The organism is Pseudomonas sp. Marseille-P9899, from assembly GCF_903166565.1.
GTDB classification, from domain to species: Bacteria; Pseudomonadota; Gammaproteobacteria; order Pseudomonadales; family Pseudomonadaceae; genus Aquipseudomonas; species Aquipseudomonas huaxiensis.
Genome location: NZ_CAESCG010000001.1, coordinates 460390 through 691075, shown reverse-complemented (window position 1 = coordinate 691075; position 230686 = coordinate 460390). Strand labels below are relative to the sequence as shown.

General features: G+C 65.2%; 185 protein-coding genes and 5 pseudogenes (2 of these 190 running past the window's edge). 93 read left to right on the top strand and 97 right to left on the bottom strand.

The features are described from left to right. The 5 genes in view from HWV67_RS03055 to HWV67_RS03035 are tightly spaced (at most 14 nt apart) and all read left to right on the top strand, a layout consistent with a single transcriptional unit that may run on beyond the window. Nucleotides 1–2249 carry the end of a DUF6603 domain-containing protein gene (locus HWV67_RS03055; RefSeq protein ID WP_175649867.1) on the top strand. Its footprint begins 2302 nt before the window's first position, so 2249 of the gene's 4551 nt are visible here — the last part of the coding sequence; its start codon lies beyond the left edge, outside the window; its stop codon occupies nt 2247–2249. Then, nucleotides 2246–3751, top strand: coding sequence for a hypothetical protein (locus HWV67_RS03050; protein WP_175649866.1), 1506 nt, complete (start codon nt 2246–2248; stop codon nt 3749–3751). The genes HWV67_RS03055 and HWV67_RS03050 overlap by 4 nt, the downstream gene beginning before the upstream one ends. Then, a complete protein-coding gene (locus tag HWV67_RS03045; RefSeq protein WP_175649865.1) occupies nt 3748–4605 on the top strand; it encodes a hypothetical protein in 858 nt (285 codons plus the stop codon). Before HWV67_RS03050 ends, HWV67_RS03045 begins: the two co-directional genes overlap by 4 nt. Next, a complete protein-coding gene (locus HWV67_RS03040; protein ID WP_175649864.1) occupies nt 4602–8279 on the top strand; it encodes a hypothetical protein in 3678 nt (1225 codons plus the stop codon). Before HWV67_RS03045 ends, HWV67_RS03040 begins: the two co-directional genes overlap by 4 nt. 14 nt (nt 8280–8293) lie before the next feature. After that, nucleotides 8294–10126, top strand: coding sequence for a hypothetical protein (locus HWV67_RS03035; RefSeq protein WP_175649863.1), 1833 nt, complete (start codon nt 8294–8296; stop codon nt 10124–10126). 64 nt (nt 10127–10190) lie between these two features. Here the strand turns inward: HWV67_RS03035 and HWV67_RS03030 are convergent, their stop codons facing one another. From HWV67_RS03030 to HWV67_RS03000, 7 genes are all read right to left on the bottom strand, one after another. Beyond that, nucleotides 10191–11159, bottom strand: coding sequence for a Csu type fimbrial protein (locus tag HWV67_RS03030; RefSeq protein ID WP_371929268.1), 969 nt, complete (start codon nt 11157–11159; stop codon nt 10191–10193). Then, nucleotides 11156–13450: a fimbria/pilus outer membrane usher protein gene (locus HWV67_RS03025; protein WP_175650956.1), complete on the bottom strand. Its 2295-nt coding sequence runs from the start codon at nt 13448–13450 to the stop codon at nt 11156–11158. Before HWV67_RS03025 ends, HWV67_RS03030 begins: the two co-directional genes overlap by 4 nt. 116 nt (nt 13451–13566) lie before the next feature. Beyond that, a complete protein-coding gene (locus tag HWV67_RS03020) occupies nt 13567–14358 on the bottom strand; it encodes a fimbrial biogenesis chaperone (protein WP_175649861.1) in 792 nt (263 codons plus the stop codon). Between the two features lie 40 nt (nt 14359–14398). Beyond that, nucleotides 14399–14899: a Csu type fimbrial protein gene (locus tag HWV67_RS03015; RefSeq protein ID WP_175649860.1), complete on the bottom strand. Its 501-nt coding sequence runs from the start codon at nt 14897–14899 to the stop codon at nt 14399–14401. Between the two features lie 3 nt (nt 14900–14902). After that, a complete protein-coding gene (locus HWV67_RS03010) occupies nt 14903–15430 on the bottom strand; it encodes a Csu type fimbrial protein (protein ID WP_175649859.1) in 528 nt (175 codons plus the stop codon). Between the two features lie 13 nt (nt 15431–15443). Continuing rightward, on the bottom strand, nt 15444–15974 hold the full coding sequence (locus HWV67_RS03005) for a Csu type fimbrial protein (RefSeq protein WP_175649858.1): 531 nt from the start codon (nt 15972–15974) through the stop codon (nt 15444–15446). Between the two features lie 34 nt (nt 15975–16008). Further along, nucleotides 16009–16536 carry a Csu type fimbrial protein gene (locus HWV67_RS03000; RefSeq protein WP_444851800.1) on the bottom strand — a complete coding sequence of 176 codons (528 nt, stop codon included), beginning with the start codon at nt 16534–16536 and terminating at the stop codon, nt 16009–16011. 210 nt (nt 16537–16746) lie between these two features. Here HWV67_RS03000 and zapE point away from each other — a divergent pair, with 210 nt between their 5' ends. Further along, on the top strand, nt 16747–17841 hold the full coding sequence (gene zapE / locus HWV67_RS02995) for a cell division protein ZapE (protein ID WP_175649856.1): 1095 nt from the start codon (nt 16747–16749) through the stop codon (nt 17839–17841). 15 nt (nt 17842–17856) lie between these two features. On the opposite strand, the gene HWV67_RS02990 is transcribed toward zapE, so the two are convergent. Next, on the bottom strand, nt 17857–19746 hold the full coding sequence (locus tag HWV67_RS02990; RefSeq protein WP_110970080.1) for a propionyl-CoA synthetase: 1890 nt from the start codon (nt 19744–19746) through the stop codon (nt 17857–17859). A 143-nt stretch (nt 19747–19889) separates the two neighbouring features. Here HWV67_RS02990 and HWV67_RS02985 point away from each other — a divergent pair, with 143 nt between their 5' ends. After that, nucleotides 19890–21179, top strand: a complete 1290-nt coding sequence (locus HWV67_RS02985) for a leucine-rich repeat-containing protein kinase family protein (RefSeq protein WP_175649855.1) — start codon at nt 19890–19892, stop codon at nt 21177–21179. A 205-nt stretch (nt 21180–21384) separates the two neighbouring features. On the opposite strand, the gene HWV67_RS02980 is transcribed toward HWV67_RS02985, so the two are convergent. Continuing rightward, the gene (locus HWV67_RS02980) at nt 21385–22095 is read right to left on the bottom strand and encodes a YebC/PmpR family DNA-binding transcriptional regulator (protein WP_175649854.1); all 711 of its coding nucleotides are present in this window, start codon (nt 22093–22095) and stop codon (nt 21385–21387) included. Nucleotides 22096–22324: 229 nt separating this feature from the next. Between HWV67_RS02980 and HWV67_RS02975 the strand changes: the two genes are divergently transcribed. Further along, complete coding sequence (locus HWV67_RS02975) at nt 22325–22912, top strand: LysE family translocator (RefSeq protein WP_175649853.1); 588 nt, start codon at nt 22325–22327, stop codon at nt 22910–22912. Here HWV67_RS02975 and HWV67_RS02970 read toward each other — a convergent pair. The 3 genes from HWV67_RS02970 to HWV67_RS02960 all read right to left on the bottom strand — a co-directional run bounded on the left by HWV67_RS02970 (nt 22901) and on the right by HWV67_RS02960 (nt 26902). Next, the gene (locus tag HWV67_RS02970) at nt 22901–23686 is read right to left on the bottom strand and encodes an AraC family transcriptional regulator (protein ID WP_175649852.1); all 786 of its coding nucleotides are present in this window, start codon (nt 23684–23686) and stop codon (nt 22901–22903) included. The two genes, HWV67_RS02975 and HWV67_RS02970, sit on opposite strands and share 12 nt — an antisense overlap. Before the next feature lie 52 nt (nt 23687–23738). Continuing rightward, nucleotides 23739–26288, bottom strand: a complete 2550-nt coding sequence (locus HWV67_RS02965) for a hypothetical protein (protein WP_175649851.1) — start codon at nt 26286–26288, stop codon at nt 23739–23741. 74 nt (nt 26289–26362) lie between these two features. Then, nucleotides 26363–26902, bottom strand: coding sequence for a helix-turn-helix domain-containing protein (locus HWV67_RS02960; RefSeq protein ID WP_095153714.1), 540 nt, complete (start codon nt 26900–26902; stop codon nt 26363–26365). 163 nt (nt 26903–27065) lie between these two features. On the opposite strand from HWV67_RS02960, the gene HWV67_RS02955 reads away from it, so the two are divergent. Together HWV67_RS02955 and HWV67_RS02950 are read left to right on the top strand one after the other, a co-directional pair. Beyond that, nucleotides 27066–27848 carry an aldolase gene (locus HWV67_RS02955; RefSeq protein WP_175649850.1) on the top strand — a complete coding sequence of 261 codons (783 nt, stop codon included), beginning with the start codon at nt 27066–27068 and terminating at the stop codon, nt 27846–27848. Nucleotides 27849–27869: 21 nt separating this feature from the next. Further along, nucleotides 27870–28754 (top strand): dihydrodipicolinate synthase family protein, encoded by an 885-nt coding sequence (locus HWV67_RS02950; RefSeq protein ID WP_175649849.1) that lies wholly within the window; start codon nt 27870–27872, stop codon nt 28752–28754. 15 nt (nt 28755–28769) lie between these two features. Here HWV67_RS02950 and HWV67_RS02945 read toward each other — a convergent pair whose 3' ends face one another. After that, a complete protein-coding gene (locus HWV67_RS02945; RefSeq protein WP_175649848.1) occupies nt 28770–29012 on the bottom strand; it encodes a DUF2790 domain-containing protein in 243 nt (80 codons plus the stop codon). Nucleotides 29013–29160: 148 nt separating this feature from the next. Here HWV67_RS02945 and pdxR point away from each other — a divergent pair, with 148 nt between their 5' ends. Beyond that, complete coding sequence (gene pdxR / locus HWV67_RS02940) at nt 29161–30579, top strand: MocR-like pyridoxine biosynthesis transcription factor PdxR (protein WP_175650955.1); 1419 nt, start codon at nt 29161–29163, stop codon at nt 30577–30579. On the opposite strand, the gene HWV67_RS02935 is transcribed toward pdxR, so the two are convergent. The 3 genes from HWV67_RS02935 to HWV67_RS02925 are packed head-to-tail and all read right to left on the bottom strand — an operon-like array spanning nt 30572 to nt 32912. Continuing rightward, nucleotides 30572–31774: a cyanate transporter gene (locus HWV67_RS02935; RefSeq protein ID WP_175649847.1), complete on the bottom strand. Its 1203-nt coding sequence runs from the start codon at nt 31772–31774 to the stop codon at nt 30572–30574. The two genes, pdxR and HWV67_RS02935, sit on opposite strands and share 8 nt — an antisense overlap. Continuing rightward, entirely contained in the window at nt 31771–32226 is a 456-nt protein-coding gene (locus HWV67_RS02930) for a nucleoside deaminase (RefSeq protein WP_175649846.1), read from the bottom strand. The genes HWV67_RS02935 and HWV67_RS02930 overlap by 4 nt, the downstream gene beginning before the upstream one ends. Nucleotides 32227–32246: 20 nt before the next feature. Beyond that, the gene (locus HWV67_RS02925; RefSeq protein ID WP_175649845.1) at nt 32247–32912 is read right to left on the bottom strand and encodes an ankyrin repeat domain-containing protein; all 666 of its coding nucleotides are present in this window, start codon (nt 32910–32912) and stop codon (nt 32247–32249) included. Nucleotides 32913–33003: 91 nt separating this feature from the next. Here HWV67_RS02925 and HWV67_RS02920 point away from each other — a divergent pair, with 91 nt between their 5' ends. From HWV67_RS02920 to HWV67_RS02910, 3 genes are all read left to right on the top strand, one after another. Then, on the top strand, nt 33004–33855 hold the full coding sequence (locus tag HWV67_RS02920) for a LysR substrate-binding domain-containing protein (protein WP_175649844.1): 852 nt from the start codon (nt 33004–33006) through the stop codon (nt 33853–33855). A gap of 124 nt (nt 33856–33979) precedes the next feature. Continuing rightward, nucleotides 33980–34417, top strand: a complete 438-nt coding sequence (locus tag HWV67_RS02915) for a carboxymuconolactone decarboxylase family protein (protein WP_175649843.1) — start codon at nt 33980–33982, stop codon at nt 34415–34417. 109 nt (nt 34418–34526) lie between these two features. Continuing rightward, complete coding sequence (locus tag HWV67_RS02910; protein ID WP_175649842.1) at nt 34527–36059, top strand: catalase; 1533 nt, start codon at nt 34527–34529, stop codon at nt 36057–36059. Here HWV67_RS02910 and HWV67_RS02905 read toward each other — a convergent pair. Then, nucleotides 36056–37087, bottom strand: a complete 1032-nt coding sequence (locus HWV67_RS02905; protein ID WP_175649841.1) for an AraC family transcriptional regulator — start codon at nt 37085–37087, stop codon at nt 36056–36058. The genes HWV67_RS02910 and HWV67_RS02905 overlap by 4 nt on opposite strands. Before the next feature lie 176 nt (nt 37088–37263). On the opposite strand from HWV67_RS02905, the gene HWV67_RS02900 reads away from it, so the two are divergent. Genes HWV67_RS02900 through HWV67_RS02890 form a run of 3 tightly spaced genes read left to right on the top strand, consistent with a single transcriptional unit; the run spans nt 37264 to nt 39923 of the window. Then, on the top strand, nt 37264–38448 hold the full coding sequence (locus HWV67_RS02900) for an acetyl-CoA C-acyltransferase family protein (protein WP_175649840.1): 1185 nt from the start codon (nt 37264–37266) through the stop codon (nt 38446–38448). A 14-nt stretch (nt 38449–38462) separates the two neighbouring features. Next, nucleotides 38463–39314 (top strand): 3-hydroxybutyryl-CoA dehydrogenase, encoded by an 852-nt coding sequence (locus tag HWV67_RS02895; protein WP_175649839.1) that lies wholly within the window; start codon nt 38463–38465, stop codon nt 39312–39314. A 6-nt stretch (nt 39315–39320) separates the two neighbouring features. Beyond that, nucleotides 39321–39923, top strand: coding sequence for a TetR/AcrR family transcriptional regulator (locus HWV67_RS02890; protein ID WP_175649838.1), 603 nt, complete (start codon nt 39321–39323; stop codon nt 39921–39923). Between the two features lie 3 nt (nt 39924–39926). Here HWV67_RS02890 and HWV67_RS02885 read toward each other — a convergent pair whose 3' ends face one another. From HWV67_RS02885 to HWV67_RS02860, 6 genes are all read right to left on the bottom strand, one after another. Beyond that, on the bottom strand, nt 39927–41231 hold the full coding sequence (locus HWV67_RS02885; protein WP_175649837.1) for a T6SS phospholipase effector Tle1-like catalytic domain-containing protein: 1305 nt from the start codon (nt 41229–41231) through the stop codon (nt 39927–39929). Nucleotides 41232–41330: 99 nt separating this feature from the next. Then, the gene (locus HWV67_RS02880) at nt 41331–41708 is read right to left on the bottom strand and encodes a response regulator (protein WP_175649836.1); all 378 of its coding nucleotides are present in this window, start codon (nt 41706–41708) and stop codon (nt 41331–41333) included. Nucleotides 41709–41764: 56 nt separating this feature from the next. Beyond that, nucleotides 41765–43009: a hybrid sensor histidine kinase/response regulator gene (locus tag HWV67_RS02875; RefSeq protein ID WP_175649835.1), complete on the bottom strand. Its 1245-nt coding sequence runs from the start codon at nt 43007–43009 to the stop codon at nt 41765–41767. Beyond that, nucleotides 43003–43578 (bottom strand): chemotaxis protein CheB, encoded by a 576-nt coding sequence (locus tag HWV67_RS02870; protein WP_175649834.1) that lies wholly within the window; start codon nt 43576–43578, stop codon nt 43003–43005. The genes HWV67_RS02875 and HWV67_RS02870 overlap by 7 nt, the downstream gene beginning before the upstream one ends. Beyond that, nucleotides 43575–44396, bottom strand: a complete 822-nt coding sequence (locus HWV67_RS02865; protein WP_175649833.1) for a CheR family methyltransferase — start codon at nt 44394–44396, stop codon at nt 43575–43577. The genes HWV67_RS02870 and HWV67_RS02865 overlap by 4 nt, the downstream gene beginning before the upstream one ends. Further along, the gene (locus HWV67_RS02860; protein WP_175649832.1) at nt 44393–47905 is read right to left on the bottom strand and encodes a response regulator; all 3513 of its coding nucleotides are present in this window, start codon (nt 47903–47905) and stop codon (nt 44393–44395) included. The genes HWV67_RS02865 and HWV67_RS02860 overlap by 4 nt, the downstream gene beginning before the upstream one ends. Nucleotides 47906–48176: 271 nt before the next feature. On the opposite strand from HWV67_RS02860, the gene HWV67_RS02855 reads away from it, so the two are divergent. From HWV67_RS02855 to HWV67_RS02815, 9 genes and pseudogenes are all read left to right on the top strand, one after another. After that, complete coding sequence (locus tag HWV67_RS02855; RefSeq protein WP_175649831.1) at nt 48177–48533, top strand: response regulator; 357 nt, start codon at nt 48177–48179, stop codon at nt 48531–48533. A 765-nt stretch (nt 48534–49298) separates the two neighbouring features. Continuing rightward, entirely contained in the window at nt 49299–50858 is a 1560-nt protein-coding gene (gene glgA / locus HWV67_RS02850; protein WP_175649830.1) for a glycogen synthase GlgA, read from the top strand. A 3-nt stretch (nt 50859–50861) separates the two neighbouring features. Next, the gene (gene treZ, locus HWV67_RS02845) at nt 50862–52628 is read left to right on the top strand and encodes a malto-oligosyltrehalose trehalohydrolase (protein WP_175649829.1); all 1767 of its coding nucleotides are present in this window, start codon (nt 50862–50864) and stop codon (nt 52626–52628) included. Continuing rightward, nucleotides 52625–54689: pseudogene (malQ, locus tag HWV67_RS02840) on the top strand (4-alpha-glucanotransferase). Before treZ ends, malQ begins: the two are co-directional and overlap by 4 nt. After that, nucleotides 54686–57487, top strand: coding sequence for a malto-oligosyltrehalose synthase (locus HWV67_RS02835; protein ID WP_175649828.1), 2802 nt, complete (start codon nt 54686–54688; stop codon nt 57485–57487). The pseudogene malQ and the gene HWV67_RS02835 overlap by 4 nt, the downstream one beginning before the upstream one ends. 2 nt (nt 57488–57489) lie before the next feature. Continuing rightward, complete coding sequence (locus HWV67_RS02830; protein ID WP_175649827.1) at nt 57490–57765, top strand: DUF2934 domain-containing protein; 276 nt, start codon at nt 57490–57492, stop codon at nt 57763–57765. Between the two features lie 93 nt (nt 57766–57858). Then, nucleotides 57859–60012 carry a glycogen debranching protein GlgX gene (glgX, locus tag HWV67_RS02825; RefSeq protein WP_175649826.1) on the top strand — a complete coding sequence of 718 codons (2154 nt, stop codon included), beginning with the start codon at nt 57859–57861 and terminating at the stop codon, nt 60010–60012. Between the two features lie 188 nt (nt 60013–60200). After that, complete coding sequence (locus HWV67_RS02820) at nt 60201–61208, top strand: alpha/beta fold hydrolase (protein ID WP_175649825.1); 1008 nt, start codon at nt 60201–60203, stop codon at nt 61206–61208. 331 nt (nt 61209–61539) lie between these two features. After that, on the top strand, nt 61540–62598 hold the full coding sequence (locus HWV67_RS02815; protein ID WP_175649824.1) for an autotransporter outer membrane beta-barrel domain-containing protein: 1059 nt from the start codon (nt 61540–61542) through the stop codon (nt 62596–62598). A gap of 84 nt (nt 62599–62682) precedes the next feature. On the opposite strand, the gene HWV67_RS02810 is transcribed toward HWV67_RS02815, so the two are convergent. Then, on the bottom strand, nt 62683–63579 hold the full coding sequence (locus tag HWV67_RS02810) for a universal stress protein (RefSeq protein WP_175649823.1): 897 nt from the start codon (nt 63577–63579) through the stop codon (nt 62683–62685). A 276-nt stretch (nt 63580–63855) separates the two neighbouring features. Beyond that, entirely contained in the window at nt 63856–64203 is a 348-nt protein-coding gene (locus tag HWV67_RS02805) for a hypothetical protein (protein ID WP_175649822.1), read from the bottom strand. Nucleotides 64204–64507: 304 nt separating this feature from the next. Between HWV67_RS02805 and fdnG the strand changes: the two genes are divergently transcribed. The 8 genes from fdnG to HWV67_RS02765 all read left to right on the top strand — a co-directional run bounded on the left by fdnG (nt 64508) and on the right by HWV67_RS02765 (nt 73740). Then, a complete protein-coding gene (gene fdnG, locus HWV67_RS02800) occupies nt 64508–67558 on the top strand; it encodes a formate dehydrogenase-N subunit alpha (protein WP_175649821.1) in 3051 nt (1016 codons plus the stop codon). 10 nt (nt 67559–67568) lie between these two features. Next, nucleotides 67569–68462 (top strand): formate dehydrogenase subunit beta, encoded by an 894-nt coding sequence (gene fdxH / locus HWV67_RS02795; protein ID WP_175649820.1) that lies wholly within the window; start codon nt 67569–67571, stop codon nt 68460–68462. Further along, complete coding sequence (locus tag HWV67_RS02790; protein WP_095153746.1) at nt 68459–69106, top strand: formate dehydrogenase subunit gamma; 648 nt, start codon at nt 68459–68461, stop codon at nt 69104–69106. The genes fdxH and HWV67_RS02790 overlap by 4 nt, the downstream gene beginning before the upstream one ends. Further along, the gene (fdhE, locus tag HWV67_RS02785) at nt 69103–69990 is read left to right on the top strand and encodes a formate dehydrogenase accessory protein FdhE (protein ID WP_175649819.1); all 888 of its coding nucleotides are present in this window, start codon (nt 69103–69105) and stop codon (nt 69988–69990) included. The genes HWV67_RS02790 and fdhE overlap by 4 nt, the downstream gene beginning before the upstream one ends. 180 nt (nt 69991–70170) lie before the next feature. Then, nucleotides 70171–70770, top strand: coding sequence for a 2-hydroxychromene-2-carboxylate isomerase (locus HWV67_RS02780; protein WP_175649818.1), 600 nt, complete (start codon nt 70171–70173; stop codon nt 70768–70770). 2 nt (nt 70771–70772) lie between these two features. Continuing rightward, complete coding sequence (locus HWV67_RS02775; RefSeq protein ID WP_175649817.1) at nt 70773–71477, top strand: SDR family NAD(P)-dependent oxidoreductase; 705 nt, start codon at nt 70773–70775, stop codon at nt 71475–71477. 67 nt (nt 71478–71544) lie between these two features. Then, nucleotides 71545–72132, top strand: coding sequence for a TetR/AcrR family transcriptional regulator (locus HWV67_RS02770; protein WP_175649816.1), 588 nt, complete (start codon nt 71545–71547; stop codon nt 72130–72132). A gap of 84 nt (nt 72133–72216) precedes the next feature. Further along, a complete protein-coding gene (locus HWV67_RS02765) occupies nt 72217–73740 on the top strand; it encodes an FAD-dependent monooxygenase (protein ID WP_175649815.1) in 1524 nt (507 codons plus the stop codon). Here HWV67_RS02765 and HWV67_RS02760 read toward each other — a convergent pair. Further along, on the bottom strand, nt 73707–74924 hold the full coding sequence (locus HWV67_RS02760) for a sugar transporter (protein ID WP_175649814.1): 1218 nt from the start codon (nt 74922–74924) through the stop codon (nt 73707–73709). The genes HWV67_RS02765 and HWV67_RS02760 overlap by 34 nt on opposite strands. Before the next feature lie 457 nt (nt 74925–75381). On the opposite strand from HWV67_RS02760, the gene HWV67_RS02755 reads away from it, so the two are divergent. The 3 genes from HWV67_RS02755 (at nt 75382) to dsdC (ending at nt 78499) form a co-directional block, all read left to right on the top strand. Continuing rightward, entirely contained in the window at nt 75382–76074 is a 693-nt protein-coding gene (locus HWV67_RS02755) for an N-acetyltransferase (RefSeq protein WP_175649813.1), read from the top strand. 131 nt (nt 76075–76205) lie between these two features. Then, entirely contained in the window at nt 76206–77543 is a 1338-nt protein-coding gene (gene dsdA, locus HWV67_RS02750; protein WP_175649812.1) for a D-serine ammonia-lyase, read from the top strand. Beyond that, nucleotides 77543–78499 (top strand): DNA-binding transcriptional regulator DsdC, encoded by a 957-nt coding sequence (dsdC, locus tag HWV67_RS02745; RefSeq protein ID WP_175649811.1) that lies wholly within the window; start codon nt 77543–77545, stop codon nt 78497–78499. The genes dsdA and dsdC overlap by 1 nt, the downstream gene beginning before the upstream one ends. A 259-nt stretch (nt 78500–78758) precedes the next feature. Here dsdC and HWV67_RS02740 read toward each other — a convergent pair whose 3' ends face one another. The 4 genes from HWV67_RS02740 to HWV67_RS02725 are packed head-to-tail and all read right to left on the bottom strand — an operon-like array spanning nt 78759 to nt 82972. Beyond that, a complete protein-coding gene (locus HWV67_RS02740) occupies nt 78759–79877 on the bottom strand; it encodes an agmatine deiminase family protein (RefSeq protein ID WP_175649810.1) in 1119 nt (372 codons plus the stop codon). A 37-nt stretch (nt 79878–79914) separates the two neighbouring features. Continuing rightward, the gene (locus tag HWV67_RS02735) at nt 79915–81009 is read right to left on the bottom strand and encodes an extracellular solute-binding protein (RefSeq protein ID WP_175649809.1); all 1095 of its coding nucleotides are present in this window, start codon (nt 81007–81009) and stop codon (nt 79915–79917) included. Then, nucleotides 81006–81914: an N-carbamoylputrescine amidase gene (gene aguB / locus HWV67_RS02730; RefSeq protein WP_175649808.1), complete on the bottom strand. Its 909-nt coding sequence runs from the start codon at nt 81912–81914 to the stop codon at nt 81006–81008. Before aguB ends, HWV67_RS02735 begins: the two co-directional genes overlap by 4 nt. Further along, nucleotides 81911–82972, bottom strand: coding sequence for an agmatine deiminase family protein (locus HWV67_RS02725; protein ID WP_175649807.1), 1062 nt, complete (start codon nt 82970–82972; stop codon nt 81911–81913). Before HWV67_RS02725 ends, aguB begins: the two co-directional genes overlap by 4 nt. A 135-nt stretch (nt 82973–83107) precedes the next feature. Between HWV67_RS02725 and HWV67_RS02720 the strand changes: the two genes are divergently transcribed. Continuing rightward, on the top strand, nt 83108–83977 hold the full coding sequence (locus HWV67_RS02720) for a LysR substrate-binding domain-containing protein (RefSeq protein WP_175649806.1): 870 nt from the start codon (nt 83108–83110) through the stop codon (nt 83975–83977). A 12-nt stretch (nt 83978–83989) separates the two neighbouring features. Here the strand turns inward: HWV67_RS02720 and HWV67_RS02715 are convergent, their stop codons facing one another. From HWV67_RS02715 to HWV67_RS02695, 5 genes are all read right to left on the bottom strand, one after another. Next, a complete protein-coding gene (locus tag HWV67_RS02715; protein WP_175649805.1) occupies nt 83990–84721 on the bottom strand; it encodes a CPBP family intramembrane glutamic endopeptidase in 732 nt (243 codons plus the stop codon). A 469-nt stretch (nt 84722–85190) separates the two neighbouring features. Further along, the gene (locus tag HWV67_RS02710; RefSeq protein WP_175649804.1) at nt 85191–86882 is read right to left on the bottom strand and encodes an FAD-dependent oxidoreductase; all 1692 of its coding nucleotides are present in this window, start codon (nt 86880–86882) and stop codon (nt 85191–85193) included. 90 nt (nt 86883–86972) lie between these two features. Next, entirely contained in the window at nt 86973–87293 is a 321-nt protein-coding gene (locus tag HWV67_RS02705; protein ID WP_175649803.1) for an NIPSNAP family protein, read from the bottom strand. A 2-nt stretch (nt 87294–87295) separates the two neighbouring features. Further along, complete coding sequence (locus HWV67_RS02700) at nt 87296–89026, bottom strand: FAD-dependent oxidoreductase (protein WP_175649802.1); 1731 nt, start codon at nt 89024–89026, stop codon at nt 87296–87298. Nucleotides 89027–89036: 10 nt separating this feature from the next. Continuing rightward, nucleotides 89037–89846, bottom strand: a complete 810-nt coding sequence (locus HWV67_RS02695; protein ID WP_175649801.1) for a shikimate dehydrogenase family protein — start codon at nt 89844–89846, stop codon at nt 89037–89039. Nucleotides 89847–89991: 145 nt separating this feature from the next. Between HWV67_RS02695 and HWV67_RS02690 the strand changes: the two are divergent. Continuing rightward, nucleotides 89992–90762, top strand: a pseudogene (locus HWV67_RS02690) (IclR family transcriptional regulator domain-containing protein). 101 nt (nt 90763–90863) lie between these two features. Here HWV67_RS02690 and HWV67_RS02685 read toward each other — a convergent pair. Then, entirely contained in the window at nt 90864–91775 is a 912-nt protein-coding gene (locus HWV67_RS02685) for a LysR substrate-binding domain-containing protein (RefSeq protein ID WP_175649800.1), read from the bottom strand. Between the two features lie 124 nt (nt 91776–91899). Between HWV67_RS02685 and HWV67_RS02680 the strand changes: the two genes are divergently transcribed. The 5 genes from HWV67_RS02680 (at nt 91900) to HWV67_RS02660 (ending at nt 95658) form a co-directional block, all read left to right on the top strand. After that, nucleotides 91900–92793 (top strand): sugar phosphate isomerase/epimerase family protein, encoded by an 894-nt coding sequence (locus HWV67_RS02680; RefSeq protein ID WP_175649799.1) that lies wholly within the window; start codon nt 91900–91902, stop codon nt 92791–92793. Further along, nucleotides 92790–93566, top strand: coding sequence for an SDR family NAD(P)-dependent oxidoreductase (locus tag HWV67_RS02675; RefSeq protein ID WP_175649798.1), 777 nt, complete (start codon nt 92790–92792; stop codon nt 93564–93566). The genes HWV67_RS02680 and HWV67_RS02675 overlap by 4 nt, the downstream gene beginning before the upstream one ends. Before the next feature lie 42 nt (nt 93567–93608). Then, entirely contained in the window at nt 93609–94904 is a 1296-nt protein-coding gene (locus tag HWV67_RS02670; RefSeq protein WP_175649797.1) for an MFS transporter, read from the top strand. Between the two features lie 61 nt (nt 94905–94965). Continuing rightward, nucleotides 94966–95250, top strand: coding sequence for a YciI family protein (locus HWV67_RS02665; RefSeq protein WP_175649796.1), 285 nt, complete (start codon nt 94966–94968; stop codon nt 95248–95250). Between the two features lie 150 nt (nt 95251–95400). Next, a complete protein-coding gene (locus HWV67_RS02660) occupies nt 95401–95658 on the top strand; it encodes a type B 50S ribosomal protein L31 (RefSeq protein ID WP_175649795.1) in 258 nt (85 codons plus the stop codon). 71 nt (nt 95659–95729) lie between these two features. On the opposite strand, the gene HWV67_RS02655 is transcribed toward HWV67_RS02660, so the two are convergent. Together HWV67_RS02655 and HWV67_RS02650 are read right to left on the bottom strand one after the other, a co-directional pair. Further along, nucleotides 95730–97373 (bottom strand): acetolactate synthase large subunit, encoded by a 1644-nt coding sequence (locus HWV67_RS02655; RefSeq protein ID WP_175649794.1) that lies wholly within the window; start codon nt 97371–97373, stop codon nt 95730–95732. A gap of 177 nt (nt 97374–97550) precedes the next feature. Further along, on the bottom strand, nt 97551–98252 hold the full coding sequence (locus HWV67_RS02650; protein WP_175649793.1) for a FadR/GntR family transcriptional regulator: 702 nt from the start codon (nt 98250–98252) through the stop codon (nt 97551–97553). 277 nt (nt 98253–98529) lie between these two features. Between HWV67_RS02650 and HWV67_RS02645 the strand changes: the two genes are divergently transcribed. Genes HWV67_RS02645 through HWV67_RS02630 form a run of 4 tightly spaced genes read left to right on the top strand, consistent with a single transcriptional unit; the run spans nt 98530 to nt 101347 of the window. After that, complete coding sequence (locus HWV67_RS02645; RefSeq protein ID WP_175649792.1) at nt 98530–99309, top strand: transporter substrate-binding domain-containing protein; 780 nt, start codon at nt 98530–98532, stop codon at nt 99307–99309. A gap of 10 nt (nt 99310–99319) precedes the next feature. After that, entirely contained in the window at nt 99320–99985 is a 666-nt protein-coding gene (locus HWV67_RS02640; protein WP_175649791.1) for an amino acid ABC transporter permease, read from the top strand. Then, complete coding sequence (locus tag HWV67_RS02635; RefSeq protein ID WP_175650954.1) at nt 99982–100632, top strand: amino acid ABC transporter permease; 651 nt, start codon at nt 99982–99984, stop codon at nt 100630–100632. Before HWV67_RS02640 ends, HWV67_RS02635 begins: the two co-directional genes overlap by 4 nt. Continuing rightward, nucleotides 100619–101347 carry an amino acid ABC transporter ATP-binding protein gene (locus HWV67_RS02630; protein ID WP_110970516.1) on the top strand — a complete coding sequence of 243 codons (729 nt, stop codon included), beginning with the start codon at nt 100619–100621 and terminating at the stop codon, nt 101345–101347. The genes HWV67_RS02635 and HWV67_RS02630 overlap by 14 nt, the downstream gene beginning before the upstream one ends. Nucleotides 101348–101419: 72 nt before the next feature. On the opposite strand, the gene ycaC is transcribed toward HWV67_RS02630, so the two are convergent. Together ycaC and HWV67_RS02620 are read right to left on the bottom strand one after the other, a co-directional pair. Next, a complete protein-coding gene (gene ycaC, locus HWV67_RS02625; protein WP_110970517.1) occupies nt 101420–102043 on the bottom strand; it encodes an isochorismate family cysteine hydrolase YcaC in 624 nt (207 codons plus the stop codon). A gap of 65 nt (nt 102044–102108) precedes the next feature. Next, entirely contained in the window at nt 102109–103947 is a 1839-nt protein-coding gene (locus tag HWV67_RS02620) for an amidohydrolase (protein WP_175650953.1), read from the bottom strand. 503 nt (nt 103948–104450) lie between these two features. Between HWV67_RS02620 and HWV67_RS02615 the strand changes: the two genes are divergently transcribed. Then, a complete protein-coding gene (locus HWV67_RS02615) occupies nt 104451–107252 on the top strand; it encodes an ATP-binding protein (RefSeq protein WP_175649790.1) in 2802 nt (933 codons plus the stop codon). On the opposite strand, the gene HWV67_RS02610 is transcribed toward HWV67_RS02615, so the two are convergent. Continuing rightward, on the bottom strand, nt 107240–108640 hold the full coding sequence (locus HWV67_RS02610) for an ATP-binding protein (protein WP_256679995.1): 1401 nt from the start codon (nt 108638–108640) through the stop codon (nt 107240–107242). The two genes, HWV67_RS02615 and HWV67_RS02610, sit on opposite strands and share 13 nt — an antisense overlap. A gap of 123 nt (nt 108641–108763) precedes the next feature. Continuing rightward, nucleotides 108764–109714 (bottom strand): GlxA family transcriptional regulator, encoded by a 951-nt coding sequence (locus tag HWV67_RS02605; RefSeq protein WP_175649789.1) that lies wholly within the window; start codon nt 109712–109714, stop codon nt 108764–108766. A gap of 209 nt (nt 109715–109923) precedes the next feature. Here HWV67_RS02605 and HWV67_RS02600 point away from each other — a divergent pair, with 209 nt between their 5' ends. Then, nucleotides 109924–110646, top strand: coding sequence for a pirin family protein (locus tag HWV67_RS02600; RefSeq protein ID WP_175649788.1), 723 nt, complete (start codon nt 109924–109926; stop codon nt 110644–110646). 19 nt (nt 110647–110665) lie between these two features. Here the strand turns inward: HWV67_RS02600 and HWV67_RS02595 are convergent, their stop codons facing one another. After that, nucleotides 110666–110959 carry a DUF1330 domain-containing protein gene (locus tag HWV67_RS02595; protein ID WP_175649787.1) on the bottom strand — a complete coding sequence of 98 codons (294 nt, stop codon included), beginning with the start codon at nt 110957–110959 and terminating at the stop codon, nt 110666–110668. Between the two features lie 76 nt (nt 110960–111035). Here HWV67_RS02595 and ribBA point away from each other — a divergent pair, with 76 nt between their 5' ends. Continuing rightward, nucleotides 111036–112157, top strand: a complete 1122-nt coding sequence (gene ribBA, locus HWV67_RS02590; protein WP_175649786.1) for a bifunctional 3,4-dihydroxy-2-butanone-4-phosphate synthase/GTP cyclohydrolase II — start codon at nt 111036–111038, stop codon at nt 112155–112157. A gap of 65 nt (nt 112158–112222) precedes the next feature. On the opposite strand, the gene HWV67_RS02585 is transcribed toward ribBA, so the two are convergent. Next, nucleotides 112223–113713, bottom strand: coding sequence for a class I adenylate-forming enzyme family protein (locus tag HWV67_RS02585; protein ID WP_175649785.1), 1491 nt, complete (start codon nt 113711–113713; stop codon nt 112223–112225). A 2-nt stretch (nt 113714–113715) separates the two neighbouring features. Continuing rightward, nucleotides 113716–114738, bottom strand: a complete 1023-nt coding sequence (locus HWV67_RS02580; protein ID WP_175649784.1) for an alcohol dehydrogenase catalytic domain-containing protein — start codon at nt 114736–114738, stop codon at nt 113716–113718. 148 nt (nt 114739–114886) lie between these two features. On the opposite strand from HWV67_RS02580, the gene HWV67_RS02575 reads away from it, so the two are divergent. The 5 genes from HWV67_RS02575 to HWV67_RS02555 all read left to right on the top strand — a co-directional run bounded on the left by HWV67_RS02575 (nt 114887) and on the right by HWV67_RS02555 (nt 122100). Further along, a complete protein-coding gene (locus HWV67_RS02575; protein WP_175649783.1) occupies nt 114887–115588 on the top strand; it encodes an enoyl-CoA hydratase/isomerase family protein in 702 nt (233 codons plus the stop codon). A 91-nt stretch (nt 115589–115679) separates the two neighbouring features. Further along, the gene (locus tag HWV67_RS02570) at nt 115680–118187 is read left to right on the top strand and encodes a TonB-dependent receptor plug domain-containing protein (RefSeq protein WP_175649782.1); all 2508 of its coding nucleotides are present in this window, start codon (nt 115680–115682) and stop codon (nt 118185–118187) included. Nucleotides 118188–118191: 4 nt separating this feature from the next. Then, entirely contained in the window at nt 118192–119550 is a 1359-nt protein-coding gene (locus tag HWV67_RS02565) for an MFS transporter (protein WP_256679994.1), read from the top strand. A 21-nt stretch (nt 119551–119571) separates the two neighbouring features. After that, nucleotides 119572–120756 carry an acyl-CoA dehydrogenase family protein gene (locus HWV67_RS02560; RefSeq protein WP_175649781.1) on the top strand — a complete coding sequence of 395 codons (1185 nt, stop codon included), beginning with the start codon at nt 119572–119574 and terminating at the stop codon, nt 120754–120756. A gap of 15 nt (nt 120757–120771) precedes the next feature. Further along, the gene (locus HWV67_RS02555; RefSeq protein ID WP_175649780.1) at nt 120772–122100 is read left to right on the top strand and encodes a M20 metallopeptidase family protein; all 1329 of its coding nucleotides are present in this window, start codon (nt 120772–120774) and stop codon (nt 122098–122100) included. 322 nt (nt 122101–122422) lie between these two features. Here HWV67_RS02555 and HWV67_RS02550 read toward each other — a convergent pair whose 3' ends face one another. The 19 genes from HWV67_RS02550 to mnxG form a co-directional block, all read right to left on the bottom strand. Further along, the gene (locus HWV67_RS02550) at nt 122423–123262 is read right to left on the bottom strand and encodes a CsgG/HfaB family protein (protein ID WP_175649779.1); all 840 of its coding nucleotides are present in this window, start codon (nt 123260–123262) and stop codon (nt 122423–122425) included. A gap of 26 nt (nt 123263–123288) precedes the next feature. Then, a complete protein-coding gene (locus HWV67_RS02545; protein WP_175649778.1) occupies nt 123289–123702 on the bottom strand; it encodes a curli assembly protein CsgF in 414 nt (137 codons plus the stop codon). After that, entirely contained in the window at nt 123699–124094 is a 396-nt protein-coding gene (gene csgE / locus HWV67_RS02540; protein ID WP_175649777.1) for a curli production assembly/transport protein CsgE, read from the bottom strand. Before csgE ends, HWV67_RS02545 begins: the two co-directional genes overlap by 4 nt. Continuing rightward, entirely contained in the window at nt 124091–124612 is a 522-nt protein-coding gene (locus tag HWV67_RS02535; protein ID WP_175650951.1) for a type II secretion system protein, read from the bottom strand. The genes csgE and HWV67_RS02535 overlap by 4 nt, the downstream gene beginning before the upstream one ends. Beyond that, entirely contained in the window at nt 124587–124961 is a 375-nt protein-coding gene (locus HWV67_RS02530; RefSeq protein WP_175649776.1) for a type II secretion system protein, read from the bottom strand. The genes HWV67_RS02535 and HWV67_RS02530 overlap by 26 nt, the downstream gene beginning before the upstream one ends. Nucleotides 124962–124966: 5 nt before the next feature. Then, entirely contained in the window at nt 124967–125440 is a 474-nt protein-coding gene (locus tag HWV67_RS02525) for a type II secretion system protein (RefSeq protein ID WP_175649775.1), read from the bottom strand. 3 nt (nt 125441–125443) lie between these two features. Beyond that, complete coding sequence (locus HWV67_RS02520) at nt 125444–127276, bottom strand: secretin N-terminal domain-containing protein (RefSeq protein WP_175649774.1); 1833 nt, start codon at nt 127274–127276, stop codon at nt 125444–125446. Then, nucleotides 127273–127773, bottom strand: coding sequence for a hypothetical protein (locus tag HWV67_RS02515; protein WP_175649773.1), 501 nt, complete (start codon nt 127771–127773; stop codon nt 127273–127275). The genes HWV67_RS02520 and HWV67_RS02515 overlap by 4 nt, the downstream gene beginning before the upstream one ends. After that, nucleotides 127773–128318, bottom strand: a complete 546-nt coding sequence (pilO, locus tag HWV67_RS02510) for a type 4a pilus biogenesis protein PilO (RefSeq protein WP_175649772.1) — start codon at nt 128316–128318, stop codon at nt 127773–127775. The genes HWV67_RS02515 and pilO overlap by 1 nt, the downstream gene beginning before the upstream one ends. Continuing rightward, entirely contained in the window at nt 128305–128847 is a 543-nt protein-coding gene (locus tag HWV67_RS02505; protein ID WP_175649771.1) for a pilus assembly protein, read from the bottom strand. The genes pilO and HWV67_RS02505 overlap by 14 nt, the downstream gene beginning before the upstream one ends. 1 nt (nt 128848) lies before the next feature. Continuing rightward, nucleotides 128849–129634 (bottom strand): hypothetical protein, encoded by a 786-nt coding sequence (locus HWV67_RS02500; protein ID WP_175649770.1) that lies wholly within the window; start codon nt 129632–129634, stop codon nt 128849–128851. After that, complete coding sequence (locus HWV67_RS02495) at nt 129615–131318, bottom strand: GspE/PulE family protein (RefSeq protein ID WP_175649769.1); 1704 nt, start codon at nt 131316–131318, stop codon at nt 129615–129617. Before HWV67_RS02495 ends, HWV67_RS02500 begins: the two co-directional genes overlap by 20 nt. 53 nt (nt 131319–131371) lie before the next feature. Then, nucleotides 131372–131905, bottom strand: a complete 534-nt coding sequence (locus HWV67_RS02490; RefSeq protein WP_175649768.1) for a response regulator — start codon at nt 131903–131905, stop codon at nt 131372–131374. A 220-nt stretch (nt 131906–132125) separates the two neighbouring features. Next, nucleotides 132126–132791, bottom strand: coding sequence for a SurA N-terminal domain-containing protein (locus HWV67_RS02485; RefSeq protein WP_175649767.1), 666 nt, complete (start codon nt 132789–132791; stop codon nt 132126–132128). A gap of 37 nt (nt 132792–132828) precedes the next feature. Then, a complete protein-coding gene (locus tag HWV67_RS02480; RefSeq protein ID WP_175649766.1) occupies nt 132829–134355 on the bottom strand; it encodes a cytochrome c/ABC transporter substrate-binding protein in 1527 nt (508 codons plus the stop codon). 3 nt (nt 134356–134358) lie between these two features. Further along, nucleotides 134359–135018, bottom strand: coding sequence for an SCO family protein (locus HWV67_RS02475; protein ID WP_175649765.1), 660 nt, complete (start codon nt 135016–135018; stop codon nt 134359–134361). Further along, on the bottom strand, nt 135011–135661 hold the full coding sequence (locus tag HWV67_RS02470; RefSeq protein ID WP_175649764.1) for an SCO family protein: 651 nt from the start codon (nt 135659–135661) through the stop codon (nt 135011–135013). Before HWV67_RS02470 ends, HWV67_RS02475 begins: the two co-directional genes overlap by 8 nt. A 21-nt stretch (nt 135662–135682) precedes the next feature. Further along, nucleotides 135683–137629, bottom strand: coding sequence for a YncE family protein (locus HWV67_RS02465; RefSeq protein WP_175649763.1), 1947 nt, complete (start codon nt 137627–137629; stop codon nt 135683–135685). 15 nt (nt 137630–137644) lie between these two features. Beyond that, nucleotides 137645–143449, bottom strand: a complete 5805-nt coding sequence (gene mnxG / locus HWV67_RS02460) for a manganese-oxidizing multicopper oxidase MnxG (protein ID WP_175649762.1) — start codon at nt 143447–143449, stop codon at nt 137645–137647. Between the two features lie 610 nt (nt 143450–144059). On the opposite strand from mnxG, the gene HWV67_RS02455 reads away from it, so the two are divergent. Further along, complete coding sequence (locus HWV67_RS02455; RefSeq protein WP_175649761.1) at nt 144060–144371, top strand: hypothetical protein; 312 nt, start codon at nt 144060–144062, stop codon at nt 144369–144371. Nucleotides 144372–144770: 399 nt separating this feature from the next. Here the strand turns inward: HWV67_RS02455 and HWV67_RS02450 are convergent, their stop codons facing one another. Then, nucleotides 144771–145349, bottom strand: a complete 579-nt coding sequence (locus HWV67_RS02450) for a lytic transglycosylase domain-containing protein (protein ID WP_175649760.1) — start codon at nt 145347–145349, stop codon at nt 144771–144773. Nucleotides 145350–145525: 176 nt separating this feature from the next. On the opposite strand from HWV67_RS02450, the gene gspG reads away from it, so the two are divergent. Together gspG and HWV67_RS02440 are read left to right on the top strand one after the other, a co-directional pair. Beyond that, nucleotides 145526–145942: a type II secretion system major pseudopilin GspG gene (gene gspG / locus HWV67_RS02445; protein WP_175649759.1), complete on the top strand. Its 417-nt coding sequence runs from the start codon at nt 145526–145528 to the stop codon at nt 145940–145942. 17 nt (nt 145943–145959) lie between these two features. After that, a complete protein-coding gene (locus HWV67_RS02440; protein WP_175649758.1) occupies nt 145960–147147 on the top strand; it encodes a type II secretion system F family protein in 1188 nt (395 codons plus the stop codon). A gap of 77 nt (nt 147148–147224) precedes the next feature. Here the strand turns inward: HWV67_RS02440 and HWV67_RS02435 are convergent, their stop codons facing one another. Further along, the gene (locus tag HWV67_RS02435; RefSeq protein WP_175649757.1) at nt 147225–147746 is read right to left on the bottom strand and encodes a hypothetical protein; all 522 of its coding nucleotides are present in this window, start codon (nt 147744–147746) and stop codon (nt 147225–147227) included. A gap of 290 nt (nt 147747–148036) precedes the next feature. Between HWV67_RS02435 and HWV67_RS02430 the strand changes: the two genes are divergently transcribed. Beyond that, nucleotides 148037–148294, top strand: coding sequence for an acyl carrier protein (locus tag HWV67_RS02430; protein WP_175649756.1), 258 nt, complete (start codon nt 148037–148039; stop codon nt 148292–148294). On the opposite strand, the gene HWV67_RS02425 is transcribed toward HWV67_RS02430, so the two are convergent. Continuing rightward, the gene (locus HWV67_RS02425; protein ID WP_175649755.1) at nt 148288–149202 is read right to left on the bottom strand and encodes a site-specific integrase; all 915 of its coding nucleotides are present in this window, start codon (nt 149200–149202) and stop codon (nt 148288–148290) included. The two genes, HWV67_RS02430 and HWV67_RS02425, sit on opposite strands and share 7 nt — an antisense overlap. 142 nt (nt 149203–149344) lie before the next feature. Here HWV67_RS02425 and HWV67_RS02420 point away from each other — a divergent pair, with 142 nt between their 5' ends. Continuing rightward, on the top strand, nt 149345–149992 hold the full coding sequence (locus HWV67_RS02420) for a DUF1345 domain-containing protein (RefSeq protein ID WP_175649754.1): 648 nt from the start codon (nt 149345–149347) through the stop codon (nt 149990–149992). A gap of 459 nt (nt 149993–150451) precedes the next feature. Further along, nucleotides 150452–150712 (top strand): DUF1652 domain-containing protein, encoded by a 261-nt coding sequence (locus HWV67_RS02415; protein WP_095155206.1) that lies wholly within the window; start codon nt 150452–150454, stop codon nt 150710–150712. Between the two features lie 3 nt (nt 150713–150715). Here HWV67_RS02415 and HWV67_RS02410 read toward each other — a convergent pair whose 3' ends face one another. The 7 genes from HWV67_RS02410 to HWV67_RS02380 form a co-directional block, all read right to left on the bottom strand. After that, nucleotides 150716–152800, bottom strand: a complete 2085-nt coding sequence (locus HWV67_RS02410; protein ID WP_175649753.1) for a putative bifunctional diguanylate cyclase/phosphodiesterase — start codon at nt 152798–152800, stop codon at nt 150716–150718. A 273-nt stretch (nt 152801–153073) separates the two neighbouring features. After that, on the bottom strand, nt 153074–154558 hold the full coding sequence (locus HWV67_RS02405) for an efflux transporter outer membrane subunit (protein ID WP_175649752.1): 1485 nt from the start codon (nt 154556–154558) through the stop codon (nt 153074–153076). Beyond that, nucleotides 154555–157668 (bottom strand): efflux RND transporter permease subunit, encoded by a 3114-nt coding sequence (locus HWV67_RS02400; RefSeq protein ID WP_175649751.1) that lies wholly within the window; start codon nt 157666–157668, stop codon nt 154555–154557. Before HWV67_RS02400 ends, HWV67_RS02405 begins: the two co-directional genes overlap by 4 nt. Nucleotides 157669–157720: 52 nt before the next feature. Continuing rightward, on the bottom strand, nt 157721–160819 hold the full coding sequence (locus HWV67_RS02395; protein ID WP_175649750.1) for an MdtB/MuxB family multidrug efflux RND transporter permease subunit: 3099 nt from the start codon (nt 160817–160819) through the stop codon (nt 157721–157723). After that, complete coding sequence (locus HWV67_RS02390; protein ID WP_175649749.1) at nt 160816–162132, bottom strand: MdtA/MuxA family multidrug efflux RND transporter periplasmic adaptor subunit; 1317 nt, start codon at nt 162130–162132, stop codon at nt 160816–160818. Before HWV67_RS02390 ends, HWV67_RS02395 begins: the two co-directional genes overlap by 4 nt. A 200-nt stretch (nt 162133–162332) precedes the next feature. Then, on the bottom strand, nt 162333–162833 hold the full coding sequence (gene tpx / locus HWV67_RS02385; RefSeq protein ID WP_095155211.1) for a thiol peroxidase: 501 nt from the start codon (nt 162831–162833) through the stop codon (nt 162333–162335). Between the two features lie 185 nt (nt 162834–163018). Beyond that, nucleotides 163019–164299 (bottom strand): serine/threonine transporter, encoded by a 1281-nt coding sequence (locus HWV67_RS02380; RefSeq protein WP_175649748.1) that lies wholly within the window; start codon nt 164297–164299, stop codon nt 163019–163021. A gap of 423 nt (nt 164300–164722) precedes the next feature. On the opposite strand from HWV67_RS02380, the gene HWV67_RS02375 reads away from it, so the two are divergent. Genes HWV67_RS02375 through HWV67_RS02360 form a run of 4 tightly spaced genes read left to right on the top strand, consistent with a single transcriptional unit; the run spans nt 164723 to nt 168652 of the window. Then, nucleotides 164723–165748: an ABC transporter substrate-binding protein gene (locus HWV67_RS02375; RefSeq protein ID WP_175649747.1), complete on the top strand. Its 1026-nt coding sequence runs from the start codon at nt 164723–164725 to the stop codon at nt 165746–165748. Beyond that, nucleotides 165745–166668, top strand: a complete 924-nt coding sequence (locus HWV67_RS02370) for an ABC transporter permease (RefSeq protein ID WP_175649746.1) — start codon at nt 165745–165747, stop codon at nt 166666–166668. The genes HWV67_RS02375 and HWV67_RS02370 overlap by 4 nt, the downstream gene beginning before the upstream one ends. 6 nt (nt 166669–166674) lie before the next feature. After that, entirely contained in the window at nt 166675–167484 is an 810-nt protein-coding gene (locus tag HWV67_RS02365; RefSeq protein WP_095153780.1) for an ABC transporter permease, read from the top strand. 19 nt (nt 167485–167503) lie between these two features. After that, nucleotides 167504–168652 carry an ABC transporter ATP-binding protein gene (locus HWV67_RS02360; protein ID WP_095153781.1) on the top strand — a complete coding sequence of 383 codons (1149 nt, stop codon included), beginning with the start codon at nt 167504–167506 and terminating at the stop codon, nt 168650–168652. Between the two features lie 237 nt (nt 168653–168889). Here HWV67_RS02360 and HWV67_RS02355 read toward each other — a convergent pair whose 3' ends face one another. From HWV67_RS02355 to HWV67_RS02305, 11 genes are all read right to left on the bottom strand, one after another. Next, nucleotides 168890–169891, bottom strand: a complete 1002-nt coding sequence (locus tag HWV67_RS02355) for a methionine ABC transporter ATP-binding protein (protein ID WP_175649745.1) — start codon at nt 169889–169891, stop codon at nt 168890–168892. Between the two features lie 134 nt (nt 169892–170025). Further along, nucleotides 170026–170802 (bottom strand): MetQ/NlpA family ABC transporter substrate-binding protein, encoded by a 777-nt coding sequence (locus HWV67_RS02350; RefSeq protein WP_110970500.1) that lies wholly within the window; start codon nt 170800–170802, stop codon nt 170026–170028. 70 nt (nt 170803–170872) lie between these two features. Next, nucleotides 170873–171538 (bottom strand): methionine ABC transporter permease, encoded by a 666-nt coding sequence (locus HWV67_RS02345; RefSeq protein ID WP_110970501.1) that lies wholly within the window; start codon nt 171536–171538, stop codon nt 170873–170875. Next, nucleotides 171535–172908 carry an LLM class flavin-dependent oxidoreductase gene (locus HWV67_RS02340; protein ID WP_175649744.1) on the bottom strand — a complete coding sequence of 458 codons (1374 nt, stop codon included), beginning with the start codon at nt 172906–172908 and terminating at the stop codon, nt 171535–171537. The genes HWV67_RS02345 and HWV67_RS02340 overlap by 4 nt, the downstream gene beginning before the upstream one ends. 9 nt (nt 172909–172917) lie before the next feature. Beyond that, nucleotides 172918–174141 (bottom strand): SfnB family sulfur acquisition oxidoreductase, encoded by a 1224-nt coding sequence (locus HWV67_RS02335; RefSeq protein WP_175649743.1) that lies wholly within the window; start codon nt 174139–174141, stop codon nt 172918–172920. Nucleotides 174142–174592: 451 nt separating this feature from the next. Further along, nucleotides 174593–175588, bottom strand: a complete 996-nt coding sequence (locus HWV67_RS02330) for an IS110 family transposase (RefSeq protein WP_175649742.1) — start codon at nt 175586–175588, stop codon at nt 174593–174595. 369 nt (nt 175589–175957) lie between these two features. Further along, complete coding sequence (locus HWV67_RS02325; protein ID WP_175649741.1) at nt 175958–176791, bottom strand: energy transducer TonB; 834 nt, start codon at nt 176789–176791, stop codon at nt 175958–175960. Nucleotides 176792–176793: 2 nt separating this feature from the next. Then, entirely contained in the window at nt 176794–177237 is a 444-nt protein-coding gene (tolR, locus tag HWV67_RS02320; RefSeq protein ID WP_175649740.1) for a protein TolR, read from the bottom strand. 13 nt (nt 177238–177250) lie between these two features. Continuing rightward, nucleotides 177251–177967, bottom strand: a complete 717-nt coding sequence (gene tolQ, locus HWV67_RS02315) for a protein TolQ (protein ID WP_175649739.1) — start codon at nt 177965–177967, stop codon at nt 177251–177253. Nucleotides 177968–178045: 78 nt separating this feature from the next. Next, on the bottom strand, nt 178046–179947 hold the full coding sequence (locus tag HWV67_RS02310) for a phytase (RefSeq protein ID WP_175649738.1): 1902 nt from the start codon (nt 179945–179947) through the stop codon (nt 178046–178048). A 61-nt stretch (nt 179948–180008) separates the two neighbouring features. Further along, a complete protein-coding gene (locus tag HWV67_RS02305) occupies nt 180009–182495 on the bottom strand; it encodes a TonB-dependent receptor (RefSeq protein WP_256679993.1) in 2487 nt (828 codons plus the stop codon). A gap of 384 nt (nt 182496–182879) precedes the next feature. Between HWV67_RS02305 and HWV67_RS02300 the strand changes: the two genes are divergently transcribed. The 3 genes from HWV67_RS02300 to HWV67_RS02290 are packed head-to-tail and all read left to right on the top strand — an operon-like array spanning nt 182880 to nt 186267. Next, nucleotides 182880–184277 (top strand): purple acid phosphatase family protein, encoded by a 1398-nt coding sequence (locus HWV67_RS02300; protein ID WP_175649736.1) that lies wholly within the window; start codon nt 182880–182882, stop codon nt 184275–184277. A gap of 53 nt (nt 184278–184330) precedes the next feature. Then, nucleotides 184331–185251 (top strand): GGDEF domain-containing protein, encoded by a 921-nt coding sequence (locus HWV67_RS02295; protein WP_175649735.1) that lies wholly within the window; start codon nt 184331–184333, stop codon nt 185249–185251. Then, nucleotides 185248–186267, top strand: coding sequence for an AraC family transcriptional regulator (locus HWV67_RS02290; protein WP_110972130.1), 1020 nt, complete (start codon nt 185248–185250; stop codon nt 186265–186267). The genes HWV67_RS02295 and HWV67_RS02290 overlap by 4 nt, the downstream gene beginning before the upstream one ends. A gap of 108 nt (nt 186268–186375) precedes the next feature. Here HWV67_RS02290 and HWV67_RS02285 read toward each other — a convergent pair whose 3' ends face one another. The 3 genes from HWV67_RS02285 to HWV67_RS02275 form a co-directional block, all read right to left on the bottom strand. Next, nucleotides 186376–188853 (bottom strand): TonB-dependent siderophore receptor, encoded by a 2478-nt coding sequence (locus HWV67_RS02285; RefSeq protein WP_175649734.1) that lies wholly within the window; start codon nt 188851–188853, stop codon nt 186376–186378. A 106-nt stretch (nt 188854–188959) separates the two neighbouring features. Continuing rightward, nucleotides 188960–189901 (bottom strand): FecR domain-containing protein, encoded by a 942-nt coding sequence (locus HWV67_RS02280; protein WP_175649733.1) that lies wholly within the window; start codon nt 189899–189901, stop codon nt 188960–188962. Nucleotides 189902–189904: 3 nt separating this feature from the next. Then, on the bottom strand, nt 189905–190414 hold the full coding sequence (locus HWV67_RS02275; protein WP_175649732.1) for a sigma-70 family RNA polymerase sigma factor: 510 nt from the start codon (nt 190412–190414) through the stop codon (nt 189905–189907). 271 nt (nt 190415–190685) lie between these two features. On the opposite strand from HWV67_RS02275, the pseudogene HWV67_RS02270 reads away from it, so the two are divergent. Continuing rightward, nucleotides 190686–192096 (top strand): annotated as a pseudogene (locus HWV67_RS02270) (purine-cytosine permease family protein). Nucleotides 192097–192633: 537 nt separating this feature from the next. Here HWV67_RS02270 and argE read toward each other — a convergent pair. Beyond that, complete coding sequence (gene argE / locus HWV67_RS02265; RefSeq protein WP_175649731.1) at nt 192634–193797, bottom strand: acetylornithine deacetylase; 1164 nt, start codon at nt 193795–193797, stop codon at nt 192634–192636. Next, nucleotides 193790–194467, bottom strand: coding sequence for a DUF1028 domain-containing protein (locus HWV67_RS02260; RefSeq protein WP_110970183.1), 678 nt, complete (start codon nt 194465–194467; stop codon nt 193790–193792). The genes argE and HWV67_RS02260 overlap by 8 nt, the downstream gene beginning before the upstream one ends. Before the next feature lie 283 nt (nt 194468–194750). Here HWV67_RS02260 and HWV67_RS02255 point away from each other — a divergent pair, with 283 nt between their 5' ends. Both HWV67_RS02255 and HWV67_RS02250 read left to right on the top strand, forming a co-directional pair. Further along, a complete protein-coding gene (locus HWV67_RS02255; RefSeq protein ID WP_175649730.1) occupies nt 194751–196070 on the top strand; it encodes a flavin-containing monooxygenase in 1320 nt (439 codons plus the stop codon). After that, nucleotides 196070–196480: a RidA family protein gene (locus HWV67_RS02250; RefSeq protein WP_110970182.1), complete on the top strand. Its 411-nt coding sequence runs from the start codon at nt 196070–196072 to the stop codon at nt 196478–196480. Before HWV67_RS02255 ends, HWV67_RS02250 begins: the two co-directional genes overlap by 1 nt. A gap of 123 nt (nt 196481–196603) precedes the next feature. Here the strand turns inward: HWV67_RS02250 and HWV67_RS02245 are convergent, their stop codons facing one another. The 7 genes and pseudogenes from HWV67_RS02245 to HWV67_RS02220 form a co-directional block, all read right to left on the bottom strand. Then, the gene (locus tag HWV67_RS02245; RefSeq protein ID WP_175649729.1) at nt 196604–197512 is read right to left on the bottom strand and encodes a LysR family transcriptional regulator; all 909 of its coding nucleotides are present in this window, start codon (nt 197510–197512) and stop codon (nt 196604–196606) included. A gap of 234 nt (nt 197513–197746) precedes the next feature. Continuing rightward, complete coding sequence (locus HWV67_RS02240; protein ID WP_175649728.1) at nt 197747–198403, bottom strand: hypothetical protein; 657 nt, start codon at nt 198401–198403, stop codon at nt 197747–197749. A 71-nt stretch (nt 198404–198474) separates the two neighbouring features. Next, nucleotides 198475–199068, bottom strand: a pseudogene (locus tag HWV67_RS31980) (methyl-accepting chemotaxis protein); the annotation flags it as partial. A gap of 276 nt (nt 199069–199344) precedes the next feature. Continuing rightward, a pseudogene (locus HWV67_RS31975) lies at nt 199345–199980 on the bottom strand (cache domain-containing protein); the annotation flags it as partial. Nucleotides 199981–200268: 288 nt separating this feature from the next. Further along, nucleotides 200269–200520 carry a hypothetical protein gene (locus HWV67_RS02230; RefSeq protein WP_175649726.1) on the bottom strand — a complete coding sequence of 84 codons (252 nt, stop codon included), beginning with the start codon at nt 200518–200520 and terminating at the stop codon, nt 200269–200271. Nucleotides 200521–200534: 14 nt separating this feature from the next. Continuing rightward, nucleotides 200535–201260 (bottom strand): methyl-accepting chemotaxis protein, encoded by a 726-nt coding sequence (locus HWV67_RS02225; protein WP_175649725.1) that lies wholly within the window; start codon nt 201258–201260, stop codon nt 200535–200537. Nucleotides 201261–201443: 183 nt separating this feature from the next. Further along, nucleotides 201444–202451, bottom strand: a complete 1008-nt coding sequence (locus HWV67_RS02220) for an AraC family transcriptional regulator (protein ID WP_175649724.1) — start codon at nt 202449–202451, stop codon at nt 201444–201446. A gap of 294 nt (nt 202452–202745) precedes the next feature. Here HWV67_RS02220 and HWV67_RS02215 point away from each other — a divergent pair, with 294 nt between their 5' ends. The 21 genes from HWV67_RS02215 to HWV67_RS02115 form a co-directional block, all read left to right on the top strand. Beyond that, the gene (locus tag HWV67_RS02215) at nt 202746–203411 is read left to right on the top strand and encodes a response regulator transcription factor (protein WP_175649723.1); all 666 of its coding nucleotides are present in this window, start codon (nt 202746–202748) and stop codon (nt 203409–203411) included. Next, the gene (locus tag HWV67_RS02210) at nt 203398–204801 is read left to right on the top strand and encodes a sensor histidine kinase (RefSeq protein ID WP_175649722.1); all 1404 of its coding nucleotides are present in this window, start codon (nt 203398–203400) and stop codon (nt 204799–204801) included. The genes HWV67_RS02215 and HWV67_RS02210 overlap by 14 nt, the downstream gene beginning before the upstream one ends. Nucleotides 204802–204908: 107 nt before the next feature. Next, complete coding sequence (locus HWV67_RS02205; protein ID WP_095158855.1) at nt 204909–205106, top strand: Flp family type IVb pilin; 198 nt, start codon at nt 204909–204911, stop codon at nt 205104–205106. An 18-nt stretch (nt 205107–205124) separates the two neighbouring features. Then, nucleotides 205125–205682, top strand: coding sequence for an A24 family peptidase (locus HWV67_RS02200; RefSeq protein WP_175649721.1), 558 nt, complete (start codon nt 205125–205127; stop codon nt 205680–205682). A 14-nt stretch (nt 205683–205696) separates the two neighbouring features. Beyond that, the gene (gene cpaB, locus HWV67_RS02195; RefSeq protein WP_110970167.1) at nt 205697–206605 is read left to right on the top strand and encodes a Flp pilus assembly protein CpaB; all 909 of its coding nucleotides are present in this window, start codon (nt 205697–205699) and stop codon (nt 206603–206605) included. Between the two features lie 66 nt (nt 206606–206671). Continuing rightward, on the top strand, nt 206672–208180 hold the full coding sequence (locus HWV67_RS02190; protein WP_110970166.1) for a type II and III secretion system protein family protein: 1509 nt from the start codon (nt 206672–206674) through the stop codon (nt 208178–208180). A gap of 17 nt (nt 208181–208197) precedes the next feature. Continuing rightward, nucleotides 208198–208842 (top strand): CpaD family pilus assembly lipoprotein, encoded by a 645-nt coding sequence (locus tag HWV67_RS02185; protein ID WP_175649720.1) that lies wholly within the window; start codon nt 208198–208200, stop codon nt 208840–208842. A gap of 13 nt (nt 208843–208855) precedes the next feature. Beyond that, nucleotides 208856–210112 (top strand): AAA family ATPase, encoded by a 1257-nt coding sequence (locus HWV67_RS02180; protein WP_175649719.1) that lies wholly within the window; start codon nt 208856–208858, stop codon nt 210110–210112. A 121-nt stretch (nt 210113–210233) separates the two neighbouring features. Continuing rightward, nucleotides 210234–211478 (top strand): CpaF family protein, encoded by a 1245-nt coding sequence (locus tag HWV67_RS02175; RefSeq protein WP_175649718.1) that lies wholly within the window; start codon nt 210234–210236, stop codon nt 211476–211478. Next, entirely contained in the window at nt 211479–212471 is a 993-nt protein-coding gene (locus tag HWV67_RS02170; RefSeq protein ID WP_175649717.1) for a type II secretion system F family protein, read from the top strand. After that, nucleotides 212468–213424: a type II secretion system F family protein gene (locus tag HWV67_RS02165; RefSeq protein ID WP_175649716.1), complete on the top strand. Its 957-nt coding sequence runs from the start codon at nt 212468–212470 to the stop codon at nt 213422–213424. The genes HWV67_RS02170 and HWV67_RS02165 overlap by 4 nt, the downstream gene beginning before the upstream one ends. Before the next feature lie 31 nt (nt 213425–213455). After that, on the top strand, nt 213456–214316 hold the full coding sequence (locus HWV67_RS02160) for a tetratricopeptide repeat protein (protein ID WP_175649715.1): 861 nt from the start codon (nt 213456–213458) through the stop codon (nt 214314–214316). A gap of 18 nt (nt 214317–214334) precedes the next feature. Then, nucleotides 214335–214907: a TadE/TadG family type IV pilus assembly protein gene (locus tag HWV67_RS02155; RefSeq protein WP_175649714.1), complete on the top strand. Its 573-nt coding sequence runs from the start codon at nt 214335–214337 to the stop codon at nt 214905–214907. Then, complete coding sequence (locus HWV67_RS02150; protein WP_110970158.1) at nt 214904–215473, top strand: TadE/TadG family type IV pilus assembly protein; 570 nt, start codon at nt 214904–214906, stop codon at nt 215471–215473. Before HWV67_RS02155 ends, HWV67_RS02150 begins: the two co-directional genes overlap by 4 nt. Further along, nucleotides 215470–215859 (top strand): YbaN family protein, encoded by a 390-nt coding sequence (locus HWV67_RS02145; protein ID WP_175649713.1) that lies wholly within the window; start codon nt 215470–215472, stop codon nt 215857–215859. The genes HWV67_RS02150 and HWV67_RS02145 overlap by 4 nt, the downstream gene beginning before the upstream one ends. Before the next feature lie 216 nt (nt 215860–216075). Then, the gene (locus tag HWV67_RS02140; protein ID WP_175649712.1) at nt 216076–217635 is read left to right on the top strand and encodes a TadE/TadG family type IV pilus assembly protein; all 1560 of its coding nucleotides are present in this window, start codon (nt 216076–216078) and stop codon (nt 217633–217635) included. A gap of 35 nt (nt 217636–217670) precedes the next feature. Next, nucleotides 217671–226586, top strand: coding sequence for a beta-propeller fold lactonase family protein (locus HWV67_RS02135; protein ID WP_175649711.1), 8916 nt, complete (start codon nt 217671–217673; stop codon nt 226584–226586). After that, nucleotides 226586–226975, top strand: a complete 390-nt coding sequence (locus HWV67_RS02130) for a hypothetical protein (RefSeq protein ID WP_175649710.1) — start codon at nt 226586–226588, stop codon at nt 226973–226975. Before HWV67_RS02135 ends, HWV67_RS02130 begins: the two co-directional genes overlap by 1 nt. An 82-nt stretch (nt 226976–227057) precedes the next feature. Then, entirely contained in the window at nt 227058–228803 is a 1746-nt protein-coding gene (locus HWV67_RS02125; protein WP_218585580.1) for a TolC family protein, read from the top strand. Continuing rightward, the gene (locus HWV67_RS02120) at nt 228784–229569 is read left to right on the top strand and encodes an efflux RND transporter periplasmic adaptor subunit (RefSeq protein WP_175649709.1); all 786 of its coding nucleotides are present in this window, start codon (nt 228784–228786) and stop codon (nt 229567–229569) included. Before HWV67_RS02125 ends, HWV67_RS02120 begins: the two co-directional genes overlap by 20 nt. Continuing rightward, on the top strand, nt 229566–230686 hold the 5' portion of the coding sequence (locus HWV67_RS02115) for an efflux RND transporter periplasmic adaptor subunit (protein WP_175649708.1). It continues 211 nt past the right edge of the window; the window shows 1121 of its 1332 coding nt (coding positions 1–1121); its start codon is at nt 229566–229568; its stop codon lies off the right edge, out of view. The genes HWV67_RS02120 and HWV67_RS02115 overlap by 4 nt, the downstream gene beginning before the upstream one ends.

Sequence of the window (230686 nt, the reverse complement as noted above, 5' to 3'; positions counted from 1 at the left end):
CCCTCAGCCGGGTCGGCGTGGTCTACCGCGATCAGCGCGTGTGGCTGATGCTCGACGGCGGCTTCGCCATGGGCGGCATCAATATCGAGCTGATGGGCGCCTCGATCGCCTTCCGCCCGGTGCTGCCGCCGATCCCCGACGGCGCCAGCCTCGACGGCGTGTTCATCGGCTACAGCAATGCCTCGGTGACCATCGCCGGTGGCCTGCTCAAAGTGGTGACCGAAGACGACAAGGGCCAGGAACTGATCGAGTACGACGGCCAGTTGCTGCTCAAGCTTCCACAGTTCCAGCTATCGGCGCTGGCGTCCTATGCCTCGCTCGACGGCTCGCCATCGCTGTTCGCCTACGCGGTGCTGTCCGCGCCGATCGGCGGCCCGCCGTTCCTGCAGGTGGACGCGCTGGCCGCGGGCTTCGGTTTCAACCGCGACCTGGTCATTCCGGGCCTCGACACGCTTGACCAGATGCCGCTGATCGCCGCAGTCAACGGCGACTCGCCGTTCGCCGGCAAAGACCCGTCGCAAGCCCTGAAAGTCATGCACAACTACGTGCCGCCCCGTTACGGCGAGTACTTCCTGGCGCTGGGCGTGCGGGTCGCCTCGTTCCAGATGATCAAGGGTTTCCTGCTGGCCACCGGCAAGCTCGGCAACGAATTCGAGATCGCCCTGCTGGGCCTGGCCACGGTGTCGGTGCCACCGGCCACCCCCTCGCCCATCGGTTATGCCGAACTGGTGCTCAAGGCCGACTACAACTTCAATCGCGGCACGCTGTTCCTCGGCGCGCAACTGACCGCCAACTCGTACATCCTGGCCAAGGACTGCCACCTGACCGGCGGCTTTGTCGTGGCGGCCTGGACCAAGGACAACCCGGACGACCCGAACGGCTACAAGGCCGGCGACTTCGTGGTATCGCTGGGCGGCTATCACCCGGCGTACAGCAAGCCAAGCTGGTACCCCGACGTACCGCGCCTGGGCTTCAACTGGAACGTGACCTCGGAACTGACCGTCAAGGGCGGCCTGTACTTCGCCCTGGTGCCGTCGGCGGTCATGGCTGGCGGCAGCCTCGAAGCGGTCTGGCAGAGCGGCGACCTGCGTGCCTGGTTCAAGGCCTGGGTGGACTTCCTGCTAGGCTGGAAACCGTTTCACTATGACGCCAGCATCGGCATCAGCCTTGGCGCGTCGTACAAGGTCAACCTGGGCATCACCTCGTTCACCGTCAGCGTCAACGTCGGCGTGCAGGTTCACCTGTGGGGCCCGGTTTTCGCCGGCACCGCCACCGCCGACCTGTTTGTCATCAGCATCACCATCAGTTTCGGCGACAGCGCCAACAGCCAGGTCACGCCCATCGACTGGAGCGACTTCAAGAGTTCGTTCCTGCCCGGTGGCGGCGATGCCCCGCCGAAAAACGCACCGCACCGCCTGCTGCTGGCCGATCTGCCACAGAGCCTGAACGACAGCACGCCGGTCAAACAGACCGACTCGGTGTGCCTGGTGCGCGTAGCCAACGGCATGCTGCAAGACCTCAAGGGCGTCGGCGGCATGGACTGGGTGCTCGACCCGGAGCGCTTCGAGCTGACCACCTGGTCCGCAGTGCCGAGCAAGCAGGCCAGCTACACCGGCTCCGGCGCGGTCCAGAACATCGCCGCGAGCAACACCGATTTCGGCGTTGGCCCGGTCGGCGTGAACAATGCCAACTTCGCCTCCAGCCACACCGTGGTGATCAGCAAGCTCGACGGCGAAATGAGCGCCGAAGATATCCGTGTGGACGTCAGCGCGGTGCTGGAAAACCTGCCCTCGGCGACCTGGTCGACCACCGCCGCGCTGGACCCGAGCCTGGCCAACCTCAACGACACCGCGGCGCGCAGCGTGCCCAACGCCATGACCGGCCTGCGCATCGCCGCCAAGACCGACAACCCCGACGTGACGCCGCTGCCCATCGACCTCGGTGTGCTGCGCGAGGAAATCGAAGACCAGCGCAGCGTGGTCTGGCCCGTGCCCAGCGTGCCCACCGCCAGCGGCTACCCGCAAACCGACACCCTGCCGGTGTTCACCAAGGCCCTGGTCGACCCGACCGTCAGCGCCGCGCGCTCGGCGATTCTCGCGCAACTGGCCGTCGATGGCCTGACCACCGCGACCAGCGTCGATGTCAGCGCGCTGGCCGCCAACGCCGCCAACACCTTGCTCCACGCACCGGTGCTGTCGGTGCTCGGCGCCCAACCTTCCTCGTCCACTTCCGGAGCAGCCCGTCCATGACCAGCGCCACGACCACGCCCCTGAGCGACGGCACCGTCCAGTTCGTCGCGCATTGGCTGCCGCCCCTGATGGCCGGCGACTACAGCATCACCGTCACTCAACACCTGCAAAACACCGACCCCAAGGCCGGAGCCAAGGCGGCGTTCGATGAAGCCTTCGTCAACAGCCGGCGCTTCGCCGTGCGTGGCGAGCGTTTCAGCCTCAACCCCGATGAGCTGGTGTCGCGGTTTCCGCCTGCGGACAACCAGGGCGAATACCAGAATGTGCTGCCCCATGTGATCTTCGCCCGGCGCACCCTGCCCTGGGAGCGTTCGCCGGAACTTGAAGCCGACAACGCCTCGTGGCTGGCCCTGCTGCTGTTCGAAACCGACGAAGCGCCGACCCTGCAATCGGTGCAGGCCGGCGACCTGCAACGCAAGCCGTTTTACCGCAGCGCCGAAGACGCCGCGAGCCAGGGCACGCCGTCCACCAGCACCCTGCCGGCCACCACCGCCAGCTACCCCGACGGCTACGCGCTGCTCAGCGGCGCCGATGGCAAGGCGCCGGCCTTCACCCTGTCCACCGGGGAAAACTGGTGGGACCTGTGCCAGGTCATCGATGTGCCGGCAGACCTGTTCGCCGCCATCGCGCCGACCCTCGACGAACTGGACTGGCTGGCCCATGCGCGCAGCGTATCGCTGACCAGCAAGCAGGCCGAAGATGAAGCCGAGCAGGAAGGTTCGTTCTCGGTGGTGGTGGGCAACCGCCTGCCGGCGCCGAACCGCCAGTGCGTGGTCCATCTGGTTTCGCTGGAAGGCCTGGCGCGCTTCCTGCCGACCGCCGATGGCGAAACCGCTGCGCCGCTGACCCTGGCCAGCGGCGGCACCGCGCAGACCCTGCGCCTGGTATCGCTGGCCAACTGGAAGTTCACCTCGCTGGACCCGCAGGAAACTTTCAGCGGCTACCTCGAAGCGGTGGACTGCGCGCCGCTGCGGCGTCCGGCCCCGGCCAGCAGCACCAGCCCCGTGCAACAGACCGTGGCCAACGCCTTCGCCATGGGCTACACGGCACTGAACCACCACACCCGCCTCGGCGACAACACGGTGTCGTGGCTACGCGGCCCGCTGCTGCCGTTTGCCTCGGTGCCGGTGATCGTGCCACCGCCGGCCGCCACACCGCTGGTAGTCGCCGACCAGGCGGTGAGCTTCGACCCGGCCACCGGCCTGATGGACGTCACCTACGCCGCCGCCTGGCAGATCGGCCGCGGCCTCGGCCTGCAAAACAACCTCTACGCCAGCACGCTCTATGGGTGGAAACGCAATGAAGCCCGCGCCGAGGCCCAGCACAACGAAACCCTGGCCCTGACCCAACGCCTGCACGCCTCTTCGGCACTGCGCAGCGGCGCGGCAGCAGCGCCCGTCGGCCGCAGCGGACTGCGCGGCCTGGCCATCGGCCTGATCGCCGAATCCCTCAGCGCGCAGTGCGCCCGCTCTTCCAGCCCTTCTGCGGAGCAAGACCAATGACCCTGCTCGCCCAACGCAACAGCCAGCTGTTCTCGGTGCAATCGGTGACCAGCCGCGCGAACCTTTTGGCCGCCCCGCCCGACAGCGCCCCGGTGCCCGGCGCGATTACCGAATGGCTGAGCAAACTCGCGGTGCTCAAAGGCGTGCCGTTCGGCTATCTGGTGCCGGATGAAGCCATGCTGCCGGCCGAATCAATCCGCTTCTTCGTGCTCGATCCCAACTGGATCAACGCGCTGTTCGAAGGCGCCACCAGCATCGGCCGCTCCAGCACCCGCGACGCTGCCCTCGATGCGCGGCTGGTGGCGCAGCTGTACGCAGCGGTCGCACCTGCCGGCACGGTGAGCGGCTTTGTCCTGCGCTCGAACGTGGTCGCCGGCTGGCCCGGCATCGAAGTCCGCGCCTATGACGCCAACCACAATCGCCTGACCGGCGTACTGCGCCAGGATGTGCTCTCGCCAACGGTGCTGCTGTACATGACCACCGGCCAGATCAGCTATGTGGACATCGGCGAGCCGTCCGAGGCAATGCACTTCGGCGTCGATATCGGCCAGACCAGCAAGTCGCTGCGCTACGTCACCGTACCGGCCGGCGCGCAGCCCAACACCCGGCCCGGCGATCAGGTGGACAAGGCCAGCGTAGCGGTGACCTACCGCAGCGCCGGTGGCGGCAAGCGCGTACTGAAAATCGCCGACCTGGCCAAGGCACTGGAAACCGCACTGGTCGCCAACAACGCCAACCTGGTGCCTGGCACCCAGCAGCAACGCCCCTTCACGCCTGCGGAGTTCGCCCTTGAACTGGTCGAGGGCGTCCAGACGGTCCGCTTCAAAAACACCACCCAGGAGGCATCGGCATGAGCGGCAGCGGCCTGATCGTTCCCATCGACGTGACCGCGCTGGTCATCGGCGTGCCCGATGCTGCGACGGTAAACACCTTCGCCGCGGTGGCCAGCGACTTCTCGCTGATGCCCTGGTCCGGCGACGCCGGCCCTTACCTGGCCGAGCCCCTGCTGCCCCGGCCGTTCGACTCGGTCAATGGCACCGAGGCCATGCAGCCCGGCATCCACCTGCACTGGGCCTTGCCCGACAGCATCAACCGTGGCGGCACCGATGGCTCGGGCAAGGTCGAGTTTCTTCAGGCGCCCAACCTGTGGATGGTGACCCGTATTGCGGGTGCCGACGGCAGCACCCAGCAGAATGCCTGGGTGATCGAGAGCGACCAGTTGCAAACCCAGCGCGACGCCAGCCTGCCGCAAAACATCGCCTCGCGGGCGGTGCCGATCACCCCGGACCCGAGCAGCCCGGGCAAGCCGTTCATGTACCAGGGGCGGGTCTATCGCCAGGCCGACTGGGCCGGGCGCAAGGCCGCGACCTACGCCAGCAGCAACACCACGGTCGGCTACGGCACGCCGTCCTATGCAGCGGCGTATCCGCACTGCCCCAACGTGTTCTCGTTCTGGGACCCGCTGGACGATGCCCAGGCCCAGGGCTTCACCGCGGAAACCCCGCTGTCGTACTCGGTGGTTGGCTGGTACGCCGACAGCAGCGACGATCCGCTGGGCGCGCTGGTGTACCCGAAGGAAGCGACCAGCGTCGAAGCCCGTCAGGCCTTTATCGCCCAGCGCCTGAACTGGAGCGTGAGCAATACTGCTGATGTGCCGGACCGCACCGTCTGCAGCGGCCAGCTCGGCGGCCTGAGCTGGGACCCGGAGCGCGCCTGGCTGACCCCGCCGAGCGCCGGCGGCATCGACGTGGTCATCGCCGACAACACCGCCGAAGCGGTGGCGGCCCTGCTGCAAGCGCGCAACCCCGGTGTGGCCGACCTGGAAACCCTGCTCAACGTGTTCCAGCAAGGCATGCTCGCCGAACTGGGCAAGGTCGGCGGTGCTGCCGCCGCCGATGATGCCGTGCATCAATCGGGCTTCTCGGCGCTGCCGGGCGGCACCGTATGGGTGGCTCGCCAGATCACCGCGCCGGGCGCCACCCCGGCCGGCAGCAACGGCCAGTTGCCCGATGCCGCCGCCGCGCAACTGGAACAGATCAACCGCCTGCAACGCAGCCTCGATGGACAGAACGGCGACCTCGACGCGCTGCGCCAGCAACTGTTCATCGACTGGGCGAAGTTCATGCTGTTGCAGTTCAACCTGGCCAATCCGACCAACCTCAGCGCCGACCAGGCCCGCGCCTTTATCGGCAACTACGACCTGGCCGCAATCAAGACCCTGAGCGGCGCGCCGACCAGCCCCGGCAGCATCGACACCACGCAAGCGCAGATCACCACGGCACTGGCCGCCCTGCGCGCCAGCCTCGGCACGACATGGGAGGTCAAGGAATCCTCGGCACCGCGCTACTGGCAGCCGGCGGACCCGGTGATCCTGCTCGCCGGTCGCCCAACCACCCAGGCCTCGGCCCGCCACGGTGGCGACGGCCGTTTCCACCCCGAAGGCCTGCTGGCGTGCCGGGTCGGCAGCCAGTTGGTCAACAGCGTGAAACTGCGTGGCGCCACGGTGACCCCGCAGGTCAGCCTGGCAGCAGCACCGAGCGGCGCCAGCTACCCGCCTGAACTGGACGCGCTGCTGGCCGAGACCCTGACCCTCGATCCGCTGCACGCGCCGGCCCTGGCGCGGCAACTGGTCAGCGCAAGCGGTCAGCAACCGGCCAACGCGCTGACCGCCCGCGCACTGGAAGGACAGATCAGCGACGCCCAGCACGCCTTGCGCGGCGCCAGTAACGCCGACGACGCGAACGTCATCCTGCAAGGCACGGCGCCGTCTCCGGTGGGCCTGAAGACCTGGCAGCAACCGTGGCTGCCGACCTTCCTCAACTGGGAAGTGCAGTTCTCGCCGTACCAGCATGTCGGCCTCTCGGACGGCGGCGGCGACTACAGTGCCGATGCGGTCACCGGGTCCTTCACCCTCGACCCGGGCGGCCTGGACTTCAACGCCAATCCCGGCCTGCAACCGTCATCGGCGCTACAGAGTTATTCCGGTACCGTGACCCTGGCCGGACGCACCGAGATCAACCTGCAATCGCAGCTCAAGACCTGGCTCGCCAACTACCCGGACGACCCCAACGCGCCGGTGCTGGAAAGCATCCTCGGGCAACTCGACCTGCAAGCCATGGCGCAAAGCCTCAACGGCTTCAACCAGGGCCTGCTGATGTGCAGCCAGAGCCTGCAACTGCCGGTGATGGACGCCCTCAGCACTTCGCTGATCGTGCGCAACTTCACCAACAAGCAAGTGGCGCCGCAGGTCGCCGAGGCCAACGTCGCCTCGCCAGCGCCCAACAACGGCTTCAATCCGCTGCGCACCGGTGAGCTGCGAATCAGCAAACTGCGCTTGGTGGATGCCTACGGCCAGGCGGTGGACTTGCCTGCGCCGACGCCGATCATCGCCGAACGACTCAAGCAGCGCCTGGCCAACGGCGGCGTTGCCGACAACGGCAAGATCGTCCTGCCGCCCCGCCTTACCCAGCCGGCACGCCTGCAATTCCGCTGGCTGAGCGCCCTCGACGGCCAGGCCGAATGCGGCGACCAGGGCCACGCGCCGATCTCCGGCTGGGTGCTGTTCAACCACCTCGACGACGCGCTGGCGATCTATGACGCCAACGGCGCGCCGATCGGCTCGCTCAACACCCTCGGGCCGCGCTGGCAAGGCGCACCGGGCAGCGACAACTGGACCTTGCCGTTCACTCAGGTGATGGCCTCGATCAACCCGTACCTGGCCAACTTCGTCCGGGCACTCTACGACCAGCCGAAAGGCGTGTCGTTCCTCAACGCGCTGCTCGCCACGCTCGACAACGCCAGTGGTGCCAGCGGCCCGTCGGCGCCCACCGCCGACCCGAGCCTGAGCGTGCTGATCGGCCGTCCGCTGGCGGTGGTTCGCGCGTCCTTGCGCCTGGAGCTGCAAGGCCAGCCGGCCGCCGACGGCAGTTGGGATGCCTTCGCCGCCAGTGTCGCCCTGAAACCGGGTCAGCCACGGCCGAGTGCCGGCATCGGCAACATCAACTTCCCGGTGCGCCTCGGCGACTTCGGTCTGTATGACGACGGCATGGTCGGTTACTTCATCGAAGACGGCAGCGAGAGTCAGTGGACCACCTTCTATTCGCCCGCCGCGCTCGGCGGCAACGGCGTGGTGCCGGTAGACATCGACAAGACCGCCGTCAGGCCGGTGGCCGCCTCCAGTCCGGGCAACGGCCTGACATTGACCTTGCTGATCGACCCGCACGGCTCGGTCAACGCCACCTCCGGCATCCTCCCGGTGAAGACCATCTCGATTCCGCGGGCGCAATGGCAACCGGCCCTGGACCGCATCGCCGTGACCTTCCTGACCACACCCATGGTCGGCGCCGGGAGGGTGATGCCGGTACCGACGCCGGAAGAAAACGGCTACTCATGGCAGTGGGTCACGCGCCAGAACGCCGGTCCCCCCTGGACCAGCGACACGCCTGGCGCGGCGGTTCCGACCGCCACGCTGGTGTCGCCTCAACGCATCGAAGAAGGCTGGCTGCGGCTGGTGCGCACTAACGGTTAAGGGAGCAACAACCCATGTCAGGACTCGATTTCAACGTCGTCAACTCGGATGGCAAACCGGTCGTCTACCTCGGTCAGACCCAGACGCTGACGCTCACCGTGAGCAACACCAGCGGCGCCGACATGGCGCTAGCGGGCAGCCTGCCGCTGCCCGAAGACGACGCCAACAGCAACACCGCGCTGCTCTATCTCTTTCTCGGCAACCTGGTCGCCGACCCGGCCTCGGTGCAAGTGACCTGCGCCAGTTGGCGGGCGCAGTTCCAGAACACCGCGCAAGGGCCGGTGTGGTGCCTGGCGCTTGAAGCCGGCATGACCTTCAAGGCCGGCGCAAGCATTGCGGTGAGCCTCGCGGGGCTCAGCGTCAGCGGACTGCCCGGCGCGCGTCAATTGGGCATCGACGCCTACCTCGCCGACGGCGACGCGGTGCAGTTGCCGGTGCTGGCGCAGAACGACCCGGGCAAGCTGCTGCCGCTGAACATCGACTTCGCGGTGACTGGCGGCAACAGCGTCTACGTCACCGAAAATAACAACGCGCCGATGGCCAGCTCCCTGGTCTTCCGCCTGAGCAACCCGTCGCCGAACACGCCGATCGTCCCCGCCGACGTGAGCTGGGGCAGCAAGACCCCGAGCTTCACCCTGTCCTTCGCCTACGCCAGCAAAGGCGGCGCCGGTGCCCTGACCTCGGCGGAAAAGGCCATCGCCTTCACCCGCGGAACGGTGCAGGACTACGGCAACCTCTGGTCGATCAGCGCCAACACCCAGGGCACGCCGAGCTGGACCCTGACCCCGGACCAGTTGAAGAACAAGCAGATCCTCGGCACCGGCGAAGCCGCCAGTTTCGAATTCATCCTGGGCAACATCATCACCCGACTGGACGTCGGCACCACCCTGGCGTACCTGCAATGGAGCAACATTCCCGGCTACCAGGACGGCTACAAGACCCTGGCGCTGGTCAAGGTCAAGCCACAGCCGGGCATCTTGCGGCTGATCAGCCTGTCGCCGAGCGTCATCAAGCAAGGCACACCGGTGCAACTGGTCTGGGAAACCTTCGCCCTCACCCGCCAGACCCTGAGCTGGGCGAAAAACGGCACGCCTTATTCGGTTCCCGTGGGCGACAGCGCCAGCGCCTATCTACCTGATCCGCAACCGGACGACACCGTGACCTACACGCTGGATGGCTATGACAGCAAAGGTGCCAAGGTCACCAGCCAGCAACAGACCATCACCGTGATCGCCAATGCGCCGGTGATCAGCGGCTTTACGGTGAAACCCCAGGTCGCCCCGTTCGAAGGCGCCAACCCCAATGTGCCGGTGACCTGCACCTGGACAGTGACCGACCCGGTGTCGCAGACGGTCAACGGCCAGGTCGGGGTGTCGGGCATAAAAATCGGCCTGAACACCCCAGGCACCGTCAACCTGCTGGTCACCGGCCACCAGAACTTGCAGGCGTCCGCCTCGCAGGAGGTCTACAGCGTGCCGGGCTATGTGCAGACCTTCGTCTCCACCAGCCAGGTCAGCGGCGGCAGCGGCGGACCGAAGATCAACAACGTGCTGAGCTTCAACCGCGGCAGCAATATCGGCACCTGGGAGTTGAACCGCAGCGACGCGCTGTCGAGCCGGATCATTGCCAGCCAGGGGTTCTCCTGGACCACCGACGGGCTGAACGTCTACCTGACCTTCAACGACAAAACCACCACCGCCACCCTCGCCTGCACCTACGGCGCCCTGACCCTCAGCCAGCGCAGCGGCAAGGCCGACAGCCATGGTTTGCAGCCGTTGGCGATGCTGGTGCAGAACGCAGGGGGGCAGAACTCGCCGGTGTTCAGTGCGCAGACGGTGGCGGTTTAGATGAGGTGGTGCCGGGTGGGGTCTTGAGCGATGGAGACTTCGATTTCTACAGGAGCCCCACCCCTCAAAACTGCACATCCAGAATCACGCTGTCCTGATACGCCGCAGCCGGCGGCGTGGTCTGGTCGGTGTAGACCTTGGCGTTGTAGTTGAACACCTGGCTGCCAGTCCCGGTGCCGTTGCCGGGGTTGATGTCGGCGTCGCTGCTGGAGCGCCGGGCGGTGGTCAATGAACCCCAGCGCACCGCGGTGGCGCTTTTGAAGATGTCGTAGGCCAGGTAGTTGTTGGCCGTAGACTTCATCCGCCGTCGCCCGCCGGACACGTAAAGCCCGTCATTGAGCCCGACCGTATACGCACTGCCCTTGGTGCAGGACAGGCTGACGCTCTGGCTGACCGTGGAAAAACCGCTGACCACCGGCGCCGTGCCGAAGTTGATGGTCGGCGTGGTGATCTGACAGTCGGCGGTCACCTGCAGACTCACGGTCATCGAGGTGGTCCCGGTCAACACCTGGCGACCGATGCACGCACCGAGCACACCGATGCCGTAGCAGTAGTCCCAATCCCAGTACACGCTGAAGGTTTCCTGGTAAGTGCCCGCAGCAACGTTGCTGCCTGTGAGGGTCTTGACGTAGAGCGGCACGGTACTGGGCACGATGCTGCCCAGCAGGCCCAGTGCCTCGAGAATGCCATGGCGGGCGAAGTCGAAGGGCTGGCCGCGGGTGATCGGGTAGGACGTGGTGTTGTCGGCATAGATCGTGTAGAGGATCACGTCTCCGGTCGGCCCGACCATGCCCGTGGTGCCCCCCGTAGGGGTCAGCGTCAGTTTGAAGAAGTCGTCGGTGCGCAACAGGCTGAGCAGCGCGCCACTGCAACGCAAACCGGCGTTGGCGGTGGAGCTGGACTGCACGGTAGTGTTGACCGAGGTCGAGGCGACATTGCCGAACGCCACGTTGGCGGCCTGCACCACCGCGCACTGGGCCTCGGCCCGCACCCCGGCCAGGCACAGGACGAGCGCCAGCAACAGGCGTTTCACCGGCACACCAACGGGCCGATCAGCGGCACGTCGTCCTGCGCGGCATCCAGCGCGAACTCCACCTGGCATCGCGCGCCACCGGCCAACTGCACTTCCAGGGTGTTCTGGTCGGCCAGTCCTTCCAGGTACACCAGCCCGTCCCAGCCCACCACCGCCAGCGCGCCGCTCTGCCGATGGGTGACCTGGCTGCCCAGCGGCAAGTCCTGGTGATTGCCATCCACCAGTTCAACCGTGGCCGCCCGCACCCGGTTCAGCGGGAAGTTGAGCAGGTAACCGGCGCCACGGCGCACCGCGACGCGCTGCTCGACATTCTGGCTGACCACGTTGGCCGGCAGATTGAGCGTGTCGATCTCGTACTTGCCGCGGTAGTAGGCGCTGCTCCACGGCACCAGCAGATGCCCCTTGCTGTCGGTACGACCGACCAACTGGTTTTCGTAGCGCACCGGAACATCGGCGAAGCCCTCGGTGCTGACCACCACGAAGGCATCGTCGATACGGTTGGCGGCAAACAGCCCGGCGTCCATCCACACCACCGACCCGCTGGCATCAGCCCAGCGGGTCATGGCGTCGCTGGTGCCGTAAGTACCGGCCTGCAGCTGCACCGATTGCAGGCGCCAGGTCAGGTCGGCCTGGCGGTAGGCCTGCTGGTCGCCACCGGCATAGCCAATATTGAAGCCCACCCCGCCCTCGCTGGGCACGCCGCGGCTGTAGTTGACCCGCTGCAGGCGCTCGCCGCTTTGGTTGCGCTCCATGCTCAGGCTGATGGTGCCGCGCAGGTCGAAGGGGATCACCAGTTGCGCCTGGGTCGCCCACTGCCCGCCGCCCACTTCGCGGTTGGCCGACAGGTACAGGCTGGTGTTGCCCCACAGCGATTTGCTCCAGCTCAGGTTGAGCAGCCGGGTGCGGGTGTCGTTGCCGGCACGCACGTCGAAGTAGCCGGCGCCGAAACTGCCATAGCGCTCCAGGTTCAGGCTCAGGGTGACCTGTTCGCTGCGCTGGCTGAGGCGGATGTAGGGGCTGTCCAGCAAGGACACATCGGCATAGTCACCGTAGCGTTCGAGGCGCTGGTAATTGAAGCCGACGCGCTGGCTGTTGTACTGGTAGCCGAGGCTCGCCTGACGACCGCTGCGGCTCTCGAAACTGCTTTGGCTGAGCGCCGCGTTGATTACCCCGAAACTGCCCACCAGCAGGTTGCCGCCCAGGCCACCAAGGGCCAGCGATTCGGCGGCTTCGGCGTGGGTTTCGAGGGTGAAGCTGTCGCTGACGCCATAGCGCAGGCTGGCCGAGGTCAGCGCCGGGCCGTAGCCAAAATCGCGCAGGCCATAGTCACGGCGCAGGCTACCGGCGGCCACCGAGAAGTCGCTCAGGCCTTTCTGCAGCAGCGTGCTGGTGACATAGAACGGCAGCGTCGTGGCGATCTGCCGACCCTGGGCATCGGTGGTCACCACCACCGCCTCGCCGGCGCCGTTGATATACGGCACGTTGGTCAGGGTGTACGGACCGGGTTGCAAGTCGGCACTGGCACTCTTGTAGCCGTTGATGAACAGGTCGACCGACGACGGCACCGCCGCCTCGCCGGCAAAGGCCGGCAGCGGATAGGTCACCAGGTCCGGGCGTACCGCGAAGTCCCGCGACAACTGCACACCGCCCAGGCGCACCGAGCTGGTCCAGGGCAGTGAGCCGCTGATCACGTCACCGGCCTCGAAGGTCAGCAGGCGCGTTTCGTCGGTGTAGCGGAAGGTCGTGTCGTAGCGCAGGAAGCCGCGCTGGCTGTCGTCGTAGTTGCGGCCGCTGAGCTGCTGGCGCCACTGGCCGGTGGTGGACAAGGTGCCCCAACTGTCGAACAGGCGCAGCTCGTTCCAGGCCGACAGGCTGGTGCCGACGTCATCGGTGTCATTCAGGTAGAGGTCGTAGTTCAGCAGCGCACCAAAGCTGCTGTGGGCCTGGCTGCCATCGAACAACGCCCGGTTACCGATACGCTGGTTGGGCAGCCAGCCGGGCGGCACCTCGATCAGCAGGCGCTGGGTCTGGCTGTCGTAGTCGCTGTGCAGGCCGCCGATGCTGTCCAGCGCCACTTGCTCCGGCACCTCGCCGGGCAATTCGATGCCGGCGGCGCGCAGGTCGGCGCTGGCCATGTACAGATGACCCGAACGTTGCTGGACGGCGACCACGCTACCGCTGCTCATCTGGTTGATCACCAGCTCCAGGTACAACTGGGCATCGCTCACCGCCTCCAGCCCCGAGGGCGGCGGCGGCAGTTCGCCGGCCATCAGCGGGGCCGCCGCGAGCATTGCCATGCCACCCGCCAGCGCGAGCTGGCGGGTACTGGCCAGAAAGCCCATCACGCACTGCATCTCACCATTGGCTGGGCCTCCGTGGCCCCGGTCTATCACTTAACGGCTCACATTCAATTCCCCTGACCTATGGTCTGGGCCGCTTCACTGCCATTGATCCTGCCCTTGAGCACCGTCGCCGCCGACGCCTGCAACGGTACCGGCCAGCGCATCGTCGCGCCCGGCAGCACATAACCGAGCAGCCCTTCGACCACTGGCCGGTTCTGTCCGCCTTGCTGCATGACCACGTCGGTCAGGCGCGCGTGCACCGGGCCGGTGTTGCGAATCTCGACGTAGGGCCGCCCCTGCACCGCCACCTGGCGCCAGCTCAATTGCGGCTTGCCGACCCCGGCGGTGTCGCGCTGCCCGTTCGGGTCCGGCTTGCCCCAAAGACCCTGGCCGTAGACGAACAGCGGCACCGAGTAGCGCATCTGGAAGCGGATCGCCGCCTGTGGCCCGGCGGCGTTACCGCCTGGCGGCATGGGCGGTGGAATTTCGTCGATGATAATGCGGTAGGCCTTCTCCTGGCCCGCAGGAGGGGCGATGGCGCGGATCAGGCGGATCAGTTGTTTGCCGCCTGGGGGGATATTCGCCACCGGCGGACTGGCGATGACTTCGCGCTGGTTCTGGTACTGATCGTCAAACTCCCCCTGATTCCAGGCGAAAACCCGCACCTGCAGGTTGGCGCTTTCGCTACCGCGATTTTCCAGCCACAACTCGCCAGCCTGCTTGTCGGCCTCGATGACCGGGTCGATCGGCCAGATCAGCACCGATGTCGCCGCCTGCGCCGCGCCTGCCCCCAGCAGCGCCAATCCCAGTGCCAGCCTCGCCCCCCACGTATTCCGACGCTGAGCCTCTGTGCCCATGCCACTCTCCTTTGTTCTTATGGTCCCGATGAACACAGGCTCACCAGGTCAATGTCACTTGCAGCACGTCGCTGTAACTACCAGCAGGCACCGCACCGGTCAGTTGGGCGCGGGCGTATACCGGCAATTTGATCGTCGTCGGGTCGCTGTAGCTGACGTTCACCGTCTGGTCGATGCCCAGGCTCTGGCTGAAGCCGGCGTCGCTGAACAACTGGTAAACCACCAGATCTGCGCTGGTGCTGCGCTTGAGGTTGCGGCTGCCGTTGTTGTTCTGCCCACCGCCGACCTTCATGGTCATCGCCACGCCGGGGGTGCACTGCAACGTCACCGTGGTGCCGCTCAACTGGGCGGTCACCGCCGCACTCGACAGCGCCGAAAAGCTGCCAAACGCCAGGTTGCCGTAGGTGGTCACCCCGCCGACCACCAGGCACCCCGCCTGGATCGTCGCGTTGACCAGGAACGTGCTGCTGAGCGCCGCGTCCAGTGGCGTCGGCGAAGCCGCCACCACTGCCGCCAGCGCCACCGCCAGCCGCCCGTGCATGGCTCAGAAGCTCAGTTCGACCGCCACGGTGTCGGTGTAGACGCCGGGCGGCAAACCGGCCTTGCCCACGGCCTTGCCGTACAGGTCAACGGTTTGCGCCACGCCGGTGCTGGTCGGCAGGGTGATGGTGCCGTTGATCGGCAGCAGCGTGGAGGTGCCCGCGTCGGTGTAGAAGTCATACGGCACGAAGTTGGTGCCATCGGACAAAGACCGGGTGCCGCCGGTCGAGGCACCGTCATGGCTACCCAGGCCGACCTTGATCACCGGTATCGCGCCTTTCGAACAGAGCACGCTGATCGCCCCGCCGCCGCTCTGCACCTGGCCCGAAGCCTGGGTGAACAGGGCGTTCTGGGTGCCGAAGTTGAGGGCGCCGAAGTTGACCCCGCTGGTGGCGGTGGAGCCATTGACCTGACAACTGGCGATCAGCGTCAGCGTGGCGTTGATCACACCGGTGACAGTGGCCGCCTGGGCCTGGGAAGTCAGTGCCAGGGCGACACCGGCGAAGAGGACACGGGAAAGACGAGGTTTCATGGTTCACTCCTTGTTACCAGTCCAGCGTCACCGTCAGGGTGTCGCGGTAAATGCCCGCAGGCAGGGCTTTGGGGTTGGCGGTTACAACGCCGTAGATAGGGATGGGAATCTGCGCCGCACTGCTCACGGAAAAGTTGAGCTGCTGGCCGATGCCATAGTTGGCGCGCCCGGCCGGGTCGGTGGAAAGCTGGTAGGGAATGAGGACGCCGCCATTGCTCAGGCGTCGGGTGGTGCCATCGGGGTTGGCACCGCCATTGATAGTGACGGTGAAAGCACGCACCTGCGGATTGCAACTGACCTGCAGGTTGCTGCCGCCCGGCTCGTCGAGATTGGCCCGCAGGGTGTCGTTCCACACCGGGCCCTGCTGGCCGAAGTCGAGCACACCGCCAGTGCCGGCAGGAGGCGCGCCGGGCTGTTCGCTGCTGATCTGGCAGGCGGACGTAATCACCAGGCGCGCCTGAATATGGCCACTCAGCGCGCCGTTGACGCTGGTGCTGAGCAGGAGTGGTCCAAGGCTCAGCAAAAGAATGCGGGTCGTTTGCATGCTGCTCACTCCTTAAGCAGTGCCACCGTGACCATCACCAGGTGACGGTCACCTTCAACATGTCCGAATAACGTCCCGTCCTTGGAAGCTCGGTTTGAGTGTCGATACGTGCGTACAGGGGAAGTTCAACCGATCCGCTGTCCGGTACACGCCCATGCTGGGCCGTATTGACCGACAGCGGCGCGCGCCAGGCAGCATCCTGGTACAAGCGGTAGGGAATGGGTTTGGCCTTGGGATCTGCGGCCACCAGATAACGCACTTCGCCGGTGCCACCGTGCAGGCCGCCATCGACTTCGATCTGATAGGCGGTATCGGGATTGCACTCCAGCCGCGGCGGACGCAACGCCAGCAACTGGCTGCTCAGCGGCCCAGCAGGATCGTCCAGCCGTGGGCTCTGGCCAAAGTCCAGCACGCCCAAGGCCTCGGCGGCCGCTTCGCGGGGCTGATGGATCAGCAGACAGCCGCGCTGAACGTCGACACGCACCTCGACGAGAAACTCCGTGGCAGCAACACCCTGGGCCGCACACAGCCCGAACAGCGTCGCCAGTGACCATCCCTTCACTTGCCCTCCCTGTCCCTTACAGGACTTCGTGAATTTCAGGGTAGCAGCCGAGGACAAAGCTGCCAGCCGCTCAAGAAATGTACAGCTCATGTACAAGAACTATCCGACGAGCACGAAAGACACGACTGGCAGCACTTTTCACTATTTGGTTAATATTGCCGCCGCTCGTTATCTGCCTGCCGGCTTCACGCTCTACGAGGAACCCTGCCCGTGCCCGTTTTCTCCTGGCTCCGCTCGCCACTGCACGCCCTGCGCCAGCGCCTTGGCGCTTCCACGGTCGCGACGCCAGGGCCGGACAGCCAGATCCAGGCGTACTTCCGGGACAAAGCCAGCCAGCAGGGCTACACCCTCAGCCAAGGCCAGCAACGGGTGATCGCGGCGATGGCCGAACAGGTCGCCCGCCTTCCCGCTGGCCGGGCCCGCAGCTTGTACCTTCATGGCCAGGTCGGGCGCGGCAAAAGCTGGCTGCTCGACGGTTTCTTCAACGCCCTGGGCGAGATCCCCAAGCGCCGCCTGCACTTCCATGATTTCTTCGCCCGCCTGCACCAGGGCATGTTCGACCATCGCCAGGCCCCTGACGCCCTGGCGCTGACCCTCGACGCCCTGCTCGGTGATTGCCGGGTCCTGTGTTTCGACGAATTCCACGTCCACGACATCGGCGACGCCATGCTCCTTACCCGGCTGTTCCAGGCCCTGTTCGAGCGCAGAATTTTCGTCTTGGTGACCTCCAACTACGCCCCCGAGGGATTGCTGCCCAATCCGCTCTACCACCAGCGTTTCGAGCCGGTTATCCGCCTTATCGAAGCGCGCATGGACGTCCTCGAAGTCGGCGGCGATCAGGACTACCGTGCCCTGCCCGGCGCCGGAACCCAACAGCGCTTCACCCAGGGCCTGTACCTGTGGCCTGGCAGCCCGCAACAGCGCCACCAACTGGGCCTGAACGACATCACCGAAGACGTGCTGCTGAACGTCGGCAAACGCCAGTTGCACGCTCGAGTACGCGATGAACACAGCGTGGTTTTCGACTTCTCCGCCATTTGCGAACAAGCGACCGCAGTCATCGACTACCTGGACCTCGTGCAGCGCTTCGAACACTGGACCATCGAACACCTGCCGAACCTCGAAGACTGCACCATCGCCGCGCAACAGCGCTTCATCAACCTGGTGGACGTGCTCTACGACCGCGACAAGCAACTGCTGCTGATCGGCGAACTGCCGCTGGAGCAAAGCCTCGGCGGCAGCGTCGCGGACCTGGCGCGCACCCGCAGCCGGCTGGGCCAGTTACGGCAGATGGGCCCGGCCTGACGCGGTGCATGCCGGTCAACCCGCCCGCGCCAACCCCGCCAGCACTTCCTCGATTTCCACCAGCACCGCCGGATCATCCAGGGTCGAGGGCGGGGTGTAGGCCTGCTGGTCGGCGATCTTGCGCAGCACGGCACGCAGGATCTTGCCCGAGCGGGTCTTGGGCAGGCGCTTGACCACCCGCACCTGATTGAAACAGGCCAGCGCGCCAATCTGCTCGCGCACGGTGGCAACCAGTTCGGCCTGCAACTGGGCTTCACCCATCCCAACCCCGTCCTTGAGCACCAGCAGCGCCAGCGGCACCTGGCCCTTGATCTCGTCGCGCACACCAACCACGGCGCACTCGGCGACGGCCGGATGGCGCGCCACCAGGTCTTCCATCTCGCCGGTAGAAAGGCGGTGCCCGGAGACGTTAATCACATCGTCGGTGCGGCCCATGATGTAGACGAATCCGTCTTCATCCAGGTAGCCGCCGTCGCCGGTGTGGTAGTAGCCGGGGAAGGTGTTGAGGTACGAATCCAGATAACGCGAATGGTCGCCCCACAAGGTCTGGCTGCAACCCGGCGGCAGCGGCAAGGTGATGACGATGGCGCCCTGCTGGTTGGCGCCGAGCAACTGGCCGTCTTCGTCCAGCACCCGCACGTGGTAGCCCGGCACCGCGCGGTTGCTCGAACCTGCGCGGCCGCCGCTGCCATCGAGGCCCAGGCAGGGCGCGGTCACCGGCCAGCCGGTTTCGGTCTGCCACCAGTGGTCGTGCACGGTCTTGCCGCTGATGCTTTCCAGCCATTGATGCGTGCTGGAATCGAGGCGCTCGCCGGCGAGGAAAAACTCGCGCAGCGAACTCAGGTCGTAGCCGCGCAGCAGCAGGCCTTCCGGGTCTTCCTTGCGGATCGCGCGCATGGCCGTCGGGGCGCAGAACAGGCCGTTGACCCGGTATTGCTCGACCACCCGCCAGTAGGCGCCGGCATCCGGGGTGCGGATCGGCTTGCCCTCGTAGAACACCGTGGTGCAGCCGTTCATCAACGGGCCGTAGACAATCAGCGAGTGCCCGACCACCCAGCCGACATCGGAAATGCCCCACCACACTTCACCCGGCTGCATGCCGTAGATGTTCTTCATGGCGAAGCGCAGGGCCACGGCGTTACCGCCGTTTTCGCGGACGATGCCCTTGGGTTTTCCGGTGGTGCCGGAGGTGTACATGATGTACAGCGGATCGGCGGCGCCCAGTTCCACCGGCGGCACCGGCCTGGCATCGGCCAACGCGGCCTGCCAGTCCAGATCGCGACCTTCCTTCAAGGTTGCGCGCACCTGCGGCCGCTGCAGCACCAGCACCTTGCGCGGCTGATGGCTGGATTGTTCCAGGGCGCTGTCCACCAGCGGCTTGTATTCGATGACGCGATCAAACTCGACGCCGCACGACGCCGTCAGCAGCAGGGTGGGCCGTGCATCATCGATACGCAGCGCCAGCTCATGCGGGGCGAAACCGCCGAACACCACCGAATGCACCGCACCGATGCGGGCGCAGGCGAGCATGGCCATGGCCGCCTGCGGGACCATCGGCATGTAGATCACCACCCCGTCGCCCTGCTGGACACCCAGGTCGCGCAGCAAGCCGGCCAGGCGCGCCACTTCGTCGCGCATCTGGCGGAAGGTGAAGGTCTGCTGGCTGTTGGTGACCGGCGAATCGTAGATCAGGGCGGTCTGCTCGCCGCGGCCCTCGTCGATCTGATGATCCAGCGCCAGGTAGCAACTGTTCAGGCGCCCGTCGGCGAACCACTGGTGGGTGCCATCGGGATTGTCGCGAAGGATTTCCGTGGGTTTGCGAAACCAAGCCAGGTCATGGGCGTGCTCGGCCCAGAAATCGGCGGGCGCCGCGATGGAACGGTCGTAGCTGTGCTGATAACTCATCGACGAATAACCCTACGTTTGTTGTTATTAAAGGGCGAACGTCGAGTATGGCCAGTTGGCGCCGGCCCGCTATCGAACTTAAGTCGCATGCCGTCAAGTCTTTGCCGCTATCATGGCCGCCGTTTTGACTGACGGCCCTGCCCATGCACACTCTTGAAGACCTCAAAGCCGGCCGTCTGGCAGGTATTACTCGCCTCGACCTGGCCTGCGGGCTTGAGCGGTTCCCGGAGGAAATCTTCGCGCTGGCCGACAGCCTCGAAGTCCTCAACCTGACCGGCAACGCCCTGACCGACCTGCCCGATGACCTCGGCCGGCTGCACAAACTGAAAGTGTTGTTTTGCTCAGAGAATCGCTTGAGCCGACTGCCGGTCGGCATCGGCCAGTGCGCCAGCCTGGAAGTGGTGGGGGTCAAGAGCAACCTTATCGAGGACGTCCCTGCCGCTGCGCTGCCGCCGCGGTTGCGCTCGCTGGTGCTGACCGACAACCGCCTGGAGCAGTTGCCCGAAGCCCTCGGTGAATGCGCCGAACTGCAAAAGCTCATGCTTTCCGGCAACCGCCTGCACAGCCTGCCGGCCAACCTCGCCCGCTGTAAAAAACTCGAATTGGTGAGGGTCGCCGCCAACCGTCTGGAGCAGCTCCCGGAATGGCTACTGGGCCTGCCCAACCTGGCGTGGCTGGCCTATGCCGGCAACCCGCTGCCCGAGAGCTATCGCCCGCCCGCAGTGGACGGGCACTGCGCCCGGCTGGACTGGCAGGACATCACGCTGCAACAGGTGCTCGGCCAGGGCGCGTCCGGGGTGATTCATCGTGCGCAGCTCAACGAACACGAAAGCGCCGTGGCGGTGAAACTCTACAAAGGCGAGATCACCAGCGACGGCACGCCGCTGGACGAGATGAACGCCTGCATCGCCGCAGGCCAGCATCCGCACCTGATTCCACTGCTGGGGCGCATCGACAACCATCCGCAGCAGCTTCCTGCGTTGGTGATGGAACTGATCGACCCGGCCTGGTTCAGCCTCGCCGGCCCGCCCAGCCTGCAAAGCTGCACGCGAGACACCTACCCCGCCGAACGCCGCCTTGAGCCACAGGGCGTGCGCCGGCTGGCGTCGGCCATCGCGTCGGTCGCGGCGCACCTGCACCAGCGCGGGCTGAGCCACGGCGATTTGTACGCGCACAACATCCTCTGCGATGAGCATGGGCACAGCTTGCTGGGGGATTTTGGCGCGGCGTCGTTCCATCCGCTGGATGGCGGCAGCGCGGCGGCGGCGCTGGAACGCATCGAGGTGCGGGCGTTTGGGGTGTTGCTTGGGGAATTGCTGGAGCGTTGTGACGGGGATTTGCCGCTGTTGCGGGCTTTGCAGAGCGATTGTGTGCAGGCTGAGGTGTGTCGGCGGCCGGGGTTTGCCGAGGTGGTGGTTAGGCTCGGGGAGTAACGCTGCGCTGGGGCCTGTCAGTTAAACATTGGGGCCGCTTTGCGGCCCTTCGCGAGCAAGCTCGCTCCCACACAGTTGTGCGCACACAAACTGTGGGAGCGAGCTTGCTCGCGAAGGGCTGCAAAGCAGCCCCAACATAGGCGCCAAAACGCTAGCTGACTGGCATTAGCATCAAGCGGCCTTTTTGTTCAGCGATAGGCTCGAATCAAGCCGTCAAGCCGACATACACGTTCTGCACATCATCGTGGTTATCGATCGCTTCGAGGAACGCCTCGACCTCAGCCAGAGCCTCTTCGCTCAGGCTGGCAGCGCTGACCGGGTTTTTCGGGGTGTAGCCGATTTTCGCCGAAATCACGGTGAAACCCTGCTCCGGCAGGGCTTTCTGCACGCTGTCCAGGTCGGTGGTTTCGGTGATGAACAGGGTCGCGCCCTCATCAGCCGGTTCGAAATCCTGGGCGCCAGCTTCGATGGCGGCCATTTCCGGGTCGGCGTCTGCGTTATCCGGGGTGGCTTCGATCAGACCGACGTGGTTGAAGTCCCACGACACCGAACCCTCGGCGCCCAGTTGGCCCTTGCGGAACAACACGCGGACTTCAGCGACGGTGCGGTTGATGTTGTCGGTCAGGCACTCGACGATCAGCGGCACCTGGTGCGGCGCGAAACCTTCGTACTTCACCGCGTGGTACTGCACCTGCTCGCCCAGCAGGCCCGCGCCTTTCTTGATCGCGCGCTCCAGGGTCTCGCGGGTCATGGAGGCTTTCTTGGCCTGCTCGATCACCAGACGCAGACGGGCGTTCATGTCCGGGTCGGCGCCGCTGCGCGCAGCGATCTGAATTTCCTTGGCCAGCTTGCCCATGACCTTGCCTTTGGCATTGGCAGCTTGTTCTTTATGTTTGGCTTTCCACTGTGCGCCCATATCGACTCTCTTGTTTCAACGGCCGGTTCAGGAAGCGACCGGCAAAGGGGTGCAGTTTATACGCCCTGTTACCTGCAATCGACAAGAAAAGCCGGGTGGCCGTGCCGCCATCGCGCACTTCAGGTCCCGGCGCTGAGGCATGACGGTGCAACAGGGCAGTTTTCTTCAATACCCGCCAACGACCGCCCGATAGGCTCCTGACTTTCTTCACTGACAAGAGAGACGCTGCATGAGCCTGTTGCTGTCCATGGCCGCCTTTGCGCTGGCCGCTTCCATTTCTCCCGGCCCGGTCAACCTGGTCGCCCTTGCCGCCGGCACCCAGCACGGTTTGCGCCCGGCCATGCGGCATGTCAGCGGCGCCACCCTGGGTTTCTGTCTGCTGTTGTTGCTGGTGGGCTACGGCCTGCATGCGGTGCTGCGGGAATGGCCGGGGCTGACCGAGGTGCTGCGCTGGGCCGGTATTCTGTTTTTGCTGTACATGGCCTGGAAACTGGCCGCCGATGACGGCAGCCTCGGCGATGGCAGCCCCGGCAAGCCGCCAAGCATGGCCTACGGCGCGCTGATGCAATGGCTCAATCCCAAGGCATGGCTGGCCTGCGTGGCCGGGGTCGGGGCGTTCGTCGGGCAAGGCGAAACGGCGCTGCTGTGGCAGTTCACGTTGATCTATCTGGTGATCTGCTACCTGTCGGTGGGCTGCTGGGCCTGGGCCGGGACGGTGATTCGGCGCTACCTCGACAACCCGCAGCGCATGCGCCTGTTCAACCGCGCGCTGGCATTGCTGCTGGTGGCTAGCGCGTTGTACCTGTTACTGGGCTGAGCGGTAGTGGCCGGGGGTGGCCGCCAGGTGGTGCTTGAAGGCGCGTTGCAGGTGCGCCTGGTCGGCGAAGCCCGCCTCGTGCGCCACCTCGGCGATCAGCCGGCCCTGACGCAACTGGGCACGGGCATAACGCACACGGTGATCGAGCAGGTAACCGTGGGGCGTCATTCCGTAATGCTGCTTGAAGGCGCGGATCAGGTAGGAAGTGGATAGCCCCGCCGCCTCGCCGATGTCTTCCAGCTTCAGCGGTTCGGTGCAGTGCTGGCGGATATAGCACGCCGCCCGTTCGAGGCGTTCATTGCCCTGCCCCGCCAACGCCGGTGCGGCCTGCACCTGGGCACGCAACTGACTGAAAAACGCTTCGGCGGCGCTGCGCTTGTGCTCGCTGTCCAGTTGGTTGTCGATCAATTGTGCGTAGAGCCCGGTCAAGGCCTGATACAACCCTGACGCAGTGCTCAGGGTGCGGGCCAGCGGCTCGAAACCAAGCCCACGCAGCCAGGGCATGTCGACATACAGCATCAGGTAGGACCAAGGCTGGTCGGCAATCGGATTGCAGGCGTGGACCACCCCCGGATTCATCATGACCACCGTGCCGGTCTCGATTTCGTGCCAGCGCTGGCCATCGAAGTAAGTGCTGCACCCGGCAGTGATGGCACCGATGGAAAAGCCTTCGTGGGAGTGTCTGGCATAGCAGACCTTGCGGCCATCGGCGACGCCACGGGCTTCGATGAAGGGCAGCGCTGGATCACGCCAGAAGTGCGAAATGCTGCTCATCAGAAAACTCCCGGGTAACCGTACGAAAACACGCACGGAAGCCTAACACCCGTCAGTCCTGCTCTCCAGCGGCTTGCGGACCGAACAGCCCGAAGCGGGCCACTTTCAATTGTCGCCAAGGCTCGATGTCGCGGTTGACCAGCGGCAGGATCAGCGCCATGGCGCCTTGATAGAGCGCTCCACTGCCCGTACCGGGTTCGCAGCAACGGTCGAACAGCGCGAGCAATGCAGCGCCAATCGCGCCCGGCCCCGGAGGCTCGTAGCGCGCGGCCACGTAGATCGTCTCGAAAAACCCGTGATGACCGTTGCGCAGCAGGAAGGCGCTGATCGCCAACTGGAACCGCCAATAATCTTCCGGCGCGGGTACACGACCGAACCATTGCGGCAACTCCCCGCTCAGCACCGCGCAAATCGGGCTGATGCCGGCGACGAAGGGGCTGTCCAACGACTCCATATAGCGGCTCGCGGGGCTGTCCGGCTCGGGCACAAACTGGTGGTAGCCGCGGTATTTGTCCTCGGCGATCAGCCAATCGTCGTCCGTCAGTTCGGAGCGACTGTTGAGGATCAAGTAGGGATCAACCGCTCCGCGCCGGCCCGACCAAGGGCCGTCCCCCAGCGGCGGGTGGCTGTTGACCGGCGTGTGCGACTGATCGGCGTGACGGGCGAGGGAAACCAGCACCTGACACACCGCCTGCCGGCGAAGCGCGCGGCCCGCGTTACTGTCCAGCAACGCTGCGGCGCGCGCGCACAACGCTGGATCTGCATCGCTCAGCGCCGTTTCGCCCAGCAATAACAACCGCAACAACGTCAGCGCCTTTACCCGGTAGCCCATCGGTTCGAGCAGTGCGCCCAGCAACCGCCCGGCGCGGCCCACGGTTGCCTGCAGGTAGGCATCCCCCAGCAATTTCGCCAGCCCCTGCTCGACAAGGTTTTCCCCCAGACCGAACAACAAGGTTTCCAGCGGCGGCCAGTGCCATACGCGATGAGCGAACGCCCGTTCCCAGAGCACCTTGCCCAGGTGATTGCCCTTTATGTCCCGCAGGCTGTCGCGCACCACGTCTGGCGCCGTCAGGATCCCGCCCGGGGTCATGTGATTGCGCTCGAGCAGGCGCAGCCACTGCGCGCAGAACGCCGCGTGTTCGAGCGGGTAACGCAACCATGGGCAGGCCTCCCTGCCCGTCTCGCGCAACTGCTCGAGCCGGAGGAAAAACAAGCCGTTCTGCACCCAGACCCGCCGCAACTCGGAGACGCTGAGCAGATGGCTACCCTTCTCGGTCACCGCGGCGAAGGGCGTCGCCGCCAGAAACCGGCCATCCCGGTGCAGTTCCAGCAGGTACAGCCGTTCGCCAAAGCCCAGCGCCTGCTCCCACTGACGAAGGCTGACAAACGCGCCGTCGCGGTCAGGGTCGTAGTGAGTGCGGGCGTAGCTGTCCAGGGCGATGGTCTGGAAGCTGCTGGTATCGGCGTAGCGATCAAGCAGTTCATTCAGGGCATGAGGCAGATCCACGTTGCGCACCTGATGCCCTCGACGCCGCTCTTCGAAGACCTGCACGGCCACCTGATTGGGCACCTTGCGGTCGACATTGACCACCCGGATGCGCGCCCCATTGCTCAGTACCTGCACCAGAAAGCCTTTGCGCAGGGTTTGCTCGGACACCAGATAAAGCCCCAGCAAGTCGACCACGAACCGGGTGCGAACCAGCACCGAGCGTATCGGCGCGAAGGTTGGCGAGTGTGCGTGCGCGGGCTCGTGTTTGAGCCGGTACTGCTGTTGCCAGGCCAGGGAGCGGTCGGTGGTGCCGAACGAAAAGTTCATCACCCCGTTGCTCTGCGCCACCAGCTTTCCGTGCTCCAGATACAGGTCCTTGAAGCGGCCGTCGTCGCTCGGGTCCACGAGCGCGACGTTCAGACGGACGTAGCCGGGGCGCTCCTCCATCAACAACAGCGACAGGTTGACCGGCAAATCATCCGAGTCGGCCGGAATGTCCTCCAGCGCCGCCAGCGCAGCCGGCAGCGCTGACAGCGGCGCGTCGAGCACGGCGCGATAGCGTTCGATCACCGTTTGCCAACCCTGGGCGCGGGCGAACAACAGGGTTCGCTGCTCGCCCGGCTCAAGCTGTGCGCCCAGCTTGCGCTGCGCCAGATGGCCCAGACGCTGCAAGCGCACAAGCAACCCATGGCACGGCGCGGCCAGGCCATTGCCGGCGGCCAGCAGCTTCAGCGCCTTGCGCCAGGACTGCTCGAAGCCGTGCATGGCCGCCTGCTGGCGCACGTAGAGCGAAATCTCGCCATCCAGCCGCCGGCGGTAATCGTCCCGCGCGGGCGTCGGTTCCTGCCGGTCCAGTTGCGCGCGATAACGCCGCAAAAGGGCCAGGTGCTCGTCGATGGCGCGGGGTTTGTCCTGCGTGGTGTAGTACTGCGCGGCGAGGATATTGAGGGTCGTGCGCTGCATTTCCAGCAGGCGCCGGTCGACTTCGGCCAGGTAGTCGGCGCGCTCGCCGGGGGTCATGTGGAACCACGGGCTGCGCCGACCGGCCTCGGCAATGCGTTGGTCGACCAGGGTATTGAGCAGGCGGGTGTAATCGCGCGAGGGGTGCGCCATGGGGGTCGTCCGTGAGGGCTGGGAGAGGCCGGCGATGCTAGCGCGCCAACCCGCCGCACACGGACAGGGAACCGCTACCCGGCGTCGTGCACCACCACCAGCAACTGCGCCTGCACTTCACCCAGCGAGCGCAGGCGATGCGGCGTCTGAGCGTTGAAGTACAGGGCATCGCCGCGTTCCAGCACGACCCGTTCGGTCATGAAGTCAACCTCGACCCGGCCTTCATGGACGAACAGGAATTCCTCGCCCAAGTGCTCCTTGAACGTGGAATCGCTGAAGTCCGGCGGCGGGCTGATCAGGAACGGCAACAGGCTGCGCTGGCCGATCTGGTTGGCCAACACCGCATAGCCCGGCCCCTGCGGACTGCCCGAGAGCGACTGGCGCTCGCCCTGGCGAACCAGGCTGTAGCGGGCCTGGTGCGGTGCGTCTTCGGCGAACAGTTCCTCGACATTGACGTTCAGCGCCCGCGCCAGTTTCAGCGCTGCGGCGATGGACGGTGTGTTCAGGCCGCGCTCGACCTTGGACAGGTAACTCTTGGTCATGCCGGATTTTTCAGCCAGCACTTCAAGGGTCACGCCAAGTTTTTTTCTCAATAATTTCAATCGGATAGACATGCGCCGCGCTTGATTCCAGTTCGTTGGGCAACTTTTCCCTTGCCTATGACACTTTGTGTCATATAGCCTTTGCTGTGTCATTCGACTGCCCCCCCCGCTCACTTTCCAGGCAACCGGGACGGGCAAGCCATGACGCTACATCACACCACCCGAGGACACCCGAATGGCCAACACAATGGCACTGCCCAAGGACCAACTGGTCCAGCAGGCCCTTGCGCGGATGCAAGGCTCGCTTGCCGATAATACGTGGACTGTACGAGAAAAGCTGGCCCTGACCTGCCGCATTCTCTTCGACCGCGGCCACGATTCCGGCCTGGCCGGGCAGATCAGCGCCCGTGGCCCGCAGCCCGGCACCTTCTACACCCAGCAACTGGGCCTGGGTTTCGACGAGATCAGCGCCAGCAACCTGCTGCTGGTCAACGAGGACCTGGAGGTGCTCGAAGGCCAGGGCATGGCCAACCCGGCCAACCGCTTCCACAGTTGGCTGTACCGTGCCCGTCCGGACGTCAACTGCATCATTCACACGCACCCGACCCACGTCGCGGCGTTGTCGATGCTGGAAGTGCCGCTGCAGGTGTCGCACATGGACGTCTGCCCGCTGTATGACGACTGCGCGTTTCTCGAAAGCTGGCCGGGCGTGCCGGTGGGCAATGAAGAAGGTGAGATCATCGCCGCCGCGCTGGGCGACAAGCGCGCCATCCTGCTGACCCACCACGGCCAGTTGTCTACCGGCGCCGATATCGAACAGGCCTGCGTCACCGCCAACCTGATCGAGCGCGCGGCGAAGCTGCAACTGCTGGCGATGGCAGCGGGAACCATCAAGCCCATCGACCCGGCCCTCGGCCGCGAGGCCCATGACTGGATCGACCGGCCCAAGCGCCATGGCGCCGCCTTCAACTATTTCGCCCGGCAAAGCCTGCGCCAACACGCCGACTGCCTGAACTAAGCCCTTTCTGGAGTACGTTTCATGTCCACGACTTTTCACGGCATCATCGGCTACACCGTCACCCCGTTCAGCGCCGACGGCGAACAGCCGAACCTCGCCGCCCTCGGCCAGTCCATCGACCGCCTGATCGACGGCGGCGTGCAGTCCATCGCCCCGCTGGGCAGCACTGGTGAAGGCGCCTACCTGAATGACCGCGAGTGGAGCCAGGTCGCTGAATTCAGCCTGGCTCATATCGCTCGCCGGGTGCCAACCATCGTCAGCGTCTCCGACCTGACCACCGCCAACGCCATCCGCCGCGCACGCTTTGCCGAAGAACAGGGCGCCGACGCCGTGATGGTGCTGCCGGCGGCGTACTGGAAGCTCAGCGAGGCGGAGATCCTGCGGCATTACCAGCGCATCGGCGACAGCATCGGCATCCCGATCATGCTCTACAACAACCCTGCCACCAGCGGCACCGACATGTCCGTGCCGTTGATCCTGCGCATTGTCGCGGCGGTGGAGAACGTGACCATGGTCAAGGAGAGCAGCGGCGACATCCAGCGCATGCACGCCCTGCATCAGCTCGGCGAAGGCCAGGTGCCGTTCTATAACGGCTGCAACCCTCTAGCCCTGGAAGCCTTCATTGCCGGCGCCAGCGGTTGGTGCACGGCTGCGGCCAACCTGATTCCGGCGCTGAACCAGCAGTTGTACCAGGCGGTACAGGGCAACGACCTGGAACAGGCGCGGGCCTTGTTCTACAAGCAGCTGCCGTTGCTGGAGTTCATCCTCAAGGGCGGCTTGCCGGCGACGATCAAGGCTGGCCTGAAGCTGGACGGGCTGGATTGCGGCGCACCGCGCGCGCCGGTATTCCCGCTGGATGACGCGGGGGTTGGGCGCTTGGCGGCGCTGCTGGAACAAGTGCGCTAAGGGTCTGGAACTGACTCACCCCTGATCGGAGCACACCTCGGCATTCTTCAGATACCGCAGAGTGTGCTCCTGCCCGGACGAATCCAGGTAGGTCATGAGCGCCTTGATCACATGGCACTCCTCGGTGACCGGCTCGGTCATGCTCAGCACCTTGGCGACATCGAGGCGCATGCCGTAGTGGTAGTCCGTGACGACATCCTGTGCCTGGGCGGCAGCCGCAAACAGCAGTCCAAAGGACAGCAACAAACGCAGTTTCATGGTGAATCTCCTCGTTGCATAAGCAACGCGATGAGAAACGATGCAGCCCTTTGAGTGTGGGCGCAGACCGCGAACCACGCCGCCCGAGGGGATCAACGGCAACAAATCGGTTAACCTGCGCTTCCTGCCCCCACACGCCACGCCCTCCATGGAACTGCATATCGTCCTGCATGGCCGCAAAGGCCTCGCCGACCAGCTTTATCAGCAACTGCGCGACGGTATCGACAGCGGACGGCTGGCCGCCGGCACGCAACTGCCGCCCACCCGACTGCTGGCCGAGCAATTGGGGGTGTCACGCAAGACCGTGGCCGAAGCCTACTCGCGACTGACCTACGACAACCTGCTCAGCGGCCAGGTCGGCCGCGGCACCTTCATCACCCCGCAACTCACCAGCGCCACACCCGCACCGACCGCCACGCCGCTGGCCGGCGAAGCCAGCCTGGCCCGTTGGCGCGCACGCGGCATTCCCATGGGGCGCCCGGCCCTGGCGCAGCCATCGCGCTACGACTTTATCGGCGGCACGTCGAGCAAGGCCCACTTCCCGTTCGACGCCTGGCGCCAGTGCAGTTTGCATGCGCTGCGCCAGTGCCAGCGCACCGACACCCGCTACAGCAACGCGCAAGGTTTGCCCGAACTGCGCGAAGCCATCGCCCGGCACATCGCCTTCGCCCGCGGCGTGCATTGCAGCGGCGCCGACGTGCTGGTGTGCAACGGCGCGCAGCAAGCCCTGGACCTGATCGCCCGGGTGCTGATCGAGCCGGGCTGTACGGTGGCGATGGAAGACCCCGGCTACCCGCCTGCCCGCCACCTGTTCGAAGCCCTGGGTGCGCGCATCCAGCATGTGCCGGTGGATGCCGAAGGCCTTTGTGTCGAGCGCATCGAAGCCGGCACGCGGCTGATCTACGTGACGCCTTCGCACCAGTTTCCGCTGGGCATGCCGATGAGCCTGCCGCGCCGCCGCGCCCTGCTGGCGCGGGCGGCCGAGCTGGGCGCGGTGATCATCGAAGACGATTACGACAGTGAGTTCCGCTACGAAGGCCGACCCACCGACGCCCTGCAGAGCCTCGATGAACACGGCCTGGTGGCCTACGTCGGCACCTTCTCCAAGACCGTGCTGCCGGAGCTGCGCCTGGGCTATGCCATCCTGCCGCCGGCGCTGCTGGAACCGGTGCGCATCGCCAAGCAGTTGAGCGACTGGCACACCTCGACCCTGGCCCGCTTTATCAGCGAGGGTCATTTGCTCAAGCACATTCGTCGCTGCCACGACCTTTACGCGGTGCGCCGCGAGCGCATCCTGCAACGCCTGCACGGCGACCTCAGCCCGTGGTTCGAGGCGGTGCCCACCACGGCGGGCTATCACCTGAGCGCGCTGGCCAAGGGTGAACTGGACGTGGATTTCCTGATCGCCCTGGCGCGCAAGGTGGAAGTCGGCCTGTATTCGTTGCGGCCCTTCTACACCCAGGCGACACCGCGCCACGGCCTGCTGCTGGGTTTCGGCGCCATCGAACTGCTGGATATCGACCCGGCACTGGACCGGGTCCGCGACACCCTGCAAGGCATCAGTTGACGGTGCTGGCGGGGCTCATCGCAGCGGTGTAGCCATTCGGCGCGAAGCGTCCGGTGACCAGCAGCATCAGCACCACGGTGACGGTCAGCAGTGTCCACGACGCCTGGAAATCGCCGCTGATGTCCCGCAGCCAGCCCGTCAGGTACGGCACCAGCCCGGTGATGATAAAACCGATGCCCTGGACGAAGGCCGCGAGCCCACCGGCCTGACGCGGGTCTTTGCGGTGTTCGAGGGTAAGCGTCAGGCTCAGGCTGAAGCAGGCGCCCAGACCGAAACCGATCAGTCCGACCCACAAACCGGGCGACAGCGCAGGATCCAGCAACAGCCCGGCAAACCCGAGCAACTGCGCGAACAACGCCAGCCACAGACCGGGACGGCGGTCCGCCAAACGGCGCAACAGCAGGGGCAAACCGAGGGCACCGAGCACCTGGAAGATCGTCATCAGGCCGACCAGTTCGCCCCCGCCGCGGGCACTGCCGCCAACCTGCTGATAGTAGGCCGGCAGCCAGGCCACCATGCTGGTGTAGCCGCCATTGATCAGGCCGAAATAGATCGCCAACAGCCACGCCCGGCGACTGCCGAAAAAGTGTCCGCCGCCATTCGAACCACGTCCGACGGCCGCCTCCAGTTTCGGCCCGATCAACCCGAGCAGAAGCAGCGCCAGCAATACCGGCAGCACCCAGACGCCAAGCCCGGCCTGCCAATGACCGAAGTGCTCGGCGACCCGCGGCCCGAGCACCGCGGCCAGCCCGCCACCGCTCATCAGCGCCGCCGAATACACGCCCATCGCCAGCGCCAGCCGCTGCGAGAACCAGCGATTGACCAGCCCCGGCATCAGCGCCTGGACGAAGGCCACGCCGAGCCCGGCCAGCACCGCGCTGGCGATCAGCGCCGTGCCGTTGCCCAACAACAGCCGCCAGACACAGGCCACACCAATCGCCCCAAGCCCCAGCAGCAAACCGCCCTGTTCGCTCAACCAGCGCCGCAACCAGGGCTGCAACAACGGCACCAGGCCCATGCACAACACCGGCAGCGCCGTCAGCAACGCCGCCTGTTGATAGCCAATGCCGGTGCCGGTGCGGATGTCTTCCAGCAGCGGCCCGATGCTGGTGAGGATCGGCCGCAGGTTGAGCGTCACCGCCACCACCAGCAGCAACAGCGCGGCGCTACGCCAGCGCGACGAAACCTCGGTCATGCCGGGCGCACCTGCTGCCAGAGGCCGTACAGCCCGTCCTCACCCGCCGGTTTCAGCGGGCGCAACGGCAGCGACTGCTGTTGCGGCGGGCGGGCCATTTGCGCATAGACCGCAGCAGTGGACAGGCCGTAGGGCTCGCCCTCTTCGTTGCTGTAGGCGAACCACGCCCGCTCGATCCCGCACAAATGCATGGCGGCCAGGCACATCGGGCACGGATGGCCCGTGGCGTAGAGTTCGCAACCGTCCAGACGCGGCCCCAACTGCCGGCTGGCGAGGCGGATCGCTTGCATTTCGGCATGGGCGGTGGGGTCCTGGGTGCAATGGATTTCATTGACCGCGCGGGAAATCACCTGCCCGTCGCGCACCAGCACTGCAGCGAACGGACGGCCGCCGGCCTGGATGTTTTCCCGGGCCAAGGCCAGGGCTTCACGCATGAAGGCTTCGTTACTCATTGGTGATTCTCTTAGTGATTTCAGTGGGCGCCTGCGGCCAGCAACCGCTCGACAATGGCCTGCTGGCCGCGCTCGCGGGCGTGTTGCAGCGGCGTGACGCCGTTGCGGTCGGCCAGATCCACCTTGGCGCCGGCGTCGATCAGCAGCGTGACGATGGCCTGGTGATCCGGTCCGCCATCGCTGAGCAGGATGGCTTCCAGCAGGCCGGTCCAGCCGAGGTTGTTGATGTGGTCGGGATCGACGCCGGCCTTCAGCAAGCGCGCCACCACCGCCACATGACCGCGCTCGCAGGCGGGAATCAGCGCCGTGCCGCCGTAACGGTTGGTGCTTTTCAGGTCTGCGCCGTGAGCCAGGGTCAGTTCGAGGATTTCCAGACGACCTTCGGCCCCGGCCAGCAGGTAGGGGCTGTCGTGGATGGCGTTTTTGGCGTTGACGTCGGCACCGGCCTCGATCAGTTGCCGGGCGGCATCGATATCGTTGCGTGCGGTAGCCAGCAGCAGCGCGGTATTGCCGCGGGCATCACGCTGATCCACCGCGACGCCGGCGTGCAGCAGCGTCTGCAGTTGCTCACGGTCACCGCTGCCGACCGCCTGCAGCAGATCAGCGCAAGCGGCGGTACTGGCAGCCAGCCCGAGGCCGGCGAGTACGCCACGCCAGGGCTGTTTGCGGGTTCGGTTCGGGCGCATGGCATTCCCTCTGTCGAATGAGCCGCGATTATCCCGAGCGAGCGGTGTAGCATGAAATTAATTGATTTCATGCATATCAGTGGATTTGTGAATGCTTGACCCCCTCCTGCTCCGTGCCTTCGTCACCGTGGTCGAAACCGGCAACTTCACCCGCGCCGGTGACCGCCTGCACCTGACCCAATCCACCGTCAGCCAACAGATCATCCGTCTCGAACAGAGCCTCGGCAGCCGCTTGCTCGACCGCAGCCAGCGCCAGGTCTGGCCCACCGAGGCGGGCGAGCGACTGCTGGGCTATGCCCGGCGCATCCTGCGCCTGGAAGAAGAAGCGCGCCTGGCGCTCAACCCCACCCAGACCCAGACCGCCCTGCGCCTGGGCGCGCCGGAAGACCTCGCCGGCGAACTGCTGACCGAAGCCCTGCGCGGCTTCATCGGCGAACGCCCGCACCTGCGCCTGGAAGTCGAGAGCGGCCTGAGCAACCCGCTGCTGCACCTCTACCGCAACGGCGAGCTGGACCTGCTGCTGGTCAAGCAATGGGGCGCCGACCGCGACTGCCATGCGCGCTGGCCGGAGCCGCTGTCCTGGGTGTGCAGCGCCCGCGGCATGGTCGCGCACGACCCGCTGCCGCTGGTGGTGTTTCCGGTGGGCGCGCTGTATCGGCAAGAAATGATCCACGCCCTGGAAAGCGCCGGTCGTCCGTGGCGTATCAGCTACTCCAGCACCAGCCTGGCCAGCCTCGGCGCGGCGGTGAGTGCAGGCTTGGGGGTGAGCCTGATTCCCAGCCGCTGCGTGCTGCCGGGGCATCGGGAACTGAGCGAAGACGAAGGTTTTCCGCCGGTGACCGGGCTGGAACTGGCGCTGTACGCCAGGACCGGACTGGATGCCGATGGCGTGGCGTTGCGCGACTTGTTGATGAGCCTGGGTGAGGCGCGAGGTCAAGACTGAGGCGTACTGCGGCAAGCCGATTGGCCTCCCGACAATTCGCGAAATTGGCTATCTGAAACCGGCCGCTCGCCCATTAAGGTGTTCTCCATCCCGCCTGACGCGGAACCACAACGGAGCTTTCACCATGACCACCCGTATCGAATGGGCCAAACACGCACCCGAAGCCTACAAAGCCATGATCGGCCTGGAGCAGGCCCTGGCCAAATCGGGGCTGGAGAACTCGCTGCTGGAACTGATCCGCCTGCGCGCCTCGCAGATCAATGGCTGCGCCTACTGCGTGAACATGCACGCCAATGACGCGCGCAAGGCCGGCGAAACCGAAGCGCGCTTGCAGACCCTCAGCGTCTGGGCCGATACCGCGTACTTCACGCCACGCGAGCAAGCTGCGCTGGCCTGGGTCGAAAGCCTGACCCTGCTGCCGGAAAAGCATGCGCCTCAGCATCAGTACCAGGCGTTGCTGGAGCACTTCAGTGAAAGCGAAGTGGTCAACCTGACCCTGGCCATTGCCACCATCAATGCCTGGAACCGCTTCGGCGTGGGCTTTGCGATGGTTCCGGCCTGATATCAGGCGCTGCTGTCGGACGCATCCGACGTTATTGATCGGCCGCGCCCGACAGTTGCATCCTAGCCGCCCTCCTACCATCTGCGTCCCTCAAACAAGAAGGAAACAGATGATGATCGTGAAGTCCGCATCACGCTTGGGCTACGCACTGCTGACCACCAGCCTGGTGGTCAGCACCAGCCTCCAGGCGGGCCTCCTGACCCAGGACAATGGCGCGCCGGTCGCCGACAACCAGCGTTCGCAGACCGCTGGCAGTCACGGCCCCACCCTGTTGCAAGACGTCCACCTGATCCAGAAGTTGCAACGCTTCGACCGCGAACGCACTCCCGAACGTGTTGTGCATGCCCGCGGCACGGGCGCGCACGGTGAGTTCGAGGCATTCGAAGACCTCAATGGGCTGACCCAGGCCTCATTGTTCAAACCAGGAAAGAAAACCCGGGTCTTCGTGCGTTTCTCTTCCGTCGTACACGGTGTGCACTCGCCAGAAACCTTGCGCGATCCTCGCGGCTTCGCCACCCGGTTCTACACCGACACGGGGAACTGGGACCTGGTCGGAAACAATTTCCCGACCTTCTTCATCCGCGACGCGATCAAGTTTCCGGACATGGTCCATGCCTTCAAACCCGACCCTCGTACCAACCTCGACAACGACGCACGCCGCTTCGACTTCCTGTCGCACCTGCCCGAAGCCACGCGCACGCTGACCCTGCTGTACTCCAACGAGGGCACCCCGAAAAGTTACCGACACATGGACGGAAATAGCGTCCATGCCTACAAGTTCGTCAATGCGAATGGCGAAACAACCTACGTGAAGTTTCGCTGGAAAAGCTTGCAAGGCAGGAAAAACCTGACGCCGAAAGCCGTCGAGCAAATTCAGGCCCAGGACTTCAGCCATATGACCCGCGACCTGGTGAGCGCAATCGCCCGCGAGGACTACCCGAAATGGGATCTTTACATCCAGACACTCGAGCCCGCACAACTGGCGCAGTTGGACTTTGATCCGCTGGATGCCACCAAAATCTGGCCAGACGTGCCGGAACGCCGGGTCGGCCAGATGGTGCTCAACCGCAATGTCAGCAACGTTTTCCAGGAGACCGAGCAGGTCGCCTTGGCGCCGTCGAATCTGATTCCTGGCATCGAGCCTTCTGAAGACCGGCTGCTGCAGGGCCGCCTGTTTGCCTATGCAGATACTCAGATGCACCGTGTTGGCGCCAATGCCGCCACCCTGCCGATCAATCGACCGCGTGTCACGGTCAACAACGTCAACCAGGACGGCGCGCTCAATCACGATGCCAGCGCCAGCGCCGTGAACTACGAACCGAGCCGGCTGCAACCTCGCCCCTCCAGCGACACCGCACGCAGTAGCCCGATGCCATTGAGCGGACAGGCCCAGCAACAGCGGACCACGCGCGAACAGAACTTCAAACAGGCCGGTGAGCTGTACCGTTCCTACACCCCACAGGAACGCAAGGACCTGACCAGCAGCTTCGGCCAATCACTGGCGGTGGCTGACGATGAAAGCAAGCACATCGTTCTGTCATTCCTGTACAAGGCCGACAGCGAATATGGCACGGAAGTAACGCGCAAGGCCGGTGGTGATCTGAAGCGGGTCATGGCCCTGGCTTCACAGCTCAAGGACTAGTCTGCGGACTTGAGGCCCGGACTACGTAGCAAACGCAAGCGATAGCTGCCAGGGCTCTCCCCCGTCCACTTCTTGAATGCCCGGTGAAAGGCGCTGGGCTCCTGAAAGCCGGTCTGCTCGGCGATCTCGGCGACGCTGAAGTCGCTGTCGCGAAGGCACTCGAAGGCCATGGCCTGGCGCACTTCGTCCTTGATCTGCTGGAACGAGCAGCCTTCACGCTCCAGTTGCCGGCGAAAGCTGCTCGGGCTGAGGCCGACTTGCCCGGCCAGACCCAGCAAGGTCGGCCATTCTCCATACGGACGCAGGCGCAGGTAGCGATAGACCCGCGCCGCCAGACCGTTCTGGTTGCGGTAGCGCACCACCAGTCCTTGCGGCGCGCTGCGCAGGAAAGTCTTCAACGCGCCAAGATCCTGCACCACCGGCAACTTCAGGTAGTCGGCGGAGAACTCCACTTCGGTGCGGCCGGTACCGATCTGCAGGTTCGGCCCCCACAGCAGCGCATCGTCCTCCAGCGCCACCCGCACATCGCTCAGCTCAGTCCGGTCGATGGCGATACGCCGTCCGCCCAGCCAGCACAGCAGGCTGATCACCAGCACCAGCAAGGTTTCCTCGGCATAGACGCGCCGCTGCGGGTCGTCGATGCGCGAGTGCAGGCTGATCACCGCGCGTTGCCCGCGCAGGGTCAGGGTGCCGCGCATGTCCCGCAGGAACAGGCCGAAGTTGCCCAGGCATTGGCGCAGCGCTTTCTCCAGGTTCGGCTCCTGAATCAGCCCGCGACAGATCAGGGCGAAGCTGCCCAGCGGCATGCCGTGGCTGTCGAGGCTGAAAAACTCGTCGTCCAGCGCTTCGATAAGGATCAGCCACAGCCGGGCGAAGGCCGAGGCCGGCACGCGGGCGTTGAGTTCGTGGATCAGCACCGGATCGATGCCGGCCTGGTGCAACAGCGCCGCGGCCCGCGCGGGCTGGTCGCGCAGGCTGTAAAGCATGATGTGAACGAAGTACATCGCGACCGAATCGTTTTCCCGCATGACAGCTTCCGCATTGACCTCGACGGCATGGCAAAAAGTAACAGCCCGGCTGGGCACTTCAGGCATAGGCCCGAACGCCGCCAGTGCCTAGACTCGACACACCCCGGGCGTGGCCGGGCGCCATTCTCTCAGAGCCACGTGGCTCCACGCCACGTCTTCGCCCATTGGAGTCGATCATGAACAACAACGATATCTATGTAGTCAGCGCCGTGCGCTCGGCCATTGGCACCTTCGGCGGTTCGCTCAAGGACCTGCCATTGGCGGACCTGGCCACCCAGGTCACCCGCGCCGCCATCGAACGCTCCGGCGTCGCCCCCGAGCAGATCGGCCACGTCGTGATGGGCAACGTGATCCCGACCGAAGCCCGCGATGCCTACCTGGGCCGGGTCGCCGCGATGAACGCCGGCATCCCCAAGGAACCCCCCGCTTTCAACGTCAACCGCCTGTGCGGTTCCGGCCTGCAGGCCATCGTTTCGGCCGCGCAGACCCTGCTGCTGGGCGAAGCCGAAGCCGTGATTGCCGCCGGCGCCGAATCCATGAGCCGCGGCCCGTACCTGCTGACCCAGGCCCGTTGGGGCGCGCGCATGGGCGACATGAAGAGCATCGACTACATGCTCGGCATCCTGCACGACCCGTTCGAAGGCTTCCACATGGGCATCACCGCCGAAAACGTGGCGGAAAAGAACGGCATCACCCGCGCCATGCAGGATGAAGTCGCAATCACCAGTCAGCAGCGCGCCGCCCGCGCCATTGCCGAAGGCCGCTTCGACAGCCAGATCGTGCCGATCGAGATCCCCAGCCGCAAAGGCCCGGTGCAGTTCAAGGTGGACGAGCACGTACGCGGCGACGTCAGCAGCGAACAACTGGCCGCGATGAAAACCGCGTTCAAGAAAGACGGCACCGTCACCGCCGGCAACGCCAGCGGCCTGAACGATGGCGCCGGCGCGCTGGTGTTGGTCACCGGTGAGATGGTCAAGCGCCAGGGCCTGAAGCCGCTGGCCCGCCTGGTGGCGTACGCCCACGCTGGCGTCGAGCCGGAACTGATGGGCCTGGGCCCGGTGCCGGCGACCCGCAAGGTGCTGGAAAAAGCCGGCCTGAAGGTGTCCGACCTGGACGTCATCGAATCCAACGAAGCCTTTGCCGCCCAGGCCTGCGCCGTGGCCCAGCAACTGGGCTTCGACCCGGAGAAGGTCAACCCCAACGGTTCCGGCATCTCGCTCGGCCACCCGGTGGGCGCGACCGGCGTGATCATCGCCACCAAGGCGATCCATGAATTGCAACGGATCAAAGGCCGCTACGCGCTGGCGACCATGTGCATCGGCGGCGGCCAAGGCATCGCCGTGCTGTTCGAACGGGCTTGAAGGAAACCATGAAGATGACGCTTGAAAGAATCGCCGTGATCGGCGCCGGGACCATGGGCAACGGTATCGCGCAGGTCTGCGCGGTGGCCGGTTACCAGGTCACCCTGATCGATGTCTCCGACGCCGCGCTGGAGCGTGGCGTGGCGACCCTGCGCAAGAACCTGGATCGCCAGGTCAGCAAGCAGACCCTGGAAGCGGCCCAGGCCGAGGCCGCGGTCACCCGCATCCGCACCAGCACCGACTACGCCGCGCTCAGCGATGTGCAGTTGGTGATCGAGGCCGCAACCGAAAACCTTGAACTGAAGAAACGCATCCTCCAGCAAGTCGCGGCCAACGTCGGCGAACACTGCGTGATCGCCACCAATACCTCGTCGCTGTCAGTGACGCAACTGGGCGCTGCCATCAGCGCGCCGGAGCGGTTTATCGGCGTGCACTTCTTCAACCCGGTGCCGATGATGGCGCTGGTCGAAGTGATTCGCGGCCTGCAAACCAGCGACGCGACCTACGCCACCGCAATGGAACTGACCGGCAAGGTCGGCAAGACCGCGATCACCGCCGGCAACCGTCCGGGCTTCGTGGTTAACCGCATCCTGGTGCCGATGATCAACGAAGCGATCTTCGTCCTGCAGGAAGGCCTGGCCAGCGCCGTCGATATCGACACCGGCATGCGCCTGGGCTGCAACCAGCCGATCGGCCCGCTGGCCCTGGCTGACCTGATCGGCCTGGACACTCTGCTGGCGATCATCGAGGCCTTCCACGAAGGCTTCAATGACAGCAAATACCGCCCCGCTCCGCTGCTCAAGGAGATGGTTGCGGCCGGCTACCTGGGTCGCAAGAGCGGTCGCGGTTTCCACACGTACGAGTAAGCCACCATGCCCAAGACCTGTGCCGAACGCTGCGCCGATTACGAAGACCGTCGCGACAAGGCTCTCGAACTGTTCGCCGCCAAGGGGTTCGGCCAGGTCAGCATGCGCGAGCTGGCTGCCCATGTGGGCCTCACCGCCGGCTCGCTCTACCACCATTTCCCGAGCAAGCAGCACTTGTTGTTCGACCTGATCGAAGAACTCTACGAAGAGCTGCTTGCCACCCTGCACCCAGTTGGCCGGGGCAAGCACACCACGGCACGCCTGTCGGTGGTGATCCGTGCGCACTGGGCGCTGCACGCTGAACGGCCGCTGCATTTCCGGCTTGCCGAGCGCGACCTGTGCTGCCTCAGCGATGAGCAACAGGCGCACATCGCGCAGATGCGCCGGCAGTACGAAAGCCACCTGCTGCTGGCGATCGCCCCGTCCACCCGCCTCACCGGCCCGGCCCTGGAGGCTGCGGCGCATGTCGTCGCCTGCATGCTCAACAGCCTGCCGGGCTGGCTGCAGCACTCCCCATTGCCCCAGGCCCAGCGCTTGGCGCTGATGGAAAACATGCTGCTGGGCGCCATCGAACGCACGCTGCCGGAGTGCATCAGCTCTGCGGCCTGAGGTTCATCGATTCGGGTGAATGACCCGCTGCCCCTCGGCGTCAGGCCGATGGACGAACAACCCGTCGAGCCAGGGGCTATTCGAGTGCAGCGGCGCGTTCCAGTGCGCGGAGCAGTGAATGTAGCGACGCCGCAACAAGGCCATTTCCATCGAATCCAGCCCATGCGTCGGCGTCTGGCCGAGCGCGTAGGCTTGCAGTTTCGCGGCAATTTCGTGCAATTCACTGGGTAGCCGAGACTCGGCGCAGTCCGGCACAGGCGCCAGTGGCACGCCGCCGCGCACGGCCAAGGCATGCATCAGCCTCAGGTACACCAGCGACAATTCCCCCCGCACCCGCCGAGCACCGAGGATCTGCGCCCGCACGCGCTTTTCTGGACGGAGGTCGCGCTTGAGCAAGAAAGGCTGGTCGGTGCTCTCAAGGTCAATGCTCAGTTCGAACCCCTTCGCCTGCCATTCACCGCACTGCTGTTCCAGGCACTGGTTGGCCTGCAACCACGCGCGGCTTTGGCGCTCGGGCAGATGCCGCGGCTCCAGACTGCTGAAAGGGCGTTCCAGGCGCAGCAGTTCCTGCTCCTCCGGCAGATAGCCGCCTCCGATGTCGGTGTGCGAACCCGGTAGTTGCAGGTCGTTGTCACTGGCCACCAGCGGGAAGTTCACCCGTTGCTCGTCGGCAGCCGTGAGTTGCACCACCTGACGCGCGAGTCCTTCGCGCAGGCCGAGTTGCAGCCCGTCGTAGTCGCGGTTGGCGGCGCTGAAGTTGCCTTTGAGCGGCGCCCAGATTGCGGCCACGGTGTCGAACAGACCGATGAAATTCAGGGCTAGCGGATAGCCGAGGCAGACACCTGCGAGCCCGTTGGCAAAGTGCCGGGCCGCCGCCGCCCCCCGACTGAAGCCGAACAGATCGAGTTCGACGCCGCGAATCCCGCGCCGGGGGTTGTGCTGGATGAACGTGTCGAGCAACCCGCTGATCCGTGCGGGAAGCGGCTCCAGCAGCGCCCACACGCCCAGCTCATGAAGGCCGGTCGCCTGGCCCCTCAGCGAATCCGCCTCACCGCGCCGCGTACCAACGCCTTCGATATAGAGCGCCATCGCCGCCCGCGTCGCGCCCGGAGCAAGGCACTGTCGCGCCTGTTGCGGATAGAGCTGGAACAACCGCGCCACATTGCTCTTGCCGGTGGCGTAGCTGCCTGAGCTGTTGCCGGAAGCGGCACCCTGCTCGTGGTTGTGCAGGTTGAGCCCGGTGCCGTCAAAGAACAGCCCCAGGTGCAGGGTGATAGCGTGAGGGTCGAAAGGTGGTGACGGATTCATGACGGTTCCTGTGTCGAGAAAACAAGGAACCGATCGGATCATCCCGCTGAAAGACGGGATGCAGGAAAACTTCCCTTAATTCGTATGAATCGCCTGACGTTATCGGAGCAATTGCTGAATCTGCTCGCGCAGGCTGTCGAGGTCGAACGGCTTGGCCAGGATCGGCGCACGGAACGCGATCGGGCTGCCCGACTCGCGGATTTCCGCGGGGTAGGCGCTGATGAAAATGACTTTCAGGTCAGGCCGCAGCTTGACCGCAGGCTCGGCGATATCGACCCCGGAAATCCCGCCCGGCAGCCGGAAGTCGGTGACCATCAGGTCCAGGTGCGGCTTGCTGGCGAGGATCTCGAACGCCTGCGCGCCGTCTTCGGCCAGCAGAACGCGGTAGCCTTCGCCCGACAGATAGTCATTGAGGACCATCCGGATAACCGGCTCGTCTTCGACGACCAGTACTACATCTTGTGCATCTTCACTCATGCCAACGCCTTGATTCGATTCATTCAGGTGGTGTCGTTCGTTCATAGACCCCTGGCTTACGCAGAGGTTGCCTGTTGCCGATCACTTTCATTTTCCGGCGCATTTCCTTGCACATCGCATACCAGCGGCAAGCGCACGCTAAACGTCGCGCCCTCGCCTTCGGCGCTCTGCACCAGGATGCTGCCGCCGTGGGCCTGGACGATCTGCTCGGAGATATACAGCCCGAGGCCGAGGCCGGCGACGCTGAATTTGGAGCTGACCCGTTCAAACTGCTGGAAGATCCGCTGCTGGTTCTCCGGGCTGATGCCGATCCCTTCATCGCGGACTTCGACGCAGGCCATGCCGGCTTCCGTCGCCACCCGCACATGCACCGGGCGCCTGGCGCCATACCGCAGGGCGTTGGTGAGCAGGTTGGCGATCACCTGCTCGATGCGGAATTCGTCCCAGATTCCTTCCACCCCATCGTTGACCGTCAGCTCGATGGACGACCCGGCGGCCGCGGCCTGGGCGGCGAAGTTCTCCACCAGGCCACTCACCAGTTGCGCCAGATCGAAGGGTGACGGCCGGATCGACAGTTTGCCGGTGCGGATCCGCGAGACATCGAGCATGTCTTCGATCAGGCGGATCAGGCTGTTGATCTGGCGCTCGTCGCGCTCGACCATGGCGCGCATCTTGTCCAGGGCGAAGGCATCGGCGTTGTCCCGCGCCAGGTGCAGCTTGCGCAACTGGGTTTCGAGAATCAGGCCGTTGAGCGGCGTGCGCAGTTCGTGGGAGACGATGGACATGAAGTCATCGCGCATGCGCACCGCGTGCTCCAGCTCGCCGCGGGCGACCTGCAACTGCTCCAGCAGCAGTTGCTGCTCCTGACGGCCGCGCTCCAGCGCCTGCAACTGCTGGTCGAGGGCCTTGCGCTGGCGGTACAGCTCAACGAACACCGTGACTTTGCTTTTTACCGCATGGGTGTCCAGCGGCTTGTGCAGGAAATCCACCGCGCCGCTTTCGTAGCCCTTGAAGGCGTAGTTCATCTCCCGCGCGGCGGCGCTGACGAAGACGATGGGAATGTGCTTGGTCTTTTCCGTGCCGCGCATCAGTTCAGCCAGTTCGAAGCCGTTCATGCCCGGCATCTGCACATCGAGGATGGCCAGGGCGAATTCGTGTTCCAGCAGCAGCGACAGCGCCTGGTCGGCGGAGCTTGCCTGGTACACCGCGCGATCGTTGCCCTTGATCAGCGCTTCGAGCGCCAACAGGTTCTCCGGGAGATCGTCGACGATCAGCAGTTTGGCTTGGATATGGCTTAGCATTCTTGTTTTTCCAGCTTGGCGAGCAGATGCCCGATGCCGTTCAAAGGAAGTATGTGGTCGGGCCGGTGCAGCGCCAGCGCAGCGCTGGGCATGATCGCAACCTGGGCCTGAGCCGGGTCCTGAACGACGGTAAGACCACCGTACTCGCTGATTCGTGCCAAACCTCTTGCACCATCTTCGTTGGCGCCGGTCAGCAGCACGCCGACCAGGGCCGGGCCGCAGGCGTCAGCGGCGGATTCGAAGAGGATGTCGATCGAGGGCCGCGAGTAATGCACCCGCTCTTCCTGGCTCAGGGACAGGCTACGGTCGTACTCCAGCGACAGGTGATAGCCGGGGCAGGCGAAATAGATCATCCCCGCCTCCAGGTGTTCCTTGTCCCGCGCCTCGCGCACCGGCCGCTTCAGCTTGCGCTCGAAGACTTCGGCAAGCTGGCTGTCGTGGTCGTCCGGCAAATGCAGCACGCAGATCACCGGAATCGCGAACTCGCGCGGCAACAGCGCCAACACCGACAGCAGCGCACTGACGCCACCCGCCGAGGCGCCCATGACGATCGCTTCGACCCTTTTCATGATTTGCGGTAGATCCGTTCCGGCTTGACCAGCGCTTCGAAGCGATCGGCGTACGCGGAGAAATCCAGGGTTTCCTTGCTGCCCAGCACCAGGAAGCCACGATGGCACAGCGACTCGTGGAACAGCCCGAACGAGCGGTCCTGCAAGCCCTTGTTGAAATAGATCAGCACGTTGCGGCAGGACACCAGTTGCGTCTCGGAGAACACGCTGTCGGTGGCCAGGCTGTGGTCGGCGAAGGTGACGTTCTCGCGCAGGCTGCTGTCGACAATGGCGTTGCCGTAGGCGCAGGTGTAGTAGTCGCTGAAGGCGCGCTGGCCGCCGGCGGCAATGTAGTTCTGCTCGTAGTCGCGCATCGCGTCCATCGAGTAGATGCCCTGCTTGGCCTTCTCCAGCGACTTGGGGTTGATGTCGGTGGCGTAAATGATGGTGCGTTCCAGCAGGCCTTCCTCGCGCAGCAGGATGGCCATGGAATAGACCTCTTCACCGGTGCTGCACCCGGCGATCCAGATCTTGATCGACGGCCAGGTCTTCAGGTGAGGCACCACTTCCCGGCGCAGCGCCAGGAAGTGGCTGGGATCACGAAACATCTCGCTGACCGGAATGGTCAGGAACTGCAGCAATTGCAGGAACATCCCCGGATCGTGCAGCACCCGCTCCTGCAGGGCAGTGATCGTCGCGCAGTCGAAATGCCGCGCGGCGTGCAGGATCCGGCGCTTGATCGAAGCGCCGGAGTAATCGCGAAAGTCATAGCTGTACTTGAGGTAAATGGCCTCGATCAACAATCGGATTTCAATGTCGGTGTTACGTTCGCTATTCAAATTCGCTCCAGTTGCGGCAGCCAGACACGGATCAGGGAAAACAGCCGGTCCAGGTCAATCGGTTTGGCCAGATAATCATTGGCCCCGGCCTGCAGACAACGCTCCTGGTCGTCCTTCATCGCTTTGGCGGTCACGGCGATGATCGGCAGCTTGCGCCAGCGCGGATCCTTGCGAATCAGTCGGGTGGCCTCGAAGCCATCCATCTCCGGCATCATCACGTCCATCAACACCAGGTCGATGTCGCTGCTCTGCTCCAGTTTTTCGATGGACTCGCGGCCGTTGCGGGCGATCTCCACCAGCGCGCCCTTGTGCTCCAGAGCGCTGGTCAGGGCGAAGATGTTGCGCACGTCGTCGTCCACCAGCAGGATCCTGCGCCCCTCGAAGACCTTGTCACGGCTGCGCGCGGTCCTGAGCATGCGTTGCCGTTCATGTGACAGCGTCGATTCGACTTTGTGCAGGAACAATGTCACTTCATCCAGCAGACGCTCCGGCGAGCGGGCGCCCTTGATGATGATCGAGCGCGAATACTTGAGCAGTTCGGTTTCTTCGTCGCGGGTCAGGTTGCGCCCGGTGTAGACAATCACCGGCGGGAACGCGCGGATCTCGTCGACGGTCATGCGCTTGAGCAACTCGTTGCCAAGCATGTCCGGCAGCTTGAAGTCGATCACCATGCAGTCGTAGATGTTCTCGCGCAGCAGCTTCAGGGCTTCCTGCGCGGTCGCCACGGCGCTGATCTGCACGTCGTCGTCGCCAATCAGGCGGGCGATGCTTTCACGCTGCAGGTCGTCGTCTTCCACCAGCAGGATGTGCTTGAGCTTCTGGGTCAGCTTGTCTTCCAGGCGGGCGAACACGGTTTTCAGCTCGTCGCGGCTGGTCGGCTTGACCACATAACCCACGGCGCCCATGTGCATGGCGGTCTCGACCCGGTCCTCGACGGAAATCACGTGCACCGGGATGTGCCGCGTGGTGGTCAGCTCCTTGAGGCGCTGCAGCACGGTCAGCCCGGAATGGTCGGGCAGGCGCATGTCCAGCAGGATGGCGTCGGGAATGAACTGCTCGGCCAGCTCGAAACCGTCGTCGGCGGCTTGCGCCACCAGGCAGTTGTAACCCAGTTCGTGGGCCAGGTCGAAGAGGATGCGGGCAAAATTCGGCTCGTCCTCGATCACCAGGATGCAGCGGTTGGAGAACGGTGCCAGTTGTCGGTCGTCCTCGAAGGACAGGCGCTTGGCCGGCGCCGCCAGCGGGGTCGGCGGCAGCGGATCGATCAGCGCCGGCGCGACCACCATCGGCGGCGACAATGGCTGCGGACGCGAGATAGGCGAAGGCCCGACCTGTTCGACGATCGGCTCGTAAGCCTCCGGCAGGACCAGGCTGAACACGCTGCCCTTGCCCGGCGCGCTCTGCACCTGGATCTGCCCGCCGAGCAGGCGCGCCAGATCACGGGAAATCGACAGGCCCAGGCCGGTACCGCCAAAGCGGCGGTTGGTGGTGCCGTCGGCTTGATGGAAGGCTTCGAAGATGAGCTGCTGCTGGTCCGCCGCGATACCGATGCCGCTGTCGCGCACATGGAACACGATGCCGCTGCCAGGCTGGTGGGTGACGGTCAGGCCGACCTGGCCGCGATCGGTGAACTTCAGCGCGTTGGACAGCAGGTTCTTGAGGATCTGCTCCAGGCGCTGGCGGTCGGTGTACAGAGTCGCCGGCACATCAGGCTCGATGGAGACGCTGAAGGTCAGGCCCTTGTCCGCCGCCAACGGCTCGAACATGCCGCGCAGGCCCTCGGCCAGGCGTGCCACCTGGGTGGTTTCGGCGCGCACATCGAGTTTGCCGGCCTCGACCTTGGCGATATCGAGGATGTCGTTGATCAGATTGAGCAGGTCGTTGCCCGCGGAGTAGATCGATTCGGCGAACTTGACCTGTTCGTCGCTGAGGTTTTCCTGCGGGTTCTCGGCCAGCAATTTGGCCAGGATCAGCGAGCTGTTGAGCGGCGTACGCAGCTCGTGGGACATGTTGGCGAGGAATTCGGACTTGTACTTGCTGGAGCGCTGCAACTCCTCGGCGCGCTCCTGCAACTGCACCTGGGCTTCGTTCAGCTCGGTGTTCTTGTGGTCCAGGGCATCGCGCTGGGACGCCAGGGCGTCGGTGCGTTCGGCCAGTTGCTCGTTGGTCTGCTCAAGCTCGGCGCGCTGGGTTTCCAGATAGGCTTGGGACTCCTTGAGCACCCGCGACTGTTCTTCCAGCTCTTCGTTGGCGGTTTTCAGCTCTTCCTGCTGCACCTGCAGCTCTTCGTTGAGTTGCTGGGTCTGGGCCAGCACTTCCTGCAGGCGCTGGCGGTAACGCGCGCTCTCGATGGAGGTGCCGAGGTTGTTGGCGATCCGCTCCAGCAACTCGCCGTCGCGCGGGCTCAGCGGACGCAGGAAGCCCAGCTCGAGCACGCCATTGACCTGGCCGTCGTTGTTCGACGGCATCACCAGCACGCTGCGCGGCAGGCCCTCACCAAGCCCGGAACTGACCTTGAAGTAATCTTCCGGCACGTCTTCCAGCGCGATCAGACGCCCCTGGCTCACAGCTTCCGCCAGCAGCCCTTCATGGGAGCCGACCACCTGTTCGCGGGATTCCTGCTCGCGGGAGAAGCCGTAGCTGGCAACCCGGTGCAGATCACCTTGCTCGTCCCGCACATACAGTGCGGCGACCACACTGCCCAGGTAGTTGGAGAAGAACTGCAGAATGTTGTGGCCCAGGGTCGGCAAGGTCTGCTGCCCCAGCACCCGCTCGGCCAGTTGCGACTGGCCGCTGCGGATCCAGCCCTGTTGCTGCAGGAGTTCGGCGGCGCGTTGCTGGGCCTGGAGGTTTTCCTGGTAATTGGTGGACAGGTTGATCAGGTCACGCCGGCCAATCCAGGCCAGCAGGCCGCTGATCAGGATGATGAACGCCAGGTACAGGGAAATCGACACCCACGTGGTGGTGCTGACCTGCTCGTTGCGCTTGGTCCGCAGTTGCTGCTCCAGAGCGACAAAATCCTCGTATTCCTTGCGCACCTGGTCGGTCAGGCGCTTGCCGCGACCGGCTTCGACATCCGAACGGTAATCACCGCCGCCACGGCGCAGCTGGATCATTTCCCGGGCAAAATTGTCCCATTCGGCCTGCATCGCCTCCAGACGCCCGAGGCGGTCGAGCTGGGTCGGGTTATCCGCCACCAGCTCGCGCAGGGTCTTCATCTGCGCGCTGATCCGCGGCTTGGCGAGTTCGTAGGGGTCGAGAAAATGCTCGTCGCCCGTGAGCAGGTAGCCCCGCATGCCGGTTTCCATATCAATGGAAAGCTTCAACGACTCGTTGGCGTTGTTGATCACCCGGTCGGTGTGGCCGACCCACTGGATGACCGAAAGCAGGTAGGCGATTACCGTGACAAACACCACGGCACTCAACAGGCCGACCCCGAGGGGCAGGCTGATATTGCGCACCAGCAGCTTGCGGAAGCGCTGTTGGTCGGTTGAGGCTGAATGATTCATCTGTAAGGTCCGGGCGGCAGAATTGGGTTGATTTTTTTGTCTTATGGTTCAGGTTTTCGATCTGACATGCAAACCGCAACCACGCTGCCCCTCCCAGTTTATCCATGTTCACGGCAATCGACAGGGCACAAAGCCAGTATTTGAGGCATCGGTTCGCCAATCGTTCCCTGCATCAACGCCGACCGCTATGCTGCACACCATCGACGCCGGGGAACTTCCTGCGGGGTCGCGCTTACAGAGTCAGTAATACCTATTGCCGCAGGAGTAACCCATGCCCGCTATTCCCCCTCTTCTGGTCGTTGAAGACGACAACATCGTGCGCATGCTGTTGGTCGATGTGCTCAATGAACTGGGGTACGAGGTTACCGAGGCCCAAGACGGCGAAGAAGCACTCAAGCTGATCGAAGACCCGCAACAGCCCTTCTCGCTGATGCTCACTGACGTCGGCCTGCCCGGCATGAACGGCCAGGAACTGGCCCGCCTGACCCGCGAATTGCGTCCGCTGCTGCCGATCCTGTTTGCCAGCGGCTATGGCTCGACCATGGAAGTGCCGGAGGGCATGCATGTGATTGGCAAGCCCTTCACCATCGACCAGTTGCGGGACAAGATGAAGGGGATTCTTGGTTGAGTTTGAGGGCGCAAGGTGCTTGCCAGGGGGGCAGGTTATGGCCGCCATGTGCATGTCGATAGGTTTTTAGCGCTCTTGAGATCGAGCGCCGCCCGCGCGGCGCATCGCGAGCAAGCTCGCTCCTACAGTGGTTGCAACGTGCCATGGCCTGTGAGAGTTGGGTTGCCAGCCCTTGGCGCTTGACGATGAATCGTGGGGAGGCTGTTGAGGCCGACTCCATACTGCGTCGTACAAACAAGGCGGCCAACCATGGCCTGACAGACATAGGTACGTTGCAACCACTGTAGGAGCGAGCTTGCTCGCGATGCGCCGCGCGGGCGGCGCTCGATCTCAAGGACGCTAAAGATCGCTCGGCTAGCAAATTGCGGCCACCACATAACCGAACTCCCCCCTTCCCCTCCCCCCTTATGCAAAAACCCACCACTCTGTCTTCAATCTGAAATATGACCAGCGGGTCACATTTTCTCCGATCCCTCTCCTACACTGGCAAATCCTGCCTGGTACCGCCCGGACCACTCGACCGAAAAAAGTTGAAACTTTCGGATCACAGCGCCAGTCAGGAATTTAAGTAGGTCATCGCTTCCGGCGTTCCCGGGCGCGGCCCACCCATCCCTACACTTCGTCAGTTCGCCAATGGCAGGAGCGCCATTTGGCGTAGCGCTTGCACGGGTGACAGGGACGCAACACTGCACAGCAGAAGAGAGATAGACCGAACAGGCATCGCATTAGGGTGATTCACCCGCAGAACAAGGGATGGAGAGAAGTATGATCAGTGCCGCTGTCGAACCGCATACCGAGCATTTCAATCCGGACACCAGCGCCCCCGTGGGCAATGACATCGTCGCGACGAGCCGTGGCTACGCCGCCGACGCCAGACAGAATCGGCACAAACGCAAAGTCTTGTTCGTCACTTCGGAAATCGCCGACCTGGTCAAGACCGGCGGCCTGGGCGACGTCTCCGCCGCCCTGCCCCGCGCCATGCGCCATTTGCACGATGTTCGCGTGCTGATCCCCGGCTACCCGCAAGTGATGGAAAGCGACAACCCGATCCATGTGGTCGGCGAACTGGGTGGCCACGCGGCGCTGCCTCCCTGCCAGATCGGGCGCATGGACCTCCCCGACGGCCTGGTCATCTACGTGCTGATCTGCCCCGAGCTGTACCAGCGCGAAGGCACGCCCTACGGCGCCAACAATGGCCGTGACTGGCCCGACAACCACATCCGCTTCGCCCGCCTGGGCCTCGCCGCCGCCGAAATCGCCGCAGGCGAAGGCATGGTCCACTGGACCCCGGACCTGGTCCACGCCCACGACTGGCCCGCGGGCCTGGCCCCGGCCTACATGCACTGGCGCGGCCTGAGCACCCCGACCCTGTTCACCATTCACAACCTCGCCTACCAAGGCGTGGTCAGCCGCGCCTGCTGCCCGGAACTGGCGATCCCCGAACACGCCCTGCAACAGGAAGGCATGGAGTTCTACGGCAAGCTGTCGTTCCTCAAGGCGGGCCTGGCCTACTCCAGCCATATCACCACGGTCAGCGCCACCTACGCCCGGGAAATCACCACGCCAGCGTTCGGTTGCGGGCTCGACGGCTTCCTCGACAGCAAGGCCCAGCAAGGGCTGCTCAGCGGCATTCCGAACGGCATCGACGAAAGCTGGAACTCGGCCACCGACAGCCACCTGGAGCACCGTTTCGGCCTCAACGACTGGGAAGGCAAGGCCGCCAACGCCAGCCAGGTCCGCGAGCTGTTCGGCCTGGAACCCTCGACCGGCCCGCTGTTCGCCGTGGTATCGCGACTGGTCTACCAGAAAGGTCTCGACCTGACCCTGGGCGTGGCCGAGTTCATCGTCCAGCAAGGCGGCCAGCTCGCCATCATCGGCCGCGGCGAACCCGAGGAAGAACAGGCCATGCGCGAGCTAGCCGTACGCTTCCCTGGCCGTATCGGTGTGCGGATCGGCTTCAACGAAACCGATGCCCGGCGCATGTTCGCCGGCAGCGATTTCCTGCTGATGCCTTCGCGCTACGAGCCCTGTGGCCTGAGCCAGATGTACGCGCAGCGCTTCGGCTCGTTGCCGGTGGCGCGCAATACCGGCGGCCTGGCCGACACCATCGAGAATGGCGTCACCGGCTTCCTGTTCGATGAGTCCACGGTGGAAAGCTACCGCGAGGCACTGCAACGGGCCTTCTACATTTTTGAGAAGAAACCGCTGCTCAACGCCATGCGCTGCCTGGCCATGACCCAGCCCTTCAACTGGTGCCAGGCGGTGGAACCCTACGCCCGGCTGTACGAGGAACTGGTCGTCCGCGCCACTAGCCAGCGGGGGTAAGCCATGCCGCCCTTGCCCCTGCGGTTCAACCATGGGGCGCTGGTCGAGGATGGCCAGCGCACCCGCTTCGCCCTGTGGGCGCCCGACGCCCGCAGCGTCGAACTCGAACTCGATGGCGCAACCTTCGCCATGGCCCCCGAGGCCGACGGCTGGTTTCGCCTGCAACGGCGCTGTCCAGCGGGCAGCCTCTATCGCTACCGCATCGACGGCGAGCTGTCGGTCCCTGATCCGGCGTCCCGCTCGCAACCTCAGGGCGTGCACGGCCCCAGCCAGGTCATCGCCGCGCAGCGCTACCGCTGGCGCCACGACGACTGGCGCGGTCGGCCCTGGTCCGAAGCGGTGATCCAGGAGCTGCACGTCGGCCTGCTCGGCGGCTACGCCGGAGTGATGAACGAGTTGCCGCGCCTGGCCGAACTGGGCATCACCGCCATAGAACTGATGCCCATCGGCGAGTTTCCCGGCGAGCGCAACTGGGGCTACGACGGCGTCCTGCCCTTTGCCCCGCAGCACAGCTACGGCTCGCCGGAGCAACTGCAAGCGTTGATCGATCAGGCCCACGGCCTCGGCCTGATGGTGCTGCTGGACGTGGTCTACAACCACTTTGGCCCCGACGGCAACTTCCTGCACCACTACGCCAGCGAGTTTTTCCGCGAAGACCGGCAGACCCCGTGGGGCGCGGCCATCGATTTCCGCCGCACGGAGGTGCGCGACTTCTTCATCGAAAATGCCCTGATGTGGCTCAACGACTACCGTTTCGACGGCCTGCGCCTGGATGCGGTGCATGCCATCGACGACCCGGACTTTCTTCGCGCATTGTCCGGCGCCGTGCGCCAGCACTGTGCCGCAGACCGCCATTGCTGGCTGGTGCTGGAAAACGAGTTCAACCAGGCGCACCTGCTCGGGGCCGATTTCGACGCGCAGTGGAACGATGACGGGCACAACACCCTGCATGTGCTGCTGACCGGCGAGGAAGAAGGCTATTACGCCGATTTCCGCCAGCAACCGGCGCAGCGTCTGGCCCGCAGCCTGAGCGAGGGTTTCGTCTACCAGGGCGAAGCCGACCGCCATGGCCGGCCTCGCGGCGAACCCAGCGGGCACTTGCCGCCGAGCGCCTTCGTGCTGTTTTTGCAAAACCACGACCAGACCGGCAACCGCGCCTTCGGCGAACGCCTGTCGACCCTGTGTGAGCCACGCGCCCTGCGCGCCGCAACAACCCTGCTGCTGCTCTCGCCGATGATTCCGCTGCTGTTCATGGGCGATGAATGGGCCAGCGAACAGCCGTTCCTGTTCTTCACCGATCACCACGACGAACTGGCCGATGCCGTGCGCGAAGGCCGCCGCGCCGAGTTCCAGGGCTTCGCCGCGTTCACCGAACCCGAGCGCCGGGAGCAGATTCCCGACCCCAACGCGCTGCAGACCTTTATCGACTCCCGCCCCCGGCGCAACAGCCACAGCGCCGCCTGGGAAGACTTCTACCGGCAGCTGCTGACGCTGCGCCGCCATCACATCGTGCCGCACCTCGACGGCGCCCGGGCGCTGGGCACCCAGGTGCTCGGCGACAAGGCACTCAGCGCCCATTGGCGGCTGGGCGACGGCAGCGAGTTGCGCATCGATCTCAACCTCGGCCCGGAACCGGTGCAATCGGACCTCACCGAACGTCATCAACCGTTGTTTCAATGCACTGAAGCAGTGCAACAACCAGGGACCCTGCCCCCCTTCAGCGCCCTGGTCAGCCGCATTCCTCCTACCGCTGCGGAGTCTGCCCAATGAGTGACCTCCATCTGCACCACCTGGCCCGCCTCGCGGGCCTGGCCGTCGACTGGATCGACGCCAACGGCAAGGCGCAAAAGGTCAGTGATCCGGACTTGCGTGCCATCCTCGCCGCCCTCGGCCATCCCGCCGAGGATGCCGACAGCGTCGCCCACAGCATCAAAGCCCTGGAACAGGCCGAGGATGCGCAGCACCTGCCGCCGCTGTTGACCGTCGACCTCGGCGAAGCCCTGCCGCTGGCGCACTGGTTCGACGCCGGCAACCTGTGCCACGCCGTGCTCGAAGACGGCAGCGAACAGGCTCTGCGCGGATGCCCGAGCCGCCCTGCCCGCTGGCCTGCCGATCGGTTATCACCGCCTGAGCATCAACGGCCAGGGCTTCACCCTCGCCGTGGCGCCGCTGCGCTGCTTCACCCTCGCTGACGCCAAAGACCACCCGACCCCACGCGGCTGGGGTATCGGCGCCCAGCTCTACAGCCTGCGCCGCCAGGGTGACGGCGGCTTCGGCGACTGTCTGGCGCTGGAAGCCCTGGCCCGCAGCGCCGCCGAACGCGGTGCCGATGCCCTGGCAATCAGCCCGACCCACGCCATGTTCGCCAACAACAGCCACACCTACAGCCCGTATTCGCCGTCCAGCCGGCTGTTCTTCAACAGCCTCTACGCCAGCCCGGAAATCCTCCTCGGCGAGCGTGCCGTGCGCGTGGCGCGGGAAAGTCTGGAGCAACCGTTCGCCGAGCTGGAACAGTTGCCGCTGATCGACTGGCCGCGGGCGGCCGGCGCCAAACAGAAACTGCTGCGCGTGCTGTACCGCGACTTCAGCCGCGGCGACCACCCGCAACGCGAGGACTTCACCAGCTTTCGCAAGGCCGGTGGCCAGGCGCTGGAAGACCATTGCCGCTATGAAGCCCTGCTCGACGCCGCCGCCACCAAGGGCAGCAGCCAGGACTGGCGGCGCTGGTGGGACGGCTGGCGCGAGCCGCGCAGCGTGGAGGTCGCGCAGTTCGCCGATAACTACCCGGCGGCCATCGAGTACTACGCCTTCTGCCAATGGCTGGTGGCGCGCGGTCTGGAGCGAGCGCAACAGGCAGCACGCGGCCAGGGCATGGCGGTCGGCCTGATCGCCGACCTCGCGGTGGGTGTCGACGGCGCCGGCAGCCAGGCCTGGAGCCGCCAGGACGAACTGCTCGCCGACCTGCACGTCGGCGCACCGCCAGACATCCTCAACCGCGCCGGGCAGAACTGGGGCATCTGCGCCTTTTCGCCCAAAGGCCTGCGCCGCAACGGCTACCGCGCCTTTATCGAAATGCTCCGGGCCAACTTCGCCCATGCCGGCGGCCTGCGCATCGACCATGTGATGGGCCTGCAACGGCTCTGGCTGATTCCCAACGGCGCCGCAGCGGGCGCCGGCGCCTACTTGCACTACCCGCTGGACGACCTGCTGCGCCTGCTCGCCCTGGAATCGGTGCGCCACAGCGCCATCGTCCTCGGCGAAGACCTCGGCACCGTGCCCGCCGGCCTGCGCGAGAAACTCGCGGCGCGGGGCATTCTCGGCATGCGCGTGCTGCTGTTCGAACAGGACCCGCCCGGGCATTTCAAGCCGATCCTCGACTGGCCGGACAACGCCCTCGCCACCACCAGCACCCACGACCTGCCGCCGCTGGCCGGCTGGCTGTCGTCGCGGGACATCGACTGGAACCACCGCCTGCACCTGATCGACGCCCTGACCGAGCGGCACTGGCGCGACGCCCGGCAGACTGAAATCCGTGGCCTGCGCCAGTTGCTCGAACGCAACTACAACCAGCCCATGGACAACGACGACACCGCCATCGACGCCGCCGTGCGCCTGCTCGGCCACACCCGGGCGCCGCTGGTGCTGCTGCCGCTGGAAGACTTGCTGGGCGTCGACGAACAGCCGAACCTGCCCGGCACCACCGAAGGCCATCCCAACTGGTGCCGGCGCTTTGCACCGCCGGCTCGCGACCTGCTCGACGACTACGACGCCGCACGGCGCCTGGAATTGCTGGCCCAGGCCCGCGAACAAGCCTGGGAGCGTGATCGATGAGTCCCGTGACCGCGACCCTGCGCCTGCAATTCCACGCCGACTTCACCCTTGATGACGCGGTGCCGCTGGTGCCGTACTTCGCGCGACTCGGCATCAGCCACGTCTATGCATCGCCACTGCTGGAAGCCCGGCCCGGTTCGCGGCACGGCTACGACGTGGTCGATCCGACCCGGGTCAGCCCGGAGCTGGGCGGCGAGGCTGCGCTGGAACGCCTGGTTACGGCGCTGCGTCAGCACGGCATGGGCCTGATCCTCGATATCGTCTCCAACCACATGGCCGTGGGCGGCGAGCACAACACCTGGTGGCAAGACCTGCTGGCCTGGGGCCGACGCAGCCGCTACGCGGAGTTCTTCGACATCCAGTGGCATTCGCCCGACCCGCTGCTGGAAGGCCAGTTGCTGCTGCCCTTCCTCGCCGACGACTACGGCAAGGTGCTGCAGAACGGCGAGGCGCCGCTGCGCTTCTCGGCGAGCACCGGGCGCTTCCAGATTCATCACCACGAACACCGCTTCCCCATCAGCCCGCCGGATTACGCGCTGGTGCTGGCCGCCAGCCAGTTGTCGAGCCTGCGTGACCTGGCCGGGCGCTTCGCCGCCTTGCAAGACGCCGACGACGCCGAGCCGCTGCACCGCGAACTGATCGACCTGGCCCGGCTGGCCCAGGTCGCGGTGGACATCGAGCGCCTGCTGGAAGGCTTTGATGGCCGCCAGGAAAACGGCTTCACCCGCCTGCACGGGCTGCTGGAGCGCCAGCACTATCGGCTGGCGAGCTGGCGTACTGCGGCGGACGATATCAACTGGCGGCGCTTCTTCGACGTCAATGAACTGGGCGGCCTGCGGGTGGAGCGGCCCACCGTGTTCGAAGCCACCCACGGCAAGGTTTTCGAATTGATCGCTCGCGGCCTGGTGGACGGCCTGCGCGTCGACCATATCGACGGCCTCGCGGACCCGCGTGGCTATTGCCGCAAGCTGCGCCGTCGGACCCGCGCGCTGCTGGCGCAACGGCCCTTGAGCGCGGCGCTGGAACACCTGCCGATCTATGTCGAGAAGATCCTCGGCGTCGGCGAACGCCTGCACCGCGACTGGCAAGTGGACGGCACCACCGGCTATGAATTCATGAACCAGGTGTCGTTGCTGCAACACGATCCGGCCGGAGCAGAACCGCTCGCCGAGCTGTGGCATGAACTCACTGAGCGCCCGCCGTTCAGCGAGGAAGTCCGCCAGGCCCGGCAACTGGTGCTGCAAGGCAGCCTCGCCGGCGACTTCGAGTCGGTGGCCCAGGCGCTGTTGCAGGTGGCGCGCAATGACGTGATGAGCCGCGACCTGACCTTCGGCGCGATCCGCCGCGCCTTGCAGGCGCTAGTCGAGCACTACCCGGTCTACCGCACCTACATCACCGCTTGTGGTCGCCCCGCGCAGGACGAAGGTTTTTTCCAGTCCGCCCTGGAACAAGCGCGGATCAGCCTCGGCGACGCCGACGCCGCGGTGCTCGACTACCTGCAACACTGGCTCGGCGGCCAGGCCTGGCGGCAGTTGCCACCGGGCCGGGCGCGCAAGCAACTGCGCCATGCCTGCGTGCGCTTCCAGCAACTGACCTCGCCGACCGCCGCCAAGGCGGTGGAAGACACCGCGTTCTATCGCTCGGCAGTGCTGCTTTCGCGCAACGATGTGGGCTTCGAGGCCGAGCGTTTCAGTGCGCCCGTTGAAGACTTCCACGCCCACTGCCAGCAACGGCTTGCCGAGTTCCCCGACAACCTGCTGGCCACCGCCACCCATGACCACAAGCGCGGCGAAGACCTGCGCGCCCGCCTCGCGGTGATCAGCGAGCGCGCCGAAGGCTTCGCCAGCCGCATCGAGCACTGGCGCGAGCTGGCCGAGCCGCTGCGCCAGGAGTTGGCCGACGGCCCCGCGCCCACCGCGGCCGATGAGTTGATGCTCTACCAGACCCTGCTCGGCAGTTGGCCGCTGGACCTGGGCGCCGACGATGAGCCGGGGCTGCGCAGCTACGCCGCCCGCCTGCACGAATGGCAACGCAAGGCGCTGCGCGAGGCCAAGTTGCACAGCAGCTGGAGCGCGCCCAATGCCGCCTATGAAGAAGCCTGCGCCGCCTTTATCGACGGCCTGCTGCTCGACCGCCAGTGCCAGCAACTGCGTCATTCCCTGGCGGACGCCGCCAACGCGCTGGCCTGCCCCGGCGCACTCAACAGCCTGGTCCAGTGCCTGTTGCGCATGACCGCGCCGGGCGTGCCCGACCTGTATCAAGGCAACGAGTTCTGGGACTTCAGCCTGGTCGACCCGGACAACCGCCGCCCGGTGGATTTCGCTGCACGCCGCCAGGCCCTCGACGACAGCCAGACACCCGAAACGCTGCTCGCCGCCTGGCGCGACGGTCGCGTCAAGCAGGCGCTGATCGGCCAGGTACTGGAACGTCGCCGGCAGTACGCCGAGCTGTTCCTGCGGGGCGACTACTTACCGCTGGAAGTCCGTGGCGAGCACGCCGGAAAAGTCCTCGCCTTCGCCCGTCTCGGCGAAGAGCAACGGGCCGTCATCATCGTTCCACGCCTTGCCGGCAATCTGCTCGGCAACACCGCACACCCCTTGATCCCGGCGCAGAACTGGGGCGATACCCGGGTGGTCCTGCCGTTCGCCTTGTCCACTGCCAATTGCACGGGACTTTTCGACCAGCGTGCAGTCACAAGCATCAAGGAGCCCGGCTCCCGGGAGTTGTGGCTGAACACCGCGCTGGAGCGCTTTCCCGTGAATCTTTTCATTGAGCACATTGAGTCATCAGGAGCGTAGCCATGAGTGTCGAGGAAAAACGTATTCGCGAATTCGCGTATCAGATCTGGGAGTCGGAGGGTAAGCCCGAAGGCCACGAATCGCGCCATTGGGAGATGGCGCGCAAGCTGGCCGAAGCCGAGGCGCTGGCGCCCAAGGCCAGCACCGCGAAAAAGCCCAAGGCCAGTGTCAGCGCCAAGCCCAAAGCCGCGCCCGCGCCTACCGCGAGCAAGACCGCGACGGCCAAGAGCGAGCCGGCGAAAAAGCCGCGTACACCGAAGAAACCCGCTCCGCTCTGACCCTTCGCCGGTCCCGTTTCGTTCACCACCCGCCGCGGTAGCGCCTGCTACCGCGTCGGCTGGCCGTTCCCGTCAACCCGCTTCAGGTGCCCAATGAGCCGAACCGATAAACCCGAAACCGCCCACACCGAACCCTCGCGCATTCGCGAAGGCCTGCCCTTTCCCCTGGGTGCTACCTGGGACGGACTGGGGGTCAACTTCGCGCTGTTCTCGGCCAATGCCACCAAGGTGGAGCTCTGTCTGTTCGATGCCAGCGGCGAAACCGAGATCGAGCGGATCGAGCTGCCGGAATACACCGACGAAATCTTCCACGGCTACCTGCCCGACGCCCATCCCGGGCTGATCTACGGCTACCGCGTGCACGGCCCGTATGACCCGGGCAACGGCCACCGCTTCAATCCCAACAAACTGCTGATCGACCCCTACGCCAAGCAACTGGTGGGTGGGCTGAAATGGTCAGAAGCGCTGTTTGGCTACACCATCGGCCACCCCGACGGCGACCTCAGTTTCGATGAGCGCGACAGCGCGCCCTTCGTGCCCAAGTGCAAGGTCATCGACCCCGCCTACACCTGGGGCCGCGACCGCCGCGTCGGCACCCCGTGGGAAAAGACCATCGTCTACGAAGCCCACACCCGCGGCATCAGCATGCGTCACCCGAGCGTACCGGATGCCGCCCGCGGCACCTTCGCCGGGTTGATGAACGACGAACTGCTGGACCACATCAAGCAACTGGGCGTGACCGCCATCGAGCTGCTGCCGATCCATGCCTTCGTCAACGACCAGCACCTGCTGCAAAAGGGCCTGAACAACTATTGGGGCTACAACAGCATTGCCTTCTTCGCGCCGCATCCACGTTACCTGGCCAAGGGCAAGATCGCCGAATTCAAGGAAATGGTCGCGCACCTGCACGACGCTGGCCTGGAGGTGATCCTCGACGTGGTCTACAACCACACCGCCGAGGGCAACGAGCTGGGCCCGACCCTGTCGATGCGCGGTATCGACAACGCCTCCTACTACCGCCTGATGCCCGACGACAAGCGCTACTACATCAACGATTCCGGCACCGGCAACACCCTCGACCTGAGCCACCCCTGCGTGTTGCAACTGGTCACCGACTCGCTGCGCTACTGGGCTGGCGAGATGCACGTGGATGGCTTCCGTTTCGACCTGGCGACCATTCTCGGGCGCTACCACGAAGGCTTCGACGAGCGTCACAGCTTCCTCGTCGCCTGCCGCCAGGACCCGTTGCTGAGTCAGGTGAAGTTGATCGCCGAGCCCTGGGACTGCGGCCCCGGCGGTTATCAGGTGGGCAACTTCGCCCCCGGCTGGGCGGAATGGAACGACCGTTTCCGCGACACCGTGCGGGCGTTCTGGAAAGGCGACGAAGGCCAGCTTGCGGACTTCGCGGCGCGCATGACCGCGTCCGGCGAGCTGTTCAACCGCCGCGGCCGGCGGCCCTACGCCTCGGTCAACTTCATCACCGCCCACGACGGTTTCACCCTGCGCGATCTGGTCTCGTACAACGACAAACACAACGAAGACAACGACGAAAACAACCAGGACGGCAGCAACAACAACCTGTCCTGGAACCACGGCGCCGAAGGCCCCACCGACGACCCTGAAATCAAGGCCCTGCGCCTGCGCCAGATGCGCAACTTCTTCGCCACCCTGCTGCTGGCCCAGGGCACGCCGATGATCGTTGCCGGCGACGAATTCAGCCGCACCCAGCACGGCAACAACAACGCGTACTGCCAGGACAGCGAGATCGGCTGGATCAACTGGGACCTGGACGAAGACGGCGCCGCGCTGCTCAAGTTCGTCAAGCGCCTGACCCGCCTGCGCCAGGCTTACCCGATCCTGCGCCGGGCGCGGTTCCTGGTCGGCGACTACAACGAGGCCATCGGCGTCAAGGACGTCACCTGGCTGGCGCCCGATGCCAACGAGATGACCGTGGAGCAATGGGAAGACAGCCAGGGCCGCTGCCTCGGCATGTTGATGGACGGCCGCGCGCAGGCCAGCGGGATACCCAAGCCGGGTGCCGACGCCACCTTGCTGCTGATCGTCAACGCCCACCACGACACCGTCGCCTTCACCCTGCCCGAAGTACCCCAGGGCGAATACTGGAACTGCCTGATCGACACCGATCGGCCGACCCTGCGCAAGGGTCACAAGCTCGACTTCGGCAGCGAATTCCAGGTCACCGGGCGCAGCCTGTTGCTGCTGGAATTGCAGCGGGACGAAGACTGACGCCATGACCCAGCTCGCCGCCCACGAACCGGGCGGCGCGGCGGGTCATGCCGTTACCCGGTTCTTTCTTGCTTCACGGTGAGTACGGGTTTGATCCGAGTTGATCTTTTTGAACGTTGTATCCTCGGTTCTCGTGGCCACTATCATCTACTCATCCAGCGCTAATGGCCGTGCACTCCGAGGCCCCCATGACACAAACAGGCAAGACCAACGTGATCATCAAAGCCAGTTCCGGGCAAAACACAGAGGTGGCTGTCGAGCACCAACTGCTTGCTGTCAACGACATCACCCTGAGCATTTACAGTGCTGGCCCTGCTGACGGCCGGCCGCTCTGGCTGCTGCATGGATTTCCAGAATGCTGGTACTCATGGCGACACCAGATCGAGCCGTTGGCACGCTGTGGCTATCGTGTGCTTGTGCCCGAGATGCGCGGTTACGGCCAGAGCAGTGCCCCGAGCGAACCTGAAGCCTATGACCTGATTACCTTGTGCGGTGACATCCAGGCGGCAATGGATGTTCTTGGTCACACCGAGGCAGGTGTGATCAGTCACGACTGGGGGGCGGGACTCGCCTGGTATCTGACACTGCTCGAGCCGCAACGGATCAAGGCGCTCGTCACCATGTCGGTTCCCTTCGGAGGGCGCCCCAAGCGCTCCGCTATCGAGATCATGCGCGAGGCAAATGCAGACCGCTTCAACTACATCGTCTATTTCCAGGAAGTCGGTGTTGCAGAATCGGAGCTGGACGCAGACATCACCCGCAGTCTTCAGCTATTGCTCGGCGGTACAGGGGAGATGTTCCTGCAGGACAAGTCGGCCGATGCCCGCCTGTTCGACGGGATGCCAGAGCCGCAGGGCTTTCCTGCCTGGTGCACAAAGGAGGACTTCAGCGTCTACCAGCACACACTGTCCCGAGGTTTTCGCGGCCCGCTGAACTGGTATCGGAACTTCAGTCGCACCTGGCAGCGCACAGAAGCACTGGCCGGCCAGTCAATCGTCCCGCCGACACTTTTCCTGCTTGGCGATCACGACCCGGTCGGCAAGCTGGAAAGCCACACGCTCAAGCGAATGAACCAAGTGGTTCCCCGGTTGGAACACCATGTGCTGGAGAGCTGCGGTCACTGGATTCAAAACGAGCGACCAGACGAAGTGAACGCACTGCTTGATGACTTCCTCGGCCGCCACTATCAGGCGTGACGCGCAATTGAGCCGCCACCTGCAACCATTCGAAATAGCCGGGCCACTGTAAATTCACTCTCTGCCTATGCGGCGCCCAAGTCCTCGGTTATTCAGCCACTTAGGTGGATCACCGATCTCTTCACACGGGTTTCACACAATCTTGACGCGGTGCCTCCCGTCTCCTTGACTCAAACTTAGCTTCACCCGTGAAAACTCAATCCGAGCCTCTAGCTCGCGCGTTCGCGCGCGGGCCGGGGATCGTTTTGCTGGTTTGGGTCGCCCCTCTGTGCTGGTTTGCAGGCCGTGACATCAGGCCAGACCCTTGGCTGTTACACAGAGGAGATCCGCCATGAAAAAACCGTCGACGGCCACAGGCCTTGAGTCGATTTTCTTTGCGGTTTCCACGTCGCTGCTCATGGCAACCCCGGTGGAATCACAAGCAATCGGCCTGGAAGACCAGGACCCGCTGTTCAAACTCGACGTCCCCACTCTGTCCCTGCAACCGGTGAGTTTTCCGGGGCTTGGGCGCGACACCCTGAGCGCGTTTTCCGAGCGCATGGCCGAACGCAGCCACCTGGCGCAACCGGAGATGATGCAAAGCCAATGGGCGCAATTCTTTCCGACCGCGAGCAAGCCAGCGCAAAACGATGCCCGCTTGCAGGCACCGGGCAGCGATCTGCGCATGAGCCCTGACTTGTTCATCCGCGAAACTGCGGGCGGCAATACCCACCGGGCGGGGATTTTCGTCGGGCACAGTACCCTGCAAAGCGGCTTCGACGGCAAGCGCCCGAGCGTGGGCGAACGGCAGAACAATGTCCGCCTGGAAGGTGAAAGCCTGGGGATGTACTGGAGTGTGCAGCATGACCAGGGCTGGCATGTCGACGCCGTGGCCATGGGCACCCGCTTCGACGCCAGCGGGCGCAATGCTGCAGGCGAGCGCATCGATGGCGACGGGCATGCGCTGACCTTCTCGGTGGAAGGTGGCTTCCCCATCGGCCTGGGCAAGAACTGGGTAATCGAGCCACAGGCGCAGTTGATCAACCAGCAGTACTTCGCCGGCAACCCGGCGCAGGCTGATGCCTTGCAGGCGCTGGACGGCCAGCCGAGCTGGAGCGGCCGGGTCGGTGCGCGATTGTCCGGGCACTATGAAGTGCGCGGCATGCCGATCGAACCCTATGTGCGGACCAACGTCTGGTACGACTTCTCCAACGCCGACACCGTGACGCTGGACAAGGTCGACAAGATCAGCAGCGGACGCAACTCGGCCACTGTGGAACTGGGCTTGGGACTGGTGGCGCGGGTCACGCCGAAGGTGGCGCTGTTCGTCAGCGCGGACTACAGCAGTGATGTGGATGACAACGATTTGAATGGGTTGATCGGCAATCTGGGGGTGCGGGTGAGGTGGTAAAAGCACCACCCCTTGTAGGAGCGAGCTTGCTCGCTCCTACACCTACACCTACACCTACACGTTGCAGAGATCACCAAGAGCAGATCAGCCCTCCCCGCGCACCGCCAGCACATTGCACGGCAAATGCTGCAACACATGCTCGGTCGTGCTGCCCAGCAACCCGCTCGCGCCACGCCGCTGGCTGCTGCCCATGACGATCACATCCGCCCGATGATGCCCGGCATATTCGCCAATCGCATGGCTCGCCGGGCCGCTGACGAAATGCCGGTTGGCTTCCGGTACGCCATGACTGTCGGCCAGGTGCTCGAACGCCAGTTGCGCCGAGCGCCGCACTTCGCTGTTGAAGCCGGGCATGGTCACCGCGCCAGCCCCAAAGTCGGCGATGTGCGTCTCGGCCACGTCCCAGGCATGCAGCAGGTGCAGCTCGGCATCACACTGCACAGCCATGGCGTTGGCGGCGCGGATTACCCGTTCGTTGATGCGGGTGTGCTGGCTGTCCGGGTGCAGGGTGTCGACGGCGGCGATGATTACCCGTGGCAACGGGCAACGTACTTCGCTGACCAGGTGCAGCGGCACCGGGCAGTCGCGCAGCAAATGCCAGTCAGGCGGGGTGAGGAAAACCCGGCGCAGGGCAGATTCGTGATGCACGTCCTTGACCACCAGGTCCGGCTGCATCTCTTCAACATGTTCGATGATGTCTTTGAGCACCTCGCGGCTCACCTGCACTTCGCAGGTCACTTCCAGGCCGTCGTGGCGCAGTTGGCCGGCTTCGTCGCGCAGCCAGGTCCAGGCCTCTTGCTCCATCGACTGGCGCAGCGCCGAACCGCTGGCCATGCGCCCGAGCAGATCGCCTTCTTCGATAAACACCGCGATGTGCAGCGCCGCGTCGGTAGCCTTGGCAATCGCCACGGCGCGTTCCAGGGCCGGGGTATGCCGCAGGCTGGGCGCGGCGATCATGAAGATTCGTTGATACTGGCTCATGAGACACCTCCAAACAGGTTGTCCGCTCGCGCCCCCACAAATGGCGAGGTTGATCAACGCGCCCGGCCAGTCAAGGCTCTGTATGAAAAGCCTTGAGACGAAGGTCAGGCAAGGCGAAAACAGCCGAGGAAGCGGAGTTTACGGGTTGTAAATGAGCATTCCGAGGCTGTTTTCAACGCAGCATCACCGAGTATCAAGGCTTTTCATACAGAGCCTAGCCAAGGGCGGGCGATACCGGCAGAGCGCCGGTATCGTCACTTCAGTATATGCCCGCTCTCAGAGGCAGGTGGCCAGGGCTGCCATACGGCGTTGCGCCAGGGCGTCGTCTTTCTGCGCGTAGAACTTGATCAGGCTGCCGCCGCCGGCCGCGGTGATGTCGGCAAAGTACTCGCCGCCACGGGTGGAAACCGTCACCACGCCGTTCGCCTGCTCCAGGTAGCCGCTGGCGTCAACGCCGAAGGAAGCCTCGTCCTGCCAGGAGAACTGGGTGCACTCGGCGACCTTGGCTACGTCTTTGGTCGAATTGAAAATCCTGTCCGGTTGGCCAACCCGGGCCTGGTTCATGGCCGACGAGGCGCAGCCCGCCAGCAGGGTCGCGGCGACGATCGCCAATACAGTGCGCATGTTTCACCTCTGTGAACGCAAAAGGGAGCGACTGTAGCACTGGCCGGGCCAGCCCCGAAAACCCTGTTTTTTGTGCGCCAATAGACAGGATCGATCACGCCATCAACAAGGTTGATTAGTCACACAAAAAACGCGGGAATACACTCCCCCGCGAATGCGACAAATAGTCCTCCCCCGAGAAGGGACAGCGGCGTATTCCCTGCATGCTTTTGCCTGAAGACCACTTACCGATCCTGACGCTTTTCCCGGCGGGCACTCCTGTGCACGGCCGTTTCGTGAGGTCGTCCGTAATAAGGAGATAATCATGGGACTGGGTAGACGACAGTTCTTCAAACTGTGCACCGTCGGCGCGGCCACCGCGACCTGCGCCACCCTGGGATTTGCGCCGGGCATGGCCCAAGCCACCCAATCGCGGCAGTACAAACTGCTGCGCGCCAAGGAAACCCGCAACAACTGCACGTATTGCTCGGTAGGCTGCGGCCTGCTGATGTACAGCCTCGGCGACGGCGCGAAGAACGCCAAGGCGCGCATCTTCCACATCGAAGGCGACCCGGATCACCCGGTCAGCCGCGGCTCGCTGTGCCCGAAAGGCGCGGGGCTGGTGGACTACATCCACAGCGACCAGCGCCTGCTGTTCCCCGAGTACCGCGCGCCGGGCTCGGACAAGTGGCAGCGGGTCAGTTGGGACTACGCCATCGAGCGCATCGCGCGCCTGATGAAGGACGACCGCGACGCCAACTTCATCGAGAAGAACGCCAAGGGCACCACTGTCAACCGCTGGCTCAGCACCGGCATGCTCTGCTCTTCGGCGGCCAGCAGCGAAACCGGCTCGCTGGACCAACGCTTCACCCGCGCCCTGGGCATCCTCGGCACCGACAGCCAGGCCCGGGTCTGCCACGCGCCGACCGTCGCCGCGCTGGCGCCGACCTTCGGCCGCGGTGCGATGACCAACAGTTGGGTCGACATCAAGAACGCCAACGTCGTGATGATCATGGGCGGCAACCCCGCCGAGGCGCACCCGGTGGGCTTCAAGTGGGTGATCGAGGCGAAGATCCGCAACGGCGCCAAGGTCATCGTGGTCGATCCGCGCTTCAACCGCAGCGCTGCGGTGGCGGATATCTACGCGCCGGTGCGCGCCGGCTCCGACGTGACCTTCCTGATGGGCATGGTCAATTACCTGATCACCCACGACAAAGTGCAGCACGAATACGTACGCGCCTACACCAACGCCAGCCTGATCGTGCGTGAGGATTACCACTTCGACGAGGGCCTGTTCAGCGGCTATGACGCCACCAAGCGCAGCTACGACCGCGCCTCGTGGAACTACGAGCTGGACGAAAACGGCTTCGCCAAGCGCGACATGAGCCTGAGCCACCCGCGCTGCGTGTGGAACCTGCTCAAGGCCCACGTCGCCCGCTACACCCCGGAAATGGTCAGCAATGTCTGCGGCACCGCGCAGGAAGATTTCCTGAAGATCTGCGAAATCCTCGGCGAGACCAGCGCCCCGGACAAGGCCGCCACCTTCCTCTATGCGCTGGGCTGGACCCACCACACCAACGGCGCACAGATGATCCGCGGCTCGGGCATGCTCCAGTTGCTGCTGGGCAACATCGGCATGGCCGGCGGCGGCGTCAACGCCCTGCGCGGTCACTCCAACATCCAGGGCTACACCGACCTCGGCCTGCTGTCGCTGCGCCTGCCGGGCTACATGAACCTGCCCTCCGACGCCCAGACCGACCTCGCCACCTACCTAAAGCAGACCACGCCGAGCGCGGTGCTGCCCGACCAGGTCAACTACTACAAGAACACCCCGAAATTCTTCGTCAGCCTGATGAAGAGCTTCTGGGGCGACAAGGCCACCAAGGAAAACGACTGGGGCTTCGACTGGCTGCCGAAGTGGGATGACAGCTACGACGTCATCAACTTCACCAACCGCATGTACGAAGGCAAGGTCAACGGCTACATCGCCCAGGGCTTCAACCCGGTGGCAGCGTTCCCGGACAAGAACAAGGCCCAGGAAGCCCTGGCCAAGCTCAAGTTCCTGGTGATCATCGACCCGCTGGCGACCGAGACCTCGAGCTTCTGGAAGAACCACGGCGAAGAGCACAACGTCGACACCGCGTCGATCCAGACCGAGGTGTTCCGCCTGCCCTCCTCCTGCTTCGCCGAGGAAGACGGTTCGATCGTCAACTCCTCGCGCTGGCTGCAATGGCACTGGGCGGGCGCCGCGCCACCCGGCGAGGCCTGGCACGACGGCAAGATCCTCGGCCACCTGTTCATGAAGCTGCGCGAGCTGTACCAGAAGGAAGGCGGCGCCAACCCTGCGCCGCTGCTCAACATGGCGTGGGATTACGCCGACCCGCTGGACCCCAAGCCCGAAGAAGTGGCCAAGGAATCCAACGGCCGCGCACTGGTCGACCTGTTCGACGACAAGGGCGCGCTGATCCTGCGCAAGGGCCAGTTGCTCAATGACTTCGGCCAACTGCGCGATGACGGCAGTACCGTGTGCTTCAACTGGATCTTCGCCGGCTGCTGGACCGAGCAAGGCAACCAGATGGCCCGTCGTGACAACACCGACTCGGGCCTGGGCAACACGCCGGGCTGGGCCTGGGCCTGGCCGCAAAACCGTCGCGTGCTGTACAACCGTGCCTCGGCCGACCCTGCCGGCAATCCGTGGGATCCGAAGCGCAAGCTGATCGGCTGGGACGGCACGCGCTGGAGCGGCGTCGATGTCCCGGACTTCGCCCCGACCATTGCCCCCGGCACTGGCACCTGCCCATTCATCATGCTGCCCGAAGGCGTGGGCCGGCTGTTCTCGGTGGGCGCGCTCAACGACGGGCCGTTCCCCGAGCACTACGAGCCGACCGAAAGCCCGCTGGCGAGCAACCCGCTGCACCCGGCCGTGACCTACAGCCCGACCGCGCGGATCTACGACCACGACCGCTCACGGATGGGCAAACGCGAGCAGTTCCCGTACGTCGCCACCACCTACTCGATCACCGAGTTGTTCCGGCACTGGACCAAGCACTCTCGCCTGAACGCAATCATCCAGCCCGAGCAGTTCGTCGAGATCGGCGAAAAACTCGCGGCGGAAAAAGGCATCAAGCAGGGCGATCGGGTCAAGGTCAGCACCCAGCGCGGCTACATCAAGGCCAAGGCCGTGGTGACCAAGCGCATCCAGCGTCTGACCATCGACGGCCAGCCCGTGGACACCATCGGCATCCCCTGCCACTGGGGCTACGAAGGTGCGGCGCGCAAGGGTTTCCTGGCCAACACCCTGACTCCGGGCGTCGGCGACTCCAATACCCATACGCCGGAATACAAGGCGTTTCTCGTGAACGTGGAAAAGGTCTGAGGGAGCACTCATGTCATACCAATCCCAGGACATCATCAAACGCTCCGCCACCAGCGCGCTGACGCCGCCGCCCCAGGCGCGCAGTCACCAGGCCGAAGTGGCCAAGCTGATCGACGTGAGCATCTGCATCGGCTGCAAGGCCTGCCAGGTGGCGTGCAACGAGTGGAACGACCTGCGTGACGAGGTTGGCCACAACGTCGGCGTCTACGACAACCCCGCCGACCTGACGGCGGAAACCTGGACGCTGATGCGCTTCGACGAAGTCGAGAGCGAAAGCGGCAAGCTCGAATGGCTGATCCGCAAGGACGGCTGCATGCACTGCGCCGACCCCGGCTGCCTGAAAGCCTGCCCGCAACCGGGGGCGATCATCCAGTACGCCAACGGCATCGTCGACTTCCAGTCCGAGCACTGCATCGGCTGCGGCTACTGCATCGCCGGCTGCCCGTTCGACGTGCCGCGGATCAACAAGAAGGACAACAAGGCCTACAAGTGCACCCTGTGCGTGGACCGCGTGTCGGTCGGCCAGGAACCGGCCTGCGTCAAGACCTGCCCCACCGGTGCGATCAACTTCGGCAGCAAGGACGACATGAAGCACCTGGCCGCCGAGCGCGTCGAGGAACTGCACGGTCGCGGCTTCGCCGGGGCCGGCCTGTATGACCCGCAAGGCGTCGGCGGCACCCACGTCATGTACGTGCTGCAACACGCCGACAAACCGCACCTGTACCACAAGCTGCCCACCGACCCGCGCATCAGCGGCGCAGTACAAGGTTGGAAAGGCTGGCTCAAACCGGTGGCGGCGGCAGCCTTCTTCGCCACCCTGGCCGGGACCATCTTCCACTATGTCGGCGTCGGTCCCAATGAAGTGGACGAGGAAGAAAAACACGACGAGGAGACCCACGCATGAACAAGGACAAACTGATCCTGCGCACGCGCTTCATCGAACGCGCGAGCCACTGGCTGATGGTGATCTGCTTCTTCACCGTGGCGCTGTCCGGGCTGTCGTGGTTCTTCCCGTCGCTCAACGGCCTCAACGCGGTGTTCGGCACACCGCAGATGGCGCGCATCCTCCACCCGTTCTTCGGCGTGGTGGTGTTCGTGCTGCTGATGTTCCTGTTCGTGCGTTTCGTGCGCTACAACCTGCCCGAGGCCGAAGACCGCATCTGGTTCAAGAACCTGCCGCAGGTGCTGTCCGGCAAGCATGAGCCGGCGCTGCAGATCGGCAAATACAACGCCGGGCAGAAAGTGCTGTTCTGGGGAATCATGGGGCTGATCAGCCTGCTGCTGCTCAGTGGCGTGGTGATCTGGCGGCCGTATTTCGCGCCGCTATTCTCCATCCCGACCATCCGCATCGGCCTGCTGGTGCACGCCTTGGCCGGCATCGGTCTGATTCTGCTGGTGATCGGCCACGCGTACCTGGCGTTCTGGGTCAAGGGCTCGATCCGCGGCATGGTCACCGGCTACGTCTCCCATCGCTGGGCGAAAACCCACCATGACCGCTGGTATCGGCAAATCAGCAACAAGCAGAGCGGAAGCGGGAAAAACCCATGAGCAGTATCCAGATGACCCCGGTGGAACCGGTCAAGGCCGCGGTGGGCGAAATCCCGCCGGTGTTCCTGCCGCTCAATGCCGGACGCTACACCGCACGGGCCGCGCGCCTGCGCCACTTGGCTGAAGGCCACCCGATGGCCGACTACCTGGGCTTCGTTGCCGGACTGGTGGAGGCGCAACAGCGCGTGCTGGACACGTTGCCGCTGCCGTCCGCGCTGATCGACGCCCTGCCCGAGCGGCTTGGCCAGGACCATCCGCCGCTGGAGTGCAGCACCTTCCCGCGGGGTGCTTACTGGCTGGCCGTGCTGCGGCAACTGGGCGAGCACCTGGAGCACCCGACCCTGCAAGGTCTGCTGCAACAGAATGCGCTGAGCCTGGAAGCGGCCGCCGATGCGTTGCTCACCGGCGACTACGAGCAGGTCGACAGCGGCCAGGCGTTGTTCCTCTGGAGCGCGCTGTCGCTGTACTTCAGCCAGATGGCCGCGCATTTGCCGGCCAGCGGCAAGGCCCATGGCGAACAGCGCCAGCACTGCCCGGTGTGCGCCAGCGCGCCGGTGGCCAGCAGCATCCTCACCGGCGCCCATTCCGGGCTGCGCTACCTGCATTGCGGCTTGTGCGAAAGCCGCTGGCATATGGTCCGGCTCAAATGCAGCAACTGCGAAGCGACCGGCGCGCTGGATTACTGGTCGCTGGACACCGAGAAAGCGCCAGTCAAGGCCGAGAGCTGCGGCGAATGCCAGAGCTACCTGAAAGTGTTCTACCCGGAACATGACAAAGACCTGGAAGTGCTCGCCGACGACCTGGCTTCGCTGGGGCTGGATGCCGAGGTGGAGCGTGAAGGGTTTGGGCGTAGTGGTGTGAGTCCGTTCCTGTTTCCTGGGTAGATCTCTGACGACATAGGACAGTGCGGTGCTCTTGAGGGCCTCATCGCCAAGGTCGGCTTCCCGACCCGGCAACGATGAGGCCCTTGCTTTTACCTATCAGGATGTCGATTGACATCCAATCAGGATGACAACTAACATCCACACCCAGCAACACTCCCCCACCTGCACAGGAAGAGATCCATGAATCTCCAGTCTGTCTTCGATTACCGCAGTCCCTACGCGTACCTCGCCAACACCCGCCTGCCGGGCCTGAATCACCCGGTCAGCTACTTGCCCGCCGATATCCTCGCGGTGATGAAACAGGTCAATACCCAGCCTCCCCCCGCCTGCCCGCCGAAAGCCCGCTATTCGGGCGTCGATGCCGGGCGCTGGGCGGCGCTGTATCAGGTGCCGTTCGCGCCTAATGGCGCGCTGTTCCAGGCCATGCGTGACGGCCAGTTCGACGGCGCGCTGCTGGTTCGGGCCGCGCTCGCCGCGACCGAAACCGGGGTGTTCGATGTGCTGCACCCGGCGCTGTTCAAGGCCGTGTGGGCCGGCAACGACGATCTGGCAAGCGCCCACGGCCGCACCGATTTCCTCCGCGCCCTGGGCGTGGACGCGGATATCTGGCAGCGCGCCGACAGCGCCGCGATCCGCGAACAACTGGCCGCCAACGATGACGCCGCCGCGCAACGCGGCGTGTTCGGGGTGCCCACGTTCTTCTGTGATGACGAAATGTTTTTCGGTAACGACCGCCTAGAGTTCGTTCGCGCCGCCCTCCAACAGGCAACAGGAGCTTGACCATGACTTCGAAGAAAACCGCAATCGTCACCGGCGTCGGCCCAGGCACCGGCGCTTCCATCGTGCGCCGCCTGGTGGCGGACGGTTACCAGGTGGCGATGATCGCCCGCGACGCCCAGCGCCTCGACGACCTGGCACGTGAGCTGCCGGACACCCATGCCTTCCCCCTCGACGTGACCGACATCCCGCAACTGGAGCGGACCCTGGAGCAGATCGAAGCCCGCCTCGGCCACGCCGATGTGCTGGTGCACAACGCCGTGGGCGCAACCTTCGGCACCTTCATGGAGATCGATCCGCAGGCGCTCGAGGTCAATTTCCAGACCAACGTCCTCGCGCTGCTGCACCTTGCCCGCAAGCTCTCGCCAGCCATGGTCGAGAAAGGCCAGGGCGCGATCATCGTCACCGGCAACACCTCGGCGCTGCGCGGCAAAGGCCACTTCGCCGGCTTCGCCCCGACCAAGGCGGCGCAGCGCATTCTCAGCGAATCGATTGCCCGCGAGCTGGGCCCCAAGGGCGTGCACGTCGCCTATCTGGTCATCGATGCGGTGATCGACGTGGCCTGGACGCGCAAGCTGCACCCCACCGCGCCGGACAGCTTCTTTATCCAGCCGGCGGACATCGCCGCCGAAGTCGGCCACCTTATCCAGCAACCGCGCAGTGCCTGGTCGTTCCTCACCGAAGTGCGCCCATACGGCGAGACCTGGTGAGGTAAACCGGGCGCCGGGGACGGGTGTTATCATCCCGCCCCCGGATCACGCTTGAAGGACAGCGACAATGGGCCATTCCCAAGCCAGCAAACAGACCACCCATGACCGCATCGTCAGCATCGCGGCCGAACGCTTCTGCGAGCTGGGGATCGACGGCCTGAGCATCGCCAACCTGATGAAGGAAGCCGGCCTCACCCACGGCGGCTTCTACAAGCACTTCGAATCCCGCGATCAACTGGTGGCCGAGGCGCTGACCGCAGCGTTCCGCCGCTCGGAAGACCCGCAACGCAGCCATCGGGCAGACTTCACCAGCCTGGTCGACGAGTACCTGAGCCCCGAACACCGCGACGGCGTCGGCACGGGTTGCGCGGTCGGCGCACTGGTCAGCGATATCGGCCGGGTGCAAGGCGAGGCCCGCGAGCTGTACACGCGCAAGCTGAGGGCGAATTTCAGCGGCATCGCCGCCCTGCTGGGCGACGCCCAGGACAGCGAAAAGCGCGCGCAGGCGATCGTCGCCTTCAGCGCGATGGTTGGCGCCCTGGGGCTGGCCCGCGGCGTGGCCGACGAGGCGCTGTCGCTGGAAATCCTCTCGACCGTGCAGCGCTTTCTGCTCGACAGCTTCGGCGGCGACGGCGAGGCACCTACGCAAGCCTGATCGCGTCGTTTCCCAGCCATCACAACGGCACATTCCCACCGCCCCTCTACACTGAGCTGACGATCCCAGCGCGGAGGGTGTGGCATGAGCAGCACTGAAGTCCTGATCATCGGTGCCGGTCCTACTGGGCTGGCATTGGCCTTGTGGTTGAGCAAGCTGGGCGTGAGCATCCGCATCATCGATCAGGCCAACGGCCCCGGCACCACCTCCCGCGCACTGGCGGTGCAGGCGCGGACCCTGGAGCTGTACCGCCAGCTCGACCTCGCCGACACGGTGGTCGAACGCGGCCATCAGGCCCCGGCCGCCAATCTCTGGGTCAAGGGCCGGCAGGCCACCCGCCTGTCCTTGCAGGACATCGGCGCCGGCCAGACGCCCTACCCCTTCCTCGAAATCTTCCCCCAGGACGAACATGAACGCCTGCTGATCGAGCGTCTGCAGGGCTTCGGCGTAGAGGTGCAATGGCAGACCGAATTGCTTGCGGTCAGCCAGGATGAGCAGCGGGTCCAGGCCCGCCTGCGCCTGGCCGACGGCAGCGAAGAAGACTGTGAGGCGCGTTATCTGGGCGGCTGCGACGGCGCCCGCTCGGCAGTGCGCAAAGCGCTGGGCATCGGCTTTCCCGGCGGCACCTACCAGCAGGTGTTTTATGTCGCCGACGTGCAGGCATCAGGGCCGGCGATCAATGGCGAGTTGCATGTGGACCTCGACGAAGCGGACTTTCTGGCAGTGTTCCCGCTGGCCGGCGACGGTCGCGCGCGGTTGATCGGCACGGTGCGCGACGAGCGCGCCGAACACCCTGAAGCCCTGCGTTTCGAAGACATCAGCCGCCGCGCCATCGAGCACATGCAAGTCACGGTCGAGCAGGTCAACTGGTTCTCCACCTACCGCGTCCATCACCGCGTCGCCCAGCAATTCCGCCGCCACAACGCCTTTCTGCTCGGCGATGCCGCCCACGTGCACAGCCCGGCCGGCGGCCAGGGCATGAACACCGGCATTGGCGACGCCATCAACCTGGCCTGGAAACTGGCCAGCGTGCTGCATGGCAAAGCCAGTGAGGAATTGCTGGCGAGCTACGAGATCGAGCGCAAGGCTTTCGCCGAACGGCTGGTGGCGACCACCGACCAGGTCTTCAACTTCATCACCGCCGACAACCGCCTGGCCAGCCTGTTGCGCACCCGCTTCGCGCCGGCGCTGCTGTCGCGGCTGACCGCCATGGGCACGGTGCGCAACTTCATGTTCCGCACCGTCTCGCAGATCGGCCTGAACTACCGGCTGATGCCGCTGAGTTTCGGCAGCGCCGGCCATGTGCATGGCGGCGACCGCATGCCCTGGGTGAACTGTGAAACGGGAGACAATTTCGCCGAACTGCGACGGCCATGCTGGCAGGTGCAGGTTTACGGGCTGGCCAGCAAGGACCTGGTGGGCTGGTGCGCGGCGCGGCAGATCCCGTTGCAGGTATTCGCCTGGAGCCCGGCGCATGAAGCCGCCGGGCTGGCGCGTAACGCGCTGTACCTGTTGCGCCCGGACAGCTACGTGGCGCTGGCCGAGACGTCATCGTCCACTGCGGTGCTGGAGCGTTACTTCGCCGAGCGCTCGCTCAGGCCCTGCTGAGCCGGCGCGCCCGCCACCACGAAATAACGCCGGGTGGCATACAGGCACAGCAGCAGCCCGGCCACCGCCAGCGCGCCGCCGACCAGGCCGATATCGCTGAGGGCGACGTGGGTCGCGACAATGCTGCCCAGCAGCGCGCCGCCGCCGATACCGACGTTGAACAGGCCGGAGAACATTGCCATGGCCACGTCGGTGGCATCCGACGCCAACTTCAGCACTTTCGACTGCAACGCCAGGCTGAAACACATGATGCCCATGCCCCACAGCGCGCTCATCGCGCACAACAGCCACGGCACGCCGGCCAGCGGCAGCAGCATCAGCAGGCAGAAACCCAGCGCAGCGATCGAGGCGATCAGGAAGCTGTGGGGGAATCGCTCGCTGAAATGGCTGAACAGGATCGAGCCGAACACCCCGGCGCCGCCGAACACCAGCAGCAGAATGGTGGTCATTTCACCGCTCATGCCCGCCACTTGCTGGGTGAACGGCTCGATGTAGCTGTAGGCGGTGAACTGCGCGGTGATCACCAGCACCACCAGCGCATACACCGACAACAGCGCCGGACGCTTGAGCAGCACCGGCAGGCTGCGCAACGAGCCGGAGTTCTGGCTCGGCAGCAGCGGCAACGAGCGCAGCAGCCAGAGCAGAGTCAGCACCGCCACCCCGGCGATACCGAAGAATGTGGTGCGCCAGCCCAGCGCCTCACCGACCACCCGCCCCAGCGGAATCCCCAATACCATCGCCAGTGTGGTGCCCGTAGCCAGCAACCCCAGCGCCTTGGCCTGCTGGCCCGGCGGCGCCACGCGCACCGCCAGCGATGCGGTGATCGACCAGAACACCGCATGCGCCAGGGCAATCCCCACCCGGCTGACCAGCAGCATGCCGAAACTGGTGGCCAGCCCCGACATCACATGGCTGAGGATGAACAACACAAAGAGAAAGCCCAGCAGCCGGCGGCGCTCGATATTGCGGGTCAGCAGCATCATCGGCAGCGACGTCAGCGACACCACCCAGGCATACACCGTGAGCATCAGCCCGACCTGGGCGCTGGGCATATCGAAACTGCGGCCGATATCGCTGAGCAGCGCGACCGGGACAAACTCGGTGGTATTGAAAATAAAGGCACCCAGGGCCAGCGCGAAAACGCTGAGCCAACTGCCGTTACGGGGTTCAACGGGGCTATTCATGCGGTGACTGGAACTCCTGAAAGCTGGGCAAAACACGGACGTGACAAAAGCACCCATGAACCGGTGGTTCGGGTGTGCCAAGCGGGCTTTGTAAGGAAAAGTGAATAGGCCGCAGTCTACGTGAGCCGAACCCGCGTCGCAAACGCTTGCACCGCGCTTAGCCAGCGACACAGAAAAACAAGCGCCAGATTCTCGTCAAAAAACCGCCATCACTTTCCGACCACCTGTAGCAGGACCGAAAGCCGCACAACAGAGCCATCACTAAGAAATTACATAATTTGAAACAACTACCCCGTTGGCTTTTTGACACGATGGCAAAACGCTGCGCTATACCATGAAAAAAGTTTCATCTTCGCCGCGTTCCCTTGCCGGGCCACCGCCAACGCTGACATTCAAGCACGCCGCCCTCGCCCGCATCGATACACCCGAACAGCCCTGAATCCGGGCAGGAGGCAACATGCGTGCACTCAGCGAAATCCACGATCGAATCAAACGAAAAGGCCTGCGCCGGACCTTCGTCACCCTCTGGCAACGCTATGTGTTTTTCCACTGGGAGCTGTTGTGGATGGAACGCGACCTGACCATCCCGGTCGGCCCGCACAACCTCAAGGAGCACCCGCCGGTACGCCTTGCCCAGATCACCGAAGCCAACGCCGGCGCCTTCGCCCGTCATTTCGGCGACCGGGTGGAAACCATGCGCGAACTGGCCCGCGAGGGCCACACCGGGCACATGTACCTGGACGAAGCCGGCGATGCGGTGGCGTTTATCTGGGCCAGCACCCGCGACTACCACGACCGGCATTACTACGGCTGCACCTTCCCCGTGGCGCCGGGGGACTTCTTCGAATTCGGCGGCGAAATGATCCCCGCCTTCTTCGGCAGCCGGCTGTCGGTGGATGCCCAGGTCAACCTGTGGAACGCGCTGCTGGCCAAGGGCTGCACCCGGGTGGTGGATGTGGTGGAGACCCACAACGTGCCGGCGCTCAAGTTGCACCTGCGCATGGGTTACCACGAACAAGGGCGCGTGGTACATGTGTACGGGCTGTTCGGGCGCTGGAAGCTGTTCCGTCACAGCCAGTACAGCGGCTCGCGGGTGAAACCGCTGTGCGCACCGCGCTCGGCACCGGTGCCGAAGGCAGAGCTGGCCTGAGTGTGTTTTGCGGCGGACAGATGATGTGAAATCACCTGTCCGCTGCCGGGATATCCCTTGTTCTCTGGCGGTGCACTGGCGCTAAATGTTGAGCCTGCGCGGCGGTCCTGCCAGCGCTACCGGAGAATCCGATGCCCCTGGAAAAAACCGCTCAAGACTGGTGCAACGCTCACCCCTTGCTCGCCGACCTGGTCGCCCTCAAGGAAAGCACCTGGTTCAACCCCGCCATCGCCCCGTGCGCCGAAGCGCTGGGCGATGTGCCGCTGACCCGCGCCGATATGGATGACGCCAGCGCACGTCTGCAACGTTTCGCGGCCTTTATCCAGTCCGCCTTCCCGCAGACCCGCGAAGCCGGCGGCCTGATCGAATCACCATTGCATCCGCTGCCCGCCCTGCAGAAATTGCTGGGCGCCGACCAGGGCCAGCTCTGGCTGAAAGCCGATAACGAACTGCCGATCTCCGGCTCGATCAAGGCCCGCGGCGGTATCTACGAGGTGCTGGCCCACGCCGAGCGCCTGGCCCTGGAGGCCGGTTTCCTGCAGCCGGGCGACGACTACGCGACGCTCGACAGCGACGCCGCCCGGGCGTTCTTTGGTCAGTACCGCATCGCCGTGGGTTCTACCGGCAACCTTGGACTGTCGATCGGCATTATCAGCGCACGGCTGGGCTTCCAGGCCACGGTGCATATGTCCGCCGACGCCCGGCAATGGAAAAAGGACAAACTCCGCGCCCACGGCGTGACCGTGGTGGAGTACCCCACCGACTACAGCGTCGCCGTCGCCGAGGGTCGCCGCCAGGCCGAGGGCGATCCGTATTGCCATTTCGTCGATGACGAGAATTCCCATCAGCTTTTCCTTGGCTATGCCGTGGCCGCCCTGCGCCTGCACGGGCAACTGCAACAGGCCGGGATCCGCGTCGATGCCGAGCACCCGTTGTTCGTCTACCTGCCGTGCGGGGTTGGCGGTGGTCCTGGCGGCGTGGCGTTCGGCCTCAAGCAGGTGTTCGGCGACGCCGTGCACTGCCTGTTCGCCGAGCCGACCCATTCGCCGTGCATGCTGCTGGGGGTCTACACCGGCCTGCATGACGCGGTGTCGGTGTACGACTTCGGCATCGACAACGTCACTGCCGCCGACGGCCTGGCGGTGGGTCGCCCGTCGGGCTTCGTCGGCCGGGCCCTGCAGCGCCTGATCGACGGCTATTACACCGTCAGCGACGAAAACCTCTACCGCCTGCTGGCGCAACTGGACGCCAGCGAAGGCCGGCGCCTGGAACCCTCGGCCTTGGCCGGCGTGCCGGGCATCCTGCGGGTGCTGCACGAGCAACAGGGTTACCGCGAGCGCCTCGGTCTGACCGCGCGTCATCTGGCCAACGCCACTCACCTGGTCTGGGGCACGGGCGGCAGCATGGTGCCGGAGGCCGAAATGGCCGCCTACCTCGCCACCGGCCGCCAGTACCTGGGCGCGCACTGATGCTCAACCTGCCGCCGCGGCTGGCGACGCGACTGGGCAGCAGCCAGTTCGCCAACCTGCACACCTTCCTCGTCGCCGCCCGGCACCTGAGTTTTGCCCTGGCGGCGGAGGAGCTGTGCCTGACCCCCAGCGCCGTGAGCCACCGCATCGCCCGGCTCGAACAGGCGCTGGAACTGCGCCTGTTCGAGCGCCTGACCCGGCGCATCCGCCTGACCGCCGAGGGCGAGCGGATCTTCGCCATCCTCGATGACGCCGTTGAAGCCCTGGACACCGCCCTGCACAGCCGCGACGCGGACCTCAGCGGCCCGCTGGCACTGTATGCCCGCCCGTCCATCGCCAGTGACTGGCTGGTGCCGCGGCTGGCGGATTTCCACCGGCGTTATCCGCGCATCGCCCTGGATGTGCGGGTCGGCAATGACCCGGTGGACTTCCGCACCCAGAACCTCGACCTCGCGCTGGTCTACGCCCGCGGCGAGACGGCCGGGCTGGTCAATCATCACCTGATGGACGAAGCCGTCACCCCGGTGTGCAGCCCGCGCTATGCCGAAGAGCACGGGTTGCAGGACGCCCCGCACAACCTGCGCCAGTGCACCTTGCTGCACGATGCGCTGGCCTGGGAGCACGCGCCGTTCGATGCGGAATGGCGCCGCTGGGCCGAGGCCCGCGACCTGGCGGATTGCCTGCCGGAACGACGCATGACCTTCGACCGCGCCGACCTCTGCGCCAATGCCGCGATCCATCACGCCGGCATCGCCATGGGGCGCCAGCGTCTGGTGCAGCGTTATCTGGATGAGGGATTGCTGGTGACGCCTTTTGGTGGTTTTGCGCAGCCGGGGGCGTTGGGTTATTACCTGCTGCATCCGCCGTGCCGGGTGTTGCCGGCGCGGGTTGGGGTGTTGTTGGAGTGGTTGTTGGAGCAGGGTGGGCGACACAAAACCTGTAGGAGCGGCCGTTAGCCGCGATGGGCCGCAAAGCGGCCCCAAAACCATCCCCCACGACGTGGCTGGATACATCCGGCATTTCTTTCGACCTTCAGGATGCCTGAATGCGAGATCCCAACCCGCCAGAGACCGGGTGCTGGATGGATTTAGGGCCGCTTTGCGGCCCATCGCGGCTAACGGCCGCTCCTACAGGTTCCACGTCTTGCCTGCGAGATGTGTAGATACCCATGCAGCGATGGGCCGCGCAACCGGTCCCCGAACTTGAAGACGCGACCTACACCCAAGGCATCTGATGCGTCACACAATGAATCCCCCCGCCACCCGCAGCAATCGCGTCGATCTCCACCTGCACGATGTCCCGGTCCGGGTACAGCCCCGACAACAATTCAAACGCCGCCCTGTCCGCCTCACGATCACCAAACTGCGGCGCGATCACCGCGCCGTTGATGACGAAGTAGTTGATGTACCCAGCAGCAAAATCCGGGTTGTTGCGGCTGAACGGGCTCTTGCGCGGTTTCAGCGGTGGCGACACGGTGTGTACGGTGAGCTTGCGGCCCTCCGCATCCGTCGCGTTGCGCAGGATCTCCAGATGCGCGCGGGTCACCTCGTGGTCATAGGACTCCGGGTCGGTGTCGACGTTGGCGATCACCACGCCGGGGCTGACGAAGCGGGCGTAGAAATCCACATGGGCATCGGTGATGTCCTTGCCGCGAATACCCGGCAGCCAGATGATCTTGCGCAGGCCCAGGCAGGCTTTCAATTCTGCTTCCACGTCGTCCCGGCTCCAGCCGGGGTTGCGGTTGCCGTTGACCCAGCAGCTCTCGGTCATGATCCCGGTGCCGTGGCCGTCCACTTCGATCCCGCCGCCCTCACCCACCAGCTCGCTGCGCAGATGCCGCGCCCCGCTTTGCCCGGCCAGTAACGCGGCGATCCGCGCGTCCTTGGAATGGCGTTGTTTGTTGCCCCAGCCGTTGAAGTTGAAGTCCAGCGCGGTCAGGCCACCCTCCTCGGTGGTGAGGAAGTTGGCACCGATGTCGCGCATCCAGATGTCGTCCAGTTCGGTGACCAGGAACCGGGTGTTGTCGCTGCCGCACAGTTCCTCGGCCAGTTCGCGCTCGTCTTCACGGCACAGTACGGTCACCGGCTGGTAACGGGCGATGGCGCGAGCGATACGGCCGAGGGCCGCCTGCACATCGGCGGTGAAGTCTTCCCAGATCGCCTCCTGCGCACCAAAGGCGATGAAGGCGTGACGTTGGCGTTCACCCTCGTCGGGCATGAACCAGTCGTCGTCGCGGGCGGCAAAGGCCCGCAACGGCAGCAAACCGCTGCTGGCGATCAGGCCCAGGCTGCTGGCCACGGAAACCTGCCGGATGAACTGGCGGCGTGTCGGCATTTCTTTGTCTCTCACTTCGGGTTGGGGGTACGTGGGGCTAACCGCCGCTGGCGGTCTTGAATTTGGTCCAGGTGCGCATCCGTGCACGCATCGCCGACTGCGCGATGTCCTTGCCGGGAATCAGGCGCTGGAAGCCCGTTTCATCAGGATAGATATCCGGGTTGTCGCGCATCGCCGGATCGACCTGCGGTCGCGCCTTGGCGCTGGAGGTCGGGTAGCCGGTGAAGTTGCTGATGGCCGCCATGTTGTCCGGGCGCATGACGAAGTTGATGAAGGCGTAGGCGTACTCCGGATGTTTGGCATCCACCGGGATCGCCATGTTGTCCATCCACACCGTGGTGCCTTCGCGCGGGATGCGGTACTGGAAACGCACCGGCTTGCCGGCGGCATCGGCGGCGCGCTGGGCCTGGGTCATGTCGCCGCTGTAGCCGAGGGACAGGCACAGGTTGCCATTGACCAGGTCGGTGACCGGCTGCGACTGGAACTTGCGGATATACGGTCGCAGTTTCAGCAGCAGTTCACTGGCCGCGGCCAGGTCTTCCGGTTTGGCGCTGCGCGGCTCGCGACCCAGGTAGTTGAGCACCACCGCCAGTACTTCGTCAGGTGAATCGATGATGGAAATCCCGCAATCGGCGAACTTCGCCGCCAGCTCCGGCTTGAACAGCAGGTCGAGACTGTTCACTGGCGCGTCGGCGAGGCGTTGGCGGACCATCTCCTCGTTGTAGGTCAGGCCGATGGTGCCCCAGGTGTACGGCACCGTAGCGCCCGCAGAGTGGGGATAGTGCTTGCGCAGTTGCTGCAGGCCCGGCTCGATATCTGCCAGCGCGGTGATCCGCGCAGGGTCCAGGGCCTGCAGGCTGCCGGCGCGCATCAGCCGTTCGGCGACGGTGTCGCCGGGGAAGATCAGGTCGTAGCCGCTGCCGGCGGTCATCAGCTTGGCCTCCAGCACCTCGCTGCCGTCCATCACGTCGTAGATCACCTTGATCCCGGTTTCGGCGGTGAAGCGCGACAGGGTGTCTTCGGCAAAGTAATCGGCCCAGTTGTACAGGCGCAGGGTCTTGCCCGGGTCGTCAGCCTGAGCAGAGCCAACCGCCAGGCCCAGAAATGCGGCGCACAGCCAGTGGCGATTCATCGCGCACCTCCCTGACCCCAGATGCTGTTCTGGCGGCCGTCGAGGCCCAGCAAGGTGCCGTACATTTCCGGACGGCGGTCGCGGAAGATGCCCCAGGTCAGGCGCTCGTCGCGCATGGCGGCGAGGTCGAGGGTCTGCACCCAGACACCGGAGGTCTGGCGATCGGCTTCGCTCAACAACTTGCCTTTGTGGTCGCTGATAAAGGACGAACCGTAGAAATCCATGTGCAGTTCCGGGTCGCCGGTCGCCACTTCACGCCCGACCCGGTTGGCCGCCACCACCGGCAACAGGTTGGCCGCCGCGTGGCCGCGCATGGTCATCTGCCAGTGGTCACGGGAGTCCAGCGCTGCCGCGCCGGGCTCCGAGCCGATCGCGGTGGGAAACAGCAGCACCTCGGCGCCCATCAGCGCCAGGCAGCGCGCCGTTTCGGGGAACCACTGGTCCCAGCAGATACCCACGCCGAGACGGCCGAAAGCGGTGTCCCACACGCGGAAGCCGGTATCGCCGGGGCTGAAATATTCCTTCTCCTGATAGCCGACGGCGTTGGGGATATGGGTCTTGCGGTAGACCCCCAGCAGGCGGCCATCGGCATCGGCCACGCTCAGCGAATTGAAGAAGGCGTTGCCGGCCTTCTCGAACCAGCTCAAAGGCAGCACCACCCCAAGTTCGCGGGCCAACGCGGCGAAGCGCTGGAGCACGCGGCTGTCGCGGTATTCCTCGGCCAGAGCGAGGTGCTTGTGGTCCTGCTCGATGCAGAAATACGGCGTGGCGAACAGCTCCTGCAACAGGATGACCTGCGCCCCTTGCGCGGCGGCTTCGCGGACCCGTTGCTCGGCGCGGTCGAGGTTGTCCTGCAGGTTCCAGGTGCAGTGCATCTGGGTGGTAGCGACGGTCAACAGGCTCATGGTTTCACCCCCGCTACCGGCCAGGCCGGCTGCTGCTGGGTAATGCAGTGCACCCCGCCGCCGCCGTGGGCCAGGTGGTTGATCTGCACCGGCACCACTTCGCGACCCGGGAATGCGGCGGCCAGTACCTGGGCGGCTTCGCGGTCGGCGTCGATGCCGTAGGCCGGCATGATGATCGCGCCGTTGGCGATGTAGAAGTTGGTGTACGAGGCGCAGAACACTTCGGCGGACGGATCCACTGCGGCGCTGGCTTCATACAGTTCGATCAGCTCGAACGAGCGGCCTTTGGCATCCCGCGCCAGTTCCAGGGCGCGGCGGTTTTCCCGCACCACTTCGGCGTACACCGAATCCTGCTCGCGGGTCGCGTCCACCAGCAGCACGCCGGGGCGGGCAAAGGCGCAGACGCCATCGACATGACCGTCAGTCATATCGCCAGTGACGTAGTCGGGATCGCCCGGCAACCAGATGGTCTTGGTGATCCCCAGCAGGCGGCTGAAAACCTCTTCCATCTCCGCCTTGCTCACCCCCGGGTTGCGGTTGGGGTTGAGCAGCACCGACTCGGTGGTGATCAGGGTACCTTCGCCATCGACATGAATGGCGCCGCCTTCGTTGGCCAGCGGCGTGCCGAAACAGTCCAGGCCGAGTTGGTTGAGCACGCGGCGGGCGAGGCTTTCGTCGAGGTCATGGGCCGACTTGCCGCCCCAGGCATTGAAGCGCCAACTGACTCCAGCCAGGCCGTGTGTCGGGTGGCAGACAAAGCTTGGCCCGGAATCCCGGCACCAACTGTCGTTGACTGCGTGTTCGATCAGCTCGACGTTGGGTCCGCAGAGATCGGCGGCGCTGGCCCGGCCACTCGGGTCCACCACCAGCTTCACCGGTTCGAAACGGGCAATGGCATTGGCGACCCGAGCGAAATCCGCCTGCACATCGGCCAGGGTCACACCCCAGATGCCTTCCCACAGCGCCTGGTTGTGCGGCCAGACCATCCAGGTCGCCGCATGAGGAGCCCATTCCGCGGGCATGGTCCAGCCGCTCGTTCCAACGCCATTGCACAGCATGTTCTTCACCTTTCAGTTAAGTATTTTTTATGACTGAAATCCGCTGAGTGCGGAATGGAGTTCATGCTATGGCTTCAACTACGGCGCAACAAACGATAGATTTAGCGCACAACTGATTAGCCGAGCTTATCGATAATGCTGAAACACTGGCCCCCGTTGAACGCTCTGCGCGGCTTCGAAGCCGCTGCCCGCCTCGGCAGCTTCCACAAGGCTGCGGACGAACTGCACCTGACCCAGTCGGCGATCAGCCAGCAGATCCGCAGCCTGGAAACCTTCCTCGAACAACCGCTGTTCTTCCGCACCGGGCGCAGCGTCAGCCTGACCGATGCCGGCCACGATCTGCTCAGCACCACCCAGGCGCTGCTGCAGGACCTGTCGGTGGGCATCCGCCGCCTGGAGCAGTACCGCAAACCCAACCAACTGGTGGTCAACACCACGCCGGCCTTCGCCCGCCACTGGCTGCTGCCGCGCCTGGGTGACTTCCATCGCCAGCACCCGGAGGTGGATTTGTGGCTGTTCACCACCTTCGAAGCGCCGGACATGGCCACCCAGACCATCGACCTGAGCCTGCGCGATGACCTCGAACCGCAGGTGGAGTGCAGCTATCAGCCGCTGTTCGACGACCGGCTGTATCCGGCCTGCCACCCTGACCTGATCGACCAGCCGCCCGCGCAGCGCACCACCCTGCATGGCGAGCGCAACATGGACTGGAGCCGCTGGCAGGTACTGGGCGGCGAGGATGTCGGCCAGCGCGGCAACGGCCTGAACTTCTCCGATCCGGGGCTGCTGCTGGATGCCGCCTGCGAGGGCCACGGGATCGCCCTGGTCAGCCAGTTGCTGGCAGCGCGGGCGCGGGACAAAGGCTTGCTGCAACCGCTGAGCGAACGCAGCGTGGCCGGCGCGACCTGGGCGTGCCTGATTCATCAGGACAGCGAAAAAAGCGCGATGACCCGGGCGTTCAGCCAGTGGTTGCGGGAGGCGTTGGCGGTGACCGTTGCGTCGTAAACCTGGGTCGCTTCAGCCCTGGCTCATCGGCACGGCGATCAACAGGATCGCCGTGCCGTGCGCCGCGATGGCTGCGAGGATGCCGTAGCGCATCCGCAGCAGTGCGCAGACCAGGCCCTCGATCAAGGTGAACGCCAGAATCGGCCAGCCCACTTGCGTGACGCTCAAGGCCAGAAACGCATGGCAGGCGGCGAACGCAACGGCGCTGCCGAGGGCGGCGCGCAGGGCGCTGGTGTGCTGCTCGAGGTGACCTTGCAGCATCCCGCGAAACAGCACCTCTTCCAGCGCATTGCCGCCATAGGCCAGCAACAGCAGGCCGCCGAACCAGAGACCGCCAGCGTCGAATCCGTTGCCCTGATACAGCCGCAACGGCAGACCGATGGCGAGACCGGCCAACAGGCCGAGGAACAGCCCGAGGCCAACATTTCCCCTGCGCCAGACCAACAGCGCCCATAACTCCGGCGCCACCCGCGCCAACACAGCGATCAGCGCCAGTGACAGCAGGCCCAGCGCAGCCAGCACCAGCGGGTTGGCGATGAAGGCGATCTGGACCTGATCCGACAGCGACCACAGGCCCTGGGGCGTCATCGCGTCGCGAAGCAGCACGAAGGTCAGCAGCAGAACAAGAATGCGCATGCCGGCCTGGTGCTTTGGCGTGAGCCAGAACCACAAGGCGCAGAGCAGGAAGCCGGGCGTGAGGTAGAGCAGGTAGGCGCTGAGGCGGGAAAGTCCTTCTTCGAGCATTGCGCGGGGTCCGTGGGCGGCGGTGGGGGGGGCAGTTTAGATGAGGTTTGTGGGGGTTAGGAAAGGTGTTTGGGTGGGAGAGATATTGGGCAAAGACCATGAGTGCCTGTCAGAGGATTCGGTCATGGCCACCAGGTGCTAGTCGACAGATCTCTAGCGTCCTTGAGATCGAGCGCCGCCCGCGCGGCGCTTCGCGAGCAAGCTCGCTCCCACATTTGTTGCAACGAGCCTATGTCTGTCAGGCCATGGTTGATCGCCTTGTTTGTTCGACTCGATTTAGGGGTTGGCGCCCCAGCCGCTCCGCACTCTCCTGTCATGCACCAAGGCTGGCAACACCAATTCCACAGGCCATGGTGCGTTGCAACCAATGTGGGAGCGAGCTTGCTCGCGAAGCGCCGCGCGGGCGGCGCTCGGTCTTGAGGGCGCTAAAAACCTGTCGGCTAGCACCTGCCGGCCATGACCGGATCCTCTACCAACCCCCTTCTCTCCGATCACTCCCCCCAGCCAACGCCAACCCCGCCAGATACCCAAACGTCATCCCCGGCCCAAGAGTGATCCCGCCACTCGGGTAATACCCGCCCATGATGCTGTTCATATCATTGCCCACAGCATGCAACCCCGGAACCACCGCACCGGTGCCATCCAGCACCCGCGCCTGTTCATCCGTCTTCAACCCGGCAAAAGTGCCCAGGCTGCCGGGCACCAGCCGCACCGCGTAGAACGGCCCACTAAGCGCTCGCAACGAAGGATTGGGCAGGTTCGACGGATCACCCGAAGCGCGGTTGTACGCCGATTGTCCGCGGCCGAACTCAGGATCATGCCCCACCCGCGCATGCTGGTTGAACCGCTCGACCGTAACCTGCAACTGCGCTGCATCGATCCCGCAACGCTGCGCTAGTTCGGCAAGGTCGCGCCCTTTGACGAGGTAACCGCAGCGCCGGTAATACCCGGTCGGAAACGGAAACGGTTTGGCCCAGCCAATGCCGAAGCGGCGCTGCGCCTGGTGATCGCAGATCATCCACGCCTCGGGCGCCTGTCCGGCCGGGGTGCGGGCGAACAGGTCGTTCATGAAGTCGTGGTAGCAGTCGGCTTCGTTGGTGAACCGTCGGCCATCAGCCCCCACGGCGATAAAGCCGGGTTTGCCCCGGTCGATCAGATGCGGAAAACGTCCGGGGGGCCCCTTGCGCCGCGGCACCAGCGACACCGGTGCCCAGGCGGCGTCGTGAGCAAGGTCATCACCCATCAGGCCACCCGCCTGCTCACCAAGGCGCAAGCCGTCGCCGCTGTTGCTCAAGGGCGCCGCGCAGTGATGGTCATGACCAAGACGTTGTTGCAGGCGCTGCGGGTCGTGGGCGAAACCGCCGCAGGCGAGGACCACACCACGCCGGGCGCGCACCTCGCACGCCACGCCCTCACGCTGTAGCACCGCCCCGCTCACCCGGCCACCTTCGCGGAGCAGGCGCAGCGCCGGGCTGTCGGTCAGCAGGTTGACCTGCAGGTCCAGCGCGCTTTTCAGCAGACGCGCCACCAGCGCATTGCCGTTGACCAGGTGCATGCCGCGCCGATAGCGCAGCAGGTCAGCGCCGTGTCGCAGCAGGCGCTTGCCCACATGCCACGCGGCTTTCGCCGAACGCCGGGCATTGAAGAACGCGCTCATATCGGCGCCGCCCGCGATACCCATGCCGAACAGGCTGACGATATCCAGCGGCGGGCGCAGCTTGTCGATCCACGCCCCGAGCACTCGCCCATCGAACGGCTGCGCACACAAGGAACGCCCGCCTTTTGCCGCGCCGTCACCGTCGCGCATGTCCGGCATTGTGCTGCCGGAATAGAACTGCACGGCGGTGTGACGCTGGAAGAACTCGACCATTTCCGGGCCACGGCGCAGATACGCCTGCTGCTGCGCGGTCAGTGCTTCGCCGCGCACCTGCTCCAGCAGATAGCGCTCGGCACCCTGCTCCGCTTCAACCGTTCCTTCGGCCAGCGCCAGCGGATTGCGCGGTACCCACAACCAGCCGCCGGACCAGGCGCTGGTGCCTCCGAGCAGCGCGGTTTTTTCCGCGACAATCACCTTCAGTCCGCGTTGCGCCGCAGTGACCGCCGCCGCCAGGCCCGAGGCCCCGGAGCCGATCACCAGCACGTCGCATTCAAGCTGTTGCATCACGCATTGCCTTCATTCGGGAGGATCGAAAAAACTTCGCCAGCCAGCCCGCGCCTATCAAGGAGAAAGGCGCGAGGCCGGCCTGCGGGGTCACTTCAGCGGCGAGAAAGCGGTCGGGCGCATCAGCCGCGATTCCAGCTTGAGCACCGCGCCGAGTTCCTTGTTCTTGCGGCCGAACTCGGCCCAGCGCGGGTCGGCGGCCATGCTGGCGCGGCGGGCGGCGCGGTCGTCGAGGCTCTCGTAGGCCCAGATGTGCACGACCTGATTGGCCTCGCCAAATTCGGTGGTGAAGAAGCCCACCAGATTGCCCAGGTGCTCGGTCTGCACCGCCAGGGCGTCGCTCTGGTACAGGGCCAGCCAGTCGGCCATGCGGGTCGGGCTCAGGGTGTAGGTGCGCAGTTCGTAGTACATGGTTATTGCTCCAGGACAGGTGAGGGAAGATTCGCCAGCCGCTCGGCGGCATGGCAGGCCGCGAGCCAGCCGAAAGTCAGGCCGGGGCCGATGGTGATGCCGGGGCCGGGATAGGTGCCGTCCATCAGCGAGTTCATGTCGTTGCCGGCGGCATACAGGCCGGGGATCGGCGCGCCGCTGGCGTCCAGCACCCGCGCCTGACCATCGGTGGCCAGGCCACGGGCCGAACCGAGGTCGCCGGTGTGCAGGCGGATCGCGTACCACGGCGCCTTGAGCAGCGGCGCGTTGCACGGGTTGGGTTGGTGGTCGGGGTCGCCCATGTAGCGGTTGTAGCTGTTGCCGCCCTTGCCGAACTCACGGTCGATTCCGTCGCGGGCATCGCGGTTGTAGCGTTCCAGGGTGCGGCGCAGGCCTTGGGGATCGACGCCGATGCGCGCGGCCAGTTGCTCGGCCGTGTCGGCGCGATAGAGGTAGCCGGCGTCGATCAGCGCGCTGTTGTCCACCGGCTTGGGCCGGGCCAGGCCGAGGCCGTATTTGTTCAGGGCATCGGCATCGCAGATCAGCCAGCACGGTGTGTTGCCGGTGGCAAACATGGTCTGGACGAAGTGGTGATAGGAGTTGGATTCATTGACGAAACGCTCGCCGGCCCGGTTGACCGCAATCACGCCCGGCTTGGCGCGGTCAGTCACCAGATGCGGAAACCGCTCGCGCTCACCGTTCTTGTGCAGCACCTCGGAGACTGGTGCCCAGAAGAAGTTGGCGGCGAGCTTCTCGCCCGCCACCGCGCCGGCCGCCTGACCCAGGCGCAGGCCGTCGCCGACGTTGGTCTCCGGCGACATGGTCAAGTGCGCCGCATCGCTGTGCGGGCGCTGCGCCGCCGCGTCCGGCCCGGCGGCGAAACCACCGGTGGCGCAGACCACACCGCCACGGGAAAGCACCCGATGCTGGCGACCGTCGCGGGTGATCATTGCGCCCACCACCCCGCCGTTCTCGACGATCAGCGAGTCGGTGCGGCTGTTCAGCCACAACTGCAAGCCATCGGCGAACGCGCTGGTCGCAAGCCTTGCGATCAGTGCGTTGCCGGTGGTCAGCCGCGTGCCGCGCGGATGGCTCAGGCGGTCGATGGCATAGCGGCCCATGAGTTTCAGGCAGTGCAGCAGCGAACGCGGCGAACGGCGGAAACTCAGGAAGTGCTGAATATCGACGCGGTTGACCATCATCCCGCCGAACAACAGCATGCCCGCCGGCGGCATCTTCAGCTCCTTGAAGTGCGCGCCGAGGCGGCGGCCATCGTATTCGAGCATTTCCAGCGCGCGGCCACGGTCGGTGCCACCCTCTTCGTCCGGGTAGTAATCCGGCGACAGCGGGCGCAGGGCGTACTTGAGTTCAGTATTGCTTTCAAGCCAGCGCAGCGCGGCATGGCCCTGGTCGATATAGGCGTCCACCAGCGCGGCGTTGTAGCCGGGGCCGATGGTCTTTTGCAGGTAGCGGCGCATGGCGTCGGCGCTGTCCGGCGCGCCTGCGGCGCGGGCCTGGTCGGTGCCATACAGCCAGACCGCGCCACCGGAAATCGCCGAGGTGCCGCCGAACTGCGCGGCCTTCTCCACCAGCACGACCTTCAGCCCTTTGCGCGCAGCAGTCGCGGCGGCGGCGAAACCGGCGGCGCCACTGCCGAGCACGATCAGGTCGACGAGCGCGTCGCCGTCAGCGGGAAAACGGGTTGCCGTGTTCATCGCCCGGCCCTCACAACTGCAAGGGCGTGACGCCCATGAAGTGACCGAGGTTGCCGAGCTGGGCGAAAGCCATCTGCGGCCCGGTCTGGATGCTGCACCCACGAGCGCGGGCGGCAGCCAGCAGCGGCGTGATTTCCGGCGAGGTGACCACGTCGGCGACCAGGGTCGAGGCCTGCAGAGCATCCAGTTGCGCGGCAGGCAACGGCAGTTCGCCGGTGCCGCCCATACCGGCCGGAGTGGCGTTGACCAGCAAATCGAAGCCGGCGAGCGTGGCGTAGCCGATCTCGATGCGAACCTCGCCGAACGCCTTGCGCAGCAGCGCGGCCAGCGTCTCGCAGCGCGCCAGGCTGGCATCGCTGAGCACCAATGACGCCACCCCGGCCTGGCACAACGACCAGGCGATGGCGCTGCCGACGCCACCGGCACCGATCACCAGCGCACGCTTGCCGCGGGCCTGGAAACCGTTGAGGCAAGCGGCATTGAGAAAGCCCTCGCCATCGACGTTATCGCCCAGCAGGCGGCCATCGGCCTGGCGGCGGATGACGTTCACCGAGCCCAGCGCGCCGGCCCGCTCGCTGACCTCATCGAGGCGCCCGGCCAGTACCTGCTTGTACGGCACGGTCACCACCACGCCGCGCAGGTTCTGCCAGCCACGCAGGGTATCGATGAAAGCGTCGAGGGCGTCTTCGCGGATATCGATGGGCAACATCGCCAGGTTCCGGCTGTTGTCCTGGAACCAGCGGTTGAAGTTTTCCGGGGATTTGACCTGGGTGATGGGCGACCCGACGATCGCCACCAGTTCGGTGGATCCGTGCAGCATGCTGACCTCCAGAGGGTCCGTTTTGTTGTGCGCCAAGGGTGCGTCCTGGCGTCGCACCGGCCAATGCTGGAGATCGTCCTTTCAGTTGTTATTCGCAGCGCGACTGCGATAATCGCACTCTTCGTTCATATTCCCCGGAATCGCCATGGCCCACCCCACCATCCACCCGCGGGACCTGATCGCCGGCCTGCAAAAGGGTCTGGCGCTGATGCAACTGTTCAGCGTCGACCAGCCGAAACTCACCGTGCCCCAGGCCGCCTCGCTGTCGGGCATGACCCAGAGCGCCGCGCGGCGCTTCTTGCTGACGCTGGTGCATGAAGCGTTTATCGAGACCGATGGCCGGCATTACTGGCTGACCCCCAAGGCGTTGCGCATCGGCCAGGCTTACGTCGATTCGGCGCAACTGCCGCCGCGCATGCTGCGGCCGGTGGTGGAACAGGTGGCGCGGACCACCGAGCATGTTTAGGTGGGCACCCGCGATGGCGACGAGATGGTGCATATCGTCCGCAGCCGCTACAGCCACGTCGCCTCGCTGTCGATCCGCCCCGGCTCGCGGGTGCCGATGTACTGCACCGCCAGCGGCCGGCTGTGGCTGGCGGCGTTGGGCGCCGAGGCGCTGGATGCCTATTTCGCCCGCACTCAATTACGGGCGTTGACGCCCTACACCTGCGTTGACGAGCAGGCATTGCGCGAGGAATTGCGGGTTATCGCGCGCCAGGGCTACGCCGAAGTGGATCAGGAATTCGAAGTGGGCATGCGCGTGCTTGGCGTGCCGCTGCAGGACCGCCACGGCGTGCTGCGCTCGACGCTGGCGATCACCAGCCATGCGTCGCGGATCAGTGTCGAGGACATGCGGAAGCGGTTTTTGACACCGTTGTATGAAGCGCAGGCGTTGTTGCGGCCGGTGCTGGAGTGATGGGCATCAGGGGCCGCAGACAGCCCAGTCAGTGAAACTTGTTGGAGCCCTTGTGGGAGCTGGCAGGTGGAGGAAGGGACCGGCAACCTCAAACCCACCGCTCACCCCACCCGCCCACACCACTCCCGCAACAATCCGGCAAACTGCTGCGCCGCCTCCGACAGCGGCCGATCCGTCGGGGTGGTCAGGCCGATCGGTGCCCGCAGCAGGGTGCTGCTGAACGGCAGCGCCTTGACGATGCCAAGCCGCAAATCCAGATCCACCACGCCCCGTTGCACGAACCACACGCCGTCGTAGTCCTGCACATAGACCCGCGAAAACGTCTCGCTCAGCGATTCCTGAATGTGGAAACCTTCGCCCGCGCCACTGGACAGCAAGAAGTTGTCGACGCTGATGCGCACCAGCGTGCCCTGCGGCGAAACCAGCAGCACGTAAGGCCGCAGGTCCTCCAGCACCAGCCGCTCGCGTGACGCCAGCGGGTGGTCGCTGCGCACCACCAGCAGCAGGTCTTCCTCGTACAACGCCTCGAACACCACGCCGAGCATGTCGCGACCGATCAGACGGCCGACGATCAGGTCGAGCTCGTGGGTGCGCAGCTTGCCGACCAGAAAATCATAGACCCCGGACAGCACCTGGACCTGGATCTGCGGACAACGCTGGCGCATCTGCGCAACCACCGGCGCCAGCATGTAGCCCGCCGCCGTCGGCAGCGCGCCGACCCGCAGCAATTGCGGCGCCTGGACCTGCGCCTGGCCCTCGTCCATGGCCATGCGAAAGCTCGCCATCGCCTGCGCCGCATGCTTGTGAAAGGCCTCGCCGGCCTGGGTCAGTTGCACACCTTTGCGGCCGCGCACCAGTAACTGCGCGCCAAGCTCCTGCTCCAGTTCCTTGATGCTCTTGGACACCGCCGACAGGGTGATATGCAGCAGCCGCGAGGCCGTGACCAGGCTGCCCGAGCTGACCACCGCGAGAAAGACACGAAAGTGACGCAGGTTGATGGTTGAGAGATTCACCGCCACAGCCCTTGAGTTAATCAACCTGCAAGTTAACCAAGGCGCGATTTTATATCAATTTAATCAACCCACAACTTCATCTAGCATTCTCTTCAACGCTTCTCGCTCACAGGACCCAACCCCCATGACTCAACCGTGCCCACGCCTGGGTGTCTCCAGCGCCTCGCTGCCCAGCCTCGCTCCTGACGCCTTGGCCGAGGAACTCGTTCGCCAGGGTTACCAGGGCGTCGAATGGCGGGTGGCCGAGACCGACAGCCTGGATGCCAGTCGCGGCTGGGATGCGCGCAGCAACAACCGCTGCACTATCGCGCCCACCGAGCAGGCAATCGCCCGCATCCACCAGCACTGCCAGGCACTGGGTCTGGAGATTTTCGGGCTCAGCCCCTACCTTGCGGTGGGCGACCTTGAACAGGCCTTTCGCCTGATCGACCTGGCCGGCCTCGCCGGACAGACACGCCTGCGCCTCTGGGCACCCGGCTATGAACAGGAGCGCTACCCGGCAGCCTATGCCCGCATGCGCCGCTTTCTCGATCAACTGCTGCCCCGCGCCGAAGCCGCCGGCGTGCGTCTGGCCCTGGAGGTGCACCAGCGCACCATCTGTTCCAGCCCGTCTTTGGCCATGCGCGTCGCCGAGCATTACCCGGCGCGGCATCTGGGCATCATCTACGACCTGGGCAACCTGGCCATCGAAGGCCGTGAAGATGTGCGCCTGTCCCTTGACCTGATGGGCGACCACCTCGCCCATGTGCAAGTCAAGAACGTCGCATGGATCGCCCAGGATCCGGGCCAGGGCTGGCAGTGGGAGTGGTGCCCGCCCGACCAGGGCGTGCTGCCGCTGCAGCCGATGCTGGCGACCCTGCGTGCCAGCGGCTTTGCCGACTGGCTGTCGATCGAGGACTTCTCCACCACTTACCGCGATGTACAGAAGCTTTCCCGCAACCGCGACCTGGTCCGCCGCTACATGAACCTGGATACGCCGGCCGCCGCCGTTTCACAGCCTGAGGTGCTCTGCCCATGACAACTGCCCTTCAACCGCGCCGCGTGGCCCTGGTCACCGGTGCCGCCGGCGAGCTCGGCCGCGCCATCTGCCGGCGCCTGGTCCGGGACGGACTGGACCTGGTCGCCGCCGACCTCGACCTGGATGCCAGTCAGACACTGCTCGACAGCCTGGAACTGGCCACCGGCCAACGCACCCTCGCCGTGCGCGCCGACCTCGGCGACGAGGCGTCCATCAGCGCGCTGGTGGCGACAGTCGGTGCCGCCTTCGGGCGGATCGATGTGGTGGTGAACAACGCCGCGGTCAATCATCGCAGCTCGATCTACGACTTCGACCCAGCGCAATGGGACCACATGATGGCGGTCAACCTGCGCGGCCCCGCCCTGCTCTGCCAGAAGGTCGCGCCGTACTGGAAGGCCCAGGGCAACGGCCGGGTGATCAATATGGTCTCGCGCTGCTGGGTCGCCGGCGGTCCGCCCGCCTATGTCGCGTGCAAGGCCGGACTCGTCGGCCTGACCCGCTCCATGGCGCGCGAACTGGCGCCGCACAATGTCACGGTCAACGCCATCGCCCCCGGCCTGCTGCCCTCGGCGTTCACCCTCGATGGGCGCGACGCGGAGAGTTTCCAGCGCATGGCCCATGGCTCGATCAACAACACCCCGCTCAAGCGCCTGGCGACCCCGGAAGACATTGCCGGCACCACCTCATACCTGGCCTCCACGGACGCGGCCTTCGTCACCGCCGAAGTCATTCACGTCTGCGGCGGCAGCCAGTTGGCACCCTTCGGCAACTGAACACGCGACACCCAACCATCACAACTACAACAAAGGTTGCACATGAACACTCACCATCCCGATAACCGGCGCATGGCCCGCCGGGCTGCGTTCGGCAGCTTCCTGGGCAGCGTCGTCGAGTACTACGACTTCTTTATCTACGGCTCCGCCGCCGCGCTGGTCTTCAGCACCCTGTTCTTTCCGTCCGGCGATCACATGGCCGGCACCCTCGCCGCGCTGGCGACCTTTGGCGTCGGCTATATCGCCCGGCCCATCGGCGCGCTGGTCTGCGGACACCTGGGCGACCGCATGGGGCGCAAACAAGTGCTGATGATGACGCTGATGCTGATGGGCATCGCCACCTTCACCATCGGCCTGCTGCCCACCTACGACATGATCGGCGCCTGGGCCCCGGCACTGCTGGTGGCCTGCCGCCTGCTGCAGGGCTTTTCCGCCGGTGGCGAGCAGGTCGGCGCCAGCTTGCTGACCATGGAACACGCCCCTGGAAAAAGTAAGGCGTTCTACACCAGTTGGCTGATCAATGGCGCCTCGATGGGCTCGATCCTCGCCACCTCGGTGTTCATCCCGCTGTCGATGCTGAGCCAGGAACAACTGCTCGCCTGGGGCTGGCGCATTCCCTTCCTGCTCAGCGCGGTGATGGTGATCATCACCTGGCTGATCCGCCGCGGCGTAGAGGAAAGCCCGGAGTTCAAGGCCAGCAAACCGATCCCGCAACGGCTGCCGGTTGCGGAGCTGTTCAGCAAGGAAGGGCGCGCCTTCATCACCGTGTTCTGCTGTGCGCTGATCTGCTCGGTGTCGTCGCTGGTGATGATCTTTGGCCTGTCGTGGGCCACCAACAACCAGAACGTCGACCGCCCGGCGATGCTCGGCGCCATCGCCGCCAGCCAGGCCGTGGCCCTGCTCTGCCAGCCATTGTTCGGCCTGCTGGCCGACCGCATCGGCCGCAAGCGGATCTTCGCCACCGGTTCACTGGCCTGTTGCGCCGGTGTGTTCCTGTTCCTCTGGTCGATCAGCACCGGCCAGATCGGCCTGATCATGTTCAGCACCGTGCTGCTCAAGGCCGTGTTCTACAGCGCACCGAACGCCCTGTGGCCGTCGTTCTACGCCGAAATGTTCAGCATCCGCGTGCGCTATACCGGCGTCGGCCTGGCGACCCAGTTGAGCTTCATCATTGCCGGCTTCTCACCCAGCCTGTGCTACGCGCTGATGAGCGACAGCAACGACTGGCTGCCAGTGGGTTGCTTTATCGGCGGCATGGCCTTGGTCGCAGCGATTGCGGCGATGCTGTCGCGCCCGGCCGGCGAGACCGAATCGGCGCTACAGGCCCGCACTGCCTGATCACACCCGGCCCCGCTTTTTCGCGGGGCTTTTTTCTGCATGACCTGACAGGAGTACCGCAATGGCTTTCGCACTGATCGCCCACGACTACGATGACGCGCTGGAACGACGCCTGGCATGCCGCGAGCAGCACCTGGCCCGGCTCAGGGCGCTGGCCGCCGACGGGCTGTTTCTCGGTGGCGGGGTGTTGCTGAATGAGCAAGGAAAGATGATCGGCTCGAATGTGCACCTGGGTTTCGAGCAGCGGGAGGCGCTGGAGCTGTGGCTGAAGGATGAGCCCTATGTAAACGAGAAGGTCTGGGAGACAGTCGAGATTCGCGAGATGCGGCTGTTCTCGCCGAACTAGGGGGTGCTCTTGAGGCCGCCATGCACAGCCTCTGTGGAAGCTGGCTTGCCAGCGATGGCGTCCTGAAACCCACACACTCATCTGGACTTGAAATGAGATTCGATATCAATTAACTTTCGTTACTTTATATCATCTCAATTGGAGCACCCGATGAAACCCGGCATTCACCCCGACTACCGCCCTGTCCTCTTCCACGACGTTGCCGCCGATGCGTTCTGGCTGATCGGTTCCACCGCCGCCACCGACAAGACCTTCGCCCACAGCGATGGCAACACCTATCCCTATATCACCCTCGACGTGTCCAGCGCCTCGCACCCGGTCTACACCGGCCAGGAACGCAAGGCCAAGACCGAAGGCCGGGTCGCAGGCTTCAACAAGCGCTTCGCCGGTTTTTCCAGCAGCAAATAAAAAACCGCCGCGCTCCGGAAACCCGGAACGCGGCGGTTCTTTGTCTTCTTCAACGAAACCGCGTCAAACCCTTAGACCGCCAGGGCGCGCTCGCGCAGTTCGATGTTGAGGATGCGATCGTTCTCGCTGTAGTCGACCGGGCAGTCGATCACGTGCACGCCCGGGGTCTTGATGCAGTGTTCCAGCAGCGACAGCAACCCTTCGGCGCTTTCCACGCGGTGACCATTGGCACCGTAGGCTTCGGCGTATTTGACGAAGTCCGGGTTGCCGTAGTCCAGGCCGAAATCGGTGAAGCCCATGTTGGCCTGCTTCCAGCGGATCATGCCGTAGCCGTCGTCACGCAGGATCACCACGGTGACGTGCATGCCTAAGCGTACTGCGGTTTCCAGTTCCTGGCTGTTCATCATGAAGCCGCCATCGCCACACACGGCGATCACCGGACGGTCCGGGTACACCAGGTGCGAAGCCATGGCCGACGGCAGGCCTGCGCCCATGGTCGCCAGAGCGTTGTCGAGCAGCACGGTGTTGGGCTTGTGCGCCTTGTAGTTACGGGCGAACCAGATCTTGTAGATGCCGTTGTCCAGGGCAACGATGCCTTCGGACGGCAGCGCGCGACGGATGTCGGCGACCAGGCGCTGCGGGTAGATCGGGAAGCGGTTGTCGTCCTTGCCTTCGGCGATCTGCAGTTCGTTGGCTTCGCGGATCGCCAGCAGGCGGGTGAAGTCCCAGTGCGAGGTGTCGCCCAGGCCTTCGGCGATCTGCCAGACAGCGTTGGCGATGTCGCCGATCACTTCGATCTGCGGGAAGTACACGGCATCGACTTCGGCGGAACGGAAGTTGATGTGGATGACTTCGGTGCCGCCACGGACCATGAAGAACGGCGGCTTCTCGATCACGTCGTGGCCGATGTTGATGATCAGGTCGGCCGCTTCTACCGCGCGGTGCACGAAGTCACCGGAGGACAGCGCAGCGTTGCCGAGGAAGCGCGGATCACGCTCGTCGACCACGCCTTTACCCAGTTGGGTGGTGACGAAAGGAATGCCGGTCAGGTCGATCAGCTGCTTAAGGACCTTGGCGGTCATCTTGCGGTTGGCGCCGGCGCCGATCACCAGGATCGGGCTGCGGGCGGTGCGCAGCTTGCTGATCGCGGCGTCGATGGCGACGTGCTCGGCCAGCGGACGACGGTGCAGGCTCGGCGGGATCGGCATGGCATCGGTCTGCTCGGCAGCGATGTCTTCCGGCAGCTCCAGGTGCACCGCGCCCGGCTTCTCTTCCTCGGCCAGACGGAAAGCTTCACGCATGCGCGAAGGAATGTTGTCGGCGGAAGCGAGCTGGTGGGTGTACTTGGTGATGGGGTCCATCATTCCGCACACGTCGATGATCTGGAAACGGCCCTGCTTGGATTTCTTGATCGGCTTCTGGCCGGTAATCATCAGCATCGGCATGCCGCCCAGGTAGGCGTAGGCGCCGGCGGTCACCAGGTTGGTCGCACCAGGGCCGAGGGTCGCCAGGCTGACGCCGGTCTTGCCGGTCAGGCGGCCATAGGTCGCGGCCATGAAGCCCGCGGACTGCTCGTGGCGGGTCAGAACCAGCTTGATCTTCGACTTGCGCAGGGATTCCAGCAGGTCGAGGTTTTCCTCACCGGGAATGCCGAACACATACTCGACACCTTCGTTTTCCAGGCATTGCACAACGACATCGGCGGCCTTGGCCATCTTGCTTGCTACCTCAAATGGGATTGCACGGGATCAACACGATCGCTCAGCGCGTGAACGCACGACGAACGTAGTCTTGACGTCGGCAACGCTCGATGGAGTCACGCACGAAAGCGGGCGCGATTGTCGCACCTTTTCAGACATGTCGCGTAACACACTTGCCGGTAATCGCACAGTTCAGCCACCAAACACGATCCCCGTGCGCGCCGCCGCATTGCGGATATGTTCCTGCATCGCTTTCTGCGCCGCGCTCGCCGAATGGCGGCTCAGCGCACGGAGGATCTTGCGGTGTTCCTGCCAGGTTTCCATCGCCCGCTCCGGGCGAATGAACGGCAGTTTCTGGCTCTCGGCGAAGATGGTTTCGCTGGAGGTGACGATGTGCAGCATCGCCCGGTTGCCGCTGGCTTCAAGCAGGCGGCGGTGGAAGGCGAAATCGAGCTTTGCCGCCGCCTCGAACTGGCGGCGCAGTTGCTCGCGCATGGCTTCGACGTTCACCGCCAGTTCATCCAGGTCGTCGGCGGTCAGGGCGTTGGCCGCCTGCCCGGCGGCGAAACCTTCGAGCACGTAGCGCAACTGGAAGGTGTCCGCCGCGCCGATCTGCTGGGCGAACGGCCAGGAAAACCACGACGATTCCGCCGCTGGCTCGCTCTTGGTGCCCTGCACGAAGACGCCTTTGCCCGGCTGCACGCTGACCACGCCCAGGGCGCTCAGCGACGACAAGGCTTCACGCAATGACGCGCGGCTCACCCCCAGCCGTTCGGCCAGGTCGCGCTGCGAGGGCAAGGCATCGCCGGGCTGGTAGTCGCCCTCGCGGATCAGCCGTTGGATGGCCTGCAAGGCCTGCTCGGGAACGGCGCTGCGGGGTGGAATATCGAGCATGTGGTCAGACCCGTCAGAACGAAGAATGCGCTGTTTTACGTCCTTTTCCCGCTACCACGCAAGTTTGGCCCCATCCTGGCGCAGGCCCGGAAACATTGCCTTTTCTCGGGGCAAAATGGGTTTACTTGGTTATCGCGAACCCGACAACTGTTCAGACCAGTAATACCGCGTAAAACCGGGCCTCCGGGAAATTTTTGAAGATTTTTCCGTGCATGGCACGCCGGCTGCAATGGGCTCGAAACGATTCAGCCCATTGATCCGCCCCGAGGACCTGACCATGAGTAAACTGCGTACCCTTCTGCTGGCTACCCTCCTGTGCGGCAGCGCCGTCGGCGCCCAGGCCGATGTGCTGGGCGACATCGCCCAGCGCGGCGTCCTGAAAGTCGCCGTACCCCAGGACTTCCCGCCGTTCGGCTCGGTCGGCCCCGACCTCAAGCCCCGCGGCCTGGACATCGACACCGCGCAACTGCTGGCCGACAAGCTTGGCGTGAAGCTGGCCCTGACCCCGGTCAACAGCACCAACCGCATTCCCTTCCTCACCACCGGCAAGGTCGATCTGGTGATCTCCAGCCTCGGCAAGAACCCGGAGCGCGAGAAGGTCGTGGACTTCTCCAAACCCTACGCGCCCTTCTACCTCGCCGTGTTCGGCCCGCAGGACAGCAGCGTCGACAGTGTCGAGGCGCTGGCCGGCAAGACCATCAGCGTCACCCGCGGCGCCATCGAAGACATGGAACTGAGCGCCGTGGCCCCGCAAGGCACCACCATCAAGCGTTTCGAGGACAACAACTCGACCATCGCCGCCTACCTCTCCGGCCAGGTCGACCTGATCGCCAGCGGCAGCGTGGTGATGTCGGCGATCGCCGAGAAGAACCCGAAAAAAGTCCCGGTGCTCAAGGTCAAGCTCAAGGACTCCCCGGTCTACGTCGGCATGGCCAAGGAACAGCCGGCGCTGCTGGCGAAGGTCAACGGCATCCTCGCCGAAGCCGTCGCCGATGGCAGCCTCAACCGCAACGCCGAGAAATGGCTGAAACAGCCGCTGCCCGCCGATTTCCAGTGAGCCCCTGCGCATGGCCTATCAATTCGATTTCGCCGCGGTACTGGCCCAGGGTGACCTGCTGCTCAAGGGCGCGGCGTTCACCCTGGAGCTGACGCTGATTGGCACCGTGGTCGGCGTTGCCCTGGGCATCGTCGGCGCGGCGGTCCGCGCCTGGAACCTGCGACCGTTCAACTGGTTGTTCGCGGTGTATGTGGAGCTGATCCGCAACACCCCGTTCATCGTCCAGTTGTTCTTCATCTTCTTCGGCCTGCCGGCCCTCGGCGTGCGCATGAGCGAATGGCAGGCCGCGGTGCTGGCGATGGTGATCAACCTCGGCGCCTATTCCACCGAGATCATCCGCGCCGGCATCCAGGCGATCCCGCGCGGGCAACTGGAAGCGGCGGCGGCCCTGGCGATGAGCCGGTTCGAGACCTTCCGCTATGTGATCCTGCGCCCGGCCCTGGCCAAGGTCTGGCCGGCGCTGTCGAGCCAGGTGGTGATCGTCATGCTCGGCTCGGCGGTGTGTTCGCAGATCGCCACCGAGGAGTTGTCGTTCGCCGCCAACTTCATTCAGTCGCGCAACTTCCGTGCCTTCGAAACCTACCTGCTGACCACCCTGATCTACCTGTTGATGGCCATCGCCGTGCGGCAGTTGCTCAACCTGCTGGGCCGGCGCCTGATCGTGAGGAGAGGCTGATGGATTTCACCTTGTGGGACATCGTGCGCAACCTGCTCACCGGTTTGCAGTGGACCTTGCTGTTGTCGCTGGTGGCCTTTGTCTGCGGCGGCGCGGTCGGGCTGCTGATGCTGGTCGGGCGGATTTCGCAGAACACCACGCTGCGGGTGCTGAGCCGCGGCTATATCGAGCTGTTCCAGGGCACACCGCTTTTGATGCAGCTGTTCATGGTGTTTTTCGGCATCGCCCTGTTCGGCATCGATGTCTCGGCCTGGGTGGCTGCAGCGGTGGCGCTGACCCTGTTCACCAGCGCCTTTCTCGCCGAGATCTGGCGCGGCTGCGTGGAGTCGATTCCCCGTGGCCAGTGGGAAGCCAGTTCGAGCCTGGCGCTGAGCCGTTACGAGCAACTGCGCCACGTGATCCTGCCGCAAGCGCTGCGCGTCGGCGTGGCGCCGACCGTGGGCTTCTCGGTGCAGGTGGTCAAGGGCACTGCGGTGACGTCGATCATCGGCTTTACCGAGCTGACCAAGACCGGCGGCATGCTGGCCAACGCCACCTTCGAACCCTTCCTGATCTACGGCCTGGTTTCCCTGGGCTACTTCATTCTGTGTTTTCCACTGTCACTGGGTGCCCGTTACCTGGAGAGGAGGCTGCATGCCGCTGGTTAGAGTGTCTGCGTTGCACAAGTACTACGGGAACAACCACGTGCTCAAGGGCGTCGACCTGAGCATCGAACAGGGCGAGGTGGTGGCGATCATCGGCCGCAGCGGCTCGGGCAAGAGCACCCTGCTGCGCACCTTGAACGGCCTGGAGTCGATCAACGACGGAGTGATCGAAGTGGACGGCGAATACCTCGACGCCGCGCGCGCCGACCTGCGTTCGCTGCGGCAGAAAGTCGGGATGATCTTCCAGCAGTTCAACCTGTTCCCGCACCTGAGCGTTGGCGAGAACGTGATGCTCGCGCCGCAACTGGTGAAGAAGACCTCCAACGCCGACGCCCGCAAGCTGGCGCAGCAGATGCTGGATCGGGTCGGCCTGGGCAATCGCTTCGACGCCTACCCCGACCAGTTGTCCGGCGGCCAGCAGCAACGGGTGGCGATTGCCCGGGCGCTGGCGATGTCGCCGAAGGTGCTGCTGTGTGACGAAATCACCTCGGCGCTGGACCCGGAACTGGTCAGCGAAGTGCTCAGCGTGGTGCGTGAACTGGCCCGCGAAGGCATGACCCTGGTGATGGTCACCCACGAAATGCGCTTCGCCCGCGAGGTCGGCGACAAGCTGGTGTTCATGCACCAGGGCAAGGTGCATGAGATGGGCGATCCGAAAGTGCTGTTTGACGCGCCGCAAACGCCGGAGCTGGCGAACTTCATTGGCAGCGTTGCCTGAGCTGATATCCCGTGAACGACAACGGGCTTGGCGCATCCGCGACAAGCCCGCTGGAAGAACCTCCGAATGCGCTTACTTGGCGGTCAGCGCCGCGTAGCTGTTCATCAGGTTGCGGTAGTTGGGGATGCGCTGGGACAGCAGGTTGCCCAGGCCTTCGATATCGTTGCGCCAGTCGCGGTGCAGCTCACAAGCCACCGAGAACCAGTTCATCATCTGCGCGCCGGCTGCGGTCATGCGCGCCCAGGCCGCTTGCTGCACGGTCTCGTTGAAGGTGCCGGAAGCGTCGGTCACCACGAACACGTCGAAGCCCTCGGCCAGCGCCGACAGGGTCGGGAACGCCACGCAGACGTCAGTCACCACGCCGGCAATGATCAGTTGCTTGCGACCGGTGGCCTTGATGGCCTGGACGAAGTCTTCGTTGTCCCAGGCGTTGATCTGACCAGGGCGGGCAATGTACGGCGCGTCCGGGAACAGTTCTTTCAGCTCGGGCACCAGCGGGCCGTTGGGGCCTTGTTCGAAGCTGGTGGTCAGAATGGTCGGCAAGCCGAAGAACTTCGCCAGGTCACCCAGGGCCAGGACGTTGTTCTTGAACTCGTTGGGCGAGAAGTCCTGCACCAGGGAAATCAAACCTGTCTGGTGATCCACCAGCAATACCACGGCATCGTCTTTGTTCAGGCGTTTGTAGTTGGCGCTCATTACATGACTCCTAGGGGTTGAATGACGCGGGATGGCGCGGGCGTGAAGCCCGCGCCGAGGTGAAATCAGAAGGCGAAACAGGAGCAGCCGAACGCGCCCCAGAAGCCCTGGAAGTCGCTGACCGGCACGTTGGACAGGCGCGCCCGCTCATGGCCGTGGGCATGCACGCCGCACGGGCCGCTGCACTGGTGCACCTGCGCCTGCAACGGCGAGGCCGGACGCCAGTGACCCGGCACCTTGACCACCGGCGACCAGTCCGGCAGCACCGGAATGTCCAGCGGGCCGTGGTTGCGGAAGTCGTCGGCGCCGAACACCACCTTGCCGCCGACCACGGTCAGCACCGACTCGATCCACTTGATGGCTTCTTCATCGACGCTGAAGTAGTCGGCGCTGAGCACCGCGACGTCCGCCAACTGGCCGACCTTGATCTGGCCCTTCTTGCCCTGCTCCGAGGAGAACCAGGCGCTGCCGTGGGTGAACAGCTCCAGCGCGGTGAGGCGCGACAGCCCTTCCTCATGCAAAGCCAGGCCGCCGACGGTGCGACCGCTGACCATCCAGTACAGCGAGGTCCACGGGTTGTAACTGGAAACCCGGGTGGCGTCGGTGCCGGCGCCGACCGGCACGCCTTCGGCAAGCATGCGCTTGATCGGCGGGGTCGCTTCGGCGGCCTGGGCGCCGTAGCGCTCGACGAAGTATTCGCCCTGGAATGCCATGCGGTCCTGGATCGCGATACCGCCGCCCAGCGCCCGCACCCGCTCGATATTGCGCGGGGTGATGGTTTCGGCGTGGTCGAAGAACCACGGCAGGCCGTTGAACGGAATGTCGCGGTTGACCTTCTCGAACACATCGAGCATGCGGCTGATGGATTCGTCATAAGTGGCGTGCAGGCGGAACGGCCAGCGCTGCTCAACCAGGTGGCGCACCACCGGCTCGAGGTCCTGCTCCATGCTCGGCGCCAGGTCCGGGCGCGGCTCGAGGAAGTCCTCGAAGTCGGCGGCGGAGAACACCAGCATCTCGCCGGCGCCGTTGTGGCGCAGCATGTCGTCGCCCTGGTGCAGCTTGACGCTGCTGGTCCAGTTCTTGAAGTCGGCCAGCTCGTCCTTGGGCTTCTGGGTGAACAGGTTGTAGGCGATGCGCACCGTCAACTGGTCCTGCTTGGCCAGTTGCTCGATCACCTCGTAGTCGTCCGGGTAGTTCTGGAAACCACCGCCAGCGTCGATGGCGCTGGTCAGGCCGAGGCGGTTGAGTTCGCGCATGAACTGGCGGGTCGAGTTGACCTGGTATTCCAGCGGCAGCTTCGGCCCCTTGGACAGGGTCGAATACAAAATCATCGCGTTCGGCCTCGCCACCAGCATGCCGGTGGGCTCGCCCTTGCTGTCGCGAACGATTTCGCCGCCCGGCGGGTTAGGCGTGTCGCGGGTGTAGCCGGCGACACGCAGCGCGGCGCGGTTGAGCAAGGCGCGGTCATACAGGTGAAGGACGAACACCGGGGTGTCGGGCGCGGCCTGGTTCAGCTCTTCCAGGGTCGGCATGCGTTTTTCGGCGAACTGGAATTCGTTCCAGCCACCGACCACCCGCACCCATTGCGGCGTCGGTGTGCGATCGGCCTGGTCCTTGAGCATGCGCAGGGCGTCGGCCAGCGACGGAACGCCTTCCCAGCGCAGTTCGAGGTTGTAGTTGAGGCCGCCACGGATCAGGTGCAAGTGCGAGTCGTTGAGACCGGGAATCACGCAGCGGCCCTTGAGGTCGATGACCTGGGTGCCGGTGCTGCGCGCGGCCATGGCCTGGGCATCGGTGCCCACGGCGATGAAACGCCCATCCTTGATCGCGACTGCGGTAGCTTGCGGATTTTCCCGGTCCACGGTGTGGAACTGGCCGTTGAACAGAATCAGGTCGGCATTCATTGCAGGTCCTTGGTCAGAAGTGAGTGAGGCGAAGGACAACCGCGGCAGCAGCGTCGCCGCCGCGGTCAGAAGAGAGCCGGCGGCCAGCAGGCGTCGGCGGGCCGGGTCGGTGTGGTCATCGCGGTCAGTCATGGCCGCGCCCCTTGTCACCGTCGGTCGCGACGGTGTGGCGTTCACCGGGCCGCACTGTGGATGATTCAGTCATTGTCGGGCTCCCCTGGCGCTTGATCCCATGGATTCTTGGGGGTGAGGCGATCGTGGACGAGTTAATCGTTGTTAATTATTCCCCTGTTCGACGTAGTGTTTTTCCCTCGCAGGGCAGCAGGCGCCCGGAAACAGGGCCTGCGCCGGGCAAAGCTGTACAAGCGTAGACCGCGTACCGAGGCGCACCGGCGAAGCCGCCATTGCGTTGCCGCCCGAACCTGCCCAACATGCGCCAAAGCCACGCGGCAGAGCCCTTTCAGGGCCGCTGCCGGTAGTCGGAACAGCGTCAGGAGCACGATGTGAGCAACAACAGCGAACAGGCCATTCAGTTCGGCCCATACCGGGTGTTTCCCGGCCAGCGCCTGATCGTCGAGAACGAACGACCGCTGCGCCTGGGGCGGCGCGCCATGGACATCCTCCTGGCATTGCTGGCGCGTCCCGGCGAAGTGCTGAGCAAGCAGCAACTGATGGCGCTGGTCTGGCCCGACACGGTGGTCGAAGACATCAGCCTGCGCGTGCACATCGCCGCCCTGCGCAAGGCCCTCGGCGACGGCCAGGGCGGGCAGCGCTACATCGTCACCGTGGCCCAGCGCGGCTACAGCTTCGTCGCGCCGCTGACGCTGCAAACTCCGTCGCCGCTGTCCCCTGGCCGGGTCAACGCCGCGCATAACCTGCCGTTGCGACGCACCCGCCCGATCGGCCGCCAGGTGCTGGTCAATCAATTGCTCGATCACCTGTCGCGGCAACGCCTGCTGACCCTCGCCGGCCCCGGTGGCATCGGCAAGACCACCGTGGCCCTGCGGGTCGCCGAGCAACTGCTCGGGCACTACCGCGACGGCGTCCGCCTGCTCGACCTGAGCCCGCTGAGCAGCCCGTCGATGATCGTCAGCAACCTGGCCGGCGTCTTCGGCCTGGCCCTGCCCGACCAGGCGCCGCTGGACGCCCTGTGCAACTACCTCAGCGAACGTCAGGTGCTGCTGGTGATCGACAACGCCGAGCATCTGGTGGACTCGGTCGCCAGCCTCTGCGAACACCTGCTGCGCTGCGCCCCGCGTTTGCAGATCCTGGTGACCAGCCGCGAGAGCCTGCGCGCCGAAGGCGAATGGCTGCAGCGCCTTGACGCGCTGGACTGCCCGCCGCTCGACGCCGTGCTCGATCCCGCCGAAGCCCTGCGCTACAGCGCTGTGCAACTGTTCGTCGAACGGGCCATCGCCAGCCAGGACAGCTTCGAACTCGACACCACCAACCTGACCACGGTGCTCGCCATCTGCCGCCAGCTCGACGGCATTCCACTGGCCCTGGAACTGGCCGCGGCGCAACTGGCGACCCTCGACCTCGACGGCCTGCTCGGCGATCTGCGCAAGCACCTGGCCCAGCCGCAGGTTGACGCGGCCCCGCAGCACCTGCTCGGCGCCACGCTGGACTGGAGCTTCCAGTTGCTCAATGAGAGCGAACGCACCTGCCTGCGCCGGCTCAGCGTGTTTCGCGGCGGCTTCACCCTGGCCTCGGCGCTGGCCCTGGTCACCGACGAGCGCCTCGGCCGCGAGCAGGTACTGGATGCGCTGAGCCAGTTGGTGACCAAGTCGCTGCTCAACGTCGATGTCGGTGATGAAGAGGTGTTCTACCGCCTGCTCGACACCACCCGCAGCTACGCCATGGCCAGGCTGCAACAGGCCGGCGAGTTGCCGGCGGCGCTCAAGCGCCATGCCGAGCGCTATCTGGTAATCATGCAGCAGGCCGAACGCGAGTGGCCGCAGACCAGCGCCGAGCAGTGGCTGGAGCGCTATTCGCGGGCCCTCGACGATCTGCGCGCGGCGCTGGAATGGGGCTTCGCCAGCAGCGACGCGGGCCTGCTCGGCGCCCGCTTGACCGCCGCGTCGGCACCGCTGTGGCAGGAACTGTCGCTGCTCTCGGAGCATGGCCGGCACATCCGCAAGGCGCTGCTGCACCTGGACGCCGACGCCCATCCCGCCGCACACCTGCACATCAACCTCAAGCTGGCGATGGGCACCTTCAGCTACCACGGCCAGGGCGGCAACCAGGAAACCCTCGACGCCTTCGGCAGTGCCCGTGAACTCGCCGAGCGCCACGGCGACATGCCCGGCCAGTTGCGGGCAATCTCCGGGCATATGGCGGTCAACCTGAGCCGCGGCGAATACCAGCAGGCGCTGCAACTGAGCCGCGACTTCGACCAGCGCGGCCTCAGTCACGACCCGCACCTGGCCCTCAGCGCCCAGCGCCTGCGCGGACTTGGCCTGCACTTCAGCGGCGATCAGGCCGGCGCCCGCGCCGAAGCCGACGACGCCCTGCAACGCATGGCCCACAGCGGCCGCCTAAACCGCTTTACCCACGGTTTTGGCGTGCAATACGACCAGAGCGTCGCCGCCCTCACCCTGCTGGCACGCATTCTCTGGTTGCAGGGGCTGGCGGACCAGGCCGCGTGCACCGCCGAGCAGGCGCTGGACCTGGCGCGGCAGATCAACCATGGCACCACGCTGTGCTACACCCTCGCCCTGAGCGGCTGCGTCATTCCCTGGTACAACGGCGACGCGGAACAGGCGCGAGCGCGCGTGGCGCAGCTTCGCGAGCAGTCCATCCGCCATTCCGTGGGCGTGTTCCAGGACTGGGCCGAGCACTACGCTCGGGCACTCGATGGCGAACCCGCCAAGCCGGTCACCGGCCTGATCGGCGACCTGCTGGCGACGCTGGTGCCAGGGCGGGTCGATACCGCGCTGCTGGAAAGAGCACACAGCGGCGACGCCGGCTGGGCCGGCCCCGCCCTGCTCTGCTCAAGGGCTGAACAGCTTATGCTGGCGGGCGCGGATGCTCGTCAGGAAGCCGAAGCCCTGCTGCTCAAGGCCCTTGGCATCGCCCGCAAACAACAGGCGCTGGCCTGGGAACTGCGCAGCGCCAGCGCCCTGGCGCAGCTCTGGCTGGAAGACGGCCGACCGCTGCCCGCCCGGCAACTACTGGCGCCGGTGCTTGCCCGTTTCAGCGAAGGATTCGCCACACCGCAGGTGCTGCGGGCGCGCCAGTTGCTGGAGCAACTGCCCGCCCGTGAACAACCGCGCAGCCGCTACGAAAGCACTCAGGCCGGCTGAAGCAGCGCGCCGTCCTCGACGCTCTGGCGCAAATACCAGCCGGTGCTGTTCAGCACCCGGTAACGCAGCGGTGCGTAATGCACCGCCAGCAGCGATTTGGCGGCCAGTCGCTCCACCGCCCGTACGGCGGGCAGCGGGCCGATGCCGTCAGCCGCGACATGGGCGACCGCCTGTTCCAGACTGAAAGACCGGCTCAGCAGCGCGAGGCTGCGCAAGACCTGCTGCTCGATCGCCGGCAGGCGCTGGAAACTCCAGTCCAGCGCAGCCTTCAGCGATTGATGCCGGGCCTGGGCGGTGCGCCGTCCCCGATTGAGCACCTGCAGCCCCTCACTCAACTGCGCACGCAAGCCGACCAGGGCGAACACATCGATCTGCGCCGCCGCCAGCTCCAGCGCCAGCGGCAGTCCGTCGAGTTGCCGGCAGATTTCCCAGACCGCCTTGAGGTCCTGCGGGCGCAGGACGAAATCCGCCTGCCGGGCCTGGGCGCACCTGACGAACAGGCGCACCGCGGCGTAGCTCATGAACTGCTCCACGCTGTGCGCGTCGCTGCTGGGCGGGACCGCCAGCGGTGCCACGGGTAACAGGGTTTCACCGCGAATGCGCAACGGCTCGCGACTGACCGCCAGAATCGTCACCCCCGGCGCCAACGCCAGCAGCGCTTCGGCCAACCGGCGACTGCCCTGCGGCATCGCCTCGCAATGATCCAGCACCAGCAGCAGTTGCCGCTTCAATAGATAGCCCGGCAAACCCGCCAGCGGACACTCATCGCAAGGCGCCAGGCCCTGATCGCGCAGCAGGCGGGTGACCGCCTCGCGTGGGCATTGCGCCTCGGCGAAGTCGATCAGCCAGGCACCGTCGCGCCAGCGCGGCGTCTGCATTTCGGCGGCGCTCAGGGCCAGGGCGCTCTTGCCCACGCCGACCGGGCCACTGAGCGTCACCAGCCGGCGTTGCGACAGCAACAGACCGAGCGCCGCCAACTCCTCGTCGCGGCCGATGATGCGGCTCAGGCGGGTGGGCAGGTTGTGGGTCGTCGCAGATGCGGATGCGGCAGCGCCTTCGCGCTGTACCGGCGCGACAAACGCATAGCCCTGACCGGGCACGTTGGCGATGAAACGCTGGTCATCACCCAACACCCGGCGCAGCGCGGCGATATGCACCCGCAGGTTGATGTCCTCGACCACCGTGTCCGGCCAGACCCGCGCCAGCAGCGTGGGCTTGTCCACCAGCGAACCGGCCCGCTCCAGCAACACCAGAAGGATGTCCAGGGCCCGGCCACCGATGGGCAGCCGACGCTCGTCGGCGAGCATCAAGCGCTGGCCCGTGTGCACGGTATAGCGGCCGAAGCGCAGCACCTCATCGTTGTTGGAAACCCTGGCGAGTGCGCCCAAACCATCCACCTCCTGCCACTGAAAGACCTGATAGGGAATAGTGGCAGGGCAAGCTTTCAGGACAACCGTGCGAAGGGGCGCCAGGCGGCCAAATGAGTGTCGGGGACGGACAACCGCAATGAGTTAACTGAGTTGCTCGCGATACTCCGCCGGGGTCACCCCCAATCGCTCGCTGAAGACCTGCCGCATATAGCGGACGCTGCCAAATCCGCTGCGGTAGGCGACGGTCTTCAAGGGCAGGTCGCTGCTTTCCAGCAACTCGCGCGCGCGGTCGATACGGGCGTTCTGCAGGAAGGCCATGGGCGTCATGTTCACTTCACGCAGAAACACCCGGGAGAAATGCCGCGGGCTCATCGCCGCCAGCGCCGCCATGCGCGGGATGCCGAACGGCTCTTCCAGATGCTCCAGCACATGGTTCTGTACGCGGGTAATGGGCGTTTCTTCCTTGGCCACGGCGCCGGCCAGCGGGCTGAAACGTGCCTGGCCGCCCTGGCGCTTCATGACCACCAGCAGCACCTTGGCCACGTCCTGGGCGACTTTCTTGCCGTGATCTTCGGCCACCACCGCGAGCGCCAGGTCAATGCCTGCGGTGACGCCGCCGGAGGTGATCAACTGGCGGTCACGCACGTAGATCTGGTCCGTCTCCACCTGCGCCGTGGGAAAAGCGCGGATCAGGCGCTCGGTGTAGTGCCAGTGGGTGGTGACCCGGTAGCCATCCAGCAGCCCGGCATGGCCGAGGATGAACGAGCCAGTGCAGATCGAGCCGTAGCACCGCGAGCGCCCGGCGACGTCTTGCAGCCACAGGCTCAGCGGCGGGCAGATTTCGTTGTAGGCGCCGGGGCCGCCCGGCACCAGCAGCAAGTCCCAGCCGGCGTCATCGGGGGCGATGACCCGGTCCGGCAGCAGGTTGACGCCATTGGACGCGCGTATCGCCCCCGGCACCGCGCCGAGGGTGGTCAGCCGGTAATGGTCCTCGGCCTTCAGATAGCGGTTGGCGATGGAGAACACTTCCATCGGGCCCGCCATGTCGAGCAGGAGGAAATCCGCAAACAGCACCATGGCCACATTTTTCATCGAATCGGGTCACCGCAAGTTCAAGTAAATAACGCGCGACGCATTATGACCGTGCCTACCGCGTGATCGGAATGTTCTGATGCATTGTCCACTTCTACAGGACAGTCATTCCATTTGTAGCTACTTATTGCTTCGCCCGGTAACCATTAATCTACTCCCATCGAATAGACGGTTGCTCCAGCAGCCGCCACCTCACAAGGAGAACCACCATGCTTACCCTGCGCAAAGCTTCCGAACGTGGCCTGGCCAATCATGGCTGGCTGAAATCGTTCCACACCTTCTCGTTCGCTCAATACCGCAACCCGGACGAACAAGGCTTCTCCGACCTGCTGGTGATCAACGATGACCGCGTCAGCGCCGGCAAAGGCTTCGGCCAGCACCCGCACCGCGACATGGAGATTTTCTCCTACGTGCTGGAAGGCGCGCTGGAACACAAAGACAGCATGGGCACCGGTTCCGTGATCCGCCCTGGCGATGTGCAACTGATGAGTGCCGGCCGCGGCGTGACCCACAGCGAGTTCAACCATTCGCACGACGAGTCGGTGCACTTCCTGCAAATCTGGATCGTGCCAGCGGTCGGCGGTGCCGAACCGCGTTATCAGCAAGCGCACTTCAGCGCTGAAGACAAACGTGGTCGGCTGAAACTGATCATCTCGCCGGACGGCAAGGACGGCTCGCTGGAAATCCGCCAGGACGCCCGGATCTACGCCGGCCTGTTCGACGCCGATGAAAGTGCCAGCCTGAAGCTGCCCGCTGGTCGCAATGCCTACGTCCACGTAGCCCGCGGCAGTGTCGAGCTCAACGGCGTGGCCCTGCAGGAAGGCGACGGCGTGCGTTTGCGCCAGGAGCAACTGATCGAGCTGAGCCACGGCGTGGATGCCGAAGTGCTGGTGTTCGACCTGCGCCCTCACGAACTGCCGGGCATGGCCTGAACCGCAGCGAGCCCTGGAATCAGGGCTCGTAGCCTTCCACGATAATCACCTCGGCTTTCGCCACCCCCTGGCGAAAGCCGCAGGCTTCCTGATACTGCGGCGAGCGGTAGCACGCCACCGCCTGATCGTAGGATTCGAATTCAATCACCACGCTGCGCTGCGGCGTGGCCCGCCCTTCCATCGCCTCACTGCGCCCGCCACGAGCCAGCAGCTTGCCACCAAACGCGGCAAAGGCCGCCGGGGCGCGCTGGGTGTATTGCTGATACTGCTGCGGGTCGGTCACATCGACGTGGGCAATCCAGTAGGCCTTCATCGCTCATGCTCCTCAATGGGGTAAATTCGTATTATGGTATACCATAATTTCTACCGAACCACAGTGAGCGCGCAGCATGGCTTTCAACAGCATCGAAGAGATTCTCGAAGACTACCGCCAGGGCAAGATGGTCCTGCTGGTGGACGACGAAGACCGTGAAAACGAAGGCGACCTGCTGATCGCCGCCGAGCGGTGCGACGCCGCCGCCATCAGCTTCATGGCCCGCGAGGCGCGCGGCCTGATCTGCCTGACCTTGAGTGACGAACATTGCCAGCGCCTGGGCCTGGAGCAGATGGTGCCGGCCAATGGCAGCGCCTTCAGCACCGCCTTTACCGTGTCGATCGAAGCGGCGCACGGCGTCACCACCGGCATTTCCGCCGCCGACCGTGCCTGTACCGTCGCCGCCGCCGTGGCGCCGAATGCCACGGCGGACGACCTCGTCCAGCCCGGCCATATCTTCCCCCTGCGCGCCCGTGAAGGCGGCGTGCTGACCCGCGCCGGCCATACCGAAGCCGGCTGCGATCTGGCGCGTCTGGCCGGCTACTCCCCAGCCTCGGTGATCGTCGAAGTGCTCAACGACGACGGCACCATGGCCCGCCGCCCCGACCTGGAAATCTTCGCCGCCCGCCACGGCATCAAGATCGGCACCATCGCCGACCTGATCCACTACCGCCTGAGCACCGAACAGACCGTCAAACGCATCGGCGAACGCGAGCTGCCGACGGTGCACGGCACCTTCCGCCTGGTGACCTATGAAGACCGCATCGAAGGCGGTGTGCACATGGCGATGGTCATGGGCGACATCCGCCGCGACCAGCCGACCCTGGTGCGGGTGCACGTGATCGACCCGCTACGCGATCTGGTCGGCGCTGAATATGCCGGGCCGGCCAACTGGACGCTGTGGGCGGCCTTGCAGAAAGTCGCCGCCGAAGGCACCGGCGTGGTCGTGGTGCTGGCCAACCATGAATCGTCCCAGGCCCTGCTGGAACGCGTGCCACACCTGACCCAGCCGCCTCGGCCGTATCAGCGTGGGCAGTCGAAAACCTATTCGGAAGTGGGCACCGGGGCACAGATTCTGCAGGACCTGGGGGTCGGCAAACTGCGTCACCTGGGGCCGCCGCTGAAATATGCCGGGCTGACGGGGTATGACCTGGAGGTGGTGCAGAGCATTCCGTTCGAGCCGGGGTTGGTGGGCTGACCTTCGGGGCCTCATCGCTGCGGTTCGGCGCCCCGACAAGCCAGCGATGAGGCCCGCATCCCCCTTCAGGAAGCCACCACCCCCAACACCTCCAACAACCGCTTCTTCTGCACCTTCCCATAATGCGAACGCGGCAGTTCCTCGATGAACCACAGCCGCCGCGGGACCTTGTAGCGGGACAGCAATTCGCGGCAATGCTCGACCAACAGCTCCACCGACGCCGACGCTCCGCCTTCCAGCACCACCGCCGCGCACACTTGCTCGCCCCACTCCACATCCGCCAGGCCGAACACATAGGCCTCGCGCACGGCGGCGTGGCTGAGCAGCGCCTGTTCGACTTCGCCGGGCTGCACCGATTTGCCGCCGCTGCGGATGATGTCCTTGCAGCGGCCCAGCACTTCAAGCTGGCCGTCAGCGCGCAAGCGACCCAGGTCGCCGCTGCGCAGCCAACCGTCCACCAGTACTTCGCCGGTCAAGCCCGGCTGCTGCCAATAGCCCGCCATCAGTTGCGGACCCGCCAGGAGGATTTCGCCAATACCGTTAGCATCGGCGCGGTCGATGCGCAAGGCGGCGGCGAACAACGATCGGCCCACCACGCCCTCGGCGCTTTCGCCAGACTGACGCAACGCTTTCATCTGCGCCGCCGCCAAGTAGCAACTCCACGGTGCTTCGGTCATGCCATAGAGCACAGCGATGCGCCCGTCGAACAGGCTGAAGGCGCCGTCCAGCACCTCGCCGGTCAGCGCTGCCGCGCCGATGTCCAGGCTCTTGAACAGCGGCAGGTCGGCCGGTGCGCTGCCGGTCTCGCGCAGCAGGCGCAGCAATTGGGTGGGCACCAGCGAGCTGAAGGCCACTCGCTGCTGCGCCAGTTGATCGATAAAGGTCTTGCTGTCGAAGCGCCCGCCCAGCACCACCTGCCCACCGCTGAGCAGATGGGCGAGCACCGCCACCGCGGCGATCGGCCAGAGCGGACGGACATTGAGCAGCACGTCCCCCAACACCGCGCCGCGGGCCATGACGATGTTCTGCAACACCGCGCACAAGCTGGCATGGCGGTGCATCACCGCCTTGGGCACGCCAGTGGTGCCGCCGGTGTAGTTCAGCGAAGCCAGCGACTGCGGCGGCTGCGCCGGGCGGTCGGGCAAATCCACGTCCGCAGCCACGGTCAGCTCTTCCAGCGCACGGCAGCGGATACCTTCGCCGCGCAGGCCCTCGGCGACATCGGCGTACTGCGGCGAGAACAACAACAGCGCCGCGCCGGCGTCACGCAACTGGGCCAGCAGTTCGACCGGGGACAAGGTCGGGTCCAGCGGCACCCGCACCCGGCCGTTGGCCATGCAGCCATAGTCGGCGATCAGGTAGTCGATGCCGGCATCGGCCAGCAGCGCGACCCGCTCGCCCTCGCCCACGTCGAGCCGCTCCAGCGCCTGGCCGAATGCGGTCAGTGCCTGGTCCAGTTGCCGGAACGTCAGGTGGCGGTCCCGCGCGGGCTCGCTGAGGGCCGCGGCCTGCGGCCATTTGCTGGAGGCCTGGGCCAGCAGGGTACTGATGTCCATGCTTACCACCCGCTCAGGACGATACGTCCGCTGACCTGGCGCGATTCCAGCAGCGCATGGGCCTCGGCCACCCGAGGGAACGGCAGCACGCGGTCGATCAATGGCCGCACCTGCCCGCCATGAATCAGCGCCAGCGCGGTGCGCAGTTGCTCAAGCGTGGCACTGCCCGAACCCTGGACCTTGAGCCGACGACCGATCAGCAAGCCAGGATTCACCGCCACGGCGCCCGGCTGCACATTGCCCAGCACCACGACGCGACCGCCGAGGGTCATGCTGCGCAGGGTGTCTTCGAGGGTATGGCCGAGGTTTTCCATCGCCACGTCGACGCCGCGCTTGCCGGTGAGTTTCCACACTTCGGCGCTGTAGCCGGCGCTCGCCACCACCACATCATGGGCGCCCAGTTGCTGGAGGAATTCGCGCTTGTCTGCGCTGCCGGTGACCGCAATCACCCGTGCGCCCAGCGCCCGGGCCAACTGGATCTGGTGCGCGCCCAGGCCGCCACTGGCGCCGTTGATCAAAACCGTCTCGCCGGGCTGCAAGCCAGCCTCGCCGTACAGCGCACGCACGCTGGTGGCAATCGGGCAGGACGCCAGCGCCGCCAGGGTGTAGTCCAGGCCGTCGGGCAGTTCCACCGCCGAGATCGCCGGGATTCGCAGGTATTCCGCGTAGGCGCCTTCGGTGTCCACCGACGGCAGGCCCAACGCCCGGCACAGGTCCTGGCGACCGCGCAGGCAGTCGCGGCACTGGCCGCAGAATCGGCGCTGATAGACCACCACCCGCGCGCCGACCTTCAGTTGCAACACGCCCGCGCCCACTTCGACCACTTCGCCGGCCACTTCATGGCCCAGCACCACCCCGGTATGCGCACCCGGCAAATGGCCGGCGCGGTGCAGCAGGTCGTGGTGGCAAACGCCTGCGGCGTGCACGCGAACCAGTACTTCACCCGGACCGGCCGTCGGCGTAGAGACCTCTTCCACCTGCAATTGCTCCGGCCCGCCGAAGGCTTTTAGTACTATCGCTTTCATTTTTTATAACCATTTTCTAATTGCTAAGAAGATGTTCATATAGCAAACATGTTGTTTGCATTGTGAACATCAATTAAGTTTTCCCCACTTTGACGCCGACCTGCAAGAGGCAAAGCGTCTTTCTTTCACTCTTAGCGAAAACGAAGTCATGACAGTCGAGTATCAACACCTGGGTGACGGGGTTCTGCAGGTCACGCTGAACCGCCCCGAGCGCCTGAATGCGCTGGATGGCCAGGCCAAGCGCGAGCTGGCCGAGGCCTGGGCCCGTGCTGCGGAAGACGACGCGGTGCGCGCCATCGTCCTGCGCGGTGCCGGTGAACGCGCCTTCTGCGCCGGTTCCGACCTCAAGGAAATCCAAGCCACCGGCGAAGCCGTCCCCAGCGACCTGCTGGCCCGCGCCCTGCCCGGCGTCGGCCTGGAGCTGAACAAGCCGGTGGTCGCCGCCTTGCACGGCCACACCCTCGGGTTGGGCATCAGCCTGGCGATCCACTGTGATTTCCGCATCGCCCGTCCCGACACCCGCTTCAGCTTCCCGGAAGTGCGCCACGGCATGCTCTCCGGTTTTAGCGCGATCACCCTGCCGACGCTGATTGGCGAAGCAGCCGCGCTGGACATCATGCTCAGCGCCCGCAGCTTCGATGCCGAAGAAGCCCTGCGCCTGGGCCTGATCAACCGCATCGCCGAAGACCCGCACGCAGCGGCGCTGGAGCTGGCGGCGCAACTGGCCGGGCATTCGGCCAAGGCCATGGAATGGACCAAGGCCCTGCTCCTGGCGCAACGCAAGCGCCATTTGACACACCACATGGCTCTGGTCGACCAGGCCCGCCAGGACGTCATGCGTTACCGATAACCAGAAACTGCCAACACAACATCGCCTCGCCAGTACTGTCAGGAACACCCACCACCAGGAATGGAAAGCGGCACCTCACCGGAGCCTCACCATGTCTCGCCCCAACACTTTCCATCCCAGGCTCAACCTGCTGACCGCGGGCATCCTCGGACTGTGCGTCACCCCGCTGGCCCTGGCCGCCGAAACCCCGAGCAGCGACACCGCGCTGCAGACCGTCGTCGTCACCGGCGCCCGCGACAGCGGCCGCACCGTGGCCAAGAGCCTGGCACCGATCGACGTGATCAGCGCCGATGACCTGGCGCGCTCGGGCAAACAGAACCTGCGCGACGCCCTCGCCGCCAGCGTGCCCTCCTACACCAATGCCGCCGGCTTTACCGGCGGCACCGGGCTGTCGGTGAAATCCGCGACCCTGCGCGGCCTCGGCGGCAACCATGTACTGGTGCTGGTCAACGGCAAGCGCCGGCACAACACCTCGCTGATCTTCGTGCAGACCGCCGCCACCTCCAGCGGCCAGTCGCCGGCCGACCTCGACCTGATCCCGGTCAGCGCCGTCGACCATATCGAAGTGCTGCGCGACGGCGCCGCTGCGCAGTACGGCTCGGACGCCATCGCCGGGGTGATCAACATCATCCTCAAGAAGAACGACACCGGCGGCAGCGCCAGCGCGCTGTACGGCCAGTACGAGAACCGCGTCGGCGGCAAAGGCAACTTCGGTGCCCGCGGCCAGGGCCAGATCAACCAGGGCTTCGCCCTGCCCAATGACGGTTTCTTCAGCCTCAGCGCCGATATCGGCATTCAGGAAAGCTCCAATGTCGCCGGCGCAGTGCCGGACCGCACCCGCATCTATTTCCCGGTCAACGGCGCCGCCGACCCGCGCGAGACCAGCGAAAGCCGCTACCGCCAGCAGCTTGGCCAGCCGCGCTCGCAAACCTACAACTTCGGCTACAACGCCGAACTGCCGCTGAACGACACCGTCAGCCTGTATTCCTTCTCCACCCTCAGCCACCGCAACTCCACCAGTTGGGGCACCTACCGCACCGCCAACTCGCCGCAGAACATCGTCTCGGTGTACCCGGAAGGTTTCTCGCCGCGCTTCGTGGTGGAAGAGGACGACTTCCAGACCGTGGTCGGCCTGCGCAATGACGACGTGGCGGGCTGGAAACTCGACCTCAGCACCAGCTACGGCCGCAACGACGCCAACACCCGCAACGAGAAGTCGCTGAACCCGTCCCTCGGACCGGACAGCCCGCGCGACATGGACGGCGGCCATCTGATCGCCAGCCAGTGGACCAACAACCTCGACCTGACCCGCGCCTTCGACACCGGCCTGTTCGCCAAGCCGCTGAACATCTCCACCGGCCTGGAATTCCGCCGCGACGGTTTCGAGATCGAAGCAGGCGAATACGCCTCCTACGCCGATGGCCGCTACGTATTCCCGGCCGGCCACCCGCTCGCCGGTCAGCGCCCGAACCCTGGCGCCCCGGGCCTGGTGGGCTTCACCCCGGCCGATGCGCACAACTATTCGCGGACCAACACCGCCGGCTACATCGACCTGAGCCAGAGCCTCACCGACCAGTGGGACGTCAGCCTCGCCGGCCGCTTCGAGCACTACAGCGACTTCGGCGACACCGCCAGCGGCAAGCTCTCCACCCGCTACGCCTTCACCCCGGCGTTTGCCGTGCGCGGCACCATCAGCAACGGCTTCCGCGCGCCGTCGCTGCAACAGCAGTACTACTCGTCGTCGCTCACCGCCTGGCGCACCAGCCCGCTGACCGGCGTGCTGGAACAGGCCACCACCCGCTACGTCACCGTCGACGACGCGGCCGGCAAGGCGCTCGGCGCCAAGCAGCTCAAGCCCGAGAAATCGCTGAACTACAGCCTCGGCTTCGTCGCCACGCCGACCGACAACCTCAACGTCACCGTCGACCTCTACCAGATCGACATCAAGGACCGCATCCTGCAGACCAGTAACCTGCAAGGCACCGCCGTCTCCAACGTGCTGGCGGCCAACGGCCTGGACCCGAACCAGATCGTCTCCTACTTCGGCAACCTGGCCGACACCCGCACCCGCGGCATCGACCTGGTGGCGGACTATCGCTACGACCTCGGCGAGTACGGCAAGACCAAGTGGACCCTGCTGAGCAACCAAAGCCTGCAGACCATCGAGAAGATCAAGGAACCCGACGCACTGGCCGGCACCGGCGTCAGCGCCGTGGGTCGCGACCGCCAGGGCAACCTGACCACCGCCTATCCGAAGAACGTCACCTCGCTGACGGCGGCCTGGCAACTGGGCGACTTCGACGTGACCCTCAAGGGCACGCGCTACTCGAAAGTCACCGGTCGCAACCAGATCTCCGCCAGCCGCGACGAAGAAATCCGCCCGGCATTCCTCACCGACCTGAGCGTTGGCTACTGGCTGAGCGACGCGGTGAAAGTCACCGTCGGCGGCGAGAACATCTTCGACCGCCGTCCGCAGCAGCTCAACGACGAGGCCAAGCGCTTCTACTTCTTCCCGACCGACAACCCGACCTATAGCTGGTACTCGCCGTACGGGCTGGAAGGCGCGTACTTCTTCGGCAAAGTCGACGTGAGCTGGTAATCCCATGAACACGCCCGGCACCCTGTCCGCAGCCCAGCCCACCGCCCCGTCCGCCGCCCTCGCGGCGGACGCCACCGCCTTCGACCAGCGCCTGTACCGCAAGCTGGCGTGGCGCATCATGCCGTTCCTGTTCCTGTGCTTCGTGCTGAACTGGCTCGACCGGGTCAACATCAGCTTCGCCCACTTGCAGTTCAAGGCCGACCTGAACATCAGCGATGCCACCTTCGGCATCATCGTCGGGGTGTTCTCCATCGGCTACCTGCTGTTCGAGATCCCCAGCAACCTGTTGCTGGAGAAGTTCGGTGCGAAGAAGACCATGACCCGCATCATGATCCTCTGGGGACTGGTGACCATCGCCACCGCGTTCGCCCAGACGCCGGGGCAGTTCTACGTGTTGCGGATACTGCTGGGCGCGGCCGAGGCCGGCTTCTTCCCGGGGGTGATCCTGTACCTGACCTACTGGTTCCCGGCCGCATACCGGGCGCGGATCACCTCGCGCTTCATCATGGCCATCGCCGTCTGCGGCATCGTCGGCGGGCCGCTGTCCACCTGGATCATGGGCCACTTCGGCGGTGTCGGCGGGTTCAGCGGCTGGCAGTGGCTGTTCGTGGTTACCGGCATCCCGCCGGTGCTGGCCGGCGTGTTCGCCTGGTACTGGCTGGACGACAAACCGGCCAACGCCAAATGGCTCAGCGAGGACGAGAAACGCGCCATCGAAGCGGCCCTGGCCCATGAACGGGCGAGCCGCAAACCCGGTGGTCATCAACGTTTTGTCGAGGCGCTGAAAGACCGCAAGGTCTGGTTCATCACCCTCGCCTACTGCCTGACCATCATGTGCACCGGCAACGTCACCAACATCTGGGCGCCGTCGATCATCCGCGATGCCGGGGTCAGCAACCTCGGTCAGCTCGGCCTGTTCTCGGCGCTGCCTTATGTGGTCGGCGTCGGCGTGATGCTCTGGGCCTGCCGTCACTCCGACCTGCATCAGGAGCGCCGCTGGCACTTCGCGGTGGGCGGGCTGACGGCGGCGCTGGCGATGACCCTGCTGCCCAACCTGATCGCCGGCCCCTGGTCGGCCATCGCCCTGCTGACCTTGATGACCAGCGGATACCTGGTGGCCACGGCGGTGTTCTGGACCATTCCTACCTATTACCTGTCCGATCGCGCCCGCGCCGCCGGCCTGGCGCTGGTCAACTGCTGCGGGCAGATCAGCAGCCTGCTGACGCCGATCATGATCGGCACGATCAAGACCAACACAGGCGAAATCAGCCTGGCGCTGTACATCGTCGCCGCCCTTGTGGCCTGCGGCACCCTGATCCTGTTGTTCGGCGTTCCTCGCCAGGCCTTGCGCGATGCACCCTGATTCCACTTTCGAGACTGACTCATGACCGATTACCTGGCACTGGCCAATGAACTGGCCACCCACATCCAGCCTGGCGCCGCCGAACGCGATGCCCGGCGCATCCTGCCCCACGAGCAACTGGACCTGATCCGCGAATCCGGCCTGGGCGCTGCGCGGGTCCCGGTCGAACTGGGCGGCGGCGATGTCAGCCAACTGGACGTGGCGCGGATTTTCATCACCCTGGCCAAGGCCGACCCGAGCGTGGCCCAGGCGCTGTTCCCGCACTTCGCCACCGTCGAGCACCTGCGCCTGATCGCCGATGAAGACCAGCAACGGCGCTACCTCGGCGCCTTCGCCGAGCGGCAACTGTCCTCTGGTGCCATCGCCGAGCGCAGCGGCAAATTCCGTGGCGAGATCCACACCCGCCTGGAGCGCCAGGGCGAGCGGCTGGTGCTCAACGGCAGCAAGTTCTACAGCACCGGCTGCCTGTTCGCCGACCTGCTGAAAATCCAGGCGGTGGACGAGGACGGCCACGCGGTCTACGTCATGCTGCCGGCGAACACCCCCGGCATCACCCTGCTCGACGACTGGGACGGCATGGGCCAGCGCATCACCGCCAGCGGCACCACCTTGCTGGAAAACGTGACGGTGCTGCCGGAGCAGGTGATCCCCCTGGCGCAGTGGTACGAGCGCCGCAACTACATCGGCGCCAGCGCGCAACTCATCCACTGCGCCATCGATATCGGCATCGGCCTGGCGGCGCTGGACGATGCGGTGGCGTGGTCGCGCACCGGCGCCCGTCCGGTGCGTGAAAGCGGTGTCGACCAGGCGCGCAACGACCCGTACATCCTGCACACCGTGGGCGATCTGTCGGCGGCGATCCATGGCGCCGAAGCACTGGTGGAAAAGGCTGCGCTGACCGTCGACCTGGCCGCACGCACGCAACTGCAAGGCTTGCTCGCCGGCGAAGCGCTCGACGCCCTGCTGGCCCGTTCTTCGATTGCCGTGGCCGAAGCCAAGATCGCCTCGACCCGCGCCGCGCTGCTGGTCTGCGAGCGCCTTTATGAAGTCGGCGGCGCCGCCACTACCCAGTCGCGCTACAACTTCGACCGCCACTGGCGCAACGCCCGCACCCACACCACCCACGACGCCGTGGCCTACAAGTACAAGGCCATCGGCGACTACCTGGTGAACGGCAACTACCCGCCGATCGCTTTCACTTACTGACCACGGGAAACCCCCATGCCGCCGTACCGTAAAACGCTGGTTGCCCTGTTTCTCGGCTTGCTCGCGGGGCCGATCAGCGCCGCGCCGACGGCGGACTGGGGCGACCTCGATGCCCGTATCGCCAAGGCGTTGCCCGGAGTCATCGCGCTTCGCCATGAAATCCACCAACACCCGGAACTCGGTAATCGCGAGGTCGAGACCGCCAAGCGCATCGCCAAACGCCTGCGCGAGCTGGGCCTGGAGGTGCAGACCGGCGTCGCCCACACCGGCGTGGTCGGCATCCTGCGCGGCGGCAAGCCGGGGCCGGTGGTGGCGATCCGCGCCGAGCTGGACGCCTTGCCCCTGACCGAACAGACCGGCCTGCCCTTCGCCTCGACCGTCCGCGTGCTGGACCAGAGCGGCGATTTCCGCACCCGCGGCAAGGAAATCGGAGTGATGCACGCCTGTGGCCATGACGCGCACATGGCCATGGCCCTGGGTGTGGCCGAAGTGCTGGCAGCCCGTCGCGACGAGTTGCCCGGCACCCTCAAGCTGATCTTCCAGCCGGCCGAAGAAGGCCCGCCGCTGGGTGAGACGGGAGGGGCGAAGCTGATGATCGAACAAGGCGTGCTGCAAAACCCGGCGCCGGCGGTGATCTTCGGCATCCACGTCACGGCGGGCACGGCCGGCACCTTCACCCTGAGCCGCACCCGCACCACCGCCGCGGCGGACACCTTCGTAGCGCGGATCAAGGGGCGCCAGACCCACGCCGCGTTCCCCTGGACCGGCATCGACCCGGTGCCGGTGGCGGCGCAGACCATCCTCGCCTGGCAGACCATACCCAGCCGCCAGTCCAACCTCAGCGTGCTGCCAGCGCCGGTGATCTCGGTCGGCCGCATCGAAGCGGGCGACCGGCACAACATCATCCCGGCTGAAGTGCGACTGGAGGGCTCGATTCGTACCGTCAGTGACGAGCAGCGCGAAGACGTGTTGCAACGCATGCGCCGTACTGCGGAAAAGATCGCCGAAGCGTCCGGCGCCAGTGCCGAGATCGATTATTTGCCCGGCAACTACCGGGCTGGTCATAACGACACGGCCTTGGTGGATAGCTTGTTGCCGGTGCTGGAGCAGGTTTCAACTACTCCGGTGAAGATCGACAACGGGACCTATGGCGCGGACGACTTCGCTGAGTACGCCCGGGAGATCCCTGGCATCTTCATGCGCATGGGCGTCACCCCGCCGGCCTTGGCTGACAAGCCGGTGTGGCCGACCCATTCGCCGGGGTTTCAGGTGGATGACCCGAGTCTGGCGGTGGGGATTCGGGCGTTGAGTCGGATGACGTTGAGTTATATGCAGAGGCAGTGACCCCGGGGTGCCGCTTTGCGCGGTGCATCGCTGGCAAGCAAAAAGCGTCAGATCACAAACGACCGGTGGGAGCGGATTCATCCGCGAAGGGCCGCACAGCGGCCCCAAAACCATCCGGCACGAGGTGGCTGTCTATGCTCTGTATTTATTTCGACCTCACGATGCCTGAATGTGAGATCCAGACCAGCCAGAAACAAGGTACTGGATGGATCTAGGGCCGCTGTGCGGCCCTTCGCGGATGAATCCGCTCCCACAGGATTGCAAGTAGCTGACAGTTCGCGATTACCTGCGAGAGGTGTAGATACCCAAGCGGCGCTCGATCTCAAGGACGCTGGTACTGCCCCAGATACCGATCCAGCACCGCCTTGTCGCCACTGCCATCCCCCGCCACCTGCCACAGCCGCCGCTCGATCCCCTGGGCCAGCAGATGCCCCACCGCCGATTCGATCGCCGACAGCACGCAAAGCTGCGCCGGCTCGTTGGTGGTGTAGCCCACTTCCGCTTCCAGCAGTTTCTTGAATTCAATGAACTTGAACACCCCGGCACTGCGCCCCACCGAGTAGATGGTCTTGCTGGTCATGACATTGGCCAGCACCTGTCCGCTACGCACGTCCACCGCCCGCAGGTTGACGGTGACCTGGTCCACCCGATACTCGCGGGAGATATCGATGCCGAGATAGCGAGCCCCCTCCCCCCCACTGCGCACGTTGGTGTCGTAGGCGATGATGCCGCCTTCGAGCATCAGGTTGGCCGCCTGCAACGGCGGCAGCTCGGCCTGGATGTTCACCGGGGTATCCGGCTTTTTCTGCGAGGCGCGGATGATCTTGCGCTCGGTCAGCAGGTTCTGCAGCCCTTCGCGCTCTAGCACCATGAACCAGCCGCTGGCCTGCAACGCATCCATCAGCATGCTCGCCGCGCCCTGGGTGACGCTGGTGGAAAAGGAGCTGGCCGGGCTTGGTTTGTATTGCCCGGTCTGGTCGCGAAAGCCGTACACCACCGCCATCAGCCGGCCCTTGGGGCGCGGCATGTTGAGCAGGTCGTAGTAAGTCGAGGCCCGCGGCGTCAGGGTCGGGGTCTCGGTGTCTTCGGCCGACATCGGTTCACGCAGACCGCAACCTTGCAACGTGGCGAGAATCAGCAGGGTGCCCAGTAGACGTTTCATGTTCATCACTCCCCTTTCGGCACGGCTCAAGGATTCAGCCCGTTGACCTGGATTTCCGACACTTCGCCCGTCGCCCGGTCGGTGACCTGGATGCTCAAGGCCCCGGAGTCGTCGATCACGTTGATGATGAACGAGTCGGTGGACATGCTGCCGCTGTTGCCATTGGCGATGTTGTCCAGCAACTGCGAGAGCATCCGCGACTCCAACTGGTTGCTGAAGCGCTCCAGGGCGGTGGTGCCGGCGTAGGCCGAGCGCCCGCCGATGGACGGGTCGTCATGGTCGTTCTGCGCCTGGGCGTTGTTCAGCAGCCAGGTGCCGTTGAGCGGGTTGCCGCCAAACGACGGGTTGATCGGCGTGTGCACCAGTTCGGTGGCCGACGCCTGGGCGCAGGCTGCGAGGAATACGGCGCAGGCCAGACGGTGGGCGATGGTGGTGTTCATAGCTCGTCCCTCTCCAGATCGGTGGTGTCCTGCAGCAGCGACTCCAGCTTGCGCTGGATGACCTGCGCCTTGACCAGATCGGCAGCCTCGTAGGCTGCGTCTTTGAGTTCTACGGTGTTGGGTGGCAGGAACCGCCGGTACACCACCCGTTGCTGATACTCGACCGACACCAGGCTGCCCCAGCGCGGGTCCGGCTTTTCCCGTACCACCAGGTTGAAATCCAGGCGGCTGGTGGCACGCAGCCGCTCGGCGAAGCTGTAGTAGAAGTCGTGGCCGATATGGCTGATGGTGGCGTCGACGATAAAACCCATCATTTCGTCCTCCTCGCCGCCCCGCGCCTGCGCGCCGATCAGGGCCAGCGACAGCACGGCAACCCGCAGCCAGCGGTTCATGGCGCCGCCCCGGCCGCCGCACGCTGGGGCGCCTCGCCGGTAAAGGCCCGCTCGGCGACGAACTGCCAATCGGCGTAATGCCCCAGTCCTTCGAAATCCGCCCACTGCGCGGCAAACCCGGACTGTTTGCGCGGCACACCCTGGGAGCGGCTGTAGACCCCGGTGATGCGCCCGTCGATGGAACGCACCAGGCCCCAGTCGTCGCTGGCGGTGATCGGATCCGGATACAGCCTGCGGATATGCCGCTTCAGGTTGGGGAAGCGCGAATCCTCCAGCAGTTCATCCAGCGTTTGCGGGTACTGGGCCAGCCCCGGCGAGGCGCGGTAGTAGCTGCGCAGGGCCTGGGCGTACTGGCTGCCGACCCACAGCAATTCCTGCTCGCGCTCGCGCAGCACCTGGCTCGACCACAGTTGCCCGGCGGCGCCCAGGGCCATGCCGCTGACGGCGATCAGCAGGAGCACGCCCAGGTAGGTAAAGCCGGCCTCGGCCGCTTTACCACTCGGCATAAAGACTGCCATCATGCGCCCTCCCGGTTGCTCCGCTCTTGATATCGCCCACCGCGCCGGCCACGCCCTCAGGCGGCGGCAGCAGTTGCCAGAGGTCCCGGCGCTGGGTGATCGGGTCCAGCGGCGCGGCACGCAGGTAGCGCTGCTCCACCAGTTGCTCCAGCGACTCGGGGTAGTGCCCGGTGTCGCCGTAGTAGTGATCGAGGGATTCGCGCAACACCGCGAGGCTCTGGCGCAGCGTGGTTTCCTTCGATTGCTCCAGGCTGCTGAAGTAACGCGGCATGGCGATGGTCACCAGGGTGGCGATGATCGCCATCACCACCAGCAGTTCGATCAGGGTAAAGCCCTTGCTCTGGCGCATTGTCGTCACCACTGGCTGTAGGCGATGCCGTTGAGGCCCTTGCCGGGGGCCTGGGAATACACGTCGAACACGTCCTCGCCAGGGCGTGGGTTGTCCGCGCCGCTGTCGTAGGCGCGCAGGCCCCAACCGCTGTCGTCGTCACGCCCTGCCGGGCGCAGCGGGTCGCGGGGGATGCGCCGCAGGAAGTAGAACTTCGCGCCCTTGGCACTGCGCACGTCGCGCACGCCTTCCACCAGCACCTCGAGGCTCGGCGGATAGCCGCTGGCGTTGAGGTTTTTCTCGATGTAGCCGGCGTCCCAGGCGCGCTTGTAGGCGTCGATGCCGTCACGTAACTGGAACAGCGCGGTCTTCAACGCCTGCTCCTTGCCGCGGCGGATCACGGTTTCGGTCAGCGGCGCGGCGATGGCCGCCAGCAGGCCGATCAGGGCCAGGGTGATGACCACCTCGATCAGGGTGAACCCGCCTTGCGCGCGTTTCATGGCTCAGGGTCTCCCGGCGATCGAGGTGTTGCTGACCGCCGCATCCGGCGCCGGCTCGGCCATGTCGCTGGCACGGTTGAGGTTGCGGATCTGCAGGCTGGTTTCGGTGCCGGTGGCGAACTCCATGTCCGACGGGCTCTGGTACGGCAGGTTGCGCACGATGCGCGGGGTGATGGACAGCACCAGTTCGGACTTGCCGACATTGTCCTTGTTGCTGCCGAACAGCCGGCCCAGACCGGGGATGTCGCCAAGGCCGGGGATCTTGTTGCCGCTGGCGCCGTGGTCGTTGCGCACCAGCCCGGCGAGGATCTGCGTTTCGCCATCGTGCAGGCGCAGGCTGGTCTGGGCGTTGCGGGTATCGACCTGGACCGGGATGGTGCCCTGACGGGTCGGTTCCAGCGGCGTGGCGTTGCTGACTTCAAGGGCGATCTTTATCGCCACTTCGTTGTTCAGGTGCACCACCGGGGTCACTTCGAGTTTCAGACCGACATCCAGGTAGGTGACGCTTTCGGTGATCACCGGGCCCTGGGTCGACGGCACCGAGGTGGCGCTGATGATCGGCACCCGCTGGCCGATGTGGATGCGCGCCTGCTCGCGGTTGCTGACGCGGATCACCGGGCTGGCCAGGGTGTTGATGTCGTTGTCCTGGGCATTGATCTTCAGTTGCGGCGACGGCGCGATGGAGATCCGCGACGAGTTGATGCCGCGCAACTGATTGAGCAGACCAACACCGGTGCCGTCGCTATTGACCACGCCGAAGGTGTTGGGCCATTGCAGGCCGAGGTCGAGGATCCGCGAGCGGGCCACTTCCATCACTTCCACTTCCAGCACCACTTCGGGGTTGGACTGGTCCTGGGACTGCAACAGCTTCTCGGCCATGCGCACGGCGTCGGGGGTGTCGCGCATAGTCAGGGTGTTCAGGCGCTCATCGACGAACACGTCGCGGGTCTTGAGCATGGTCTTGACCATGTTCAGCGCGGTGTTGGCATCGATGCTTGTGAGGTAGAAGGTGCGCATCACCAGTTCCTGGTAATCCTTGGTTTTCTGCGGCGAGTCCGGGTAGATCAGCAGGGTGTTTTCATTCACCACCTTCTGGTGCAACTGGTTCTGCTCCAGCAGCAGCGCCACGGCGTCTTCGATGCGCACTTCGCGGACGAAAATGGTCGCTTTCATGTCCGGGCGCAGGTCCTTGTCGAAGATGAAGTTGAGCCCGGCGACTTGGGACAGCACCTCGAAGATGGTCTTCAGGTTGGCGTCGCGAAACTCCAGGGTCACCGGCCGCTCCAGCTTGCCGCGCAGTTGCGGGTTGGGCTGGGCGGTGCGCGCCTGCACCAGCTCGATGTCCTTGCGCAGGGCCAGGCCGCCCTGGTTCTGTGGGTCGAGCAGCAGCACTTCGCGCATATGCCGTTCGGCGCCGAACAGGTCGCCCCGGCGCAGCGCCGCCTGGCCGAGGGCGGTGCGTTCATCGATGTTGCGCAGCTGCTCAATCTCGCGCACCGCGTCCTGGGCGCGACGGTTGTTCGGTTCCAGGGTCAGCACCCGGCCGTAGGCCATTCGCGCTCCGGCAAAGTCGTGACGCGAGCGGTCGCTGTCGCCCTGGGTCAGCAGCGCTTCCACCGCCTTGGCCCGGCCCTGGGCCAGGGCGATATTCAGCTCGGTATCCCGCGGCGACTCGACCAGCGCCTGTTCGATCACGGCGATGCCGGCTTCGTACTGCCCTTCGGCGATCAGCGCCTGGCCGTCCTTGCGCACGGCACTGGTGCCACAACCGGCAATGGCGACGAACAGCGCCAGCAGCAGAAATGGCGCGGGTTTGTGAACGACTGACGAAATCATGGTGCGCTCCCTACAGACAAGGTCTGGGACAGGTGCATGGGCAGGTAGACCAGGCTCAGCTCGGTCGCGGAGATCTGTTCGATCCGGTAGGTCTCGTCGATCACATCGCCGCGACGCACGACGTAGAGTTTTTCCCCGGCTTGCAGGAACACGCGTTGGTCGTCGCGATCATCCAGGCGCCCGACGAACTGGAACGGCAGCGCCGGCGCAACCGGCAGCACCTCCACCGGCGCCACCACCAACGGCTGCTCGGTGACCGTCGCCAGCACCGTGGCCGGTTTCCACTGCTTGCTGGCGAACAGATCGCGCAGCGGCGTCTTCAGCGTCTCGCGCGCAGCGCTCTGGGCCTTTGCCGCGGTGGCGGCGCTGCGCGGGGCGGCGATCACCGCGGCGTCAGCCTCCGGCGCCGGCGTTTCGAAGAAAAACCCCGGTGCCCAGGCCAGGGCGCCCGATACACCGAGAAAAGCGGTCCAGCCCAACAGCCGCTGAGTGTTCATCACGACCTCGACAGGTAAAGGGTCATGCGGATGCGCCCGGTCAGCTCGCTGTCGCCGATCCGTTTGCGTTGCAGGTCGATGTCTTCCAGCACCAGCGCCGGCATCTGCGCCAGCAAGGCCTGGAGAAAGCGGCGGATCTGCAGGTAGCTGCCGCGCAGCGGCAGGAGAATCTGGTAGCGCGCAAGCTTGGTGTCCGGGTCTACGCCCAGGGCGTATTCGCCACGGGACAGGCTGATCTTCTCGTCCCGGGCCAGGCGGTACAGGCGTTCGATGGCCTCGGTGGCTTCCGGTTGAGCCGGCAATTGCTGCTGCAGGCCCTGGAGCGGATCGACGCTGGCGGCGACGGCCGGGCGTTCACCACGGCGGACTTGGGCGAGTTGTTCGCTGACGTTCTCGCTGCGTGCCTGCAGGGTTTGCAGGTCTTGCCACTGACCGAGCTGGCCGACGCCGTGCAGCGCCGCGCCGAGCATCAGCACCACGCCGGCCAGCGGCGCCCAGCCAAGCTGGCGCAGGTATTCATGAACTCGCAGGCTAGAGACGCGCATCGCCGCTCTCCCAATGGGCCGACAGGTTGAACAGGACCGGACGCTCCGGCTGTTTGACGAGGATTTCGTGGTTGAGCAGCGACACGTCGTGCAGCTCGGCGCTGGCTTCCAGGCGTTTGTGGAAGGCCAGCATGGCTTCCAGGTCGCGGGCTTCGGCGCTGATCCGCACCTGCCCTTTGCGCGCATCCGGGCTCAGGCTGAGCAACGCGATGTCTTCTTGCGGCAGCCCTTCCAGCAGGCTGAACAGGCTGTCCCAAGGGCGCTGCAACTGCTGCGACAGGTTGCGCATCTGCGCCAGTTTCTGCGCCTGTTCGCGGCTCTGGGCCGGGCTCAGCGCCGGGACGTCGCGAGCCCGCAAGCCCAGTTGCTGTTCGCCCTGGCGCACCTGTTGCTGCAGTTGCGCCTGTTGCGCGTCGAGCTGTGGTTGCCAGGCCAGGCTGGCCGCCAGCAAGCCGGCGCCGAGCAGCAGCGGCGCCCAGCTCAGCGGGCCACGGCGAGGCGGGATGAAGTCGAGCTGCAGGGGGCCCATATCAGGCCACCACCCGCGCCATGCTGGGCAACAGCGCGGCGGGCTCGTCCAGTTCCAGCAATTCCACCGCGTCCAGCAACGGCTTCGGTTCGCGGCGTGCCGGGGCATGCACGAAGAGGCGCAGGTCGCCCTCCCCGGCGTGCAGGTTGCACTCGCGGGCCAGCAGCGCCGCCAGTTCCGGGTCGCTGTCGCCAACGCCCTGGCTGCGGATCTGCTGCCAGCCGCCGGCGCGTGCCAGCAGGTAGACGCAGCGCTGCGGCTCGGCAAGGGCAAACAGGAAGTCGTTGCCCGGCACCTGCCCGGCAAAGTGGTTCCAGGCCGCCATCAGGTACGGCTGCACCGCCTCCAGTTTCAGCTGGGCGGCGCGGCAGCGTGTGGCGAGCCCTTGCAACAGCGCGTCGGGCAAGGCCGCGGCAATTCGCGCGCAACCGGCCGGCTCTGGCGACAGGACGATGGCCCAGTCATCCAGCGACTGCCCGTAGCAGCGTTCGAAACAGGCCCGGGCATACACCTCGAACTCCTGCGGCCGGGTGATGCCTTCGCTCCACGGCACCAGGCAGAAGCGGCAGTACTGCGCCGCCAGCACCACGCTCAGGCGCCCGCCTTTGCAGGCGTGGCTGGCGAGCAGCGTGGCCAGGGCGTCGAGGGCGACCTCGGCGAGTTGTTCGCGTCCGGCTTCCACCGCGACGCTGGCCAGCCAGTGCTGCTGGCGGCCCTGGCGACGGCACAGGCCGACTCCCTGGGCGCCGAGCACGGCGACAAATCGATCAGGCGATAAACGTGACACGATTGATCTCCTCCAAGGTGGTGCGGCCCTCGCGAACCAGTTCCAGCGCCGAGCCGCGCAACAGGCGCAGGCCGCGCTGACAGGCATGGGCCTTGATCCGGGAAAGGGGTTGGCGCTCGACGATCATCTGGCGCAGGTCGTCGTCCAGGTGCAGCAGTTCGGCAATCGCCGTGCGTCCGCGGTAACCGCTGCCGCGGCACTGGCCGCAACCCGGGCCCTGGACGAACTGCCAGCCATCGACCGGCGTCGTGCCCAGGCCCGAGGCGGCCAGTTCTTCGGCATCCGGCTGGTGGGGTTGGGCGCAGTGCGGGCAGACCAGGCGGATCAGGCGCTGGGCGAGCACGGCGTTGAGGGCGGAAACGAAGCTGTAGGGATCGACCTGCATCTGACTGAAGCGGCCGATCACATCGAAGACGTTGTTGGCGTGGATGGTGGTGAACACCAGGTGCCCGGTGAGCGCCGACTGCACGGCGATCTGCGCGGTGTCCGGGTCGCGGATCTCGCCAACCATGATCTTGTCCGGGTCGTGGCGCAGGATCGAGCGCAGGCCGCGGGCGAAGGTCAGGCCCTTTTTCTCGTTGACCGGGATCTGCAACACCCCCGGCAACTGGTATTCCACCGGGTCTTCGATGGTGACGATCTTGTCGTGGCCGTGGTTGATCTCGCTGATCATCGCGTACAGCGTGGTGGTCTTGCCGCTGCCGGTGGGACCGGTGACCAGGATCATCCCGTAGGGCTCGCTCGCCAGCCGGCGCAGGCTGCGCAGGGTCTGTTCCTCGAAGCCGAGGGCCTGGAGCTGCACGCCGCTGACGCGGTCGGCCAGGTCCTGCTTGTCCAGCACCCGCAGCACCGCGTCCTCGCCGAAGATGCTCGGCATGATCGACACCCGGAAATCGATCTGCCGGGCGCTGATACCGATCTTGAAGCGGCCGTCCTGGGGCACGCGTTTCTCGCCGATATCCAGCTCGGCCATGACCTTGATCCGCGAAATCACCTGATCGGCGAACTCGCTGCCGCTGACCTTGCTGATGGCAGTGAGCACGCCGTCGATACGGTATTTGATCACCAGGCCGCTGCCGGTAACGCCGAGGTGGATATCGCTGGCGTGCATTTTCAGCGCGTCGTAGAGCGTCGAGTTGACCAGCTTGACCACCCGGCTCTGGTCTTCGCTGATGCTGGTCAGCGACAGGCTCTGCAACGCCTCGGTTTCAATGCCGCCTTCGGCCTCGCTGCCCAGCGAATCGACGGCGTGGAAGTTTTCTTCCTGGCGGGCGAGAAACAGCGCCAGGTCCGCCGCTTGCGCCAGGTACAGCGGCGCGCCGTGCAGGTGCTCGTCGATCCAGGCCAGACGCTCACCGTCGAACGGGTCGGCGAACACGCCGGCGCGCTGGCCGTCCAGTTCAACAAGGATGAATTCGCGCTTCAGGCACTGGGCCAGGCTGACGTGGGTGAACAACGGGGTGGCGGCGAGCAGGCGCTGGCTGTCCAGCACCGGGTAATGCAGGTGGCTGCCGAGCGCCGCGACGAAGTCGGTGGGGGCCAGGGCGGCCAGTGTCCGCAGGCAATCAAGCAGGCGTTCGCCGCTGTGCCCGGCCTGTTCGCGGGCCTGGCCGAGCACAGCGCGGTCGAGGATTGCCGGGGTGGCGGCGGTAGCCGGGGGTACAGCGAGCGACACGGGTTGCATGGCCTGCTCTCCAACGCACTAGGCGCGGCGAGCCGGGATCGGTGTGCTCGCGCCTACTCCCCGGTGAGCAGTTGGTCGTCGTCGGGAGGGGGCGGTCGCGAGCCATTACGCCGTCTATCCGCCAGAACCCAGGTGCCGTCGTACAACTGCAAGGGGAAACTCTGGTTTGCGTTCTGACGGCGTTCGACGAAACCCGTGTCCGTGTTGCTGCCCGCTCTGGACGTGCGCGCGATACCCATCAGGTCGAAGACTGCGCGGGCCAGTTCCGCCAGCGGAAAAGGCTTGAACAGGATGTGACTGACTCCGAGCTGGGCGGCGCGCTCACGGACCTCGGCGGTCGGGTGCGCGGTGATCAACACGAAGTGGCAGTCCCTGTGCGAGCGCACGGCCTCCAGAACCTGAAATCCCTCCATATCGGGCAAACGATAATCCAGCACGGTCACATCGGGCTGAATGCGCTCGGCCAGGCCGATGGCACTCGTTCCGTCGTGGGCAACATGGACGCTCAGACCCTGTGTTTGCAGATATGTCTTGAGATTCTGCGCAAGCGTCTGTTCGTCATCGACTACCAGAACTGTCTTCACCAAGGTCGACTCCAAGAACATGCTGGTGCGGTTTCCCGATCCGGCTGAGTGCGGCCTTGTAGAGGCTTACGCACGCTTCATGCCAGACCCGGACGGCGATTTATGACGCTGTTAACCCGTTGATTCTGTTGATTTTGCCCATTCATCCCGATACGGCTGCCCCCAACCCCGGGGGCAGCATGGCACTTTGCCCCTAAGCTTCCCCCAACACTGGGGAAGTCGCTCAGCGGGTATCGGCCCGCTCGATCCGGGCGTCTGCCCGCAGACGCTGCAACGCCGCCTGGCGGGCCTGCGCCTGCTGTCGTTCGAAGAGGAGGTTTTGAGTCACTGCGAGTCCCTGCTCACGTTCGACCGGACTTTCGTCCTGTTGGTTCGAGCCAGTTGCCGCAGTTTGTCGGCGCTCCCGATGGAACGCCAACACCTCTTCATCCGTGGGCGGCGAGACCTGGCCAAGCAGTGAATACACCTGCTGCGCGGCGATCTCATGACGAGTGTAGTCGGCGAACGAAGCCTCATCGAAGCCGGCATCGGCCAAGGCGCGGGTGAAACCGGTGCTGTCGGGGAAGGCCCGGCGCAGCTCTTCGATCCGTGCCTGCACGGCGCTTTCGTCAACCTCGATGCCCCGCCGACGCGCTTCCTGCCAGAGCAGTTCCTTGGCGATCAATTGCTCCAGCGCCTGTTCGCGCAGGCGCTGGTACAGGCTCGGACTGCGGATGCTGGTGAGCGCGCGGCCCTGGTCTTCAAGGTACTCGGCGAAATAACGCTCAACGCGTAGCGCGCTGATGCCCACGCCGTTGACCCGCACCGCCGTCTCGCCGCCCTCCTCGGCCTTGAGCATAAACGCCTGGGCTGCGGCGATCAGCACCAGGATCAACAGAAAGATTTTCATCGCACACCTCTCTTGGCACATCTCATGGCACATCTCATCATGGCCGATCGGCCGGACGGGTATAAGGCGCCACCGGGTAGAACAGCGGCCCCGGCATCGACAGCGTGACCACATGGGCGCCCGCCAGGCCCTGGCGCCGACCGGGGCCGAAGCCCAACGGCGGGGTCAGGCCGGTGTCGATGTCGTGCAGGCTTTCCAGGGCGTTGACCAGCTTGTCGCGGCTGGCGTCGCGTCCGGCGCGCTTGAGGCCCTCTTCCAGCAACACCATCGAACACCAGGCGCCGACCTGCAGCAGCGCCTGCCGGCCGTCCAGCCCCTGGCGACGGCGCAGGTCGTTGAGCGCCGCGCGCCCGGCCGGGCTCCAGTCGCCGGGCACGAACGGATAGGCCAGAAACACCCGCCGCGACCACTGCTCCGGCACCTGCATCAGTTCACCGGCGACCTGGCTGGACGCCGCGAACAGGTACGGCGTGCGCCCCGCCGCCTGGAGCGCGGCAGTCAGTTCGCTGAAGGCTGGCGCCAGCCCGAGGAAAAACACCGCCTCGCCCTCCACCGCCCGGCCTTCGAAAGGCTGCAATTGCAGCTGCGTCCAGCCGCGTTGTTGCAGGTCGGCCAGCAGCAGCCGGGCCAGCGCGGCGTGGGCCGGGTCGCTGTAGAGGATGCGCGCCGGACGCTGACGCAGGTCGAGGGACGCTGCGCCGTAGTCGGCCAGGCTGAGCAGTTGCTCATGCAGCCCCGGCAGCGGATCGAAGATCTGTCGGCTGTCATTTTCCTGCGCCTGGGCGCCAATCAGTGGCACCCCGGCCTGCTCCAGGCGCGCGGCGAGCGTGTCGTCCAGCGCCGGCGCCAGCGGCATGACCAGGGCGAACACTTGTTCTTCATCCAGCAAGCGGGTCAACGCCGCCTCGGCGCTGGCCCAGTCCGGGCCGGGATCGATCACCGACAACTGCAAGCTGCGGCCATGAATGCCGCCGCTGGCATTGATCGCCTCGATGCGCCCGGAGACGATGGCCCGCACCACCCGCGCCGCGTCCGCCAGTTCGCCTTCGGCAGGCAGCAGCGTGCCGAGGCGCAGAAACCGCTCTTCAACGCCGGGATCGTGGTCCTCGGCCAGGCGCTTGAGGTACGCGGTGAGGTTGCGCTGGTCGGCCATCGACAGGGAAAAACGCGGCATGGCCGGGTCCAGGCGGTTGCCCGCCGGATCAACGCCTTGCTGAATGGCCCGCGCCAGGCTGGCATCGTTGTAAGCCGGGTAGTGGCGGCCATTGAGCTGACGTTCACCGCCCGCCAGCACCAGCCGCTGCCAGCTCAACTCGGGCGGACGGACCCCGCCTTCGGGGCGGCCGCGGCCATCGCGACCATGGCAGTTGGCGCAAGGCACCACGCTGGCCGGCACCTGCATGTTCGCCGCGCCGACCAACGCCGTGACCTGCCCATCAGCCGCCGCCACGCCCTCGCGGTACAGGCGCTTGCCGGCCGACTCTTGCGGGTTCAGTTCCAGCGCGAGCGCAGTCTGGGCCAGAGTCAGCGCAGCCAGCAGCAGCGTGGCGCACAGGCGGTTCATGATTCAGCGCCCGGCCAGTGGCAGGGTCATCAATTGCAGACGCTGGGCGATGGCCGTGGGCGGCGCGTCCGGGCGGATCTTGCTCCAGCGCTTGCCGGCGACGTCACCGGCGATCAACTGGGTGGAGTGCTGTTCGGGGCTGGGCAGGATGTGCCCCAGGCGCGCCAGCACCCGGTCGATATCGGCCTGGGCGCCAGTGAGAAACAGCCAGTTCGGCCCGTCCACGCCCTGTTGTTCGGCGAAGCGCTTGAGCACTTGTGGCGTGTCGTTGGCCGGGTCGCTGCTGATGGAAATGAAGGTCACCTCGCCGGCCTTCTCGCCCAGCGCCTCGCGGACCTCGCGCAGCTTGCGGGTGATCAGCGGGCAGGCGTCGTTGCAGTGGGTGAAGATGACGTTGAGCAGCACCACCTTGTCTTTCAGCACGTCGCTGTAGAAGCGCAGGCGCCGGCCGTTCTGGTCCAGCAGTTCGGTGTCGGTGAAATACGCCTGGGCATCGTGGGTGCCGACACTGGGCGGCGGCGCGGCGGGCGCTGACTCAGCGGGCGCCGATGGGGCATGGCCGTCATGGGCCATGGCGACGCTGGCGAGAATCCACAAGCAGGCGCCAAGCACCAGCCAGTCGAAGGGTTTCATGCCGGGGCGACGCACGCTGACTTCACTCATGGCTGTGCTCCTGGGCAATCGCGGTGTGGCGGGCATGCACCCGGCGAGTGCTGAGACGATCCACTTCGCCGACCAGCTTGTCCGGGTCGGTGAAGCCGTAGAACCGCGTCCAGTGACCGGTGCGGCCATCGCCCACCAGAATCAGCGGCGGGTGGTTGCCCAGGTCGGCGCTGAAACTGCCCAGCCCCTTGAGGGTTTCGGTCACCGCGTATGGCGTGCCGGTCAGCCAGCTCCAGCCCGGCCCGTGCTGGAAGGCCCGGGCGTAATCGTTCAGGCGTTTCGGATCGTCGTGCTGGGGGTCGACGCTCAGCGACACCAACTGCACCTCCTCGCCCACCCGCCCGCCGAGGCGCTGCTGGACCTTGCCCATGATCGACGACACCACCGGGCACACCGTGGTGCAGCGGGTGTAGATGAAACCGATAACGGTGATGCGGTCGGCGACCAGGTCTTTTTCCAGGCGCACCGGCATGCCGTCCTGGTCCAGCAGGGCGACATCGGCGAAACGCACCTGGGTCTTTTCCTGATGGGCCGCGGGGGCGTCATGGGCGCTGTGGTCGACGCCGCCATGGGCGTGAACCTGGGCAATGGCGCCGGCCAACAGGCACAGGGCCAGGAAACTGCGGGCTTTGACGGATTTCATCGCGCGTTCCTCGTGCTGGGATCATTGCGCCTTGGCGGGCAGCACCCGCAGGCTGGTGTAGTTTTTCTCGGCGAAGGCATCGCCCAACGACGGCGCCTGCACATGCAGGTACCAGGCGCCGGCCTCGCCCAACTGCAGCGCGGCCTGGTAGACGCCCTCGCCGACTTCTTCCACTTCGCTGCTGCGGGCCCGCGACGATGGCGCGAGGAAGTAACGCAGCGACAGATCGCGTACGCCCTTGCGCGGTTCGCCGCTGCCTTCGAGCAGGCGAAAACGCGCCACGAACGGGCTGCCCTGATGAACCACCGGGCGATCCATCAGGAATTCCACCCGTGGCGTGCGCCGGTGGGCCGCGTCCGGCGCTGCCGCCACTTCGGTGCTGAAGCAATGGATGATCTGCGGCTGGTTGAGCAGGAAGGCGACGTCGAAATCCCCCGCCGCTGGCAGCTTCACCGTCGAGCTGTAGACCCCCGGCGCCACCTCGCGCAGGCTGCGGTCGATGACCAGCGCGGCGCGGGCGTTGGAGCCGCGGTTGGCGTAGCCGGACATCGGTGCGTTCATGCCTTCGGCGTAGAAATAGGTGGTGTTGTCCACCGGGTTGACCACGAACACCGAGTTCTCGTCACGGGCCACCGCCAGGCCCTGGGCCAGCGGCAAGTCGCCGGCCTGGCGCGGCGCGGCCGGGCCGGCGTCGAAGCCCTGGGTGATCGGCGTACGCCCCTCGCCCAGGCTCGACAGGTTGATCATGGTCACCTTCGACGAGGCCAGGCCGCGCACGTAGGCGTAGGCCTGGGTGAAGGTCACCTGATACGGCTCGGCGGAGACGTCGAGGTTATGCAGCAGCCGGTCGCTGCCGGCATCGATGACCACGGCGCGGTTTTCCAGGGTGTTGAGGACAATGCCGAAACGCCCGTCGCGGCTGAAGCGCATCGGCCCCAGCCCCGGCTGCGCCTGGATGCGGCTGCGCAGCGTGTGACTCCGGGCATCAATGACGCTGATGCTGCCGTCGCGCCCGTCAGCCACGTACACCGCCTGGGACAGCGCCGAATACGCCACCGACAGCGGGTGCGGGCCAACCTTGAGGGTTTTCAGCAGGCTCAGGTCGCTGCCGTCGATCACGCTCAGCGTGCCGCTGTCGCGGTTGCTGACAAAGGCGTAGCGCGAGTCGTGGCTGAAGGCGATTTCATGATGGCCCTTGCCGGTGGGAATGAACTTGAGCAGCGCGCGCTTCTGCGTGTCGATCACGCTGACACCGCTGTGGGCGTCGTCGGTGGCGTTGTTGCCGACCCACAGTAGGCGCTGGTCGGGCTGCAACGCCACGCGCACCGGTTGCTGCCCGGCAGGCAGGTCTTCGACGTGCTGGAAGGTGGTGGTGTCGATCAACGCCACCTTGCCCGCCGCCGGCATCGACACGTAGACCTGCTTGTCGTCGCCGCTGGCCACCCAGTCCATCGGCGTGTCGCTGAGGCCGATGCGCGCCAGGGTGCTGGTGACACCGCCCACCGAGACCGACGGGTCGATCACGGTGAGGCTGGCGTCCTTGTTCAGCACCAGCAGGAAGTAGCTGTTGAGGTCCATCAGCGGCCGGGCGCCGATGCTGCTCTTGAGAAACAGCGCGACCCGTGCCTTGCAGCTTTTGTCCCGGTCCCGGGCCGCGTCGCCGCTCAGCGCCGGGTCGATCCAGGCCCCCGGCGCCACCCCGGACAGCGGCTGTCCGGAGTTCTGGTCGGTGACCTTGAAGCGGATGCTGGCGTAGGCGCCTTCGGTCAGGCCGCCGCTGCCGCCCAGCGGCGTGGCTTCGAACTCCACGGTGATGCCATCGCGGCTGAGGCGACTGGCGCCCAGGTCGGGGCCGACCGCCAGTGGCGCACGCGGGTCGCACCACAGGCTTTCGTAGGCGACACCGATGCCCATCAGCAGCACACCGGTCATCAGCCCCAGGTACAGCGACTTGTTCTTCTTGTTCATGCGCCTGCTCCCTGATTACTGCGCCGGTGCCGTGGCGGGCGGGGTTTCGTTGGTGACCCGGAGGATCCCCCAGAGTCCCGAAGCGTTGCCGTAGGCGGCGTAGTCGCGGAACAGGTAGTCGCCCGGAATGGCGTTGCCGCCGCCGGCGCTGGGGTGCATGAAGCTGAAGTGCGCCGCCGGCAACACGCTTTCCTGGGCGCCGATGTACATCGCCATCGGGTTGTAGGCGAAGCGCACCGAGCCGATCCCCGGCAGGCCCATGGGGTAGCCGCCGGTGTCGGATTTCTCCGCTTGCAGGGCGTGCAACGGCCACAGGTGCCCGTCGAGCTGATAGGTGACGCCGCGGCTGCCACCGGTCGGCATCAGCACATGGGTGCGGAACGGCTGACCGGGCTTGGCCCACAACACGGGAGTCTGCGGATCGCCGCCGACCAGCAGGTTGGCGTAGGCCATATGGGCGTTGCCGACGTCGGCCCAGCCGCTGCCATCGGCGTGGCCGAACGGCGCGTCCGGCGCCAGGCCGAAGCGGAACCACAGCGGTTCGCTCTTGTAGTTGATGGCCATGCCGGAGTTGTCCTTCGGATCGCCCGGCACGCCATTGCCCTCGGTGTTGATGCCTTCCACCGGCCGGCCATCGGCCCAGCGCATGTTCAGGGCGCGCTGCCAGACCGTGGCGAAATCACGGTAGGCGGCCTGCCCGCTGACCTGCACGGTGGCCGAGGCACGGCTGGCGGCGTCTTCGGTCCAGGTGGCGTTGAGCGGCAGGATGCTCATGGCGCCGACCAGGCCTTTCTGGCCCTGCTTGATCACGTCCGCCGGGGTGATGTTCAGCCCGCCGAACTCGATCGGCGTGGTGTTGATGTTGTCCACCGCGCGGCCCAGTTGCGACACCGGCTTGCCTTCACGTTCCAGGTGACCGGCGTAGTACTGATAGACCTTGTTCGGCCAGGCGCCGCTGTTGCCGGCCCGTGGCGGTACGGTCTGCACCGGGTTCTGGCCGACGTTGACGCCGTCCGACTTGGTGATGTCGTAGGCCAGCAACTGAGCGTGGAAACCGACATGGCTGGACGGCCGCATCAGGTTGTTGTTGAAGGCGGTGGAGCCTTCGCTGCCGTTGCGGTCGCGCTTGACCACGTTCTGCATCGAGGCGGTGCTGGCCAGGTCCGGCATCACCAGCGGCAGGCGGTTTTCCAGGGTGACCTTGATGCATTCGCCGGCAGTGGCGCGCAGCACCAGCGGCTCGATCGGCACGCCGGGTTTGAGCTTGCCGGTGCTGACATCGAGGTCGGCCTTGCGCACATAGAGCACGGCGGTCGGGTCATGCAGCGGCCCGGCGTGGCCACCGATGGTGAAGACCTCGCCGTCTTCCGGGTCCATCACGCTGACCTGCGGGATCGCCGTGGTGCGGGTGTTGTAGGTCAGCGTGCCGCCGTTGGCCTTGAGCGGCCCGCCGACATGCTGGGCCGCCCCGGCCGGGTCGGTGATGCTGACCGCTTGCGGGTTGCCGAGGATGTCGTTGGCCAGCGCGGCGACGATTTCATAGCTGCGGGTGACGGTCGGCCGGGTGCCGATGCCGTTGGTATTGGCGGTGTAGCGCGGGCAGATGCCGTCGAACGCCACGGTGTTGCGCGCGGCCATCGGCTGCGGGTTGTTCGGCAGGGCGAACAGGTCGCTGCGGCTATTGGTGTAGTTGCGCATCACGCCCCAGATGCCATTCCAGTAACCCTCAAGCGAAGCATCCAGTGAATACAGGTAGTCGCCGTTGGGCGCAGCCGAACTGGAGACCATCGACACGGGCGCCATAAAGCCCAGTTGTTCGGAGATGCCCACCATCTGCGAGGCTTTCCACCCCGAGTTGGAACTGCTGCCGAAGCCCGAGCCGCTTTGCAGCCACTTGACGCCGTGCAGGGTCACGTTGTGTTCCTCCTCATGACCGCCGGCGTGCATGCGCAGGCGCACGTTGTCACCGGAATAGGTGCGCAGCATCGGCGTGAACGGGTCACCCGGCTCGGCGCCGGCCTTGTTGATATGCGGCGGGAATTGCGTGGTGCCGCCGGTGGGGCCTACTGCCTGGGTGATCGCTGCGGGCGACAGGTTCATCGCCGCAATGGCGCGGTCGGTACGGGTCTGCATGGCGAAGGCGAGATCGCCGGCCAGGCCGTCGGCCTGCATGCCGCGCTTGCCGTCCGGGGCGACCTTGTTCGGGTCGAACACCCGCAGGGCCAGCGGCTCGTTGCGGTAGTTGACGACGAACATGCCGGGGTCATCCACCGAGATCGCCTGCGGGCATGGCCGGCTCGGGCAGCCCGGGGTCAGACCGCCACGGGATTCCACCACCGACTCCAGCAGGTTCGAAGCTTTCTGCCGCACCGGCGGGTTGATCGCATAGCGGAAGCTGTCGGCACTGGCCGGATAGGCCTGGGCATTGGGGATGCCGTTGGGTCCGGCGCCGACATAGACGCCCGCCTCGTAGGCATGCTGGAAGTCGCTGTATTCCAGGAAGAACTCGCGGTAGCTGTCGTTGCGCCCGTCGTTGTCCAGGTCACCGGTGGCGATCACCGCCTGCCACGAAGTCGGCCCGCCGTCTTCGCGTTGCGCGGTGTTGTACAGCGCCTCGCCCGTCTCGGCATGGAACCAGGTGGAACCGGCCGGCTCGGCCAGCACGGTGGCGTAAAGACCCAGTTGCTGGTGGGTCGATGGGCCGAGGTGGTCGTGGGTGAAGATGGTGCCCAGGCCACGGTCGACGTTGTTGATGTTGACCACCGGATCGGTGAACCAGCGCTGCATCTGCGTGCGCGCGCCCAGCCAGTCGGCGCGGCCATAGCGGCCAAAGAACGGATGCGCCTTGGCTTTCGGGCATTCGGCGCTGCCGTCACGCGGGTCGCTGCCCAGGCACTGGTTGAACGCGCGGATGGCGTGGATGCGTTCGACCACGGTGCCGGGCGAGAGAATGCCGTCCTCGTAGTTCCAGCCGTTGGCCGAGCCATCGGCGGCGGTGAGGTCCCACTTGGGCAGGTGGATGTGCTGGCCGATCACGTCGGTCGGCGTGCGCACCTGATAGTCATCCATCTCGTAGAACGCCGGGATCAGGTTGGTGTGCTGGTACATCACGCAGTCGAAGGTGTTCATGCGCATCACCAGCGGCTCTGGCGGACGCTGCTTGGTGATCACCGGCCAGGCGTCTTCCCACAGGGCGATGATGCGCGCCTGCGGGAAGTGGTAGCCGACCTTGTTGTAGACGGCGTCGAACTGGATATTGGCGCCCTTGTAGATGCGTGGACGGTCGGCGGTGAACGGCGACGAACCGGTGAAGCTCATGCCGTCCAGACGCTCGCCGCTGTGGTATTCGCCCAGGGGCGAGGCCTGGGTCAGGCGCTTGGCGCGGTCATCCATGCACGGTTCGTAGTACGGCGCGCCGGCCACCGGCAAGGCGCCGTTGGTGCGGAACGCCTTGGCCACCACCTGGCGGCCCGGCAACAGCGCGTAGCTGGGGTGCTCGGGTCTGGAGTGGAAACGCATGGCCGCCTGTTCGACCTCGGTGCCCTCCTCCGGCATGAACACTGCCTTGGCCCGGGTGATTTCCTTGGAGAAATCCAGCGCCGTGGTAGTGGCGTGGGCTTCACCGCCCGCCGCCACGCCGTCCAGCGCATGCCGCGGCAGGCCGCCATCCCAGCCGGCGGACTGGGCCGGATCGAGGTTGGCCCACAGGCTGTTGCCGCTGTCACGCAGGCTGCGCGCCTTGTCGGTGTCGAGCATGTCCAGCGGTGGGGTCGGTGGCCGTTGACCGACGGTGCTTTCCATCCCGCCGATCCAGAACGGATAGCCGGGGTTTTTCAGGCTGCCATCGGCGTTGCGGTTGCTTTCGCCGCGATCGACCAGGACCACCGAACCAATGGCGCGCAGTTCGCCGTCGTGGGCCGAATCGTCGTCATCGTCCTCGTCTTCCGGCTCATCGTCGTCATGACGGGCGACCAGTTCCGCGGCCATTTTCGGAATCACCGCGACCTTGCCCGGCATCGGCGCCATGGCCTTGCCTGGCAGCGGCACCACGGCGGGAATCGGTGTGCCGGCGACAATCTCGCCATCGGGCAAGGCCCGAGCGCCGGTGGCCGGCTTGCCGCTGCGCAGGGCCCACGGCGTGGTGTGATAGCTGTCGGCGCCCTGCCCCGAGACTTCCAGGCGGGTGCCCTCTTCGAACACATCGTGAACCCGCCACATGCTCCACATGCCCTGGGCGAAGTGCGGATAGAAATGGCAGTGATAGATGGCGTCGCCGGCTACCCGGTTGCGGTTGCCCGAGCCGCCGTTGGCGATTTCGTAGGTGTAGCCGATGCCCGGACCGATGCCCTGGGCGTCGACGTAGTCGGAGTTGTCGTCATTGGGGTTGAACAACCACTGGTGCCCGTGCAGGTGGAAGATGTGCTGCTCGTGACCGTTGTGGCTGTTGCGGAACTTGATGAAGTCGCCGATGTAGCTGTGGTTGACGTTGGCCGGCTCCGACGGGTACAGCGCCATCGTCGCCTTGACCCCGGTATCGCGCGGGTCGGGGATCTCGCCGGGACGGATGTTCTCCAGGCCGACGTTGGCCGGCACGTCCACCAGCATCGCCACATCACCGACGGTGTGCGAACTGAGGAAGAATTCCTCGTAGGCGCACGACAGGCAATCGTGCATCGGCCCCACGCCCAAGCGGTTGGCCACCACCTCGGCGCCCATGCCGCCGGAACCGTAGTTGATCATGAACGAATCCCGCGCCGGCTCCAGCACGTGGCCCATCACCGGGTCCGACCAATAGCCGGGGAAGGCCTGGGTCGCGGCGGCTTCATCGGTGAAGATCGAGGAGAAATCGCGGAACGCCTCCAGCCGGTTGGGCAGCGCCGGGTTGCGTTTGCCGAGGCTTTCCAGCGGGTAGGTCGAGGCCGGGAAACTGCCGTCGGTGTTGGGGCCCATGACCACGGCGTCGGCTTCGCTGGAAACAATCTCGCTGCCATCGACCATCGCGACAATTGGCGCGCCGGCCTTGCCCTCGCGGATCCACGGTTCGCGCTGCGGATAGCGCGCTTCATAGTCCACCACCGGCTGACCGGTCGGTGCGCGGCCGGTGGTGGCCATGCGCATTTCCTCTTCGGTCAGGGTGTTGCGGTAGCTGCGCCCGCCCTTGGGCAGCACGATCACCTGGCCGAACAGGCCATTGGCGACGTTGCCCGCGGCGCCTTCGCCACCGAAGGTTGCGCCCTTGCTGGTCGCGGCGAAAGCGCCTTCGCGCTCGGCATACAGGGTGTAGGAGCGGGTATTGCCCGGCGCCACCAGAAAATTGCCGTTGCGCCCGGTGAAGGCGGCGATGTCCTGGATACCGTTGACCGCTTGCAGGCCATTGACCTGGAAACCGACATGGCGATCGCTGACCTGATCATCGACGATCGGGTCGTGCTCGGCGTCGGTCAGGTCCTTGTTCGGGTTGGCCTGATAGGCCAGCAGGTTCTGCAGATTGATGGTCAGACAGTCCCCCGCCGCGACCCGCAGCACGATCGGCCGCGGACGCTTGTCCGGGCGCAGCGACACCTTGCCCGGCACCGCCGCCCCGCCTTTGCTGAGTAGCACATCGTGCTCGTCCACCACATCGCGGCGCAGGGCGAACATCATGCCATTGGCGTTCTGCGCGCCGAGGCGGTTGAACATCAGCGGCTGGTCCAGCGCGACGACATTCGCCACCAGCGTTCGCTCGCAGCGGATCGCCGCCTGCGCGGACAACGGGATGGCCAATACAGCTAAGGCCAGGGACAACAGAGAGGGCAACAGAGTGCCTTTGACAGTGATCATCGTGGCGCGCCTCGGTCGGGACGTTTACGACGGGAGTGCAAGGGCCGCGCCAGAGTTTTTAGATGTTGTTTTTCAAGGGGATAGCGGCGGGTTGTGAAGGGGATTGGGGAAAGGGCCCGGGATTACCCGGTTTTGGGAATTGGGGGATGGCGGGTGATAGCGGTTTTAGTGATGACCCCGGCGAGCGCACATGAGTGCTGAATTAGTCATCCGAGCGCACATGAGTGCTGAATTAGTCATCCGACCGCACAGGACCGCTGTCGCATGACGCCACACAACGCCGCTCCGTACGACTTTCCTGTAGGTAATTTCCCAATCATACTTCCGCCCCTCGCCAGTCGTTGCACTCCGGGAAATCCGCACCTAGTCTTCGCGGGCCGCTGCCAATTCAGCGGTCGGGTTTAGCAGCTCGTTTCGGATCAAGTGCACTTGGCGCTCTACCTCGTTCAGCGGTCGTTTCTGGCCGGCTGGCGTGTGTCATGGCGGCTGTGCGCGGGGCGCATTCGTGCGCGCCGGGTTCCTTGATCCCTGGTCTGCTAACCCGCGTACAGCTGCCTCCCTTTCGTTTAGCAGCGATGGGCGGAAGCTCCACTGATCAAGGAACTTCAAGATGATAAAAATCGTCCCCGACCCACCGTCCTCCACCCCTCGTCGCTGTACTCTCCACACCCGTTTCAGCACCTGCAACAGCGGGCACAAGCCTTTATTCGCCATCTGCGACGGCGTGGATATCGAAGATGCGCTGATGCATCTGTCCATGTCTCTGAAAGCTGCATTCGAAACCAACGCTCAGCTTTGCGAGATGATTGAAAAGCCCCTTGGGGGACTCGCGTGGTCGACTTGGCACTCGCTGGAGATTTGCGAAGCGCTGGTTGAGTCGCTGCTGGGGAAAGTCGAGAGGCCAGTGGTTGTTGCTGGATAACTGATGGGCACCAAGCGCTAGCCGACAGTTTTTCAGCGCTCTTGAGATCGAGCGCCGCCCGCGCGGCGCATCGCGACGGTTCGGCGCCCCGACAAGCTCGCTCCTACAGTTGGTTGCAACGTGCCATGGCCTGTGAGAGTGGGTTGCCCGCCTTTTGCGTTTGGCGATAAATCGCGGGGAGGCTGTTGAGGCCGACTCGATACCGCGTCGTGCAAACAAGGCGGTCAACCATGGCCTGACAGGCATAGGTACGGTGCAGCAAATGTAGGAGCGGATTCATCCGCGATGCGCCGCGCGGGCGGCGCTCGATCTCAAGAGCGCTAGAAAATTCCCGACATGCGCCCGGTCGCAATTACCCGCTCCACTGGCGGGCACCTCATGGGCTTCATCCAAACCCCCTCACTCCCCCCGCAACAGCCGGTAATGCCGCAACACCTCCGGCACATACCGCTGTGTCTCGGCAAACGGCGGTATCACCCGCCCCCGACTCAACACCGCATCCGGCCCGGCGTTGTACGCGGCGACGGCCAGAGCGATGTCGTTGTCGAACAACTTCATCATGCGCTTGAGATACCGCGCGCCACCGTCAAGGTTGGCCGCTGGGTCCAGGGCATTGCTCACCCCAAGCTCCTTCGCCGTATCCGGCATCAACTGCATCAAGCCCATGGCCCCGGCACCTGAGCGGGCATTGGCGTCGTAGCGCGATTCGGCCTGGACCACCGCGTGCAACAAGGCTTCCGGCAGGTCATTGGCCTTGGCCGCCGCCGCGATCAGTTCAGCGTAGGGCTTGCCGGTCACCAGTTCCGGGCGGGTCGCGACAAGCCCGGGTTCGGCGACGACGCGCTGGTACTGCCGGCCCGGCCGGTGAACGTTGGACAGGACGTAGGCGCCACTGGCGCTGACGGAGATGTACACGTCGGCCTGGGCCGGCTGGAGGGTGGCCAGCCAGGCCAGCAGTGCGGTGGTCACGATGCGCATGATCGTCTCCTCCCGGTTTTCCCCAGAAAGTGGGGGTTATGCCCCGTTCGGGGCGGGCGTGGAGAGGTCAACGCAAGCACTGTGCCGCCCGCCGGGCCGCAGCGCCACGGGCCCCGGCGCAGACGCGCACGGCCTTTGCATAAGCCCTCGCACACGCTCTGGAGGAGGCCCCGGCCATGAACCGACAACGTCGCACGCAACACGGCTTTACCCTGCTCGAACTGCTGGTGGTGCTGGTGGTCCTGGGCCTGCTGGCCGGGATCGTCGCACCCCGCTACTTCAGTCAGCTGGGCCGCTCGGAAGCCAAGGTGGCACGAGCGCAGATCGAAGGGCTGGCCAAGGCGCTTGACCTGTACCGCCTGGAGGTCGGGCGCTATCCGTCGTCCGAACAAGGCTTGCAGGCACTGGTCACCGCGCCGAGCGACGAATCTCGCTGGACAGGCCCGTATCTGCAGAAGAAGGTGCCGGACGATCCCTGGGGTCACCCGTATATCTACCGCTACCCCGGCGAAAACAACGAGTACGACCTGTTCTCCCTGGGCAAGGACGGCCAGCCCGGCGGCGACGGCGAGAACGCCGAAATCGTCAACTGATCACGGGGGATACGCCGATGCGCTACAAGCTCAAGGCCTTGGGCAAGGCCGGGGTGGTCGCCCTGGAGATCGACGCCGTGGACCTCGCCCAGGCCCGCGAACAGGTCGAACGGCAAGGTTTGCGGGTACTCAGCGCCAACAGCGCCGAACGCTTCGCCCGCCTGCGCCGAACGCGACGCGAACACTTCGACCTGCTGCTGTTCAGCCAGGAGCTCGGCACCCTGCTCGACGCCGGCCTGCCGCTGATCGACGCCCTGCAAAGCCTGGCGGAAAAGGAAACTGCGCCGCAGGCACGCAAGACCCTCGATGCCCTGGTGCGCCTGCTCTACGAGGGCAAGTCCTGTTCCCAGGCGCTGGCGCAGTTGCCGGCAGTCTTCCCGCCCCTGTTCGTGGCGCTGGTGCAGTCCAGCGAAAAGACCGGCGCACTGGCCGAAGCCTTGCGCCGCTATGTCGGCTATCGCCAACGTCTGGATGAGGTGCGGCAGAAGATCGTCAGCGCCTCGATCTACCCGCTGTTGCTGTTGCTGGTGGGCGGCGGCGTGGTGCTGTTTCTGCTGGGCTACGTGGTGCCGCGCTTCAGCGCGGTGTTCGAAGGGCTGGGCAGCAACCTGCCGTGGCTGTCGCAGTGGTTGATGTACGGCGGGTTGTTTCTGCAACGGCACCAGGTCGAACTGCTGGCCGGTTGCGCCGGACTGTCGATGGCCGTCGCCCTGCTGCAGCGCCAGCCACCGGTACGGCGCTGGCTGGGTCGCCAGTTACAGCGCCTGCCCGCGTTACATCGGCGGCTGGTGATGTACGAACTGGCGCGCTTCTACCGCTCGCTGGGCATCCTGCTGCAAGGCGGCATCCCGATTCTCACCGCCATGGGCATGGCCCGCGGCCTGCTCGGCAGCAGCGCCGCCGCTCGCCTGGATCAGGCAGGCGAACGGGTGCGCGAAGGCGTATCGCTGTCGGCGGCGCTGGAAGCGGGCGAACTGGTGACGCCGGTATCGCTGCGCCTGCTGCGGGCGGGCGAACAGTCGGGCAACGTCGGCCAGATGATGGAACGCAGCGCGGACTTCTACGACGCCGAGATCGGTCGCTGGATCGAGTGGTTCGTGCGCTTGTTCGAGCCGCTGCTGATGACGTTTATCGGGCTGTTGATCGGGCTGATCGTGATCCTGATGTATATGCCGATCTTTGAACTGGCATCGAGTATTCATTAGGCGTTGTACTGCATGCGGTGATCAGCTGTATCGGAGCCCATCAGCGGTTCCGTTGACGGGCTCCGATGCGTAAACAATTAAAACTTGACCAGTTCGACCTTGGTAATAGCCTTGTCAATTCCCAGCGGACTATCGTTGTGGAAAAGCGAAATATGGACTTGTCCAGATTTGGCGCCGACGGGAGCTTCAAACAGGAACCCGGTCATGCCAAACCAGGGATAATCCGGGATTGGCTCGCTCCACGACCAGTAGAATTCGCCGTCCGTCATGGTAATAAACATAATTCCACTGTAATCATCCTCTGCCCGTACGGGGATGGATGGTTTTGACTTTGTCTTCTTTCCCTCACGTTTTTGCAGTGGCGCGGCCTGCTCAGAAGCTGGCAGGTCTGGCACACCAACCAGCGGCAACAGTGCGGTATCCAGCTTGAAAACCCAGCCGATACCCCCTTCGACGCTACCAAACTCCTGGGAAATAAAGGTGCCCGGTTTGAGGTGCGCATAGTTGGTCTGATGATACGTGCCGACCTCCACCGCGGGGTCAGCTTCCCAAAGATCCAGCCCCTCGGTGAAACTGCCGTTGCGAATAATGTCACTCATCTTCAATTCCTCATCGTCGTGATGTAGTCGAACGCGTTATCACAAGTTCCACTGATTTTCGTGATAGCGGTTTCAGGCTACGCCGCGCCCCCCAACTCAGATACTGATAGAAATGTCAGGTGCAACTCGAGTGCGAGAGAAACGAAGAGGTCTTTTTTGATGTACGGCACGCCGCGTCAGCAGGTTTGCCGATGATGATCTTGATGGCGCTACTGATATTTTTGTCAGTTTCGCTTCAACGATGGTTCTGCTGGAATGACCTTGTCCCCAGGGGCCCGCGGAGCATGATCATGGACATACCAGACAATCCCGAAACCCTCATCTATTCCATCGTTGCCGACAAGAAGCACCTTCCCCACAACCGGGTCACGCAAGAAATGCGCTTTCGCGATGACCTCGCCGTCAACTCAATGGATGCGCTGGAAATCCTGATCATGGTCGAGGACCGGTTCAGCATTGAGATTCCCGACGAGGTCAGCATCGATTTCGCCACCGTTGGCCAACTTATCGAGCACGTCAAAGTGTGCTGCAAGCAGCCGCATCAATAGTCATATCGATCCACCGCGCGCCGCCGCTCGTTATCGTCGCGCATGTCGTAGTTGGCGGTGGTCTGGATGTTGCTGTGGTGCGCCAGTTTCTGGGCAATCGACAGGTCGTGTTCTTCGATCACCCGGGTGATGAACGAGCGGCGGAAATCATGGGGCATGATCTTCACGCCGACCTGCTGGCCGCGCTGGCGGGCGATGTAATAGATGGCGTGCTTGGTGATGCGCTCGCGGGTGATGTGGCTGCCGCGACGAATGCGGTTGAAGAGGAAGCTGTCGTCTTCCTGGCCCGCGGGCAGTTGCTCTCGGCGGAAGGCCAGCCAGGCGTTGAGCTTTTCGAAGGCCCAGACCGGCGCGTACTTGATCAATTGCTTGTTGCCCTTGCCGAGCACCCGCAGGCTGCGCTCGGCGAAATCCACCTGGGCGAGGTCGAGGTTGACCGACTCGGATTTGCGCATGCCGGTGCCGTACAGCAAGCCGATCACCGCCGCGTCACGCAGCCCCTGGGGCCGTGGGTCGGCGGCGCAGACGTCCATCAGTTCGCGGATCAGCGTGCGCTTGAGGTTGCGACCCACCGGCAGGCGCGTGCCCTGCACCGCCTTGACTTCACGGATGCGCAACAGCCGCTCCTGGTCGATCAGGCCGAGGCGCCAGGCTTCGTTCATCACCCCGCGAATGGCGTTGACGTACAACGACGAGCTGTTGGGCGCGTAGCCATCGCTGCGCAACACCGCGACCAGATCGGTCACGTGGGCGGGATCGAGCTGGTGCCAAGGGACGTCGACGATATCGATGCCGTCGAAACCGAGGCGGTCGGCGGCGTCCTGAAGGATGTACTTCATGGTCAACTGGCTGGAAGGCGCCAGTCGGGCAAGGTATTGCAGCAGCGGGTTGGGCAGTGACTCAGGCAAACCGTGGGGTTCCTCGACGACAGGGGCGGTAACCGAAGGCGCGCAGGATGACCGAGCCCACCGGCTCGGGCAAGCCCTTTTGCCTGACGACAATGCCAGCGAAGGGCTACAGTTGGCGCACCCTTCCCCGCAGCGAGTTCATATGGCACTTCACAAGCTGGTCCATACCCATCCGCGGCTGAGCGCCGCCGCCCTGATCGGAATCCTCGGTGGTTTCTTCATCCCCGCTGGCGACACCGTGCAGCATGTGCTGGCGGGCTGGAATCTCGCGGTCTGGCTGTACCTGGCGCTGGTGCTGGTGCTGACTCTTGGTGCCACGCCTGAAAAGGTGCGCCGCACTGCCGATGTCGAAGACGAAAACGCCGCGCTGGTGTTGTTCGTGGTCAGTATCGCCGCCGTGGCCAGCCTCGCCGCGGTGACCCTGCAACTGGCCGGCAGCGGTGATCTGCACGGGCAGGAGAAGGTCCTGCATTACGGCTATACCGGGCTGACGGTCGCGGGCTCCTGGCTGCTGATCGGTACCATTTTCAGCCTGCATTACGCGCGGCTGTTCTATACCAGCGACAGCAGTGAACCGCTGCTGCGCTTCGCCGACGGTGAACGCCATCCCGATTATTGGGACTTCCACTATTTTTCGTTCACCTTGAGTGTTGCGGTGCAGACGTCGGATATCGGGGTTGGTGGGCGCGGGATGCGTCGGGTGGTGCTGGCTCATTCGGTGATCGGTTTCGTCTTCAACACAGCGATTCTTGGGTTTACCTTGAATATCGCGGCTGGGTTGTTGAGCTGAAACAAGGTTTTTCACGGAGTTCCGAGGCCATCGGTTTTGGCTTGGGCTTTGTGAGCTTATCCATTCGATGTGGCGAGGCTGCCGGCCCCTTCCGCCTTTACGGCGTCCTACTTTTTCCAAGAAAAAAGTAGGACGCCGTAAAGGCGGAAAGCGCCGGCAGCGGCGCCACATCCAATGGATAAGCTCACAGCACCAATGGGTGGCACATCCGCCGGTCGGAAAACCAACCGCCACGCCACAAACCCGACTAGCGGTCGACCTACACCGAACATCAGGTAAAACGTTTGCGCTGCCCATCCGGACCAAGCGGAATGTGACAACCATCAAGGAACAGGGAAAACAACCGGGAATTATTCCCGTTCACGCTGTCCATTGCTGCTATGGTTAGTCACTGGCCCCAAAGGCCCAGATTCGGGATGTCATTCAGGGTTATCGGCAGCACGATACAAGGAGGCCTGTATGAACAAGCTCACGTTTCCAGGCGCATGCCAGATGATGCGCTGGCATTTCCATCCGCTGGGCTTCGAGGCCACCATGGATGCCCCGCGCAGCATGGTTGCCCGTCTGTTCGACCGCGCCACCGGCGAGACCCTGCTGGCCATTGCCGGCATCCCCTGCTCCACCGTCATGGCCGCCCACGATGTGGAACGGATCATCGAAGCGGTGGAGGACGAACTGGAAGCCTTCCAGCCGTCCTGCGCCCTGCAGCGCACCGCCTGACCGTCAGGGTCGGGCCTGGCTAGCCATCACTTTCTCGATATCACTCAGAAAACGCTCGGGCGGCACCGGCTGACCGAGTAGATACCCCTGCAACGAATCACAACCCAGCCGCGTCAGGAAATCCTGCTGACGGTCGGTTTCCACGCCTTCGGCAACGATCCGCAACCCCAAAGCCTGCCCCAAGGCGACGATTGCCGAGACGATCGCCGCATCATCGCTGTCGTGTTCCAGGTCGCGGACGAAACCGCGGTCGATCTTCAGCACGTTGGCCGGAAGGCGCTTGAGGTACATCAGGCTCGAATAGCCGGTGCCGAAGTCGTCGATCGACAAATCCACGCCCATGTCCGACAGCCGCTGCAGCACGCAGAGGCTGGCGTCGGCATCGTGCATGGCGGTAGTTTCGGTGATTTCCAGGGTCAGGCTGTTGGGCGGCAGGTTGTTGCGCTCAAGCGCCGCGGCCACGCTGTCGACCAGTCCGGCATGGCAGAACTGGATAGCCGAGAGGTTGACCGCAATGCGCCAGTCGCTGTGGCCCTGGTCGAACCAGATACGCATCTGCCGGCAGGCTTCTTCCAGCACCCACTCGCCAATGGGAATGATCAGGCCGGTCTTTTCCGCGAGGACGATGAAGCGGTCCGGCAGCAGCAGGCCCATGCTCGGGTGGTCCCAGCGCACCAGCGCCTCGGCGCCGATCGGATGGCGGCCCACGGCGTCGAACTTGGGCTGGTAGAACAGCCGGAACTGCTTCTGCTCCACCGCTGTGCGCAGGTCCTGGAGCAATTGCAGTTGCAGGCGCGCGTTGCTGTTCATCGACACGTCGAAGAAGCTGTAGCCGTTTTTGCCGGCGTTCTTGGCGTGGTACATGGCGGCGTCGGCATTGCGCAGCAACTCGTGCTGGTCGTTGCCGTTGCCGGGATAGAGCACGATGCCGATGCTGGCGGAAATCTGCAGGCTCTGCTCGGCCACGCGGAAGGAACGGGAGACCAGATTGACCTGTTTTGCCGCGACGCTGACCGCGTCGTCCGGGTCTTCCAGCTCCACCAGCAGAACGAATTCGTCACCGCCAATCCGCGCCAGGGTGTCCTGGCTGTGCAGATGGCCGCGCAGGCGCAGGGCGACTTCCTTGAGCAACTGGTCACCGGTGTGGTGGCCGAAGGCATCGTTGACCGGCTTGAAGCCGTCCAGATCGATGAACATCAGCGCAAAACAACCGCCATGTTCCGCCACTTTGCTCATCGCCTGGTCGATACGGTCAGCCAGCAGGGTGCGGTTGGGCAAGCCGGTCAGGGTGTCGTGCAGCGCCAGTTGGGTGAGTTCCTGGTTGGCGAGGGTCAGCGAGCGCGCCAGATCAGCGGTGCGCGCCTCCAGCCGGGCGTCCAGCACCGAGGTCAACAGGGCCACGGCGAGCACCGCCAGGGTGGTGATCAGCACCAGATAATCGAGGCCATCGCCGCTCACGCCCTCGTTGAAGGCACCGCAGAAACTGCCCTCGGGGAAGTTCGCCGCAGCCATGCCGGTGTAGTGCATGCCGACAATCGCCACGCCCATGACCACCGCCGCCCCGCCGCGTACCTGACGCACATAGGGCGTGTGTCGGCGCAGGCGGAAGGCGATCCACAGCGCCGCCATCGACGCACCGACCGCGATCAGCAGCGACAGGCCAAACAGCGCCACGTCGTACTCGATACCCGGCTGCATGCGCAGCGCCGCCATGCCGGTGTAGTGCATGCAACTGATGCCCGCGCCCATGATCCCGGCGCCCAGCAGCAACATGTGTAGCGGCAGGCTGGTCTGGCTGACCAGCCACAGGGCAAAGCCCGAAGACAGTACCGCGATGACCAGCGACAGCAAGGTCAGGGTGAGGTCGTAGCCCAACTGGATCGGCAGGCTGAAGGCGAGCATGCCGATGAAGTGCATCGACCAGATGCCCATGCCCATGGCCAGCGCGCCACCGCCCATCCACAGATAGACCGCCCGCCCCTTGGCCGTGGCCAGGCGTCCGGTGAGGTCAAGAGCGGTGTAGGAAGCCAGGATCGCCACACACAGAGAGATGACGACCAGAGTAGGTGAGTAACTGCCAATCAACATGAGGCTTTCCACGAATGGGGCTGGATAGGGCAATTTTCCAGCCCATAAAAGCCGATGATTGTACTCAACCTTTCGCGAAACGCACGGAGTTTCAGCCGGTTGGCAGGGGGATTTTTCTGAGGGCCATCAGGGGATGCCTGAGGTGGGGTTTCACCATTTTTTGTGGCGTTCCAGCCGGACTCATCGCCGGCAAGACCGGCTGCCACAGGGTCCCGCGCCAGGCACTGAAATTGCGTTCAGCCAGTGCCCTTGGGGGCACCGGCCTGCGGGGAATCACTCCTCGGTGAACGCCTGCTGCGCATCCCAGCCGCCACCCAAGGCCGCAATCAACTGCACGCTGGCCACCAGCCGACCCTGCAACAGGGTCAGGGCACTGCGCTCGTTGCTCAAGGCAGTGGTTTGCACGTTGACCACGTCCAGATAACCGATCAGCCCTGCCCGGTACTGGTTCTCGGTCAGACGCAGCGATTCACGCGCCGATTCCAGCGCCTCCTGGCGCACATTCGCCTCGTCGCCGTAGACCTTGAGCTGGACCAGGTAGTTTTCCACTTCGCGGAAACCATCCAGCACGGTCTGCCGGTACTGCGCCACGGTCTGGTCGTAGACCGCCACGGTACGGTCGACCTCCGCCGAACGCTTGCCGGCATCGAACAGGGTCATGGCCAGGCTCGGGCCCACGGACCAGAAGCGGTTCGGCAAGCTGATCCAGTTGCTGAAGGTGCTACTGCTGTAGCCACCGCTCAGGCTCAGGCTCAAGTCCGGGAAGTAAGCGGCGCGGGCCACCCCGATTCCGGCATTGGCCGCCATGACCTTGCGCTCGGCCGAGGCGATATCGGGACGCCGCTCCAGCAGTTGCGACGGCAATTCCAGCGGAATCTGCGGCAACCCCGGGATAGTGGTGGTCGGCGCCAGGGCGAACTCCGCCGGCAGCTTGCCCATCAGCACGGCGATGGCGTTTTCCAGTTGTGCGCGCTGCCAGACCAGGTCCACCAGGTCAGCCTCGGTGCTCTTGAGCTGGGTTTGCGCCTGGGCGACTGCGTCCTTGCCGGACACGCCCGCCTTGTACTGGTTCTGGGTCATTTTCAGCGAACGCTGATAGGTCGCCAGGGTCGCTTCGAGCAAGCGCTTCTGCTCGTCAATGACGCGCAGTTGCAGGTAGTTCTGCACCAGTTCGGACTGCAGGCTCAGGCGCATCGCCGCCATGTCGGCCAGGCTCGCTTCAGCACTGGCCTCGTCGGCATTCAGGCCTTCACGCAGCTTGCCCCACAGGTCGATTTCCCAACTGACGCCCAATTGGGTGCTGTAGGTGTCGCGGATACCGCTGCTGTTGTTGCTCAGGCTCGAACTGCTGCTGCCGGTGCCCTGGCTCGAACGGGTCTTGCCGGCGCTCAGGTCGAGGCTGGGGAACAGCGACGCCCGCGAGCTGCGCACCAGGGCCTGGGCCTGACGGTACTGGGCTTCGTACTGGCGTACGGTCTGGTTGCTGGCATTGAGCTGCTCGACCAGCCCGTTCAGTTGCGCGTCGCCGTACAGCTCCCACCAGGCGCCACGGGCCAGGGCGTCGGACGGGTTGGCCTGGGTCCAGCCTTCGGCATGCTTGAACGGCACCGCGGTGTTCATCTCCGGGCGCTGGTAATCGGGGCTCAAGGTGCAGGCACTGAGCATCGCCACGCACAGGCTGGCAGCCAGCAGGCGCGAGCCCCGGGCGCCGAGCAGGCGCAACAGCGAAGAATCGGAAAGCAAGACAGGTTGACTCATAGCGGGGTTTCCAGGGCAGCGTCGGTCCGCACTCCGCGCCAGCGGTTGAAGCGATGGCGCAGACGGTCCAGATAGAGGTAGACCACCGGGGTGGTGTAAAGCGTGAGCATCTGACTGAAGACCAGGCCGCCGATGATGGTCACACCCAGCGGCTGGCGCATTTCCGAGCCTTCGGCGGTGCCGAGCAACAGCGGCAAGGCGCCGAGGATCGCGGCCAGGGTGGTCATCAAGATCGGCCGCAAGCGCAGCAGGCAGGCGCGGCGGATCGATTCTTCCGGGTCCAGGCCTTCATTACGCTCCAGTTGCAGCGCCAGGTCGATCATCAGGATGGCGTTTTTCTTGACCACACCGATCAGCAGGAACAGCCCCAACAGCGAGATCAGGCTGAACTCGCCACCGGTGACGTACAGCGTGAGCAAGGCCCCTACCCCGGCCGACGGCAAGGTCGAGAGGATGGTCAGCGGGTGAATGTAGCTTTCGTACAGGATGCCCAGCACCAGGTACACCAGCACCAGAGCGCCGAGGATCATCAACGGCTGGCCTTGCTGGGTTTTGCTGAAGGCGTCGGCGGTGCCGCCGAGCTTGGCGATCACCGACTCCGGCAAGCCGACCTTGGCCACCGCCCGTTCCACCGCGGCCAGGGCCTGGTCGGGACTATGGCCTTCGGCGACATCGAAGGAGATGTCCTCGGAGGCGAACTGCCCTTCGTGGCTGACCCGGTCGTTGGCCAGGCTGTTCTCGTAACGGGCGAAGGTCGACAGCGGCACCCGCGCGCCATCGGCGGTAATCACCTCGACCTGCTCCAGAGTGCTTGGGTCCTGGGCATATTTCGGGTTGATCTCCATCACCACCTGGTACTGGTTGAGGCTGTCGTAGATGGTGGAAATCTGCCGCTGGCTGTAGGCGTTGTTCAGCACCGCGGTAACCATGCTCATGTCGATGCCCAGGCGCTTGGCCTGTTCGCGGTCCACCACCAGGGTCACCTGCTGGGTGCCGCTGCCGTCACGGGCGTCGATGGCGGTCAGTTCCGGCAGCGCTCGCAGCGCCGCCACGACTTTCGGGTACCAATCGCGCAGCGCCTGCAAATCACCGCTCTGCAAGGTGTAGAGGTACTGCGAAGTGCTCTGGTCGCGGCCACCGCCACCCAGTTGCAGGTCCTGGTCGGCCATCAGGAACAGCCGGCCGCCGGGCACTTGCGGCATTTCCTTGCGCAGGCGCTCGATCACCTTCTGCGCGTCCAGCTTGCGTTCGGCAATCGGCTTGAGGCGCACCAGCACCATCGCGTTGTTGGTGCCGCTGTTGCCGCCGATAAAGCCGGCCACGCTCTGCACCGCCGGATCGGCAAGCAAGGCACGGCGGTAGATTTCCATCTTCGGCTGCATCACGGTGAACGACAGGCCGTCGTCGCCGCGGATGAAGCCCTGTAACTGGCCGGTGTCCTGCTGCGGCATCAGGGTCTTGGGCACCACCACATACAGCGCGATATTCACGCCGATGGCCAGCAGCAGGCTGAACAGGGTCAGCTTGCGATGGCGCAGCGCCCAGCCGAGGCTGCGGTCGTAGCCGGCGATCATGCGCCGGTTCAGGCTGTCGCTCCAGCGTTGCAGGCGAGTCTGTCCGGCGTCGTGGGCATGGGGCTTGAGCCAGCGGGCGCAGAGCATCGGCGTCAGGGTCAGCGACACCACCAGGGAGACGATGATCGCCGACGCCATGGTGATGGAGAACTCGCGGAACAGCGCATTGACGATACCGCCCATGAACAGGATCGAGACGAACACCGCCACCAGCGACACGTTCATCGACAGCAGGGTGAAGCCCACTTCCTTGGCGCCGAGGTAGGCCGCGCGCATCGGCGGCTGGCCGTCCTCGATATGCCGGGAAATGTTCTCCAGCACCACGATGGCGTCGTCCACCACCAGCCCGGTGGCGAGGATCAGCGCCATCAGCGACAGGTTGTTCAGCGAGAAACCGCACAGGTACATCACCGCGAAGGTGCCCACCAGCGACACCGGTACCGCCAGGGTTGGGATCAGCGAAGCGCGGAAGTTGCCGAGGAACAGGTAGACCACCAGGATCACCAGCACCACCGCGATCAACAGGGTGTGCTCGGCTTCCTTGAGGGTCGCCTTGATCACCGGCGAGCGGTCCATGGCGATGTTCAATTGCACGTTGGACGGCAGCAGCGACTGCAGGGCCGGCAACTGCGCCTTGATCTGCTCCACCGTCTCGATGATGTTGGCGCCGCTCTGGCGGTTGATCACCAGCAGCACCGCCTCGTCGTCGTTGAAGAAGCCGCTGTTGTAGCGGTTTTCCACGCCGTCGCTGACTTTCGCCACATCGCTCAGGCGCAGCACCGAACCGTTCTGGTAACGGATCACCAGCGGCTCGTAGTCCTTGGCTTTCTCCAGTTGGTCATTGGCGCGCACTTGCCAGTTGCGTCCGGCATCCTCGACAAAGCCCATGGGCCGGCGCTGGTTGGCTGCCGCCACTGTTTCGCGCACGTCATCCAGGGACAGGCCGTACTGGGTGAGCCGCTTCGGCTCAAGCTCGATGCGCACCGCCGGCAGCGAGCTGCCGCCGATCTGCACCTCGCCGACCCCGGACACCTGGGACAGGCTCTGGGACAGGATGGTCGACGCCAGGTCGTACAACTGCCCCTTCTGCAGCACATCGGACGTCAGCGACAGGACCATGATCGGCGCCTGCGACGGGTTGATCTTCTTGTAGGTGGGCATGCTGCGCATGCCGCTGGGCAACAGGTTGCGCGTGGCGTTGATCGCCGCCTGCACTTCCCGTGCGGCGCCGTCGATGTCACGGTCGAGGTCAAAACCGAGAATCACCCGGGTCGAGCCCTGACTGGAACTGCTGGTCAGCGTGGTAACGCCGGCGATGGTGCCCAGCTTGCGCTCCAGCGGCGTCGCCACCGTGGCCGCCATGACCTCAGGGCTGGCGCCCGGCAGGCTGGCCGAGACCACGATCACCGGGAAGTCCATCTTCGGCAGCGGCGCCACCGGCAACAGGCCGAAGCTGACACCGCCCAGCAGCAGGATCGCCAGGCTCAGCAGCATGGTCGCCACCGGGCGACGGATAAACGGGCCGGACAGGTTCAAGGGCAGCTCCAGGTGACAAGCTGCACGCTACGAGCAGGGTTGCGAAGGCTGATCACACCGGCTCCTCCACCACGTTCTGTTCAGGCTTGAAACGGCGCGCCAGTCGGTCGAAATACAGGTAGATCACCGGTGTGGTGAACAGCGTGAGTACCTGGCTGACCAGCAGCCCGCCCACCATCACCAGGCCCAGCGGCTGGCGCAGCTCGGCGCCGGAACCGCTGGCGAGCATCAGTGGCACGGCGCCGAACAACGCCGCCAGGGTGGTCATCAGGATCGGCCGGAAACGCAGCAGCGCGGCCTGGTAGATCGCGGTCTGCGGGTCCATGCCCTGGTGACGTTCGGCTTCGAGGGCGAAGTCGATCATCATGATCGCGTTCTTCTTGACGATACCGATCAGCAGGATGATGCCGATGATGGCGATCATCCCCAGGTCGTTGCCGGTGAGGATCAGCGCCAGCAAGGCGCCCACCGCTGCCGAGGGCAAGGTCGAAAGGATGGTGATCGGGTGGATGTAGCTCTCGTAGAGCACGCCGAGCACGATGTACATGGTCACCACGGCTGCGAGGACCAGCAGCAGCGTGCTCGACAGCGACGCCTGGAAGGCCTCGGCCGCACCCTGGAAGCGGGTCTGCACGCCCAGCGGCATGCCGATGTCCTTCTGCACCTGCTCGATAACCTGCACCGCCTCGCCCAGGGACACGCCCTCGGCTAGGTTGAACGACATCATCACCGCCGGGAACTGGCCGATATGAGCGATGGCCAGTTGCGCCTGACGCTCCTCGACACGGGCCAGCGCCGACAGCCGAACCTGCGCGCCATCGGTGGTCTTGACGTAGATCTGGTCCAGCACCTTGGGCCCGATGCTCGACGCAGCGGCAGCCTGCAGCACCACGCGGTACTGGCTGGCCTGGGTGTAGATGGTGGAAATCTGCCGCTGACCGAAGGCGTCATACAGCGCGTTGGTGATTTCCGAGACGGTCACACCAAGCCGGCTGGCAGCATCGCGGTCGATCACCAGGTAAACCTGCAGGCCCTTGTCCTGCAGGTCGCTGGCGACGTCGGTCAGTTCCGGCCGCTGTTGCAGGGTGCGCACCAGGGTGTCGCTCCACGTCGACAGCAAATCGGCGTCCGGCGAAGAGAGGCTGAACTGGTACTGGGTACGGCTGACCCGGTCTTCGATGCTCAGGTCCTGCACCGGCTGCATGAACAGGCGGATGCCGCTGAGGCGGTCCACCTGCGGCTGCAGGCGGGCGATGACCTGGGCGGCGGTGAGGTCGCGCTCGCCGTGGGGCTTGAGGTTGATCAGCATGCGGCCGCTGTTGAGCGTGGCGTTGTCGCCATCGACGCCGATATACGACGACAGGCTCTCTACCGCCGGATCTTCGAGGACCAGCGCGGCCAGTTCCTGCTGGCGCTGGCTCATGGCGGTGAAGGAAATCGACTGCGGCGCCTCGGAAATGCCCTGGATCACCCCGGTGTCCTGCACCGGGAAGAAGCCCTTGGGCACCACCATGTACAGCAGCACGGTCAGGCCCAGGGTCGCCACGGCCACCAGCAGGGTCAGCGGCTGGTGCCGCAAGACCCACTGCAGGCCGCGACCATAATGCTCGATCAGCCAGTCGATCCAGGCGCCGCTGGCACGGTAGAAACGGCCCTGCTCTTCTTCCTTAGGCTCGCGCTTGAGCAAGCGCGCGCACATCATCGGCGTCAGGGTCAGGGACACCACCAGGGAAATCAGGATCGCCACCGCCAGGGTGATGGCGAATTCGCGGAACAGCCGCCCCACCACGTCGGCCATGAACAGCAGCGGAATCAATACCGCGATCAGCGAGAAGGTCAGCGAGATCAGGGTGAAACCGATCTGCCGCGCGCCCTTGAGCGCCGCCTGCAACGGCGTCTCGCCTTCCTCGATATGGCGGGCGATGTTCTCCAGCATGACGATGGCGTCGTCCACCACGAACCCGGTGGCGATGGTCAGCGCCATCAGGGTCAGGTTGTTGATGGAGAAACCGGCCAGGTACATCACGCCGAAGGTGCCGATCAGCGACAGCGGCACGGCGATCGACGGAATCAGGGTCGCGCTGACCCGACGCAGGAACAGGAAGGTGACCATCACCACCAGAGCGATGGCGATCAGCAGTTCGTGCTGCACGTCCTTGACCGAGGCGCGGATGGTCTGGGTGCGGTCGGTGAGCACCACCACGTCAAGGCCCGCCGGCAGGTTGTCGGTGATCGACGGCAGCATCTCCTTGATGCGGTCGACCACCTCGATGACGTTGGCGCCCGGCTGGCGCTGGATGTTCAGCAGCACGGCCTGGTTCTGGTTGGCCCAGGCGGCCAGGCGCTCGTTCTCGGCGCCGTCGACGATCTCGGCGACATCCTTCAGGCGCAGCGGCGCGCCGTTGGCGTAGGCGAGGATCAGGTTGGCGTATTCCTCGGGGGAACGCAGTTGATCGTTGGCGTCGAGCATCGACACCCGGGTCGGACCGTCGAAGTTGCCTTTCGGCTGGTTGACGTTGGAGGCGCCGACCAGGGTGCGCACATCGGCAAGGTTCAGGCCCGCCGACGCCAGCGCCTCGGGGTTGACCTTGATCCGCACCGCCTGACGCTGGCCGCCGGCGATGCTGACCATGCCGACGCCGCTGATCTGGGCGATTTTCTGCGCCATGCGGGTGTCGACCAGGTCATTGAGCTTGGGCAACGGCATGGTTTTCGAGGAAATCGCCAGGGTCAGCACCGGGGTGTCCGCCGGGTTGACCTTGTTGTACACCGGCGGTGCCGGCAGGTCGCTGGGCAACAGGTTGCTGGCGGCGTTGATCGCCGCCTGCACCTGTTGCTCGGCGACATCCATGTTCATTTCCAGGCTGAAACGCAGGGTCAGCACCGACGCGCCACCGGAGCTGGTGGAGGCCATCTGGGTCAGGCCCGGCATTTGTCCAAACTGGCGCTCCAGCGGCGCGGTCACGGCGCTGGTCATCACCTGCGGACTGGCGCCGGGATAGAGGGTCATGACCCGGATGGTCGGGTAATCCACCTGGGGCAAGGCTGCCACCGGCAGCAGCTTGTAGGCGATCAGGCCGGCCAGGACGATGGCCAGCATGCTCAGCGTGGTGGCAACCGGACGGAGGATGAACAGCCGCGAGAGATTCATGCGCCAGCCTTGCCTTCACGGGCCGGACGCTCGGGCGCAGCCGAGACATCTTTCTTGTCCTGGCCTTGCAGGTGCTGACCGGGCGTTGTCGGTACTTCAGCGGCGTCGTCGACGACTTCCACCAGGGTGCCGTCGCGCAGGCGGTCGGTGCCTTCCAGCACGACCCGCTCGCCCTTGGCCAGGCCTTCCTTGATGACCGTGCGCTCGCCGTCGCTGGCGCCCAGCTTGAGGGTGCGAATATGCACCTTGTTCTCGGCGTCCACCACATAGACGAAGGTGCCGTTGGTGCCGAACTGGATCGCCGCCGCCGGGGCGGTGACCACGTCTTTCTGGGTGTCGGCGAGCAGGCGCACGTTGACGAACTGGTTGGGGAACAGCGCTTCGTCCTGGTTCTCGAAACGCGCCTTGAATTTCAGCGTGCCGGTGGTGATGTCGATCTGGTTGTCGAGGCTGCGCAGCACACCGACGGCCTGCTGGCGGGTATCGCCGCGGTCCCAGGCTTCGACCGGCAGTGGCGCACCACTGCGGAAGCGCGCGAGCACGGTGTCGAGGTCGGTTTCCGGCAGGGTGAAGGCGACGGTGATCGGCTGGGTCTGGGTAATCACCACCAGCGCGGTGGTGTCGTTGGCCGCCACCAGGTTGCCCAGGTCCAGTTGGCGCAGGCCGAGGCGGCCACCGATCGGGGCGCGGATCCTGGTGAAGTCCAGGTTCAGCTTGGCGTCGTTGACCGCCGCCTGGTTGGTCTTGATCGTGCCTTCGTACTGCGCCACCAGCGCGGCCTGGGTATCGAGGGTCTGCTTGGCGATGCTGTCTTCGGCGAACAGGCCTTTATAGCGCGCCAGGTCGATCTGGGCGTTTTTCAATTGCGCCTGGTTCTGCGCCAGGGTGCCTTCAGCCTGCTGCAGGGCGATCTGGTAGCTGCGCGGGTCGATCTCGGCGAGCAGGTCACCGGCCTTGACCTGCTGGCCTTCCTGGAAGTGCACCTTGACCAGTTCCCCCGCTACCCGGCTGCGCACATTGACGGTGTTGGTCGCGGTGACCGTACCCAGCGCCTTGTAATACAGCGGGAAGTCGCCCACCGCGGCGGGCGCTACGCGCACCGGCACCGTAGCCGTCGAGTTGCCGAAGCCCGGACGCCCCGGACCGCCCATAGGGCCGGCGCCACCACGGCGGCCAACAGCCGGCGTTTCGCCTTTGGCCGGGGCCTTGGAAGCCGTCGATGCCGGCCAGAGCCACCAGCACAAGCCAGCGACCAGCAACAGAATCAACAGGCTGAACAGCCAGCGACGGGAAGAACGGGAGGAAGATTGCATGGGTTGACCGACCATATCTGCGCAGGAAACTTTGAAGGAGGCTGAACGATAAGCACTTGAGAAGGATTAGCAAAGCGCCTTTACCGGCAATTTACTGATCACTGACGTAGCCAAGACCCTGAACTTTAAATGAAAACGGCCTGGACAAAGCCAGGCCGTGATCACGTTTCAGGTTTTTGCGGGCGGGCCCCGCGAGCGACTTACTTCAGGACAGCCAGGGCTGCCTCGTAGTTAGGCTCTTCGGCGATCTCGCCAACCAGCTCGCTGTGCAGCACCTTGTCGTTCTCATCGACCACAACGACAGCGCGGGCGGCCAGGCCGGCCAGAGGGCCGTCGGCAATGGCAACGCCGTAGTTTTCCAGGAACTCGCGGCCGCGCAGGGTCGACAGGTTCTTCACGTTGGTCAGGCCTTCGGCGCCGCAGAAGCGAGCCTGGGCGAACGGCAGGTCAGCGGATACGCACAGCACCACGGTGTTGGCCAGTTCATTGGCCTGGGCGTTGAACTTGCGCACGGAGGTGGCGCAGGTCGGGGTGTCGACGCTTGGGAAGATGTTCAGCACTTTGCGCTTGCCGGCGAAGTCCTTCAGCGACACATCAGCCAGGCCCTCGCCGACCAGCGAAAACGCTGGCGCCTGGGCGCCGGCTTTTGGCAGCTCGCCGTTGACCTGAACCGGATTGCCTTTAAGAGTCACTTGAGCCATGAACGGAGTCCTTATGCGAGAGGATAAAAGGACCCAGAGTTAAGCACGAAAGTGGGCGTCCACCTATGGTCCGAATGCAAATTGTTAAATTGCCTGACAATTTTTGTGGACAAAACAGGCTCTAGAAACCGAACAATCCATCGCAACGCCCGGCATGCGTGACGCCGGGCCGTCGCGATGAAGCCTTACGGAATCAGCGAATACACCACCGACGACAGCGCAACGAGCCCTACCAGAGTCACGAATACGTTGGACATCGCGCCACCGTATTTGCGCATCGCCGGCACGCGGCGGATCGCGTACATCGGCATCAGGAACAGGATCGCCGCGATCACCGGGCCGCCTAGGGCTTCGATCATGCCGAGAATGCTCGGGTTGAGCGTGGCGACGATCCAGCACACCACCAGCATCAGCGCGGCAGTCACCCGGTCCAGGGTCTTGGCCTGAGGACGCTTGCCGGTCTTGAGGATGATGCCTTTGAGGCCTTCGCTGGCACCGATGTAGTGGCCGAGGAACGACTTGGCAATCGCGACGAAGGCAATCAACGGCGCGGCGAAGGCGATGGTCGGGTTGCTGAAGTGGTTGGCCAGGTACGACAGGATCGACAGGTTCTGCGCCTTGGCCTCAGCCAGTTGCGCCGGGGTCAGGGTCAGCACGCAACTGAACACGAAGAACATCACCATCGCCACCATCAACAGGTGCGCGCGAGCCAGGATCTGCCCGCTGCGCTGGTCGGCGTGCTCGCCGTAGCGGCGTTTCTGGTCGACGGCGAAGGCCGAGATGATCGGCGAATGGTTGAAGGAGAACACCATCACCGGGATCGCCAGCCACAGGGTGTGCAGGAAGGCGCTGCCCGCTGGCAGTTCGCTTGCGGTGCTGAGGATGCCGCCGTTCCAGTGCGGAATCAGGAATACCGCGAGAAACGCCAGGGCCACGATAAACGGATAGACCAGCAGGCTCATCGCCTTGACCGTGGCCTGTTCACCGCAACGCACCACGGCCAGCAGGCCGAGGATCAGCACGAACGACAGCAGCGCACGCGGCGGCGGCTGGATGTGCAGTTGGTGTTCCATGAAGCTGCCGACCGTGTTGGTCAGCGCCACGCTGTAGATCAGCAGGATCGGGAAGATGGCGAGGAAATACAGCACGGTGATCATTGCACCGGCGCTGAGGCCGAAGTGTTCTTCGACGACTTCGGTGATATCGCCGTCGCCACGCCCGGAGAGGACGAAGCGGGTCAGGCCGCGGTGGGCGTAATACGTCATCGGGAACGCCAGCAGCGCCAGGATCAGCAGCGGCCAGAAACCGCCGAGGCCGGCGTTGATCGGCAGGAACAGTGTACCGGCGCCGATGGCGGTGCCGAACAGGCCGAGCATCCAGGTGGTGTCTTGACGGGCCCAGCTACCGAGGGTCGCGGCTGGGGTCGATTCAAAGCGTTGTTCAACGCTTGGGGCCTGCTCATTCATTCCGGGTGCAACTCCACACGCAAGACTGCAACAGCGCCGGAAGTGGCGAAACAGACGCCTCAACGCACCCCGGCCATCAAAGAGGGGCGCGATTGTGCGCTGAAAGGTTGCACTTGCAAAGCCCTGTCCGAGGAATGGTTGCACCGTTGCGGTGCGCGCACAGGTAGAAAATTGCGGGGGTTGCTGATGGCCTTATCGCTGCGGTTCAGGCGCATCCCACACCCTCGAGTGATAGCCGGTAACCCCGCACCACTTGCCAAAAGTTTGGAATACCATAATATGATATCCCGTAGACCTTAAAACCTGCAGGCCGGCACCTACAATCACAAACGGCCACTCACACTTTGTAAAAGCTGCTCCCCGAACTGATTGGCGGGCGACAGAAAGCCCGCCTCGAATAACAAAAGCAACGAGGGCGTAACCATGCTGTTTAGCAAACGTGTAACCGCAGTGCTGTCCATCAGCCTGCTGACCCTGGCTTGTCAGGCCACCCAGGCCGCCGACAGTCTGAACTTCGTCAGTTGGGGCGGCACCACCCAGGACGCGCAAAAAGCCGCCTGGGCCGAGCCCTTCAGCAAGAGCAGCAACATCAAGGTCGTGCAGGACGGCCCCACCGACTACGGCAAACTCAAAGCCATGGTCGAAAGCGGCAATGTGCAGTGGGACGTGGTCGACGTCGAAGCCGACTTCGCCCTGCGCGCCGCCAGCGAAGGCCTGCTCGAACCCCTCGACTTCAATACCATCCAGCGTGATCGCATCGACCCCCGCTTCGTTTCCGACCACGGCGTAGGCTCGTTCTTCTTCTCCTTCGTCCTCGGCTATAACGAAGGCAAGCTGGGTGCCAACAAGCCAGTGGACTGGAGCGCGCTGTTCGACACCAAGACCTACCCCGGCAAACGCGCCCTGTACAAATGGCCAAGCCCAGGCGTACTGGAACTGGCCCTGCTGGCGGACGGCGTCGCCGCCGACAAGCTCTATCCGCTGGACCTGGACCGCGCCTTCAAGAAACTCGACACCATCAAGAAAGACATCGTCTGGTGGGGCGGCGGTGCCCAGTCGCAGCAACTGCTGGCCTCCGGCGAAGCCACTCTCGGCCAGTTCTGGAACGGCCGCGTCTACGCCCTGCAACAGGACGGCGCGCCAGTGGGCGTGAGCTGGAAGCAGAACCTGGTCATGGCGGACTTCCTCGTGGTGCCCAAAGGCGCCAAGAACAAGGACGCGGCCATGAAGTTCATCGCCAACGCCGCCAGTGCCAAGGGCCAGGCCGAGTTCGCCAACCAGACCGCTTATGCGCCGGTGAACCTGGACAGCGTCAGCCTGCTCAAGCCTGACCTCGCACCGAACCTGCCCACCGCCTACGCTCAAGATCAGGTCACCCTGGATTTCGCCTACTGGGCGAAGAACGGTCCAGCCATCGCTACCCGCTGGAATGAGTGGCTGGTCAAATGAAAGTCGCCATCAACGCCTTGCAATCGGCAACCGGTGCCCCTGGCACCGGCAACAAGGGAGCGGCCATGAACCCCACGCCGTCGCTGCGCCAACGCTGGCGCGGCAGCCGCAACCTGCTACCGGCCCTGCTGTTTCTCGGGTTGTTCTTCTTCGCGCCACTGATCGGCCTGCTGCTGCGCGGCGTGCTGGAACCGGTGCCTGGGCTGGGCAACTACGAGCAACTGTTCGCCAACTCGGCCTACGCCCGGGTGCTGTTCAACACCTTCTCGGTGGCCGGTCTGGTCACCCTGATCAGCGTGTTGCTGGGCTTTCCGCTGGCCTGGGCGATCACCCTGGTGCCGCGTGGCTGGGGCCGCTGGCTGCTGAACATCGTGCTGCTGTCGATGTGGACCAGCTTGCTCGCCCGGACCTATTCCTGGCTGGTGTTGCTGCAGGCCTCGGGGGTGATCAACAAGGCGTTGATGGCAATGGGCATCATCGATGCCCCGCTGGAAATGGTGCATAACCTCACCGGCGTGGTGATCGGCATGAGCTACATCATGATCCCGTTCATCGTCCTGCCGCTACAGGCGACCATGCAGGCCATCGACCCGATGGTCCTGCAGGCCGGCTCGATCTGCGGCGCGAGTCCGTGGACCAACTTCTTCAAAGTGTTCCTGCCGCTGTGCCGCTCGGGGCTGTTCTCCGGCGCCTTGATGGTGTTCGTGATGTCCCTCGGTTATTACGTGACCCCGGCCCTGCTCGGCGGCGCGCAGAACATGATGCTGCCGGAATTCATCGTCCAGCAGGTGCAGTCGTTCCTCAACTGGGGTCTGGCCAGTGCCGCTGCGGCGTTGCTGATCGCGATCACCCTGGTGCTGTTCTATTTCTACCTGAAGCTGCAACCGGAATCCCCGGTCGGCAACAGCAACGCGAGGTAAGCGACCATGCTCCTGACCCCCAATGCCATGAGCCGGCGCCTGCGTTTCGGGCTCTACACCACCACCGGGCTGATCGCACTGTTTCTGCTGCTGCCGATCGTGTTCATCGTGCTGCTGTCGTTTGGCTCCTCGCAGTGGCTGGTATTCCCGCCGCCGGGCTGGACGCTGAAGTGGTACGGCCAGTTCTTTTCCAACGCCGAATGGATGGACGCCGCCTTCGCCAGCCTCAAGGTGGCGCTGCTGACCACGGTGGTCGCCGTGGCCCTCGGCCTGCCCACCGCGTTCGCCCTGGTGCGTGGGCGCTTCCCTGGCCGCGAAATGCTCTACGGCTTGTTCACCCTGCCGATGATCGTGCCGCTGGTGATCATCGCCGTGGCGGTGTACGCGCTGTTCCTGAAACTGGGCTACACCGGCACGCTGTTTTCCTTCGTGGTCAGCCACGTCATCGTCGCCCTGCCCTTCACCATCATTTCCATCATCAACTCGCTGAAGCTGTTCGATCAGTCGATCGAGGACGCCGCGGTGATCTGCGGCGCCTCGCGCCTGCAAGCGATCGTCAAGGTGACCTTCCCGGGGATTCGCCCGGGAATGATCGCCGGCGGCCTGTTCGCCTTCCTCGTCTCGTGGGACGAGGTGGTACTCAGCGTGATGATGGCCAGCCCGAACCTGCAGACCCTTCCCGTGAAAATGTGGACCACCCTGCGTCAGGACCTGACACCCGTGATTGCCGTCGCTTCGACGCTGCTGATCGGCCTGTCGGTACTGGTCATGGTGATCGCCGCCGCCCTGCGCCGGCGCAACGAAGTCAGCGCCTGAGCGCCCGGAGAGAACAACAATGAGTGCAGTCATCAACGATGCCGCCCAGGCCAAGACCCTCGTCAGCCTGCGCAACCTGAACAAGCACTACGGCGACTTCGCCGCAGTGGACAACATCAGCCTCGACATCCAGGACGGCGAGTTCCTCACCTTCCTCGGCTCCAGCGGCTCGGGCAAGAGCACCACGCTGTCGATGCTGGCCGGTTTCGAGACGCCGAGCAGCGGCGAGATCCTGGTCAACGGCCAGTCGCTGGTCAACGTGCCGCCGCACAAACGCGATATCGGCATGGTGTTCCAGCGTTACTCACTGTTCCCGCACCTGTCGGTGCGCGACAACATCGCCTTCCCCCTGGCGATCCGCAAGCGCAGCGCCGCCGAGCGTGACAAGCAAGTGGACGCCATGCTCAAGCTGGTGCAACTGGACAAATTCGCCCACCGCCGTCCGGCGCAATTGTCCGGTGGTCAGCAACAGCGTGTGGCGATTGCCCGGGCGCTGGTGTACGAACCGCGGATCCTGCTGATGGACGAACCCCTTGGCGCGCTGGACAAGAAACTGCGTGAAGACCTGCAGGACGAACTGCGTCAACTGCACCGTCGGCTCGGCATCACCATCGTCTACGTGACCCACGACCAGGAAGAAGCCATGCGCCTGTCCCAGCGCATCGCCATCTTCAGCCACGGCAAGATCGTCGGCCTCGGTACCGGCTACGACCTCTACCAGAACCCGCCGAATGCGTTCGTCGCCTCGTTCCTGGGCAACTCCAACTTCCTCCGGGTCAAGGCTCAGGGCAACGGCGCGGCCAGTTTCGAAGGCCAGCCGGTGGCGATGCGCCTGACCCCGGGCCTGGCGGTAGGCCAGGACGTGCTGCTGATGGTCCGCCCGGAAAAAGCCCTGGCCCTGAGCCGCGAACAGGCCGCCACCGAGGCGCTGCCGGCGGGCTGGAACGAAGTCACGGCAAAGGTTGGCGAAGTGCTGTTCCTCGGCGAAAGCCAGACCTGCAGCGTGGTGACTACAGGCGGCACTGCCATGACCGTGAAAGCGCTGTCGGCGGCAGGCATGTCGATGAAACCGGGGGATGAAGTGAAAGTGCGCTGGGCGGTGGCGGATGCCTGTGTGTACACCGAGTGGCAGGAGAGTGATTTGAACAAGGCGGCGGGGGCGCATTGATGCCCTGATCGCTGGACACCCAAAAAAAACCCGGCGCATGGCCTAATGCCAGTCAGTTAGCGTTTTGGCGCCTATGTTGGGGCTGCTTTGCAGCCCTTCGCGAGCAAGCTCGCTCCCACAGGATCCTGGCCAAGGTGCAGATTATGTGGGCGAGCTTCCTGAAGCGGCAAAGCGGCCCCATGGCTAACTGACTGGCATTAGCGCATGGCCGGTATTTTATTGGTTTGGCGAGTTGGCTCACTGAATTCGCTCCACCCGGTCCGCCAGCCCCTGACTGTTTCCAGATGCACCTTGCCCACCGCCACCCGCAACCGCCCCAGCGCCGCCCTGAATCCGCTCCACCCCGCCCTGCACCAGGCGCAGCCCCGGCAACGCCGCCGACAACGCCGCAAGATCCGGCTCCAGCCCGCGCTCACCGGTGTAATGCAGATCCAGCAACACCTCGCCCTCGGCGCTCCGTGCGCTGTCTTCGACGTGCTCGGAACCGGCCAGCAGAATCCGGCTGACTTCATGCTTCGGATCACCGAACACCCGCCACACCTCGCCCTGCTCCACCACCTGCCCGCGCTCCAGTACCGCCACGCGGTGACAGAGGTCGCGGATCACTTCCATCTCATGGGTGATGAGCACGATGGTCAGGCCCAGGCGCCGGTTGATGTCGCGCAGCAGTTGCAGGATTGCCTGGGTGCTTTCCGGGTCGAGCGCCGAAGTGGCTTCGTCGCACAGCAGAATCTGTGGTTCCAGCACCAGCGCGCGGGCGATACCGACCCGCTGTTTCTGCCCGCCGGACAACTGCGCCGGGTAGGCATCGCGGCGCTCGACCAGACCCACCAGTTGCAGCAGCTCATCGACCCGACGTAGCCGTTCCGCCGCCGCCACACCGGCCATGCGCAGTGGCAGTTCGATGTTCTCGGCGACGGTGCGGGTGGCCATCAGGTTGAAGTGCTGGAAGATCATCGCCACTTGCCGGCGCAGCGGGCGCAGTTGTGTGGTGCTCAAGGCCGCGATGTCCTGGCCGTTGATCAACACCTGGCCTGCGCTGGGGGTTTCGAGGCGGTTGATCAGGCGCAGCAGCGAGGACTTGCCGGCGCCGCTGCGGCCGATGATGCCGAAGATTTCACCGCGCTGGACCTGCAGGTCGATGTCCTGGAGGGCGGTGAGATTGCCGTAACGTTTGCCGATCCCGCGTAGTTGCAGAGGAATGACGGAGGCGAGGATTTCCGGGGAGAAGCGGGTCACGATCTGAACACCCTGGTTGGTTGAACGCTATGGGCCGCTGTGTGATCCATCGCGAGCAAGCTCGCTCCTACAGTTCAAATACGCCCCTGTAGGAGCGAGCTTGCTCGCGATGAGCCCTCAGCAGCCCCGAAAGATCAGAAGCCCGGCGCAATCTGACCCTTGTAACGGGTCAGGATAAAGTTGCGCACTTCAGGCGAGTTCAGCGCCTTGGCGAGTTTCTGGATACCCGGGTCCTGCAGGTTGTCCGGGCGGGCCACCAGGTACTCGACGTACAGGTCCTTGCCCTTCTCGACGATCAGCGCGCTGTTGGTGTCGATCCCGGCTTCCAGGGCGTAGTTGGCAAACACGAACGCCAGGTCCACCTGGTTCACCGCACGGGCCAGCAAGGCGCCTTCAAGTTCGCGGATTTTCAGTTTCTTCGGGTTCTCGGCGATATCACGCTGGGTCGCCAGGGTGTTGCTCGGATCCTTGAGTTTGATCAGCCCGGCCTCGTGCAGCAGCACCAGGGCGCGACCGGTATTCACCGGGTCGTTGGGAATGGCCACGCTGGCGCCGTCGGGCAGGTCCTTGAGGTCCTTGATCTTGGTCGAATACGCGCCGAACGGCTCGATGTGCACGCCCACCACCGGTACCAGGTCGGTGTGGCGGGTCTTGTTGAAGTCATCGAGGAACGGCCGGTACTGGTAGTAGTTGGCGTCGAGGTTCTTCTCGGCCAATTGCAGGTTGGGCTGGATGAAGTCGGTGAAGACCTTGATGTCCAGGTCCACGCCTTCTTTGGCCAGCACCGGTTTGACGAACTCGAGGATCTCGGCATGAGGGACCGGAGTCGCGCCGACGGTAAGTTTCTCGTTGGCGTGGGCCGACAGGCTGATGATTGCGGCGGCCAGGACCGCCAGAGACTGCTTGAACATGATGTGCTCCTTTGGGATTTGGGTTGGCCGTCGTAGGGCGAACGTGGGGCCGGGTTGGGCAAAACGGTATTCAGCGGCGGGTGAAGTGCCGCACCAGGCGGTCGCCGCTCATTTGCAGGGCCTGCACCAGCAGGATCAGCAGCAGCACGGTGACCACCATCACATCGGTCTGGAAACGCTGGTAACCGAAGCGGATCGCCAGGTCGCCGAGACCGCCGCCGCCGATCACTCCGGCCATCGCGGTGTAGTCCACCAGCACGATGGCGGTCACGGTGACGGCGGCAATCAGGCCGGTACGTGATTCCGGCAACAGCGTGTAGCGGATGATCTGCCAGGTGCTGCCGCCCATGGCCTGGCTGGCTTCCACCAGCCCGCGATCGACTTCCCGCAGCGCGGTTTCCACCAGCCGGGCGAAGAACGGCGTGCAACCCACCACCAACGGCGGGATGGTGCCGCGTACCCCCAGAGAGGTGCCGGTGATCAGGGTGGTGACCGGGATCAGCACGATCAGCAGGATGATGAACGGCAGCGAACGCAACACGTTCGCCACCAGCGACAGGCAGCGGTACAACAGCGGGCTGGACAACAACTGACGCTGCCCGGTGAGGTACAGCAGCACCCCCAGCGGCAGCCCGAGCAGCACGGTGAAGGCCAGCGCCGCGCCGAGCATGCTCAGGGTTTCCAGGCTGGCCTCGCCGACCTCGCCCCAGTTCAGGTTGACCAGCAGCTCGTTCATTTGCCGGACTCCCGACGCAGCGCAGCAACCGGATGCGGCGCGCGCAGGCGGTCACCCTGGCCGAACAGCTTGTTGCGCAAGGTGCCTTCGGCGTACTCGCGCTTGAACAGGCCGCGGGCCTGCAACTCCGGCACCAGCAGATCGACCACGGCGACGAAGGTTTCCGGGGCGACCACACTGGCCAGGTTGAAACCATCGACACCGGTTGCCTCGACCCACTCCTGCAACTGGTCGGCGACGGTCTGCGCCGAGCCCACCAACACCGGGCCGTCGCCGCCGATGGCGCAGTAATCGGCGATTTCGGCGGTGGTCCAGGTGCGCGTCGGGTCGGCACGGGTGAAGGCTTCCACCGCCGACTGGATGGCGTCGCTCGGCACTTCGCGCAGCACCTGCTCCGGGTCGTACTGGGCGAAGTCGATACCGGTCCAGCCCGACATCAGGGTCAGCGCGCCCGTGGCGCTGGCGTACTCACGGTACTCGCGCAGGCGGGCCAGGGCCGCCTCGTCGGTCTCGGCGACGATCACCGTGAGCTGTTCGAGGATGACGATATCGTCCGCCGCACGCCCGGCGGCCACTGCGGCAGCGCGGAATTCGTCCACCTGTTTCTTCAGCACCGCCTTGCTTGGCGCGGCGACGAACACGCATTCGGCATTGGCCGCAGCGAAGGTCCGGCCACGGCTCGATGCGCCGGCCTGGTAGAGCACCGGGGTGCGCTGCGGCGACGGCTCGCAGAGGTGGAAACCCGGCACCTTGAAGTAGGTGCCGTCATGGTCGATGCCGTGGACCTTGGCCGGGTCGGCATACACGCCGCTGTCGCGGTCGGCACGCACGGCGTCCTCTTCCCAACTGTTTTCCCACAGCTTGTAGCAGACCTGCAGGTATTCCTCGGCCAGCGCATAACGCTGGTCGTGGGAGAGCTGCTCGCGCTGGCCGAGGTTGCGTGCGCCACTGCTCAGGTACGAGGTGACGATGTTCCAGCCGGCGCGGCCCTGGGTCAGGTGATCGAGGGTGGACATGCGCCGGGCGAACGGAAACGGGTGCTCGAACGAGACCGAGGCGGTCACGCCAAAACCCAGGTGTTTGGTGGCCGCAGCCATCGCCGGCACCAGTTGCAGCGGGTCATTGACCGGCACCTGGGCGCCGCTGCTCAGGGCCGCGTCGGCGCTGCTGCCATAGACGTCATAGACCCCCAGCACATCGGCGATGAACAGGCCGTCGATGCGGCCGCGCTCCAGGGTTTTCGCCAGCTCGACCCAGTAATGGATATCGGTATAGCGCCGCGACTGGTCGCGGGGGTGCCGCCAAAGGCCGGGCGACAAGTGCCCGACGGTGTTCATGGCGAAGGCGTTGAGACGAATCTGCTTGGACATGGGCGGACCTCAGTTCCAGTCGTGACGCGGCGGCTTGATGCCGTTCAGCGCCCAGTTGCCGACCAGGTGGTACTTCCAGCGCACCGGGTCGTGCAGGGTGTGCACCCGGGCGTTGCGCCAATGGCGGTCGAAATTGTGTTTGGCCAGCGACGAGCGCGTGCCGCCCAGTTCGAACAGACGGTTGGTGGCTTCGATGGCGGCTTCGGTGGTCAGCACCTTGGCCTTGGCCACGGCCACCGAGGCGGCAGCGACATTGTCTTCGTCCGGCGCCGGCTTGGCCGCGTCGAGCACCCAGCCGGCCCGTTCCAGCAGCGCTTCGGCGGCTTCCTGGCGGATCTCCAGCGAGCCGACCTGAATGATGGTCAGCGGATCATCGCCAGCCTTTTCCACCTGGGCATCGACCCACGGACGGGCGTGTTCGCGGACGAAGGCGATGGTGTCGTCCAGCGCAGCGCGGCCAATGCCGGCGTCGATGGCGGCGGTGGTCAACTGGGCGAACGGGCCGGCCAGGGTCGGGCTTTCGTAGGAGCGGTAGCTGGCGAACAGATGGAAGGCCGGCACCCGCAGGCCGTCGGCGATCACCGTGCCGCTGGAGGTAGTGCGCTGGCCGACGCTGTCCCAGTCATCCACCACCACCAGCCCCGGCGTGCCGCGCTGAACGAAGGCCAGTTGCCCGCGGTCTTGTTCGTCGAGGGCCAGCACGCCGATCCAGTGGGCGTAGAGCGAGCCGGTGCAGTAGCCCTTGCGCCCGTCGATGCGGTAGCCATCGCCTTCCGCGACCAGGCGGGTGCGGATGTCCTGTACGGTCTTGCCACCGGTTTCCGACAACGCATTGGCGAAGCGATGCCCCTTGAGCACCAGGTCGAAGAAGAAGCGCTTCTGCTCCTCGCTGCCTTGCAGGCGGATGTCTTCCAGCAGGCAGTAATGGTTCTGCGGGATCTGGCCGAGGGACGGGTCGGCGGCGGAGACAATGGCGATCACCTTGGCCAGTGTTGCGAAGGACACCTCGGCACCGCCGTAGGTGCGCGGCACGGTAATGCCCCACAGCCCGCTGTTGGAAAAGGCATCGACCACATCGGCCGGCACCTGCCGCGTGCGGTCACGCTCGGAGGCGCCTTCGCGCAGCAGCGCGGCGATACGGTGGGCGACGGCGATGGCTTCGGCGTCGTCGCGGATAAGGTGCGCATCCGGCTGGCGGATGTCGTAGTGGGCAGAAACGGCAGGTGTGGACATGAATGTTCCTTGATCCTGATTACATGGATGCAAGGGCTAGAGCACAAGCCATGCCAACGGCATAAAGCCTTTATTTTCAGATGGTTAGGAAAATTTCAAGGCGATGGGAATGGGCTGTTGGGCAGCAAAGTGTTGGGCGGGTGTTGGTGGGTGAACAGTTGAGTGGGGAACATCTCAAGAATCTGGGCGGCGATGGGCAGGGGTGCATGTCGGTGTTTTTGCGGCGCCCTTAAGATCGAGCGCCGCCCGCGCGGCGCATCGCGAGCAAGCTCGCTCATTGGTTGCAACGCGCCATAGCCTGTGGGATTGGCGTTGCCAGCCTTGGTGCATGGCTGGAGAGTACAGGGCGGCTGAGGCACCACCCTCGAAATCGAGTCGTACAAACAAGGCGGTCAACCATGGCCTGACAGGCATGGGTACGTTGCAACCGATGTAGATACTCTGTTCGCGGTCAAGCTTTCAGCAGGTGCTTTTCGCTAAAAAGCTTGGCCGTGTCGAAGGGTTCTCCGCTTCTCATACAGGCCCATATGCCCGTCAAATATTTCCGCATGACAGCCGCAATTGCCTGCATTTTCTTCTTCCCCCTTCCCAGTAATACGTCGTAGAAACCCTTCGCATATGGGTCGAAACGTACAGCGGACATCGCGGGCATGAAGAGCGCCGAGCGCAAATAGATGTTGCCAGCCTTTCCCAAACGCCCCGGCTTGTTCACGCTGGTTCCTGACTGGGTCAGTCGCACATCAAGCCCCGCGTGGCGACTCACCTGCGAGGACTTCAGGGTATCGGGAAGAGTTGTCAGCTCCGCCAAAATTGAGATCAGCGAGACCTCGGCAATGCCTGGTGCAGCAAGAATTGCTTTGGCGACATGTTGAAGTCTCTGGTCGGATTCGATCTGCTCAATCGCCGCTTTACGTATGCGCTCAATGCGGCGGTCAAATGCTGTGATCTCGTCTTTCAAATCCTCAACAATCAAATCAACCTGCTCTTTGGACGCCGTGTAGGCGTGCAACTGATTCTTCGCACGGGTTCGTGCGGCAACCAGCCGATTGGCGTGTCGCCCCAGAGTTCTCAAACTCAACTGAGTAGCCGTCGGTGGAGTCCACAGACGAGGTCGCATCCGCTCTCCGTACTGAGCCAAAAGACGCGCATCAACCTGATCGGTCTTGTTGTGCTCAAGCATGCCTTTGGCGAAGTGGTGGCTACTTTTGGGGTTGATCACCGACACGGGTAGTCCGGCTTCAGCCAAGGCCAAGGCGAGATCCAGGTAATAAATCCCGGTGGCCTCCAAAACGACACGATCGGGATTGCACTTGCTCAGTAACGCAACGGCCTGCTGATGTCCCTTGGCTGTTTGTTCGATGATCTTGGTGGTTTCGACACGATCTTCGTGAAGGATGGTCAGCACTGCAGTCCTGGCTGCAACGTCGATCCCGGCACTCCTCGACATGGTTTCGCTCTCCCGGTTTTTAAGACAGAATCTCCCAAGGTTCCCCCGACCTCGAACTTCATGCCGCTACAACCTTGTCATGCGAAGTCCGATTCGTCGGCTTCCGGATACTCTTCGTAGTGGGCAATGAGGCGGGGGGGCCTATCTACATACGAGATCGGGTGCAAAGCCCGTCTCCAGGAGCGTCCGGCCTCCCCCTTGGAACTACTTAGGTAGGCGTACCTTTCAAGAATTCAGAATCCCTTTGGGTACGCTCAGAACATACAAGGAGCGAGCTTGCTCGCGATGCGCCGCGCGGGCGGCGCTCGATTTTGAGAGCGCTGAAGGTCTCTTGGCTAGCACCATGCGGCCAATCCCAGCCCCCAACACCTACCTCACCCCCTGCTCAATACTGTAGTGAAAAGTGTTTTTCACGCCGGGCACTTCCACCGCCCGGCCATCGACCAGCCGGGGCTGGTACTTGAACGTCCTCGCCGCCTGCAGCGACGGCTGGGTGAACCACGGATGGCAACCGTCCAGCACACGGGGATCGCGGACGCGGCCCTGGGTGTCGACGGTGTAGCTGACCGTGCAATCGCCCTGCACGCCCTTGTCCAGCGCGCGCTGCGGGTAGTCCGGCGCCTGTTTGCTGAGGGGCAGGTACTGTGAACTGGCAGCAGCGGCCCGGGCGCGGTCGTCGGCGGCGCGCCGTTCAGCAGCCAGACGCTGGGTCTCCCGCGCCTCGGCGGCTTCTCGCGCCGCTTGCTCCTGTTGCACTCGCGCCTGTTCTTCACGCTGCCGGGTTTCGTCGCGACGACGTTGCTGCTCGGCGATACGCTCCTGGCGGCGCACTTCGACTTCACGCTGCTGCTCGCGCTTGAAGGCCAGTTCGGCCGCGCTGGGCGGCACCGGGGCTGGCGGCGTCAGTACTTGCGGCGGCGGTGGTGGCGGCTCGATCGCGGCAGGCTCGGGCACGGCCACCGCTGGCACCACCGCTTCAACCGGCTCAATCGGCGGCGCGGACGGCGGCAGGCTGACCAACTGGGTGGTGATCACCGCAACCACCGGCGTCGGCAAGCGCGGCGTGTAGTCATGCCCCAGCAAGACCACCGCGAGCGCCGCATGCAGGGCAACGGCAATGCCTGCGGCGCCGACATGGCCGCGCCAGCGCGGCAGGTTGAAGGACGGCGCGCTGACCGGCAGCGCAAGGCTCAGGCTGCTCATGCTCAAGGCTCCTCGGTGATCAGCCCGAGGCTGGTCACACCCCCGCGCTGCAATTCGGCAATGCCCGCCACCACCCGGCCATAGTCGGCACCATGGTCGGCGCGTACATAAACCTGGGTATCGCCGCGCAGGGCAATGATCTGGCCGACCTTGTCGCGCATTTCCTCAAGGCTCACGGCGCTGTCACTCTGGCCCTCGATCTTCAGGTCGGGGCCAATGTTCCAGTAGAAGCTGCCGTCGTTTTTCACCGAGAGGGTCAGCACTTGTCGCTCGCTGTCGGCCGGCAGCGCCTGGGCGGCGACCTTGGGCAGATCAAGCTTGACGCCCTGCACCAGCATCGGCGCGGTGACCATGAAAATCACCAGCAGAACCAGCATCACGTCGATATAGGGCACTACGTTCATTTCCGCCTTGGCGGCGTGTTTGCGCTGGGGTTTGACCAACATGGGGACGCTCCTTTCAGGCCACCGCGGCGATGTTCGCGGTGCAGTGCAGGCGTTTGTGCAAACGCGCCTGCAATTCGTTGGCAAAGCTGTACTGACGCGCGCTGAGAGTCTGGCCGCGGGCGCTGAAGCGGTTGTAGGCCATCACTGCCGGAATCGCCGCGAACAGGCCGATGGCGGTGGCGATCAGCGCTTCGGCAATGCCGGGCGCCACGGTGTTGAGGGTCGCCTGCTGCACCTGGGACAAGCCAAGGAAGGCATTCATGATTCCCCACACCGTGCCGAACAGGCCGATATACGGGCTCACCGAACCGACGGTGGCGAGAAACGCCAGGCCCTTGTCGAGGCGTTCGTCCTGCTCGGCAAGCGCCACGTACAGGCTGCGCTCGACCCCTTCGAGCACGCTGTCGCTGGCGATCTGCGGCTGGCGCTGCAATTGCGAGAAAGCCTGGTAGCCATCGACGAAGATCCGCTGCAACGGCGTTTCCTCTTCGCCATCGCTGCCCTTGGTCTGGCTTTCGCGGTACAGCAGGGCCAGGTCGCCACTGGCGCGGAAACGCTGGAGAAATGCGTCGGACTGCCGCTCGCTGCGGCGCAGGCTGACCCCGCGCTGGACGATCAGGTACCAGCTCAGCAATGAGGCCAGCACCAGGCACAGCATCACGGCCTGCACCACCAGGCTGGCGTCGCTGACCAGGCCCCAGATGCTCATGTGTTCGGTTGCAGCTTGCATGTCTTGCTCCTTGGCCCCGCGTCGGCGGGGCGATCACTCGATTTGATGTCCGGCGTGTTACCGGCTGATGACAGGCGCTCAGTCGAGCTTCAGGGCCTCGGCAACCTGGCTCCAGCCGATGTACTTGAAGTTCTGCCGCCCCTCGGGCATGCGCTTGCGCCCGTCCTGCACCACCAGCAGCCCTTGGCTCCAGGGGCCGCCGAGGTTGGCCGAGGTCAGGTCGAGGCCGTCAGTCTGCGAGGCGCCGTCGATGCCGAGCCCGGCATTGAGGCCGATGCTGAAGGCCCCGCGCAGGCGGTACGGCGGACTGGCTTCGACCACCACATAGCGGTCGTTGCCCTGGCTGGAAATCATCAGGTAGTCGCGCTGCTTGCCCTGATAGAAGCCCAGCCCTTCGATATCGGCCTTGATCGGGCCGCCAACGCCGATCACTTTTTCCAGCGTGGCGGGCGCGTCGGCGCGGGCGTCCAGGGCCCAGACCGCCTTGTCTTCTTCGCCGATAAACAGGCGCTGGCCACGGTCGTCGGCGACACAGCCTTCCGGTTGCGAAGCGGTGGCGAAACGGCGCACCAGCTCACCGCGCAACTCGCCCGCCGGGGCACTCAGGCGGTACTGGAGGAAACTGCCGTCCTTGTCGTTGGCGATGGCGTACAGGGCGCCGTCGCTGTCCTTGAGCATGCACAGGCCGTAGATGTCCTTGAGCGGCGTGGCGACCTCGCCGAGCACGCTGACCTCGCCGGTCTTCGGTTCGATGGCGAAGACGTGCAGGCTGTTGTTGTCGCGGTTGCTGGCCACCGCCAGATCGACCTCGCGGTCACCCAGGTGGAAGCCGTTGCGCACATCGACGTTGTTTACCCGGCCGATACGCAAGTCCTGCAACTGCCGGCCTTGCAGGTCATAGACCAGCAACCCGCCCTTCTTGTCGGTGCCCAGCACCCGGCTGAGTGCCGGGTCGGCGGCGTTGACCCAGATCGCCGGGTCATCGGCGGCGTCGCCAAAGCTCGGCACCGGCTCGGTCTGCACCTGCGCCGGCAATACCGGGATGGCTAGCGCTGGCGTGACGGCCGGCAGGCTCCAGTCGAGGCGCGCACGGCGCTGGCCTTGGTCATCGACGATCAGCAGTTCCAGGCCCTTGGCGTCAGGCCGCACGCTTAGTTGCTCGGGCGCTTTCAGTTCTGCCAGCGGCAGCACCGCGTCGGCCTGCCAGGTGATGCCGGTCTGGCGGTACAGGTGCAGGGTCGCGCTCACCGGGTCCAGCGCCAGCAGGCCGCCCGGCACCAGGGCCATGCCGGCGCTGCGCTTGCCGATCCCGCCGAAGGGCGCGCGCAGGTCCACCGGGCGGCGCTGCAACGGCGCTTCGGCGGCGGCGCCATAGCGCCACAGGCCGAGGTTTTCTTCGTTGACGTAGAGGCTGTCGCTGGCGTCGTCGCTCTGGCAGTACTCGCTCAGCGGCGGCAGGCTCAGGCCACGCACGCGCTGCGCAGCCGCCAGCGGCTGGTCATCGCTCGCCACCAGCCACTGCTCGCCGACGCCCTCGGCACCGAGCAGGAAGACGAAGCTGTTGCGCGCGCTGTCGCGGTACAGGCACAGGCCCTCGATGGCGAAATCGCGCTTGGGCAGGTACAGCGGCGTGCTCCAGCCCTTGTCGCGCTGAAGCCGGACCAGCAACGCCTGCTGGCGTTTGCTGTCGAAGCTGGCGACCAGCAGGCCGTTATCGACCAGGCGCTGGTCGAGGCCCTTGAAGCGGCCGTCCAGTTGGCTCAGCACCTGGCCGTCGGCTTTCAGCAGTTGCAGGCCGTGCTTGCCGGCCACAAGGCGGTCGGCACCGGGCCAGAACGCATCGTTGGCTAGCAGCCGGGCATTTTCCGGACTGCCGGGCAGGCGCTCGCCGAGGGTCAGCGCCGGTTGCGCCGAGGCCTGGGCCACGGCCATGGCGAGCACCAGGCCACTCAGCAGGGTGTAGGGTCGTGCGTTGAACATGTGCGGTTCTCATGGGCAGCCCGCACCACTGCCCGCCAGGGCTGCGGCGCGGGCGAAGCGGTCAGAAGTGGGTCAGGGTCAGGCCGAGCTTGTAGGTCGGGCCGTACTCTTCGTACTGGGAGTTGAACGAGCGGCGTCCGGTGTAGGTGTAATAGGACTCGTCGGTGATGTTCTGCGCTTCGAAGGTCAGTTGCAGGTCCGGGGTGATGAAGTAGCCGGCCTTGAAGTCGACGAACAATTGGTCGTCGGCATACAGGTCGTGGGCCTTGTCATCCGCGGCAGCCACTTCGGCCAGGAAGCTGGATTTGTAGTTGGCCGCGAGGCGCAGACTGAGCTTGTCGTCTTCCCAGCCGAGGGTCAGGTTGCCGACGGTGTTGGACTGGTTCGGCAGGTCGATGCGCCGGGTCAGGCCCTGGCCCTCGATCTCGGCGCGGGACTTGCTCAAGGTCAGGTTGCTGCCCAGCAGCAGGCCGTTCCACGGCGCCGGCAGCAAGTCGAATTTCTGCGAGTAGGCCAGTTCAAGACCGTAGAGTTTTGCGCTCTGGCCGTTGGCGAAGGTCTTGGCTTCGTCGAAGTCGACCCATTCGCCGCTGCCGGCGAGGTCGGTGCTGTAGACGAAGTTGTCGATGTCTTTGTAGAACACATACGCCGAGAGCACGCCGGCGCGGCCCAGGTAATGCTCGATGCCAAGATCGAGGTTCATCGACTCCAGCGGTTTGAGGTCCGGGTTGCCGAAGCTCGCCTCGCCTTCGCTGTCATCGATCATGAAGCCCGGCGCCAACTGGCCGAAGGTCGGGCGTACCACGCTGTGGGTCCAGGCCGCGCGCAATTGGGTCTGCGGGGTGAACTGGTAGCGGGCGTGCAGCCCCGGCAGCCAGTGGTCGTAGCGCTTGCGGCTTTGCGTCGGGCTGTATTCGCCGTCGCGCAGGCCGGTGCCCTTGGCCTCGAACTCGGTGCCTTCGTAGCGGACCCCGGCGATGAAACGCCAGGCGTCCACATCGAGGGTGTTCATCAGGTAGGCGGCGTTGATGTCTTCGCTCATCTGGAAATCGTTGATGCGCGATTCTTCTTCGTCGTAGAAGGCGTTGCGGTCGAGGCCGCCGATCAGATCCTTGATCGCGCCCGCGCTGATGCCGTTGCCGAAGTTGCCGAGGGCGTAATCGACCTTGCCGCTCTGGAAGCCGTCGAGGCTGAGGTCGTCGAAGTCGTCGTAGACCCAGACGTCGGTGTTGCTGCGCTTGTCGCGGCGGCTGGCCTTGGCGCCGAACTTGACCTGGGCGCTGTTGCCGCTCAGTTCGTAGTCGCGGACGAGGTCCAGGCGGATGTTCTTTTCCTCGTCGCTGGAGTTGGCTTTTTCCCACTCCACCTTGTCGAGGTTGAACGACTGCGGGTCGTAGAACGCCGAACCGGTGCTCAGGCGCGGCTTGCGCGTGCCGTCGAAGCCGACGTCAGCGAAGTCGCCTTCGAACTTGGCGTTGGCGATGCCGCCCGGATCGTTCTCGCTGGACTTGCTGTAGCCGACCTGGCCGCTGAGGGTCCAGGCATCGATCAGGCGTTCGCCGCCGAACACGTAGGACTGGATTTCCTGGGTGTCTTCACGGGACTTCAGCGAGCGCCAGCCTTCGCCGTCACCGCGCTCGCCGGACACTTGCGCATCTTCGAATTCGATGCCGGCGGCGTTGCGCGTCTCAGTGTCCTTGAAGCGGCTGTAGAGGGTGCGCAGGTAATAGCTGGAGAAATCGTCCGGCCGGTAATCGAAGTTGAGCCCGGCACCGGTGCGTTCGCGGCGGATGCGGTAGTCACGCTGCTCGGCGTCCTCAAGACGCGGCTGGCCGTCTTCGAAGTCCCAGGCGCCGCCGGTTTCGACGTTGTCCGAGCCGAAATCGCGCTGCTGCCAACTGAAGGCTGCGGCCACGCCGAAGTTGTCGATGCCGTCGCCAAGGCTGAATTTGTTGCTGAAGGCGCCGGAGAATTTCGGGCTGTCCTGACTGGTATTCTTGTCGTGGCTGGCTTCGCCGCTGAGGGTGTAGAACAGCCCCGGATGGTCGTAGGCCGAGAGGCTTTCCACCTCAATGGTGCCGCCGAGCGAGTTGGCGTCCATGTCCGGGGTCAGGGTCTTGACCACCGACAGTGACTGCACCAACTCGGTGGGCAGCACATCCAGCGCCACGGCGCGGCGATCACCCTCCGGGGCCGGCAGCAGGGTGCCGTTGATGGTCACGCTGTTGAGGTCAGGGCCGATGCCCCGCACGCTGACGAAGCGGCCTTCGCCCTGGTCGCGCTCCACCGACAGGCCGGGAATACGCTGCAAGGCTTCGGCGGCGTTGTCGTCGGGCAACTGGCCGACGGCGTCGGCGTGGACCACGCTGCGCACGGTGTCGGAGGCTTTCTGCTCCTTGAGCGCCTGGTCCATGCTGGCGGCCTGACCGACCACATTGACGTGCTCGACCTTGTCTTCGGCGAAGGCCGGCAGGCTGGCGCCGATGGCCAGGCTCAACAGGCTGATCTTGAATCGCCGACGGTTGTCTGCGGGCTTGACGGTAACCACGATAACGCTCCCCCTGAAGTCCATCCGCCACGTCGGGGCGGAAACTGCAGGGCACGCTAGGGGTGGTGTGTGGCAGATCTGTGACAGGGATTTTTGTGGCGGTCGGATCGGGGCTTTTTTACCGGATTTTGCCGGTGTTCTGGGCTGAAATGACCTCCTTCTGGATTAGCGCTTCATCGTTGGCAGGCCAGCTCCCTCACAATACGGACATGCTCAGAACCTTGTGGGCGCTGGCTCGCCAGCCATGCGGCCCGAACAGATCCCGCAAAAAACCAACATATTTTTCACATCTGCCACCACCCAAATAGACCCCCTCCCCTGTAACCCAACCGTCATTCGCCTTTGTTTCCTTGGCCGCCACTACTCATCGATCAAGGATCTTTCATGTCCCGCTTGAGCCTGCTGGCCCTCGCCCTCGCCACCTGCCTCGGCCACGCCGTTGCCGACCCGTTGCCCCACTCCCCCGGCGCACCCTACGCCGCCAGCGGCCTGGCCGATCGCATCGTGCTGACCCCGGGCGCCAACCCGGCGCGGGAAATGGCCGTGACCTTCCGCACCGACACCCGCCAGGACGCCAGCCAACTGCAACTGGCCCCGGCCCTGGACGGCCCGCAACTGGAGAAACGCGCCCGCCTGCTGGAAGGCAGCAGCCAGGCGCTGGACACCGAGAACGGCGCGGCTCTCTATCACCAGATTCGCCTGAGCGACCTGCAGCCGGACAGCGCCTACGTCTACCGGGTCAAGGGCGCCGAGGGCTGGAGCGAGTGGCTGCAGTTCCGCACCGCCGCCGAAGGCTTCAAGCCGTTCCGCTTCATCTACCTCGGCGACACCCAGAACGACATCCTCTCCATCGCCTCGCGCAGCGTCCGCCAGGCCCTGCACGCCACCGCCAACCCGGCGCTGGTGGTGCATGCCGGCGACCTCACCTCGCAGCGTGACGACTTGGTGCATGACGACGAATGGGGCGAATGGAACCAGGCCGGCGGCTTCCACTACGCCGGCGTGCCGCAAGTGGTCGCCGCCGGTAACCACGAATACCTCGACAGCCTCAACCCCGACGGCAGCGAAAGCCGCACCCTCGGCCCGCACTGGGCAAAACAGTTCGCCCTGCCGGACAACGGTGTCACCGGGCTGAAGAGCACCACCTACGTCACCGACTACCAGGGTGTGCGCTTTATCGTCCTCGACGGCACCGCCGCCCTCGACCTGAACACCCTCGACCAGCAGAGCCAGTGGCTGGAGCAACGCCTCAAGGAAAGCAAGGCGCGCTGGAAGGTGGTGGTGACCCATCAACCGATCTTCACCTGCGCCCGCCCGCAAGACACCGAACCGCTGAAAGCCGCGTGGAAACCGCTGTTCGAACGCTATTCGGTGGACCTGGTGCTGCAAGGCCACGACCACTGCTACAGCCGCCTGAGCAACGAAAACGGTCGCGCCGCAGCAAAACAGGCGCAGGCCGCCGGCAAGGTGCAGGGGCCGGTGTACATGGTCTCGGTGGCCGGGTCGAAAATGTACGGCGTCAACGACCGCGCGCGTAAACAGCCGGACCGCAGCGCCGAGGAAACCCAGCTCTACCAGACCGTCGAAGTCGGCGCCTCGCGCCTGGAAGTGCGCAGCTTCACCGCCAGCGGGCGGCTGTATGACGCCTTCGACCTGACCCGCGACAAGCAGGGCCGCAACCGCCTGAGCGAGCCGGCCAGACAACTGCCGGCGGAGCGCTTCTGCAACGGCGCACAAGGCCCGGACCAATTGCCGTGCAAGTCGCGGGACAAGAGTCTGTAACAGCGTTGTGATATCGGTCGGGCACGCTGGGCGGGCCCGGCCCGGAGACGTTCATGAAATCACTGCTGAAACTGCACACCCTCACCTTCGTCGGCCTCGCCGTCGCGGCCAACCTCGGCCTGCAGCTTTACCTGGCCTTCGGCGAGGTAAAACCGTGGGAGCAGATCAACTGGATGGACGTGATCGGCGAAGGCGGCTCGGGACTGATCTGGCTGATCTGGCTGGTGATGCTGATGCGCAGCCGCCCTGCCGGGCGGGTCACCCGCATGCTCGCCGTGGGCATGGCTTGCGTATGTTTTTCCTGGTGGATGGACGTGCTCGACGAATTCATTCGCCTGGCGCCCGGCGCGGTCTGGGACAACTGGCTGGAAACCGCGCCGATGCCGGTGGGCCTGGTGCTGGTGACCTTCGGCATCTATCACCTGCACCAGGAACAACAGGCGATCAACGCGCAGATGCGCAAGCGCGAGGGCCTTTTCCGCGAGCACCTGCTGTTCGACAAACTCACCCCGCTGGGCGGCGCCCAGTACCTGCGCCAGCATGTGCATCGGGCGCTGGAACAGGCCAGCCGCGAGCAACAACCGTTGTCGCTGGTGGTGCTGGATATCGACGATTTCAGCGCAGTGAATCTGCTCCACGGCGAAGCCGAGGGCGATCACCTGCTGCAAGTGCTGGCGCAACTCCTGCTGCTCAACCTGCGCCAGCAGGACGTGCTGTGCCGCCTGGCCGGCGACCGCTTCGTGGTGGTCATGCCCAACACCGGCGAAACCCAGGCGCGCTGGCTGGCCGATGAGCTGCAACAAGCGGTGGCGAGCCTGGCCCACAAGACCCGCCGCCACGGCGAGCGCCTGCACCTGCGCGCCAGCGTGGCGGTGGCGATGGCCTATGAGGACGACGTCGAAAACCTGCTCAAACGGGTCAACCTGGGCATTGCCAAAGCCAAGCGGCAAGCGCCGCACAAGGGGGCGGCATGACCGGCTACGAGCGTGACCAGCGCTTTATCATCGGGCACTTCCAGCCCGCGGCGCTGATCGACCTGGCGCTGTCCCGGGGTATCGACAGCCACCGCCTGTTGCGCGGTTGCGAAGTGTTCTACGAGGACATCAGCCAGGGCCGGGCGAAGTTCAGCCAGGAGCAATTCCTGACCCTGATCGACAACGCCAGACGCCTGCTGGATGCCGACGACAGCGCCTTCCTGTTCGGCCAGCGCCTGCTTCCCGGGCATTACGGCGAAGCCAGCCAGACCTTGTTGCACGCCGGCAACCTGTATCAGGCGCTGGAAAATCTCTGCGAATTCCACAGCCTGCTCAGCCCGTTGCTGACGCCGCGGCTGTTGCTGGAAGAACACTATCTGCACCTGTACTGGCAAGACGGCTGCGGTGCCGGCAACCAGGGGCAGTTTCTCGGCGAAGCCTGCCTGAGCGCGGTGCTGGCGATGAGTCGGCGCCTGACCGGCGAACACCTGCCGTGGCGCATTCAGTGCGCCTGGAGCGAGCCGCGACATATCGAGCAGTACTGGGTGTACCTGGGGGAAGAGGTGCGTTTCGATGCGCAGCTGACGTTGCTGTCACTGCCGCGCGAATACCTGCACCGGCCGCTGCCCGACGTCGCCACCACCCCGGGGCTGGTGGCGCGTCAAGCCTGCCTGGAGCAACTGGCTGCGCTGGAGGGCGGCGCGAGCTTTCTCGACCGCCTGTACGATCACCTGCACAGCCACATTCACGAACCGATCAACCTTGATCGCGTGGCGGCGGCGTTCGGCATGAGCCCGACCACCCTCAAGCGCAAACTGCACAAGCACGGCACCCACTTTCAGCAGCAACTGGACCTGGTGCGCCGGCATGTGGCGTTGTACCTGTATCAGATGAAGGGCTACACCAACGAAGAGGTGTGCAACTACCTGAGGTTCAGCGACACCACCAATTTCCGGCGCTCGTTCAAGCGCTGGACGGGGTTGACGCCGAGTGGGTTGGCGCGGTGGTTTGGGTAGCCGAGGTGTCTTATCGCGAGCAAGCTCGCTCCTACAGTTCCATTTAACGACCCATGGCACCGAAAAGCTGTAGGAGCGAGCTTGCTCGCGATGCCCCTTACCCCTCAATCACCAGTCATACGTCATCTGCATCGAAGCCACTCGCTCCTGCCCGTAGTAGCAGCCGAACGAGTAGTTGCAGTCCGACACATACTCTCGGTCAAACAGGTTCTGCACGTTCAGGCTGGCCTGCAAACCACGCAGGCTCGGGTCGAAGCGGCTCAGGTCATAACGCACGGTGGCGTCGTACACCACGTAGGCCGGAACGTCGAAGGAGTTCGCCGAATCGCCCGGCTTGCGCCCGGTGTAGCGCGCGCCCGCACCCACGGTCAGGCCGTCGACGCCGACGCCGGTGAAGTGGTAATCCGCCCACAGGCTGGCCGACACCGGCGCCTGGGACTCGTTGCGGTTGCCTTGATCGCCGTAGGTGCTCTTGGTGTAGAACGAGTCGATGTAGGTCGCCGCCGCCAGCAGGTCGATATTCTCGATGCTGGATTTCACCTCCAGCTCCACCCCGCGTGAACGCACTTCGCCACTCTGTGCCTGGTACTGCGGGTACTCGGTGTCGCCGGTGAGCACGTTCTTCTGCTTGACCTGGAACACCGACGCGGTGATCAGGGTCTTCTCCAGCGGCTGGTATTTCAGCCCCACTTCGTACTGCTCGCCCTCGGTCGGTTCGAAGGCTTTGCCACCCCGCTCAGGCGCGGCGGTGCCGATGGTTGGCAGGAAGGATTGCGAGTAGCTGACATACGGCGCCAGGCCGAATTCGGTGACGTAGGTCAGGCCGACACGCCCGGTGAATTTGTTGTCACGCTGCGAGGCGATGGAGTGGGCCAGCAGGTCCTTGTTGTCGATCTCGGCCCAGTCCTGGCGACCACCCACAGTCAGGATCCACTGGTCGAGGCGGATCTGGTCCTGGAAGTACAGGCCGGTCTGGCGCACGGTGTTGTCCCACTTGGTGTCGAGCACCGGGGTGACGCTGGAGCTGTCGAAGTTGTTCTTGCCGTAGAGGTTCACCGGCAACACGTTGTAGGCGTTGTAGCCATCGTACTGACGGGTGAAGTGGCGGTAGTCGACGCCGGTCAGGGTGGTGTGCTGCAGGGCACCGGTGGCGAACTTGTACTCCAGGTTGTTATCGACCGTGTAGGCGGTGTTGTGCTGGCGCCAGTCGAGCTTGACCCGGTTGGCCTGGGTGTAGTCGGTCACGTTGTTGGCGTCGGTGACGAAACTGCGCAGGTAGAAGCCCTTGTAGCGGTCGCGCACGTCGGTGTAGCGGGCGGTGGATCGGAAGCTCAGGTCGTCGCTGAAGGCGTGGCTGAAGTCATAGCCAGCGATGTACTGGTTGCGCTTGTAGTCGTTGTAGTGCGAGTCGCCAGAGAAGAAATTGCGGTCGATGCGCTCGCCATTCGGGCCACGATCAAGGGAGCCGATGCGCGGCAGCGACTGGTAGTCGGCCAGGCCGTCATCGCGCTGGACCTGCGCCAGCAGCGTCAGCGAGGTGCTGTCGTTCGGCGTCCAGGTCAGGCTGGGCGCCAGCAGCAGGCGTTCAGCATGGGTGTGGTCGACCTGATCGTTGCCCTTGCTGCTGAGCCCGATCAGCCGATAGCTGAAGGCGCCCTGCTCGTCCAGCGGACCGCTGCTGTCGAAGGCACCGTTGACCCGGTTGTAGCTGCCGGCACCGAGCTTGATCTGATTGCGCGCTTCGCGGGTCGGGCGCTTGGACACCAAGTTGATCAGGCCACCCGGCTGGTTCTGGCCGAACAGCACCGAGGACGGGCCCTTGAGCACTTCGATGCGCTCCAGGGTGTACGGATCGATCTGCGGCGCGCCGCCCAGGCTGCCGGCATACGGCACATAGGCGCCGTCGAAGTACAGCGGGGTCGGCGCGAAGCCACGGCTGGTGATTTCGTCGGCGATTGCGTTGCGGTCCGTGAAGCCGCCGGTGCTCAGGCCCGGGGTATAGCGCAGGGCCTGGGTCAGGTTGCGCGCGCCCTGGTTCTGCACCTGCTCGGCGGTGACCACGTTGATCGCCTGGGGGATTTCCAGGATCGGCGTGTCGGTCTTGGTGGCGGTGGCGCTGCGGGTGGCGACATAGCCGTCCACCGGGCCCCAGGCCGACTCGACCGCGGTGCTGTTGATGCTGGTGCTGTCCAGTTGCAGGGAACCGTCGCTGACCGCCGGCAACAGCGAGTAGCTGCCGTTGGCCTGGCGCACCACCTGCAAGCGGCTGCCCGCGAGCAACTGGCGCAGGCCGGCGTCGACGTCGTAGCGACCGCGCAGGCCCGGCGATTTCAGCCCGCGAGCGTGGGCCGGGTCGAAGGACACGGTGATGCCAGCGGTGGCGGCAAATTGAGTCAGCGCGGCGTCCAGCGACCCGGCCGGAATATCGAAGGCAGCTTCGGCGCGGCTTTCAGCCATGGCCGGCGCGACGCCCACCAGCATCACCGCTGGCGTGGCCAATGCGGCGCCCAGCAGCGCGCCATGAATGGCCCAGCTCAGCGCGGAAGTTTTCGGTGCAGCGGAAGTGCGGTCAGTGGAACGGGACATGCGGTTTCCTTTCGCCCTGTGGCAGTGATGAACGGCGTCTCTGTGGCGCCTCTACCTACAAGTCGAAGCTGGATGAGAATCGATAACCCCTGAGTGAAAATAATTCTCAGGCCGCCTCGACCCGGGTCCAGAACCGGCTGAAACGACGGATACGCACCGGCAAGGTGGTGGTCAGGTTATCGAGGACGATATCGGTGTCCGTCAGATGAAAGGCCCCGGAAATACGCAAGTCGCCAATCGCCTCGGTGCAGCCCAGATGCCCCGGTCGATAGCGCTGCAACTCGGTGATGAAGTCGCCCAACCGCCAGTCGTTGGCCACCAGCATGCCGCGGGTCCAGGCGTCGGCCTGGGATGGCGCAGATTGCAGGTCACCCATCTGCGCGGCGCTGAAGCTGAGTTGCTGACCCGCCTCCACTCGCACCGCGACCTGCGCGTCGGCGCAACGCACTTCCACTGCGTGCTCCAGCACACAAACCCGCGTGCGCTCACCCTCGCGGCGGACAATAAACCGCGTGCCCAACGCCCGCACACTGCCCTGCGCGGTGTGCACGATGAACGGCCGCGACAGCGCATCGCGCGCGGTCTCGACCAGGATTTCTCCATCCAGCAGGTTCACCTGGCGGACCTGCGCGCTGTAGCGGATATCCACCGCGCTGGCGGTGTTGAGCTGCAACTGGCTGCCGTCATCCAGACGCAGCGAACGACGTTCGCCGGTGCCAGTGCGCTGGTCAGCCAGCAGCGTCTGCATCGGCGTGCTGCGCCAGGCCAGGCTACCCGCCCCGCCCGCGACCAGCAGAATCGACAGGACCTTGAGCACCTCACGACGCCTGGCCCTGGCGCCCGCCAACGTGGTCCGGGCCAGTTGCGGCGAAACCTGCTCGAACTTGCCTTGCAGACGCCCCAGCCGTTCCCACGCCTGCTGATGCAGCGGGTCGCTGAGCAGCCAGTGCTGGTGTGCGGCGCGGGTCGCCGCGTCCGGCTCGCAGCGCAACTCCACATACCAGTGGGCGGCGGCTTCGAGGATGTTGCGCTCCAGCAAGGCGGCCATGGCCTACTCCTCCACCAGCAGCAGGCAATGGGTCAGGGCGCGCACGGCGTGTTTCTTCACCGTGGTCACCGAAAGGTCCTGGCGCCGGGCGATCTCGACGTAGCTCAGGCCGTCGAGCTGGGCCATCAGGAAAATTTCGCGGGTGCGGGCACCGAGGCCGTCGAGCAGACGGTCGATGTCCATCAGCGTCTCGATGATCTGCAGGCGGGTTTCCGGCGAAATATCCACCGGCTCCGGGCGCGCCGCCCGGGCATCGAGGTACGCCTGCTCCAGCGCACGACGACGAAACATGTCGATCATCAGGCTGCGCGCCACCGTGCTCAGGGACGCCCGCGGCTCGCGCAGGGCGGCGGCCTTGCGCAGGGTGAGCACGCGCATGAAGGTGTCCTGGGCCAGGTCCGCCGCGTGGTCGACACAGCCCAGCCGGTTGCGCAGCCAGCCGCAGAGCCAGGAATGATGATCCTCGTACAGCGAGTGCACGGCTTTTTGCAGCGAGAGGTCGACGGAAGACATGGCAGGAAACCAGGCGGTAACAAGTGGTAATGAATCTCATTTAACAGGAATAATATTACCCTTGGCAACCCTGGTGTCATTCCTCGCTTGCGCCGACCGGTCGCCCTCACCCGACGCGCTACCCCAGTTTTTTTAAGGCCTGAGAGCACATATTTACTAATTTATCCCGCGCCCGGCACCGCTCAAGATCCGCTCCAACAAGAAAAGGCACCGGCCTCGCCGATGCCAACCGAAGTACCGCAGCGTACTCATCCTTGCCTTGGAGTCCGTCATGACCAACGCAGCGTCATCCGCACCGCTTATCGAAAAACACACGATCGGCTACGTGCCGCCCGAAGATCGCCATGGAAAGGTTCGGGATCTGTTCACCCTCTGGTTCGGCGGCAACATCGCCCCGCTGCCGATCGTCACCGGGGCCCTTGGGGTCCAGTTGTTTCACCTGAATCTGGTCTGGGGCATCGTCGCCATCCTCGTCGGCCACCGGTCGGCGGCGTGCTGATGGCCCGCACTCGGCGCAGGGCCCGCAGATGGGCATTCCGCAGATGATCCAGAGCCGCGCCCAGTTCGGCTCGCTCGGCGCCCTGCTGGTGGTGGTGATCGCCGGGGTGATGTACATCGGCTTCTTCGCCTCCAACATCGTCCTCGCCGGCAAGTCGTTGCATGGCGTGGTGGACAGCGTGCCGGTGCCGGTGGGCATCGTCATCGGCGCCCTCGGTTCGGGGATCATCGGCATCATCGGCTACCGCTTCATCCACGTGCTCAACCGCATCGGCACCTGGGTGCTGGGCATCGGCATCGTGCTGGGCTTCGGCTACATCCTCACGCATATCCAGACCGACGATTTCCTCACCCGGGGCGGCTTCAACCTCTCCGGCTGGCTGGCCACAGTGTCCCTCGCGGCGCTCTGGCAGATCGCCTTCGCGCCCTATGTTTCGGACTACTCGCGCTACCTGCCGGCCGACGTGCCGGTGGCGTCGACCTTCTGGACCACCTATCTGGGGTCGGCGCTGGGTTCGAGCCTGTCGTTCGTGTTTGGCGCGGTGGCCGTGCTGGCGACCCCGGCGGGCATGGACACCATGGACGCAGTCAAACTCGCCACCGGCGCCATCGGCCCGCTGATGCTGGTGCTGTTCCTGCTCAGCGTGATCAGCCACAACGCCCTCAACCTGTACGGCGCGGTGCTGTCGCTGATCACCCTGGTGCAGACCTTCGCCTGGCGCTGGATTCCCACGGCCAAGAGCCGTGCGGTGCTGTCGGTGATCGTCTTGCTCGGTTGCAGCATCGTCGCGGTGTTCGCCTCGAAAGACTTCATCGGCCACTTCGTCGACATGGTGCTGGTACTGCTGGTGGTTCTGGTGCCGTGGACGGCGATCAACCTGATCGATTTCTACGCGATTCACAAAGGTGACTACGACATTCAGTCGATCTTCAAGGTCGATGGCGGCATCTACGGCCGCTACAACCCGCAGGCGCTGCTGGCCTACGCGATCGGCATCGCGGTGCAGATTCCATTCATGAACACGCCGCTGTATGTCGGGCCGGTGTCGGCGTACATCAACGGTGCTGATCTGTCGTGGCTGGTGGGGTTGGTGGTGACTTCGCCGTTGTATTACTGGCTGGGGAACCGCGACAGCGCGTATCGGCGGCGGCAGGTGAGTGCAAAGCTGGTGGCCGGGGTTTGAGGTAGCCTTCAGGTAGTCAAGGCACCCGCTTTCTGTGATGGAGGGCGGGTGTTTTTTTGTGGGGTTCGCGAGCAAGCTCGCTCCTACAGCGTCACCAGAAGGCCAAGCGGATATACCTGTAGAAGCGAGCTTGTCGGGGCGCCGAGCCGTCGCGAAGGGCCGCTCCAGTCGGAGTAGTAAAACACTCCATAAAAAAGCGCTGCTTGCGGTAATCCCACTCAATTAAACCAATTGGGGCCGCTTTGCGGCCCTTCGCGAGCAAGCTCGCTCCCACAACCTGCACCTTAGCTAGGCTCTGTATGAAAAGCCTTGATACTCGGTGATGCTGCGTTGAAAACAGCCTCGGAATGCTCATTTACAACCCGTAAACTCCGCTTCCTCGGCTGTTTTCGCCTTGCCTGACCTTCGTCTCAAGGCTTTTCATACAGAGCCTAGGACCTGTGGGAGCGAGCTTGCTCGCGAAGGGCTGCAGAGCAGCCCCAATATAGGTGCTGAAAGGTTAACTGACTGGCATTACTGCAAGCGGCGCTTTGTCTCTCAAGCAGGCTGCCGCAAATACTCCACCAGCCGCATCAACATCGCATCACACCCGTGCAACTGCTCCAGGCTGACAAACTCATCCGGCTTGTGCCCCTGATCCATGCTCCCCGGACCACAGACCACCGTGGGAATCCCCGCCTGATCGAACAACCCGCCTTCAGTGCCAAACGCCACAGTGCCAAACTCACTGGAGCCGCTGAGCAGCGCCAACACCCGCGCCGTTTCACTGTCAGCCGGCGTCGCCAGCCCCGGATAGGCACTCAGCGGCTGCAACCGCACCGACGTCTGCGCCTGCACAGCGCGCATCTTCGGCAGCAGTTCGGCCTCGGCATAAACGCTCAGTTCGTCCGCCACCGTCTGCGCATCAAAACCCGGCAAAGCACGTACTTCGAAATCGAACTCGCACTCCGCCGGCACGATATTCAACGCCCTGCCGCCCTTGATCACGCCGGTCTGCACCGTGGAAAACGGTGGATCGAAACGCGCATCATGCTGTTCAGGACGGGCCAGTCGCTCGCCGATCTCACCCAGCTTGCCAATCAGACGCGCCGCGTACTCAATGGCATTCACCCCGTAAGGCGCGTACGCCGAATGGCAGGCCGCGCCTTGCACCTGGCAACGCATCGCCAGCTTGCCCTTGTGGCCCAGCACCGGCTTGAGTTCAGTGGGTTCGCCGATCAGGCACATGACTGGCTTGTGAGGGCGCTGTTCCAGTGCCGCGAGCATGGAACGCACGCCCAGGCAGCCGACTTCTTCGTCATAGGAAAACGCCAGGTGCACGGGAATCTGCAACGGCTCGGCGAGAAACGCCGGCACCGCCGCCAGCACCGAGGCGATGAAGCCTTTCATGTCGGCGGCGCCGCGGCCATACAGGCGGCCCTCGCGTTCAGTCATGGCGAACGGGTCAACAGTCCAGGCCTGGCCGTCCACCGGCACCACATCGGTATGCCCGGACAGCACGACGCCACCCCGGTCCCGCGGACCCAAGGTGGCGAACAGGTTGGCCTTGGTGCCTTCGGCGTTAAGGAACAGTTCACTGTCCACGCCATGCCCGGCCAGGTAATCACGGATGAACGTGATCAATTCGAGGTTGGACTCCCGGCTGACCGTGACGAAACCGATCAAGCGGCCCAACAGCTCACGGCTGCGGGTGTCACTCATCGCCGGGCACTCCGTAGCTGGGCGCGGCGGTGGGATCAAGGGCGCGGGTGACGTAATCCTGCATCTGTGGCCGGTACGCCTGCCAGAGCGCATCGAGCTGGCCGATCGGGTCTTCGTCAGCCCAGTCCACCCGCAGGTCCACCAGCGGCCAGGTCAGTTCGCCCGCCACTTTCAGCGCCGCCGAATGTACCGGGCCGGCCTCGCCACCCGCCGCCATCGCCGCGTGCATGGCCGCCAGCAGGCGGTCGGCGAGCAGGCCGTGGCTGTTTTCGAAGGCGGCCACCATGGCCTCGATCACCTCGCGGCTGGTCAGCAGGTTGCCCGCCGCCGCGCACTGCTCGCCGGCCACGGCGTTGTGCACGCCAAGGGCTTCCTGGCCGGTGAACAGCGCCACCTGGCCATTGCTGTCGATCACCGTGACCTGGCGATATTCGCTCCAGCCGTTGGTTCCCAACACCCGCTCCAGGGCAATGCCCGGCGCGAGTTGCTGACCCTCCAGCAGGTCGAGAATCTGTGGGCCTAGGGCCGGCAGGGTGATGTTCTGCGTGGACACCGCGCCCACGCCCGCGCGTACCCATGGGCAACGCGCGCCGACGGCGATGCTGGAAGAACTGATGGCGATGCCGAGCTGCCCGGATTCCGCGCAGCGTCCGATGATGGAAAAGGTCATGTGTGCTCCTTGAGGGCCGCCCTCGCGGCCACGGGTTGCGGCTGTTCGAGCAGATGGTGCGGGACGTCCGGCAACAGGAAAACGATTAAAAATATGCTTCGGGCATAGGAAAAACCTGCCTAGCCCGGCGCAAGGCCCGTGGCGCCGGGCCTTCGCTTTTTTGTCGGCAATCCCTCGCTAATTACTATTTTCGCGAAAAACCGCCCGTCCCTAGTCTGGCCCCAGGCAACGACGGCTCCCACGACCGTCCCGAACAACAACGCCTACCAAACAGGGCATGGACATGACTTTGAACAACCTCGAAATCGACACCCTCGTCGTCGGCGCCGGACAGGCCGGCGTGGCCATGAGCGAACACCTGAGCAAGCTCGGCGTGCCGCACCTGGTGCTGGAGCGCAACCGCATCGCCGAAGCCTGGCGCAGCGGCCGCTGGGACTCGCTGGTAGCCAACGGTCCGGTCTGGCACGACCGCTTCCCGGGCCTTGAATTCGACCTCGACCCGGACGCCTTCGCCGGCAAGGACCAGGTCGCCGATTACTTCGAAGCCTATGTGCGCAAGTACGACCTGCCGATCCGCACCGGTGTGGAGGTCAAATCCGTGGTGCGCAACGCCGATCGTCCAGGCTTCACCATCGACACCAGCGAAGGCGTGATCCGCGCCAACCGCGTGGTCGCCGCTACCGGCCCGTTCCAGCGGCCGGTGATCCCGCCGATCGCGCCGAAAGACGCCGGCCTGCACCAGATCCATTCCGCCGCCTACTTCAACCCGCAACAGTTGCCCGACGGTGCCGTGCTGGTGGTGGGCGCCGGCTCTTCCGGCGTGCAGATCGCCGACGAGCTGATGCGCGCCGGGCGCAAGGTCTACCTCTCCGTCGGCGCCCATGACCGGCCGCCGCGCAGCTACCGCAACCGTGATTTCTGCTGGTGGCTGGGCGTGCTGGGCGAGTGGGACGCGGAGATCGCCAAGCCCGGTCGCGAGCACGTGACCATCGCCGTCAGCGGCGCCCGCGGCGGCCACACCGTGGACTTCCGCGCCCTCGCCCACCAGGGTATGAACCTGGTCGGCCTGACCCGTTCGTTCGACAACGGCGTGGCGTACTTCGAAGACAACCTGGCCGACAACATCCGCCGTGGCGACGAAAACTACCTGGCCCTGCTGGATGCCGCCGACGCCTACGTCGAGCGCAACGGTCTGGACCTGCCACTGGAGCCGGAAGCCCGTCGTCGCCTGGCCGACCCCGAGTGCGTGACGGCGCCGACCCTCGAACTGGACCTGGCCGCCGCCGGCGTCACCTCGATCATCTGGGCCACCGGTTACGCCGTCGATTTCAACTGGCTGAAAGTGGATGCCTTCGACGCCAACGGCAAGCCCAAGCATCAGCGCGGCGTGTCCGCCGAGCCCGGCGTGTACTTCGTCGGCCTGCCGTGGCTGTCGCGTCGTGGTTCGTCGTTCATCTGGGGTGTGTGGCACGACGCCAAGCATGTCGCCGGACACATCGCCACCCAACGCACCTACCTGGCCTACCGCGACCGCGACCAGCGCCAGGCCCCTGAAACCAGCGAATCCTCCACTGCCAAAGCCGACCTCATGGGAGTCAACTGATGCCTACTCACACCCGCGTGCGCATGTTCAACACCAAGGAAACCTACCCCAACCAGACCCTGGACAATGACCTCTGCCAGGCCGTGCGGGCCGGCAACACCGTCTATGTCCGCGGCCAGGTCGGCACCGACTTCGAGGGCCGCCTGGTGGGCCTCGGCGACCCTCAAGCGCAAGCCGAACAGGCGATGAAGAACGTCAAGCAACTGCTTGAAGAAGCGGGCTCGGACCTGTCGCATATCGTCAAGACCACCACCTACATCACCGACCCGCGTTTCCGCGAACCGGTTTACCGGGAAGTGGGCAAATGGTTGAAGGGCGTGTTCCCGATTTCCACCGGGCTGGTGGTGGCGGGATTGGCGCAGGCGGAGTGGCTGATGGAGATTGATGTGATCGCAGTAATTCCGGAGTAACCGTTTATTGGGGGCTGCTTTGTGATCCATCGCGACGGTTCGGCGTCCCGACAAGCTCGCTCCTACAGTGCGTGCTGTGAACTGTAGGAGCGAGCTTGCTCGCGATGGACCGCAAAGCATCCATCAGCTCAACCGCGCCAACTCTTCCCGACAGAAATCCACAAACAATTGCGCCGGCCGGGTCAACTGCACCCGCTTCAGCTTGGCGGTCACCAGCCCGGACATTTCCACCGGTTCGGCAATCTCCACCGCCACCACTTTCTGCCCGTCATAGGTGCATTCCGAACTCGGCCGGGTCACCAGCAGCGAGAACCCGAACCCCTGCCCCACCATGCCGCGCACCATCTCGATCGACGGCGAGCTGAAAACGATATTCGGCGTCAGGCCCAGGTCGTTGAACAGGCTGACGAAGTAGGTCCGGCTCGGCGCCACGTCCAGCAGGATCATCGGTTCCGGACACAGGTCACGCAGCGAGACCTGGCTCTGGCTGGCGAAACGGTGCTTCTGCGGCAGCAACACATAGGGTTTCTGCGGCGGCATCAACGGCTCGGTTTCGATGGTGTTGTCGAGGTAGTGATCGTAGAGAAACGCCAGATCGAAAGCGCCCGAGGTCAGGCCCTGGATCAGCTCCTGCTGCTCGCCGTCGCGCATGCGGATATCCACCCCGGGATAGCGCTGGCGAAAACCTGCGATCAGTCGCGGCAGGTACAGCGGCGCGACGGTCTCGAACACACCGATATCGATTTGACCGGCCACGGTGTCGTTGTCGGCCAGGGCGTTCTGCTCGAACTCGCGGGCCATCTGCAAGAGCAATTTGGTCTTGCTGTAGAAACGCTTGCCGCTGGGCGTCAGGGACACGCCCTGGGCGTGGTGACGGATGAACAGTTGCACGCCAAAGCTTTCTTCCAGGCTCTTGATCGCCGTGGAAATCGACGGCTGCGCAATGTAGAGCTGACGCGAGGCCTCGGCAACGCTACCGGCCTCGACCGTGGTGACGAAGTACTTGAGTTGTCGCAGGGTGTAGGAAGCCACGTGAACCTCTCCTGGCCGGCTGCCGGCTCCGTCCCGCAGCGGTGTGGTCGATGAAGCTGTCACCTTACCGTAGACGCCGGATGACGGCTTGGCCGCCAGGAGAGGTTTTTCCTGTGCGTGGAAGATATTTTTCCTTGGGTCGTCAAGCGGTTGCCAGGCTGCTGGCGTCGCGCTGGGAAAAATCCACGCAAACTAAAACCCCGCCATCGGCGGGGTTCGACCTGCAAGCCCGGATCAGAACGACTCGACAGGCTTCTTGGCGGCTTCCGCGAACTGTTTCTGGTCCAGTTTCGGGAAGGAGAAACGAATGACCAGTGCCGAATCGTCGGCTTCCTCGGTAATAGCCAGCTCGGCCGCGCGCACGGTTTCCGGCATATCAATCCCCATGACCGCGGCGCTGGTGTAGGACGACTTCATCTCCACACCTTCAAACAGGGTGTAGGTCAGGTTGCCCGCTTGCAGGCTCTGGTTCTCGAAATTGGTCAATTTAGTGACATAGTCGTTCTTGTCTTTCGATTTCTTTGCCAACTCGATCAGGTCCAGTTGTGCCTGCTTGTTAGCCATCGCCACCAGCTGGAACGACTTGGTGAGCGCCGCAACGGAGGAGGTATAGACCTCCTGCTCGAACGGCATGGAGACAAGCGAAACGGCCTTGAGCTTCGCGCCGGTAAAGGCCAGCACTTGCACGATTTTGTGGCCAATGAAATCGACATCATCAATGCACGGGGCATCACCGCCGATGTCTGCACTGCAGTCATAAATGCCTTTTGTCTTGGCGAAGCTGGCCTTCGGCGCGTCGTAGGCAAAGTCCTTGAACAGCTTGTTTTCGGCGGCCACGGCAGAACCGGCAAACACCACGCCCAACGCAAGCAATCCGGCACTTTTCAACATTTGATATTCCTTTCAAGTCTAACGGTGATGCCAGAACGATATCACATCTTGGATCCAGGTTAACCCTTGCCTCAAATCACCACCTTCGCCACCTGCTCCTGCAACTGCCGCGACACCCGCTTCAACCCTTCACACGCCTCCCCCGTCTGACGCAAGGTCTGGGTGCCGGTGGAGGCGGCATCGTGAATGCGGGTGATGCTGCGGTTGATTTCGTCCGCCGTGGCCGCCTGTTCCTCGGACGCGCTGGCGATCTGGAAGGCCATCTGGCTGACCGTCGCCGCCGACACGGTGATGCGCTCCAGCGCCTGGCCGGCGCGGGCCGAGGCTTGTACCGGGTGCTGCGCGGCGGCGACGTTGGTGCCGATCTGGCCCGCCGCTTCACTGGCGCCGGCCTGGACCCGGGTGATGATCTGCTGGATTTCCAGGGTCGATTTCTGGGTGCGCATGGCCAGACTGCGCACTTCGTCCGCGACCACCGCAAAGCCACGCCCGTGCTCGCCCGCGCGGGCGGCTTCGATGGCGGCGTTGAGCGCCAGCAGGTTGGTCTGTTCGGCAATGGCCGAGATCACTTCCAGCACCTGGCCAACACTGCCGGAATCGGCAGCCAGCTGGTCCACCACGCGGCGGCTGTCGTTCAGGCCGTCCGCCAGCACGCCAATGGCGCTGACGGTTTCGTCCACCGTGCCGCGCCCCTCGCTGGCGTGGCGCTCGGCTTCTTCGGTGGCGCGGGCAGCGACGCTGGCGTTCTGCGCCACTTCCTGCACGGTGCAGACCATCTGGGTCATGGCCGCGACCACGCTATCGGTTTCCTGTTGCTGGGCGGCCATGTTGTCCTGTGCGGTGCGGGTGATGCGGCCGAGGTCGTCAGTGGCCTTGGCGATCGCCTGGCTGGCATCGACCACGCTGGCGGTGACGTCATGGGCCGCCAGCACCAGGCTGTTGAAACTGCGCGACACCTGGCTCAGTTCGTCGTCGCCATCCACCGGCAGGCGCAGGGTCAGGTCGGTGTGACCTTGGGTTGCACGGGCCAGTGCATCGACGGTGTCGTTCAACGGCCGGGTGATGCTGCGGATCAGCAGCCAGGCGAACAACCCGATGGCCAGCAAGGCAAGGCCGACGATAAAGGCCGGAACCCGCAGTACCTGATTGACTTCATCACGCACGTCCTGCGGATGGATGCCGCTGGCCAACACCCAGCCCCACGGCTTGAACAGCAGCACTTCCGAGACCTTGAACTCGGCCTGGGCGCCATTGGCCCGCGGGAACCAGTACTCCACCGTGCCGCGGCCGAGGGTGCGCGCCTTGTCGATCATCTCGCGGGAAAACAGCTTACCGTTGACGTCCTTGAAGTCCGCCAGTTGCTTGCCCACCAGCGTCGGCGCGGTCGGGTGCATGAGCATGCGGTGGTCGAGGTCGAGGACCAGCAGGTAGTTGTCGCCGAGGTAGCGGATGGTGCTCACCGCCTGCAGCGCCTGGCGCTGTGCTTCTTCCGCGCTCAGATGGCCTTCGCTGGCCTGGCGCTGGTAGTGGCCGAGGATGTTCGAGGCGGTATTCAGCGCAGTGCCGACACCGGCCATTTTTTCGCTCAGCAAGGTGCGCTGCAGGGTCAGTCCCAGCCAGCCGCTCAGGCACAAGACAAACAGGGAAATGCACGCAACCAACAAGGTGACACGCGTACTGATGCGGAGTTTTCTCAACCCGGACATGGAATGCCTCGTTCTTGTAATAGTGATGGCAGGGGTATGGCCTGCGGCGGCAAACATACACCAATGCATTCACAAGAAACGAGGAAAATAGAAAAGGATTAGCGAATTTGCGACTCATTAAATCGATTTACATTCATAACAGTATTCGCGATCAAGAAATCAACCGTTGGCTTTGTCCTTGTCGTCCCGTGGCGGCCAGACCAGCCGCAGGTGCGGCTCGGGCGGTTGCAGGCGCTGGCGGTTCTCGCTGAGCACGCGCAACCGCGCCTCCAGCCGCTCGGCTTCCGCCGCCAGTTGCTCCAGGGCCTCAAGCAGTGGCTTGGCGGACTCGGCATCCACCGGCTCGGGCCGCTGGGCGACACATTTCATCAGGTCGTGATAACGACGCATCAGCGTTTTGAACAGGATCACTCTTACCTCCGGCACTACGCGTGGAGGCCCTCGGGCCGTGGACAAGCCTTCAATCGTGTTTCCAGCCGCGCGGCCTTGCGCGCCAGCTCCTGGCTGGCGGCGCTGACCTGGCGCGAACGCCAGGCCGAGGTCTGCGCGAGTTGTTCGATACTTGCCAGGGCACCTTCAAGCTCATCAGCCGCTTGGCCCTGGGCCTCACAGTCGCGAGCAATCAGCGTGCCGCACTGGCTGATGCTGCTGGCCGCATCGCTGATCCCGGCCAGGGCGAGGTTGGCGCTGTAGGTCTGGTCGCGGCTTTCCCGGGCCAGCGCCCGCACGTCCTGCACCATCATCGCGCCCTCGGCTTCGGCACCGCTCGCCGATTTGTCCATCGAACGGAACGCCATCAGCGTCGCGCTGAGCCCGGCTTGGCCTTTGCGCGCCAGGCGCAGCGACTGGCGTGATTCGTTGTCGACCCGCTGCGCCGTGCCGACCAGTTTCAGCGCTTGCGCCTTGATCCGGGCGAAGGCCGGCGCGGTGTGTTCGAGCTTGCGCTGCTGTTGTTGCAAAGCGATGTCGCAACCGTCGGTGAGGACGTTGAGGCGCGCGGCCAACTGCGCCAACAGCAGCGCATCGTGATGCAGCGCGGACAGGGTTTGACGCAGCCGTTCCACCTCGCGCTGCCCCGCGCGGAGGCGCCGGGCCTGCCAGTACGCCAGCACCAGCAACAACAGGCACAGGCCTGCCGTCTTGCCGAACACAATCACCTGCGGCGCACTCAACACCACGACGGACAGGACAAGCAGGAGGGCAACGCGTGGAATGGAGATGGGAAACCTCGGCGGGGGCGCAAACGTGTGCGGACTATTGTCCGCACTTTCGCGGCGAGCTTTAACCCCGCGCCGGCCGAGGGATAAATGAAAGGGCTGCGTGGATAAAGGAAACTAGCGGTTTCCCTCGTCCCGATACCGCCCCGGCCCCATCCCGAACCACCGTTCACAGGCCTTGTTGAACGCGCTCTGATGACGGAAACCCACCTGATAAGCGATCTGCTTGAAGCTCAGGGTGCTGCTGCGCAGCAGGTTGTGGCTGTCGCGCAGGCGCACTTCATCGAGCAGGCGTAGAAAGCCGTGGCCTTCATTTTCCAGGCCGCGACTGAGCTGGTGCTGGCTCAGCCCGAGACTCTCGGCTACCCCCGCCAGGGTCACCGGCCGGCCTAGGGCGAAGTGTTCGCTGATCACCCGCCGGGCCCGCAGGCTGAAGGCGTCGCTGTCCAGCTGCCGTTGCCACTGCGCCAGGTACTGGCTGTGCACCGCGTGCAGCGCCGGGTCGTGGGTGGCCACTGCGAACTGGACATCGGCGTGGCTGAACAGCAAAGCGTTCTGCGCCGCGCCGTAGTGGATTTCAGCACCGTAAAGCGCTTCGGCGGCGCGGGTGTCGGCCGGGCGCGGATAGCTCAGCTCCGCCCGCAACGGCCGGATCGCCCGCCCCGGCACCAGCCAGCACAACAAGCCGAGGGTAATGGCCGCGATGGCATCGATGAACACCCGCGACAGCGGCTGCTGCTCGGGGTCGGTCACGACGCCCACCAGACGCACGCCCTCGATCCGCTCTTCAACGAACAAGCAAAAGCCGGTGCCAATCAGGTGGTGAAACTCGGCCATGGCCGTCAATACGCTGCCGATTGTCGGGCTGGACATCAGTGCATAGCCCAACGGCCCAAGGTTGGCCGGATGGGCATGGTGGAAGGCACGCAGGCCGATGTCCGGGTCGCCGCTCAGGGCACTGGCCTGCTCGAACAACGCGGTGAGCGAAGCCAGTGAAATGAACGCCGGCCCGGACGCCGCCAGCAGCGGCTCGCCCAGTCGCCGGCAAAGCGCAGCAACGGCAGGATCAGAGTCACCAAGCGCGGCAAGGATCGCGCCGGCGAAAGTCCGCGAAAGGGTGTGCATGAATGGGCCCCACGCAAGAAGTTGGTCTACCAGATTAAGGTCGGTCATCCGACAGCAAAGTCGCTCATTTTACCCGGCTAACCACCGCTCACTGGAAGACCGTAAATGGAGTAAGGCTTTTCCCGATGGGGTTTCAGCCTGATAGGGAAATGCCATCAATCGATTCCAAAGTGAAATGAGTTGTCATACAATTATTGGTAATGATTCTCAGTATCTAATCTTAATAATTCTTAACTGAACGATGAATCAGCAGGCTGATAGAACAAACGCGAATCTCCAGTGAAGGAGCGGTGAATGCGGGTATTAGTAGTAGAGGACGACCCTTCGGTCAGCCATTGGCTTGGGTGCAAGCTGCATGCGTGCGGGCATAACTGCCGACTGATCGACAACGGCGAATGTGCCTTGCAGATGATCGGCAGCGAAGTCTTCGATGTGGTGATTCTCGACCGGATCCTGCCAAAGATGGACGGCATCGAGGTGCTGCAACGGCTGCACGGCCAGAATCGTCCGCCGATCCTGATCCTGTCGGCCAACGACCAGAGCAGCGACCGCGTCGAGGGCCTGCGGGCCGGCGCCGATGACTACCTGGGCAAGCCCTTCGACTTCAACGAGCTGCTGCTGCGCCTGGAACTGCTGGCAAGGCGTCACCAGCGCCAGGTGCCAAGCGAGATCCTGCAGATCCAGGACCTGCGCATCGACCTCGCCAGCCGCCGGGTACAGCGCGGCGAGAAAACCATCGACCTCACCGACAAGGAGTTCAAGCTGCTCCAGGTACTGGCCGAACACGCCGGGCAAGTGGTGACGCGCGGCATGCTGCTGGAGAAGATCTGGGGCTACAACTTCGACCCGCAGACCAACCTCATCGACGTGCACCTGTCCAAGCTGCGCACCAAGCTGGAAAAAGGCTTCGAGCACCCACTGATCAAGACGGTAAGGGCGATCGGCTATGTCCTGGGCTAGCTTTCGCCCACTCCTCGCCACCAGCAGCCTGCGCCAAGCCACCACTATCGCCTTCATCTGCCTGTTGTTCTCGCTGATCTCCATCGTGCTGAGCAACCAGTTGCTGGAGGTGGTGATGCGCAGCCATGTGCGCGACATGATCCTCAACGAGGTGCGCAGCGGGCAATTGCAGGGCCGCTTCGACGATGCCGCGCAATTGGCCTGGTCGCTGCAGCATCGCCAGTCGCTGGAGGTGCGCAAGGAACACCAGGCGGTGGTCATCGACCGCGACGGCCGACTGCTGCTGGGCAACCCCGATTACCTGCCCGACACCAGCCGTCCGGCCACCGGCAAGCCGCGCTGGCACCACACGACCCTCACCAACCGCAACGGCTACACCGCAGAAATTCTCGGTCTGTCGATCCCGCTGCCAGACGGCGGCCAGTACTTCACTGCCTTCGATCTGCGGCCGATGTTGGAGCGCACGCGGATCATCCCGCTGGCCACCGGCGCCGGATTGCTGCTGTTGCTGTTGTCGATTTTGATCACCGCCCTGCCCTTCGGCCTGCACAACCTCTACCGCATCAACCGCATCCGCGATGCGCTGGTGCGCTACGCCAACGGCGACTACACCGCCCGCGCACCGACCACCCAGCAAGGCGACGAATTCGATCAGTTGGGCATGGAAATCAACCACGGCCTGCTGCGGATCAACAAGCTGATGGACGAGGTCAAGCACATCACCAGCCATATCGCCCATGAGCTGCGCACGCCGTTGACCCGCCTGCAAAGCCGCCTGCTCACCGCCAGTGAAATGCTCGAAGGCCCGGCCCGCGAAGAACTGCTCTGCGCGGTGCAGGACAGCGAGCGGATCCAGAACCTGTTCCGCGCGGTGATGCGGATCGCCGAGGTGGAAACCGGGCGCATGGCCTGCCATTTCCAGACCATCGACGTGTACGAACTGCTGCACGACGTCACCGATTACTACCAGCCCCTGGCCGAGCAACGCGGCTGTCCGCTGCGCCTGGACGTGGCCCGTGACTGTCAGCTTTACGGTGACCGCGCCTTGCTGTTCCAGGCCCTCGCCAACCTGATCGACAACGCGCTCAAGTACGCGCCACCAGGGCTGCCGATCACCCTGCGCGCGCAGTCGCGCAACGGCCATGGCGAACTGCAGGTGCGCGACCACGGCGCCGGCATCGCCGCCGCCCAGAGCGAGCGGGCGATGGAGCGTTTCCAGCGCCTCGGCGAAAGCGCCGAGACCCCCGGCCACGGCCTCGGCCTGACTCTGGTGCGGGCCATCGCCGAGCTGCACGGCGGCGAGCTGCGCCTGGGCGACAACCGCCCCGGCCTGATCGCCACCCTGTGCGTACGCCGTCAGCGCCTCGGCCCGGCGGGCGAGGTTCGTTAAGCATTCTTAATGGTTGTCGCCTTGCTCGCCAATTGAGAATAAATCTTAATATCGCCACGCCCCGCCGGGGGCTTTCCTCCCCCCAACCCTGTTCCCGGAGACTGTTCATGACCCCACGCATCCGTGCCTTCCTCAACGACGAAAGCGGTGTGACCGCCATCGAGTACGGCATCCTCGCTGCCGCCATGGCCGCGGCCATCGGCATCATCTTTGGCGAGGACGGGGTGTTCATCAAAGCGCTCAAGGATCGCTTCGCCGCCATCGGCAACCAGATCAACGGCGACAAGGGCGGCGCCGCGCAGTAAGCCGGCCAGCCAGTCCAGATGAACAGCACTTACGCCCTAATCGTCCTGCTCCCCGCACTGTGCTGGGTGATCTGCTCGGACCTGCTCTATCGCCGCATCCACAACCTGCTGGTGGTGCTGTTGCTGCTGGTCTGGTGCGCTTTGCCGCTGTTCGCGGCTCTCGGCCTCGGGCCCTGGGCCGGGCTCTCCGGCCAGGCGCTGCTGAACGAAACCGGCAGCGCGCTGTTCGGCGCGGCGCTGGTACTGGTGGTGGGTTTCACGCTGTTCAACCTGGGCCAGGTCGGCGCCGGCGACGTCAAGCTGATGACCGTGCTGTGCCTGTGGAGCAGCGGCAACCAGATGGCGTTCCTGATCGTCACGGCCCTGGCCGGCGGCATCCTCGCCCTGGCCATGCCGCTGCTGACGCCACTGGAACAGATCGTCGCGTTGCTCTGGCAACGCCTCGGCGCACGCTTCCCGGTGCTGGCCATCGCCACGCCCACGGTACTCACCAGCGACCGCCCGCAAGGCCTGCCCTATGGCCTGGCCATCGCGACCGGCAGCTTCTACACCCTGCTGTTTCCCATTCACTCCTGACGACCGGTTGAACCATGAAAACCCCTTCCGTCCTCCTGCTGGCAGGCGCTTTGACCCTGGCTGGCGGCGCTGCCCTGCTGGCGCGCGTCCTGCTCGCACCGCCCGCCGCGCCCGTCGCAGCCAAGGCCCCTGAAGCCGCCCCCGTCTCCGTGAGCAAACTGGCGGTGCTGGTCGCTACCCGTGAACTCAAGCCCGGCCAGTTCATCGACAGCAGCCTTGTGCGCTGGCAGGAAACCGAGGCCGAACTGCCGGCCGAACAGGTTTACCTGCGTGGCCAGGACGACCTCGGCCTGGTGGTCGGCGCCACTGTGCGGCGCACCGTCGCCGAGGGCCAGCCGGTGTTCGCCAACGCCCTGGTGCGTCCCGGCGAGGCGGGCTTCCTGGCCACCGCGCTGACCCCGGGCATGCGCGCCCTGACCCTGCCCACGTCGGCAGTCGCTGCCGGCCAGGGCCTGGTGGCCCCGGGTGACCGCGTCGACATCATCCTGGCGCTGAACAAGGAAGCCCTCGAAGGCCGCGAATCCGTTGGCGCGCCAATCTTCCCGCCGCCGTACGCAGCCCAGACCCTGCTGCGCAACGTCCGCGTACTGGCACTGAACCGCAGCGCCCGTGACCTGACCCAGCGCAACGACCGCGCCAAGACCCCGGCCACGCCAGGCAAGAAAGAAGAACACCCGTACTTCGACAGCGTCACCGTCGAAGTCACGCCGCGCCAGGCCGAGCGCCTGTCCCTGAGCAAGGAAATCGGCGTATTGCAACTGGCCTTGCGCAGCAACCGCGAAGAGAGCGACAGCCTGCCCCGCAGCGGCAGCCGCGAGGTTACCCGCCTGGCCCAGACCACCGACCTCTACCCGGCCAAGGCCGCGCCCCCGGTCATGCTCTATCGCGGCGGCACCACCGAGATCGTGCTGCCCATCCACTGAGGCGCCCGCCCCTCCCGACCGTGCCCGCACCCCGGGCATTGACTGGCCTTTCCGGAATTCCTGACGATGAAGTTCGCCCCTGCCTGCTCCCCCCTGTCGCTGTCCTGCGCGCTGGGCCTCGGTTTGTTCTGCGCCCTGCCGCTGCGCGCCGAGGTCGTGGTGCTCGACCCGCCGCTGCAACTGCCGCCGCAATATGAAGAAGTGGCCCAGCCGGTGGACACCGAAGCCTACGCCAGCGAGGCCGAATACCCTGTCGCGCCGGCACCCAAAGTCGCCGCGCCACGCCTGCCGGCAACCCTGACCGAAGTCCGCGAAACCCGCGACCTGCACCTGCTGCTCAAACAGGGCCGGTTGCTGCAACTGCCCAAGGCGGCGAGCAAAGTGCTGGTGGCCGATCCGAAGATCGCCAGCTATCAGGTGCCGACTCCCGGCAGCGTCTTCGTGTTCGCCGAAAGCGCCGGCGCCACCACGCTCTACGCCCTGGATGCACAGGACCAGGTGATCGCCGCGATCCGGGTGATCGCCGACTACGACCTGGATGCCCTGAGCAAGCAGATCAGCGCCGAAGTACCGGGAGCCAAGGTCGAGTTCGGCCCGTCCTCGGCCAAGGGCCTGGTGGTGCGCGGCAATGTCCGCACGCCGCAGCAGGCGCGCCAAGTGATCAGCGCGGTCGAAGCCTACCTCGGCTCGCCCAGCAGCAGCCCCAACGGCGGCGGCGCCGCCGGCAGCGACGGACCACGGGTGATCAACCAGCTCAAGGTCGAGCTGTCGGCCCAGGTCAACCTCAGCGTGCGTATCGTCGAAGTCTCGCGCAGCCTCAGCTCCGAGCTGGGCCTGAACTGGGAAGCGACCCTCAAGGACGGCAACTACTTCTTCCGCAACGCCCGCAGTCTGTTCGACGCCACCACCGGCGCATTTACCGGCGGCACGGCTACCAACGCGGTAGCCGGCGGCTTCCACCGCTATGGCTCGACCACCGTTTCCGGCCTGCTCACCGCCCTGTCCCAGGACGGCCTGGCCACGGTGCTGGCCGAACCCAACCTGACCGCCATGTCCGGCGAGACGGCGGGTTTCGCCGCCGGTGGCGAGGTGCCGATCGTCATCACCACCAACAACAACATCACCATCGAGTACAAGCAGTACGGCGTGATCATGCGCATGACCCCCACCCTGCTCTCGCCCAACCGCATCAGCCTGCACGTGGCCCCGGAGGTCAGCGACCTGTCCGACGAAGGCGCGGTGGAGCTGCAAGGCAACGTGATCCCCGCGTTCAAGGTGCGCCGCGCCGACACCACGGTGGAACTGGCCAGCGGCCAGAGCTTCGCCCTCGCCGGCATGCTGCGCAGCAACAGCGCCCAGCAGGTCAGCGGCGTTCCCGGCCTGAGCAGCATCCCCGGCCTTGGCCGCATGTTCGAGACCCACACCTCCAGCCAGGCCGACACGGAGCTGGTGATCATCGCCACCGCCTACGTCGTCGAGCCCACCACTGCGGGCGAGTTGCAAACCCCGGGCCGAGGCCTGCGCTCCCTGGATGCGCAACTGCCTGCCCAGGCTTCCGCCGGCTACCTGTACTAAGTTTCGGAGCACTTCGCATGCACGCCGCCAAACCCCTGTTCGTCGCCCTGTCCCTCGCGCTGTTGCTGGGCGCCTGCGACCGCAATGTCAACAACCAGCGTATCGCCCCCTACGCCCCACAAAGCCCGCAGGCACCGATCCGTGCCGTGCCGTCGGCGATGGTCGCGCACCTCACCGCCACCGCCGGTGGCGGCATGAGCCGCGAGTCGCTGGCTGACCTCAACACCCTGCTCGCCCGCCAGGGCCGCCTCAGCCAGCAGACCCTGACCTTGCGCCCGTCGACACCGGTTGGCGAGCAGGTCGCCAAACGCCTGAACGAGGTGCTGACCCAGCTCGGCGCCCGCCAGGTGATCGTCGCCCCGACCCAACTGGACAAAGCCCAGGGCGCCGACCTGCAAGTGGTTTCCGAAGCGCTGGTGGCGCAGATCCCCGATTGCACCATCAGCGACCCGAGCCGTTCGGCGGTCAAGCCGTACCGCGCCATCGGCGACCTGGGCTGCGCCAACCGCGCCAACATCGCGCGCATGGTCGCCGACCCGCGCGACCTCAACCGAGCGCAAAGCCTCGAAGGCGCCGACGGCGTCGCCGCGGTGAACGCCGTCGAGCGTTACCAGCGCCACGAGACCGTGGAACTGCTGGACATCAACTTCAACAAGGACTGACCGGTAGCGAGCCATGAACGACACCACGCGAGTCACCCCGCCCGGCAACGACGTGCAACCGGTGCTGCTGTACGCCGCCACTGCCGCCGACGCCGAACTGTTCGGCCAGTACCTGCAACGCCTCGGCCTGCCGGCGCAACTTGCCCGCGCCGGCGGATTCGCCGCCGCCCTGGAAGGCTGCCGCGAACACGCCGCGCCCGAAGTGCTGGTGGTCGATCTCGACGGCCAGGCCTCGCCGCTGCAAGCGGTGGCCGAACTGGCCCAGGTCTGCCCGCCGGACTGCCGCCTGATCGCCCTCGGCAGCACCCACGACCTGAACCTCTACCGTGCGCTGCTGCACAACGGCGTGCAGGACTACCTGTGCAAACCGGTGCCCCTCGACCAGTTCGCCAACACCCTGCGCCGCGCCCGCGATCCGCATGACAGCCAGCACCCCGGCAGCCGCACCGGCCGCACCATCGCCATCACCGGCGTCAGCGGTGGCCGCGGCACCAGCACCGTGGTCGCCGGCATCGGCCAGTTACTCGCCAGCCAGCGTCACAGCAGCAGCGCCGTGGTGGACTTCGACCGCGGTCGCGGCGACCAGGCCCTGCTCCTCGGGCATGACGGCGACGCCGGCCTCGCTGCGGCGCTGAGCACCGCGCAGATCGACTCGCGCTTCCTTGAACGGGCGCTGGCGCGGATCGACGAGCGCCTCTATTTGCTCGGCCAGCAACCCGACCTGCGCGCCGCCGACGGTTTCAGCGGCGAACACCTGCTCAACCTCGGCGCCAGCCTCTGCCAACTGTTCAACCAGGTGATCTGGGATTTGCCCAGCGGCCGCTGCCACGGTGCCCTGGAGGTACTGGAGCATGCCGACACGCGCATCCTGCTCTGCGACTTCAGCGTGCAGGACGCGCGAAACTGCCTGCGTCTGCTGCGCGAGATCGGCGACGAGAGCAATGGCCAACGCCTGCTGCTGGTGGGCAACCCGGTACGGCCGGGCCACCTCGACCTGGTGGAACGCCAGCAGTTCGAAGACTTCGTCGGGCACAAAGTGGACCTGATCCTGCCCCACGCCGGCAGCGTGATCGCCGACAGCCTGCTCGCCGGCCCGCTGCAAACCGCGCGCGCCCCGGCCTTGCAACAGGCCCTGCTGGACCTCGCCGATCTGGCCTGCGGACGCGCCCCGAGCAACGTCCCGGCAGCCAGCGGCAACCTGATCCTGCGTCTGCGCCAGGCGCCCGGGCCGTGGCCGTCGCGCCGCCTGAAGCGAGGAACCGGCCGATGATCATCCGACACCCGAAAAAGAACCTCGCCGCCGTCGCCGTCAGCGACGTGCCCGCGCCGACCCACAGCCCCCGCGCCAGCACCGAGCCGACCTCGGTGCAGCGCGCGGCCCCACCCGCCCGGTGGACACCCTTGGCACCCAGAACCGTCGGCTGATCCGCAACCAGCTCTACGACCAGATCGATCCGCTGAAAGCCGCCGCCCTCGGCCGCGATGCCCTACGCCAACAGGTCGAGTCGGTGATCCGCAAGATCTGCGACGACAGCCGCCTGCAGTTGTCCCGCCAGGAAGAACAGGCGGTCGGCGAGGAAATGCTCAACGAGATGGTCGGTATCGGCCCGATCCAGCCGCTGCTGGGCGACGACTCGGTGAACGACATCCTGGTCAACGGTGCCGGGCAGGTGTTCGTCGAGCGCTACGGCAAGCTGGAGCTGTCGCCGATCACCTTTATCGACGAAGAGCACGTGTTCAACACCGCCCAGCGCATCGCCGCAGCGGTGGGCCGGCGCATCGACGAAACCCACCCGATGGTCGATGCGCGACTGGCCGATGGCAGCCGGGTGAACGTCATCACCTACCCGCTGGCGATCGACGGCACCACCATCTCGATCCGTAAGTTCATGCGCCGCAACATGTCCCTGGACATACTCGCCGAGCGGGGCGCGCTGTCCTTCGAGATGGCCGAGGTGCTCAAGCGCGGCATGCTGGCCAAACTCAATATCGTCGTCTCCGGCGGTACCGGCGCGGGCAAGACCACCCTGCTCAACGCCCTGTCGCAGAACATCAGCGACGAGGACCGGGTGATCACCATCGAAGACGCCGCCGAGCTGCAACTGCAACAGCGTCACGTGGTGCGCCTGGAAACCCGTCCGGTCAGCGCCGAAGGCACCGGCAAGGTCGACCAGCGCGACCTGGTGCGCAACGCCCTGCGGATGCGCCCGGACCGCATCATCCTCGGCGAGGTTCGCGGCGGCGAAAGCTTCGACATGCTCCAGGCAATGAACACCGGCCACGACGGCTCGCTCTGTACCGTCCACGCCAACACCCCGCGGGACGCCATCATGCGTCTGGAAAACATGGTGATGATGGCGGGCATGCAACTGCCGCTCGAAGCCATCCGCCGACAGATCGCCAGTGCCGTGAACCTGATCGTCCAGGTCGAGCGGATGCGCGACGGCGGCCGCCGCATCGTCTCCATCACCGAGGTCTGCGGCATGGAGAACGACGTGATCCAGACCCAGGAACTGTACGGCTTCACCACCAGCAGCGTGGATGCCGACGGGCGCCTGGTCGGCCAGTTCAACGCCAGCGGCCAGCGGCCGCAGTTCTACACCCGGCACGCCCATCTGTTCACGGGAGGCCAGTGAATGGACGCGCTGCTCGATCTGTTCACTCTGCTGGTGTTCCTCTGCGTGCTGCTGGGCTTCTTCGCAGTCCGCAGCCTGAGCCGCAAGCGCCAGCGCGCCGAGGCCCAGGCCGAGCGGCTGACCGCGCTCAAGGCCGGCTTCTTCGCGGCACACCCGGGCGCGGCCCTGGCCCTGGAAAAAAGCCCCGACCTGCTGCGTGGCCAGGACGCCCCGGCCTGTACCCGCTGGCCGTTAATCGGCGCCCCTCTCGGGCGCCTGTGGCTGGGCACTCGCAGCCTCGGCTGGCACGGCACGTTGCGTTCACGCCTGGGTCTGCTGGCGGTCGCCAGCCTGATCGTCGGCGTGGTGCTGGGCCGGCAGATGCCATGGCCGTGGCTGTACGGCAGCTTGCTGGCGGTGCTGACCTTCGTTGGCGTTGCCGCAGTGATTTATCGCAACGCGATGAACCGCTACCTGCACGATCTCAAACTGAGCTTGCCGCAGGCGATCGATGCGATCACCCGCGCGGCTCGCGCCGGGGTGCCGGTGAGCAACGCCTTCACCCTGGTCGCGCAGAACATCAGCGGACCGCTGTCGGTGGAGTTCGCCGAGATCGACAACTGGCTGCGCCTCGGCCTGCCGCTGCGCCAGGTGATGCAGGACTCGGCCAACCGCATTCCGCTCAATGAATACCGCTTCTTCGCGGTGATCCTGATCATCAACCAGGAAGCCGGTGGGCGCCTCGGCGAAACCCTCGATCGCCTCTCGGCGACCCTGCGCGAGCGCCAGGAACTGCACCTCAAGGTCCAGGCCAAGACCTCCGAGGCCCGTGCCTCAGCCAAGATCGTCGCGGCGCTGGTGCCTTGCGCGCTGGGCTACATGTACCTGAACTCGCCGCGCGACTTCCAGTTCCTGCTCAACGACCCGACCGGCAACAACGTGCTGTTCTACGCCTTCGGCAGCGTGACGCTGGGCCTGGTCATCACCCACCTGATGGTACGGAAGATCGCATGAACAGCTTGCTCCAGGATCCGTTCATCCAGGCCGCGCTCGGCCTGCTCTGCTGTGGCCTTGGCATCGGTCTGATCGGCCTGTACCGCCAGCAGCGCCAGCCGGTGCTGCACGAGCGCCTCAACCGGCGTGCGGCCAGCAGCCCCACCAGCAGCAGCGCCGACATTCTCCGCGACCAGGGCCTGCAAGTGCCGCCGCGCCTGCTCGCCGTGTTGCAAGCCGTGGCCCGGGTTGGCGAACAGGCCGCCGGCAGCCCGCGTGACCGCGAAAAACTCGGCGTTCTGCTGGCCATGGCCGGCCTGCGCCAGCGCGAGGCCCTCGGCCTGCTGGTGGCCGGCAAGTACCTGCTCGGCCTGCTGCTGGTGGCGCTGGTGATGGTGCTGATGGAGCCGGGCAAGCGCTTTGGCCTCAACGGCGTGGCCGCTTCGCTGGTGGCCTTGTTCGTCGGCGGACTGATCCCCGAACTGTGGCTGAAATGGCGCGCCGCCCGCCGTGGTGGCCGGCTGGCCCGCAGCCTGCCGGACGCCCTCGACCTGATGGTGATCTGCGCCGAAGCCGGCCTGCCGCTGGGCCGCGTGCTGCAAGTGGTGGCCAAAGAACTGTCGCTGTCGGCGCCGGAGATGGCCGACGAGTTGCGCTACACCTGCGCCGAACTGCAGATCCTCGCCGACCGTCCGCGCGCCCTGCTCAACCTCGCCGAACGTACCGGCGTCAGCGGCATCGACAGCATGGTTTCGACCCTGATCCAGGCCGAGCGCTACGGCACGCCGCTGTCCCAGGCGCTGCGGACGATTTCCGACGAGAGCCGCAAGACCCTGATCCTCACCCTGGAAGAGCGCGCCGGCAAACTTCCGGCCCAGCTCAGCGTGCCGCTGATGACCCTGATCCTGCCGCCGATCATCGCGATGATGGGTGCGCCGGCGCTGGTGCGCATCGTTCGCCTGCTGTCCAACTGAACCTATCGACTGCCCTTTTCGAGTGACCGCCATGCCCCGCTCCCTGACCACCTTGACCCTCCTGGCCCTGCTCACCCTCAGCGGTTGCAGCAGCCTCGGTTCGGCGCTGCCCGGCGGCGCCCCGACGCTGTCCGGCAAGGAAAACCGCGAAGCGCTGAAACTGGCCCGGGTACTGCGCGACAACGGCCGCCTGGAAGGCGCGTTCGAGGTCTACCAGCGACTCGACCAGCGCAGCCCGCTTACCGGCGCCTACCTGCTGGAATACGCGAGCGTCGCCGCCGCCGTGCGCCCGCCGCGCGATGCCTGGGCGCTGTATGACCGCGCGCGCCAGCAAAGCGACCTCGCCGCCCTCGACCCGGCCCAGCGTCAGGCCCTGTGCGGTGGACTGGGCCGCGCCGCGCTGGCCCTGGGTAACGCCAGCAGCGCCGAACAGAACTTCAGTTGCGCGTTGAAGGTGGAAGGCGAACACAGCCAGCGCGCGCAACTGCTCAACGGCCTCGGTGTGGCGCAGACCCTGCTCGGCCAGCGCCCGGCGGCGCGCGAGTCGTTCCAGCAAGCCCTGGCGCTGGAACCCGGTTACAGCCCGGCGACCAATAACCTGGCCCTGAGCTGGCTGGCCGACGGCGAGCGCAGCAAGGCCATCGGCCTGCTCAACGGTGCGCGGCAAAGCGGCGAAGTCGCCCTGCAACTGAACCTGGCCCTGGCCTGGGTGCTGGACGGCCACGACGACACCGCCCTGCGCATCCTCGAAGAAACCCTGGAGCCGCATTACGCCCAGGACATCCTCGAACGCTTCCGCGCCACCCGCGAGCGCATCGTCAACGGCGCGCCGGTCGACAGCGAACTGCTCGCCGCCAGCCAGCAACCCCTGAAACTGGCCAGCCAGGACTGATTGTCGATGAGAGCGTCGATGAAACTGCTCGTTGCCCTGCGTCGCTTGCGCGGCGCCGATGACGGCGTCACCGCGGTGGAAACCGCGTTCATCCTGCCGGTGCTGCTGTTCGGCCTGATGATGCTGTTCGAACTGGCGCACATGGCCCTGGTCATCGGTGCCGGCAACCTGGCGCTGGAACATGCCGTGCAGCGCCTGCGGGAAATGCCGGATTACTACCGGCTCGGCGCCAGCGACCTGCAGCAGCGGTTGGCCGAAAGCATGCAGGCGCGCAGCTTCGGCCTGATCGAGGCGGGCGAACTGAAGGTCGATGTGCTGCCGTTCGACAACCTGCGCCGCTACGGCGAATCGCGCCCGGGGGCCAGCGCCTCAAGCAGCGCCAGTGAGACCGACAGCGACGGTGAGGCCACGGTTGAAACGCCGCTGGACACCGTGTTTTCGCCACCGATCCTCAGCGTCACCGTGGACCTCAAGCAGGACTACATGACCGTCTTCCCGGGCCTGTTCGGCCTCGGCGACGGCTACCAGTACCAATACCGTCACCTCCTCGGCAACTTGCCCAGCGACCCGGACAACGAGGACAGCCAATGAAGCGCAAGCAATCCCAACGCGGCAGTGCCTTGCTGGAAACGGTACTGGTGTTCCCGGTGCTGATCGGCGTCACCCTGCTCGCCGCCGACCTCTACAACCTGCACCAGGCGCGCAGCTACATGGAACAGTCGGCGCACACCATCGCCTCGGTGCTGGGGGTGCAGAGCACCCTCGACAACAACGGCCTGCAAGCCCTGGTCGAGCGCGCCACCAGCATGAACCGCACACCGGTCGAGCTGATCATCAGCAAGGTCGAAAGCGACCGCAGCATGAACTGGCGACCGCTGTACCGCGGCGAGGCCCAGGGCGTGTGTGAACGGCACAGTGCCGGCTCGCGCTTTACCGGCGAATTCCCCGATGCGCTGCGCGCCGATGACGAACAGACCCTGACCAGCGTGCCCACGGTGGTGGTACAGGTGTGCGCCAGCGTCGATGCCCTGGCCCTGAGCTACGCCTTGCTGGGCAGCGACAAGATCGAAGTCCAGGCCATCAGCCGCCTGCAACACGGCACGCCGACCCTGGACGACGTCCTGACCCGCGAACTCGACCCACAGGAAGACGAATGAGCCAGACCGTCCCCCAGGCGCGAGGGCTCAAACGCCTGGCGTACCTGCTGCTGGCCTGGGCCAGCCTCGGCATGGCGGTGCTCGGCGCCATCCTGCCGGGGCTGCCCTGCACAGAGTTTGTCCTGCTTAGCGCATGGGCGGCATCACGCAGCTCACCGCGCCTGAGCCGCTGGCTGGAACAGCACCGGTTGTTCGGTCCGCTGCTGCGCGACTGGCAGGCGGGCGGGTTTATCAGCCGGCGGAGCAAAGTGGTCGCCAGCGTGGCGATGCTGCTGTGCCTGGCATTGCTGCTGTGGCACCAGCCGCCGTTGTGGCTGGTGTTGTGCGCAGGCGGCGGGATGGGCTGTGGGGCGGTGTTTATCTGGTCGCGGCCGGAGCGGGGTTAGAGGGCCACCTCCCAAGGGTTCGGCACCCCGCCAAACGCGCGCCTACAGAGGCGACGTGCCGCGGACCTTGTAGGAGCGAGCTTGCTCGCGATGCCCCCACCCTTAAGCAATCTTAATGATGCGCCAATTGCCGCGAACAAGAACGATTCTTATCTTTGTCGCCACCCTCGGCCGAGGCACCTCCGGCCCACTCACTGCGCAGGAACCCGTCCCGCCATGCCCGCTCTCCCCCGCTTCGCCACCCGGCTCCGTCACTTCGCCCGGCAACAACAGGGGGCCGTCGCGCCCTTTGCGATTCTGGTGCTCGGCGGTGCGCTGATGGCCACCGCCTATGTCATCGACCAGAGCCGCGCCCTGGAAAACACCGCCCAGCTCAAACGCGCCACCGACGCCGCCGCCATGGCCGTGGGCAATCAGCGCCTGCTCGATGACCGCCTCAGCCAGCAGCAGATGCAGCAACTGGCAACGAGCATGGTGCAGGCCAACCTCGGCACCGACCTGGCCCTGCGCGAGCAGGTGGCTGGCGACGCCATCAACGTCACTCAGGAGCGCGACGGCGAAGGCGTGGTGCGCCTGACCGTCAGCGCCGCCTACAGCGCCGAGTCGCAACTGCTGCAAGCACCCACGCAACGCATGCAGGTCAGTTCCACGGTGGAAGTGGTCAATCGGCCGGTGGAAGTCGCCCTGGTGATCCCCAACACCCTCAGCGAACAGGCCCGGGACCTTGCGGCCTTGCGCCGTCTGGTCCGCGAGTTCGCCGAGCAGGTGCTGGGCACCCGCCCCGACGGCCAGACCTGGATTTCCCTGGTGCCCTACAGCCAGTCGGTGAATGTCTACAGCAGCGAAGACAGCGGGCGCATCCGCCGCTGGGCCGCGCCCGGTGCGCTGACCCCGGTGGAACTGCGCTCGCTGTTCCGCACTGGCTACAGCGGCCTCGCCGACCAGCGCATTCCCGACCGCCGCGCCAACCTGCTGTGCGTTTACCGCGGCCTCAGCCTGGGCCAGAACTACTTCTGGGACCAACCGCCGTCCGGGCAATTCAAGATCCGTTACCGTCACGACCTGCTGGAGAACGGCAGCCCCGGCGCGCCGGGGATTTCCTGGACCGGCCCCAACCCCGACTTCGGCCAGGCCAGCGGGGTCAACGACATCCGCTGGATGGTCGCTGACCGCGGCTGCCCGGCCGCCGCCCTGCTGCCGCTGACCCGCGACATGACCCGCATCGAACGCCGCGTGCAGGAGTTCTCGACCCGTTTCAACACCAACTACGCCATCGCCATGGGCTGGGCCGCCGCCAGCCTTTCGCCGCAAATGCGCGGGTCCGCCGGCTGGGGCGACAGCCGCCTGCCGCTGGACTTCAACGCCGACCGCCAGGGCGACAACGTGAAGATCATGGTCATGCTGGCCAACACCAGCGGCAACTGGTTCGACACCGACGACTACAACGCCGAGGTCGGCCAGGCCATCGACGGCGAGAACTCCACGGTGTCGTCCAACGACATCGCCGGCCGGCGCTTCATGAGCCTGTGCAACAGCTTCGTCGCCCGTGGCCTGAAATTTCATTTCCTCGGGGTTCGCCCCGGTGACCCCAACGACTTCGGCCGCCGCCTCTTCGACCGCGTCGCCGGCCCCGGCCTGCGGGTCTGCGCCCAGGACGGCAGCATGACCTTCGCCAATGCCGAGAACTTCGGCGACGGCGAAGCCCAGCTACGCAGCCTGCTCCTCGACATCGCCAACAAGATCAAGCACGAACGCTTCGTGCGCCTGATCGACTGACCGCCCCTCTTTCCGCTTCCCGACAAGGACACGCCATGAGCAACCGCAAGCCCCACACCAGCCTGGCACTGGCCCTCGAACCGAGGATGATGTTCGACGCCGCCGCGGTGACCACCGCGGTGCAGACCGCCGACCAGGCCGATGCCCAGCAGACCGCGGCCAGCCATGCGCCGAGCCTGAGCGCCGAGGCAACGCAGGTCACCCATACCGTGACCGAAGGCGCGGTGAGCGGCAGCCCGCTGTTCAGCAATGTGCTGGCCGACACCAACGACAGCGGCCAGCACTTCAACAACCTGCGCATCACCATCAACAGCAGCGGCAGCCACGAAGCCCTGCTGATCGACGGCACGCAGATCCTGCTCGACGGCCCCCCGAGCGGCGAGACGGCGGACAAGTTCTACAGCTACACCTTGAGCAGCACCGGTGGCACAACCACCATCGACATCAATTTCGATTCCAGCGCCGCCAACAGCGCCGCCGACGTCAAGGCGCTGGTCGAGGGCATCCGCTACCAGACCCTCGACGGCACCCCGGACAACGGCAGCCGCACCATCACCCTGACCCAGGTCAGCGATATCAACGATGGCAACGACGGCGGCGGCGACAGCACCGCGCTGAACATCAGCGCGACGGTCAATCTGGTCAGCGGGATCAACCGCGCGCCGGTGCTGGAGCGCGACAACCCACTGGACCTGGCGCAGTCCCTGACCACCAGCGGTATCACCCTGAAAGAGGCGATCTACAGCGGCGACGGCAAGTTCCTCTATGCCGCGGCCGACAACGGCCGGCTGCTGGTCTATGGCATCGACGCCAAGGGCATGCTCAGCCTGGTGCAGAACCTCGCCGCGCCCAGCGGGATGACCGAACTGGTGGATGTCGCCCTGAGCAAGGACGGCAAATTCCTCTACAGCGCCAGCAGCGACACCATCCACACCTTCCAGGTGGCGGCGGACGGCACCCTCAGCCGCATCCAGGGCACCAGCGTCGGCAGCCTGCGCGGGCTGGCGCTGTCGGACGATGGCAAGCAGGTCTACTTCACCACCCTGTACGGCGGCCTCGAAGTGCGCAGCCGCGACGCGCTGACCGGCGCCATCGCCACCAGCGCCCTGCAGACCCTCGATGAAGGCACGCTGCAGTCGGGCCGGGCCAAACTGGTGCAGAGCATCGGCGACTATGTCTACGTGGTGCTCGACCCGGACTCATTCGTCGCCCGCGACACCCTGACCGTGCTCAAGCGCGGCAGCAACGATCGCCTGTCGGTGATCGACCTGGGCTGGGCCTACACTACCGACGGCAGCTTCGATGGCACCACCGACCACAGCCTGGCAGCCAGCGCCGATGGCCGCTTCATCTACCTGGGCGACAGCGAACAAGGGGTGATTCAGGTCTTTCAACTGAGCAGCAACGGCCTGGTGCGTATCGACAGCATCGCCCTCGCAGAGGTCAACGGTCTGAGCCTCAGCGCCAACGGCAGCCAGCTCTACGCCACCAGCGCCGACGGCACCCTGCACCAGTACCAGGTCAACGCCAGCAGCGGCCTGCTCAGTGAAACCGGCAGCCAGAGCGTGACCGGCGCCAAGGCCGTAGTCGCCAGCCCCGACGGCCAGTCGATGCTGGTGGCCGGCAGCGGGGTCAGCCGCTTCACAAGTGTGCGCACCTACCTGAGCACCAGTGACCTGGTGATCGGCCAGGGCCTGAAACTCAGCGACAGCAACGCCGATGCGCTGGCCTCCGGCGCCGGCGACTACAGCGGCATGCGCATCACCCTCGAACGGGTCGGCGGCGCCAATGCTGCTGACCAGTTCGCCTTCGCTGCCGGCAACGGTGTCAGCCTCGATGGCGAAGCCTTGATGCGCAACGGCGTGGAAATCGGTCGTTTCGTGCAGAACGGCGGCCAGTTGACCCTGAGCATCAGCGCCGCGCTGACCCGCGCCGAAGCCAATGCCCTGCTGCAACAGGTGATCTACCGCAACACCCGCGACAGCGGCCAGGTGGAACTGCGCCTGGTGGCCAACGACGGTCAACTGGACAGCAGCGAACAGCGCGTCAGCCTGATGATCACCGTCAACAGCGCCCCGCAACTGACCGCCACCACGGTGGTCAACCCGGTCTACGACACCTACGGCACCCTGGTGAAGCTGTTCAAGGACGCCCAGGTCAACACCGGCGAGGCCGGCCAGAGCATCAGCAGCCTGACCCTGACCCTCGCCGGCGTGGCCGGCGCCAGCAACGAGTTCGTGCTGGTGGATAACACCGCCATCGCCCTCGGCCAGTCTGCCAGCGGCACCCTGGCCAACGGCATGACGTACGTCTACAGCGTCGACGGCGACAACGCGACGCTGGTGTTGAGCAGCGCCGCCGGCCTTGCGCCTTCGGCCTTGCAAACCCTGGTCAACGGCATCGGCTACCGTAACGACAACCCGGTGGCCGTCAGCGGCCAGCGCAGCGTCACCCTTTCCAGCGTGCAGGACAACGGCGGCAGCGGCGGCGGTGGCAGCGACACCAGCACCCTGCAGATCAGCAGCAGCCTGACCGTCAAGACCGGCACCGCGCCGACCGTCACCGAACAGATCGACCCGGTCGCCACCCTGTACTACGCCAACGGCACCCTCAGCGGCTACAGCGACTACGTCAACGCCATCGAGATCAGCGGCGACGGCAAGACCCTGCTGCTGGCCGGCACCACCGGCAACAACCTCAGCGGCACGAGCTATTTGCGGGTGTACGCCCGCGATGCCAACAGCGGTGCGCTGACCTTGTTGCAGAGCTTCACCCAGGGCGCCAGCGACAACCCGGCCACCAGCGACATCGAAGTCGATGGCCTGGGCCGCATCACCAGCGTCATGGCGGCGGGCGACAACCTCTCGGTTTACGTCGCCGGTTTCGACAGCAGCAAGGGCTACAGCACCCTGGTGCGCTTCAGCCGCGATGCGGCCAGCGGCCTGCTGACCTACGCCGGCATCGCTGCGGTGCAGAACGACGTGGTCCGCGCCGCAGACACCAGCGTTACGCCAAACGTGACGGAGATTCGCCTGGACGGCCCGGTGACCGACATCGTCATCTCCGCCGACGGCACCTCGCTGTACACCATCAACGGCATGACCGCCGGCTTCGCCAGCACCGGCAAGGCGGTGCTCGGCATGTACGCCCGCGACCCGGCCAGCGGCGCGCTGACCTACCTCGGTCACTACTACGACACCACGCAGATGCCCCGCCCCAGCGGTATCGTCCTGAGCAGCGACGGCGCTTCGGTGTACGTCTCCAACAGCAACGGCAGCATCACCGTTCTGGCCCGCGACGCCGACACCGGGCGCCTGACCTTCGTCGAGCGGGTGACCGTGGCCAGCATCAATGCCGACCCCGCCAGCGCTCCTCGCGCGGACAGTGACACGCGCTACCTGAACGCCACCGATATCGTGATTTCCGCCGACGGCCGCTCGGTGTACGTCAACTCCATCGACGCGACGATGATCTCGTCCTTCAGCCGCGATGCCGCCACCGGCAAGCTGACCTTTATCGGCGCCATCTACACCCACACCTTCAGCAACTCCACCAACATGCGCGAGCTGGCGATCTCGGCAGATGGCACCGCCGTCTACGCAACCGCCAACAACCGTGGGGTCATGCTGTTCAACCGTGATCCCGTCACCGGAAAGCTGACCTACAACAGCATGATCAGCGGCCTGTCGAAAAACAGCGGCTACCTGGCCCTGAGCCCCGACGGCCAGCACCTCTACAACGGCACCTATGTCGTCAACAACGGCATCGACATCATTTCTGCCCGCTACAACAGCCAGTGGAACGAAAACACCCCGACCCACGTCGCCGCCGGCATGCAATTGAGTGACGTCGACTACGAAGCGCTGGGCAGCTACCAGGGCCTGGTCATCACCCTCGGCCGCACCACCAGCACCAACGCCGCCGACCGTTTCGACTTCAGCGCCGGCAACGGCCTGAGCCTCGACGGCCAGCGCATCCTGCTCGATGGCCAGCAAGTGGCGACCTTCGTGCAGAGCGCCGGCACCCTCACCGTGACCCTGACCGCTGCGGTCAACGGCCAGATCACCAACCAGATTCTTCACCAGTTGAACTACGTCGCCGGGCCCACCGCCACGGACAAGCAACTGAACCTGACCATTCGCTTCAACGACGGCGTCAAGCAGACCGAGCGCCCAATCGTGGTGCTGGTCAACCACGCGCCGCAGATCAGCGCACCGCTGGCCGCGCTGGCGCCGATCGAGATCGGCCAGAGCCTGAACCTCACCTTGCCCCTGGAGCGCTTCAGCGACAGCGATGGTGACGCCCTGACCTTCACCCTCGACGGCCTGCCCGTGGGCCTGGTGTTCGACCCGCTGACGGGCGAACTGAGTGGCAGCCCCGCCGACGGCACCGTCGGTGTGTACAAGCTGACCTTCACCGCCACCGACGCCCGTGGCGCGCAACAGGTCATCAGCCTCGAACTGGAAGTGCAGGCCCAGCCCGACCAGCGGCCAAGCCTCGGCGGTTCCAGCACCGACCTGGAACTGGTAGAGACCATCGATAACATCGACTACGACTACCGGGCCCTGCTCGCCTCCCGCGACACCCTGCTCAGCAGCGACGGCAAGTACCTCTACGTGGTCAGCGACGGCACCGACTGGGCCAACGAAAGCACGCCGCACCTGATCGTGTTCAGCCGTGATGACCAGGGCAACCTGGCCTTCGTGCAAACCCTCGGCAACGACAGCGCCAGCCTCACCGGCGCCGAGAAGCTGCTGGTGTCCGCCGACCAGCAATGGCTCTACGTACTGACCCGCAACGACAGCGACGGCAGCGTCCTGGTGTTCTCGCGCAATGGCGACAGCGGCCAGTTGCAACTGGCGTCGAGCTTCTCCAGCAGCGGCCTGGGGGATTTTTCCAGCATTGAGGACATCGTCCAGCAAGGTGACAACCTGTACCTGGCCACCAGCGCCGGCATCCTCCAACTGCGCCAGGCCGCAGACGGCAGCCTCAGCCAGCAGGCGCTGTTCGCCACCTTGCCGGGCCTGGAAAACCCCAGCCACCTGCTGCTGAGCAGCGACGGCCAATACCTGTTGGCCAGCAGCCTGGGCGCCAGCGACTTGCTGGTCAGCCTGCGCATCGGCAGCGACGGCAGCCTCACCGAAGTGGCGCGCGCCGGCCTTGGCGACGGCACCACTCTGCACTCGCTCACCGCCATGACCCAGAGCGCCGATGGCCGCTTCATCTACGCCATCGACCGGGTGGACCAGAGCAACGTCCAGTTGCGCATCCTTACCCTCGGCAGCGACGGCAGCCTGCAACTGCTCGCCAGCCGGGCGGTGGCCAACGACGCCGTTGACCTGGCCCTGAGTGCCGATGGCAGCGCGTTGTTCATCGCTGGCGGCAAGACCCTGACCGGCTACGCCCGCAACAGCAACGGGCTGCTCAACGGCGAGGGTCGCCGCTACGGCAATGACCAGAGCGGCCTGAACGAGCTGACCGGCCTCAGCCTCAGTGCCGATGGCAAGAGCCTCTACCTGGTAGGCGGCAACAACGACGGTGGCAAGCTCTACACCCTGCAACCGGGCCTCACCGGCCTGACCGTCACCGAAGGCGACGGCGCAGTAGCGCTGTTGCCCTCGGCCACTGTCAGCGACCTGCAACTGGACACACTGGGCGACTACAACGGCGCCTCGGTGGAAATCGCCCGCCAGGGCGGCGCCTCCGCCGATGACCTGTTCGGCTTCAGCGAAGGCAACGGCTTTAGCCTGGTCAACGGCGAGCTCTTCAAGGACGGCACGGTCATCGCCACGCTACTGCAACAAGGCGGCAAGCTGACCCTGACCTTCACCGCTACGGTCAGCCAGGCCGATGCCCAGCAGGTGCTGCGTCAGCTCGACTACCGCAACGTCAGCCAGGACCCGACCCGTGACGGCGCCCAGGTAAAAATGCAGATGGTCTTCCTCGACGGCGATGGCAACCGCGCGGTGCAGAACATCGGTGTGACCCTGGTCGCCATCAACGACCCCGCAATCCTCGACAGCACCCCGCTGAACCCGACCCTGATCGACCTCGGCGTGCCGGTGAAGCTGTTCGACAAGACCAGCATCGATACCATCGAGGCGGAGCAACTCGTACAGCGGATCATCCTGACTCTGGATGCGACCAAGCAGCATGACGTGATCGTGGTCGGCGACCAGAAGATCTACCTCGACAGCGAAGGCTTCGGCACTCTGCGCGACAACCTGCAATACCAGGTGCGCTACGAGAACGGCACGACCATCCTCACTCTCTTTGCCATGAAACCGGCCGCCGAAGCCGCCGCATTGATCGACAGCCTGGCCTTCTACAACAGCGGCAGCGATAACAGCGGCAGCCGCCAGATCAACCTGGCGATCGACGAATACGTCGAACACGGCGTCCAGGGCGAAACCCTCACCACGCTGGCCAGCGCGGTCATGGTGACCTTCGGGCCGGCGGCGGCAAACACCGCGCCGGTGGTGGAAAACAAGGGCGCGGCGGTGCTCTATCGCGAACGTGAAGGTGCCGTAGCGCTGGCACCGTCGGCCACCTTGCGCGACGCCCAGATGGACGCCCTCAACGGCGGCCTGGGCAACTACCAGGGCAGCACGCTGGAAGTGACTTTGCTCAACGTCAAGGCCGGCGACACCCTGGGCTTCCAGGAAGGCAACGGCCTGAAGGTGGTGGACGGCAAACTGCTCAAGGGCAACGTGGTCATCGGCAGCGTGGAGAGTGGCAACGGCACGATCACTGTGCGCTTCAACGACGATGCCGGGGCCATTCCGACCACGGAGGACGTCAATAACGTCCTGCATCAGTTGACATACGCCAGCACCAGCCACAGCCCGGATGAAGTGCAGCGCTTCACGGTCAGCCTGAGCGACGGTCGCCTGACCTCGGCGGCGGTACCAGTGCAGATCAATACCCAACTGATCAACGACACACCAGTAGTAGAGGATCATCCCCTGCTGTCCCTCGGCGACTTCAGCGTGACCCGCACCACCGCCAGCCTCGCCGGTCTCGGCGAACTGAGCGGCGCGGCCCTGAGTGCCGACGGCAAGCTGCTCTACCTGGCGGACGCCAAAGGTCACCTGGCCCTGTTCAGTCTTGGCGCCGATGGCCAGGTGACGCTGGTCAGCAACCTGGCGCTGGCCGACGACCTGACCAGCATCCAGCGCATCAGCCTGAGCAGCGACGGCAAGAACCTCTACGTGTCGGCCAACGACAACGCCCAGTTGCGGGTGTACCAGCGCGATGCCCTGGGTGCGCTGAGCCTGGTGCAAGTGGTGACTGCCACCGACGAAATGAACAGCGAGATTACCCAGTTCAAGGACCTCGACCTGTCCACCGACGGCAAGCTGGCGTATGTGGTCGGCGAATACACCATTGCGGTGTTCAACCGTGGCAGCGACGGCAGCCTGACCCTCAATCGCATCCTGCCCACCTCCGCCTTCGGCGAGCCGTGGCTCTGGCAGCCGTCCGCCCTCAGCGTGCGCGGTGACTACCTGATCGTCACTACCGAGTCCCAGAACGCGGGGGTGATCGTCTATAGCCGCAACAGCAATGGCGAACTGACCCTGGTGACCAACCTGAGCAACGGCGAGGCCGACGCCAACGGGGTGGCAATCACTTTCAAAATAGAACAACTGCAAGTCAGCAACGATGGCAAGACCCTGTACATCGCCGACGCCAACGGGGTGCAGCGCCTCACCCTCGATACTGCCGGCAAGACCCTGAAAGTCACCGAAACCCTGGCGCTGAAAGACATCAGCGGCCTGCGGCTGTCCGGCGATGGCCGGCTGCTCTACATCAGCCAGGCCGACGGCACGGTGCTGCGCTGCAGCACGGTGGAAGGTTTGCAGGCGGCCGGCTCGCTGGCCACCCTGAACAGCGCCGGGCAACTGCTGCTCGGCAGCGATGGCCGCGCGCTGGTGCTCGGCGACGGGCTGGCGGTGCTGAAAGCCGCCGGCACGCCCGATCCACTGTACAACCGCAACGGCCAGCCGGTGGCCCTGGCCCCGACCCTGCGCCTGAGCGACTACGAACTGGACGCCGGCAATAACGGCCAGGGCAACTACCAGGGCGCCAGCCTGACCATCCGCCGCGAGTTCGACGCCTCCGCCGCCGACCAGTTCGGCCTGATCGCCGGCAACGGCTTCAGCCTGGAAAACGGCGTGGTGCTGCTCAACGGCGTCGCTGTGGCCCGGCTGCAGTCGGCGGACGGCGCCATGACCCTGACTATCGACGCCGCGCTGAGCAGCGCCCAGGTCAACACGCTGTTGCGGCAACTGTCCTACGCCAATACAACGGGCAGCGGCGATGAGCGCGTCAGCCTGATTCTCCAGCTGAACGATGGCGCGCTTTCCAGCAGCACGTTCACGGTGGATCTGAGGCTTACGGGGACTGCCGGGACCGTGGATCCTGTTGATCCTGTTGATCCTGTTGATCCTGTTGATCCTGTTGATCCAGTGGATCCGGTTGACCCTGTCGATCCCGTTGACCCGGTGGATCCGGTTGACCCTGTCGATCCCGTTGACCCAGTGGATCCGGTTGACCCTGTCGATCCCGTTGACCCGGTAGATCCGGTGGACCCTGTTGATCCCGTCGACCCGGTGGATCCGGTGGACCCTGTCGATCCCGTCGACCCGGTGGATCCGGTAGACCCTGTCGATCCCGTTGACCCGGTGGATCCGGTAGACCCGGTCACCCCACCCATGATCGACACCGTCGCCCCGGTAATCCTGCAGGACAGCACCGAGCGCTGGTCGCAACCGGACCCGTTCAGCAGTCAGCCGATCAACTTCCAGGCACCCGCCTCGCCACAAGCAACGCCGGCCAGTGCCGAACAGGTACTGCAACAGACCGAGCAAAGCCAGACAGCCTTCACCGAGGAAAGCCAGGCCATCGCCCGCCTGCCGGAGCCGGACGACCTGCCCGAGCCCGACGACTGATGCCGTCGCCAGCACGGTCATTACCCCGATCCGCTGGTGATCGGCAGCGCCGCCGTTACCCCGAGGTCAATGTGCAGGCCGGCGTCGATGGCGTGGCACAGCTTCCGGCGGGGTTGCTGGCGGGCCGTGACGGTCGGGCCCAGGTCGGCCTGCGTCTGGCCAGCGGCCTCGACCTGCCGGGCTGGATCCGCTTCGACCCGCGCAGCGGCGAGCTGCGGGTAGACAACCGGCAACTGGCACGCTTCGGCCAGCTGGATCTGATGCTGCGCGGGCTGGATGCCCAGGGGCAGCAGGCGTCGATCAAGGTGCAGCTCAGCGCCGAAGGGCAGACGCAACAGGCGGCACTGCCCGGTAGCCAGTCGCTGACGCAGCTGTTGGCCGCTCTGTAACGCCAAGGGGGCCGCCGCGCGGCCCCCGCTCCCGCCCCACCTTAAGCAATCTTAATGAACCCGCAATTGCCCAATATTGGGAATGATTCTTATCCTCGCCAGCGCCAAGCCGACCGCCCGCCGCTGGTTCGCCGCTTACCATTCGTTCAAGGGAAATAACGTGATCAAGAAGCAACTGCCCGGCTCGCCGAAACGGCTACCGCTGAACCTCGCCGTCGGCTTCATGGCCATGGGCCTGAGTGCATGTGCCATCACCCCCGAGCCGCTGACCCTCGACCAGCAACTCGCCCAGGCCAGCGCCGACCGCAGCCAGATGTTCGACAACCAGGAGCCGGTGACCCAGGCCATCGACCTGGATCAGGCCATGGCCCGCGCGGTCAAGTACAACCTGCAACAGCGGCTGGGCCTGATGGAGCGTGCCCTGGAAGACAACCTGCTGGACCAGAGCAGCTTCGACATGTTGCCCAAGCTGGCCGCCCGCGCCGGCTGGCGTGGCCGCGACAACACCCTGGCTTCTTCCAGCGAGTCGATCCGCACCGGCAACCAGTCGCTGGAGCCGTCCACCAGCCAGGACCGCTCAGTGCGCAGCGCCGACCTGCAGATGTCCTGGAACGTGCTCGACTTCGGCATCGGCTACTTCGGCGCCAAGGCCCAGGCCAACAAGGTGCTGGCCGCCGAGGAGCGCCGCCGCCGGGTGATCGCCGACATCATCCAGCAAGTGCGCAGCGCCTACTGGGAAGCCGCCACCGCCCAGCGCCTGCAACCGCAAGTGCAGCGCGCCCTCACCGACGCCCGCCAGGCACTGGAACAGGCCCGGCAGACCGAGCGCCAGCGCCTGCTCGCCCCGGTGGACGCCCTGCGCTACCAGAAAGGCCTGCTGGAGATGGTCCGCCAACTGGAAACCGTCGACGGCGAACTGGCCACCGCCAAGGCGCGCCTGGCCGGCTTGATGAACCTGCCGCCGGCAACCCGCTTCGACGTCGTGGTACCGAGCGATCAACAGCTTCAGGCACCGAACCTGGCCTACCGCCTCGACGACCTGGAAGCCATGGCCATGGTCCGCCGCCCGGAAGTCCGCGAAGAAAGCTACCAGGCGCGCAACGCCGTGCTGGAAACCCGCGCCGCGCTGCTGCGCCTGCTGCCGGGGGCCTCGCTGTTCGTCGGCGGCAACTACGACAGCAACAGCTACACCGCCAACAACCACTGGGCCGATGCGGGCGTGCAAGTGAGCTGGAACCTGTTCAACGTGCTCGCCTACCCGGCGATCAGCCGCACCGGCGAAGCCCGCGAAGCGCTGGGCGAAATGCGCCGCCAGGCGATGCGCATGGCGGTGCTGACCCAGGTCAACGTGGCCTGGCAGCAATACCATCAGGCGACGCAACTGTTCGAGCGCTCCAACGAGCTGCAACGGATCCAGAACGGCATCCTGCTGCAAACCGAAAACGCCGTGCGCAGCGACGCCCAGACCGTGCTCGAACAAGTGCGCACCAGCACCGAAACAGTCCTCGCCCTGCGCAGCCGCGACCGCAGCTTCGCCCAGTTGCAGACCGCCTACGGCGCGATCTACCAGGCTGCCGGCCTCGACCCGCTGCCGGAGCGTCTGGCGGGCGACAGCGTCGCCGAACTGGCCCGCGCCATCGGCCAGAAAAGCGCGGCCCTGGCCCAAGGCTCGATCCAGGCACCGCTGATGGTGCGCTACGCGGTGAGCAGCACCGACTACGTCACCCCGAAACGACTGCAACCGGTGAACATGGACCTGTGGAGCAGCGTCGGTTCGCTGCAGGGCACCGAAGTGGTCGAGGTCAGCCATGCGCCGGCCCGCCGCTGAAACCTGGCTGCTGGCGCTGCTGCTCGGCAGCGCCACGGCCCTGGCCGAGGAGCCTGCACCGTTGCAGGCGCCACCGGCCAACGCGATCAACCAGCCGGACCTGCGGGTCCAGCTCAGTGCCAGCCAGCGCACGGTGATCTCCAGCGAACTGGCGGGCAAGATCACCGAACTGAAGGTCAAGGAAGGCGACAGTTTCCGCAAGGGCGACCGCCTCGTAGCCTTCGACTGCGCCATTCACCGGGCGCGCCTGGGACACTCCGGCGCCGCCCAGGAAGCGGCGAACAAGAAGCTCGGGGTGGCGAAGAAACTCGATCAGTTGCAGTCCATCAGCGTCTCCGACCTCAGCCAGGCCCAGGCCGAACTGAACATGGCGCGGGCGCAGAACGGCGTGAACCAGGTGATGGTGCAGCATTGCAGCATCGCCGCGCCGTTCTCCGGTCGGGTCGCCGAGCGCAAGGTACAGCCGGGCGAATACGTCGCCGAGGGCAAGGAACTGCTGGCGCTGTATGACGACAGCGCCTTCGAGGTGGAACTGATCGTGCCGTCGCGCTGGATGGCCTGGCTCAAACCGGGCTACCGCTTCGATGTGCACCTGGAAGAAACCGGCAGTGATTACCCGGCCAAGGTCGAACGGCTGGGCTCGGTGATCGATCCGCTGAGCCAGACCCTCAAAGTCTTCGGCCGCCTTGACGCTCAACCCGGCCAACTGCTGCCGGGCATGAGCGGCACGGCGCGCATCGATCCGCCCGCGGCGCCGCGAACATGAGCGCCGCCCTGCCGACGCCTGCGCTGGCCGGTCTGGTCCAGCTCGAACGCCAGGTCCGCGCCGCCGAGGACATGGCGGCGCTGGGCTTCGTCATGGTCAACGACAGTCGACGCCTGCTGCCCTATCGCCAGGCGATGCTCTGGGATGCGCGAGAGCAACGGCTGCTGAGCCTGTCCGGGCTGGCCACGGTGGAAGCCGACGCGCCGTTCAATCACTGGCTCGCCAGCCATTGCCGCGCCTGGCAACAGCAACACCCGGGACCGAAACTGGCGCAGTTCAATGCCAGCCAACTGGACGCTGCCGATCAGGCGCAATGGGCCGAATACCTGCCGTCATGGCTGGTCTGGCTGCCGCTGGCCGACCGTCATGGGCAATTGCTCGGCACGCTGCTGCTGGCCCGCGACCAGCCGCTGGACGGCAACGACGCCAGCCTGCTGCCGCTGATGCAGGACGCCTTCGGTCACGCCTGGGCCAGCCTGCAACCGGCGCGCCAGCGTCCGCTGCAACGCCTGCGCCGTGATCGTCGCTGGTGGCTGGGCGGTGCCGGCGCATTGCTGGTGATCCTGCTGCTGCCGATCCGCCAGGCCGCCCTCGCCCCGGCAGAAATCGTCGCCCTGCAACCCAGCGTGCTGCGCGCGCCGCTGCAAGGTGTGGTGGAACGCCTGCTGGTGGAACCGAACCAGAGCGTGAAAGCCGGCCAACCACTGATCCAGCTCGATGCCCGTGAACTGCAAAGCCGACTGGAAGCCTCGCGCCAGGCCATGGCAATCGCCGAAGGCGAGTTCCGCCAGGCCCAGCAACAGGCCCTAAGCGACGCCCGTAGCAAGGCCGGGTTGGCGGTGCTGCAAGGCCGTCGCGAACAGGCCATGGCCGAAGTGCGCTTTCTCGAACAAAGCCTGGAGCGCACACGGATCCTCGCCCCGCACGACGGCGTCGCGCTGTTCGACGACCCGGCGCAATGGCAGGGTCGACCGGTGTCCCTCGGCGAACAGATCATGCAGGTGGCCGACCCGGTACACACCCAACTGGAGATCCAATTGCCGGTCAATGACGCCATTGAACTGCAGAGCGGCGCCGAGGTGCTGCTGTTCCTCAACACCGATCCAGCGGCGCCGCT

What these genes read in the sequence shown, in the direction of transcription:
- HWV67_RS02545 (WP_175649778.1), bottom strand. Translation starts at nt 123,702, where the DNA reads ATGAACACCACCATCGCCCACCGTCTGGCCTGCGCCGTATTCCTCGCA.
- HWV67_RS02165 (WP_175649716.1), top strand. Translation starts at nt 212,468, where the DNA reads ATGAACAGCTTGCTCCAGGATCCGTTCATCCAGGCCGCGCTCGGCCTG.
- HWV67_RS03025 (WP_175650956.1), bottom strand. Translation starts at nt 13,450, where the DNA reads ATGCTCGCGGCGGCCCCGCTGATGGCCGGCGAACTGCCGCCGCCGCCC.
- HWV67_RS02880 (WP_175649836.1), bottom strand. Translation starts at nt 41,708, where the DNA reads ATGAGTGAAGATGCACAAGATGTAGTACTGGTCGTCGAAGACGAGCCG.
- mnxG (WP_175649762.1), bottom strand. Translation starts at nt 143,449, where the DNA reads ATGATCACTGTCAAAGGCACTCTGTTGCCCTCTCTGTTGTCCCTGGCC.
- HWV67_RS02860 (WP_175649832.1), bottom strand. Translation starts at nt 47,905, where the DNA reads ATGAATCATTCAGCCTCAACCGACCAACAGCGCTTCCGCAAGCTGCTG.
- HWV67_RS02250 (WP_110970182.1), top strand. Translation starts at nt 196,070, where the DNA reads ATGCCTACTCACACCCGCGTGCGCATGTTCAACACCAAGGAAACCTAC.
- HWV67_RS02770 (WP_175649816.1), top strand. Translation starts at nt 71,545, where the DNA reads ATGGGCCATTCCCAAGCCAGCAAACAGACCACCCATGACCGCATCGTC.
- glgA (WP_175649830.1), top strand. Translation starts at nt 49,299, where the DNA reads ATGATCAGTGCCGCTGTCGAACCGCATACCGAGCATTTCAATCCGGAC.
- HWV67_RS02190 (WP_110970166.1), top strand. Translation starts at nt 206,672, where the DNA reads ATGAAGTTCGCCCCTGCCTGCTCCCCCCTGTCGCTGTCCTGCGCGCTG.
- HWV67_RS02135 (WP_175649711.1), top strand. Translation starts at nt 217,671, where the DNA reads ATGAGCAACCGCAAGCCCCACACCAGCCTGGCACTGGCCCTCGAACCG.
- HWV67_RS02975 (WP_175649853.1), top strand. Translation starts at nt 22,325, where the DNA reads ATGAGCCTGTTGCTGTCCATGGCCGCCTTTGCGCTGGCCGCTTCCATT.
- HWV67_RS02480 (WP_175649766.1), bottom strand. Translation starts at nt 134,355, where the DNA reads ATGAACCGCCTGTGCGCCACGCTGCTGCTGGCTGCGCTGACTCTGGCC.
- HWV67_RS02140 (WP_175649712.1), top strand. Translation starts at nt 216,076, where the DNA reads ATGCCCGCTCTCCCCCGCTTCGCCACCCGGCTCCGTCACTTCGCCCGG.
- HWV67_RS02525 (WP_175649775.1), bottom strand. Translation starts at nt 125,440, where the DNA reads ATGAAACGCGCGCAAGGCGGGTTCACCCTGATCGAGGTGGTCATCACC.
- HWV67_RS02725 (WP_175649807.1), bottom strand. Translation starts at nt 82,972, where the DNA reads ATGCTGTGCAATGGCGTTGGAACGAGCGGCTGGACCATGCCCGCGGAA.
- HWV67_RS02360 (WP_095153781.1), top strand. Translation starts at nt 167,504, where the DNA reads ATGAGTGCAGTCATCAACGATGCCGCCCAGGCCAAGACCCTCGTCAGC.
- HWV67_RS02990 (WP_110970080.1), bottom strand. Translation starts at nt 19,746, where the DNA reads ATGAGTTATCAGCACAGCTACGACCGTTCCATCGCGGCGCCCGCCGAT.
- HWV67_RS03050 (WP_175649866.1), top strand. Translation starts at nt 2,246, where the DNA reads ATGACCAGCGCCACGACCACGCCCCTGAGCGACGGCACCGTCCAGTTC.
- HWV67_RS02960 (WP_095153714.1), bottom strand. Translation starts at nt 26,902, where the DNA reads ATGTCTATCCGATTGAAATTATTGAGAAAAAAACTTGGCGTGACCCTT.
- HWV67_RS03010 (WP_175649859.1), bottom strand. Translation starts at nt 15,430, where the DNA reads ATGAAACCTCGTCTTTCCCGTGTCCTCTTCGCCGGTGTCGCCCTGGCA.
- HWV67_RS02155 (WP_175649714.1), top strand. Translation starts at nt 214,335, where the DNA reads ATGAAACTGCTCGTTGCCCTGCGTCGCTTGCGCGGCGCCGATGACGGC.
- HWV67_RS02755 (WP_175649813.1), top strand. Translation starts at nt 75,382, where the DNA reads ATGCGTGCACTCAGCGAAATCCACGATCGAATCAAACGAAAAGGCCTG.
- HWV67_RS02125 (WP_218585580.1), top strand. Translation starts at nt 227,058, where the DNA reads ATGATTCTTATCCTCGCCAGCGCCAAGCCGACCGCCCGCCGCTGGTTC.
- HWV67_RS03005 (WP_175649858.1), bottom strand. Translation starts at nt 15,974, where the DNA reads ATGCAAACGACCCGCATTCTTTTGCTGAGCCTTGGACCACTCCTGCTC.
- tpx (WP_095155211.1), bottom strand. Translation starts at nt 162,833, where the DNA reads ATGGCTCAAGTGACTCTTAAAGGCAATCCGGTTCAGGTCAACGGCGAG.
- HWV67_RS02240 (WP_175649728.1), bottom strand. Translation starts at nt 198,403, where the DNA reads ATGTTGAAAAGTGCCGGATTGCTTGCGTTGGGCGTGGTGTTTGCCGGT.
- HWV67_RS02435 (WP_175649757.1), bottom strand. Translation starts at nt 147,746, where the DNA reads ATGAGTGACATTATTCGCAACGGCAGTTTCACCGAGGGGCTGGATCTT.
- HWV67_RS02920 (WP_175649844.1), top strand. Translation starts at nt 33,004, where the DNA reads ATGCTTGACCCCCTCCTGCTCCGTGCCTTCGTCACCGTGGTCGAAACC.
- HWV67_RS02335 (WP_175649743.1), bottom strand. Translation starts at nt 174,141, where the DNA reads ATGTCCACACCTGCCGTTTCTGCCCACTACGACATCCGCCAGCCGGAT.
- HWV67_RS02495 (WP_175649769.1), bottom strand. Translation starts at nt 131,318, where the DNA reads ATGCAACCCGTGTCGCTCGCTGTACCCCCGGCTACCGCCGCCACCCCG.
- HWV67_RS02145 (WP_175649713.1), top strand. Translation starts at nt 215,470, where the DNA reads ATGAGCCAGACCGTCCCCCAGGCGCGAGGGCTCAAACGCCTGGCGTAC.
- HWV67_RS02640 (WP_175649791.1), top strand. Translation starts at nt 99,320, where the DNA reads ATGGCCTATCAATTCGATTTCGCCGCGGTACTGGCCCAGGGTGACCTG.
- HWV67_RS02205 (WP_095158855.1), top strand. Translation starts at nt 204,909, where the DNA reads ATGACCCCACGCATCCGTGCCTTCCTCAACGACGAAAGCGGTGTGACC.
- HWV67_RS02955 (WP_175649850.1), top strand. Translation starts at nt 27,066, where the DNA reads ATGGCCAACACAATGGCACTGCCCAAGGACCAACTGGTCCAGCAGGCC.
- HWV67_RS02120 (WP_175649709.1), top strand. Translation starts at nt 228,784, where the DNA reads ATGCGCCGGCCCGCCGCTGAAACCTGGCTGCTGGCGCTGCTGCTCGGC.
- HWV67_RS02340 (WP_175649744.1), bottom strand. Translation starts at nt 172,908, where the DNA reads ATGTCCAAGCAGATTCGTCTCAACGCCTTCGCCATGAACACCGTCGGG.
- HWV67_RS02710 (WP_175649804.1), bottom strand. Translation starts at nt 86,882, where the DNA reads ATGCAACAGCTTGAATGCGACGTGCTGGTGATCGGCTCCGGGGCCTCG.
- HWV67_RS02925 (WP_175649845.1), bottom strand. Translation starts at nt 32,912, where the DNA reads ATGCGCCCGAACCGAACCCGCAAACAGCCCTGGCGTGGCGTACTCGCC.
- HWV67_RS02260 (WP_110970183.1), bottom strand. Translation starts at nt 194,467, where the DNA reads ATGACCTTTTCCATCATCGGACGCTGCGCGGAATCCGGGCAGCTCGGC.
- HWV67_RS02675 (WP_175649798.1), top strand. Translation starts at nt 92,790, where the DNA reads ATGACAACTGCCCTTCAACCGCGCCGCGTGGCCCTGGTCACCGGTGCC.
- HWV67_RS02485 (WP_175649767.1), bottom strand. Translation starts at nt 132,791, where the DNA reads ATGAAAATCTTTCTGTTGATCCTGGTGCTGATCGCCGCAGCCCAGGCG.
- HWV67_RS02200 (WP_175649721.1), top strand. Translation starts at nt 205,125, where the DNA reads ATGAACAGCACTTACGCCCTAATCGTCCTGCTCCCCGCACTGTGCTGG.
- dsdC (WP_175649811.1), top strand. Translation starts at nt 77,543, where the DNA reads ATGCTCAACCTGCCGCCGCGGCTGGCGACGCGACTGGGCAGCAGCCAG.
- HWV67_RS02285 (WP_175649734.1), bottom strand. Translation starts at nt 188,853, where the DNA reads ATGTCCCGTTCCACTGACCGCACTTCCGCTGCACCGAAAACTTCCGCG.
- HWV67_RS02450 (WP_175649760.1), bottom strand. Translation starts at nt 145,349, where the DNA reads ATGCGCATCGTGACCACCGCACTGCTGGCCTGGCTGGCCACCCTCCAG.
- HWV67_RS02695 (WP_175649801.1), bottom strand. Translation starts at nt 89,846, where the DNA reads ATGCTGCACGGATCCACCGAACTGGTGGCGATCGTCGGGTCGCCCATC.
- HWV67_RS02835 (WP_175649828.1), top strand. Translation starts at nt 54,686, where the DNA reads ATGAGTCCCGTGACCGCGACCCTGCGCCTGCAATTCCACGCCGACTTC.
- HWV67_RS02300 (WP_175649736.1), top strand. Translation starts at nt 182,880, where the DNA reads ATGTCCCGCTTGAGCCTGCTGGCCCTCGCCCTCGCCACCTGCCTCGGC.
- fdnG (WP_175649821.1), top strand. Translation starts at nt 64,508, where the DNA reads ATGGGACTGGGTAGACGACAGTTCTTCAAACTGTGCACCGTCGGCGCG.
- HWV67_RS02970 (WP_175649852.1), bottom strand. Translation starts at nt 23,686, where the DNA reads ATGAGCAGCATTTCGCACTTCTGGCGTGATCCAGCGCTGCCCTTCATC.
- HWV67_RS02325 (WP_175649741.1), bottom strand. Translation starts at nt 176,791, where the DNA reads ATGAGCAGCCTGAGCCTTGCGCTGCCGGTCAGCGCGCCGTCCTTCAAC.
- HWV67_RS02430 (WP_175649756.1), top strand. Translation starts at nt 148,037, where the DNA reads ATGGACATACCAGACAATCCCGAAACCCTCATCTATTCCATCGTTGCC.
- HWV67_RS02705 (WP_175649803.1), bottom strand. Translation starts at nt 87,293, where the DNA reads ATGTACTACGAACTGCGCACCTACACCCTGAGCCCGACCCGCATGGCC.
- argE (WP_175649731.1), bottom strand. Translation starts at nt 193,797, where the DNA reads ATGAGTGACACCCGCAGCCGTGAGCTGTTGGGCCGCTTGATCGGTTTC.
- HWV67_RS02660 (WP_175649795.1), top strand. Translation starts at nt 95,401, where the DNA reads ATGAAACCCGGCATTCACCCCGACTACCGCCCTGTCCTCTTCCACGAC.
- HWV67_RS02555 (WP_175649780.1), top strand. Translation starts at nt 120,772, where the DNA reads ATGCCGCCGTACCGTAAAACGCTGGTTGCCCTGTTTCTCGGCTTGCTC.
- HWV67_RS03020 (WP_175649861.1), bottom strand. Translation starts at nt 14,358, where the DNA reads ATGGGCACAGAGGCTCAGCGTCGGAATACGTGGGGGGCGAGGCTGGCA.
- HWV67_RS02830 (WP_175649827.1), top strand. Translation starts at nt 57,490, where the DNA reads ATGAGTGTCGAGGAAAAACGTATTCGCGAATTCGCGTATCAGATCTGG.
- HWV67_RS03040 (WP_175649864.1), top strand. Translation starts at nt 4,602, where the DNA reads ATGAGCGGCAGCGGCCTGATCGTTCCCATCGACGTGACCGCGCTGGTC.
- HWV67_RS02560 (WP_175649781.1), top strand. Translation starts at nt 119,572, where the DNA reads ATGACCGATTACCTGGCACTGGCCAATGAACTGGCCACCCACATCCAG.
- HWV67_RS02780 (WP_175649818.1), top strand. Translation starts at nt 70,171, where the DNA reads ATGAATCTCCAGTCTGTCTTCGATTACCGCAGTCCCTACGCGTACCTC.
- HWV67_RS02365 (WP_095153780.1), top strand. Translation starts at nt 166,675, where the DNA reads ATGCTCCTGACCCCCAATGCCATGAGCCGGCGCCTGCGTTTCGGGCTC.
- HWV67_RS02760 (WP_175649814.1), bottom strand. Translation starts at nt 74,924, where the DNA reads ATGAATAGCCCCGTTGAACCCCGTAACGGCAGTTGGCTCAGCGTTTTC.
- HWV67_RS02290 (WP_110972130.1), top strand. Translation starts at nt 185,248, where the DNA reads ATGACCGGCTACGAGCGTGACCAGCGCTTTATCATCGGGCACTTCCAG.
- HWV67_RS02575 (WP_175649783.1), top strand. Translation starts at nt 114,887, where the DNA reads ATGACAGTCGAGTATCAACACCTGGGTGACGGGGTTCTGCAGGTCACG.
- fdxH (WP_175649820.1), top strand. Translation starts at nt 67,569, where the DNA reads ATGTCATACCAATCCCAGGACATCATCAAACGCTCCGCCACCAGCGCG.
- HWV67_RS02220 (WP_175649724.1), bottom strand. Translation starts at nt 202,451, where the DNA reads ATGCACACCCTTTCGCGGACTTTCGCCGGCGCGATCCTTGCCGCGCTT.
- dsdA (WP_175649812.1), top strand. Translation starts at nt 76,206, where the DNA reads ATGCCCCTGGAAAAAACCGCTCAAGACTGGTGCAACGCTCACCCCTTG.
- HWV67_RS02890 (WP_175649838.1), top strand. Translation starts at nt 39,321, where the DNA reads ATGCCCAAGACCTGTGCCGAACGCTGCGCCGATTACGAAGACCGTCGC.
- HWV67_RS02280 (WP_175649733.1), bottom strand. Translation starts at nt 189,901, where the DNA reads ATGGCCGCCTTGCTGGAGCGCAACATCCTCGAAGCCGCCGCCCACTGG.
- HWV67_RS02310 (WP_175649738.1), bottom strand. Translation starts at nt 179,947, where the DNA reads ATGTTCAACGCACGACCCTACACCCTGCTGAGTGGCCTGGTGCTCGCC.
- HWV67_RS02905 (WP_175649841.1), bottom strand. Translation starts at nt 37,087, where the DNA reads ATGCGGGAAAACGATTCGGTCGCGATGTACTTCGTTCACATCATGCTT.
- HWV67_RS02160 (WP_175649715.1), top strand. Translation starts at nt 213,456, where the DNA reads ATGCCCCGCTCCCTGACCACCTTGACCCTCCTGGCCCTGCTCACCCTC.
- HWV67_RS02670 (WP_175649797.1), top strand. Translation starts at nt 93,609, where the DNA reads ATGAACACTCACCATCCCGATAACCGGCGCATGGCCCGCCGGGCTGCG.
- tolR (WP_175649740.1), bottom strand. Translation starts at nt 177,237, where the DNA reads ATGTTGGTCAAACCCCAGCGCAAACACGCCGCCAAGGCGGAAATGAAC.
- HWV67_RS02180 (WP_175649719.1), top strand. Translation starts at nt 208,856, where the DNA reads ATGAACGACACCACGCGAGTCACCCCGCCCGGCAACGACGTGCAACCG.
- fdhE (WP_175649819.1), top strand. Translation starts at nt 69,103, where the DNA reads ATGAGCAGTATCCAGATGACCCCGGTGGAACCGGTCAAGGCCGCGGTG.
- HWV67_RS02810 (WP_175649823.1), bottom strand. Translation starts at nt 63,579, where the DNA reads ATGAGCCAGTATCAACGAATCTTCATGATCGCCGCGCCCAGCCTGCGG.
- HWV67_RS02395 (WP_175649750.1), bottom strand. Translation starts at nt 160,819, where the DNA reads ATGAATCTCTCGCGGCTGTTCATCCTCCGTCCGGTTGCCACCACGCTG.
- HWV67_RS02820 (WP_175649825.1), top strand. Translation starts at nt 60,201, where the DNA reads ATGACACAAACAGGCAAGACCAACGTGATCATCAAAGCCAGTTCCGGG.
- HWV67_RS02775 (WP_175649817.1), top strand. Translation starts at nt 70,773, where the DNA reads ATGACTTCGAAGAAAACCGCAATCGTCACCGGCGTCGGCCCAGGCACC.
- HWV67_RS02520 (WP_175649774.1), bottom strand. Translation starts at nt 127,276, where the DNA reads ATGATTTCGTCAGTCGTTCACAAACCCGCGCCATTTCTGCTGCTGGCG.
- HWV67_RS02380 (WP_175649748.1), bottom strand. Translation starts at nt 164,299, where the DNA reads ATGAATGAGCAGGCCCCAAGCGTTGAACAACGCTTTGAATCGACCCCA.
- HWV67_RS02420 (WP_175649754.1), top strand. Translation starts at nt 149,345, where the DNA reads ATGGCACTTCACAAGCTGGTCCATACCCATCCGCGGCTGAGCGCCGCC.
- HWV67_RS03045 (WP_175649865.1), top strand. Translation starts at nt 3,748, where the DNA reads ATGACCCTGCTCGCCCAACGCAACAGCCAGCTGTTCTCGGTGCAATCG.
- HWV67_RS02505 (WP_175649771.1), bottom strand. Translation starts at nt 128,847, where the DNA reads ATGGGCCCCCTGCAGCTCGACTTCATCCCGCCTCGCCGTGGCCCGCTG.
- HWV67_RS02720 (WP_175649806.1), top strand. Translation starts at nt 83,108, where the DNA reads ATGCTGAAACACTGGCCCCCGTTGAACGCTCTGCGCGGCTTCGAAGCC.
- csgE (WP_175649777.1), bottom strand. Translation starts at nt 124,094, where the DNA reads ATGAACCGCTGGCTGCGGGTTGCCGTGCTGTCGCTGGCCCTGATCGGC.
- pdxR (WP_175650955.1), top strand. Translation starts at nt 29,161, where the DNA reads ATGGAACTGCATATCGTCCTGCATGGCCGCAAAGGCCTCGCCGACCAG.
- cpaB (WP_110970167.1), top strand. Translation starts at nt 205,697, where the DNA reads ATGAAAACCCCTTCCGTCCTCCTGCTGGCAGGCGCTTTGACCCTGGCT.
- HWV67_RS02345 (WP_110970501.1), bottom strand. Translation starts at nt 171,538, where the DNA reads ATGAACGAGCTGCTGGTCAACCTGAACTGGGGCGAGGTCGGCGAGGCC.
- HWV67_RS02565 (WP_256679994.1), top strand. Translation starts at nt 118,192, where the DNA reads ATGAACACGCCCGGCACCCTGTCCGCAGCCCAGCCCACCGCCCCGTCC.
- HWV67_RS02895 (WP_175649839.1), top strand. Translation starts at nt 38,463, where the DNA reads ATGACGCTTGAAAGAATCGCCGTGATCGGCGCCGGGACCATGGGCAAC.
- HWV67_RS02415 (WP_095155206.1), top strand. Translation starts at nt 150,452, where the DNA reads ATGAACAAGCTCACGTTTCCAGGCGCATGCCAGATGATGCGCTGGCAT.
- HWV67_RS02815 (WP_175649824.1), top strand. Translation starts at nt 61,540, where the DNA reads ATGAAAAAACCGTCGACGGCCACAGGCCTTGAGTCGATTTTCTTTGCG.
- HWV67_RS02330 (WP_175649742.1), bottom strand. Translation starts at nt 175,588, where the DNA reads ATGTCGAGGAGTGCCGGGATCGACGTTGCAGCCAGGACTGCAGTGCTG.
- HWV67_RS02585 (WP_175649785.1), bottom strand. Translation starts at nt 113,713, where the DNA reads ATGGACATCAGTACCCTGCTGGCCCAGGCCTCCAGCAAATGGCCGCAG.
- HWV67_RS02855 (WP_175649831.1), top strand. Translation starts at nt 48,177, where the DNA reads ATGCCCGCTATTCCCCCTCTTCTGGTCGTTGAAGACGACAACATCGTG.
- HWV67_RS02630 (WP_110970516.1), top strand. Translation starts at nt 100,619, where the DNA reads ATGCCGCTGGTTAGAGTGTCTGCGTTGCACAAGTACTACGGGAACAAC.
- HWV67_RS02765 (WP_175649815.1), top strand. Translation starts at nt 72,217, where the DNA reads ATGAGCAGCACTGAAGTCCTGATCATCGGTGCCGGTCCTACTGGGCTG.
- HWV67_RS02595 (WP_175649787.1), bottom strand. Translation starts at nt 110,959, where the DNA reads ATGAAGGCCTACTGGATTGCCCACGTCGATGTGACCGACCCGCAGCAG.
- HWV67_RS02530 (WP_175649776.1), bottom strand. Translation starts at nt 124,961, where the DNA reads ATGCGCCAGAGCAAGGGCTTTACCCTGATCGAACTGCTGGTGGTGATG.
- HWV67_RS02665 (WP_175649796.1), top strand. Translation starts at nt 94,966, where the DNA reads ATGGCTTTCGCACTGATCGCCCACGACTACGATGACGCGCTGGAACGA.
- HWV67_RS02210 (WP_175649722.1), top strand. Translation starts at nt 203,398, where the DNA reads ATGTCCTGGGCTAGCTTTCGCCCACTCCTCGCCACCAGCAGCCTGCGC.
- HWV67_RS02650 (WP_175649793.1), bottom strand. Translation starts at nt 98,252, where the DNA reads ATGCTCGATATTCCACCCCGCAGCGCCGTTCCCGAGCAGGCCTTGCAG.
- treZ (WP_175649829.1), top strand. Translation starts at nt 50,862, where the DNA reads ATGCCGCCCTTGCCCCTGCGGTTCAACCATGGGGCGCTGGTCGAGGAT.
- HWV67_RS02680 (WP_175649799.1), top strand. Translation starts at nt 91,900, where the DNA reads ATGACTCAACCGTGCCCACGCCTGGGTGTCTCCAGCGCCTCGCTGCCC.
- aguB (WP_175649808.1), bottom strand. Translation starts at nt 81,914, where the DNA reads ATGAGCCTGTTGACCGTCGCTACCACCCAGATGCACTGCACCTGGAAC.
- gspG (WP_175649759.1), top strand. Translation starts at nt 145,526, where the DNA reads ATGAACCGACAACGTCGCACGCAACACGGCTTTACCCTGCTCGAACTG.
- HWV67_RS02410 (WP_175649753.1), bottom strand. Translation starts at nt 152,800, where the DNA reads ATGTTGATTGGCAGTTACTCACCTACTCTGGTCGTCATCTCTCTGTGT.
- HWV67_RS02580 (WP_175649784.1), bottom strand. Translation starts at nt 114,738, where the DNA reads ATGAAAGCGATAGTACTAAAAGCCTTCGGCGGGCCGGAGCAATTGCAG.
- HWV67_RS02605 (WP_175649789.1), bottom strand. Translation starts at nt 109,714, where the DNA reads ATGAAAAATGTGGCCATGGTGCTGTTTGCGGATTTCCTCCTGCTCGAC.
- HWV67_RS02790 (WP_095153746.1), top strand. Translation starts at nt 68,459, where the DNA reads ATGAACAAGGACAAACTGATCCTGCGCACGCGCTTCATCGAACGCGCG.
- HWV67_RS02620 (WP_175650953.1), bottom strand. Translation starts at nt 103,947, where the DNA reads ATGAATGCCGACCTGATTCTGTTCAACGGCCAGTTCCACACCGTGGAC.
- HWV67_RS02945 (WP_175649848.1), bottom strand. Translation starts at nt 29,012, where the DNA reads ATGAAACTGCGTTTGTTGCTGTCCTTTGGACTGCTGTTTGCGGCTGCC.
- HWV67_RS02515 (WP_175649773.1), bottom strand. Translation starts at nt 127,773, where the DNA reads ATGAACACTCAGCGGCTGTTGGGCTGGACCGCTTTTCTCGGTGTATCG.
- pilO (WP_175649772.1), bottom strand. Translation starts at nt 128,318, where the DNA reads ATGCGCGTCTCTAGCCTGCGAGTTCATGAATACCTGCGCCAGCTTGGC.
- tolQ (WP_175649739.1), bottom strand. Translation starts at nt 177,967, where the DNA reads ATGCAAGCTGCAACCGAACACATGAGCATCTGGGGCCTGGTCAGCGAC.
- HWV67_RS02875 (WP_175649835.1), bottom strand. Translation starts at nt 43,009, where the DNA reads ATGCTAAGCCATATCCAAGCCAAACTGCTGATCGTCGACGATCTCCCG.
- HWV67_RS02390 (WP_175649749.1), bottom strand. Translation starts at nt 162,132, where the DNA reads ATGCAATCTTCCTCCCGTTCTTCCCGTCGCTGGCTGTTCAGCCTGTTG.
- HWV67_RS02740 (WP_175649810.1), bottom strand. Translation starts at nt 79,877, where the DNA reads ATGCCGACACGCCGCCAGTTCATCCGGCAGGTTTCCGTGGCCAGCAGC.
- HWV67_RS02170 (WP_175649717.1), top strand. Translation starts at nt 211,479, where the DNA reads ATGGACGCGCTGCTCGATCTGTTCACTCTGCTGGTGTTCCTCTGCGTG.
- HWV67_RS02735 (WP_175649809.1), bottom strand. Translation starts at nt 81,009, where the DNA reads ATGAATCGCCACTGGCTGTGCGCCGCATTTCTGGGCCTGGCGGTTGGC.
- HWV67_RS02150 (WP_110970158.1), top strand. Translation starts at nt 214,904, where the DNA reads ATGAAGCGCAAGCAATCCCAACGCGGCAGTGCCTTGCTGGAAACGGTA.
- HWV67_RS02910 (WP_175649842.1), top strand. Translation starts at nt 34,527, where the DNA reads ATGATGATCGTGAAGTCCGCATCACGCTTGGGCTACGCACTGCTGACC.
- HWV67_RS02130 (WP_175649710.1), top strand. Translation starts at nt 226,586, where the DNA reads ATGCCGTCGCCAGCACGGTCATTACCCCGATCCGCTGGTGATCGGCAG.
- HWV67_RS02715 (WP_175649805.1), bottom strand. Translation starts at nt 84,721, where the DNA reads ATGCTCGAAGAAGGACTTTCCCGCCTCAGCGCCTACCTGCTCTACCTC.
- HWV67_RS02375 (WP_175649747.1), top strand. Translation starts at nt 164,723, where the DNA reads ATGCTGTTTAGCAAACGTGTAACCGCAGTGCTGTCCATCAGCCTGCTG.
- HWV67_RS02275 (WP_175649732.1), bottom strand. Translation starts at nt 190,414, where the DNA reads ATGTCTTCCGTCGACCTCTCGCTGCAAAAAGCCGTGCACTCGCTGTAC.
- HWV67_RS02930 (WP_175649846.1), bottom strand. Translation starts at nt 32,226, where the DNA reads ATGAGTAACGAAGCCTTCATGCGTGAAGCCCTGGCCTTGGCCCGGGAA.
- HWV67_RS02185 (WP_175649720.1), top strand. Translation starts at nt 208,198, where the DNA reads ATGCACGCCGCCAAACCCCTGTTCGTCGCCCTGTCCCTCGCGCTGTTG.
- HWV67_RS02950 (WP_175649849.1), top strand. Translation starts at nt 27,870, where the DNA reads ATGTCCACGACTTTTCACGGCATCATCGGCTACACCGTCACCCCGTTC.
- HWV67_RS02805 (WP_175649822.1), bottom strand. Translation starts at nt 64,203, where the DNA reads ATGCGCACTGTATTGGCGATCGTCGCCGCGACCCTGCTGGCGGGCTGC.
- HWV67_RS02645 (WP_175649792.1), top strand. Translation starts at nt 98,530, where the DNA reads ATGAGTAAACTGCGTACCCTTCTGCTGGCTACCCTCCTGTGCGGCAGC.
- HWV67_RS02985 (WP_175649855.1), top strand. Translation starts at nt 19,890, where the DNA reads ATGCACACTCTTGAAGACCTCAAAGCCGGCCGTCTGGCAGGTATTACT.
- HWV67_RS02455 (WP_175649761.1), top strand. Translation starts at nt 144,060, where the DNA reads ATGATAAAAATCGTCCCCGACCCACCGTCCTCCACCCCTCGTCGCTGT.
- glgX (WP_175649826.1), top strand. Translation starts at nt 57,859, where the DNA reads ATGAGCCGAACCGATAAACCCGAAACCGCCCACACCGAACCCTCGCGC.
- HWV67_RS02370 (WP_175649746.1), top strand. Translation starts at nt 165,745, where the DNA reads ATGAAAGTCGCCATCAACGCCTTGCAATCGGCAACCGGTGCCCCTGGC.
- HWV67_RS02915 (WP_175649843.1), top strand. Translation starts at nt 33,980, where the DNA reads ATGACCACCCGTATCGAATGGGCCAAACACGCACCCGAAGCCTACAAA.
- HWV67_RS02570 (WP_175649782.1), top strand. Translation starts at nt 115,680, where the DNA reads ATGTCTCGCCCCAACACTTTCCATCCCAGGCTCAACCTGCTGACCGCG.
- HWV67_RS02900 (WP_175649840.1), top strand. Translation starts at nt 37,264, where the DNA reads ATGAACAACAACGATATCTATGTAGTCAGCGCCGTGCGCTCGGCCATT.
- HWV67_RS02535 (WP_175650951.1), bottom strand. Translation starts at nt 124,612, where the DNA reads ATGGCAGTCTTTATGCCGAGTGGTAAAGCGGCCGAGGCCGGCTTTACC.
- HWV67_RS03015 (WP_175649860.1), bottom strand. Translation starts at nt 14,899, where the DNA reads ATGCACGGGCGGCTGGCGGTGGCGCTGGCGGCAGTGGTGGCGGCTTCG.
- HWV67_RS02700 (WP_175649802.1), bottom strand. Translation starts at nt 89,026, where the DNA reads ATGAACACGGCAACCCGTTTTCCCGCTGACGGCGACGCGCTCGTCGAC.
- HWV67_RS02935 (WP_175649847.1), bottom strand. Translation starts at nt 31,774, where the DNA reads ATGACCGAGGTTTCGTCGCGCTGGCGTAGCGCCGCGCTGTTGCTGCTG.
- ribBA (WP_175649786.1), top strand. Translation starts at nt 111,036, where the DNA reads ATGGCTTTCAACAGCATCGAAGAGATTCTCGAAGACTACCGCCAGGGC.
- HWV67_RS02475 (WP_175649765.1), bottom strand. Translation starts at nt 135,018, where the DNA reads ATGAGTGAAGTCAGCGTGCGTCGCCCCGGCATGAAACCCTTCGACTGG.
- HWV67_RS02870 (WP_175649834.1), bottom strand. Translation starts at nt 43,578, where the DNA reads ATGAAAAGGGTCGAAGCGATCGTCATGGGCGCCTCGGCGGGTGGCGTC.
- HWV67_RS02440 (WP_175649758.1), top strand. Translation starts at nt 145,960, where the DNA reads ATGCGCTACAAGCTCAAGGCCTTGGGCAAGGCCGGGGTGGTCGCCCTG.
- HWV67_RS02465 (WP_175649763.1), bottom strand. Translation starts at nt 137,629, where the DNA reads ATGAACAAGAAGAACAAGTCGCTGTACCTGGGGCTGATGACCGGTGTG.
- HWV67_RS02655 (WP_175649794.1), bottom strand. Translation starts at nt 97,373, where the DNA reads ATGGCCAAGGCCGCCGATGTCGTTGTGCAATGCCTGGAAAACGAAGGT.
- HWV67_RS02295 (WP_175649735.1), top strand. Translation starts at nt 184,331, where the DNA reads ATGAAATCACTGCTGAAACTGCACACCCTCACCTTCGTCGGCCTCGCC.
- HWV67_RS02980 (WP_175649854.1), bottom strand. Translation starts at nt 22,095, where the DNA reads ATGGGCGCACAGTGGAAAGCCAAACATAAAGAACAAGCTGCCAATGCC.
- HWV67_RS03035 (WP_175649863.1), top strand. Translation starts at nt 8,294, where the DNA reads ATGTCAGGACTCGATTTCAACGTCGTCAACTCGGATGGCAAACCGGTC.
- HWV67_RS02885 (WP_175649837.1), bottom strand. Translation starts at nt 41,231, where the DNA reads ATGAATCCGTCACCACCTTTCGACCCTCACGCTATCACCCTGCACCTG.
- HWV67_RS02255 (WP_175649730.1), top strand. Translation starts at nt 194,751, where the DNA reads ATGACTTTGAACAACCTCGAAATCGACACCCTCGTCGTCGGCGCCGGA.
- HWV67_RS02405 (WP_175649752.1), bottom strand. Translation starts at nt 154,558, where the DNA reads ATGAGTCAACCTGTCTTGCTTTCCGATTCTTCGCTGTTGCGCCTGCTC.
- HWV67_RS02550 (WP_175649779.1), bottom strand. Translation starts at nt 123,262, where the DNA reads ATGAAACGTCTACTGGGCACCCTGCTGATTCTCGCCACGTTGCAAGGT.
- HWV67_RS02470 (WP_175649764.1), bottom strand. Translation starts at nt 135,661, where the DNA reads ATGAAATCCGTCAAAGCCCGCAGTTTCCTGGCCCTGTGCCTGTTGGCC.
- HWV67_RS02965 (WP_175649851.1), bottom strand. Translation starts at nt 26,288, where the DNA reads ATGGCGCACCCCTCGCGCGATTACACCCGCCTGCTCAATACCCTGGTC.
- HWV67_RS02600 (WP_175649788.1), top strand. Translation starts at nt 109,924, where the DNA reads ATGCTTACCCTGCGCAAAGCTTCCGAACGTGGCCTGGCCAATCATGGC.
- HWV67_RS02215 (WP_175649723.1), top strand. Translation starts at nt 202,746, where the DNA reads ATGCGGGTATTAGTAGTAGAGGACGACCCTTCGGTCAGCCATTGGCTT.
- ycaC (WP_110970517.1), bottom strand. Translation starts at nt 102,043, where the DNA reads ATGAGCGCCAACTACAAACGCCTGAACAAAGACGATGCCGTGGTATTG.
- HWV67_RS02350 (WP_110970500.1), bottom strand. Translation starts at nt 170,802, where the DNA reads ATGTTCAAGCAGTCTCTGGCGGTCCTGGCCGCCGCAATCATCAGCCTG.